General features: G+C 65.0%; 229 protein-coding genes, 4 tRNA genes and 3 pseudogenes (1 of these 236 cut by a window edge). 82 read left to right on the top strand and 154 right to left on the bottom strand.

The window, feature by feature from the left end:
• The 17 genes from IFT54_RS06525 to IFT54_RS06445 all read right to left on the bottom strand — a co-directional run.
• Positions 1-1,702, bottom strand: the 5' portion of a protein-coding gene (locus tag IFT54_RS06525) for a heme lyase CcmF/NrfE family subunit (RefSeq protein ID WP_192070005.1). The gene continues 212 nt to the left of window position 1, outside the view; 1,702 of the gene's 1,914 nt are visible here — the first part of the coding sequence; it begins with the start codon at positions 1,700-1,702; its stop codon lies off the left edge, out of view.
• The gene (gene ccmE, locus IFT54_RS06520; protein WP_107932389.1) at positions 1,699-2,145 is read right to left on the bottom strand and encodes a cytochrome c maturation protein CcmE; all 447 of its coding nucleotides are present in this window, start codon (positions 2,143-2,145) and stop codon (positions 1,699-1,701) included. Before ccmE ends, IFT54_RS06525 begins: the two co-directional genes overlap by 4 nt.
• A gap of 111 nt (positions 2,146-2,256) precedes the next feature.
• Positions 2,257-2,982: a heme ABC transporter permease CcmC gene (ccmC, locus tag IFT54_RS06515; RefSeq protein ID WP_031440724.1), complete on the bottom strand. Its 726-nt coding sequence runs from the start codon at positions 2,980-2,982 to the stop codon at positions 2,257-2,259.
• Positions 2,983-3,088: 106 nt separating this feature from the next.
• Positions 3,089-4,138, bottom strand: coding sequence for a Leu/Phe/Val dehydrogenase (locus tag IFT54_RS06510; RefSeq protein ID WP_192007233.1), 1,050 nt, complete (start codon positions 4,136-4,138; stop codon positions 3,089-3,091).
• A gap of 105 nt (positions 4,139-4,243) precedes the next feature.
• Positions 4,244-4,320 (bottom strand) — tRNA-His (locus IFT54_RS06505).
• Between the two features lie 74 nt (positions 4,321-4,394).
• Positions 4,395-5,159: a type II secretion system protein N gene (gene gspN / locus IFT54_RS06500; protein ID WP_192070004.1), complete on the bottom strand. Its 765-nt coding sequence runs from the start codon at positions 5,157-5,159 to the stop codon at positions 4,395-4,397.
• Positions 5,156-5,632 carry a type II secretion system protein GspM gene (gene gspM, locus IFT54_RS06495; RefSeq protein WP_037532937.1) on the bottom strand — a complete coding sequence of 159 codons (477 nt, stop codon included), beginning with the start codon at positions 5,630-5,632 and terminating at the stop codon, positions 5,156-5,158. The genes gspN and gspM overlap by 4 nt, the downstream gene beginning before the upstream one ends.
• Entirely contained in the window at positions 5,629-6,750 is a 1,122-nt protein-coding gene (gene gspL / locus IFT54_RS06490) for a type II secretion system protein GspL (protein WP_183935289.1), read from the bottom strand. The genes gspM and gspL overlap by 4 nt, the downstream gene beginning before the upstream one ends.
• A complete protein-coding gene (gspK, locus tag IFT54_RS06485) occupies positions 6,747-7,727 on the bottom strand; it encodes a type II secretion system minor pseudopilin GspK (protein ID WP_037532276.1) in 981 nt (326 codons plus the stop codon). The genes gspL and gspK overlap by 4 nt, the downstream gene beginning before the upstream one ends.
• Entirely contained in the window at positions 7,714-8,382 is a 669-nt protein-coding gene (gene gspJ, locus IFT54_RS20695) for a type II secretion system minor pseudopilin GspJ (protein WP_342354774.1), read from the bottom strand. The genes gspK and gspJ overlap by 14 nt, the downstream gene beginning before the upstream one ends.
• A 275-nt stretch (positions 8,383-8,657) precedes the next feature.
• Positions 8,658-9,080, bottom strand: a complete 423-nt coding sequence (gspI, locus tag IFT54_RS06475) for a type II secretion system minor pseudopilin GspI (protein ID WP_244648629.1) — start codon at positions 9,078-9,080, stop codon at positions 8,658-8,660.
• Between the two features lie 19 nt (positions 9,081-9,099).
• On the bottom strand, positions 9,100-9,582 hold the full coding sequence (locus tag IFT54_RS06470) for a GspH/FimT family pseudopilin (RefSeq protein WP_183935286.1): 483 nt from the start codon (positions 9,580-9,582) through the stop codon (positions 9,100-9,102).
• Complete coding sequence (gspG, locus tag IFT54_RS06465) at positions 9,557-9,997, bottom strand: type II secretion system major pseudopilin GspG (RefSeq protein ID WP_031395041.1); 441 nt, start codon at positions 9,995-9,997, stop codon at positions 9,557-9,559. The genes IFT54_RS06470 and gspG overlap by 26 nt, the downstream gene beginning before the upstream one ends.
• An 8-nt stretch (positions 9,998-10,005) precedes the next feature.
• On the bottom strand, positions 10,006-11,232 hold the full coding sequence (gene gspF, locus IFT54_RS06460; protein ID WP_037532279.1) for a type II secretion system inner membrane protein GspF: 1,227 nt from the start codon (positions 11,230-11,232) through the stop codon (positions 10,006-10,008).
• Positions 11,233-11,352: 120 nt separating this feature from the next.
• Positions 11,353-12,918 (bottom strand): GspE/PulE family protein, encoded by a 1,566-nt coding sequence (locus IFT54_RS06455; RefSeq protein ID WP_192070002.1) that lies wholly within the window; start codon positions 12,916-12,918, stop codon positions 11,353-11,355.
• Complete coding sequence (gspD, locus tag IFT54_RS06450; protein ID WP_192070001.1) at positions 12,915-15,158, bottom strand: type II secretion system secretin GspD; 2,244 nt, start codon at positions 15,156-15,158, stop codon at positions 12,915-12,917. Before gspD ends, IFT54_RS06455 begins: the two co-directional genes overlap by 4 nt.
• A 50-nt stretch (positions 15,159-15,208) precedes the next feature.
• Positions 15,209-16,096, bottom strand: a complete 888-nt coding sequence (locus IFT54_RS06445) for a type II secretion system protein N (RefSeq protein ID WP_446740662.1) — start codon at positions 16,094-16,096, stop codon at positions 15,209-15,211.
• An 82-nt stretch (positions 16,097-16,178) separates the two neighbouring features.
• Here IFT54_RS06445 and IFT54_RS06440 point away from each other — a divergent pair, with 82 nt between their 5' ends.
• The gene (locus IFT54_RS06440) at positions 16,179-16,865 is read left to right on the top strand and encodes a prolyl hydroxylase family protein (RefSeq protein ID WP_192070000.1); all 687 of its coding nucleotides are present in this window, start codon (positions 16,179-16,181) and stop codon (positions 16,863-16,865) included.
• 252 nt (positions 16,866-17,117) lie between these two features.
• Here the strand turns inward: IFT54_RS06440 and IFT54_RS06435 are convergent, their stop codons facing one another.
• On the bottom strand, positions 17,118-19,934 hold the full coding sequence (locus tag IFT54_RS06435) for a TonB-dependent receptor domain-containing protein (protein ID WP_056680319.1): 2,817 nt from the start codon (positions 19,932-19,934) through the stop codon (positions 17,118-17,120).
• A gap of 95 nt (positions 19,935-20,029) precedes the next feature.
• A complete protein-coding gene (locus IFT54_RS06430; RefSeq protein ID WP_031438961.1) occupies positions 20,030-21,649 on the bottom strand; it encodes a hypothetical protein in 1,620 nt (539 codons plus the stop codon).
• Between the two features lie 328 nt (positions 21,650-21,977).
• Between IFT54_RS06430 and IFT54_RS06425 the strand changes: the two genes are divergently transcribed.
• Positions 21,978-22,313: a DUF6481 family protein gene (locus IFT54_RS06425; RefSeq protein WP_031396424.1), complete on the top strand. Its 336-nt coding sequence runs from the start codon at positions 21,978-21,980 to the stop codon at positions 22,311-22,313.
• Positions 22,314-22,599: 286 nt separating this feature from the next.
• On the opposite strand, the gene ahpF is transcribed toward IFT54_RS06425, so the two are convergent.
• The 5 genes from ahpF to lon all read right to left on the bottom strand — a co-directional run bounded on the left by ahpF (position 22,600) and on the right by lon (position 28,131).
• Positions 22,600-24,183, bottom strand: a complete 1,584-nt coding sequence (gene ahpF, locus IFT54_RS06420; protein WP_192069999.1) for an alkyl hydroperoxide reductase subunit F — start codon at positions 24,181-24,183, stop codon at positions 22,600-22,602.
• Between the two features lie 208 nt (positions 24,184-24,391).
• A complete protein-coding gene (ahpC, locus tag IFT54_RS06415; protein WP_031396422.1) occupies positions 24,392-24,955 on the bottom strand; it encodes an alkyl hydroperoxide reductase subunit C in 564 nt (187 codons plus the stop codon).
• 188 nt (positions 24,956-25,143) lie between these two features.
• Positions 25,144-25,218, bottom strand: a tRNA-Val gene (locus IFT54_RS06410).
• Between the two features lie 73 nt (positions 25,219-25,291).
• Positions 25,292-25,564, bottom strand: coding sequence for an HU family DNA-binding protein (locus IFT54_RS06405; RefSeq protein WP_031438963.1), 273 nt, complete (start codon positions 25,562-25,564; stop codon positions 25,292-25,294).
• Between the two features lie 173 nt (positions 25,565-25,737).
• Positions 25,738-28,131 (bottom strand): endopeptidase La, encoded by a 2,394-nt coding sequence (gene lon, locus IFT54_RS06400; protein WP_192069998.1) that lies wholly within the window; start codon positions 28,129-28,131, stop codon positions 25,738-25,740.
• A 198-nt stretch (positions 28,132-28,329) separates the two neighbouring features.
• Between lon and IFT54_RS06395 the strand changes: the two genes are divergently transcribed.
• Positions 28,330-30,066, top strand: a complete 1,737-nt coding sequence (locus IFT54_RS06395) for a M1 family metallopeptidase (protein ID WP_192069997.1) — start codon at positions 28,330-28,332, stop codon at positions 30,064-30,066.
• Positions 30,067-30,116: 50 nt separating this feature from the next.
• A complete protein-coding gene (locus IFT54_RS06390; protein WP_192069996.1) occupies positions 30,117-30,377 on the top strand; it encodes a hypothetical protein in 261 nt (86 codons plus the stop codon).
• A gap of 30 nt (positions 30,378-30,407) precedes the next feature.
• On the opposite strand, the gene IFT54_RS06385 is transcribed toward IFT54_RS06390, so the two are convergent.
• The 7 genes from IFT54_RS06385 to IFT54_RS06355 all read right to left on the bottom strand — a co-directional run bounded on the left by IFT54_RS06385 (position 30,408) and on the right by IFT54_RS06355 (position 37,698).
• Entirely contained in the window at positions 30,408-31,043 is a 636-nt protein-coding gene (locus IFT54_RS06385) for a DUF4198 domain-containing protein (RefSeq protein WP_342354773.1), read from the bottom strand.
• Between the two features lie 180 nt (positions 31,044-31,223).
• Positions 31,224-32,354 (bottom strand): calcium:proton antiporter, encoded by a 1,131-nt coding sequence (locus IFT54_RS06380; protein ID WP_197975092.1) that lies wholly within the window; start codon positions 32,352-32,354, stop codon positions 31,224-31,226.
• A gap of 206 nt (positions 32,355-32,560) precedes the next feature.
• Entirely contained in the window at positions 32,561-33,826 is a 1,266-nt protein-coding gene (gene clpX, locus IFT54_RS06375; protein WP_031396414.1) for an ATP-dependent Clp protease ATP-binding subunit ClpX, read from the bottom strand.
• 108 nt (positions 33,827-33,934) lie between these two features.
• Positions 33,935-34,624 (bottom strand): ATP-dependent Clp protease proteolytic subunit, encoded by a 690-nt coding sequence (locus IFT54_RS06370; protein WP_031396413.1) that lies wholly within the window; start codon positions 34,622-34,624, stop codon positions 33,935-33,937.
• A 115-nt stretch (positions 34,625-34,739) separates the two neighbouring features.
• Complete coding sequence (locus IFT54_RS06365) at positions 34,740-35,666, bottom strand: glycosyltransferase family 2 protein (protein ID WP_192069995.1); 927 nt, start codon at positions 35,664-35,666, stop codon at positions 34,740-34,742.
• A gap of 234 nt (positions 35,667-35,900) precedes the next feature.
• Positions 35,901-37,544 (bottom strand): trigger factor, encoded by a 1,644-nt coding sequence (gene tig / locus IFT54_RS06360; RefSeq protein WP_192069994.1) that lies wholly within the window; start codon positions 37,542-37,544, stop codon positions 35,901-35,903.
• 69 nt (positions 37,545-37,613) lie between these two features.
• A tRNA-Leu gene (locus IFT54_RS06355) sits at positions 37,614-37,698 on the bottom strand.
• 123 nt (positions 37,699-37,821) lie between these two features.
• On the opposite strand from IFT54_RS06355, the gene IFT54_RS06350 reads away from it, so the two are divergent.
• The 3 genes from IFT54_RS06350 to IFT54_RS06340 are packed head-to-tail and all read left to right on the top strand — an operon-like array spanning position 37,822 to position 38,927.
• A complete protein-coding gene (locus tag IFT54_RS06350) occupies positions 37,822-37,977 on the top strand; it encodes a hypothetical protein (protein ID WP_192069993.1) in 156 nt (51 codons plus the stop codon).
• Positions 37,978-37,979: 2 nt separating this feature from the next.
• Positions 37,980-38,198, top strand: coding sequence for a hypothetical protein (locus tag IFT54_RS06345; protein ID WP_031438971.1), 219 nt, complete (start codon positions 37,980-37,982; stop codon positions 38,196-38,198).
• Positions 38,199-38,258: 60 nt separating this feature from the next.
• Positions 38,259-38,927: a retropepsin-like aspartic protease family protein gene (locus IFT54_RS06340; RefSeq protein ID WP_236701852.1), complete on the top strand. Its 669-nt coding sequence runs from the start codon at positions 38,259-38,261 to the stop codon at positions 38,925-38,927.
• 242 nt (positions 38,928-39,169) lie between these two features.
• Here the strand turns inward: IFT54_RS06340 and gatB are convergent, their stop codons facing one another.
• The 4 genes from gatB to gatC are packed head-to-tail and all read right to left on the bottom strand — an operon-like array spanning position 39,170 to position 42,844.
• A complete protein-coding gene (gene gatB / locus IFT54_RS06335) occupies positions 39,170-40,651 on the bottom strand; it encodes an Asp-tRNA(Asn)/Glu-tRNA(Gln) amidotransferase subunit GatB (protein WP_192069992.1) in 1,482 nt (493 codons plus the stop codon).
• Positions 40,648-41,067 (bottom strand): hypothetical protein, encoded by a 420-nt coding sequence (locus IFT54_RS06330; RefSeq protein ID WP_031438974.1) that lies wholly within the window; start codon positions 41,065-41,067, stop codon positions 40,648-40,650. Before IFT54_RS06330 ends, gatB begins: the two co-directional genes overlap by 4 nt.
• Positions 41,058-42,542 (bottom strand): Asp-tRNA(Asn)/Glu-tRNA(Gln) amidotransferase subunit GatA, encoded by a 1,485-nt coding sequence (gene gatA / locus IFT54_RS06325; RefSeq protein ID WP_192069991.1) that lies wholly within the window; start codon positions 42,540-42,542, stop codon positions 41,058-41,060. Before gatA ends, IFT54_RS06330 begins: the two co-directional genes overlap by 10 nt.
• Positions 42,542-42,844: an Asp-tRNA(Asn)/Glu-tRNA(Gln) amidotransferase subunit GatC gene (gene gatC / locus IFT54_RS06320; RefSeq protein ID WP_031396405.1), complete on the bottom strand. Its 303-nt coding sequence runs from the start codon at positions 42,842-42,844 to the stop codon at positions 42,542-42,544. The genes gatA and gatC overlap by 1 nt, the downstream gene beginning before the upstream one ends.
• Positions 42,845-42,971: 127 nt before the next feature.
• Here gatC and IFT54_RS06315 point away from each other — a divergent pair, with 127 nt between their 5' ends.
• The 5 genes from IFT54_RS06315 to IFT54_RS06295 all read left to right on the top strand — a co-directional run bounded on the left by IFT54_RS06315 (position 42,972) and on the right by IFT54_RS06295 (position 48,425).
• Positions 42,972-44,081, top strand: coding sequence for a DUF3089 domain-containing protein (locus IFT54_RS06315; RefSeq protein WP_192069990.1), 1,110 nt, complete (start codon positions 42,972-42,974; stop codon positions 44,079-44,081).
• Positions 44,078-44,545, top strand: coding sequence for a Holliday junction resolvase RuvX (gene ruvX, locus IFT54_RS06310; RefSeq protein ID WP_192069989.1), 468 nt, complete (start codon positions 44,078-44,080; stop codon positions 44,543-44,545). The genes IFT54_RS06315 and ruvX overlap by 4 nt, the downstream gene beginning before the upstream one ends.
• A 43-nt stretch (positions 44,546-44,588) precedes the next feature.
• Positions 44,589-46,142 (top strand): hypothetical protein, encoded by a 1,554-nt coding sequence (locus IFT54_RS06305; protein ID WP_159511171.1) that lies wholly within the window; start codon positions 44,589-44,591, stop codon positions 46,140-46,142.
• Positions 46,143-46,224: 82 nt separating this feature from the next.
• Entirely contained in the window at positions 46,225-47,211 is a 987-nt protein-coding gene (locus tag IFT54_RS06300) for an aspartate carbamoyltransferase catalytic subunit (RefSeq protein WP_056680280.1), read from the top strand.
• Positions 47,208-48,425, top strand: coding sequence for a dihydroorotase (locus IFT54_RS06295; protein ID WP_192069988.1), 1,218 nt, complete (start codon positions 47,208-47,210; stop codon positions 48,423-48,425). The genes IFT54_RS06300 and IFT54_RS06295 overlap by 4 nt, the downstream gene beginning before the upstream one ends.
• Before the next feature lie 31 nt (positions 48,426-48,456).
• Here the strand turns inward: IFT54_RS06295 and IFT54_RS06290 are convergent, their stop codons facing one another.
• The 3 genes from IFT54_RS06290 to IFT54_RS06280 are packed head-to-tail and all read right to left on the bottom strand — an operon-like array spanning position 48,457 to position 50,910.
• Complete coding sequence (locus tag IFT54_RS06290; RefSeq protein WP_192069987.1) at positions 48,457-49,752, bottom strand: SPOR domain-containing protein; 1,296 nt, start codon at positions 49,750-49,752, stop codon at positions 48,457-48,459.
• Between the two features lie 19 nt (positions 49,753-49,771).
• Positions 49,772-50,200, bottom strand: coding sequence for a hypothetical protein (locus IFT54_RS06285; RefSeq protein WP_446740661.1), 429 nt, complete (start codon positions 50,198-50,200; stop codon positions 49,772-49,774).
• Positions 50,197-50,910, bottom strand: coding sequence for a ParA family protein (locus IFT54_RS06280; RefSeq protein WP_031441008.1), 714 nt, complete (start codon positions 50,908-50,910; stop codon positions 50,197-50,199). Before IFT54_RS06280 ends, IFT54_RS06285 begins: the two co-directional genes overlap by 4 nt.
• Positions 50,911-51,106: 196 nt before the next feature.
• Between IFT54_RS06280 and IFT54_RS06275 the strand changes: the two genes are divergently transcribed.
• A complete protein-coding gene (locus IFT54_RS06275) occupies positions 51,107-52,117 on the top strand; it encodes an SPOR domain-containing protein (RefSeq protein WP_192069986.1) in 1,011 nt (336 codons plus the stop codon).
• 22 nt (positions 52,118-52,139) lie between these two features.
• On the opposite strand, the gene IFT54_RS06270 is transcribed toward IFT54_RS06275, so the two are convergent.
• Entirely contained in the window at positions 52,140-52,874 is a 735-nt protein-coding gene (locus IFT54_RS06270; protein ID WP_192069985.1) for a Crp/Fnr family transcriptional regulator, read from the bottom strand.
• Positions 52,875-53,014: 140 nt separating this feature from the next.
• Positions 53,015-53,896, bottom strand: a complete 882-nt coding sequence (gene serB, locus IFT54_RS06265) for a phosphoserine phosphatase SerB (protein ID WP_192069984.1) — start codon at positions 53,894-53,896, stop codon at positions 53,015-53,017.
• Here serB and miaA point away from each other — a divergent pair.
• The 6 genes from miaA (at position 53,889) to leuA (ending at position 61,137) form a co-directional block, all read left to right on the top strand.
• On the top strand, positions 53,889-54,818 hold the full coding sequence (gene miaA / locus IFT54_RS06260) for a tRNA (adenosine(37)-N6)-dimethylallyltransferase MiaA (RefSeq protein ID WP_192069983.1): 930 nt from the start codon (positions 53,889-53,891) through the stop codon (positions 54,816-54,818). The genes serB and miaA overlap by 8 nt on opposite strands.
• Before the next feature lie 82 nt (positions 54,819-54,900).
• Positions 54,901-56,649 (top strand): acetolactate synthase 3 large subunit, encoded by a 1,749-nt coding sequence (locus tag IFT54_RS06255; protein ID WP_037530175.1) that lies wholly within the window; start codon positions 54,901-54,903, stop codon positions 56,647-56,649.
• The gene (ilvN, locus tag IFT54_RS06250; protein ID WP_031395186.1) at positions 56,649-57,164 is read left to right on the top strand and encodes an acetolactate synthase small subunit; all 516 of its coding nucleotides are present in this window, start codon (positions 56,649-56,651) and stop codon (positions 57,162-57,164) included. The genes IFT54_RS06255 and ilvN overlap by 1 nt, the downstream gene beginning before the upstream one ends.
• 106 nt (positions 57,165-57,270) lie before the next feature.
• Positions 57,271-58,290, top strand: a complete 1,020-nt coding sequence (ilvC, locus tag IFT54_RS06245; protein ID WP_031439771.1) for a ketol-acid reductoisomerase — start codon at positions 57,271-57,273, stop codon at positions 58,288-58,290.
• A 389-nt stretch (positions 58,291-58,679) separates the two neighbouring features.
• A complete protein-coding gene (locus IFT54_RS06240) occupies positions 58,680-59,285 on the top strand; it encodes a YceI family protein (protein WP_056405452.1) in 606 nt (201 codons plus the stop codon).
• Between the two features lie 193 nt (positions 59,286-59,478).
• Positions 59,479-61,137: a 2-isopropylmalate synthase gene (gene leuA, locus IFT54_RS06235; RefSeq protein WP_192069982.1), complete on the top strand. Its 1,659-nt coding sequence runs from the start codon at positions 59,479-59,481 to the stop codon at positions 61,135-61,137.
• Positions 61,138-61,179: 42 nt separating this feature from the next.
• Here the strand turns inward: leuA and IFT54_RS06230 are convergent, their stop codons facing one another.
• The 7 genes from IFT54_RS06230 to IFT54_RS06200 form a co-directional block, all read right to left on the bottom strand.
• A complete protein-coding gene (locus tag IFT54_RS06230) occupies positions 61,180-61,857 on the bottom strand; it encodes a DJ-1/PfpI family protein (protein WP_192070145.1) in 678 nt (225 codons plus the stop codon).
• Between the two features lie 105 nt (positions 61,858-61,962).
• Positions 61,963-62,319, bottom strand: coding sequence for a dihydroneopterin aldolase (locus IFT54_RS06225; RefSeq protein ID WP_031395191.1), 357 nt, complete (start codon positions 62,317-62,319; stop codon positions 61,963-61,965).
• The gene (locus IFT54_RS06220; protein ID WP_192069981.1) at positions 62,312-63,085 is read right to left on the bottom strand and encodes an SDR family oxidoreductase; all 774 of its coding nucleotides are present in this window, start codon (positions 63,083-63,085) and stop codon (positions 62,312-62,314) included. Before IFT54_RS06220 ends, IFT54_RS06225 begins: the two co-directional genes overlap by 8 nt.
• Positions 63,082-63,708 carry a GTP cyclohydrolase I FolE gene (gene folE, locus IFT54_RS06215; protein WP_081874053.1) on the bottom strand — a complete coding sequence of 209 codons (627 nt, stop codon included), beginning with the start codon at positions 63,706-63,708 and terminating at the stop codon, positions 63,082-63,084. Before folE ends, IFT54_RS06220 begins: the two co-directional genes overlap by 4 nt.
• Positions 63,709-63,879: 171 nt before the next feature.
• Positions 63,880-64,719, bottom strand: a complete 840-nt coding sequence (fghA, locus tag IFT54_RS06210) for an S-formylglutathione hydrolase (RefSeq protein ID WP_192070144.1) — start codon at positions 64,717-64,719, stop codon at positions 63,880-63,882.
• Positions 64,719-65,102: a VOC family protein gene (locus tag IFT54_RS06205; protein WP_192069980.1), complete on the bottom strand. Its 384-nt coding sequence runs from the start codon at positions 65,100-65,102 to the stop codon at positions 64,719-64,721. Before IFT54_RS06205 ends, fghA begins: the two co-directional genes overlap by 1 nt.
• A 10-nt stretch (positions 65,103-65,112) precedes the next feature.
• On the bottom strand, positions 65,113-66,219 hold the full coding sequence (locus IFT54_RS06200) for an S-(hydroxymethyl)glutathione dehydrogenase/class III alcohol dehydrogenase (RefSeq protein ID WP_192069979.1): 1,107 nt from the start codon (positions 66,217-66,219) through the stop codon (positions 65,113-65,115).
• A gap of 118 nt (positions 66,220-66,337) precedes the next feature.
• On the opposite strand from IFT54_RS06200, the gene IFT54_RS06195 reads away from it, so the two are divergent.
• Positions 66,338-66,541, top strand: coding sequence for a DUF2945 domain-containing protein (locus tag IFT54_RS06195; protein WP_192069978.1), 204 nt, complete (start codon positions 66,338-66,340; stop codon positions 66,539-66,541).
• 48 nt (positions 66,542-66,589) lie between these two features.
• A complete protein-coding gene (locus IFT54_RS06190) occupies positions 66,590-66,850 on the top strand; it encodes an SWIB/MDM2 domain-containing protein (RefSeq protein ID WP_031394799.1) in 261 nt (86 codons plus the stop codon).
• Positions 66,851-67,031: 181 nt separating this feature from the next.
• On the opposite strand, the gene IFT54_RS06185 is transcribed toward IFT54_RS06190, so the two are convergent.
• A tRNA-Arg gene (locus tag IFT54_RS06185) sits at positions 67,032-67,108 on the bottom strand.
• 240 nt (positions 67,109-67,348) lie between these two features.
• Between IFT54_RS06185 and IFT54_RS06180 the strand changes: the two genes are divergently transcribed.
• From IFT54_RS06180 to IFT54_RS06170, 3 genes are all read left to right on the top strand, one after another.
• Entirely contained in the window at positions 67,349-68,044 is a 696-nt protein-coding gene (locus tag IFT54_RS06180) for a hypothetical protein (protein ID WP_192069977.1), read from the top strand.
• A 236-nt stretch (positions 68,045-68,280) separates the two neighbouring features.
• On the top strand, positions 68,281-69,213 hold the full coding sequence (locus IFT54_RS06175) for a glycosyltransferase family 2 protein (protein WP_192069976.1): 933 nt from the start codon (positions 68,281-68,283) through the stop codon (positions 69,211-69,213).
• Between the two features lie 148 nt (positions 69,214-69,361).
• Positions 69,362-70,363 (top strand): oligosaccharide flippase family protein, encoded by a 1,002-nt coding sequence (locus tag IFT54_RS06170; RefSeq protein WP_192069975.1) that lies wholly within the window; start codon positions 69,362-69,364, stop codon positions 70,361-70,363.
• An 18-nt stretch (positions 70,364-70,381) separates the two neighbouring features.
• Here the strand turns inward: IFT54_RS06170 and IFT54_RS06165 are convergent, their stop codons facing one another.
• From IFT54_RS06165 to IFT54_RS20420, 4 genes are read right to left on the bottom strand one after another with little or no spacing between them, the layout of a single operon-like run.
• Complete coding sequence (locus IFT54_RS06165) at positions 70,382-70,810, bottom strand: DUF1178 family protein (protein WP_192069974.1); 429 nt, start codon at positions 70,808-70,810, stop codon at positions 70,382-70,384.
• Positions 70,807-71,634: a carbon-nitrogen hydrolase family protein gene (locus IFT54_RS06160; protein ID WP_192069973.1), complete on the bottom strand. Its 828-nt coding sequence runs from the start codon at positions 71,632-71,634 to the stop codon at positions 70,807-70,809. The genes IFT54_RS06165 and IFT54_RS06160 overlap by 4 nt, the downstream gene beginning before the upstream one ends.
• Positions 71,634-71,888 carry a glutaredoxin 3 gene (grxC, locus tag IFT54_RS06155; RefSeq protein ID WP_031396302.1) on the bottom strand — a complete coding sequence of 85 codons (255 nt, stop codon included), beginning with the start codon at positions 71,886-71,888 and terminating at the stop codon, positions 71,634-71,636. The genes IFT54_RS06160 and grxC overlap by 1 nt, the downstream gene beginning before the upstream one ends.
• Before the next feature lie 31 nt (positions 71,889-71,919).
• Entirely contained in the window at positions 71,920-72,648 is a 729-nt protein-coding gene (locus IFT54_RS20420; protein WP_244648627.1) for a ComF family protein, read from the bottom strand.
• A gap of 41 nt (positions 72,649-72,689) precedes the next feature.
• Between IFT54_RS20420 and IFT54_RS06145 the strand changes: the two genes are divergently transcribed.
• Positions 72,690-73,562, top strand: coding sequence for a class I SAM-dependent methyltransferase (locus tag IFT54_RS06145; RefSeq protein WP_342354772.1), 873 nt, complete (start codon positions 72,690-72,692; stop codon positions 73,560-73,562).
• 2 nt (positions 73,563-73,564) lie between these two features.
• On the opposite strand, the gene IFT54_RS06140 is transcribed toward IFT54_RS06145, so the two are convergent.
• The 7 genes from IFT54_RS06140 to IFT54_RS06110 all read right to left on the bottom strand — a co-directional run bounded on the left by IFT54_RS06140 (position 73,565) and on the right by IFT54_RS06110 (position 80,540).
• Complete coding sequence (locus IFT54_RS06140) at positions 73,565-73,807, bottom strand: hypothetical protein (protein WP_192069970.1); 243 nt, start codon at positions 73,805-73,807, stop codon at positions 73,565-73,567.
• A gap of 96 nt (positions 73,808-73,903) precedes the next feature.
• Complete coding sequence (locus tag IFT54_RS06135; protein ID WP_192069969.1) at positions 73,904-74,725, bottom strand: transporter; 822 nt, start codon at positions 74,723-74,725, stop codon at positions 73,904-73,906.
• Complete coding sequence (gene xth, locus IFT54_RS06130; protein ID WP_192069968.1) at positions 74,722-75,492, bottom strand: exodeoxyribonuclease III; 771 nt, start codon at positions 75,490-75,492, stop codon at positions 74,722-74,724. Before xth ends, IFT54_RS06135 begins: the two co-directional genes overlap by 4 nt.
• A gap of 6 nt (positions 75,493-75,498) precedes the next feature.
• Positions 75,499-75,837 (bottom strand): iron-sulfur cluster insertion protein ErpA, encoded by a 339-nt coding sequence (gene erpA / locus IFT54_RS06125; RefSeq protein WP_107932301.1) that lies wholly within the window; start codon positions 75,835-75,837, stop codon positions 75,499-75,501.
• 88 nt (positions 75,838-75,925) lie between these two features.
• Positions 75,926-77,149, bottom strand: a complete 1,224-nt coding sequence (locus IFT54_RS06120) for a M23 family metallopeptidase (protein ID WP_192069967.1) — start codon at positions 77,147-77,149, stop codon at positions 75,926-75,928.
• A 249-nt stretch (positions 77,150-77,398) separates the two neighbouring features.
• Positions 77,399-77,863, bottom strand: a complete 465-nt coding sequence (locus IFT54_RS06115) for a peroxiredoxin (RefSeq protein WP_192069966.1) — start codon at positions 77,861-77,863, stop codon at positions 77,399-77,401.
• On the bottom strand, positions 77,856-80,540 hold the full coding sequence (locus IFT54_RS06110) for a bifunctional [glutamine synthetase] adenylyltransferase/[glutamine synthetase]-adenylyl-L-tyrosine phosphorylase (protein WP_192069965.1): 2,685 nt from the start codon (positions 80,538-80,540) through the stop codon (positions 77,856-77,858). The genes IFT54_RS06115 and IFT54_RS06110 overlap by 8 nt, the downstream gene beginning before the upstream one ends.
• 73 nt (positions 80,541-80,613) lie before the next feature.
• Between IFT54_RS06110 and IFT54_RS06105 the strand changes: the two genes are divergently transcribed.
• Positions 80,614-80,796: a hypothetical protein gene (locus IFT54_RS06105; RefSeq protein WP_192069964.1), complete on the top strand. Its 183-nt coding sequence runs from the start codon at positions 80,614-80,616 to the stop codon at positions 80,794-80,796.
• 30 nt (positions 80,797-80,826) lie between these two features.
• Here IFT54_RS06105 and IFT54_RS06100 read toward each other — a convergent pair whose 3' ends face one another.
• Together IFT54_RS06100 and IFT54_RS06095 are read right to left on the bottom strand one after the other, a co-directional pair.
• Entirely contained in the window at positions 80,827-81,480 is a 654-nt protein-coding gene (locus tag IFT54_RS06100; protein WP_031439350.1) for a sigma-70 family RNA polymerase sigma factor, read from the bottom strand.
• A 343-nt stretch (positions 81,481-81,823) separates the two neighbouring features.
• Positions 81,824-82,627: a response regulator gene (locus IFT54_RS06095; RefSeq protein WP_031394883.1), complete on the bottom strand. Its 804-nt coding sequence runs from the start codon at positions 82,625-82,627 to the stop codon at positions 81,824-81,826.
• A gap of 268 nt (positions 82,628-82,895) precedes the next feature.
• On the opposite strand from IFT54_RS06095, the gene IFT54_RS20415 reads away from it, so the two are divergent.
• The 3 genes from IFT54_RS20415 to IFT54_RS06080 all read left to right on the top strand — a co-directional run bounded on the left by IFT54_RS20415 (position 82,896) and on the right by IFT54_RS06080 (position 85,170).
• Positions 82,896-83,081, top strand: a complete 186-nt coding sequence (locus tag IFT54_RS20415) for a NepR family anti-sigma factor (protein WP_146163677.1) — start codon at positions 82,896-82,898, stop codon at positions 83,079-83,081.
• A 140-nt stretch (positions 83,082-83,221) separates the two neighbouring features.
• Entirely contained in the window at positions 83,222-84,763 is a 1,542-nt protein-coding gene (locus IFT54_RS06085; RefSeq protein ID WP_031439352.1) for a sensor histidine kinase, read from the top strand.
• A gap of 272 nt (positions 84,764-85,035) precedes the next feature.
• Positions 85,036-85,170, top strand: coding sequence for an entericidin A/B family lipoprotein (locus IFT54_RS06080; RefSeq protein WP_031394885.1), 135 nt, complete (start codon positions 85,036-85,038; stop codon positions 85,168-85,170).
• Positions 85,171-85,247: 77 nt separating this feature from the next.
• Here IFT54_RS06080 and tatC read toward each other — a convergent pair whose 3' ends face one another.
• The 10 genes from tatC to IFT54_RS06030 form a co-directional block, all read right to left on the bottom strand.
• Entirely contained in the window at positions 85,248-86,039 is a 792-nt protein-coding gene (gene tatC, locus IFT54_RS06075; RefSeq protein ID WP_031394886.1) for a twin-arginine translocase subunit TatC, read from the bottom strand.
• 31 nt (positions 86,040-86,070) lie between these two features.
• Positions 86,071-86,571 carry a Sec-independent protein translocase protein TatB gene (tatB, locus tag IFT54_RS06070; protein ID WP_192069962.1) on the bottom strand — a complete coding sequence of 167 codons (501 nt, stop codon included), beginning with the start codon at positions 86,569-86,571 and terminating at the stop codon, positions 86,071-86,073.
• Positions 86,572-86,620: 49 nt separating this feature from the next.
• Complete coding sequence (locus IFT54_RS06065) at positions 86,621-86,860, bottom strand: twin-arginine translocase TatA/TatE family subunit (RefSeq protein WP_031394888.1); 240 nt, start codon at positions 86,858-86,860, stop codon at positions 86,621-86,623.
• Between the two features lie 28 nt (positions 86,861-86,888).
• Positions 86,889-87,500 (bottom strand): SMC-Scp complex subunit ScpB, encoded by a 612-nt coding sequence (scpB, locus tag IFT54_RS06060; RefSeq protein ID WP_192069961.1) that lies wholly within the window; start codon positions 87,498-87,500, stop codon positions 86,889-86,891.
• Entirely contained in the window at positions 87,497-88,255 is a 759-nt protein-coding gene (locus tag IFT54_RS06055) for a segregation and condensation protein A (RefSeq protein WP_244648626.1), read from the bottom strand. The genes scpB and IFT54_RS06055 overlap by 4 nt, the downstream gene beginning before the upstream one ends.
• 33 nt (positions 88,256-88,288) lie before the next feature.
• Complete coding sequence (locus tag IFT54_RS06050; RefSeq protein WP_192069960.1) at positions 88,289-89,311, bottom strand: glycoside hydrolase family 3 protein; 1,023 nt, start codon at positions 89,309-89,311, stop codon at positions 88,289-88,291.
• 59 nt (positions 89,312-89,370) lie between these two features.
• The gene (locus IFT54_RS06045; RefSeq protein ID WP_107045989.1) at positions 89,371-90,096 is read right to left on the bottom strand and encodes an SPOR domain-containing protein; all 726 of its coding nucleotides are present in this window, start codon (positions 90,094-90,096) and stop codon (positions 89,371-89,373) included.
• The gene (gene argS / locus IFT54_RS06040; RefSeq protein WP_037530972.1) at positions 90,096-91,820 is read right to left on the bottom strand and encodes an arginine--tRNA ligase; all 1,725 of its coding nucleotides are present in this window, start codon (positions 91,818-91,820) and stop codon (positions 90,096-90,098) included. Before argS ends, IFT54_RS06045 begins: the two co-directional genes overlap by 1 nt.
• Before the next feature lie 78 nt (positions 91,821-91,898).
• Complete coding sequence (locus IFT54_RS06035) at positions 91,899-93,053, bottom strand: DUF1501 domain-containing protein (RefSeq protein WP_192069959.1); 1,155 nt, start codon at positions 93,051-93,053, stop codon at positions 91,899-91,901.
• A gap of 3 nt (positions 93,054-93,056) precedes the next feature.
• Entirely contained in the window at positions 93,057-94,487 is a 1,431-nt protein-coding gene (locus tag IFT54_RS06030) for a DUF1800 domain-containing protein (RefSeq protein WP_192069958.1), read from the bottom strand.
• Positions 94,488-94,693: 206 nt separating this feature from the next.
• Here IFT54_RS06030 and IFT54_RS06025 point away from each other — a divergent pair, with 206 nt between their 5' ends.
• Positions 94,694-94,987: a hypothetical protein gene (locus tag IFT54_RS06025; RefSeq protein WP_037531548.1), complete on the top strand. Its 294-nt coding sequence runs from the start codon at positions 94,694-94,696 to the stop codon at positions 94,985-94,987.
• A 58-nt stretch (positions 94,988-95,045) separates the two neighbouring features.
• On the opposite strand, the gene IFT54_RS06020 is transcribed toward IFT54_RS06025, so the two are convergent.
• From IFT54_RS06020 to IFT54_RS05920, 21 genes are all read right to left on the bottom strand, one after another.
• Positions 95,046-96,212 carry a deoxyguanosinetriphosphate triphosphohydrolase gene (locus IFT54_RS06020; RefSeq protein ID WP_192069957.1) on the bottom strand — a complete coding sequence of 389 codons (1,167 nt, stop codon included), beginning with the start codon at positions 96,210-96,212 and terminating at the stop codon, positions 95,046-95,048.
• Positions 96,209-98,401, bottom strand: coding sequence for a tetratricopeptide repeat protein (locus IFT54_RS20410; RefSeq protein ID WP_192069956.1), 2,193 nt, complete (start codon positions 98,399-98,401; stop codon positions 96,209-96,211). Before IFT54_RS20410 ends, IFT54_RS06020 begins: the two co-directional genes overlap by 4 nt.
• A gap of 112 nt (positions 98,402-98,513) precedes the next feature.
• Positions 98,514-100,121: a cell division protein FtsZ gene (gene ftsZ / locus IFT54_RS06010; RefSeq protein WP_192069955.1), complete on the bottom strand. Its 1,608-nt coding sequence runs from the start codon at positions 100,119-100,121 to the stop codon at positions 98,514-98,516.
• A 114-nt stretch (positions 100,122-100,235) separates the two neighbouring features.
• On the bottom strand, positions 100,236-101,498 hold the full coding sequence (gene ftsA / locus IFT54_RS06005; RefSeq protein WP_031393123.1) for a cell division protein FtsA: 1,263 nt from the start codon (positions 101,496-101,498) through the stop codon (positions 100,236-100,238).
• Position 101,499: 1 nt separating this feature from the next.
• Positions 101,500-102,447: a cell division protein FtsQ/DivIB gene (locus tag IFT54_RS06000; protein ID WP_192069954.1), complete on the bottom strand. Its 948-nt coding sequence runs from the start codon at positions 102,445-102,447 to the stop codon at positions 101,500-101,502.
• Positions 102,444-103,397, bottom strand: a complete 954-nt coding sequence (locus tag IFT54_RS05995) for a D-alanine--D-alanine ligase (protein ID WP_192069953.1) — start codon at positions 103,395-103,397, stop codon at positions 102,444-102,446. The genes IFT54_RS06000 and IFT54_RS05995 overlap by 4 nt, the downstream gene beginning before the upstream one ends.
• Positions 103,394-104,251, bottom strand: coding sequence for a UDP-N-acetylmuramate dehydrogenase (gene murB / locus IFT54_RS05990; protein ID WP_446740660.1), 858 nt, complete (start codon positions 104,249-104,251; stop codon positions 103,394-103,396). Before murB ends, IFT54_RS05995 begins: the two co-directional genes overlap by 4 nt.
• Positions 104,252-104,331: 80 nt before the next feature.
• Positions 104,332-105,762: a UDP-N-acetylmuramate--L-alanine ligase gene (murC, locus tag IFT54_RS05985; RefSeq protein WP_192069951.1), complete on the bottom strand. Its 1,431-nt coding sequence runs from the start codon at positions 105,760-105,762 to the stop codon at positions 104,332-104,334.
• Positions 105,759-106,916: an undecaprenyldiphospho-muramoylpentapeptide beta-N-acetylglucosaminyltransferase gene (gene murG, locus IFT54_RS05980; protein ID WP_192069950.1), complete on the bottom strand. Its 1,158-nt coding sequence runs from the start codon at positions 106,914-106,916 to the stop codon at positions 105,759-105,761. Before murG ends, murC begins: the two co-directional genes overlap by 4 nt.
• Positions 106,913-108,145, bottom strand: coding sequence for an FtsW/RodA/SpoVE family cell cycle protein (locus tag IFT54_RS05975; protein WP_446740663.1), 1,233 nt, complete (start codon positions 108,143-108,145; stop codon positions 106,913-106,915). The genes murG and IFT54_RS05975 overlap by 4 nt, the downstream gene beginning before the upstream one ends.
• Positions 108,146-108,150: 5 nt before the next feature.
• The gene (gene murD / locus IFT54_RS05970) at positions 108,151-109,464 is read right to left on the bottom strand and encodes a UDP-N-acetylmuramoyl-L-alanine--D-glutamate ligase (protein WP_031439536.1); all 1,314 of its coding nucleotides are present in this window, start codon (positions 109,462-109,464) and stop codon (positions 108,151-108,153) included.
• Positions 109,461-110,531, bottom strand: a complete 1,071-nt coding sequence (gene mraY, locus IFT54_RS05965; RefSeq protein ID WP_031395401.1) for a phospho-N-acetylmuramoyl-pentapeptide-transferase — start codon at positions 110,529-110,531, stop codon at positions 109,461-109,463. The genes murD and mraY overlap by 4 nt, the downstream gene beginning before the upstream one ends.
• Complete coding sequence (locus tag IFT54_RS05960; RefSeq protein ID WP_192069948.1) at positions 110,532-111,914, bottom strand: UDP-N-acetylmuramoyl-tripeptide--D-alanyl-D-alanine ligase; 1,383 nt, start codon at positions 111,912-111,914, stop codon at positions 110,532-110,534.
• Complete coding sequence (locus tag IFT54_RS05955; RefSeq protein ID WP_192069947.1) at positions 111,911-113,377, bottom strand: UDP-N-acetylmuramoyl-L-alanyl-D-glutamate--2,6-diaminopimelate ligase; 1,467 nt, start codon at positions 113,375-113,377, stop codon at positions 111,911-111,913. Before IFT54_RS05955 ends, IFT54_RS05960 begins: the two co-directional genes overlap by 4 nt.
• Before the next feature lie 24 nt (positions 113,378-113,401).
• Positions 113,402-115,141, bottom strand: coding sequence for a peptidoglycan D,D-transpeptidase FtsI family protein (locus IFT54_RS05950; RefSeq protein ID WP_037528403.1), 1,740 nt, complete (start codon positions 115,139-115,141; stop codon positions 113,402-113,404).
• Positions 115,138-115,770: a hypothetical protein gene (locus IFT54_RS05945; protein ID WP_192069946.1), complete on the bottom strand. Its 633-nt coding sequence runs from the start codon at positions 115,768-115,770 to the stop codon at positions 115,138-115,140. Before IFT54_RS05945 ends, IFT54_RS05950 begins: the two co-directional genes overlap by 4 nt.
• Positions 115,767-116,723 carry a 16S rRNA (cytosine(1402)-N(4))-methyltransferase RsmH gene (rsmH, locus tag IFT54_RS05940; RefSeq protein WP_183935230.1) on the bottom strand — a complete coding sequence of 319 codons (957 nt, stop codon included), beginning with the start codon at positions 116,721-116,723 and terminating at the stop codon, positions 115,767-115,769. Before rsmH ends, IFT54_RS05945 begins: the two co-directional genes overlap by 4 nt.
• Positions 116,720-117,130 (bottom strand): division/cell wall cluster transcriptional repressor MraZ, encoded by a 411-nt coding sequence (locus tag IFT54_RS05935; protein ID WP_311723314.1) that lies wholly within the window; start codon positions 117,128-117,130, stop codon positions 116,720-116,722. The genes rsmH and IFT54_RS05935 overlap by 4 nt, the downstream gene beginning before the upstream one ends.
• A gap of 413 nt (positions 117,131-117,543) precedes the next feature.
• Complete coding sequence (locus IFT54_RS05930; protein WP_107932813.1) at positions 117,544-117,792, bottom strand: hypothetical protein; 249 nt, start codon at positions 117,790-117,792, stop codon at positions 117,544-117,546.
• Positions 117,793-117,896: 104 nt separating this feature from the next.
• Positions 117,897-118,877, bottom strand: a complete 981-nt coding sequence (locus IFT54_RS05925; RefSeq protein WP_056680852.1) for a cysteine synthase A — start codon at positions 118,875-118,877, stop codon at positions 117,897-117,899.
• Positions 118,878-118,977: 100 nt separating this feature from the next.
• Positions 118,978-119,148, bottom strand: coding sequence for a hypothetical protein (locus IFT54_RS05920; protein ID WP_156363533.1), 171 nt, complete (start codon positions 119,146-119,148; stop codon positions 118,978-118,980).
• Positions 119,149-119,381: 233 nt separating this feature from the next.
• Here IFT54_RS05920 and IFT54_RS05915 point away from each other — a divergent pair, with 233 nt between their 5' ends.
• The 3 genes from IFT54_RS05915 (at position 119,382) to aat (ending at position 121,357) form a co-directional block, all read left to right on the top strand.
• Positions 119,382-119,768: a hypothetical protein gene (locus tag IFT54_RS05915; RefSeq protein ID WP_192069945.1), complete on the top strand. Its 387-nt coding sequence runs from the start codon at positions 119,382-119,384 to the stop codon at positions 119,766-119,768.
• Between the two features lie 118 nt (positions 119,769-119,886).
• Positions 119,887-120,612, top strand: a complete 726-nt coding sequence (locus IFT54_RS05910) for a ParA family protein (RefSeq protein WP_031440793.1) — start codon at positions 119,887-119,889, stop codon at positions 120,610-120,612.
• A 10-nt stretch (positions 120,613-120,622) separates the two neighbouring features.
• Positions 120,623-121,357 (top strand): leucyl/phenylalanyl-tRNA--protein transferase, encoded by a 735-nt coding sequence (gene aat / locus IFT54_RS05905; RefSeq protein WP_166747575.1) that lies wholly within the window; start codon positions 120,623-120,625, stop codon positions 121,355-121,357.
• A 35-nt stretch (positions 121,358-121,392) separates the two neighbouring features.
• Here the strand turns inward: aat and IFT54_RS20405 are convergent.
• From IFT54_RS20405 to IFT54_RS05880, 5 genes and pseudogenes are all read right to left on the bottom strand, one after another.
• Positions 121,393-121,626: pseudogene (locus tag IFT54_RS20405) on the bottom strand (DUF2155 domain-containing protein); the annotation flags it as partial.
• 200 nt (positions 121,627-121,826) lie between these two features.
• On the bottom strand, positions 121,827-122,216 hold the full coding sequence (locus tag IFT54_RS05895; RefSeq protein WP_031395586.1) for an NADH:ubiquinone oxidoreductase subunit NDUFA12: 390 nt from the start codon (positions 122,214-122,216) through the stop codon (positions 121,827-121,829).
• Between the two features lie 92 nt (positions 122,217-122,308).
• A complete protein-coding gene (locus IFT54_RS05890) occupies positions 122,309-122,854 on the bottom strand; it encodes a DUF192 domain-containing protein (protein ID WP_192069944.1) in 546 nt (181 codons plus the stop codon).
• A gap of 29 nt (positions 122,855-122,883) precedes the next feature.
• On the bottom strand, positions 122,884-123,528 hold the full coding sequence (locus tag IFT54_RS05885; RefSeq protein ID WP_192069943.1) for a cold shock domain-containing protein: 645 nt from the start codon (positions 123,526-123,528) through the stop codon (positions 122,884-122,886).
• Between the two features lie 64 nt (positions 123,529-123,592).
• Complete coding sequence (locus IFT54_RS05880; protein ID WP_342354771.1) at positions 123,593-124,324, bottom strand: regulatory protein RecX; 732 nt, start codon at positions 124,322-124,324, stop codon at positions 123,593-123,595.
• A 61-nt stretch (positions 124,325-124,385) separates the two neighbouring features.
• Between IFT54_RS05880 and IFT54_RS05875 the strand changes: the two genes are divergently transcribed.
• Together IFT54_RS05875 and IFT54_RS05870 are read left to right on the top strand one after the other, a co-directional pair.
• On the top strand, positions 124,386-126,116 hold the full coding sequence (locus IFT54_RS05875; protein ID WP_037528158.1) for a fatty acyl-AMP ligase: 1,731 nt from the start codon (positions 124,386-124,388) through the stop codon (positions 126,114-126,116).
• Between the two features lie 209 nt (positions 126,117-126,325).
• The gene (locus IFT54_RS05870; protein WP_244648624.1) at positions 126,326-128,650 is read left to right on the top strand and encodes a putative bifunctional diguanylate cyclase/phosphodiesterase; all 2,325 of its coding nucleotides are present in this window, start codon (positions 126,326-126,328) and stop codon (positions 128,648-128,650) included.
• A gap of 139 nt (positions 128,651-128,789) precedes the next feature.
• On the opposite strand, the gene IFT54_RS05865 is transcribed toward IFT54_RS05870, so the two are convergent.
• A complete protein-coding gene (locus tag IFT54_RS05865) occupies positions 128,790-130,253 on the bottom strand; it encodes a CYTH and CHAD domain-containing protein (protein WP_192069941.1) in 1,464 nt (487 codons plus the stop codon).
• Between the two features lie 77 nt (positions 130,254-130,330).
• Positions 130,331-131,239: a helix-turn-helix domain-containing protein gene (locus IFT54_RS05860; protein WP_167396744.1), complete on the bottom strand. Its 909-nt coding sequence runs from the start codon at positions 131,237-131,239 to the stop codon at positions 130,331-130,333.
• A 377-nt stretch (positions 131,240-131,616) separates the two neighbouring features.
• On the opposite strand from IFT54_RS05860, the gene IFT54_RS05855 reads away from it, so the two are divergent.
• The 5 genes from IFT54_RS05855 to IFT54_RS05835 all read left to right on the top strand — a co-directional run bounded on the left by IFT54_RS05855 (position 131,617) and on the right by IFT54_RS05835 (position 136,822).
• A complete protein-coding gene (locus IFT54_RS05855; protein ID WP_037528139.1) occupies positions 131,617-132,615 on the top strand; it encodes an NAD-dependent epimerase/dehydratase family protein in 999 nt (332 codons plus the stop codon).
• A 59-nt stretch (positions 132,616-132,674) separates the two neighbouring features.
• Entirely contained in the window at positions 132,675-133,550 is an 876-nt protein-coding gene (gene yghU / locus IFT54_RS05850) for a glutathione-dependent disulfide-bond oxidoreductase (protein ID WP_031395473.1), read from the top strand.
• Positions 133,551-133,756: 206 nt separating this feature from the next.
• A complete protein-coding gene (locus tag IFT54_RS05845; RefSeq protein WP_192069940.1) occupies positions 133,757-134,776 on the top strand; it encodes a ferritin-like domain-containing protein in 1,020 nt (339 codons plus the stop codon).
• Between the two features lie 51 nt (positions 134,777-134,827).
• Positions 134,828-135,871: a ferritin-like domain-containing protein gene (locus tag IFT54_RS05840; protein WP_192069939.1), complete on the top strand. Its 1,044-nt coding sequence runs from the start codon at positions 134,828-134,830 to the stop codon at positions 135,869-135,871.
• 93 nt (positions 135,872-135,964) lie between these two features.
• Entirely contained in the window at positions 135,965-136,822 is an 858-nt protein-coding gene (locus IFT54_RS05835; protein ID WP_192070141.1) for an outer membrane beta-barrel protein, read from the top strand.
• Between the two features lie 54 nt (positions 136,823-136,876).
• On the opposite strand, the gene IFT54_RS05830 is transcribed toward IFT54_RS05835, so the two are convergent.
• Positions 136,877-138,220, bottom strand: a complete 1,344-nt coding sequence (locus IFT54_RS05830; RefSeq protein WP_192069938.1) for an FAD/NAD(P)-binding protein — start codon at positions 138,218-138,220, stop codon at positions 136,877-136,879.
• A gap of 179 nt (positions 138,221-138,399) precedes the next feature.
• Here IFT54_RS05830 and IFT54_RS05825 point away from each other — a divergent pair, with 179 nt between their 5' ends.
• A complete protein-coding gene (locus tag IFT54_RS05825) occupies positions 138,400-140,520 on the top strand; it encodes a M13-type metalloendopeptidase (protein WP_192069937.1) in 2,121 nt (706 codons plus the stop codon).
• Between the two features lie 146 nt (positions 140,521-140,666).
• Here IFT54_RS05825 and IFT54_RS05820 read toward each other — a convergent pair whose 3' ends face one another.
• The 6 genes from IFT54_RS05820 to IFT54_RS05795 form a co-directional block, all read right to left on the bottom strand.
• The gene (locus IFT54_RS05820) at positions 140,667-141,542 is read right to left on the bottom strand and encodes an alpha/beta hydrolase (protein ID WP_192069936.1); all 876 of its coding nucleotides are present in this window, start codon (positions 141,540-141,542) and stop codon (positions 140,667-140,669) included.
• Positions 141,542-142,225, bottom strand: a complete 684-nt coding sequence (locus IFT54_RS05815; RefSeq protein WP_192069935.1) for a glutathione S-transferase family protein — start codon at positions 142,223-142,225, stop codon at positions 141,542-141,544. Before IFT54_RS05815 ends, IFT54_RS05820 begins: the two co-directional genes overlap by 1 nt.
• On the bottom strand, positions 142,225-142,860 hold the full coding sequence (locus tag IFT54_RS05810) for a 3-oxoacid CoA-transferase subunit B (RefSeq protein ID WP_192069934.1): 636 nt from the start codon (positions 142,858-142,860) through the stop codon (positions 142,225-142,227). Before IFT54_RS05810 ends, IFT54_RS05815 begins: the two co-directional genes overlap by 1 nt.
• A complete protein-coding gene (locus IFT54_RS05805) occupies positions 142,860-143,171 on the bottom strand; it encodes a DUF5076 domain-containing protein (protein ID WP_107932234.1) in 312 nt (103 codons plus the stop codon). Before IFT54_RS05805 ends, IFT54_RS05810 begins: the two co-directional genes overlap by 1 nt.
• The gene (locus IFT54_RS05800; protein WP_446740659.1) at positions 143,171-143,977 is read right to left on the bottom strand and encodes an HAD family acid phosphatase; all 807 of its coding nucleotides are present in this window, start codon (positions 143,975-143,977) and stop codon (positions 143,171-143,173) included. Before IFT54_RS05800 ends, IFT54_RS05805 begins: the two co-directional genes overlap by 1 nt.
• 89 nt (positions 143,978-144,066) lie before the next feature.
• The gene (locus IFT54_RS05795) at positions 144,067-144,777 is read right to left on the bottom strand and encodes a CoA transferase subunit A (protein ID WP_031440773.1); all 711 of its coding nucleotides are present in this window, start codon (positions 144,775-144,777) and stop codon (positions 144,067-144,069) included.
• A gap of 116 nt (positions 144,778-144,893) precedes the next feature.
• On the opposite strand from IFT54_RS05795, the gene IFT54_RS05790 reads away from it, so the two are divergent.
• The gene (locus tag IFT54_RS05790) at positions 144,894-146,537 is read left to right on the top strand and encodes a thiamine pyrophosphate-binding protein (RefSeq protein ID WP_192069933.1); all 1,644 of its coding nucleotides are present in this window, start codon (positions 144,894-144,896) and stop codon (positions 146,535-146,537) included.
• 266 nt (positions 146,538-146,803) lie between these two features.
• Here the strand turns inward: IFT54_RS05790 and alaS are convergent, their stop codons facing one another.
• The 20 genes from alaS to IFT54_RS05690 all read right to left on the bottom strand — a co-directional run bounded on the left by alaS (position 146,804) and on the right by IFT54_RS05690 (position 166,861).
• Positions 146,804-149,461 (bottom strand): alanine--tRNA ligase, encoded by a 2,658-nt coding sequence (alaS, locus tag IFT54_RS05785; RefSeq protein WP_192069932.1) that lies wholly within the window; start codon positions 149,459-149,461, stop codon positions 146,804-146,806.
• 44 nt (positions 149,462-149,505) lie between these two features.
• A complete protein-coding gene (locus tag IFT54_RS05780; protein WP_341786196.1) occupies positions 149,506-150,036 on the bottom strand; it encodes a GNAT family N-acetyltransferase in 531 nt (176 codons plus the stop codon).
• A 29-nt stretch (positions 150,037-150,065) separates the two neighbouring features.
• Positions 150,066-150,872, bottom strand: coding sequence for a LysR family transcriptional regulator (locus tag IFT54_RS05775; RefSeq protein WP_192069930.1), 807 nt, complete (start codon positions 150,870-150,872; stop codon positions 150,066-150,068).
• Positions 150,869-151,267 carry a Co2+/Mg2+ efflux protein ApaG gene (apaG, locus tag IFT54_RS05770; protein WP_031393907.1) on the bottom strand — a complete coding sequence of 133 codons (399 nt, stop codon included), beginning with the start codon at positions 151,265-151,267 and terminating at the stop codon, positions 150,869-150,871. The genes IFT54_RS05775 and apaG overlap by 4 nt, the downstream gene beginning before the upstream one ends.
• Positions 151,264-152,469: a trans-sulfuration enzyme family protein gene (locus tag IFT54_RS05765; protein WP_031440768.1), complete on the bottom strand. Its 1,206-nt coding sequence runs from the start codon at positions 152,467-152,469 to the stop codon at positions 151,264-151,266. The genes apaG and IFT54_RS05765 overlap by 4 nt, the downstream gene beginning before the upstream one ends.
• Positions 152,470-152,526: 57 nt before the next feature.
• Positions 152,527-153,660, bottom strand: a complete 1,134-nt coding sequence (locus IFT54_RS05760) for a glycosyltransferase family 2 protein (RefSeq protein WP_342354770.1) — start codon at positions 153,658-153,660, stop codon at positions 152,527-152,529.
• Complete coding sequence (gene leuB, locus IFT54_RS05755; protein ID WP_107932795.1) at positions 153,657-154,703, bottom strand: 3-isopropylmalate dehydrogenase; 1,047 nt, start codon at positions 154,701-154,703, stop codon at positions 153,657-153,659. Before leuB ends, IFT54_RS05760 begins: the two co-directional genes overlap by 4 nt.
• A 40-nt stretch (positions 154,704-154,743) precedes the next feature.
• Positions 154,744-155,475 (bottom strand): DNA repair protein RecO, encoded by a 732-nt coding sequence (gene recO, locus IFT54_RS05750; RefSeq protein ID WP_192069929.1) that lies wholly within the window; start codon positions 155,473-155,475, stop codon positions 154,744-154,746.
• 79 nt (positions 155,476-155,554) lie between these two features.
• The gene (locus IFT54_RS05745; RefSeq protein ID WP_192069928.1) at positions 155,555-156,457 is read right to left on the bottom strand and encodes a GNAT family N-acetyltransferase; all 903 of its coding nucleotides are present in this window, start codon (positions 156,455-156,457) and stop codon (positions 155,555-155,557) included.
• A complete protein-coding gene (locus IFT54_RS05740; protein ID WP_192069927.1) occupies positions 156,457-157,410 on the bottom strand; it encodes a polysaccharide deacetylase family protein in 954 nt (317 codons plus the stop codon). The genes IFT54_RS05745 and IFT54_RS05740 overlap by 1 nt, the downstream gene beginning before the upstream one ends.
• Before the next feature lie 116 nt (positions 157,411-157,526).
• Entirely contained in the window at positions 157,527-159,452 is a 1,926-nt protein-coding gene (uvrC, locus tag IFT54_RS05735; protein ID WP_192069926.1) for an excinuclease ABC subunit UvrC, read from the bottom strand.
• A gap of 316 nt (positions 159,453-159,768) precedes the next feature.
• Complete coding sequence (locus IFT54_RS05730) at positions 159,769-160,089, bottom strand: DMT family transporter (protein ID WP_031394303.1); 321 nt, start codon at positions 160,087-160,089, stop codon at positions 159,769-159,771.
• Positions 160,090-160,272: 183 nt separating this feature from the next.
• Positions 160,273-160,905 (bottom strand): F0F1 ATP synthase subunit B family protein, encoded by a 633-nt coding sequence (locus IFT54_RS05725; RefSeq protein WP_037529993.1) that lies wholly within the window; start codon positions 160,903-160,905, stop codon positions 160,273-160,275.
• The gene (locus IFT54_RS05720; protein WP_192069925.1) at positions 160,898-161,392 is read right to left on the bottom strand and encodes a F0F1 ATP synthase subunit B family protein; all 495 of its coding nucleotides are present in this window, start codon (positions 161,390-161,392) and stop codon (positions 160,898-160,900) included. The genes IFT54_RS05725 and IFT54_RS05720 overlap by 8 nt, the downstream gene beginning before the upstream one ends.
• 55 nt (positions 161,393-161,447) lie before the next feature.
• The gene (locus IFT54_RS05715) at positions 161,448-161,675 is read right to left on the bottom strand and encodes a F0F1 ATP synthase subunit C (protein ID WP_031394300.1); all 228 of its coding nucleotides are present in this window, start codon (positions 161,673-161,675) and stop codon (positions 161,448-161,450) included.
• A gap of 43 nt (positions 161,676-161,718) precedes the next feature.
• Positions 161,719-162,477, bottom strand: coding sequence for a F0F1 ATP synthase subunit A (locus IFT54_RS05710; RefSeq protein WP_031394299.1), 759 nt, complete (start codon positions 162,475-162,477; stop codon positions 161,719-161,721).
• 70 nt (positions 162,478-162,547) lie between these two features.
• The gene (locus tag IFT54_RS05705; RefSeq protein ID WP_192069924.1) at positions 162,548-162,868 is read right to left on the bottom strand and encodes an AtpZ/AtpI family protein; all 321 of its coding nucleotides are present in this window, start codon (positions 162,866-162,868) and stop codon (positions 162,548-162,550) included.
• A gap of 264 nt (positions 162,869-163,132) precedes the next feature.
• Positions 163,133-163,513 carry a YdbL family protein gene (locus tag IFT54_RS05700; RefSeq protein ID WP_031439562.1) on the bottom strand — a complete coding sequence of 127 codons (381 nt, stop codon included), beginning with the start codon at positions 163,511-163,513 and terminating at the stop codon, positions 163,133-163,135.
• A gap of 1 nt (position 163,514) precedes the next feature.
• A complete protein-coding gene (locus IFT54_RS05695) occupies positions 163,515-163,691 on the bottom strand; it encodes a YnbE family lipoprotein (protein WP_081874129.1) in 177 nt (58 codons plus the stop codon).
• A gap of 47 nt (positions 163,692-163,738) precedes the next feature.
• Positions 163,739-166,861, bottom strand: a complete 3,123-nt coding sequence (locus tag IFT54_RS05690) for a YdbH domain-containing protein (protein WP_342354769.1) — start codon at positions 166,859-166,861, stop codon at positions 163,739-163,741.
• A gap of 173 nt (positions 166,862-167,034) precedes the next feature.
• Here IFT54_RS05690 and IFT54_RS05685 point away from each other — a divergent pair.
• Positions 167,035-167,448: pseudogene (locus IFT54_RS05685) on the top strand (UPF0758 domain-containing protein); the annotation flags it as partial.
• An 81-nt stretch (positions 167,449-167,529) separates the two neighbouring features.
• Complete coding sequence (locus IFT54_RS05680; protein ID WP_192069922.1) at positions 167,530-169,263, top strand: recombinase family protein; 1,734 nt, start codon at positions 167,530-167,532, stop codon at positions 169,261-169,263.
• A 270-nt stretch (positions 169,264-169,533) separates the two neighbouring features.
• On the opposite strand, the gene IFT54_RS05675 is transcribed toward IFT54_RS05680, so the two are convergent.
• The gene (locus tag IFT54_RS05675) at positions 169,534-169,719 is read right to left on the bottom strand and encodes a hypothetical protein (protein WP_192069921.1); all 186 of its coding nucleotides are present in this window, start codon (positions 169,717-169,719) and stop codon (positions 169,534-169,536) included.
• Between the two features lie 170 nt (positions 169,720-169,889).
• On the opposite strand from IFT54_RS05675, the gene IFT54_RS05670 reads away from it, so the two are divergent.
• Positions 169,890-170,243: a DUF2958 domain-containing protein gene (locus IFT54_RS05670; protein WP_192069920.1), complete on the top strand. Its 354-nt coding sequence runs from the start codon at positions 169,890-169,892 to the stop codon at positions 170,241-170,243.
• A gap of 241 nt (positions 170,244-170,484) precedes the next feature.
• Here the strand turns inward: IFT54_RS05670 and IFT54_RS05665 are convergent, their stop codons facing one another.
• Complete coding sequence (locus tag IFT54_RS05665) at positions 170,485-171,057, bottom strand: hypothetical protein (protein ID WP_192069919.1); 573 nt, start codon at positions 171,055-171,057, stop codon at positions 170,485-170,487.
• 105 nt (positions 171,058-171,162) lie between these two features.
• Positions 171,163-171,588: a hypothetical protein gene (locus tag IFT54_RS05660; RefSeq protein ID WP_192069918.1), complete on the bottom strand. Its 426-nt coding sequence runs from the start codon at positions 171,586-171,588 to the stop codon at positions 171,163-171,165.
• A gap of 562 nt (positions 171,589-172,150) precedes the next feature.
• Between IFT54_RS05660 and IFT54_RS05655 the strand changes: the two genes are divergently transcribed.
• On the top strand, positions 172,151-172,402 hold the full coding sequence (locus IFT54_RS05655; RefSeq protein WP_192069917.1) for a hypothetical protein: 252 nt from the start codon (positions 172,151-172,153) through the stop codon (positions 172,400-172,402).
• Positions 172,403-172,662: 260 nt separating this feature from the next.
• On the opposite strand, the gene IFT54_RS05650 is transcribed toward IFT54_RS05655, so the two are convergent.
• On the bottom strand, positions 172,663-172,830 hold the full coding sequence (locus IFT54_RS05650) for a hypothetical protein (RefSeq protein ID WP_192069916.1): 168 nt from the start codon (positions 172,828-172,830) through the stop codon (positions 172,663-172,665).
• Positions 172,831-173,215: 385 nt separating this feature from the next.
• Between IFT54_RS05650 and IFT54_RS05645 the strand changes: the two genes are divergently transcribed.
• Both IFT54_RS05645 and IFT54_RS05640 read left to right on the top strand, forming a co-directional pair.
• Positions 173,216-173,464, top strand: a complete 249-nt coding sequence (locus tag IFT54_RS05645; RefSeq protein ID WP_192069915.1) for a hypothetical protein — start codon at positions 173,216-173,218, stop codon at positions 173,462-173,464.
• 38 nt (positions 173,465-173,502) lie between these two features.
• Entirely contained in the window at positions 173,503-174,474 is a 972-nt protein-coding gene (locus IFT54_RS05640; RefSeq protein WP_192069914.1) for a DUF2971 domain-containing protein, read from the top strand.
• A gap of 24 nt (positions 174,475-174,498) precedes the next feature.
• On the opposite strand, the gene IFT54_RS05635 is transcribed toward IFT54_RS05640, so the two are convergent.
• Positions 174,499-175,560: an AbiJ-NTD4 domain-containing protein gene (locus tag IFT54_RS05635; protein ID WP_192069913.1), complete on the bottom strand. Its 1,062-nt coding sequence runs from the start codon at positions 175,558-175,560 to the stop codon at positions 174,499-174,501.
• A 33-nt stretch (positions 175,561-175,593) separates the two neighbouring features.
• Entirely contained in the window at positions 175,594-176,445 is an 852-nt protein-coding gene (locus IFT54_RS05630) for a hypothetical protein (protein WP_192069912.1), read from the bottom strand.
• An 83-nt stretch (positions 176,446-176,528) separates the two neighbouring features.
• Between IFT54_RS05630 and IFT54_RS05625 the strand changes: the two genes are divergently transcribed.
• Complete coding sequence (locus IFT54_RS05625) at positions 176,529-177,041, top strand: terminase small subunit-like protein (RefSeq protein WP_192069911.1); 513 nt, start codon at positions 176,529-176,531, stop codon at positions 177,039-177,041.
• On the opposite strand, the gene IFT54_RS05620 is transcribed toward IFT54_RS05625, so the two are convergent.
• Positions 177,014-177,406 carry a hypothetical protein gene (locus IFT54_RS05620; protein ID WP_192069910.1) on the bottom strand — a complete coding sequence of 131 codons (393 nt, stop codon included), beginning with the start codon at positions 177,404-177,406 and terminating at the stop codon, positions 177,014-177,016. The two genes, IFT54_RS05625 and IFT54_RS05620, sit on opposite strands and share 28 nt — an antisense overlap.
• A 235-nt stretch (positions 177,407-177,641) precedes the next feature.
• Between IFT54_RS05620 and IFT54_RS05615 the strand changes: the two genes are divergently transcribed.
• Together IFT54_RS05615 and IFT54_RS05610 are read left to right on the top strand one after the other, a co-directional pair.
• On the top strand, positions 177,642-178,184 hold the full coding sequence (locus tag IFT54_RS05615; protein ID WP_192069909.1) for a recombinase family protein: 543 nt from the start codon (positions 177,642-177,644) through the stop codon (positions 178,182-178,184).
• Positions 178,185-178,321: 137 nt separating this feature from the next.
• Positions 178,322-178,993, top strand: coding sequence for a hypothetical protein (locus tag IFT54_RS05610; RefSeq protein WP_192069908.1), 672 nt, complete (start codon positions 178,322-178,324; stop codon positions 178,991-178,993).
• A gap of 88 nt (positions 178,994-179,081) precedes the next feature.
• Here IFT54_RS05610 and IFT54_RS05605 read toward each other — a convergent pair whose 3' ends face one another.
• Together IFT54_RS05605 and IFT54_RS05600 are read right to left on the bottom strand one after the other, a co-directional pair.
• On the bottom strand, positions 179,082-179,384 hold the full coding sequence (locus tag IFT54_RS05605) for a hypothetical protein (RefSeq protein WP_192069907.1): 303 nt from the start codon (positions 179,382-179,384) through the stop codon (positions 179,082-179,084).
• Between the two features lie 128 nt (positions 179,385-179,512).
• Positions 179,513-179,998, bottom strand: coding sequence for a hypothetical protein (locus tag IFT54_RS05600; RefSeq protein WP_192069906.1), 486 nt, complete (start codon positions 179,996-179,998; stop codon positions 179,513-179,515).
• 90 nt (positions 179,999-180,088) lie between these two features.
• On the opposite strand from IFT54_RS05600, the gene IFT54_RS05595 reads away from it, so the two are divergent.
• Positions 180,089-181,501: a phage terminase large subunit gene (locus tag IFT54_RS05595; protein ID WP_192069905.1), complete on the top strand. Its 1,413-nt coding sequence runs from the start codon at positions 180,089-180,091 to the stop codon at positions 181,499-181,501.
• Between the two features lie 444 nt (positions 181,502-181,945).
• Here IFT54_RS05595 and IFT54_RS05590 read toward each other — a convergent pair whose 3' ends face one another.
• Complete coding sequence (locus IFT54_RS05590) at positions 181,946-182,665, bottom strand: Abi-alpha family protein (protein WP_192069904.1); 720 nt, start codon at positions 182,663-182,665, stop codon at positions 181,946-181,948.
• Between the two features lie 114 nt (positions 182,666-182,779).
• On the opposite strand from IFT54_RS05590, the gene IFT54_RS20885 reads away from it, so the two are divergent.
• From IFT54_RS20885 to IFT54_RS05580, 3 genes are all read left to right on the top strand, one after another.
• Positions 182,780-184,237 carry a DUF4055 domain-containing protein gene (locus IFT54_RS20885; RefSeq protein WP_192069903.1) on the top strand — a complete coding sequence of 486 codons (1,458 nt, stop codon included), beginning with the start codon at positions 182,780-182,782 and terminating at the stop codon, positions 184,235-184,237.
• Positions 184,237-184,488 (top strand): hypothetical protein, encoded by a 252-nt coding sequence (locus IFT54_RS20395; protein ID WP_244648621.1) that lies wholly within the window; start codon positions 184,237-184,239, stop codon positions 184,486-184,488. Before IFT54_RS20885 ends, IFT54_RS20395 begins: the two co-directional genes overlap by 1 nt.
• 93 nt (positions 184,489-184,581) lie before the next feature.
• Positions 184,582-185,310 carry a minor capsid protein gene (locus IFT54_RS05580; RefSeq protein WP_244648619.1) on the top strand — a complete coding sequence of 243 codons (729 nt, stop codon included), beginning with the start codon at positions 184,582-184,584 and terminating at the stop codon, positions 185,308-185,310.
• Here IFT54_RS05580 and IFT54_RS05575 read toward each other — a convergent pair whose 3' ends face one another.
• Both IFT54_RS05575 and IFT54_RS05570 read right to left on the bottom strand, forming a co-directional pair.
• The gene (locus tag IFT54_RS05575) at positions 185,311-185,817 is read right to left on the bottom strand and encodes a hypothetical protein (RefSeq protein WP_192069902.1); all 507 of its coding nucleotides are present in this window, start codon (positions 185,815-185,817) and stop codon (positions 185,311-185,313) included. It lies immediately after the preceding gene.
• On the bottom strand, positions 185,817-186,206 hold the full coding sequence (locus tag IFT54_RS05570) for a DUF6232 family protein (protein WP_192069901.1): 390 nt from the start codon (positions 186,204-186,206) through the stop codon (positions 185,817-185,819). The genes IFT54_RS05575 and IFT54_RS05570 overlap by 1 nt, the downstream gene beginning before the upstream one ends.
• 75 nt (positions 186,207-186,281) lie before the next feature.
• Between IFT54_RS05570 and IFT54_RS05565 the strand changes: the two genes are divergently transcribed.
• From IFT54_RS05565 to IFT54_RS20690, 18 genes are all read left to right on the top strand, one after another.
• Positions 186,282-186,914: a hypothetical protein gene (locus tag IFT54_RS05565; RefSeq protein ID WP_192069900.1), complete on the top strand. Its 633-nt coding sequence runs from the start codon at positions 186,282-186,284 to the stop codon at positions 186,912-186,914.
• A gap of 102 nt (positions 186,915-187,016) precedes the next feature.
• Positions 187,017-188,039 carry a hypothetical protein gene (locus IFT54_RS05560; RefSeq protein ID WP_192069899.1) on the top strand — a complete coding sequence of 341 codons (1,023 nt, stop codon included), beginning with the start codon at positions 187,017-187,019 and terminating at the stop codon, positions 188,037-188,039.
• Between the two features lie 76 nt (positions 188,040-188,115).
• Positions 188,116-188,511, top strand: a complete 396-nt coding sequence (locus tag IFT54_RS05555) for a hypothetical protein (protein WP_192069898.1) — start codon at positions 188,116-188,118, stop codon at positions 188,509-188,511.
• Entirely contained in the window at positions 188,508-188,864 is a 357-nt protein-coding gene (locus tag IFT54_RS05550) for a hypothetical protein (protein WP_192069897.1), read from the top strand. The genes IFT54_RS05555 and IFT54_RS05550 overlap by 4 nt, the downstream gene beginning before the upstream one ends.
• Complete coding sequence (locus IFT54_RS05545; RefSeq protein WP_192069896.1) at positions 188,864-189,169, top strand: HK97 gp10 family phage protein; 306 nt, start codon at positions 188,864-188,866, stop codon at positions 189,167-189,169. Before IFT54_RS05550 ends, IFT54_RS05545 begins: the two co-directional genes overlap by 1 nt.
• A 1-nt stretch (position 189,170) precedes the next feature.
• Positions 189,171-189,617: a hypothetical protein gene (locus IFT54_RS05540; protein WP_192069895.1), complete on the top strand. Its 447-nt coding sequence runs from the start codon at positions 189,171-189,173 to the stop codon at positions 189,615-189,617.
• Between the two features lie 73 nt (positions 189,618-189,690).
• Positions 189,691-190,626, top strand: coding sequence for a phage tail tube protein (locus tag IFT54_RS05535; RefSeq protein WP_192069894.1), 936 nt, complete (start codon positions 189,691-189,693; stop codon positions 190,624-190,626).
• Positions 190,627-190,744: 118 nt separating this feature from the next.
• Positions 190,745-191,179: a hypothetical protein gene (locus IFT54_RS05530; RefSeq protein WP_192069893.1), complete on the top strand. Its 435-nt coding sequence runs from the start codon at positions 190,745-190,747 to the stop codon at positions 191,177-191,179.
• 83 nt (positions 191,180-191,262) lie between these two features.
• Complete coding sequence (locus IFT54_RS05525; RefSeq protein WP_192069892.1) at positions 191,263-191,508, top strand: phage tail assembly chaperone; 246 nt, start codon at positions 191,263-191,265, stop codon at positions 191,506-191,508.
• A 56-nt stretch (positions 191,509-191,564) separates the two neighbouring features.
• Positions 191,565-195,353 (top strand): tape measure protein, encoded by a 3,789-nt coding sequence (locus IFT54_RS05520; RefSeq protein ID WP_192069891.1) that lies wholly within the window; start codon positions 191,565-191,567, stop codon positions 195,351-195,353.
• 21 nt (positions 195,354-195,374) lie between these two features.
• A complete protein-coding gene (locus IFT54_RS05515; protein ID WP_192069890.1) occupies positions 195,375-195,734 on the top strand; it encodes a hypothetical protein in 360 nt (119 codons plus the stop codon).
• Positions 195,734-196,510, top strand: coding sequence for a hypothetical protein (locus IFT54_RS05510; protein WP_192069889.1), 777 nt, complete (start codon positions 195,734-195,736; stop codon positions 196,508-196,510). The genes IFT54_RS05515 and IFT54_RS05510 overlap by 1 nt, the downstream gene beginning before the upstream one ends.
• Before the next feature lie 89 nt (positions 196,511-196,599).
• Entirely contained in the window at positions 196,600-199,233 is a 2,634-nt protein-coding gene (locus IFT54_RS05505; RefSeq protein ID WP_192069888.1) for a hypothetical protein, read from the top strand.
• The gene (locus IFT54_RS05500) at positions 199,233-199,823 is read left to right on the top strand and encodes a hypothetical protein (protein ID WP_192069887.1); all 591 of its coding nucleotides are present in this window, start codon (positions 199,233-199,235) and stop codon (positions 199,821-199,823) included. The genes IFT54_RS05505 and IFT54_RS05500 overlap by 1 nt, the downstream gene beginning before the upstream one ends.
• Positions 199,820-202,555, top strand: a complete 2,736-nt coding sequence (locus tag IFT54_RS05495) for a cellulase family glycosylhydrolase (protein ID WP_192069886.1) — start codon at positions 199,820-199,822, stop codon at positions 202,553-202,555. Before IFT54_RS05500 ends, IFT54_RS05495 begins: the two co-directional genes overlap by 4 nt.
• Before the next feature lie 180 nt (positions 202,556-202,735).
• On the top strand, positions 202,736-202,990 hold the full coding sequence (locus IFT54_RS05490; protein ID WP_192069885.1) for a hypothetical protein: 255 nt from the start codon (positions 202,736-202,738) through the stop codon (positions 202,988-202,990).
• Positions 202,983-203,447 carry a hypothetical protein gene (locus tag IFT54_RS05485; protein ID WP_192069884.1) on the top strand — a complete coding sequence of 155 codons (465 nt, stop codon included), beginning with the start codon at positions 202,983-202,985 and terminating at the stop codon, positions 203,445-203,447. Before IFT54_RS05490 ends, IFT54_RS05485 begins: the two co-directional genes overlap by 8 nt.
• Entirely contained in the window at positions 203,444-203,572 is a 129-nt protein-coding gene (locus IFT54_RS20690) for a hypothetical protein (protein WP_274604128.1), read from the top strand. The genes IFT54_RS05485 and IFT54_RS20690 overlap by 4 nt, the downstream gene beginning before the upstream one ends.
• Before the next feature lie 91 nt (positions 203,573-203,663).
• On the opposite strand, the gene IFT54_RS05480 is transcribed toward IFT54_RS20690, so the two are convergent.
• The 8 genes from IFT54_RS05480 to IFT54_RS20990 form a co-directional block, all read right to left on the bottom strand.
• Entirely contained in the window at positions 203,664-204,161 is a 498-nt protein-coding gene (locus tag IFT54_RS05480; protein WP_192069883.1) for a hypothetical protein, read from the bottom strand.
• 123 nt (positions 204,162-204,284) lie between these two features.
• Positions 204,285-205,688: a DEAD/DEAH box helicase family protein gene (locus IFT54_RS05475; protein ID WP_192069882.1), complete on the bottom strand. Its 1,404-nt coding sequence runs from the start codon at positions 205,686-205,688 to the stop codon at positions 204,285-204,287.
• Between the two features lie 632 nt (positions 205,689-206,320).
• Positions 206,321-206,650 (bottom strand): hypothetical protein, encoded by a 330-nt coding sequence (locus IFT54_RS05470; RefSeq protein WP_192069881.1) that lies wholly within the window; start codon positions 206,648-206,650, stop codon positions 206,321-206,323.
• 237 nt (positions 206,651-206,887) lie between these two features.
• Positions 206,888-207,181, bottom strand: coding sequence for a hypothetical protein (locus IFT54_RS05465; RefSeq protein WP_192069880.1), 294 nt, complete (start codon positions 207,179-207,181; stop codon positions 206,888-206,890).
• Positions 207,181-207,717: a hypothetical protein gene (locus IFT54_RS05460; RefSeq protein ID WP_192069879.1), complete on the bottom strand. Its 537-nt coding sequence runs from the start codon at positions 207,715-207,717 to the stop codon at positions 207,181-207,183. Before IFT54_RS05460 ends, IFT54_RS05465 begins: the two co-directional genes overlap by 1 nt.
• 47 nt (positions 207,718-207,764) lie before the next feature.
• A complete protein-coding gene (locus IFT54_RS05455) occupies positions 207,765-208,742 on the bottom strand; it encodes a hypothetical protein (protein WP_192069878.1) in 978 nt (325 codons plus the stop codon).
• A 485-nt stretch (positions 208,743-209,227) separates the two neighbouring features.
• The gene (locus IFT54_RS05450) at positions 209,228-209,677 is read right to left on the bottom strand and encodes a hypothetical protein (protein ID WP_192069877.1); all 450 of its coding nucleotides are present in this window, start codon (positions 209,675-209,677) and stop codon (positions 209,228-209,230) included.
• A complete protein-coding gene (locus tag IFT54_RS20990) occupies positions 209,674-210,162 on the bottom strand; it encodes a TIGR02594 family protein (RefSeq protein WP_192069876.1) in 489 nt (162 codons plus the stop codon). Before IFT54_RS20990 ends, IFT54_RS05450 begins: the two co-directional genes overlap by 4 nt.
• A gap of 119 nt (positions 210,163-210,281) precedes the next feature.
• Between IFT54_RS20990 and IFT54_RS05440 the strand changes: the two genes are divergently transcribed.
• The 6 genes and pseudogenes from IFT54_RS05440 to IFT54_RS05415 all read left to right on the top strand — a co-directional run.
• Positions 210,282-210,830, top strand: coding sequence for a hypothetical protein (locus tag IFT54_RS05440; protein ID WP_192069875.1), 549 nt, complete (start codon positions 210,282-210,284; stop codon positions 210,828-210,830).
• 22 nt (positions 210,831-210,852) lie between these two features.
• Positions 210,853-211,038, top strand: coding sequence for a hypothetical protein (locus IFT54_RS05435; RefSeq protein WP_192069874.1), 186 nt, complete (start codon positions 210,853-210,855; stop codon positions 211,036-211,038).
• Between the two features lie 186 nt (positions 211,039-211,224).
• A complete protein-coding gene (locus IFT54_RS05430; protein WP_192069873.1) occupies positions 211,225-211,593 on the top strand; it encodes a hypothetical protein in 369 nt (122 codons plus the stop codon).
• Positions 211,593-212,417, top strand: a complete 825-nt coding sequence (locus tag IFT54_RS05425) for a collagen-like triple helix repeat-containing protein (RefSeq protein ID WP_192069872.1) — start codon at positions 211,593-211,595, stop codon at positions 212,415-212,417. The genes IFT54_RS05430 and IFT54_RS05425 overlap by 1 nt, the downstream gene beginning before the upstream one ends.
• Positions 212,414-213,262 carry a hypothetical protein gene (locus IFT54_RS05420; protein WP_192069871.1) on the top strand — a complete coding sequence of 283 codons (849 nt, stop codon included), beginning with the start codon at positions 212,414-212,416 and terminating at the stop codon, positions 213,260-213,262. The genes IFT54_RS05425 and IFT54_RS05420 overlap by 4 nt, the downstream gene beginning before the upstream one ends.
• A gap of 374 nt (positions 213,263-213,636) precedes the next feature.
• A pseudogene (locus IFT54_RS05415) lies at positions 213,637-213,930 on the top strand (JAB domain-containing protein); the annotation flags it as partial.
• Positions 213,931-214,006: 76 nt separating this feature from the next.
• Here IFT54_RS05415 and IFT54_RS05410 read toward each other — a convergent pair.
• Positions 214,007-214,444 (bottom strand): EF-hand domain-containing protein, encoded by a 438-nt coding sequence (locus IFT54_RS05410; RefSeq protein WP_192069870.1) that lies wholly within the window; start codon positions 214,442-214,444, stop codon positions 214,007-214,009.
• A gap of 234 nt (positions 214,445-214,678) precedes the next feature.
• On the opposite strand from IFT54_RS05410, the gene purB reads away from it, so the two are divergent.
• On the top strand, positions 214,679-215,977 hold the full coding sequence (gene purB, locus IFT54_RS05405; protein ID WP_192069869.1) for an adenylosuccinate lyase: 1,299 nt from the start codon (positions 214,679-214,681) through the stop codon (positions 215,975-215,977).
• A 327-nt stretch (positions 215,978-216,304) separates the two neighbouring features.
• On the opposite strand, the gene IFT54_RS05400 is transcribed toward purB, so the two are convergent.
• The 3 genes from IFT54_RS05400 to dnaK form a co-directional block, all read right to left on the bottom strand.
• Entirely contained in the window at positions 216,305-216,772 is a 468-nt protein-coding gene (locus tag IFT54_RS05400) for a hypothetical protein (RefSeq protein WP_159043706.1), read from the bottom strand.
• Positions 216,773-216,807: 35 nt separating this feature from the next.
• Positions 216,808-217,944, bottom strand: coding sequence for a molecular chaperone DnaJ (dnaJ, locus tag IFT54_RS05395; RefSeq protein ID WP_031394651.1), 1,137 nt, complete (start codon positions 217,942-217,944; stop codon positions 216,808-216,810).
• 157 nt (positions 217,945-218,101) lie between these two features.
• Positions 218,102-220,009, bottom strand: coding sequence for a molecular chaperone DnaK (gene dnaK, locus IFT54_RS05390; protein WP_192069868.1), 1,908 nt, complete (start codon positions 220,007-220,009; stop codon positions 218,102-218,104).
• 156 nt (positions 220,010-220,165) lie between these two features.
• Between dnaK and IFT54_RS05385 the strand changes: the two genes are divergently transcribed.
• The gene (locus IFT54_RS05385; RefSeq protein ID WP_235516273.1) at positions 220,166-220,612 is read left to right on the top strand and encodes a copper chaperone PCu(A)C; all 447 of its coding nucleotides are present in this window, start codon (positions 220,166-220,168) and stop codon (positions 220,610-220,612) included.
• Positions 220,609-221,091: a vgr related protein gene (locus IFT54_RS05380; protein ID WP_159511693.1), complete on the top strand. Its 483-nt coding sequence runs from the start codon at positions 220,609-220,611 to the stop codon at positions 221,089-221,091. Before IFT54_RS05385 ends, IFT54_RS05380 begins: the two co-directional genes overlap by 4 nt.
• A gap of 60 nt (positions 221,092-221,151) precedes the next feature.
• Here the strand turns inward: IFT54_RS05380 and IFT54_RS05375 are convergent, their stop codons facing one another.
• From IFT54_RS05375 to hrcA, 4 genes are all read right to left on the bottom strand, one after another.
• The gene (locus tag IFT54_RS05375) at positions 221,152-221,391 is read right to left on the bottom strand and encodes a hypothetical protein (RefSeq protein ID WP_192069867.1); all 240 of its coding nucleotides are present in this window, start codon (positions 221,389-221,391) and stop codon (positions 221,152-221,154) included.
• 95 nt (positions 221,392-221,486) lie between these two features.
• Entirely contained in the window at positions 221,487-222,710 is a 1,224-nt protein-coding gene (locus tag IFT54_RS05370; RefSeq protein WP_192069866.1) for a threonine synthase, read from the bottom strand.
• Positions 222,711-222,847: 137 nt separating this feature from the next.
• Entirely contained in the window at positions 222,848-223,387 is a 540-nt protein-coding gene (gene grpE / locus IFT54_RS05365) for a nucleotide exchange factor GrpE (RefSeq protein ID WP_031394645.1), read from the bottom strand.
• A 25-nt stretch (positions 223,388-223,412) separates the two neighbouring features.
• Positions 223,413-224,456: a heat-inducible transcriptional repressor HrcA gene (gene hrcA, locus IFT54_RS05360; protein WP_192069865.1), complete on the bottom strand. Its 1,044-nt coding sequence runs from the start codon at positions 224,454-224,456 to the stop codon at positions 223,413-223,415.
• Positions 224,457-224,516: the final 60 nt, after the last annotated feature.

The raw sequence follows: 224,516 nt of genomic DNA, 5'->3' as shown, positions 1-224,516 counted from the left end.
CGTTCGTGCTGGTCGGCGGATTGGCGAAGAAACGGAGCTGCGGTTTTAGCCGCGTGCTGTCATCGCCGCGCGTCGCGGTCAGCTGCGCCTCGAGCGCGGACCAGTTCTCACCGATCACCGGCGAGATCCCGTCGAGCGTGACGCTGTAGGGCCCCACGCGCGCCGCCTCGCCTGCGCGCACCGCGACCAGCGTTTCCTTGGTGAACGCGCTGTCTGACGCCATGCCGGCCAGGCTGACCGCGATGCCGAGATGCGCGAGGACCATGCCATAGGTGAACATCGGCGTGCGCCGGAGATTGCGCTTCCAGAGGGGCGCAACGCTCGCCACCGCGAGGCCTGCGGCGAGGCTGAGCCCTGCCCAGGGCAGCACGCCCGGCCAGACGAACAGCAGCGCGACCGCCGCCACCACGGTGGCCGCGATCGGCAGCGCGACGCGGCCGACGACCGCCCTCGCCTCGTCGCGGCGCCAGCGCAGCAGCGGCCCGACCGCCATCACCGCGACCAGCAATAGCGCGATCGGTCCTGCGGCCTTGTTGAAGAAGGGCGGGCCCACCGACAGCTGCACGCCGAAGCTCGCCGCGACGATCGGGTAGAGCGTGCCGATCAGGACGATGCCGAGGATCACCGACAGCAGCAGGTTGTTCGCGACCAGCCCGCCCTCGCGGCTGACCGGATCGAAGGTCGTGCCTGCGCGCACGGTACCGATCCGCGCGGCGAACAGCGCGAGCGCGCCGCCGATATAGATGGCGAGCAACGCGAGGATGAACGCGCCGCGCTCCGGATCGACCGCAAAGGCGTGGACGCTGGTCAGGATGCCCGAGCGCACCAGGAACGTGCCGATCATCGACATCGAGAAGGCGACCACCGCGAGCATGATCGTCCAGGCGCGCAGGCCGTCGCGCGTCGCCAGCACCGTCACCGAATGGAGCAGCGCGGTCGCCGCGAGCCACGGCATCAGCGACGCATTCTCGACCGGATCCCAGAACCACCAGCCGCCCCAGCCGAGCTCATAATAGGCCCAATAGCTGCCCGCGGTGATCCCGAGCGTGAGGAAGATCCACGCGATCAGCACCCAGGGGCGCATCGCCCTGGCGAAGCCCGGCCCGACGTGGCGCGTGACGAGCGCACCGACCGCGAACGAGAAGGCGACCGAAAGCCCGACATAGCCGGTGTAGAGCGTCGGCGGGTGAAACGCCAAGCCCGGGTCCTGGAGCAGCGGGTTGAGACCCAGTCCGTCGGGCGCCGCCGGGGTCAGCCGCGCGAACGGGTTGGAGGAGAAGAGCAGGAACGCATAGAAGCCGAGCGCGATCGTCGCCTGCGCGCCGAGCGTCGCGACCAGGGTGCGTTCGGGAAGCGTACGTTCGAAGATCGCGACCGCGCCGCCTGCCAGCCCCAGGATCGTCACCCAGAGGAGCATCGACCCCTCGTGATTGCCCCAGGCGCCGGCGAACTTGTAGAGCCACGGCTTAGCCGAATGGCTGTTCTCGACGACCAGCTTCACCGACATGTCCGAGTTGAGGAACAGGTTGATCAGCAGCGCCATCGCCAGCGCGGCGAGCACGCCCTGGACGATCGCCACCGGCCGCACCGCCGCGGCAACGTCGTCGCGGCCGCGCGCGATCCCGATCACCGCCATCGCGAGTTGCAGCGCCGCCAGCGCGCCGGCGAGCCAGAGCGCCGCGAGTCCGGCTTCGGCGATCATGAACCGCGGTCCGGTGCGAGCGTCTTGGTCTCGTGCATCTTGCCCGCCATTTCGGGGGGCATGTATTTCTCGTCATGCTTGGCGAGCAGGTTGGACGCGACAAACCGGCCGTCCGCCTGGAACTGCCCCTCGGCGACGACCCCCGATTTCTCGCGGAACAGGTTCGGGACGATCCCGGCGAAGACCACCGGGGTCGTCGCGGCACCGTCCGTGACGGTGAAGTGGACGGTGACGCCGTCCGCGGCGCGCTTGACCGACCCGTCCGCGACCATGCCGCCAAGCCGGACCGCGCGCCCGAGCGGCAACCCGTCGCGCTTCACGTCGGACGGTGCATAGAAGAACGACGCCTGGTCCTTCAGCGCGGACAGGGCGAGCAGCCCCGCGACGACGACCGCGCCGAGCGCGAGCAGCGCGAGGGTGAGCCGCTGATGCTTGGCCTTCATCGCTCCGCCTTCCGCATTGCGAGATAACTGAGCAGTGCGACGAGGGCGCCGCCGCCCAGCGTCACGGCATAGGCGGCAATCACGAACGGCCAGGCGGTCATGCGCGCACCTTCACGCTCTGGCCATCCGACGCATGCGCGCCTCGGCCTTGGCGGTGGCGAGCAGGGTCCGCATCCGCATCAGCACGATTCCCGCAAAGACGAAGGTGAAGCCCGCGAGCATGATCGGCAGCGGCCAGAGGATCGCGCCGTCGATCGTCGACTTGGTCAGCCCGATGCTCGGCCCCTGGTGCAGCGTGTTCCACCAGATCACCGAATAGCGGATGATCGGCAGCAGCACCGATCCGGCGACGCCGTAGAGCGCGGGCACGCGCCCGTCGCCGCCGCGATCCGCATCCGCCTTCGCCAGCGCCATATAGCCGAGATAGACGAAGAACAGCAGCAGCATCGAGGTCAGCCGCCCGTCCCATTGCCACCACGTCCCCCAGGTCGGCCGCCCCCAGATCGAGCCGGTCATCAGGCACAAAGCCGCGAACACCGCGCCGGGCAGCGCGATCGCGCGCGCGGCGATACCGGCCAGCGGGTGACGCCAGACGAGCAGCATGATGCTGGAGATCGCGATCCCGCTCCAGCCGCCCATGCCGAGCCAGGCGGCGGGGACATGAATGTAGAGGATCCGCACCGTCTCGCCCTGCAGATAGTCGGGCGGGGTCTGCGTCAGGCCCGCCCAGCAGCCCAGCGCAATCAGCGCGACGCCCGCCCAGAACAGCGCAGGCGTCAGCGGCCTGGCGATCTTCAGGAAGCGCGCGGGATTGGCAAGGGCGTGCAGGGTGGCCACTGGGTGTTACCACTATGGCAAGTCGTGACGGACTTAAAGCCCCTCTCCCCACGTGGGGAGAGGGAGCGGGCCGCCGTATCACCGTCCCCGCGAAAGGGGGACGGACTTAACGGCCGATCAGGCGCTTTGCGATCGAATCGGCGACGTCGGACGACGGTTCGCCGCTGCGGTCGCTCTCGTCCCAGACCTGGATCAGCCGCTCGGGGATGCGTGCGATCCGCGCCTTCACTTCGGCTTCGTCGCCCTGGCCGAGATATTCGAGCCCGACATTGATGATGCCGCCCGCGTTGATCACGTAATCCGGCGCATAGAGGATGCCGCGTGCGTGCAGTCGCGCGCCGTCCTCGCGGACGCTGAGCTGGTTGTTCGCGCCGCCCGCGACGACCTTTGCCTTGAGCGCGGCGATCGACATTTCGGTCAGGATCGCGCCCAGCGCGTTCGGGCTGAAGATGTCGGTGTCGGTCGTCAGGATCGCCTCGGCGGGGACTGCGGTCGCGCCGAGTTCACCCGCCAGCGCCTGCGCGCGGCCCTCGTCGACGTCCGCGAGCGTCAGCACCGCGCCGTCCTTGGCGAGCAGCCGGGCGAGCCCGCCGCCGACCGAGCCGACGCCCTGAATCGCGACGCGCACGCCCTTCATGTCGGTCGCGCCGAGCCCGCGCTGCGCCGCCGCCTTGACGCCCAGATAGATGCCGAGTGCCGTGTACGGCCCCGGATCGCCGCCCGCCGCACCGCTCGCGACCGGCAGGCCCGAGACGTAGCGCGTCTGGGTCGCGATCACCTTCATGCGCTCTTCGGACATGCCGACGTCTTCGGCGGTCACATAGCGGCCGCCGAGCGATTCGACCGCGCGGCCGAACGCCTCGAGCTGTTCGGTGGTGATCACGTCGCCGGGCTTGGCCGCGAGGACGACGCCCTTGCCGCCGCCGAGCTCGAGCCCGGCCATCGCGTTCTTGAAGCTCATGCCGCGCGACAGGCGCAGCGCGTCGGTCACCGCGCGGCCATTGTCCGCATAATGCCAGAAGCGCGTGCCGCCGGCCGCGGGCCCGAGCTTGGTCGAATGCAGCGCGATGACGGCGCGAAGACCCGAAACCGGATCGGTGAAGACGTGAACGCCCTCATGGTCGTCGAAATCGGGAAGGTCCCAAACCGCTGTCATCGCCGGCTCCATCAGGAAGAAGAAAATTGCTTAAACCTGAAATATTATTTTCCGGCCGGTTTTACCAGCACAAAGCGGCGCAAGGCCAAGCAGTTGGGAAAATAATGGGGCGACCGACGGGACTTGAACCCGCAACATCCGGCATCACAAGCCGACGCTCTAACCAATTGAACTACGATCGCCGCGAAGGCCCGTGCCCCTAAGCGGGCTGTTCGGGTCCGTCAAGCGCCGCGATCATGCGCGGCGTCGAATGTCGTCAAAAACTGCCTTCGATCGCCTGGCTATAGCCGCCCGCCCCGCGCACGAAGCCGATCGATTCGAGCCGCTGCTGGACGATCGGGTCGGTCGGTTGCAGCGTCAGCACCGCGCGGTAGCGGCCCGTGCCGTCGATCCGCAGCGTGATCCCCTCGGTCCCCGCCTGGCTGGCGAGCGGCACGATGAGCGCGTCGCCTTCGCATTTGGGCGTCCCGCTGACCGACTGCGGCAGCGTGATCCCCGCGACCTCGCCGCCCAGCGTCGCGCGTACCCGCCCTTCGGCGCGCTCGCACTGGCCGTCGACGAACCGCACGGTCACGCCGTCGAGATCGAGCGTGGTGACCGGCACCGGCGCGAACACCGCGCCGGTCGGGATCGTCGCGGTCAGATCGTCGACGCCGAACCCGTGACGGCTGACGCTTGCCGACCCACGCAGCGGCCGCGGCTCCGTCTCGGGCCCGGCCAGCACGATCCGCGCGCGACCCGCCAACAGCGGCAAGGGCGCGAGCCGGGCATGGAGGTCGCCGAGCGACAGCTCGCCGAACCGCGCATCGGTCAGCGTCGCGCCCCAGATCGTGCCCGTCACGCGGCGCGCAACGAGCCCCGCATCCTCGATCCCGACCCAGCCGAGCGCGGCGCGCATCGGCAGGAACACGATCAGCGCAAGCAGCAGCATGCCGCCGAACATAGCGGTCGGGCCGGTCCGCAACCGGATCCGCGTGACGCGGCGTGCGCCGACGCCCACGAAGCGTGCGCTGTCGCTCATGCGGCGCGCGCCTTCAACGTCATCGTCACGCTCACGGTACGGTCACCCTTGTCGGTCATGGTCAGCGCGTCGACCAAGATGCCCGCGCGCTCGAGCCGCGCGAGCCATGCGGTCAGCGCGCCCGGCCGCGCCGACGGCATCACGATCCGCACCCGGTCCGCGCCCTCCTGGTCGAGGCTGGTGATCGCGAACCCCGCGAGGTCCGCCTGGGTCCGCACGATCGCATCGAGCGATCCGGTCAGCGGCGTGGGCCGCGATCGCTGCGCGTCGCGGAGCAGCGCGACCATCGCCTGCGTCTCGCCGAGCCGGGTCACGGCGTTGGCATGGCGTTCGCGCGCGCTCGACAGACCGTCGCCGACCGGCCGGATCACCGCGCCCCAGAGCAGCGTCAGCACCGCGAGCGCCGCCATCACCAGCAACAGCCGCTTCTCGCGCAGCGATCGCCCCTCGAACCAGTGCCGCAACCCGGTCATGCGCCCTCGCTCCCGCCTGCACGGCCCGCCGTGATCGTGAATTCGCCCGACACGCGCCCCGCCGCCGCCTGGAAGACGCCCGCCTGAACCGCAAAGCCGGCACGCTCGAGCGCACTCCTGAGATCGGTCGCCAGCGCCTCGCGCTCGACGGCGACGCCCAGTCGGACGGTCCCGTTCGGCTGGAAGTCGAGCGCGGTGATCTCGCTGCCCGGCGTCGCCTGGACCACGGCGAAGATCGTGGCGGTGGTCGTGCTGAAGCCCAGACCCGGCCCGCGCACGCGCGACAGCCGTTCGCCAAGCTGGCGCCCGGCATCGTTCACCGTCTCGCCGCGTGGCAGGCCGGAGCGGGCGACCTGTTCGGTCTGCGCCTCGATCATGTCCGCACCGAAGCTGTATTTCGCGATCCGGACCAGCGTGATCGCCAGCGTCACCGCGAGGATCAGCCCCGACAGCACCGCTAGCCGCCGGATCAGCGCCCAGTCGAGCGCGAATCGCCGCCGCCGCGCGAACATCCCCTGCCGCAGGTCGAGCGGCCATGTCGCAACCGCCGCCGCCAGCGCCGCCTCGAGCGCGGCGGGCTCGACGGCCACGGGCGGCGTGTCGCCCGTCACCAGCGCGGTCAGCCCCGGTTCGTCGGCAAATCCGGTCGACGTCCCGCGCACGACGGGGTCGCCGGCAAGCTCGGCGCGGACATAGCCCTCGTCCGGGCGCGGCAGCAGCATCGGCGCAGGGAGCATCGCGACCGGATCGACGCCGGCCGCCGCGAGCATCCGCAGCCAGCCCTGCATCGCCTCGATCCCGACCACGCCGATCGGCCGGTCGCCCTGCCCCTCGTCCCCGACCGCGACATGGAGTTCACCGAGCGGCGCCGCGCTCGCCTCTGCCGCGAGCAGCCGGGCGGCGGCGGTCGCCTGCGCGGCGCTGCGCGACGGTAGTTCGGCCCAGTGCAAGGTCACCGCCTCCGCCGGCGCCACCGCGATGACGCCCGTGTCCGCGCCGAGGTCACTTCGCTCATCGGCGGTCGGGATCCCCTCGCCCTGCGCGACGATGCGCTGGTCGGCGATCCGCATCCAGCGAAAGCCGGTCACGCCGGAGGGAAGGAACAGGAGCGTGGTCATGATGGCTCGCCCCATTGCCGCGATACGAGCCGCGCGGGAAGCGTCGTCGCGTCCATCAGTGCCTGTTCCTGCAAAACCGTCGTCCCCACCGTCACGTCGATATCGAGCGTGAACCATTTCGACACCACTGCCGTCCCCCGTTCGCCATCCGCATTGGAATTGCCCTGCAGCGCCGCGCTCTTGAAGAACACGTCAGTGGTCGCGACCCCTTGCGGCGGGCGTTGCAGGATCATCTGGCGCGCGCCCGCGATCGACATCGTGTCGGGAAACAGCATCGCCAGGATCGGCGCCTGTTCGGGGAGCAGCGTGTTGACGTTGATCGGCGCGGCCTGCGCGACCGGCAATGTACAGATCCACGGCCTGAGCGTCGCATAGATTTGCGGCGTCATGCCGACCACCGCGCGGAGTTCGCTCGGGTCGGTCATCAGCGTGCCCGCGGTGCGATAGGGCGTCTCGCGGTTCAGATAGGCGCCGTCCTCCGCGCCCATCGCCTGCTGGTCCTGATCGCTGTCGATCCAGTCGGCGGCGCCCGCGGCGATCTGTTCACCGACCTGCGCGGGGATGTCGAGCAGCCGCATCAACCGGACGAATTGCGGCCGCATCAGCGGGTCGGTGACATAGGCGCCGGCGCGCCCGCTCACCAGGCTGTTGAGATTGAAGCAGTTTCCTCCGTCCCGCACGCGCGCGGTCGCAAAGCCGCCGCCGGGCAGCGGCATCCCGAACGGCTTGCCGCTCCAGTCGCCCTGCAACGTCACGCGTTTCACATTGGGCCCCAGCATCGCGTCGATCCGCGTCAGCGCCAGCGTCTCGGCGGCCAGCGCATAGGCGCGGGCCTGCTCGCCCGCCGCGGCATTGCCCGCGAGCCGCGTCGACAACCGCAGCTTCTCGAGCGCCGCCCCCGCCATCACCGCGACGATCGCGACGAGCATGAGGACGGTCAGCAGCGCGGCGCCGCGTTCGTGCTCAGGGGGCTTCATTCTGGACCTCCCGCGCGGGCGGCGCATAGCCCGATCCGACGAGGAACAGCTGGCGATAGACCAGGCCGTCGGTGCGCTGGACGCGCAGCTCCATCGCCTCGGGCAAGGGCACGCCCTGCACGCCGTCCCAGCGGTCGCTCCACGCGCCGCCGAGCCGGTAGCGCAGCCGGACCTGGCGGACATTGGGCAGCAGCACGGCGGGCGGCAGCGGCGGCGCGCCGTCGACCATCGGATAGGCGATCCGCTGCAGCGCGCCGTCTGCGACGCGGTACGCGACCTTCTGTGTGCTCGACCGGGCTGCGCCGTCGATATTAGTCCAGCCACCGCGGACGAGGCGGAGCATCGGCGCGACGTCCGATCCGCTCTCGCCGACGAAGGCGGGCAAGGGGGCGCCGGATTCGTCACGCGTGCCCCGTAGCGCCGCCTGGCCGAGATCGGCGGACAGGATCGACATCGTCCGCGTCAGCGCGCCGAGATCGTCGAGCTTCGTCCCCGTCGCACTCTGCGCCTTCACGCTGAACGACAAAATCGCCACCCCCGCCGCCGCGATCATGCCGAAGATCAGCAGCGAGACCATCACCTCGACCAGTGTGAAGCCGTGTTCGGCGGAACGCCTCACGGGGGTGAAGCCGTGCTCGGCGGAGCGCCTGCCCACTCCGTCATCCCGGGCTTGACCCGGGACCCAGCGCCCAGCAGCGCCGCGCCCGCAACCCTGGGTCCCGGCGTTCGCCGGGATGACGGCAAGAGAGATCACGCCCCCACCCACCCCGTCATCCCGGGCTTGACCCGGGACCCAGCGCCCAGCACCGCCGCGCCCGCGACCCTGGGTCCCGGCGTTCGCCGGGATGACGGTAAGAGAGTTCGCGCGCCCGGCCACCCCGTCATCTCCGACCCGACCAGGGACCCCGAGCCTAACAGCGCACCGCGCGGTCATGACGTCGTCACCGTCGTCGCGGACTGGCGCGGGGCGGGGCGGATCATCGTGAGGCGGCCGAGCACCGCGCCGCCGCGATCCGCGACCGCCACGTCGATCCGCAAGACGGACGAGCCGCCCATCGCGCGCACCGAGCGCGTCCAGGCCCAGCGGCGCCCGCCATTGGTCTCGGCGCCGGTCACGGTCCCGGCGGTCGGCGGCTGCGCCTGAGTCACCGCGTCTATCGCTACGTTGCGCGCCACCATCTGCGCGACCAGCGTGTCGTCGAGGATCGACGCGCCGCGGATCGTCGCACTCTCCAGCCTTACGAGCGCCATCGCCGCGAGGCTGAACACCGCAAGCGCGACCATGATTTCGATCAGCGTGAACCCGCGATCGGTTTCGGCGCGCATCGCCGCGCAGGGCAATTCACCGCGCATCGGTGCGCACGTATGAGGATCAGCGCGCATCGGCGCGCACGGTGCCATCGGCGTCGATCGTCACGGTCGCGTTCGCCCCGCCACGGCTGAGCGTCACGACGGCGGGCCGGTCGACCAGCCCGGTCGGGTCGAAGGTCACGCGGACGCGGCCGCTCATGTCGCCGATCACCGCGCGCGTGCCGTCGTTCCAGCGTTCGACGCGCATCGGTTTCTCGCTGATCGGCGTCCAGCCGCCCGCGAGCCGCTGGTCGAAGCCATAGCCGCCGCCGGTGATCCAGACGCTGACCGGGCGTGCCTCGACGATCGCCGAATCATGCGCCGCACGCGTCCGCGCCGCGAACCGCGTCGCCTCGTCGAACACGCGGCCGCGCGGATCGGGCATCACAAAGACCGCCACCGCCGATGCGAGCCCTATGATCGTCACCACGACCATCAGCTCGACCAGCGTGAAGCCGTGTTCGGCGCTAAGCCGGGACCTACTGCCAGCTGCCAATATCGGCATCGATCCCCTCGCCGCCTTCCTTGCCATCGGCGCCGAAGGTCCAGACGTCGGCCTCGCCATGCGTGCCCGGCGAGGCATAGAGATACGGGCGACCCCAGGGATCGTTCGGCAGCTTCTTGAGATAGCCGCCACGCTGGTAGCGCGACGGATCGGTCAGCCCGGCGGGCGCGGTGACGAGTGCGTTCAGCCCCTGCGACGTGTTGGGGAAGGTCATGTTCTGGAGCTTGTAGAGCTCCAGCCCGCCCTCGATCTGCGCGATGTCGGCCTTCGCCTTCTGGATCCGCGCGGTATCGCCCGAGGGCAGCACGTTGAGCGCGACGATCGTTGCGAGCAGGCCGATGATGACGATGACCACCATCAGCTCGACGAGCGTGAAGCCCGCTTCACGACGCTTCTTCTTCTCTTCCGGACGCATACAAAACCTCATTGGCCTGCCAGCGTGTTGAGCTGGAGGATCGGGAGCAGGATGGATAGCACGATCGTCGCGACGATGCCGCCCATCACGACGATGATCAGCGGTTCGAGCAGCGACAGAGCGGTAGCGGTGAAGCGGTCGAATTCGCGCTCGAGATAGTCGGCGGCGCGTTCGAGCATCTCGTCGAGCCGCCCCGCCGCCTCGCCCGACGCGGCGAGATAGGTCAGCAGCGGCGGGAACACGCCCGCGCGCCGCATCGCCGCGGACAGGCTGCCGCCGCCGCGGATCGCGTCGACGATCTGGTCCGACGCGAGCCGCAGCCGACGGTTGTGGATCGTGCTCGCGGTCAGGTTGAGCCCGTCGAGCAGCGGCAGGCGGCTCGCAACCATCGTCCCCAGCGTCCGCGCCATCCGCGCCGCATGCAGGTCGCGCAGCAGCCGCCCGAGCATCGGGATCCTGAGCAGCCAGCTGTCGAAGGCGAGCCGGAAGCCCGGATCCTTCAGCGCGCGCCACAGGATCAGCCCCGACAGCAGCAGGACCAGCGCGATCACCCACCAGTATCCGACGAGGAACGCCGAGAACGCCATCACCATCCGCGTCAGCAGCGGCAGCTCCTGCCCGACCGTGTCGAACTGTTCGACCACCTGCGGCACGACGAACATCATCAGCGCGGTGACCACCCCCATCGCGACGAGCGCAAGGATCGACGGATAGGCGAGCGCGGTGATCAGCTTGCCGCGGATCTCCGCCTGGCGTTCGAGCAAAGCCGCGAGCCGGTCGAGGATCGTCGGCAGCGACCCCGAACTCTCGCCCGCCGCGACCATCGCGCGGTAGAGCGGCGGAAAACTCTTGGGCTCGCGCGCCATCGCATCCGCCAGCCGCCGGCCCTCGACGACGCCCGCATGGACGTGCTGGACGATCGCGCGGACGCTGTCCTGTTCGGTCTGGCGCGTGATCGTGCGCAGCGATTCCTCGAGCGGCGACACGCGGTTGAGCGTGGCGAGCTGGCGCGTGAACAAGGTCAGGTTCTTGCCCGACATCTTGGGCTTGCCGAGCTGCAACCCGAACAGCGGCCGTCCCTTGGTCGCCTGGGGCGGCGCGCCCGGGCTGATCTTGACGACGTAGAATTTGCGCGCGTCGAGCGTTGCGCGCGCGAGGTCGATGTCCGCCGCGGCGATATGGCCGCGGCGCTCGGCGCCCTTGGTGTCGATCGCGACATAGTCGAAATCAGCCATGCGGGTTGCCCGGGTGCCGCATTATCCCGTTCGTTACGAGCGAGGTCGAGAAACCGTCACCGCGCGCGCGGACAGGAGTTTCTCGACTGCGCTCGAAACGAACGGAAGGCCAGAGGAGCATCATGCCGCCGCCACCTCGACGACTTCGGTCGTGTCGCGGCGCGAGACGCGGACCGCTTCCTCCGCCGTGGTCTGTCCCGACAGGACGAGCTCGCGCGCCGACTGCGCCAGGTTCGGCGACTTGGCAAAGGCATGCGCGGTGATGTCGGATTCGGCGCCGTCGGTATTGATCAGGCGGCGGATCGTGTCGTCGATGCGGACCGCCTCGAACACGCCGATCCGGCCCTTGTAACCCGTCTGGTTGCAGTCGTCGCAGCCTTGCGCGACGTACACCACCTGGTCCGGGGCGATGCCGAGCAGCGGTGCGACCGTGTCCGATGCGGGTACCGCCTTGCGACAGGTCGGGCACAGCCGCCGCACCAGCCGCTGCGCGATCACCGCGCGGAGCGTCGAGGCGAGCAGGAAGCTCTCGACCTTCATGTCGCGCATTCGCGTGATTGCGCCGATCGCGTCGTTGGTATGGACGGTCGACAGCACGAGATGCCCGGTGAGCGACGCCTGCACCGCAATCTCGGCGGTCTCGCGGTCGCGGATTTCGCCGACCATCACCACGTCGGGATCCTGACGCAGGATCGCGCGCAGCCCCGCCGCAAACGTCAGCCCGACCTTGGGATTGACCTGAGTCTGGCCGACCCCGTCGACCGCGTATTCGACCGGATCCTCGACCGTCAGGATGTTGCGGCTGCCGTCGTTGAGCAGGCGCAGCGCGGCGTAGAGCGAGGTGGTCTTGCCCGAACCGGTCGGCCCGGTGACGAGGATGATCCCGTTCGGCTCGCTCAGCGCCTCGTTCAGCAGCGCGAACAAGGCGGGCGGCAGGCCGAGCGCCTCGAGGTCGATGCCGGCATTCTCCTTGTCGAGGATACGCAGCACGACGCGTTCGCCCGCCCGGCTCGGCAACGTCGAGACGCGGACGTCGAGCAGCTTGCCGCCCAGCGTCAGCCCCATGCGGCCATCCTGCGGCACGCGGCGCTCGGCGATGTCGAGCCGCGCCATGACCTTGATGCGGCTGACGACGACCGGCGCGACGTTGGGCGGCATGCGCAACGTCTCGCGCAGCACGCCGTCGATGCGCATGCGTACGACGAGCCCGGTCTCGTACGGCTCGATATGGATGTCGGACACGCCATTGCGCGCCGCGTCCGCGATGATCCCGTTGATCAGCCGGATCGCGGGCGCGTCGTCGGCGGTGTCGAGCAGATCCTCCGCGGTCGGCATGTCGCCCGCGAGCAGATCGAGCTCGTCACCCATCCCGACCGCGGCGAGCGCATTGGCCTGGCCGTCCATCGCATAGACGTTGGACAGCAGCCGGTCGAACGCGGGCGCCTCGACCGTGCCGATCGCGAACGGGCGGCCGAGATAGCGGCGTAGTTCGAGCAGCACCTTCGGGTCCGCGCCCGCGCGCATCGCTATCGTGAGCGGCGAATCGGGGTCGGTGTGGTCGACGACGACGCCGAACTTGCGCGCGAAGGCATAGGGGATGGTGATCTGGGGGAGTGCGACATCAAGCCCCTCCCCTTCAGGGGAGGGGCTAAGGGCGCCCAGTTCATGCCCCTCGCGGATGATCATTTCTTCACCGGCCGGAAGACCGTGCTCGTGCTGCGCACCGGTACCGCGATCCGCGGATCCTCGATGCTGCCGGGGATCGGCGCGGACGGGATCGGCGGCGCCGCGCCCATGTAATCGCGCACCAGCTGATCGATCGACGGCTCGCGCTCGGGCTCGGCGAGCCCCTGCTGCAACCGCAGATAGCCGTAACGCTGTTCGGTGATCCGCCGGCTGTCGCCCGCGGTGCGCAGGATCGTCGGCCGGATGAAGATCATCAGATTGGTCTTCGACCGCTGCTTCGCCTTCGACGTGAACAGGTGGCCGAGCACCGGCAGGTCGCCGAGCAGCGGGATCTTCTCGATCGTGCGGCGCTCGTTGTCGTCGAGCAGGCCGCTGATCACCGCGATCTGGCCGTCGTCGACGGTCCGCACCGTCTCGACCTCGCGCTTGTTGAGGATCAGGTCGCTATTGTCGCTCGACACCGGCCCGGCGATCGAACTGACCTCGAGCCGGAGGTTGAGCTTGACCGTCCCGCTCGAGTTCACCTGCGGTCGCACGGTCAGCTCGATCCCGACATTCTGGCGTTGCGTGGTGCGGAACGCGTTGTCGAAATTGTTCGACAGCGCCTGCCCCGTGGTGATCGGGATCTCCTGCCCGACTAGGCTGTGCGCCTCCTGATTGTCGAGCGTGACGAGGTGCGGGACCTGGAGCAGGTTGGACGTCGTGTCGCTCTTCACCGCGTTGATGATCGCGCCGAAGAAGGTGCTGCCGATCTTGCCGCCAAAGCCACCGAACCCGCCGGTCGCGGCGAGGATCGAGCTGATCGCGGATTGCTGGAGCGTGTCGGCGGCGCTGCTGGTGTTCTTCGTCACCGTCGTGCTGCCGTCGGTGTTCGTCGTCGTCGTGGTCGAGGTATTGAGCTGCGTCGCACCGATCGCACCCGCGATCTGCAGGATGTTCGGCGCGGAATTGGAGAAGGTCGACGCGCCGAACGCGCCGCCGCTGGGATCCCCGACGATGAACTGCGCGCCGAGCGTCCGTGCGGTGGTGTCCGAGACCTCGGCGACGATCGCCTCGACCAGCACCTGTTCGCGGCGCGTGTCGAGCTGGCGGACCACCTCGGCGAGCTGACGCTGGATCTCGGCGGGCGCGGCGATGACGATCGCGTTGGCGCCGATGAAGCGCGTGACGACCGCGGCGGTGCGCCCGCCCGCGGCGGTGATCGCGGGCTGGCCAGAGCCCGATCCCGATGATCCGCCGCTCGACTGGACCGGCTGGCTCACCTGCGCCTGCTGGGTACCGCCAAAGCCCGATCCGCCGCCATTGCTGCCACTGCTGCTGTTCGCGCCGAAATTGGAGCGCGACAGCGGCTGGCTGCTCGGCTGGGTCGGGGTCTGCCCGACCAGTTCCTGCAGCACCGGCAGCAATTGCTCGGCATCGGCGTTTTCAAGGAACACGACCTTGATCTCGGTGCCGTTGCGCGCCTTCTGGTCGAGGTCGGCGGCGACCTGCGCCAGTCGCGCGACCGTGGTCGGATCGCCGCGGAGCGCGACCGCGTTCGATCCCTCGACCGCGACCACCGACGCGGTCGGTCCCGATCCCGCGCCGCCGCCCTGCGCGCCGCCCGCGGCTCCGCCGGTGCCGATCAGACCCTGCAGCGCGGTCGCGATGTCGCGCGCGCTCGCATTCTTGAGCGCGACGACGCGCGTCGACGAGGTGTCGGTGTCGACCCGGCGGATGACCTCGCGGATGCGGCGGATATTGTCGGCGAAATCGACCACCACCAGGCTGTTGCCGCCGCGGTTCGCGGTGACCGACCCCTGCGCGCTGACCAGCGGCCGGACCGTGTCGACCGCACTCGCCGCATCGGTCGCGCGCAGCCGGATGATCTCGGTGACATAGCTGTTGCGCGCCGCCCCCGCGACGCCGATCCGGCTCGGCTGCGACGCGGCATTGTCGAGCGGCTGGACGCGGAACGCCCCGTTCGAGGTCGGCACCGCGACCAGTCCGTTGGCGCGCAGCGTGGACAGGAACACCTCGAAATATTCGGACCGGCTGAGCGGCCGGTCGGTGACGACGGTCACCTTGCCCGACACCCGGTTGTCGATGATGAAGGTGCGCCCCGTGACCTTGGCGGCATCGGCGATGAACGCGCGGATATCGGCGTCGCGGACGTTGAGCGTCGTCTGCGCGCGCACTTCCGCCGCCAGCGTCAGCGCCAGCACCGGAGCAAGGACCGAGGCGAAAACCAGATTCTTCATTGCAGCCTTGGTCTTGGAAAGGGGAAGGGAAGCGAGAGTCATGCCGGAGATCATTGCGGGGGCGCAATCGTGATGGCGAGCGGCAACGTATCCTTGCCACGTTCGACGGTGATGGGCACGTTGCCGCCCTGCGCGAAGTCGGCGGCGATGCGGTCGAGATCGCCCGGCCCGGTGACGGGACGCCCGCCGATCGAGGTGACGATGTCGCCGTCGCGCAGCCCCGCCTGGCGGAATGCGTTGCCCGAGCCCTGCGACCGGACCGTCAGCCCGCTGACGCGGCCGCCGTCGATCCGCGGAATGAAACCGATCTCGCTGCGCAACTGGCCGATCGCGATGCCCGCGCCGCCTGGCGGAGGCGCCGCGCCCGGCGCTGCGCCGGTCGGGGATACCGGCGCGACCGCGTCGGACTGGTCGAGGAACAGGTCCTCGTCGACGCCGCCGCGATCGATCGTGACATGGTCGAACGCGACCGCCTTCAGTCGGACGCCGGGCTGGATCTCCTCGCCTACGACGATGCTGGTCTGGACACTGTCCGCGCCCGCGATGATCGCCGAGCTCCGACCCGTCGCATCGTCGATCCGCGTCCCGAACAGCGTCAGCTGCAGCGCGGTGACGGTCGCGGGTCCGGCGCCGGCGGGCGCGCCCAGCCGGAAAAATGGGTCGAAGCTGCGCAGGATGTCGGCGTTCGCCCCCGCGGGTGCGATCGCCGCCGGGCGCCACGCGCCGAGCGGCGTCACCGGTGCCACCGCGACCCAGATCAGCCGCGCGCATTGCACCGCCAGCCCCGCCATCAGCGCGAGCTCGGCGGCGGAATATACCGTGATCACGGGCAGCCGCCGCAGGATACGGCGCGCACGTGCGTCGATCGTCAATCGCATGAGCGAACCCCCTCCCGACGCGGTGCCGCCGCCATTGGCGCCCCCAATGGCGCTAGGCATGCCATGTTACAGTTACGCGTCAATCTGGCGATAGATTTATGCCGCGCTGGCGCAAGCGCGGATTGCCCGGCAAAACAGCATCATGGTCACCCCCTCCACCGACACGCCGCCCGCCCGCTCTCCGGTCTCGCTCGGCAGCGGCCTGCCCGCCGAGCCGGTCGTCGCACGGCTGACCGCGGCCCCCGGGGTCCAGCGCGTGCCGAGCCCCAAGCTGACGCTGTTCCTCAACCGCGGCTTCCTGTCGCCTGCGCTGTGCGCCGCGCTGCTCGAACGGATCGACGCCGTCCGCCGCCCGTCGACGATTTCCGATTCGAACGGCGATGCGAGCTACCGTACGAGCGAAACGGGCGACCTCGACCCCGCCGATCCGGTGGTGATCGATGTCGAGGCGCGGATCGCCGCGCTGACCGGGCTCGACGGCATCTATGGCGAACCGCTCCAGGGGCAGCGTTATGCGGTCGGGCAGGAGTTCAAGGGACACACCGATTATTTCGAGCCGACCGGTGTCGACTATGACCGCTATTGCAGCGTCGCGGGCAATCGCACCTGGACCGTGATGGTCTACCTCAACCAGCCCGAGGCGGGCGGCGCGACGCGGTTCAAGGCGATCGACAAGATCGTCCAGCCCGAGACGGGCAAGCTGCTCGCCTGGAACAACCGCCGGCCCGACGGAACGCCCAACCCCGCGACGCTCCACCACGGCATGAAGGTCCGCAGCGGCGTCAAATACGTCATCACGAAATGGTACCGCGAGCGCCCCTGGGGGTAACCGTCCCTACCCCGGTATCCCGGGCTCGACCCGGGATGCGGAGCCACGCAACGTGCCGCCCGCGACCCTGGGTCCCGGCGTTCGCCGGGAGGACGGAGGCGGTGTACGCCACGCTACCCCAACATCGTCATCCCGGGCTCGACCCGGGACCCAGAGCCACGCAGCGCGCCGCCTGTGACCCTGGGTCCCGGCGTCCGCCGGGATGACGGGGCGGTGCTAGCCCCCCCGGCCCAGCCCCGCCGCCACCCAGCTTCAGAACGTCGTGCTCAGCCCCAGCGTGAACACCCGGCCAAGATTGTAGCGGTTGATGAACACCTGCGCGCCATTGTCGAAGGTCTGGCCTTCCTGGAACCGCGTGCCGGTCAGGTTGCGCGCTTCGGCCTTCAGCTCCCATTTGCCGCCGACGAGCTCGAAGCCCTGCCGTGCGACCAGGTCGAGGCGGATGCCGGGCTTTTCGATGATGTCGGGCTGGAAGCCGACGCCGCTGAGGTTCGACGGGCCGCGGTTGGTCACGCGGTTGCTTGCATAGTTGAACAGCAGCGTGATTGCCGACAGCGACGCCGTATCTTCGAGCCCGACCTGGACGTTGACCAGATGATCCGACTGGCCGGTCAGCGACGCGCCGTCGCGGAACTGGAGCGAGGCCGGACCGAAGCCCGCCTGGCACCCGCCGAGCGTCTGGTTGAGCACGTTCGGGACGCAGCTATTGTCCGCGGTGATCGACGACTTCGAATAGGTGTAGTTGGCGATGAACAGCGCGCGCCGCGTCGCGAAGAAGTCCGAATTGAGGAAGTCGAGGTCGAAATATTTCTGGAGCTCGACCTCCGCGCCGTACAGCGTCGCCTCGGGCAGGTTGGTGAAGCCGGTCTGCAGCCGGTCGTCCGCGCCGGTGTAGAAGCCGACCTGCTCGACCGGGTTCTTGATCTCCTTGTAGAAGCCGCCGAGCGTGAAGCGCTGGTCGCGCGCAAAGAACCACTCGTAGCGGCCCTCGAGATTGTAGAGCTCCGAGTCCTTCAGCAGCGGGTTGCCGAAGAACAGACGATCCGATTCGGGATCGCGGAACTGCTGCGGCGCGAGCTCGCGGAACTGCGGGCGCGAGATCGTCTTCGACGCGCTCGCACGCAGCTGCATGTTGTTCGCGAAGTTGTAGGTGAGCGTCGCGGCGGGCAGGAAATAATCGTTCTTCAGCCGCGTCGTCGTCGTGCCGATCGGCGTCACCTGCTCCTCGGCGGTCTCGTAGCGGACGCCGATCGTCGCGCGGACGCCGTCGGTCGCCTCGGCCTCGGCCTGGACATAGCCCGCATGGATGCGCAGCGACGCGTCATAGGCATAGGCGCCGAGCGGTGTGCTGAACTGCAGCTGGATCTGGTTCGCGTTGAGCGAATCGATCCCGAGCAGATAGTCGGGACGCAGCAGGTTGTACGGATAGCCCGGCGCGGTGCCGCCGCCCGCGGCGGTCTGATAGTTGAACTGGAGGCGCGTCGAATTGCGCTTCGTGTCCGAATAGAAATAGCCGGTCGACAGCGTCATCGGCCGCTCGGTGTCGAGCTTGTACGACAGGTCGCCCTGCCCGGTGTAGAGATCCTCGTTCAGTTCGCTGAAGATGATCGATGCGAACGGCGTGAAGCGCTGGGTCACCTGGTACGCGCCGTTGCACTGCGCGCCGTCCGAGCCATTGGGCGCCTCGACGCTGATCGGCAGGCCGGTCGTGGTGGTCGCCGAGCACAGATAGTCGAACTGCCGCTCGTACGGCGCGTTGCGCTTCGAATTGGCATAAGCGCCGCGCGCGTCGAATTTCAGCGCGTCGGTCAGCTTGAATTCGCCGACCAGCTGGCTCTCGAACAGCTGGCGTTCGAACCAGTTGGTGTTCTGCTGGAAACGCAGCCCGCTCGAGTTGTTGTAGACGGTCGCCGACGATCCGCGCGCCTGCTTCAGCGTGTCGTGGATATAGACGGTGGTCGAGCGGATCGTGTTCGGGCCGAATTCGTACCCCAGCCCGATCAGCGCGTTGGTGACGATCCGGTTGTCGGTCAGCAGCGTCTGGAAATCGTTGCGCAGCGTGCCGTCGGTCGACACCGAATCCTGCTGAGTCGACGAGCGCGTGCGGAACGTGTTGCTCGCGCTCAGCGATGCGATGATGCCCAGCCGGTCGGAGCCGAAGTCGAACACCGATCCGCCGCTCAGCTCGCCCGACCAGTTGGCCGGCAGCTGGTTGTTGCGCTGGAGCAGCGTCGTGTTCGCATTGGTCAGCTGCGCGACCTGGTCGGTCGGGATGATCCCGGTGCCGCCGGGCGCGTTCTTGATGAAGGCGGGCACCTTGCGCGCGCCGTCGTCGAAGCCGATCCAGTCCGCATCGCCGCCATAATAGGTATAGCCGAGCTCGCTGGTCGTCACCGTGTCCGCGGAGATCGACCCGCCGATGCTCAGGAAGTTCTTCTCGGGGATCGCCTTGGTCGTGAGGTTGATCACGCCGCCGCCGAATTCGCCGGGATAGTTCACCGAATAGGTCTTCTGGACCAGCGCCGAGCCGACGATCGCGGTCGGGAAGATGTCGAGCGGAACCGAGCGGCGGAGCGGCTCTGGGCTCGGCAAGGGCGAACCGTTGAGCAGCGACGACGAATAGCGATCACCAAGGCCGCGGACATAGACGAAGCCGCCGCCGACGACGCTGAGGCCGGTGACGCGCGTCAGTGCGCCGGCGATGTCGCCCTCGCCGGTCCGTGCAATGTCCGCGCTCGACAGCACCGAGACGATCTGTGCGGTCGCGCGCACTGTGTTCGGGATGTTGCGCCCGACGACGACGATGTCCTCGCCCGCCGCGGCGTCATAGCCCGGGCTCGAGACCTCGACGCCGGCTTCGGGTGCGGCCTGTGGTGTGGCCTGCTGTGTGGTCTGCTCTTGGGCCGTCGTGCCCGGCGTCGCGGCATTGGTCTGGTCCGCCTCGGCCTGCGGCGTTGCGGCGGGCCGCGGCGGTGCGGCCGGCGCGGGCGCGGTCTGCGCGAGCGCAGCGGGCGCGACCAGCGTCGAGGTGAGGAGGAGCAGTGTTCCGTAGGCGCGGCGCTTGGACATGGCCTGTAATCCCGATTCGTAAAGTCATAGGCGAATACCGGGACGGTCCCCCAAGGACCGCCCCGGCATCACGGCGCATTCAGATCGCGCCCGCCTCAGCGGCCCTGGCAGGCGAAGTAGACCGAGCTGAACGCGGGCGGTCCGACGTCCTGCAGCGCGGCATCCGCCGGCCGGACCGTCGTGCGGCCGCCCGTCGTCTGCTCGCCAGCGATCATGTTGACGCAGGCGACGTTCGCCGGGGTCTTCACGACGCCGTTGACGAAGGTCATGTCCGCACCACCACGCAGGCGGATCGCGGCCGGGGCCAGCGCGGTCTGGATGAAGGTGAAGTTGGCGTAGCGGCCGAACGTGCGCGGCAGCAGGTCCTCGGCATTGTTCGAATCGATCTCGGTCGAGAAGGAGTCGGCGGTCGCACCGAGCGTGCGCTGGGCGGCGATCATGAACTGGATAAACCCGCGATAGCCATTGTCGATATCGAAGCCGTCATCGTCCGCGCCGGTGATCGCGATATACTTCAGGTTGCTCGTGCCGCCGAAGATCTCGATGCCGTCATCCGCCGAATTGTGGCTCTGGATGTGGTTGAGCGTGGTGCCCGAGCCGGTGCCGCCGAGCGTCAGGCCCTGAAGCTCGTTGCCGTCGCTGATCGCGATGCCGCTGTAGCGGATCTGGACGTACTGCATCGTGCCGCTGCTGTCGGCGGCCGTCGGGCCACCATAGAAGCGCCCGGTGACACCCTCGATCGCCTGCTGGCAGGTCGTGCTGCTGCCGGCGGCATTGTTCGGGCCGGTGCCGGTGGCGCAGACCGCGACCGGTGCGCGGCCGAGCATGACGATCCCGCCCCACTGGCCCTGCGTCGCGTCGCTGACGCCGTTCGACGCCAGGTTCTGCTGCGAGGTGAAGACGATCGGCGCGGTGGCGGTGCCGACCGCGTTGATCTTCGACCCGCGGTTGACGATCAGCAGGTCGTTGGTCGTCTCGCTCGAATCCGCGGCGATCACGACGCCGGCCTCGATGTTGAGGATCGCGCCATTGTCCGCACCGGTCGTGCCGACATCGGTGCCGATCTCGGTCTGGCCGCGCAGGCGATAGAAGACGCCGGCGATCTTCGGCAGCGTCAGCGTGCCGCTGATCACGGTCGGCAGACGGCAGGCGCGGAACGTCGCGACCAGGCCGTCATCGGTCGTGCCGGTCGGGCAGACGCTCGTCGCGGTGACCGCGCCGACCGAAGGCACCGCGGTGCAACGTGCGCCCGAGCCGCCGAATTCGGCCGAGGTCGAGTTGCAGGTCCAGCCCTGGAACGCGGTGTCGGTCGGGCCGTTGAGCGCGCCGACGAAGTTCGTGCTGGTGAAGAAGCTGTTGAGCGTCGACGGATCCATCGGCGTGGTGAGCGACGTCGCCGAGGTCGGATACAGGCCGTTCAGGCCGGTGCTGACGCCGCTGACATTGTTGTTCGTGCCGGCGTTGACGACTGCGAGCTGCTCGTCAGGCGTGATCGTGATGGTGTTGACCGTGGTCGGGGCGGCGAACTGTGCCGCGGTGATCGCGCTGGGCGTCGGCGTCGGCGTGGGGGTCGGCGTCGGGGTCGGCGTTGCCGGCGGGATCACGATGGTGCCCGCACCCGGCGACGCGACGCTGTCCGCGCCTCCGCATGCCGACAGCGCCGCACAGGCGGTGCTGGTCAGCAGGATAAGGCCGATGCGCTTGAAGCTGGTCATTCACGGAACTCCCGGTCGATCATTGATTGCGTGGATCGACTCGGGTCCCCCTGCCGATCTCTCAACGGCGGTTAGGGGGCGTAGATGACAGCGAGATGCGGTTTCGATGACGGCTGAGTGACGGCGGTGTTTCAGCAATGTGACACCAGGGCCGCGAGGTACGCGCCGAGCCGGGGCGGGACGACGGCGGACGGTATCGCGGGGGCCCGGGGTGCATCACCCCGCTTTCGCTGCGCGGCACAATGATTTAAGGGGCACGGACGCTAGCAAGGCCCTTATCCGGGCAATCCCGCGGATTTCACCGCGATTACAGGAATTTTCGACGAGTATGGCCTCTTTCAAGGACCCCGGTTTTCAGGAACGTACCGCCTCGGCGAACGACGCGAAGCTGAAGGCGCTCGAGAAACTGCGCGCCAAGCCTGCGATCGATCCGGCGGTCGCCGCCGAGCGCGCCGCCGCCCGCGCCGCCAAGGAGGAGGCCGAGCGCGCCAAGCGCCAGGCCAAGCGCGATGCCGAAGAGGAGGCCAAGGCCGCCAAGAAGGCTGCAGCTGCCGAAGCCGCAGCCCGTGCGCTCGAGGCCGAAGCCAAGTCGCAAATGTCCGACGCCGACAAGAAGGCGCTCCGCGACGCCAAATATGCGGCGCGCAAAGCCAAGAAGAAGTGAGGAAACGGCCGGGGATTTCCCCGGCCTTTTTCTTTTGCGCCGGGATTTTCGGCCGCTGCCTCGCCTTACCGTCAGCCTGACGAACGTCAGGACCTAGAGTCACAAGCACCACCGCCCGCAACTCTGGATCCTGGATCAAGTCCAGGATGACGAAGGCGGGTGACGCTTACCCCACACACATCGTCATCATGACGAACGTCAGGACCCAGAGCCACGAACGCCAACGCGCGTGGCCCTGGGTCCCGGATCAAGTCCGGGATGACGGAAGGGGCGAAGCCCCCCGCCCTCAGGCTGCGAGTGCGTCCTGCTCCTCGGGCGCGAGCCGGATCATGTAGTCGAATGCCGCCAGTGCCGCCTTCGAGCCTTCGCCCATCGCGATCACGATCTGCTTGAACGGCACCGTCGTCACGTCGCCGCCCGCGAACACGCCGGGGATCGACGTCTCGCCGCGGTGATCGACCTCGATCTCGCCGCGCATCGTCAGCGCGACCGTGTCGGTCAGCCATTCGGTGTTCGGCACCAGCCCGATCTGCACGAAGATCCCCTCGAGCTCGACCTGATGCAGCGTGTCGTGGTTGCGATCCTTGTAGCTGAGCCCCGTCACCTGCTTGCCGTCGCCGAGCACCTCGGTGGTCATCGCCGAGGTGACGACCTTGACGTTGGGCAGGCTGGCGAGCTTGCGCTGAAGCACCGCATCCGCGCGCAGGTCGCTGTCGAACTCGATCAGCGTGACGTGCGCGACGAGGCCCGCCAGGTCGATCGCCGCCTCGACGCCGCTATTGCCGCCGCCGATCACCGCGACGCGCTTGCCCTTGAACAGCGGGCCGTCGCAATGCGGGCAATAGGTCACGCCCTTGTTGCGATACGCCTCCTCGCCCGGCACGTTCATCTGACGCCAGCGCGCGCCGGTCGACAGGATCACGGTCCGCGCCTTCAGCGACGCGCCGCTCGCGAGCTGCACCTCGTGCAGGCCGCCGACCTGAGTCGCGGGGATCAGCTTGCTCGCGGTCTGCAGGTTCATCACGTCGACGCCATATTCGGCGACATGCTGCTCCATGTGCGCGACGAGCTTTGGCCCCTCGGTATGCGCGACCGAGATGAAATTCTCGATCGACATGGTGTCGAGCACCTGACCGCCGAAGCGCTCTGCCGCTATTCCGGTGCGGATGCCCTTGCGCGCGGCATAGATCGCCGCCGCCGCGCCGGCGGGGCCGCCACCGACGACGAGCACGTCGAACGGATCCTTGCCCGCGATCTTCTCGGCCGCGCGCGCGGTGCTGCCCGTGTCGAGCTTCGCGACGACCTGCTCGACGCTCATCCGGCCTTGCGCGAACGGCTCGCCGTTGAGGAAGATCGCCGGCACCGACAGGATGTTGCGGTTCGTGACCTCGTCCTGGAACACGCCGCCCTCGATCGCGACATGGCTGATCCGCGGGTTGATCACGCTCATCAGGTTCAGCGCCTGGACCACCTCGGGGCAGTTCTGGCAGCTGAGCGAGAAATAGGTCTCGAACGCGAAATCGCCGTCGAGCCCGCGGACCTGCTCGATCACCTCCTGCGTCAGCTTCGACGGATGCCCGCCGACCTGAAGCAGCGCGAGCACCAGCGAGGTGAACTCATGCCCCATCGGAATACCGGCGAAGCGCACGCCGATATCGGTTCCAGCGCGGCGGATCATGAAGGACGGGCGGCGCTTGTCGTCATCCTTGCGGACCATCGTCACCGAATCGGACAGCGCCGCGATCTCGGTCAGCAGGCCCTCAAGCTCTCGCGACTTGGCGCCGTCGTTGAGCGAGGCGACGAGTTCGATCGGCTGGACGATGTTCGCCAGATAGGTCTTGAGCTGCGCGGTAAGGTTCACATCGAGCACGGACGCTCTCCTGTCTGGTGAAAGGGACGCGCGGCAGGCTGCCGTCGCGAAAATCGTCACCCCGGACCGGGTCCGGGGTCCACCGTGCCGCACGACATCAGGGCGTCATGCGGCAGGGTGGCTGCCAGACCAAAGTCCGGCAGGCCGGGGAAGGAGCGAACCCCTCCCCCTTTGGTGACGAAGCCGGGCGACCGGCTCCGTCAGTGGCTCAGATCTTGCCGACGAGATCGAGCGACGGGGCGAGCGTGGTCTCACCCTCTTCCCACTTGGCGGGGCAGACCTCGCCGGGGTGCGCTGCGATATACTGTGCGGCCTTGACCTTGCGCAGAAGTTCCATCGCGTTGCGGCCGACGCCTTCCGAGGTGATCTCCATCAGCTGGATCACACCCTGCGGGTCGACGACGAAGGTGCCACGATCGGCCAGGCCCTGGCCTTCGCGCATCACGTCGAAGTTGCGCGTGATGGTGCCCGACGGATCGCCCAGCATCGTGTAATCGATCTTGCCGATCGCCGGCGACGTGTCGTGCCAGGCCTTGTGCGAGAAATGGGTATCAGTCGACACGCTGTAGACCTCGACGCCCATCTTCTGGAACGCGGCATAATTGTCGGCCAGATCCTCGAGCTCGGTCGGGCAGACGAACGTGAAATCGGCCGGGTAGAAGAAGAAGACCGCCCACTTGCCCGTGACGTCGGCGTCCGACACCTCGATGAACTTGCCCTGGCGATAGGCCTGGGTGGTGAACGGCTTCAGCTGGGTGCCGATGATCGACATGGGGTAGCTCCTTAGAATTGTGCGACGCATCATATATGGGATGCTGCGGCGCAGCGTGAAATGCAGAATGCCGATCTAGTACATTCACGCAGTCGATCACAGAGGCGCCAAAGATCGACTAAGGCACTGAAACAACCCAGAAAACAGAAACGCCGGCCCGCTCGCAATGGAGAGGACCGGCGTAAATCTGGTGGGCGCGACAGGGATTGAACCTGTGACCCCACCCGTGTGAAGGGTGTGCTCTACCGCTGAGCTACGCGCCCGAAACTGGTTCGGAAGCGGGCCTTTAAGCGCGGCGTGCCGCGCTGTCCAGCCCTGTCGGTCATGATCGGTCGATCAGTTGACCGAATCCTTCAGCCCCTTGCCCGCCTTGAACTTGGGCTGGGTCGACGCCTTGATCGTCATCGGCTCGCCAGTGCGCGGGTTGCGTCCCGTCGAGGCCTTGCGCTTCGAGACCGAGAAGGTGCCGAACCCGACCAGCCGGACTTCCTCGCCCTTTTTCAGCGCGGCCGAAATCGCGTCGAAAACGGCTTCGACGGCCTTGACCGCATCGCCCTTGACCAGCCCCGACGTGTCCGCGACCGTCGCGATCAGTTCCTGCTTGTTCATACAGTTAATCCCCCAAACAAATACCGAATCGGCAGCGATGGAATCGCGGCGCCAATCTCCAGGCAGTAACGCGGCGGTATCGTCTGCTGTCAAACGAAACCGCCGCGCGACGCTCTAACCGCGCGGTTCGGTAACGGCCATCGTGACGCGGCGAAATACCGCGCCGGATGCGCTCAGTGGTGAAGACCACCCCCGACCGGCGGGATCGGCGCGGGCGGCAAGGCCGCCAGTTCGTCCGCGTCGGTCCACTCGATCGCCTCGAGCGGCTCGGTCAGGGCAAGCCGCAACACCTCGTCGACATGGCTGACGGGGATGATCTTCAGCCCCTCCTTGATGTTCGCCGGGATGTCCGCGAGGTCCTTTTCATTCTCCTGCGGGATAAGCACGGTGGTGATCCCGCCGCGCAATGCCGCGAGCAGCTTCTCCTTCAGCCCGCCGATCGGCAGCACGCGACCGCGCAGCGTCACCTCGCCAGTCATCGCCACCTCGCGCCGGACCGGCACGCCGGTCATCGTCGAGACGATCGACGTGACGATCCCGACACCTGCCGACGGACCGTCCTTGGGGGTCGCGCCTTCGGGCAGATGGATGTGGATGTCCTTGCGGTTGAACAGCGACGGCTTGATGCCATAGCTCGGCGCGCGTGCCTTGACGTAGCTGAACGCGGTCTCGATCGACTCCTTCATCACGTCGCCGAGCGTGCCCGTCAGCTTCGCCGCGCCCTTGCCCGACACGGTGACGCTTTCGATCGTCAGCAACTCGCCGCCGACCTCGGTCCAGGCGAGTCCGGTGACCGCGCCGATCTGGTTCTCCGTCTCGGACAGGCCGTGGCGATATTTCTGCACGCCCGCGAACTCGGCGATGTTGTCGGGCGTGATCGTCACGCTCGTCGCCTTGCCCTCGAGGATCCGGCGCAGCGCCTTACGCGCCAGCTTGGCGATCTCGCGCTCGAGCGTACGCACGCCCGCCTCGCGGGTGTACTGCTGGATCAGCGTGCGCAGCCCCTCCTGTGTCAGGACGAACTCGCCGTCCTTGAGGCCGTGCGCTTCGATCTGCTTCGCGATCAGGTGCCGCTCCGCGATCTCGACCTTCTCGTCCTCGGTATAGCCCTCAAGGCGGATGATCTCCATCCGGTCGAGCAGCGCCTGGGGCAGGTTGAGCGTGTTCGCGGTGGTCACGAACATCACGTCCGACAGATCGAGGTCGATCTCGAGATAATGATCCTGGAACTTGCCGTTCTGTTCAGGGTCGAGCACCTCAAGCAGCGCCGACGCCGGATCACCACGGAAATCCTGGCCGAGCTTGTCGATCTCGTCGAGCAGGAACAGCGGGTTCGACGCCCCGGCCTTTTTAAGGTTGGTGACGATCTTGCCCGGCAGCGAGCCGATATAGGTGCGACGATGCCCGCGAATCTCCGCTTCGTCGCGCACACCGCCCAGCGACTGGCGGATGAACTCGCGGCCGGTCGCCTTGGCGATCGACTTGCCGAGCGAGGTCTTGCCGACGCCCGGCGGGCCGACGAGGCACAGGATCGGCCCCTTCAGCTTGTTGGTGCGCGCCTGGACCGCGAGATATTCGATGATCCGGTCCTTGACCTTCTCGAGCGCATAATGATCCTCGTCGAGCACCGCCTGGGCCGCCGAGATATCCTTCTTGATCTTCGACTTCTTGCCCCAGGGAAGCCCCAGCAGCACGTCGAGATAGTTGCGCACGACCGTCGCCTCGGCGCTCATCGGCGCCATCGTCTTCAGCTTCTTGAGCTCGGCGGTCGCCTTGGAGCGCGCTTCCTTGCTCATCTTGAGCGTCGCGATCTTCTGCGTCAGCTCGGCGATCTCGTCGCCTTCACCCTCGTCGCCCTCGTTGCCGAGCTCGCGCTGGATCGCCTTCAGCTGCTCGTTGAGATAATATTCGCGCTGCGTCTTCTCCATCTGGCGCTTGACGCGGCTCTTGATCTTCTTCTCGACCTGCAGGACGCCGAGCTCGCCCTCCATCGCCGCAAACGCCATTTCGAGGCGCTTGGCGGGGTCGGTCTGCATCAGCATCGCCTGCTTGTCGGCGACCTTGATCTGGATGTTGGCAACGACTGCATCGGACAGCCGGGCGGCCTCGGTGATCTCGGACAACTGGGTCGCGGTCTCGGCGGGCAGCTTGCGGTTGAGCTTGGCGTAATTCTCGAACTGGTCGACGACCGAGCGCATCAGCGCGGCGATCTCGGGACCCTCGACCTCGGTATCGGCGACCGTCGCGACTTCGGCGGTGAGGAAATCGCCGCTTTCGTCGAGCGTCTCGAGCGTCGCGCGGACCTTGCCCTCGACCAGCACGCGTACCGTGCCGTCCGGCAGCTTGAGCAGCTGGAGCACGGTCGCGGTCACGCCCATCGTGTAGAGATCGTCGCGCGCGGGATCGTCCTCCGCCGGGTCGAGCTGCGCGACCAGGAAGATCTCCTTCTCTGCCGCCATCGCCGCCTCGAGCGCCGCGACCGATTTCTCGCGGCCGACGAACAGCGGAACAATCATGTGCGGAAACACGACGATGTCGCGTAGCGGAAGAACGGGATAGTGGGTCATGCAAGCTCCGGTACCGGACCGAACAAGGTCGGCGTCAGCTCATTATATGGTGAGGATGGCGGATCCATCAATCGCCGGGCTACGTAATCGCCGAAGCGCCCCCACACGCGGTCCGGGACTCCGTCACACCGTGCCGTCCTATCACGGGTGCGCCTATCGCTCTTGTATCGATCCGACCGCCGCGCAACAACGCGCCGCATGATCCCGCGCCTCCTCCTCGCCGCCAGCTGCACCGCGCTGCTCGCCATTCCCCCGGCCTCCGCGCAGCTGCCGCGCAAGGGGGAACCCGCTATCACCGCGCAGACGCAGCGTTCGGGGGGTGTGCTCACCCCCGAACAGACCGCGCTGCAGTTCGACCATGCCGACCTCGCCTTTGAGGTGCTGCCCGATGCGCAGCGGCTGAACGGCGTGGCAACGCTCCAATTTACCGCGCGCGCGGCCGTGGCGCGGCTGCCGATTGATCTCGACCGCAACCTGCCGGTGAGCGCCATCGCGATTGACGGCGTCGCACTACCCGCCTCCGCCTGGACCAATCCGGAGGGGCGGCTGACCATCACGCTGCCCCGGCCGGTGCCGGCGGGCGGGAAGGTGACCGCGACGATCACCTATGGGGGCACGCCGCATGTCGCGGTAAAGGCGCCGTGGGACGACGGCATGGTCTGGTCGAAGACCCCCGACGGGCGCACCTGGTTCGCGACCACGGCGGAGGGCTATGGCTGCGACCTGTTCTGGCCGTGCCTCGATTTTCCGACCGGCGAGCCTGCGCTGGTCGATCTTCACATCACCGTGCCCAAGGGGCTGAAGGCGCCGTCGAACGGCGTGCTGGTCGGCGTCGACACGTTCGCCGACGGTCGCACCACCTGGAACTGGCGCGCCAAGCACCCCAACACCTATGGCATCGCGCTCAACGTCGGGCCGTATGAGGAGGTCCGCGGAACCTATAAGAGCCGCTTCGGCAACAGCATTCCGATGTTCTACTGGTATCTGCCCGGCGAGAAGCCGCAGGCGGAAAAGCTGTTCGCCGAATTCGCCCCGACGCTCGACTTTTTCGAGAGCATGATCGGCCCCTACCCGTTCGGCGACGAGAAGCTGGGCGTCGTCGAGACCCCGCACAAGGGCATGGAGCACCAGACGATCAACGCGTACGGCAACGACTATGCCAAGGCGCCCGAGGGGTTCGACTGGCTGTTCCAGCACGAGTTCGCGCATGAATGGTTCGGCAACCAGCTGACCGCCGCCAACTGGGACGATTACTGGCTGCACGAGGGCTATGGCACCTATATGCAGCCGCTCTATGGCCAGTGGCGCGAGGGGCGCGCGCGCTATGCGACGATGCTGCAGGGCGAGCGCGGGGCGATCATGAACCGCATGCCGATGACCCAGCAGCGGATCACCACCGAGGAGGAGGTGTACGAGCTCGACAAGGGCGGCGCCGGGCAGGACATCTACAACAAGGGGTCGTGGATGCTGCACACGCTGCGCAACCTGATCGGCGACACCGCCTTTTTCGACGTGACGCGCCGCGCCGTCTATGGCCGCCCCGATCCGAAGCCCGGCAACTTCACCCCCCGCTTCGGCTCGACCAAGGAGTACGAGGCGATCGTCCGCCGCGTCACCGGCAAGGATTATGGCTGGTTCTTCGACGTGTACCTTCGCCAGGCGGCGCTGCCCGAGCTGATCGAGACACGTACCGGCACCACGCTGACGCTGGCGTGGAAGGTGCCGGGCAATGGCCGCTTCCCGCTACCGGTCGAGGTGCAGGTCGACGGCAAGACGCGGACGATGCCGATGACCACGGGCACCGCGACGCTCGCCGTGCCGAAGGGCGCGCATGTCGTGATCGACCCCGATGCGCTGGTCCTGCGCCGGAGCATCGCGCTCGAGGAGGTGGCCGCGTGGAAATCCGCGCAGGCAGCGAAGGCGAAACCGCAATGACCGATTTGTTCCCCCTTGAAGGCGGGGGCCCAGGAGCCACGAGCGTCGGCATGCCCGACCCGGGGCTCGTCCGTGCGCAGGAGAACCTGTGGCCCGCCCGCGCCGCGGAGATGGCGGCGATCTTCATGGTCGGCGACGGGCTGCTCGGGCTGCTCCAGCCTGGCCGCTACGTCGATCTGTGGAAGGAGGACGCGCTCGGCACCGAGGCGCTGGTCCAGCCGTTCGTCGACCGCCCGCGCCGCCGCCGCCTCTATGCCGTCGTCCAGATCGCGGCGGGCCTCGCGCTCGCCGCCCGGCAACGCGCGCGCTGACGCGACCGGCGGCGAAGCCGGCGCGCGGTCTCAGGGGAGCGTGAAGCTGGTCGTCGTGATCCGGTGGAGCGTCGTCACGGGCCCGCGCGGCAGGCTGTGCTCGGTCATATCCTTGGCGGCGGCGGACAGGAGGTAGCGGCCCTTCTCGACGAGCGGCGGCGTGATCGCACCCGCGGCATCGGTGACCAGTTCGGTCGAGACGCGCGTCGGCGAGATCAGCGTGACCTTCGCGCCCGCGACCGGCTTCCCCTCGCGCGTCAGGACGAAGCGCGTCCCGTTCGCGGTCGCGGGTGCGATCTCGAACGGCAATTTGGTGCGCGGATCGGCACGACCGGCGCGCGCATAATAGATGATGCCCTCACGCTTACCCGGATCACCCCAGGGCGCGAACACGTCGTCGTCCCAGACATGCACGTCACCCGCAGGCAGTTGCGCTTCGAGGAACCCGGCCTTGCGAACCAGCGCAGTCGCGGCGGGCGCGACGATTCGCGGGGCCTTCAGATTCGCGAATTCGGGATCGCCGCCCGCGGGCATCGGTTCGGCGGGCTCGCCGAGATAGATGCGCGCGGGTCCTGCCCCGTCGCGCTCGACCCAGATTTCATGCGCATCCGCCGCGCCTGCTGCCATCAGCGCGAGCATCGCCGCGCCCATCCATGCCGTCTTCACATCCGCTCTCCCGCGTATTGGGTCTAAACCCGCTGAGGCGATGCTAATGCAAGTCACTCGCGAATACCACCCCAGCCGTCATGCTAGGAAAGTCATATTCCAGGGTAACAATCGCTGCGCCTGGCGACCCTGGATCGTGGGTCAAGCCCAGGATGACGGAGTGGGTGACGGATACGCCCCCTACGGCACGACCGTCGTGAACAGATAGGCGGCGAAGATCACGAGGTGGAGGACGCCCTGCAGCACGGTCGTGCGTCCGGTGCCGAGCGACAGCGTCGCCACGAACAGCGACAGCGCGAGGAGCGTCATCCCCTTGGCGTCGATCCCCAGTGCAAGCGGCAGGTCGAGCACGAGTGAGACGATCGCAACGCTCGGAATCGTCAGCCCGATCGTCGCCAGCGCGGAGCCCAATGCAAGATTGAGGCTGGTCTGCAACCGGTTGCGCCGCGCCGCCTTGTACGCGGCGAGGCTTTCGGGCGCGAGCACCAGCGCGGCGATCACCACCCCGACGACTGCGAGCGGCAGGCCCGCGCCGAGCACGGCGGCCTCGATCGTCGGTGACAGCGTCTTGGCGAGCAGGACGACCGACACCAGTGCGGCGAGCAGCATGCCGAACGCGATCCCCGTCGCGCGCTGCGATGGCGGGGCGGCGTGTGCGTGCGTCTCGAGGTCCTCGGCGGAGGGCAGGAAATAGTCGCGGTGACGGACCGTCTGGACCAGCACGAACGTACCGTAGAGCACCAGCGAGACGATGGCGACGAACACCAGCTGCGACGGCGCATAGGTCGGCCCCGTGGTCGACGAGGTATAGTTGGGCAGGATGAGCGACAGCACCGACATCGCCGCCAGCACGCCCAGCGCAGCGCTCATCCCCTTCAACGTGAAACGCTGTTCGTGATGCCGCACCGCGCCCGCGAGCAGGCAGAGCCCGATGATGAAGTTGAGGATGATCATGATCGCGGCGAACACGGTGTCGCGCGCGAGCGCCGCGGCGTCGCCGGCATCCGACAGCATCAGCGACACGATCAGCGACACCTCGATCACCGTCACCGCGATCGCGAGCACGAGCGTCCCGAACGGCTCGCCGACCTTGTGCGCGATGACCTCGGCGTGATGGACCGCGGCAAGGACGCTGGCGATCAGCACCACGATCGCCGCCGCCGTCCCGATCGACCCCATCTTGGCGAGGCCGAAGAGCACAGCGACGAGCCCCAGGCCGGGTGCGATCAGCGTCCAGACGGGCAATGCCAGCCGGTCCGGCATCGTCTCCACCACCGTTACCTTCGGTTGTTCAGCCACTTCGATCGTCATGCGGTCTCCCTCGTTGCACTAAGACAACGAATGCCCGACGCCCCGATAAGGGTCCGTCCCGCTGACGATCCACCGCCCACGCGGCCGCGAACGCACGCCCCGTCATCCTCACGTTTGTCAGGATGACGGACAATGAAGCGCCTTCCCGGAACAAAAAAAAGGGCGCCGATCGCTCGACGCCCCTTCCTCACCGGTATCGCCGCGGATCAGGCCGCGTCGCCGGCCTTCTTCTTCTCGGCATAGACGCGGATCGGTTCCTTGCGGCCCTCGATCACGTCCTTGTCGATCATCACCTCGTCGACACCGTCCATGCCGGGCAGATCGAACATCGTGTCGAGCAGGATGCTCTCGAGGATCGAGCGAAGCCCGCGTGCACCCGTCTTGCGTTCGATGCCCTTCTTGGCGACCGAGACCAGCGCGTCGTCGGTGAAACCGAGCGCGACGTCCTCCATCTCGAACAGCTTCTGGTACTGCTTGACCAGCGCGTTCTTCGGCTCCTTCAGGATCTTCACCAGCGCGTCGACATCGAGATCCTCAAGCGTCGCGATCACCGGCAGACGACCGACGAACTCGGGGATGAGCCCGAACTTCAACAGATCCTCAGGCTCGACCGACTTCAGCGTCTCGCCGGTCTTGCGCTCGTCCGGCCCGGCGACATAGGCGCCGAAGCCGATCGACTTGCCCTGCAGACGATCGCCGATGATCTTTTCGAGACCCGAGAACGCGCCGCCGCAGATGAACAGGATGTTGGTCGTGTCCACCTGCAGGAATTCCTGCTGCGGATGCTTGCGGCCACCCTGGGGCGGAACGCTCGCGGTCGTGCCTTCCATCAGCTTGAGCAGTGCCTGCTGCACGCCCTCGCCCGACACGTCGCGTGTGATCGAGGGGTTCTCGGCCTTGCGGCTGATCTTGTCGATCTCGTCGATATAAACGATCCCGCGCTGCGCCCGCTCGACATTATAGTCGGAAGCCTGAAGCAGCTTGAGGATGATGTTCTCGACGTCCTCACCGACATAGCCGGCCTCGGTCAGCGTCGTCGCATCGGCCATCGTGAACGGCACGTCGAGGATGCGGGCGAGCGTCTGTGCGAGCAGCGTCTTGCCGCACCCGGTCGGCCCGACGAGCAGGATGTTCGACTTGGACAGCTCGACATCGGCACCCTTGGCGCCGTGGTTGAGCCGCTTGTAGTGATTGTGCACCGCCACCGACAGGACGCGCTTGGCGCGCTTCTGACCGATCACATAATCGTCGAGGACGTCGCAAATCTCCTGCGGAGTCGGCACGCCGCCGTCCTTCTTGGACACCAGCGCCGACTTCGTTTCCTCACGGATGATGTCGTTGCATAGCTCGACGCACTCGTCGCAGATGAAGACCGTCGGCCCGGCGATCAGCTTGCGCACCTCGTGCTGCGACTTGCCGCAGAACGAGCAATAGAGGGTGCTCTTCGAGTCGCCACCGCTCAGCTTCGTCATTCAATCACCTCTCGCGCATGTCGGTGCGCGTGCCGTTTCCGGGGCGGTCATCGTAACGCACCCCGGATATCCTACAATCAAATAAACCCGCCAGGCTTACGATTCGCCTTATGCAGGCTTCGCCGCGTCGTCCGCGGGGGCGGGACGCTTGTCGAAAACCTCGTCGACCAGACCAAAATCCTTCGCCTCGTTCGCTTCGAGGAAGGTGTCGCGGTCCATGCGACGCTCGATCTCCTCGATCGGCTGACCGGTATACTGCGAATAGAGCTCGTTCATCCGCTTGCGGATGCGCAGGATCTCGCGCGCCTGGATCTCGATGTCGCTCGCCATGCCCTGTGCACCGCCCGATGGCTGATGGATCATGATCCGTGCGTTGGTCATCGCGACGCGCATGCCGGGTTCACCGCTCGCGAGCAGGAAGCTGCCCATCGAGGCGGCCTGGCCGATGCACACCGTGCCGACGCGAGGACGGATATACCGCATCGTGTCATGGATCGCCATGCCCGCCGTGACGACACCGCCCGGCGAGTTGATGTACATGAAGATGTCCTTCTTCGGGTTCTCGGACTCGAGGAAGAGCAGCTGGGCGGTGATCAGCGAGGCCATGCCGTCCTCGACGCCACCCGTCACGAAGATGATGCGCTCGCGGAGCAGGCGCGAAAAGATGTCGAACGAGCGCTCACCGCGGTTCGACTGCTCGATAACGATGGGAACAAGGCCTGCTTGCGTCTGCTGCAGGCCGAGCCCGGCGCTGGCCAACGGGCTCGCGAAATCGCCGGTCTCGAACGGATTGTGCATGGAAATCTCTCTTATGCCCCAGTGAACCGCCAACATCGGCGCTCGCACGGGGGAGTTCAAGCCCTGCTACCCGTCAGGAGACCCACCTACCCCCCGCCCCTTCCGAGAGCGGGAGTCAGACGCCAGGCGCTGGGTAGGCCAGGTAGGCCAGCCGCCGGACTTCGCGACGACCGCGAACGACGGTGTCGAGGATCAGCCCGGTAAAGACGTTCAAAGCGGCGAAAATGCCGAGCCCGGTGATCAGGATCGCGGTCGGGAAGCGCGGCACCTGGTGGATTTCGAGATAGGTCAGCACCAGCGGGATGCCGAGCAGCAGCGCGAGCAGCGCGAACGCCCCGCCGATCGCGCCGAAGAACCACAAGGGCCGCTCGATCCGGTACAGCGTCATGATCGTCCGCAGGATCCGCCAGCCGTCGGCATAGGTGCTCAGCTTCGATTCGGAGCCCTCGGGTCGCGCGAAATAGGGCGTCTCGACCTCGCCGATCGGCATCTTGAGCTCGAGCGCATGAACGCTGATCTCGGTCTCGATCTCGAACCCCGCCGACAGTGACGGAAAGCTCTTCACGAACCGCCGCGAGAAGACGCGGTAGCCCGACAGGATGTCGGTGAAGCTGCGCCCGAAGAGCCGCGCAAGCATGCCCGTGAGCAGCGCGTTGCCGAACCGGTGCCCGCGACGATAGCTTTCCTGGACCTGGCTGATCCGCGAGCCGACGACCATGTCGAGCTGCTCGTCGAGCACGCGCGCGACCAAAGCCGGCGCGGACGCCGCGTCATAGGTCGCGTCGCCATCCGCCATCACGTAGATATCGGCATCGATATCCGCGAACATCCGCCGGACGACCGCGCCCTTGCCCTGGATCCGTTCGGTCCGGACGACGGCACCGGCTGCACGGGCGACCGCGACCGTGCCGTCGGCGCTGTTGTTGTCGTAGACGTAGATCGTCGCGCGGGGCAGCGCGTCGCGGAACCCCGCTACCGTCTGCGCGATCGCAGCCTCTTCATTGTAGCAGGGCAGCAGGACGGCGATTCTCGGTTCGGTCATGCCCTGCCCTGTACAGTTGGACAGGGTATCGAAGATCGAGCAGCGGGCGAAGCTTCAGTCACCGAACCATCCCAAAACGCACTTCCCCGGCGGAGGCCGGGGCCCAGTTGGGGAAGGTCCATAACGAAGCTTTGCGCGCCGTCACAGCAACCTTTCCAACTGGACCCCGGCCTCCGCCGGGGAAGTGGCCCGAAAACGGGGGGAGTGCCTCAGCGACGAGGCACTCCGATCGGCTTACGCCTCGGTCTTGGTCGCCGCCTTCTTGGCGCGCGGCTTCTTGGCCGGCGCGTCGGCAGCTTCGGTGCCCTCGGCATTTTCAGCCGCGACCGGCGACGATTCCGTTACCGCCGTCTCGGCCTCGACCGGAGCCGCCTTCTTCTTGGCGGGAGCCTTCTTGGCAGGCTTGGCCTCGTCCGCGGCGTCCGAAGCGGGCGCCTCGTCGGTCACCGCTGCGTCGTCGGCAGGTGCTGCCTTCTTCTTGGCGGCAGCCTTTTTCTTCGGCTTGTGGTTGTCATGGTCATGCACGTGCGTGCCGCTGGCGAAACCGTCCTCGCTCTCGATCGCAGCTTCCAGCTCCTCGCGGGTGGCTTCGCGGTCGGTGATCTCGGCCTTCTCGAACAGGAAGTCGACGACCTTGTCCTCGTACAGCGGGGCGCGCAGCTGGGCAGCGGCCATCGGCTCAGACTGGACATACTGCATGAACTGCTGGCGCTGCTCGGCGGGATACTGCTGGGCCGCCTGGGCGAGCAGACGCTGCATTTCCTGGTTGGACACCTCGACGCCGTTCGCCTGGCCGATCTCGGACAGGAGCAGGCCGAGGCGCACGCGACGCTCGGCGATCTTGCGGTAATCGTCGCGCTCGCCTTCCATCTCGGCCATCGCGGCCTCGGGATCGGCTTCGTGCGTGGCTTCGTGCTGGAGCTGCGACCAGATCTGGTTGAACTCGGCTTCCACCATCGACGGCGGAACCTCGAAGTCATGACCCTCGGCGAGCTGGTCGAGCAGCTTGCGCTTCATGTGCGTGCGCGTGAGCCCGTTATGCTCCTGCTCGATCTGACCCTTGAGCAGGCCCGAAAGCTGCTCGAGGCTCTCGAGACCCAGCGACTTGGCAAGATCCTCGTCGATCTTGCTCTCGCCCGCGGTCTTCACCGACTTGACGGTGATGTTGAACGTGGCCGGCTGGCCCGCGAGAGACTTCTCCTGATACTCCTCGGGGAAGGTCACGTTCAGGACCTTCTCCTCGCCGGTCTTCACGCCGACGAGTTGATCCTCGAAACCGGGAATCAGACGTCCTGCACCGAGCTCAACGCCCATGTCGGTGCCCGTGCCGCCATCGAACGCGACGCCATCGGCGGTCTTGCCGACGAAATCGACGGTGACGAGATCGCCCATTGCGGCAACGTAATCGTCAGCGGCGTCGTCCCACTTCTTCTGCTGGTCGGCGAACTTCTGGAGCTGCTCGGTGACCGCCTCGTCGGCGACGGGCACGGTCAGGCGCTCGAGCTTCAGGCCGTCGATCGCGGGTGCGGGGACCTGCGGCAGGACCTCCATCTCGACCTTGACGACCGCGTCCTTGCCGAGGTCATAGCCGTCTTCCAGCTCGACCGACGGCTGCATCGCGGGACGCAGCTGCTTTTCGGCGACGAGGCTCTGCACGCCTTCCTGGATCGCGGCGTTCAGCGCGTCCTGCGTCAGCGCGGGGCCGTGCATCTTGCGGATGAGGTTTGCCGGCACCTTGCCCGGACGGAAGCCCGGCATCTTCATCTGCGGCGCGAGGCGCTTCAGCTCGACATCGACCTTCGAATCGATATCCTTCGCAGTGATGGTGAGGGTGTAGGCGCGCTTGAGGCCCTCGTTCAACGTCTCGACAGTCTGCATGTCCGGCCTTTGTCTAAAAGAGCATTCGGGAAAAATTCATCTGGCGGTCGCCCCGCCAGTGCGGCGGAGTGGTGCGGGCGAAGGGACTCGAACCCCCACATCTTGCGATGGCAGGACCTAAACCTGCTGCGTCTACCAGTTCCGCCACGCCCGCACAGGACATCGCCGTAGCGGGCGCGTCTATACCAACGTTGTATCCCGGGGCAAGCACGCAAGGTAAGTCGGTGGGCAACTCGATACGATCGTGCGCGTTGATGCAGAAGAAGGAGAGAGCATCATGGCTACCCAACCCCCAGCAGAATTCCCGACGCCCTCGTCGCCTGCCGAGCCGACGACGCCGCCGCCCGAGTTCAATCCACCCGCGCCGGACATCGACGTTCCCGATCCGGGCGCGCCTTCGACCGATCCCGCCCCCATCCAGTCAGAGTTCTGATCATGGCCGATCCCCATGCGGGCACCAATCCCGAAACCCGCCCCGAGGACCGTGACGCGGACACGCGCAGCGACATCGAGCAGGCGGTGCAGTCGCGCTCCGACGCGGTCGAACGCGGCGAAGGCGGCGACGAGCCCGAGACGTTCACCAAGACGGGCATGCCCGACGGCGTCGGCGGCACCGGCGGCGTGATCAAGAACCAGGATTCGGACGCGCAATAAGCCGCGCCGGTCAGCAACCATAAATGCGGGGGTGGATAGCACAGGCTGTCCACCCCCTTCTTGCAGGAACCGCCCATTTCCACGCCCGCCAGCACCCCGCTTTTCGGGCTGCTCCCCGACCTGGCCCAGCATCAGACGCTGTACGTGGCACTCGGGGTCGCGGTGCTGGTCTTCGTCCTTGCGCAGCGGATCCCGATCCTACGGACGCTCGTCAATCTCGTGATGACGCTCGCGTTGGTCGGTCTGCTCTTCGTCGCGATCGGCCAGCGCAGCCAGTTCGATCCCTATCTCGGCAAGATCGCCAAGCTGCTGCGGATCGAGGACCAGACGGTTGTCGGTGGCGAGGTGCGGATCCGCATGTCGCCCGACGGCCATTTCTGGGCGCGGGCGCGGATCGACGGGGTCGAGCGCCGGTTGCTGATCGACAGCGGTGCGACGATCACCGCGATTTCGACGAAGACGGCCGACGCCGCTGGGATCGATGCGCGGACGAGCGTGGTGCCGATCGTCCTCCAAACCGCCAATGGTGCGATTCCCGCGCAGTCGGGCCGGATCGGCGAACTGAAACTCGGCGCGATCGTCGCGCGCGACCTTCAGGTCGTGGTGTCGCCCGCGTTCGGCGATACCAACGTGCTGGGGATGAACTTCCTGTCGCGACTCGCATCGTGGCGGGTCGAGGAGAATGTACTGATCCTGGTGCCGCACCATCCGCAGAAGGTGGCGGCGTAACGCTTCCGACCTGAGAGCCTCCACCCCGGCGAAGGCCGGGGTCCAGTTGGGAGGCCGGGGTAACGGGACGCAGCGCCCGATCAGCGATGTCTCCCACCTGGGCCCCGGCCTTCGCCGGGGTGGTGCGGAGTGATGCAGGCGAACTATACTTCCTCGTTCCCCCGCGAAGGCGGGGGCCCAGGAATCCAGCAGCGTTGCGCGCGGTTACCCTGGACTCCCGCTTTCGCGGGAGAACGGAGACGTTACGGCGCCACCGACTCCCCCAGCGTGGTCTTCAGCACTTCGTTCACCACCGCCGGGTTCGCCTTGCCGCCCATCGCCTTCATCGTCTGGCCGACGAAGAACCCGAACAGCTTGTCCTTCCCGCCGCGGTAATCCGCGACCTTGTCGGCATTCGCGGCCATCACCTCAGCGATGACCGTCTCGATCGCGCCGGTGTCGCTGGTCTGCTTCAGCCCGCGATCCTCGACGACCTTGGCCGCGCCGTCGCCTGTCTCGAGCATCACCTCGAACACCTGCTTGGCGAGGCTTCCCGACAGCGTGCCGTCGGCGATCAGCCCGAGCAGTTCGGCTGCCTGCGCCGGCGACACCGGCGAGTTGGCGATGTCCCTGCCCGTCCGGTTGAGCGCACCGAACAGCTCCGACGTCGTCCAGTTCGCCGCCGCCGCCGGCTTCACGCCCGCATCGAGCAACGCATCGAACCAGCGCGCCGCCTCGACCTCGGCGGTCAGCACGGTCGCCTGATAGGCGGTGATGCCGAGTGCCTCATACCGCGCGCGCTTCGCATCGGGCAGTTCGGGCAGCGACGCGCGGCATTCCTCGAGGAAGGCGTCGTCGAGCACGAGCGGCAACAGGTCGGGATCGGGGAAGTAGCGGTAATCATGCGCGTCTTCCTTCGACCGCATCGACCGCGTCTCGTTGCGATCGGGATCGTAGAGCCGCGTCTCCTGCACGATCTTGCCACCGGCCTCGAGCACCTCCACCTGGCGCCTGGCCTCCTGCTCGACCACCGCCATCACGAAGCGCACCGAATTGACGTTCTTCGTCTCGGTCCGCGTGCCGAGTTCGTCGCCGGGCTTGCGAACGCTGACATTGACGTCGGCGCGCATCGAGCCCTCTTCCATGTTGCCGTCGCACGATCCGACATAGCGCAGGATCGACCGCAACTTGCGCAGGTACGCCCCCGTTTCCGCGGGCGAGGCGAGATCGGGCTTCGACACGATCTCCATCAGCGCGACGCCCGAGCGGTTGAGATCGACATAGGACTGGGTCGGATGCTGGTCGTGCATCAGCTTGCCCGCATCCTGCTCGACATGGATGCGCTCGACGCCGATCCGCTTGCCGGCGGCATCGGGGTTCTTCTCGTCGAGGCTGATGTCGATCGCGCCCTCGCCGACGATCGGATGATAAAGCTGGCTGATCTGATAGCCCTGCGGCAGATCGGCGTAGAAATAATTCTTCCGGTCGAACCGCGACCATTTGTTGATCTGCGCTTCGATCGCCATGCCGGTACGCACCGCCTGGCGGATGCACTCGCGGTTCGGCACCGGCAGCATGCCGGGCATCGCCGCGTCGACGAGGCTGACCTGTGTGTTGGGCTCGGCCCCAAACGCGGTCGCCGCGCCCGAGAACAGCTTGGCGTTCGACGTCACCTGCGCATGGACTTCGAGGCCGATCACGACCTCCCACTCGCCCGTGTCGCCCTGAATGCGATAGTCGCTCATATCCGGTTCCGATGATGAATATAGTTGATCGCGGTCAGTGCCGCGTTGCTGCCGAGCAGGCCGACCACCCAGCACGCCGAAAGAATACGCAGGATCGCGCCCTCGAAACCGAGCACCAGCGCCTCGTGATGCGCGGCCGCGGCGGCACCGCCGGCCAGCACCAGGAACACCGCGCCCAGCCGGTAATCGCCGCGCAAAATCACGCTGTTGCCGACGCACAGGCACAGGATGAACACCGCGAGCCCGAGAAAGAAGCGCGCGAGCACGGCGTGATCGAACGGCCGGTTGTCGATCTCGGTCAACGACACGCCGACATAGGCGCTGAGGATCGCCCCGAACGCGACGTTGAGCGCGTTCTGCGCCTCGCGCAGCACGGCGACGTTGCGCGTGACGAAGGCGCGATCGGTTACCACCACGCCTCGGGCCGGGCGGTGAACCCCGCCCGCTGTTCGATCGCGAGGCCTGCGTTCAGCACGCCCTGCTCGTCGAGCGGCTTGCCGATGATCTGCAAGCCCAGCGGCAGACCCTGCTTGTCGAGACCGCCCGGCACCGACATCGCGGGCAGACCCGCGAGCGATGACGGCACGGTGAAGACATCGTTCAGATACATCGCGATCGGATCGGACGACTTTTCGCCGAGCGCGAACGCCGCCGATGGTGCGGTCGGGGTGAGCAGGACGTCGCACGTCTCCCACGCCTCTTCAAAATCGCGCGCGATCAGCGTCCGGATCTTCTGCGCCTGCGTGTAATAGGCGTCGTAATAGCCTGCCGACAGCACATAGGTGCCGATCATAATGCGGCGCTTCACCTCGGGGCCGAAGCCGTCGGCGCGGGTCGCCGCGTACATGTCCTGCAGGCCCGATCCGGCCGGCAGGTCGCGGATGCCGTAGCGCACGCCGTCATAGCGCGCGAGGTTCGACGACGCTTCGGCCGGCGCGATGATGTAATAGGCGGGCAGCGCGTATTTGGTGTGCGGGAGCGAGACCTCGACGATCGTCGCGCCAGCGTCCTTCAGCCAGTCGATGCCCTTCTGCCAGAGCGCCTCGATCTCCTCGGGCATGTTCTCGACGCGGTATTCCTTGGGGATCCCGACGCGCAGGCCGGCGAGGCTGGCCGACAGGCCGGCTTCCCATTTCGGCACGTCGAGCTGGAGCGAGGTGCCGTCCTTCGAATCGAACCCGGCCATCGCCTCGAGCAGGATCGCGCAGTCGCGGACGTCGCGCGCCATCGGCCCCGCCTGGTCAAGCGACGAGGCGAACGCGATCGTCCCCCAGCGCGAGCAACGGCCATAGGTCGGCTTGATGCCGCTTATGCCGGTGAAGGCGGCGGGCTGGCGGATCGAGCCGCCGGTGTCGGTGCCGGTCGCGCCGGGGCACAGCCGCGCGGCGACCGCCGACGAGGAGCCACCCGACGACCCGCCGGGTGCGAGCGCTGCGTTGCCGCCGTCGTTGCGCTTCCACGGTGAGATCACATTGCCGAACGCGGAGGTCTCGTTCGACGAGCCCATCGCGAACTGGTCCATGTTCAGCTTGCCGAGCATCCCCGCGCCCGCATCCCACAGATTCTGCGAGACGGTCGACTCATAGGTCGGCGTGAAGCCTTCGAGGATATGGCTCGCCGCGGTCGTCGTGACGCCCTTGGTGCAGAACAGATCCTTCATGCCGATCGGCACGCCGGCCAGCGGCTTGAGCGTATCGCCCGCGGCGCGCGCGGTATCGGCGGCGGTGGCGGCGGCGATCGCATGGTCGGGCGTCTCGACCAGGAATGCGTTGAGCGCCTTGGCCTGGCTCACCTTGACGATGAACGCGTCGGCGACGTCGCGCGCCGTGAAGCTGCCGTCGCGCACGCCGTCGCGGATGCCGGCAATGCCGAGATCGGTAAGGTTGGTCATTATTCGATCACCTTCGGCACGGCGAAGAAGCCGTGCTCTGCCACGGGGGCGTTTGCCAGGACCTGCTCGCGGATATTGCCGCCGGTCAGCGGGTCGGCGTTGACGACGTCGTCGCGCAGCCGCAGCGTGTTGGGGATGACGGCGGTCATCGGCTCGACGCCGGTCGTATCGACCTCGCCCAGCATCTCGATCCAGCCAAGGATGTTTCCGAGTTCCGGCGCCATGCGGGCGGCGTCCTCGTCGGTGATCGCGATGCGCGCAAGGCTCGCGATCCGCTTCACGGTTGCAGTATCTACGGACATGGCGCTCGGCTAGCACCGCGCGGCGCGAGCGCGCAACACCCTTCGTGTTCCCCCGCGGAAACGCACCCGTTGCAACCGCGCCGCGCATGCGGCACGGGGACGCCACCGCCTGCACGGAAGGTCCCGCTTGGCCCGCAAGTTTCTCTATTTCGTCACCGCGATGATCGTCCTCGCGATCGCCGCGTTGCTCGCCTATCGCCTGTTCGGGACCGAGCTGATGCGGATCGCGATGGTCCCGAGCGAGACGTTCCAGGCGCAGCGCAAGGCGCCCGCGAACATCTATGCGCGCAAGATCCTGTGGCTCGCGCGCCCCGATCGCCCCGGCAATCCCGCGCTCTGGACACCCGAAGGCTATGCGCCCGGGACCCCGGGAACGGGCGCGGCGATCTTCTTCATCCACCCGACCTCGTACATCAGCCGCGACCACTGGAACGCGCCGATCGACGATCCCGAGACCAATGCCCGTGCCGAACTGTTCCTGCGCGGCCAGGCGAGCGCGTTCAACGGCGCGGGCGACATCTGGGCGCCGCGCTATCGCCAGGCGACGTTCGGCGCGTTCCTGACCAGCGAGGCCGACAGCGAACGCGCGCTCGCGCTCGCATACGGCGACGTCACCGCCGCGTTCGACCGGTTCCTCAAGGAAGCCGGCCCGACCCGCCCGATCATCCTCGCCGGACACAGCCAGGGCGCGCTCCACCTCACCCGGCTGCTGCGTGACCGGATCGCGACCGACCCGAAGCTGAAGGCGCGGATCGTCGCCGCCTATGTCGTCGGCTGGCCGGTCTCGCGCGTCACCGACCTGCCGCGGATGGGCCTGGCCGAATGCCGCAGCGCCGACCAGACCGGCTGCATCCTGTCATGGGAAAGCTTTTCCGAGCCCGCCGATCCGTCGCTCGTCGTCGAGACCTATGACCGGACCACCGGGTTCGACGGGCAACCGCGCAAGGGCACGCCGATGATCTGCACCAACCCGCTGACCGGCACCGCCGATGCCAGCGCGCCCGCGACCGCCAATCTCGGTACGCTCGTCCCCTCCGCCGACCTGTCGAGCGCGACGCTGTCGGTCGGCAACGTGCCCGCGCGCTGCGGCGACCGGGGTATCCTGCTGATCGGCGAGGGCCCCGATCTCGGGCCTTACGTGCTCCCCGGCAATAACTACCACGTCTACGACTATCCGCTGTTCTGGGCGAATGTGCGCGCCGACGCCAACCGCCGTCTTGCGGCGTTCACGCGATGATCACGCTCTCCCCCGCGCAGTTCCGTGATGCGCTCCCGAATGGCGGACGGCTGATCGGCCTCGACGTCGGCACCAAGACGATCGGCACCGCGCTCTGTGATGCCGGCTGGAGCTTCGCGAGCCCCGCTTCGCTGATCCGCCGCACCAAGTTCCAGAAGGACAAGGCCGCGCTCGCCGAGATCATCACCGCGCAGAAGGTCGTCGGGCTCGTCATCGGCCTGCCGATCAACCTCGACGGCAGCGAAAGCCCGCGCTCGCAATCGACGCGGGCGTTCGCGCAGAATCTGAAGGACATGGGGTTGCCGATCCTGCTCCAGGACGAACGCTGGTCGACCGTCGCGGTCACGCGCACGCTGATCGAACAGGACGCCAGCCGCGCCAAGCGCGCCGAACTGGTGGACAAGATGGCGGCGGCGTACATCCTTCAGGGCGCGATCGACGCGCTGGTGACCGCGCAGATCTAGCGCGTTAACCGTGTCTTTGGAGGTTCCGTGGAAAAGCGGGCCGATGCCAAGGTCGACGATCACGCGACAGGACGCCCCGCCTCCCGGATCATGGTGGTCGACGCCGTGGTTCGCCGTTCTGATCAGCCTGACGCTCGCGGTGCCGCTGCTCCGGCCCGCGGTTGCGCCATTGATCGACATTTACGGGCATCTGGCGCGCTTCGCCATCGACGCCCGGATCGATAGCTCGCCCTATTTTCATCAATGGTTCGCAGTTCAGTGGCGCCTGTCGGGCAATCTCGGCATGGACCTGCTCGTCGCTGCGGCCGAACCCTTGCTTGACGTGGTCGAGACGACGAAGATCGCCTTGATCGCGGCGGCGGTGCTGACCGCGGCGGGTATGCTCGCCGTCGCGAAGGAAGCGCATGGGCGGATTCCGCCCAGCGCGTTCTTCGCGCTTCCGCTGACCTTTGGCATGCCGTTCCAATATGGCTTTCTCAACTACACGCTCTCGATCGCCTTCGCCTTTCCGCTGATCGCGCTGTGGATGCGGCTGGGTCGCGGCCGCCGCGATCGCCTGCGCACGGCGGTATTCCTGCCGCTTGGGCTGCTCCTGTGGGTGACGCATGTCGCCGGCTGGGGTGCGTTCTGCGTCGCGGTGTTCGCGATCGAGTTGGTGACCGCGCGTCGCGCCGGTCGAGGCTGGCCGCGCGCGATCTGGAGCGCCGGGCTGGCGTGCCTGCCGCTCGCCGTCCCGATCGTCATCATGCTGGCGCAGTCCGGCACGGCATCGGCAGGTGTCGCCCAGTGGTTTTCCTGGTTGCTCAAGCTGTTCTTTGTCGCTGCCATATTGCGCGACCAGCATCTCGGCTTCGACATCGCCAGCGTGATGCTACTCTATGGCCTCGTGCTCTGCGGGTTGCGGGGCGCCGGGTTTCGGATGGAAGCGCGGCTGGCCTGCGCCTCGGGGCTGCTGTTCTGCGTGTTCCTGCTGATGCCGGGAATGGTCATGGGATCGTCGTTCACCGACATGCGGCTGCTGCCCTGTGCGCTGGCTCTCGCGATCCTGTCGCTGTCGCCGACCACGACGAGCCACCGGCACCTGACCATGATCGCGATTGCTGCGCTCGCCTTCCTGGGCAGCCGGCTGGCGGCTCAGACCGTCAGCTGGGCGCGCCTCGAGGATCGCCTCCAGGACCAGCTTGCCGCGATCGACCATATCCCGCGCGGCAGCCGGGTCGTCGCGCTGGCTGATCTGCCGTGCGAGACGCAATGGACCAGTCGCCGCATGGATCATCTGGGGATGATGGCGATCGTCCGCCGCGATGCTTTCGTCAACGGGCTCTGGGACATCCCGTCCTCGCAGTTGCGCGTCCATCGGCCAGAGGCCGGCGGCTTTGTTTATGCCGGCAGCCAGGCGCTCTTTGCCCCCGGCTGCCGTTATGACGAAGGCTATGATCTGCAACGCGCGCTGGCCACGATTCCGTACGCCGCATTCGACTTCGTCTGGCTGATCGATACGCCCCGCGTGAAATGGCCGACCGACGCCCGGCTGCGCCTGGTATGGTCGACCGATCGCGGCGCCTTGTACCGGATTGTCCACCGCGCATCCGAATAGCGTCGGATCGAGGGCATCCGCCACGCTGACCGCAAAGCCAAACCTTGCCCCCGCCGCCGCAGCCCACTACCCAGCGCGCTTGATGCAACGTTCAGATCACCGCCCCGCCACCCTCATCGAGGGCGGCGCCGTCTTCCCGCACCGGCACCTGACCGGGATCGACGGGCTCCAGCCGCACGAGATCGCGTTCCTGCTCGACGAGGCCGAAACCTGGGTCGAGGCGAACCGCACCCATGCGACGCCCGACAAGCGGCTCGCCGGGCTCACGCAGATCAACGCGTTCTTCGAGAACAGCACGCGAACCTTGTTGTCGTTCGAGATCGCGGGCAAGCGGCTCGGCGCCGACGTCGTCAACATGCACGCCGCGCAGTCGAGCGTGAAGAAGGGCGAGACGCTGATCGACACCGCGATGACCTTGAACGCGATGCGCGCCGACGTCATCGTCATCCGCCACATGGCGAGCGGGGCGGTGCGGCTGATCGCCGACAAGGTCGACTGCCCCGTCCTGAACGCAGGCGACGGCCGCCACGAACATCCGACCCAGGCGCTGCTCGACGCGCTGACGATCCGCCGCCGCCGCGGGTCGATCGCGGGGCAGCGCGTCGTGATCTGCGGCGACGTGCTGCACAGCCGCGTCGCACGCTCGAACATCCTCGCACTCACCGCGCTCGCCGCCGAAGTCCGCGTCTGCGCACCGTCGACGCTGATGCCCGCGGCAATCCACAAGATGGGGGTTACCCCGTTCACCGATTTCGATGCCGCGCTGGAGGGCGCCGACGTGGTCATGATGCTGCGCCTGCAGAACGAGCGGATGGACGGCGCGTACGTGCCCTCCACGCGCGAATACCGGATGCGCTACGGGCTGACGCTCGAACGGCTCGCGCGCGCGGCGCCCGATGCGCTGGTGATGCACCCCGGGCCGATGAACCGCGGCGTCGAGATCGATTCGGCGGTCGCGGATCATGCCCGGTCTGCGATCACCGAGCAGGTCGAGATGGGCGTCGCGGTGCGGATGGCCTGCCTCGACGTGCTGACCCGCCGGGCGCGCGGCGTGGAGGGCTGGGCATGATCCTCGCGCTCACCAATGCGACGCTCGTCTGCCCGGTCGGCGGCATCACCAAGGGCAATCTCCTGATCCGCGACGGCGTCGTCGTCGCGACCGGGCTGGTCGAGATCCCCGCGGATGCGCAGACGATCGACTGCGCGGGCAAGACGCTCGCCCCCGGCATCGTCGATCTCGGCGTGGCGCGGATCGACCGCGCCGCGTTCCGCGCGGGCGGGATCGTCCGCGTCGGGCTGATGCCCGACCAGTCGCCCGTGCTCGACGATCCCGGCATCGTCCAGCGCGCCGCGCTGATTGGCAAGCCCGACCTGTGGATCCACCCGATCGCCGCGGCGACGCAGGCGCTGGCCGGGCATGACCTTGCCGAGATGGCGGTCTGCCTGTCGGCGGGCGCGCGCGCGGTCGGCACCGGCAAGGGCTGGATCGCCGACAGCGGCGTCATGCACCGCGTGCTCGCCTATGCGCGCGACCTCGACATCGCGGTCGTCACGCATGCCGAGGACGGCGGACTGACCGCGGGCGCCGTCGCGACCGCCGGCGAGACCGCGACCCGGCTCGGCCTGCCCGCCGCCCCCGCGATCGCCGAGGCGCTCGCGATCGCGCGCGACCTGATGCTGGCCGAGGACACCGGTGCGCGGCTTCACATCCGCCAGGTGACGACGGCGGCCGGCTTCGACCTGATCCGTGCAGCCAAGCGCCGCGGCGTGGCGGTGACCTGCGGCATCACGCCCGCGCATCTTCATCTGTCCGACATCGCGGTCAGCGACTTCCGCAGCTTCGCGCATCTCTCGCCGCCGCTCAGGAGCGAATCGGATCGCCAGGCGGCGCTGGCGGCGGTCGCCGACGGCACGATCGACGTGATCTGCTCGGCGCATGATCCGCGCGGACCCGAGGAAAAGCGCCTGCCCTTCGCCGATTCGAGCGCCGGGATGGCGGGAGCCGAGACGCTGCTGCCGCTCGCGCTGATGCTGGTGCGCGACGAACGGGTGACGCTGTCGCGGTTGTTTACACTGCTGAGCCGCAACCCGGCCGCGGTGCTCGGGCTCGACACCGGGACGCTCGAGGTCGGCAAGCCCGCCGATCTGCTGCTGTTCGATGGTCAGGCGCCGTGGCAGATCACCGGCGACACGTTCGCCGCCAGCGCGAACAACACGCCGTTCGACGGCCTGCCGGTGCAGGGCAAGGTGCTCCGCGTCTGGAAAGGCGGCCGCGAGATCTGACGGGCATTGCGCGTCGGATCTCGCCTGTCATTCAGCGGGTCGCGACCTCGACGCCGCCGCCGCGCAGCCACTGCGCCATCTGGTCGCCGGCCCCCTGCCGGACGAAGCACGCGCCGCCGGTCGCGCGGTAGCGCCGGCACACCTGATTGGCCTCGTCGCGGCCGAACCCGCCGACCGATAGGCGGTAATAGGCCTCGCCGTTCGTCCTGAACGCCATGCCGTTGGGCTGGCGGCCGGAGAAGCCGTCGAAGCGACGCGTGGCCTGGCTCCAGGCGGCCCTCGCGACGCCGGCATTGTCATAGGCGCCGATCTGGACATACCAGTCGCCCGTCCCTGCCGAGATCGCGCGCACGCCGCGTTGCGCACGCGCGGCGAGCACGGCGCCCTCGCTGCGGCTGGCGAGCATCGTCGGCGTGCCGCCGGGCAGTGCCTGAACGACCTCGCGCGGCGCGGCGAAGGTGATCCGCGACGGGGCTGGAGTCGATCCCGCTTCGGCCAGAGCGACGGGCCGCGCGCTGCGTTCGACCGCGGCCAGCGCCTCGATCGGCGAGACCGTCGGCATGAGCGGTGCGCGGTTGAGCGCGAGTGCGGCGGGCTGGCCGGCATCGGCGACCGCGCGCACGCCGAGCAGGCCGGCGACCTGATCATATGACGTCGTCGGCTGAGCGAAACGGGCCCATTGTTCGAGCCTTGCATCGACCTCGGTCGGCGCGAGATCGGCGGCGGCAACGACCCGCGCGGCCTGCCACTGGCCCGCCAGCGCCAGCGCGAGCGCCAGGTTCTGCCGGGCCTTCGCATTGCTTTCGGACGAGCGTGCGACCTCGGTCAGCAGCCCGATCGCGCCGCCGGCATCGCCCGCCAGCGCCAGCGCGAGGCCACGATCGCTCGGCGGTATGATCGATGCGTTGCGTTCGAGCGTCTCCCGCGCGCCCTGCGTGTCGCCACCGGCGATCTGCGTCAGCGCCAGGTTGAGCGCCGCCTTCCCGTCCGCCGGCGACAGCGCCAGCACATCGGCAAACCCCTGCCGCGCCGAGGTGAACCGCCCCGCCTGGAGATAGCCCTGTGCAAGCAGCAGCCGATACGCCGCCGATTGCGGCATCATCGCCACCGCCGCCTCGGCGAAATAGACCGCGGCGCCGCCATCGTGCCGGGCCAGCGCGACCTCTGCACGGTGCGCGTTCACCGCGCCCGCCTTGGCTTCGAGATCGGCGTTGCGATCGCTCGCCGAGGCGAGGCCGCGGCCGGTCTCGCCCGCGCTGCACCCGACCATCGTGCCGCCCAGTACAAGGGCCGACAGCCCCATCGAAAGAAGGATTCGTGTCGTCATCGGCTATGATCCCACCGGTTCATTTCGGGGCCCTGGTCACGGGAAGCTGCGCAACGAGCGCGTCGACCTCGGGCAGATTTTGGAGAAAGGCATCGAGCGCGAGCGTCACCAGGTGTTGCGACGAATGCCGCGTCATCGCACTCGCCAGCCGCAGCCGGACATGACGGTCGCTGTCGAGGCGGAGCGTGAAGGCGGCCTTGCCGTTGCGCGTTCTGGTTGCGCTCTCGCGTGCGATCCGGCGTGCGGTCGCAACCGTCACCGACGTCACAGGAGCGGCATCTTCCTCGACCGGTACGACAGCGGCCGTACCGAGCGCGAGCGGTCGCATTGCCGGGCGGGCGTCGCCTTTGCGCGCCAGAAGCGACGCCGACAGCGAGCCCAGCGGCTTCGGCACGTCGGCCGATTCGGGATGCGGCTGAACGGGCGGGCGGGCGGGCATCGCGCTCATCCGACCACCCGCCGGCCGAAGCCTGGCGCGGGCCCGCGCTGCCCGAACCCCGCGCCTGCGTTCGGCACGCTGAACACCGTGCGCCGGAAATTCTTTTCGAGGCGGTCAGTGACATAGGTCCAGAGCGCTTCGATCTCCGCCGCGGACTTGCCCTTGGGATCGACCTCCATGACCGTGCGGCCGTCGATCATCGAAGCGGCGAAATCGGTGCGCTGGTGGATCGTCATCGGCGCGACGGTGCCGTGCTGAGAGAGCGCGACGATCGCCTCGGCCGTGATCCGCGCCTTGGGGGTCGCTGCATTGACGACGAAGATCAGCGGCTTGCCCGCGCGATCGCACAGATCGACGGTTGCGCCGACCGCGCGCAGGTCATGCGGGCTCGGCCGGGTCGGGACGACGATCAGCTCGGCGATCTGGATCACCGTCTGGATCGCGACCGTGATCGACGGCGGCGTGTCGATCACCGCGAGCTTGAACCCCTGCTGGCGAAGAATTTCGAGATCGGCGGCGAGCCGCGCGACCGTGGTCTGCGCGAGCGCCGGCGCCTCCGCCTCGCGCTCGTTCCACCAGTCGGTCAGCGACGCTTGCGGATCGATATCGATCAGCACGACCGGCCCCTGCCCGGCGCGCTCCGCCTGGACCGCGAGATGCCCGGACAGAGTCGTCTTTCCCGACCCGCCTTTCTGCGATGCCATCGCCAGAACGCGCATAAGCCCCCTTACGTCTCGTCAACCAAGGCCCGCGATGCCATGCCAGCGGATAAGAAGCGGTTAACGCGTGGTTCCCAAGCCGTTACGACGACATGCCGCACCCCCGCACCCGACCGACGCACGGCTTAACCCGATCTTTGCCTTCGCCGGGCTATCGCGACATGACGATCATCATTTGGCTTTAACGAGGTACTCGATGCGCAACCTGATTCTGGGCGCGGCGGCGACGGTAGCGGCGCTGGGCGCGGTGCCGGCCGCGGCGGACGTGAAGGCCGGCGTCGATGCTTGGAGCCGCGGCGACTATGCGATCGCGATCGACCAGTGGCGTCCGCTCGCGATCGCGGGCGACGCCGATGCGCAGTTCAATCTCGCCCAGGCCTATAAGCTCGGCCGCGGCGTCACGCTCGACCCCGCGCTCGCCGAAAGCTGGTTCCGCAAGGCGGCGCTGCAGGGTCATGTCCAGGCGCAGGACAATTACGGCCTCGCGCTGTTCCAGGCCAACAAGAAGGCGGACGCGCTGCCCTGGCTCGAAAAGTCGGTGGCGCGCGGCGAACCGCGGACGCAGCTCGTGCTCGGGACGATGTTGTTCAACGGCGACGCGGTCCCCCGCGACTATCCGCGCGCCTATGCGCTGATGTCGCGCGCGAGCACGTCTGGATTGCAGTCGGCCTCGCAGACGCTGGCGCAGATGGACCAGTATATCTCCCCCGAAGACCGCCAGCGCGGCACGGCGCTCGCCGAACGCTATGCCGCGCAGGAAAAGATCGCGCGGTCGGGCCTGTCGCCCGCGTCGTCGCCGCCGATCTCGGCTACCGGCCCTGCTAGGCCCGCTCCCCGGCCGGTGACGCCGGTCGCGCGCACCACGGTTCCCGCCTCAACCGTGTCCCCCGCGCCGGTGCCACAGCGCGCTGTGCCGGAGCGTGCTCCCGCCCCTGCCCCACACGCCGCGGCCAGGCCGGCGCCGAAACCCGTGCCGAAGCCGGTGGCCGGGTCGGGAAAATGGCGGATCCAGCTTGGCGCGTTCCGCGATCGCGGCAATGCCGAGACGCTGTGGGCCAAGGTCAAGGGCAGGCTGGGAGGAGCGCAGCCCAGCTATGTCGCGGCGGGACCGGTGACGCGGCTGCAGGCGGGCGGGTTCGCCAGCCGGGCGGACGCGACGCGCGCCTGTGCTGCGTCGGGCCAGCCCTGCGTCATCGTCGCCCCCTGACGCATCCCGACACGCCCGGCGTTCAGCCGCGCCGGCTCGGGATCCAGCTCGTGTCGCGTTCCAGACTTTGCGGCAACGCGGCGAGGACCGCCAGCGCGTCGCGGTCGTCGATCGTGATGACCCCGCGCCGCCACGTCGCGATCCCCGAGGTCCGCAGCTGGCGCAGCGTCCGGTTGACATAGACCGGGGTCAGCCCGGTCATGTCGCCGATATCCTCCTGCGTCAGCGGCACCGGCACGACATTCTCGATCGTCGGATCGTTTCGCCGCAGCCGGGTGCGCAGCTCAAGGATCAGCGCGGCGATCCGACTCGCCGCGCTGGTCCGCCCGATCGACGCCAGCCGCTCCATCAGCACGACGCGCTCCTGCTGCGAGACGAGGAACAGCAATGCCGCGAGCCGCGGGTTGCTGCTGAACACCTGCCCGATCGCCGCGGTCTCGATCACGCCGAGCTTCGCCGCCGAGACGGCTTCGATCGTGTCGCACGCGGTCGGGGCGGCAAGGCTCGGCATCCCGACCAGATCGCCGGGCAGATGAACCTTGACGATCTGCCGCGCGCTCTCGCCGACGATGATGCTGCACGCAACCCAGCCGCTCAGCAGTATATAGACCTGTGGGTCAGGTTCCCCCTGCATCCGCAGGATCTCGCCACGCTTCAAACCGATCGTTGGCCCGGCGAGCCGGCGGAAGGTATCAATGTCGTCGTCGTCCGCACAGGTGAACGCCTTGAAGCGCTCATAGTCCCAGCCAGCATCCATTCGTCTCAGCCAATCAATCGCAAGTCTTTGGCATCGACCCCTAATTTTTGGATACAGCTTAGCAAGCCGGGATATGGCGCAGTGGCTTAACCTGGATTACCAAAGAGGGACTCGGTGGCTGGAAACGCGCTTGACGGCGCTCATTCGGTCACCCAGGCGGCGCGCGGCAGGCCCTGGGCGTAGAGCAGAGCGGTCAGATCGCCATGGTCGATCCGTGCCGCCGCGGCTGCCGCGACGATCGGCTTGGCATGATAGGCGACGCCCAGCCCCGCTGCCTCGATCATCGCGAGGTCGTTCGCGCCGTCGCCGACGGCGAGCGAATGTTCGACCGCGATCCCGTGCTCGGCTAGCGCGGCGTGCAGCGTCGCCAGCTTGGTATGCGACCCGACGATCGGCCGAGCGACCCGCCCCGTCAGCGTACCGTCCGCAATCTCCAGCACGTTCGCGATCGCGACGTCGAACCCGATCGTCCGCGCCACCGGCTCGGCAAAGCGCGTGAAGCCGCCCGACACGAGCACCGCCTTCGCGCCGCGCGCGCGCATCGTCCGTACCAGCGCCTGCGCACCCGGCATGATCGTGACCCGTTCGGCGAGGCAGCGTTCGATGTCGCTCTCAGCCAGCCCCTCAAGCAGCGCGACGCGCGCATCGAGTGCCGCCTCGAAGTGCAGTTCGCCGCGCATCGCGCGCTCGGTGATCTCGGCGATCTGCGGCTTTATTCCCGCATAGTCGGCGAGCTCGTCGATGCACTCGACGGTGATCATCGTCGAATCCATGTCCGCGATCAGCAGTGCCTTGGTCCGGGTCAGGCTCGACTGCACGACCACATCGGTTTTGCCGAACGCCCCCTCGAGCGCGGTCCGCGCCGCGTCGGGCGCCATGCCGAAGATCAGGTCGGCGGCGTCACCTTCGTCGATCCAGCCGCTCGCACCCGGCGCGCAGCCGGCGTCGCGGAGCCGGTCCATCGCGGTCGAAATATCGCCTGCGGTCAGCGTGCCCGAGGCTATAAGCGTTGCCGTGAACATAGAACATCTCCCGAAGGTCGCGCTCATCGCAGGGCCGACCGCGAGCGGCAAGTCCGCGCTCGCGCTTGCCATTGCCGCGCGCCACGACGGCGTCGTCATCAATGCCGATTCCGCGCAGGTCTATGCCGATCTCCGGATCCTCACCGCGCGTCCTTCGGCCGAAGAGGAAGCCAGCGCCCCGCACCGCCTGTTCGGCCATGTCGACGCCGCCGACGCGACCTATTCCGCCGCACGCTGGGCCGCCGAGGCGACGCGCGCAATCGACGAAGTGGTGGCGGAGCGCAGACTGCCGATCCTGGTCGGCGGCACCGGGCTCTATATCCGCACGCTGCTCGACGGCATTGCCCCCGTCCCCACGATCGACCCCGATCTGCGCAAGCAGGTCCGCGCGCTCCCCGTCGCCGAGGCGCATGCAGCCCTCGCTCTGCTCGATCCGCCCGCCGCCGCACGGCTCAACGCCGCCGACACCACGCGCGTCGCGCGCGCGCTGGAGGTGGTCCGCGGGACCGGCCGCACGCTCGCCGACTGGCAGACCGAACGGTTGGGCGGGATCGGCGACCGGCTCGACGTCCGCGCGCTGATCCTGATCCCCGACCGCGACTGGCTGAACGCGCGCATCGACCAGCGCTTCGCCGAGATGGCCGAGACCAGCCAAGCGGAAGTTACCGCACTCCTCGCCCGCATCGACATCCCGCAGGACGCGCCGATCCGCCGCGCGATCGGCGTTCCCGAGATCGCCGCGCTCGTCCGCGGGGAAAACTCGCTGGCCGAGGCGATCGCCGCCGGATCGCTTGCCACGCGGCGCTATGCCAAGCGGCAATATACTTGGCTTCGCCACCAACCGCCGGCCGCCTGGACGCGCACGGACGCGCTCGATTTTCCAACGCGCTCACAGCAATTTGAAACTATATTGCTAAAATGATGTTTGACACGCATCTTTTATATCGGTAGCCGCCCCCTCCACGAGGCGCTAAAGGCGGCGCATTCGAAAGGATTTTGACGTGATGACCGAGAAGAGTGGAGCCGATATCCTGATCGAGGCGCTGTGCGATCTCGGCGTGGAGGTCGTGTTCGGCTATCCGGGCGGTGCCGTGCTGCCGATCTACGACGCGCTGTTTCGCAGCGGCCGGATCAAGCACATCCTGGTGCGCCACGAACAGGCCGCGACGCATGCGGCAGAGGGCTATGCCCGCTCGACCGGCAAGCCCGGCGTGGTGCTCGTCACCTCGGGGCCCGGCGCGACCAATGCAGTCACCGGGATCACCGATGCGCTGATGGATTCGATCCCGATGGTGGTGATCACCGGCCAGGTGCCGACCGCGCTGATCGGTACCGACGCGTTCCAGGAGGCCGATACCGTCGGCATCACGCGCCATTGTTCGAAGCATAATTATCTCGTGAAGGACCCGGCCAAGCTCGGCGGGGTGATCCACGAGGCGTTCCACATCGCCACCTCGGGTCGTCCAGGGCCGGTGGTCGTCGACATCCCCAAGGACGTGCAGGTCGCGACCGCGCGCTATGCGAAGCCCGGCCCGATCCAGCACAAGACCTATCGCCCGCAGGTTAAGGCCGACCAGTCGCAGATCGAGCAGCTGGTGGACATGCTTGCCGCGGCCGAACGCCCGATCCTGTACACCGGCGGCGGCATCATCAATTCGGGCCCGGCCGCGAGCCAGCTGCTGTGCGAGCTCGTCCGCATCACCGGCGCACCGGTGACGTCGACGCTGATGGGTCTCGGCGCCTATCCTGCGAGCGGCGAGCAGTGGCTCGGCATGCTCGGGATGCACGGCACGTACGAGGCCAACATGGCGATGAACCAGGCCGACCTCGTCGTCGCGCTCGGCAGCCGGTTCGACGACCGCGTGACCGGACGGCTCGACGCGTTCAGCCCGAATTCGCGGAAAGTGCATATCGACATCGATCGATCGTCGGTGAACAAGACCGTGCGCGTCGATCTCGGCATCATCGCCGATGTCGGCCATGCGCTCGAGGACATGGTGCGGATCTGGAAGAGCCGTCAGCATCCCAAGCCCGACACCACCGACTGGCAGCGGCGGATCGCCGGCTGGCGTGCGGTCAAGTGCCTCGACTTCCCCGAGAACGACCCGAACGAGATCATGCCGCAGCGCGCGATCCGGGCACTGTTCGACGCGACCAAGGCACGCAACCCGATCATCACGACCGAGGTTGGCCAGCACCAGATGTGGGCCGCACAGCATTTCGGCTTCGAAAAGCCGAACAAATGGCTGACCAGCGGCGGTCTCGGCACGATGGGCTATGGCCTGCCCGCCGCGATCGGCGCGCAGCTCGGCAATCCGAACGCGCTGGTGATCGACATCGCCGGCGAGGCGTCGATCCAGATGAACATCCAGGAGCTGGCGACCGCCACCCAATACCGGTTGCCGGTGAAGATCTTCATCCTCAACAACCAGTATATGGGCATGGTCCGCCAGTGGCAGGAGCTCACCTATGAGAGCCGCTATGCCGAGAGCTATTCGGATTCGCTGCCCGATTTCGTTCGGTTGGGCGAGGCTTATGGCTGGAAGGGCATCCTAATCGAGACGCGCGACCAGCTCGACAGCGGGATTGCGGAGATGCTGGCCCATGACGGCCCAGTGATCGTCGATTGCCGCGTGTCGCAGCTGACCAACTGCTTCCCGATGATTCCGAGCGGTGCTGCGCATACGGACATGATCCTTCAGGCGAACGAAGTGTCGGGCACGATGGACGACGAAGCGAAGGCACTGGTTTGATGCATATTTCCCAGGAAAAGGCCGAGCGGCATACGCTCGCCGTGATCGTCGACAACGAGCCGGGCATCCTCGCCCGGATCGCCGGCCTGTTCACCGCGCGCGGCTATAATATCGAGAGCCTGACCGTGTCGGAGATCACCGCCGACAAGGCGGTCAGCCGCATCACGATCGTCACCAGCGCGTCGCCCGCGACGATGGAGCAGATCCTCGCACAGCTCGACCGGCTCGTCCCCGTCCACAAGGTCACCGACCTGACCGCGCAAGGCGCGCATGTCGAACGCGAGCTGGCGCTGGTCAAGGTGCGCGGCACCGGCGACCACCGGATCGAAGCGCTGCGCCTGGCTGACGTCTATCGCGCCCGCGTGGTCGATGCGACGACGTCGAGCTTCGTGTTCGAGGTGACCGGCGGGATCGACAAGATCGACAAGTTCGTCGAACTCATGGGCGAAGTCGGCCTGATCGAAGTCGCCCGCACCGGTATCGTCGCGATCGCCCGCGGCAAAGAGCCGGCCTGAATTTACCTGTCATCCTGACGAACGTCAGGACCCAGAACCACGAACGGCGCCGCCTGGAACCCTGGGTTCCGGCGTTCGCCGGAATGACGAAAGAAGGAAGAATATAATGCGTGTCTATTACGATCGCGACGCCGACCTGAACCTGATCACCGACAAGAAGATCGCGATCGTCGGTTACGGCTCGCAGGGCCATGCGCACGCGCAGAACCTGCGCGATTCGGGCGTCAAGGACGTCGCGATCGCGCTGCGCGAGGGCTCGCCGACCGCCAAGAAGGCGATCGAGGCGGGCTTCGCGGTCAAGTCGAACGCCGAGGCGGCGGCCTGGGCCGACATCGTCATGATCCTCGCACCCGACGAGCATCAGGCCGCGATCTACGCGACCGATCTGCACGACAACCTCAAGCAGGGTGCGACGATCGCGTTCGCACACGGCCTGAACGTCCATTTCGGCCTGATCGAGCCGCGCGCCGATCTCGACGTCATCATGATCGCGCCCAAGGGCCCCGGCCACACCGTGCGCAGCGAATATGTCCGCGGCGGCGGCGTCCCCTGCCTGATCGCGATCGACCAGGACAAGTCGGGCAACGCGCACGACATCGCGCTCGCCTATGCCTCGGGCGTCGGCGGCGGTCGCTCGGGCATCATCGAGACCAATTTCCGCGAGGAATGCGAGACCGATCTGTTCGGCGAGCAGGCCGTGCTCTGCGGCGGCATCACCCACCTGATCCAGGCCGGGTTCGAGACGCTGACCGAAGCCGGCTACGCCCCCGAAATGGCCTATTTCGAGTGCCTGCACGAGACCAAGCTGATCGTCGACCTGCTCTATGAGGGCGGCATCGCCAACATGCGCTATTCGATCTCGAACACCGCCGAATATGGCGACATCACCACGGGTCCGCGGATCATCACGTCCGAGACCAAGGCCGAGATGAAGCGCGTGCTGGCCGACATCCAGTCGGGGCGCTTCGTAAAGAACTTCATCCTCGACAACCGTGCGGGGCAGCCCGAGCTGAAGGCGGCGCGCAAGCAGGCGCTGGCGCATCCGATCGAGAAAATCGGCAGCGAGCTGCGCGGCATGATGCCGTGGATCGGGAAGAACGCGCTGGTGGATAAGGCGAAGAACTAAGGCCGGTATTCGCCGCCTTCCCTACGCTCGTTCGTGCTGAGCGACGTCGAAGCACCCCGCTTGGGGCAGGCCCTTCGACTGCGCTCAGGGCGAACGGGGGGGGTATTTGGCCACCGATAAGGGGCCGCTGCCCCCCAATCCGTCCCCTACCGCTCCACCCCGGCGAAGGCCGGGGCCCAGTTGGAAAGGCCGGAGTAACGAAGCGCCGTCTTCCGTTACCACCGTCCCCCAACTGGGCCCCGGCCTTCGCCGGGGTGGTGGCGTTTTTGGGGGGTAACCGCTCTCCTTCCCCCCCCTCCGACCCAAATCCGAAACACAGCGTTGGCATAACGTCATTTGACGCGCTCCCTCCGCTCGGCCAGCATCGCGCGTTCAACAGGAGACCCCGCATGCGCCTAGCCCTAGCCACCATCCTCGCCCTCACCGCCGCTCCCGTATTGGCGCAGACCGCCGCCGTCCCCGGCGCCCCCGTCAAGGCGCGCGTCGCCGCCGGCACCTATGCCGTCGACGCCAACCACACCCAGGTGACGTGGCAGCTCAACCATATGGGCTTCTCGATGCTTGAGGGGCAGCTCGGCGCGTCGGGTGGCAGCATCACGATCGATCCGGCCAAGCCGAACGCGACCAAGGTCGAGGTCAATTTCGCGATCGACCAGCTGTCGGTCACGTCCGCGCCGTTCGCGGGCCATCTGAAGTCGAAGGACTTTTTCGACGCCGCGACCTACCCGACTGCCAAGTTCGTCTCGACCAAGGTCGTCGCGACCGGTGACAAGGCGACCATCACCGGTGATCTTACACTCAAGGGCGTCACCAAGCCGGTCGTGCTGCAGGCGACGTTCGTCGGTGCGGGCGCGAACCCGATGAACAAGAAGCTGAACTTCGGCTTCCGCGCGACGACCTCGATCAAGCGCAGCGATTTCAACATCGGCGCCTATGCCCCCGTCGTGTCGGACAAGGTCGACCTGACGATCAACGCGGCATTCGCTGCGCAATAATACGTACGCCGACCCTATCGCGCTGGACATTTACCGTGTCCGCGCGATAGGGAGGACGCAATGTCTCACGGTCGCCTTCTGCTGCTTCGACTTACGCGCCCTTAGGCGCGCCGATCGTTTGCGTGGTGGCCAGCCCCCGCGCCTCGCGCCTAAGGGCTGACCCGAACGCTCCCGATCACGAGAGACACGAGCCATGCTGCGCGACCCATCGACCAAATACCGACCCTTCCCGCAAATCGACCTGCCCGACCGCCAATGGCCGTCCAAGACGATCGTCACGCCGCCACGCTGGCTGTCGACCGATCTTCGCGACGGCAATCAGGCGCTGATCGACCCGATGGATGCCGAGAAGAAGACGCGCTTCTTCGACCTGCTCTGCAAGGTCGGCTTGAAGGAGATCGAGGTCGGCTTCCCGAGCGCGGGCGCGACCGAGTTCGATTTCATCTCAGGCCTCGTGAAGACCGGCCGCATCCCCGACGACGTGTCGATCCAGGTGCTGACGCAGTCGCGCCGCGACCTGATCGAGACGAGCTTTGCCAGCCTCGTCGGTGCGAAGACCGCGATCGTCCACCTCTACAATGCCGTATCGCCCGCATGGCGCAAGATCGTGTTCGGGATGGACCGCGCACAGGTGAAGCAGATCGCGATCGACGGCGCCAAGGTGCTGCGCGACGAGGCCGCCAAGCAACCGAACGTCCGCTGGCAGTTCGAATATTCCCCTGAGACCTTCTCGACCGCCGAACTCGAGTTCAGCCTCGAGGTCTGCGAGGCGGTGATGGACGTCCTGATGCCGACGCCCGAAAACCCGATCATCTTCAACCTGCCCGCCACCGTCGAATGCGCGACGCCGAACATCTATGCCGACCAGATCGAGTGGTTCGGCCGCCATATCCGCAACCGTGACTCGGTGGCGATCAGCCTGCACACGCATAACGACCGCGGCACCGGCGTCGCCGCCGCCGAACTCGGCATGATGGCGGGTGCGGACCGCGTCGAGGGCTGTCTGCTCGGCAATGGCGAGCGCACCGGCAATTGCGATCTCGTGACCGTCGCGCTCAACATGTACACGCAAGGGGTGGATCCGAAGCTCGACCTGTCGGACATCGACGCGGTCGTGAACACGGTCAACTACTGCACCAACATCCCCGTCCATCCGCGCACGCCCTACGCGGGCGACCTCGTTTTCACGGCATTTTCTGGCAGCCACCAGGACGCGATCAAGAAGGGGTTCGCCGCGCAGGAAGCGAAGAACGACACATTGTGGGAGGTCCCCTATCTCCCGATCGACCCCGCCGATCTGGGCCGCAGCTACGAGGCGGTGATCCGCGTCAATTCGCAGTCGGGCAAGGGCGGCGTCGCCTGGGTGATCGAGCAGGACAAGGGGCTGAAGCTGCCCAAGCGTCTCCAGGCCGATTTCAGCCGTCATGTGCAGGCCTATGCCGACGAGACGAGCCGCGAGCTGAATGCGGCGGATATCTGGCAGCTGTTCGAACGGACCTATTTGCCGCACGCCGACGACCGCGTGGAGCTGCGCGACTATGAGGAAAGCGGCACCGCAGGGCAGCGCGTCTTCATCGGTCGCGTCGCGATCGATGGCGAGGAACGGTCGATCTCGGGGCGCGGCAACGGGCTGATCTCGGGCGTGATCGCGGCGATCGCGGAGTCGACCGGCCCGACGCTCGACGTGGTCGATTATAACGAGCACGCGATCGGCCATGGTGCGGATGCGCAGGCGGCGGCCTATGTCGAATGCCGGACCGCGGCGGGCAAGACGGTGTTCGGCGTCGGCATGGACACCGACATCGCCACCGCCTCGGTCCGCGCCGTCCTCAGCGCCGCCAACCGCGCCTGACACCCGGAAGGGCGGCCACCGGTCAAGCCGGTGGCCGTTCTATCAGGCGAGCTTCGCCAGCAGCGTCTGTGCCGCCTTTTCCGACGAGGCGGGGTTCTGCCCGGTGATCAGCAAGCCGTCCTCGACGACATGCACGCCCCAGTCGGCAGTCTTCGAGTACTTGCCACCCTGCTGCGCGAGCATGTCCTCGACGAGGAACGGCACGATATCGCTGAGCCCGACCGCCGCCTCTTCGCTGTTGGTGAAGCCGGTGACCGTCTTCCCCTTCACCAGCGGCGAGCCATCGGCCGCCTTCACGTCGCGCAGCACGCCGGGCGCATGACAGACCAGCGCGACGGGCTTGCCCGCGCCGATGGTCGTCTCGATCAGCGCGATCGACGCCGGGTCGTTGGCCAGATCCCACAACGGGCCGTGTCCGCCCGGATAGAACACCGCGTCGAAATCGGCGATCTTCATCTCGGACAATTTCCGCGTGTCGGCGAGCGCTGCGCTGGCCTCCGCGTCCCCCTCGAACCGGCGCGTCGCATCGGTCTGCGCGTCGGGCTTCGCGCTGCTCGGATCGAGCGGCGGCTGGCCACCGGCCGGCGAGGCGAGCGTGATGGACGCGCCGGCATCCTTGAACACATAATAGGGTGCGGCAAGCTCTTCGAGCCAGAAGCCGGTCCTGCGGCCGGTATCGCCGAGATCGGCATGCGAGGTAAGGACGACGAGAATGTTCACCATAAGTCTCCGAATGAGGGGGTTATGGGCAGGGAACGAGCCGGCGCCGGGATCGGCGCCGCTCATGGGCACCAAATGCGCCCGGTCGTGGGACTATTGCCTCCACTAGATCGCACGCTCCCGCACGATCCGGCACCCGATCGCGGCATCGGGGTAGATGTCGGTCTTCATCGTCTCGACCTCGACCCGCCTCACCCGCGCGTCACCCAGGCACAGCGCCGCAATCGCCTCGCACAGCGTCTCCTGCAAGGCGAACGGACGCTCCGCCGCCATCGCCAGGATCCCGGCGCGGACGAAGTCGTAATCGAGCACCTCGCCGATCGCGTCCTCGCCAAGCGGCCCCGGATATACGACCGTCATCTCGACCGAGACGACCACGCGCTGCGGCGCCACCTCGTGCGGATAAATGCCCAGCCGCATCATCACCTCGAGCCCGTCGAGGATCGTCGTGAACTCAGCCATTGCGCTCCCCATGATGCCGGTCGAACATCACATCGCCGTCGCGCGCCAGAAACCGCTGCCCGCAATCGACGAACAGGTTCTGCCCGGTCACGCCCTTCGCACCCAGCAACCACGCGACTGCATCGGCGACCGCCTTCGCCCCGACCGGGCGCTGGAGCAGGTTGTCGCTCGCCACTGCCTCGAATTCCGCGGCGGTCTGGTCACCGCTCGGCAGCGTCAGCCCTGGCGAGACCGCGTTGACGCTGATCCGGGGGCCCAGCGCCTGCGCCAGCATCACCGTCGCCCCCTCCAGCGCGATCTTGCCGCAGCTATAGGAGAAGAAATCGGGGTTCAGGTTGACGACCTTCTGGTCGAGCAGATTGACGATCGCGCCGTCACGGACATCCTCCTGCGACGCCAGCGCCGAGGCGAGCAGCACCGGCGCGCCGCAGTTGATCGCAGCGAGCTCGGCGAATAGCGCAGGATCGACCGCGGGCGGTCGATCGAACGCGAACTTCGATGCGCAATTGACCAGCCCGTCGATCGGACCGCCGATCGCGCCCCGCGCCGCCGCGAACAGATCGCCGACCCCGTGCAGATCGCTCAGATCACCCTCGACCGCCGCCGCGCGGCCGCCGGTCGCGACGATCTCGTCGACCAGCGCCGCGGCCTCCTTGGGCGAGTGCCCCTGATGCACGACCACCGCATGCCCGTCCGCCGCCAGCCGCCGGACGATCGCGGCGCCCAAGCGCTTCGCCCCGCCGGTGACCAGGACGGTTCGGATCATGCGCGCGCGCCCATCAGCGACAGCACCTCCTTGCGGCTGCGCTCATCCTCGCGGAACACGCCCATCATCCGGCTAGTGACCATCGTCACCCCCGGCGTCCGCACGCCGCGCGCGGCCATGCAGGCATGCGTCGCCTCGATCACGACCGCGACGCCCTGCGGCTTCAGCTGCTCCCAGATGCAGTCGGCCACCTCCGCGGTCAGCCGCTCCTGCACCTGCAACCGGCGGGCAAAGCCGTGCAGCACGCGCGCCAGCTTCGAGATGCCGACGACATGGTTGCGCGGCAGATAGGCGATGTGCGCCTTGCCGATGATCGGCGCCATGTGATGCTCGCAGTGCGACTGGAACGGGATATCCTTCAACAGGACGATCTCGTCATATCCGCCGACCTCCTCGAACACGCGTTCGAGATGCCGTGCCGGATCATCGCCATAGCCCGCGCAATATTCCTTCCACGCGCGCGCGACCCGGCGCGGGGTGTCGACCAGCCCTTCGCGCGTCGGATCGTCGCCGGTCCAGCGGATCAGCGTCCGGATCGCCGCCTCGACCTCCTGCGGAACGATCAGCTTGCCATCCGGGCCGACGGCCGGCTCGGCATCGGCAAAAGGCGTTTCGGCGATCATCACAGCGCTCCATCATTCCGCCAGGCCGGCGTGCAAGGTCCTCGGTACGAAAGCCCGACCGAGGTATCATAATATCGACAATATCGCAGCGGACTCCCGCCCGCCGCGCGCCATGCGGCCGTCCGCGGCCCGAACACAAGGGCCACATCATATCGCTTGCGTTACGGCGTGTCAGGCGCGCCGCAGCCGTTCCGCATGCCAGACGACATGATCCGGCATGAAGGTCGATATGAAATTATAGCTATGGTCGTACCCCGGCTGCATCCGCAACGTCAGGTCGATCCCCGCCGCCGCGCATGCCTCCGCCAACAGCGCCGGCTTCAGCTGTTCGTCGAGGAAGCCGTCGGCCTTCCCCTGATCGACGAGGATGTCGGCGACCCGCGCGCCATCGGCGATCAGCGCACAGGCGTCGTACGCACGCCAGTCGGCACGGTCCGGCCCCAGATACCCCGTCAGCGCCTTCTCACCCCAGGGGCAGTGCAGCGGCGCGACGATCGGCGCGAAGGCCGACACGCTGCGGAACCGGTCGGGATTGCGCAGCGCGATCGTCAGCGCGCCATGCCCGCCCATCGAGTGCCCGGTGACCCCCTGCCGCGTCATGTCCGCCATCGGAAACTCCGCGGCGATCAGCGCGGGGAGTTCGTCCTCGACATAGCGCTTCATGTTGAAGTTCGCGGCCCAGGGCTGCTCGGTCGCATCGACGTAGAAGCCCGCGCCTTGGCCGAAATCATAGGCGTCGTCGTCGGGAACCCCCTCTCCGCGCGGACTCGTGTCGGGGGCGATCAGGATCACGCCGTGCTCTGCGCAGGCGCGGCGATACTCGCCCTTGTCCATGACATTGGCATGCGTGCAGGTCAGTCCCGACAGGAACCACAGCACCGGCAAGCGCGCGTCCGGCGCGTGCGGCGGGACATAGACCGCAAAGGTCATGTCGGTGCCGGTCGCGGTCGACGCGTGGCGGTACACGCCCTGCGTGCCGCCAAACGCCGTGCTGGTCGATAGCGTCTCCATCATGCGATCCGGTGAGCGGCGCAGAGCTTGTTGCCCGACGGGTCGCGCAGATACGCCAGATACAGGGTGCGACCCGCGGTGCCGTGCCGCACGCCGGGCGGATCCTCGCAGGCGGTGCCGCCATACGCGAGCCCCGCGGCATGCCAGGCGTCGGCCGCCTCGGGCGAGGCCGCAACGAACCCCATCGTGCTGCCATTGCCGTGGCTGGCCGGCTGCCCGTCGAGCGGCTTGGTCAGCAGGAAGCGGCCGCCAGCGTGCGCATAGACGAGCCGGCCCCACTCATCGACGACGCCCTCGGGCACGCCAAGGGCACCCAGGCTCGCGTCGTAAAACGCTTTCGATGCCGCGATATCGTCGGCGCCGAGCATGACATGGCTAAACATGGCGTATTCCTCAGTAGATCACGACGGAGCGGATGCTCTCGCCGGCGTGCATCAGGTCGAACCCCTTGTTGATCTCGTCGAGCGACAGGCGGTGCGTGATCATCGGGTCGATCTCGATCTTGCCGTCCATATACCAGTCGACGATCTTGGGCGTGTCCGTACGTCCACGCGCACCGCCGAACGCGGTCCCGCGCCAGTTGCGCCCGGTGACGAGCTGGAACGGCCGCGTGCTGATCTCCTTGCCCGCCTCGGCCACGCCGATCACGATCGACGTGCCCCAGCCGCGATGGCAGGCCTCGAGCGCCTGGCGCATGACGGTCGTGTTGCCGGTCGCGTCGAACGTATAATCCGCGCCGCCGTCGGTCAAAGCGACGATATGCTGCACGATGTCGCCCACATCTTTCGGGTTGGCGAAATGCGTCATGCCGAAGTGGCGACCCCATTCCTCGCGGTCGGGATTGATGTCGACGCCGACGATCATCCCTGCGCCCGCCAGTCGCGCGCCCTGGATCACGTTCAGCCCGATCCCGCCGAGCCCGAACACCACGACCGTATCGCCGGGCTGCACCTTCGCGGTGTGGACGACCGCGCCGACGCCCGTCGTCACGCCGCAACCGACATAGCAGGAGGTGTCGAACGGCGCGTCGGGGCGGATCTTGGCCAGTGCGATTTCGGGCAGCACGGTGAAGTTCGAGAAGGTCGAGCAGCCCATGTAATGGAAGATTGGCTGGCCCTTGTAGCTGAACCGCGTCGTGCCGTCGGGCATCAGCCCTTTCCCTTGCGTCGCGCGGATCGCGGTGCACAGGTTGGTCTTCTGGCTCAGGCACGACTTACACTGGCGGCATTCGGGGGTGTAGAGCGGGATGACGTGATCGCCGACCGCGACGCTGGTCACGCCCGCGCCGATCTCGCGGACGATGCCCGCCCCTTCATGCCCCAGCACGCTCGGGAAAAGGCCTTCCGAATCAAGTCCGTCGAGCGTGTAGGCATCGGTGTGACAGATGCCCGTGGCCATGATTTCGACCAGAACTTCGCCGGATTTGGGTCCCTCGAGGTCGAGCTCGACGATCTCGAGCGGTTTTTTCGCCTCGAAGGCTACGGCGGCGCGGGTCTTCATGCATGGGTCTCCTTGGTGGCGCATCAGATGAACCGCAGCCCCTGGGTCTGCAACCGCGGATCATGCAACAAAACCCGCACCTCTGCGCTTGATCGTTGAATATCAAGGAGATGGTGTGATGAAGGATCCGAAAAAGGACGACGAGGTCACCTGGAAATCCCCCGGCGGCACCGCGCACGGCACGGTCGAAAAGAAGCAGACCAGCGACACGACGATCAAGGGCCACACCGTCCGCGCGTCCAAGGACGAGCCGCAATTCATCGTAAAGAGTGACAATGGCGGCAAGGCAGCGCACAAGGCGGGCGCGCTCAACAAGGCGTGACCACGCGTGCAGTGCCTAACGCACGCATGCGAACAGGAAGGAATGCTTATGGCTACAGCTCCCAAGACCGGCGGCATCCACGCCCCCGTCCAGCCCTCTCCCGAGCTCGGCGAGATCGTCGGTAACGACAAGCTCCCGCGCAGCGAAGTGATCAGCAAGGTCTGGGTCTATATCAAGGCCCACAATCTGCAGAACCCTGAGAACAAGCGCGAGATCCTCGCCGACGAGAAGCTGAAGAAGGTCTTCGGCCGTGACAAGTGCACCATGTTCGAGATGAACAAGTACATCTCGCAGCACGTCAAGGCCTAAGCCTGACCGGGACGCCAGGCGACGTTGCCACCTCCGCGGAGGGGTCAACGTCGCCTGATTGCTCCCCAACGCTGCGACCGGGCCGCGCTAGACGGCACCCCCATGTCGCCAGCCAATCTACATCCCTGACGCGTGTCGCGATGCCCGCAGGCGGCGGATCGCTTGATAATGTCGGTGGTGGTGGTGACCCCGAGTGGATTTGAACCACTGGCCCCCAGATTAGGAATCTGGTGCTCTATCCGGCTGAGCTACGGGGCCACGCACGCGACGTCCATACTAGCCCCATTCCCGTCGGTCCAGACTGCGCGCGTCCGTCGACGCAAGCGATTATGACGGCCAGACCCTGATCTGCGCGGCTGAAAGGCGGGCGAAAGCCGAACCGCGGACCTGCGCCCTGCCAAAACGGGCTAGGCCGCCGAAAAGGCGCATCATCCAAACCACCTATGCAACTGTTAACAAACGCATTACAGTTTTGTGACGGAGGCAAATGGGGCCGTGATGAAAACGATGATCGCCACGGCTGCAAGACCCATGCTGATCGGCCTGGGAGTCATTCTGGCGATCGACCTTGTCGTACTCGGGATGTTCCTGCGCTGGGCCTATGTCGAGCACGCGAATGTGACGGAGAGCATGCTCTATGGTCAGCTGCTCTACTCGTCCGTCGACGGATCGTTGATGGAGATCTGGGGATATCTCAAGGAACTGACGATCATCGGCCTCGCGCGCTATGCGTTCCTTCACGCGAAGGAGCTCTTCTACGCTGCCTACGCGTTCTTGTTCGTGGTCGTGCTCGCCGACGACTCGCTGCGGCTTCACGAGCATATCGGCGCGGTGCTGTCGCAGTACGCCGTGATCGGACGTCATGGCGAAATTCTTGCGCAGGCAGTCTTGAGCGGCATTCCTCTGGCGCTGACCCTGTTGGGCGTCGCCAGGCTTGCCCGCGATCGCATGGCCCCCGCTCTCATGCTGCTCTTCGGTTTCTGCGTCACCGCGTTCTTCGCCGTGGTCGTCGACAAGCTCCATGAGATGCTGATCGGCGCCGCGCATTTCCAGACGATCAGCACGCTCGTAGAAGATGGCGGCGAACTGATAAGTCTGACGCTCATCCTCGCCATATGGGGCATTTTTGGCCGTATGATCGTGCCGCACGTGACAAGGGGCATGATGCCGCACGATGCGCTTGAGGTTGCTTAGCGACAACTGAGCCACTCCACGTCGCTGACACGGAAGCACGGCGACGTGTCGCCAATCGCGCGATCATCCACGACGTGGCATGGATTTGACCTGTCCCGTCTTGACCTTGGTTAGCTGCCTGCGGTGTCTTGCAATTCGAGCGGACGTCCGCTTAAGGCCCGTAAAGTACGCATTTGGCGGCTCAATCCAGGACTTCGAAGATGCCAAATAGCGTTTCGCCGACGAGCGCAGTTCCGATGAATACGCCTGAGATCTGCGTCGTGATCCCGGCTTATCGTGCGGCTCAGTTCATCGGCAAGGCGATCGACTCTGCCCTGTCCCAGACCGACGTCGCGCTCGAAGTGATCGTCGTCGACGATCATTGTCCCGATGGCACGCACGCAGCCGTGACGGCGCGCTATGGTCATGTCGCAAACCTCTCGGTGATCCGGCTCGACCGGAACGGCGGACCATCGGCGGCGCGCAATGCGGGATTTGCGGCGGCTCGGGCGCCCTTGATCGCCGTGCTCGATGCCGATGACGCCTTCGAACCCGGCCGGTTGCGGCACCTCCTCGACGTCGCCGATGCGTTTGCCGCCGATATGGTTGCGGACAACGTGCGATTTCTGGACGAGGCCCAGGCGGCGTTGAGCCCACCGCAAATCCAGGCGATCCGGTCCGCCACCGAGATTGACCGTTATGCCTTCGTTGCGGCGGCCCGGCCGTTCAACCAGGACATGGACTATGGTTTGCTCAAACCGGTGTTCCGCCGTCAGTTTCTCGAAGACCATGCCATTCGCTATGATCCGGCCATCCGCCATGGTGAAGACTTCAAGATGTATTTCGATGCCATGCTGTGCGGGGCAAAGTTCGTCATTACCCCGCAACCCGGCTATGTCTGGACGCTGCGCACATCGGGCAAAAGCCAGACGACCGTCGATTATACGGCGCAGATTGCGATGAGCGCATCGCTGGCGAAACGCTCCGACGTTGCCGGTGACGGCAAGCTGGTCGCACTATTGCACGATCGCAGGCAGGCGCTTGGACGGCTCGAGACCTTGAACGGATTTCGCCACGCGGTGCAGTCGGGCAAGCGCGGCCAGGCAATCCGCCTGTTCCTGGGACATCCCTTCATCGTGCGGCAATATGCCGGGCGCGCGATCAGGAAGGTCGCACGACTGATCCGCTAGCGCCGCCGCGCATCGTGTGCCAGCACGACCCCCGCCTTATACGTTGCAACGACAGTGATAGAGTGAGCCCGAGGTGTTGCGTATGCGCAAGTCACTTGGATGGATGGGCGGTTCTCAGCAATATATTCCATACTCCAGCTGGTTAACTTTGTCCGGCACGATCGCCACCGTGGCCTTCGCGGTCGCGGGCCAGAGCTATATGAGCTTTGCCTATGGGCAGATCATCGCCGCCTTGATCAGCACCGCGATGGCGATCGGCCTCGCGCCGCATCATGCCAGGGTCAGGGTCGGGTTCGACAACTGGCGCGACGTGCATCGGTTCAGCATCAACGTGCTCGCCACGCTGGGCATTTCCCGGGTCTTTTCGCGGTTGCAGGATATGGCGCTCGGCCGCTTGCTGGGGTTGGCCGCGCTCGGCTTATATTCCAGGTCCGGCAACATTTTCAGCATGTTGTGGGACAGCGTGTTCCTGGTGATCTGCCGCATCATGTTCGTCGATTTTGCCGCGGGGATCCGCGCCGGCTTGCCGATCGGGCCGCGCTATCAGAACGCGCTGGCCCTGTTCACCGCGCTGATGTGGCCGACTTTCCTGGGGCTTGGCGTGCTGTCGGGGCCGTTCGTGCTGCTCATCTATGGCGCGAAATGGGTTTCGATCGCGATGTGCCTGTCGATCCTGTGCGTCGTCGGCGTATTCAACACCGCCATCGCGATGGCGTGGGATCTGTTCATCATCGCCGACGAAACCGGCCGTCAGGCACGCTTCGAGTTCGTGCGCAGCATCGTCGGCTTCGTCGTATTCTCGGCAGCCTGCTTCATCAGCATCGAGGCCGCCGCGATGGCGAAGGTCATCGATGCGATTTTTGCCTGCGTGCTCTACATGCCGCATATTCGCCGGATCACGGACAGCCAGTACCGCGACATGTTCGCCATCTATCTGCGTAGCGGGATCGCCACCAGCGTCGCGATCGCGCCGGCGATCATCGTCATGGCCTGGCATGGCTGGGCCGCAACGACGCCGCTGGTCCCGATCGTCCTCGCTGTCGGCATCGGCATCGCCCTGTGGGGCATCGCGCTGCGGCTGCTGAAGCACCCGTTGTTCTTCGAGATCAAGTCGGCGCTGACACCAGTGCTCGCGCGCGTTACGGGGTAAGGCGGGGCGACCTCATCTTTAGTTGATCGTATCGGGTGGCGTGACCGGCAGCGGCAGCGGCAGCACGGCGACACCGTCCTCGACCAGCGCCCTGGCCTCGGCGAGGCTGGCCTGGCCGTGGATCGGTGTGGGGGCCTCGTCCCCCAGGGCATCGCGCGCGCGATCCGCGAAGGCGCCGCCGACCCAGCGCGATGACGCGAGCAGTTCCGCCTGTTTCGATGCCAGCATCGTCATCATCGCCTTCATCCGCGCAGGCGTCGGCCCCTCGGGCACGCGGTTGCCCTTGCCCGAGACGGCCGGCGCCATCACCGCCTTCGCCACCTCTGCATCGCCGCATAGCGGGCACTCAACCTGGCGGGCGGCGCGCTGTGCCTCGTAGGCCGCGCTCGAGCCGAACCATGCCTCGAACACCTGCCCGGTGCCGCATTTCAGGTCAAAGACGATCACCGGATCACGGCCACGCCGGGAATCGGACGCCGATGCTCGAGCGCGGGGATCCTCGCGCGGACGTCCGCCACGCTGTCCGGACTGATCTCGGCATAGCCGAGACCCGCCGCCTCACCCATGTCGAGCACGACCGTGCCCCAGGGATCGATGACCAGCGAATGGCCATAGGTCGCGCGACCATCGGCGTGGACGCCGGTCTGCGCCGCGGCGACGACGTAGGAGGCCGATTCGATCGCCCGGGCGCGGAGCAGGACATGCCAATGCGCCGCCCCCGTCGGCCTGGTGAACGCCGCCGGAACCGAAAGGACCGTCGCACCGGCATCGCTCAACGCGCGGTACAGATCGGGAAATCGCAGGTCATAACAGATCGATGCGCCCAGCATGCCGATCGGGGTCTGCGTGACGATCGCTGCATCCCCCGCGGCATAGGCCGCGGATTCCCGCCAGCTTTCTCCCGTCGGCAGATCGACATCGAAGAGATGGAGCTTGTCGTAGCGCGCGCGGATCGTGCCGGACGGATCGATCACGAACCCGCGATTGGCAAATCGCCCGTCTGCCCGGCGAACGGCGAGCGAGCCGAGATGCACCCAGATCCCCGCCTCGGCCGCGGCCGCGCAGACCCGCGCGAGCACCGGGTCGTCGGCCTCGGCCACGATCGAGGCGGCGGCCCGCGCGCGATCGCGATCGATCAGACCCGACATTTCCGGGGTAAACAGCATCACCGCGCCCTGCCCTGCCGCCGACCGGATCGCAGCTACCAGCGTGGCGGCATTCACCGCTGGATCGATCCCGCTGGTCATCTGCAGAAGCGCGATGCGGGGCATCAGGCCAGGAGCGGGTCGAGCCCACCCCGGGCATCGAGCGCGGCAAGGTCGTCCGACCCGCCGATATGCTTCCCGTCGATGAACACCTGCGGCATGGTCATGCGACCACCCGAGCGCTCGACCATCTCCTTCTTCTTCGGCCCGCCCATCGTCACGTCGAACGTTTCCGGTTCGACGCCCTTGGCGGCAAGGAGCTTCATCGCCCGCGTGCAATAGGGGCAGAATTGTTTGATGTAGATTTCAACTTTAGCCATTATTTTCAGGTGTGGTCTGACCGCGCGCTTGTCAATAATTGGTGTCGTCCAGAACACGCGTCCAGCACAGGATCGTCACCGATTCCGCCCCCGCCGCGAGCAGCGCGCCGGTGCACGCCGCGCTCGTCGCCCCGCTCGCATAGATGTCGTCGATCAGCACGACCGCCCTGCCGCGCAGCCGGTCGCGCCCGCCCGCCGCGACGGCGAAGGCGCCCGCCACCGCCTTGCCGCGCTGACGCCTGCCGAGCCCGCGCAGCACGGTCGTTTGCCGCGTCCGGACGAGGACATTCAGGTCGGCGGGCACGGCCGACAGGTTCGCGAGTGTCGTCGCGATGAGCGCCGCCTGGTTAAACCCGCGCGACCACAGCCGCCAGCGGTGCAGCGGCACGGGCACGATCAGCGCCGCCTGCTCGGGCATGAGCCGGTGCATGGCGCGCGCCATCGTCGCGGCGAACGCGGTTCGGCCACCATATTTCAACCGCAGCGCCAGTCCACGTGCCACCGGTCCATAGGCGACCGCGGCGCGGACGCCCGCGTGACGCGGCGGCTGGGTGAGGCACGCGGCGCACAATGCGCCGTCGCCGCGATCATGCGCGAAGGGCCGGTTGCACGCGGCACACCAGGGCGGACCGAGAAAGTGCAGGCCGTTCCAGCAGCTTGCGCAGAACCGATGGTCCGCCGCCACCGGACTGCCGCAGCCGGGGCAGCGCGGCGGCAGCGCCAGCCGGATCACCGCGCCAATCGGATCGAGCAACCGCATCCGCCCTTGTCGTCAAAGCATGCAGACGGCACAAGCGCGGCGTGCAGATCCCAGACCCCAGCCAAGGCAGCGCCCCGGAAATCTTCGACCGGGTCGCCCGCCGCCAGCGTCGCGACCGCGCGCGCGCTGCCTATGCCGACGCGGATTTCGTGCGCGCGACGATGCTCGACGGGATCGCCGAGCGGCTCGATGCGGTGACGCGGGACTTTGCCGACATTCTCGATCTCGGATGTTTCGACGGCGCGTTCGCCGCGCCCCCGGGCGCGCGGGTCGTACGCTGCGATGCGGGCCACGGCTTTGCCGCGCACGCGGGCGGGGTTCAGGCCGACGAGGACCGGCTGCCCTTTGCCGACGCATCGTTCGACCTCGTCGTCAGTGCGGGCGTGCTCGACCAGGTCAACGACCTGCCCGGCGCGCTGTCGCTGATCCGCCGCGTGCTGCGCCCGGATGGACTGTTCCTCGGCGCGTTCGTCGGGGCCGGGAGCCTGCCGGCACTCCGCCAGGCGTTGCGGGTGGCGGAGGCGGAGCGACCCGCCGCGCGGCTGCATCCGCAGATCGACGTCCGCTCGGCGGGCGATCTGCTGATGCGCGCGGGCTTCGCGCTGCCGGTGGCGGACATCGAGACGCTGAACGTCGGCTACCGCGATGTCGGGCGCCTGCTCGGCGATCTTCGCGGGATGGCGGCGACGAACGTGCTCGCGGGGCGCAGCGCGCTCGGCCGGCAGGCGCTGGCGGGGCTCGCACAGGCCTTTGCCGAGCTCGCCGACGCGGACGGGCGGACCGCCGAACGGTTCGAGATCATCTTCCTCACCGGCTGGTCGCCCGCCCCGTCACAGCCCAAGCCGGCGCGACGCGGCAGCGGCACCGCCTCGCTCAGCGATGCGCTCCGGACCCGGCCCCGCGACCCGGCCTGAGCCTAACGGGCGGGGTCGGCCGCTCGGCGACCCGGACCAAACGGGATGCGCAGCGTGATTACCGCCCCGGATCCAGTCGCCCCCGGCAGCGTGCTCTGGACTGCATGGACATTGCCCGTCCCGCCGCCCGGCAGCCGGAACGTCATCGGTGCATCGGGTGAACTGACGGGCGGCGTGGGAAGCCGTGCAAGACGCTGGTCGGTCGGCCGGCCACAGACGACGATCTCGCCACCGGGCGGCGTCACGGGACAGGGGGTCGCCGTCCGGGCGACCGGGGGGCGAAGTTCGCGCGGCAGTGGAGGGCCAGCGACGGCCTGCAGTCCGATCAGCACCGCAATCATCTAGAACCTCCGTGCGACCCCCGCATATAGCCGCGCGTCGGGGGTATCATGGGTCAAGCCCGCCGCCCCGAAAATGTCAAACTGAAGATCGTCGCGGACCATCCAGGCGAGCGACAGTGCAGCCAGTGCCTGGGTGCTGCGGCCGGTCGGATCATCGTCACGCAGCGCCTGCAGTTCGGCATTCAGCGTCACCGCCTTGTCGAGCGTGAAGGCGAGGCCGACCGCGCTGCTATAGGCCAGGTGCCGGCCATGCCCGTCATCGTCGACTGCGGCATCGACTTCGGGTGTCAGGTCGAGCGACACCGTATCGGACATTTCGAATGTCACCGGCAGCAGCAACCCGCTGCCCCAGTCGCCATCGCCGACCGGCGACCGGCCGACGGGCAGCGTCACGAACGGCAGGACGGCGATCGACAGGCCCTTGCCGTCGGGATGGCTCAGGCTGGCCTTCATGCTCAGTGACACGTCGCCGATGCGGTCTGCGACGTCGATCCCCGTTTCGTCCCGCGTCCGGTCATGGCCGAACGGCGTCCATCCCACCCGTGCCTCGACCGTGTCGCTGACCCCGACCCGGACCAGCGTATCTGCGATCAGGACACTGTCCTCGCGCGAGCCGGCCCCGTCGTCGCGCGTCCAGTCGGCAAGCGCGGTTTCGACCGAGACGCGGCCTTTTTCCATGGTGCAGGAGGGCGTATCGATTCCCGGGCGTTCAGGGCAATAGTCCCGCTCCTGCGCGCGAACCTGGGTCGAACAGGCCAGCAGCAGCGTCGCCAGCACACTCGCGGCAAGCCGTGTCGCAGGCCGCCCCGCCGGTGCGTTCATCGCAGGCGGACCCAGGTCGGGGCATGATCGCTCGCCTTCTCGCGGCCGCGATAGGCCTTGTCGACACCGGCATCGATCATCCGGTCGGCCGCCTGGGGGCTGAGCAGCAGATGATCGATGCGGAAGCCCGCGTCGCGCTGCCACGCGCCCGCCTGATAGTCCCAGAAGGTCCACACGCCTCCCTTGGGAAACTGCGTTCGAAGGGCATCGGTCCAGCCCTGCCCGAGCAGCGCGCGATAGGCGCTCCGGCTTTCGGGCTGCATCAACGCATCGTCCTGCATCCGCGACACCGAAAACGTGTCGTCGTCATTCGCGATCACGTTGTAATCGCCCGCGAGGATGGCAGGCACCTCCTCGGCCAGCAGCACGCGCGCGCGCGCCGCAAGCCGCGTCATCCAGCGCAGCTTATAGTCGAATTTCGGGCCGGGCTGCGGATTGCCGTTGGGCAGATACAGCGCGGCGATCGTCAGTCCGTCGACCTCTGCCTCGATATAGCGGCTGTGCTCGTCCTCGGGCTCGCCTTCGAGGCCGCGCTGCCGGAGTCTGGGGGTCTGGCCCTTGGCGAGGATCGCCACGCCGTTCCAGGCCTTTTGCCCATGCCAGACAACACCGTACCCCGCCGCCTCGATCTCCGCGGCCGGAAAGGTTTCGTCGCTGGTCTTGAGTTCCTGCAGACAGACGATGTCGGGCTGCTCTTCGGCAAGATATTCGAGCAGCCGCGGGAGACGAGCCTTGATCCCGTTGATGTTGTACGTGACGATCTTCACCGGGCGTCAGACCGAAAAGCTCGAGCCGCAACCGCAGCCCGAGGCTGCATTGGGGTTCTCCACGCGGAACGCCGCGCCGGCGAGCGACTCGACATAGTCGACAGCGCAACCCCGGACGAGGTCGATGCTGACGCTGTCGACGACCAGCCGGACGCCGTCGCGTTCGGCAACCACGTCATCCGCCTCGGCCGCATCGGCGAACCCGAACTTGTACTGGAAACCAGAACAGCCACCGCCATCGACCGAAAGGCGCAGGATCGCCGGCTTGCCCTGTCGGGCAGCAATGGCGGCGACGCGCGCCGCAGCGGAGGGGGTCAGGATGATGTCGGGAGCCAGGGTTACCATGGTCCCGAGATAGGCGGTCCCGCTATCCGCGGCAACCTCGCCCTGCCGCGGAGGACCGCGGACAGGGCTTGATAGAAAACCGTACGGCTCAGTCCTGCGCCGCAGGACCGTCGGTCGAGACCGGGATGGCACCGACCGAGCGATCCTGCGCGGCGAGAAGGTAGTCGGCGGTCGTGAGGAACGGAATGGGGTTCACGGCATGACCGTCGATCCGGACTTCATAATGAAGATGCGGGCCGGTCGAGCGACCGGTCGAGCCCATCAGCGCGATCAGCTGGCCGCGCGTCACGCGGGCATTGTCGCCGACGAGGATCTTCGAGAGATGGCCGTACCGGGTCGCGATGCCCTTGCCGTGATTGAGCTCGACGAGATTGCCATAGCCGCCCTGACGACCGGCATGCGAGACGATGCCGTCAGCCGTGGCGTAGATCGGCGTTCCGACCGGACCCGGAATGTCGACGCCGGCATGCATCGCAGCGGTTCCGCGGAACGGATCCGAACGTATGCCGAAATTGCTGGTGAACGACAGCAGATGAACCGGCTGGACCGAAGGGATCGCGATCACCCCCTGCTGCAGCGTGTCGAGCTTCTTCCAGGTCTGGAACAGCGTGCGGAACTGGGCGTCGGCGCGGACATCGGCCAGCGCCTCGGGGCTGTCGGCAGCGACCAGCGGTCCGCCCATGGCGGCCTGCTTGCTCGCCTGGGTGCGCTTGGCGGCAGCAGCGACGCGTTCGGGACGCAGGCCGAGCTTGCGCACGGTGTCCGTGGTGTCGGCATAACGCTGATCGAGAACCGTCTGCGCCGCGTCGGCGAGAACGCGCTGGCGGCCTTCGACCTTGACCAGCGGCTTGACGACATCGGCCGCCAGCGCGTCGGGCGCGGGGTCGATCGCCAGCGTCGCCAGCGCCATCGCCTTGGTGTCGCCCTTGCCGGTCAGGGCGGCGGTGATCAGCTGCTGGCGCTGTTCGACGCGCGCGGCGTGCGCTGCGGCGGTCTGGCGAATGGTCGCGACGCGCGCCTGCATCTGACCGATGCGGCGCTCCATCTGCGCGACCTGGAGTTCGGAATCGGGTGCGGCAACGACGCCGGTCGCGGCTGCGGCGCCATAGGCTGCCTGCGCGGCACCATAGCCGGAAAAGCCGAGCGTCACGGCGCTGAGTGCGGCCATTGCTGCCTGCTTGCGGCTGCCCAGGCGAACCCGGCGGACCGAGTGGCCGTCGTGAACCGTCAAGTCCCGCGCGGCGAAGAGCGTCTTGATACGAAAGGCTGCGCGGTTGGCTAAGGCTGCAGCGGAAACGGTGATATCGACCATTGGTCCCCGACAAAAAACAGGAGCCGGATCGCAAACGGGCCCGGCGCCAAGACTCTGTCCTGAACCGCAGCCCCTCCGCGTCCCAGACAAGTCAGGATGTGTGCCGATTTGACCCACTTCGGCAAGAGCCGCGCCGCTAACTTGGGGTGGACCGGGACGCGCGTGCGTTGAGCCGTTGAAACCAAATGGTACCGGTAAAAGGGAATCGCCCCGCCAGGCGACGCCGCGCCCTGCCCCGTGGAAGGGTCTTTATCGCGGGATCAGCGCCTTGGCGGCAGCAAGAACGGCTTCGGCATGGCCGGGGACCCGGACCTTGCGCCACGATGTCGCCAGTCGGCCGTCCGCGTCGAACAGGAAGGTCGCGCGCTCGATCCCCATATATTTGCGGCCGTACATCGCCTTCTCGACCCAAACCCCGAAGCCCTCGCAGACCGTGCCATCGACGTCGGTCGCCAGCGAGACGGTCAATCCGTGCTTGGTGCTGAACTTGGCATGTGCGGCGGGCGTGTCCTTGGACACGCCGAGCACGCCGACCCCGATCTCAGCGAAGGCCGACTCGAGCGCGGAAAAGTCCTGCGCCTCGCGCGTGCAGCCGGCGGTATCATCCTTGGGATAGAAATAGACGACCAGCGGCCGCGCCAGCGTCGTGAGCGCAACGGCCGTGCCATCGGGCATCGTCACCGCGACGTCCGGGATCATCGCACCGTCATCCATCCTGCTCTCCTGTCAGTTCGTGCCAGAACGCGGTCACCTGTTGCCGGACCTCGGCAAGGCCCGCAAGAACCGCAGGCCAGTCGTGCAGCCCGAGCGCGCGCGCGATCAACGCCTGGGTCGGCGGGCCGGGCGGCGCCGCGTCGGGCGCGACGAGCCGCAGCGTCACGAGCAGGCGGGTCAGCATATCATGCGCGGCGAGCATCGTCGCGGGCATCCGCGCTTCGGCAACGAGCTGCGCGATCGCACGCCCCAGATTGGCATCGAAGCCGCTGCGCTCGACGAGCTGGACGACATGCGTCGCGAATTCCAGATCGACCAGACCACCCGGCAGAAGCTTCGCGTCGAGCGGCCCCTTGGCGGGCTTGTGCGCGGCCATGTCGGCGCGCATCCGCGTCGCATCGCCGACCACGTCGCGCTCGGTCCGCGCACCGGTCAGGACATCGGCGATCACCGCGGACAGCGCCGCTCTGGCGGGTTCCGATCCGAAGACCGGCCGCGCCCTGGTCAGCGCCATATGCTCCCACGTCCAGGCCTCCTCATGCTGATAGCGTGCGAAGCTGTCGAGCGTCACGACCAGCGGCCCCTGCGCCCCCGATGGCCGCAGCCGCGTATCGATCTGATAGAGCGGCCCGGCCGCGGTCGCGACCGACAAGGCCGCGGTCACCCGCTGCGCCAGCCGGTTGTAGTAGAGCGTCGCGCCAAGCGGTTTGGCGCCATCTGACTCGGCGGTGAAATCGCCGGTAAACAGGTAGACGAGGTCGAGATCGGACGCATGCGTCAGCATCGCGCCGCCCATCCGGCCGAGCGCGAGGATCACGAGTTCGCTGCCCGGTACCTGGCCATGGACCTCGGCAAAGCCGCGAATCGTCGCCTCTGCCAGTACCGCGATCGCCGCCTCCGCCACGCGCGCATAGCCCGCCGCGACGTCGAGCGGATCCGATGTCCCGGCAACGATCTGCGCGCCCAGTGCAAAACGGAGTTCGCCGACCACGCGCCGGACGTGATCGAGCCGCCCCTGATAATCGAGCCCCGCCTCGCCCGCGCGCATCCGGTCGATCAGCGCGTCAAGCGCCGCGACCGGGGCGAGCGCGGTCGCATCGATCAGCCCGTCGAGCAGCGCGGGGCGCCGTGCCAGATCTTCCGCCAGCGTCGGTGCGTGGCTCAGGATCGCCGCGAGCAGCGTGGCGAGCGCCGGTCGTGCTTCGAGCAGTCGGAACACGTTGATCGCGCTCGGCAGGCGCTCGAGCATCGAATCCAGTCTCAGCATCGCGGCCTGCGGCTCGGGCGCGGCGGCGAGCGCCGGGACCAGCGTCGGCAGGACCGCCTCGAGCGCCGCCTGCGCGGCACTGCTGCGCAGCGCGGGATAGGCCCCCGCCCGCCACGCGGCGATCCGCTGGCGCGCGGGTTCGGGTTCGGCAAACCCCGCCTCTGCCAGCTCGGCGTCGAGCCGCGTCGGATCATGCGAAAGCCCGGATGCCGCGCCATCGTCGAGCGCGTCGTAGATCCGCCCGGTCGCCGCCACGTGTGGGGCGAGCAGCGCCAGCAACGCCGCGCTGCCGTCGAGCCCGTGCAGCCACGCCACCCGCTCGAGCGCATCGCCGGTCGGCAAGGCATGCGTCTGCCGGTCGTCGATCATCTGCACCCGGTGCTCGATCGTCCGCAGCAGCGTGTAGCTGTCGATCAGCGCGCGCGCCTCGTCACCGCCGATCCACCCCGCCTCCGCCAGCCGCGCAAGCGCGACGCGGGTGGCCGGCGCGCGAAGCGCGGGGTCGCGACCGCCATGGATCAACTGATGGATCTGCGCGAAGAATTCGGCTTCGCGGATCCCGCCGCGGCCGCGCTTCAGATCATAGCCCGGCCCGAAGGCCTGACCCTGCGCATGATGATCGCGGATCCGTCGCGAGATGCCGCGAATCTCGCCGATCGCGCCGAAATCGAGCGCGCGCCGCCAGACGAACGGGCGGACCGTGTCGAGGAACTGCCGGCCGAGCGCGATGTCGCCCGCTGCGCCGCGCGCGCGGATGAAGGCGGCACGCTCCCAGGGGAGCGCCTGCGCCTCGTAATAGCTGATCGCCGCATCGATCGGCAGCGCGATCGGCGTGATCTCGGGGGACGGCCGCAGGCGGAGGTCGACGCGCAGCACATAGCCGTCGCCGTCGCGTGCCTGGAGCAGTTCGACGACGCGCTTGCCGATCCGCACGGCGGCGGCTTCGGGTTCCTCGCGCGGGCGCAACGGCAGCGTTGCCGGATCGTAGATCAGGATCGGATCGATATCCGACGAGTAATTGAGTTCGCCACTCCCCTGTTTGCCGAGCGCGATCGCGGCGAACCCGCGCGGTTCGGCGCCGGGTGTGCGTTCTTCGATCGCGGTGCGGATCGCGGTGTCGAGCGCGTGGTCGGCAAACCCGGTAAGCTGCTGCGTCACGGCGCTGAGATCGAACACCCCCGCGAGATCACCTATCGCGACCCTCAGCGCGAGCGCACGCCGTTCGAGGCGGAGGCGTCGTGCGACCGGCATGTCGAGATCGAGCGGCGCCGGGATGGGATCCAGCCTCCCCTCTGCCAGCTCCGTGGCAAGGACAGGCTCGCGGTCGAGGAGCATGGCGAGGAAGGGGGACCAGCGTCGCGCGCGCTGCGTTGCGGCGATGATGTCCGACGCCCGATGCGCGTTATCCATGCCCCACCCCACAATTCTTTTATAAAGTCAAGCCAGGGTAGCAACAAAAGCTCTTGAGGCTCGTTGACCCTGCATGACCCATCTGCACCCGACTATTCGCCGTGACCAGACCGATCATCTGGTCGTTCGCGCGCCTCGCAAGACGGATGCGATCGGACAGTCGCTTCGCGGTGCGTTCGATCGCGACTCCGGAATGCCCGACGAGTTCATATCGCTGCTGCGAGAACTCGACACTGTATCCTCGCGACCACACTGATCCAAACGCCAGCCGCGGCGGGCGGCTATTTCAACGCCCGCGGCTCAGTTCCTCGACATCGCCCATGATCGAGTCGAGTGCGGTCTTCGTCGTGTCGGTCTCATGATCGCGGCGCGACGGCAGCGATCCATCCGTCAGAATGGTCTCGAGTGCGACACGGCCACGTGCGACGCGGCTCTTGATCGTACCGACCGCCACGTTGCAGATCTCCGCTGCCTCTTCATATGCGAACCCGCCTGCGCCGACGAGGATCAACGCCTCGCGCTGCGGCTGCGGCAGATGCATCAATGCGCGCTGCATATCGCCTAGCTCGACATGCCGGTCCTGACTCGCGGGTGCCGCAAGGATACGATCCGCCACCAGATCGTCCCATTCACCCTTGAAGCGAGCACGGCGCATCTGTGACAGATAGAGGTTGCGCAGGATGATGAACGTCCAGGCGCGCATGTTCGTACCCGCCTGGAAGCGCAGCCGTGCGGCCCACGCCTTCAGCAGCGTCTCCTGCACCAGGTCGTCCGCAAGGTCGCGGCTGCCCGACAGCGAACGCCCGAACGCACGAAGGTGCGGAATCACCTGGGCAAGCTGGACCTTGAACTCGGCATCGGAAAGCGAGACGTGCTCAACGGGCGCGACCTGAGGCTCGGCGCCGTCGACTTCGTCGTCACGCTGGGCGGGCTGTACCATGAAATTCCGATCGTTCCCGAATGACGACCGCCGCCCAGAGGACGGCGATCTTGAGCATACGGATCGGCATCAACCGGTCCGCCACGCCACGCATATGCTATCGAATGATGAGAAATGCAAAAATGGCGATAACCAGGACCAGTGATATCACAAGGATATAGCGGGTCATATGCGGTGTTGCGCCGGCGCGGGCGTCTTCGCCGGCGACGTGGATCTGCTCTTTTGGGTCAACCATGAGACTGAAACCCCCGAACGCCGTTTTGGGTCCGTAACTATCAAAACTTGATGCCGGCGTTGCTGACGATATCGTCGACGGCAACCCCGGCCCAAGTCTAGCGGCGCATCAGGCGCCGGGAACGGTCGTCTGATCGAAGAACAGTGCCTGGCTGATTGCCGCCTTCACTGTCGAACGCTGGAACGGCTTGGTGATCAGGAAGGTGGGCTCGGGACGTTCACCGGTCAGGAGTCGTTCGGGGAACGCGGTGATGAAGATCACGGGAACCTCGAATTCGGCAAGGATATCCTTGACCGCGTCGATACCCGAACTGTCGTCAGCCAGCTGAATATCGGCGAGCACGAGACCCGGACGCTCTTCCATCGCAAGGGCCACGGCCTCGTCGCGAGTCACCGCGACACCGGTCACGTCGTGACCCAGGTCGCGCACGATCGTCTCGATATCCATCGCGATGATCGGCTCGTCCTCGATGATCAGAACGCGCGCGCGGGTCTGACCCTCGATTTCCGCCAGTGCCGCGGCGACGAGTTCCTCGACCTCGTTCGCATCGACGTCGATCAGATAGGCCGCGTCCTCGGGCGTGAAACCCTCCATCGCGGTCAGCAGCAGCGCCTGACGCGACAGCGGGGTCATCCGCGACATACGTGCGCGAGCAACTGCGGCATGGCCGTCGGTATCGCCGACACCCTCGTCGCCCATCTCGTCATAATTCGCCGACGACCAGATCGCCTGGAACATCCGATAGAGACCGAGACGCGGATCGACGTCCTTCGGGAATTCATCGGGCGCCGCGACGATCGCCTCGAGCGTCGCGCGAACATATTTGTCGCCATGACTCTGGCTGCCGGTCAGGGCCCGGCCGTAGCGCCGCAGAAAGGGAAGATGCGGTGCGAGTTGCTGTCCAAGCGACATGGGTATTGGTAACTCCCTGATCGTTACGCCGGCCCGGTGAGGACGACGATACTAGAATATGACGCGACCGACCGATTGCCAGACCCTCGGAACCTTTTGGCCCGACGCCCACGACAATATCGATTTTTCGCTCGAACAGGGAACTAACGAGAGGCTATTTGGTTTCACGGACAATCACCGCGAGTGTATGACGCAGGTCTAGCTGTGTCATGTGCCGCCCGCGGCCTATGGTAAACATCATCTTACGTGCGTCGTGCAGGGGGAAATTTTGAGTTTGGGCCACGACACGCAGAACGAAACTCCCGCCGGCACTCCCGCCGGCAAGGGCACCGGCAAGCCGCGCGACACGGCCCGCGATCGGCAGATGGGAACGGCATTGCGGTCGGTCTATCAGCAGACCGTCGAGGAAGCCGTTCCTGACGAGTTTCTGGCGCTGCTCGGCAAGCTGGACTGAGGGCGGGCCGCATGGCCTCGCCAACCGGTTCCGTGAGCAAATCCGGCACCCCGTCACCTGCCGCCCCGGGGTCTACAGAGATCCCGACCGACACCAGCTCCGTTGACGCCAATGCGACGGCGGCTCGTCCACCGTCGCAGATCGCCACCGCGATCGGGCGGCTCCCCACCGGGGCCAAGCTTTTCCTGATCCTCAGTGCAGCGCTTCTGCCGCTCGCGCTGATCGCGATCTTTGCGACCTTGCAGACGACTCGTGTCGCCGATGCGGAAGCCCGTGCACGGTTGCGGGTCGCTGCGGCAGAGAGCGCGCGATCGATCGCCATCGAACTGATCGGTGACATGACCGCGTTGCGCGTCGCGGTGAACGCGCTGGGCTTCGACCCCGCCGACGCGCCAAGCTGCGCCCGCGCGCAGGGCGTGTTCGCGCAGCAGGCCTCCTCGGGTACGCGCTTCGTCATCACCGACCGCGCCGGCCGCGTGTTGTGCGGGCGCGCGCTGCCCGAAGCCGTCGCACTGGATTCGACCAGCAACCCCGTTGCCGCCGCGATCGTCCCGAACCGCGGCCTGGTCCTCGCGATCACCGGCCCCGGCGGCGAGACATCGGCGCGTGCCTATTTCCCGCAGCCCTTCCTCGAACGGATCGGCCGGCCGTCCAATCAGACCCTGGAGTTCAACAGCGCGCTGATGCTCGGACAGGACGCGCTGCTTCTCGAATCGATCGACGACGAGGCACCGCTCGACCGGCTGGAGACGATGCGCACGGACCTTGGCGTCGCGGGACTTGCGCTGCGCACGAGCATCCGCAGCGCACCGATCACTTCGTCGCTGATCATCGCGCTGCTGCTGCCGCTGCTGATGTGGGCGGCGGCGGCGGGGATCGGCTGGTTCGTCGTCGACCGCCTGCTGATCCGTCCCTTGCGGCAATTGCGTGCCGCGGTCGCCGCGTTCACGCCGGGTGAGGTCATCGATACCGGCACCGTCCGCACCATGCCCGCCCAGGAGATCCGCGAGCTCGGCGACACGTTCCAGGTCATCAGCCGGACCGTTGCCGCGCACGAAGCGGGCCTGGCGGCCGGGCTCGTGCGACAGACCAAGCTGACGCGCGAAGTGCATCACCGGGTGAAGAACAATCTCCAGGTGATCTCCAGCCTGATCAACTTCCACGCCCGCAGTGCACGCAGCGCCGACGCGACCGAGGCCTATTCGTCGATCCAGCGCCGTGTCGACGCGCTGGCGGTCGTTCACCGCAATCACTTCGCCGAGCTCGAGGAAAATCGCGGGCTCAACATGCGCACGATGCTTGGCGAGCTGTCGGCCAACATCCGCGCCACCGCCCCCGATCGCTCGCACGGTCTCGGCATCACGCTCGACGTCGCTCCGTTCCTCGTCAATCAGGACGTCGCCGTCGCGGTGGCGTTTCTTGCGACCGAAACGATCGAGCTGGCGATGACCTGCGATCCTTCGGCACAGATCCGCGTATCGATCCAGCCCGGCGCCACGCCCGACCGCGCAGTGCTCCGCGTCGTCTCGCGGGCGCTGATCGAGAGCGACGCGCTCCGCGAGGCAGCAACACGCTATGGCCGTGTAATGGAAGGCCTTTCACGCCAGTTGCGCTCGGCGCTCCATCATGACCCGCTGGTCGGCGCGTATGAGATCGCCTTTGCCGTCATCGGGCGCGATTGAGCACGACGAAACACCTTGTCGAAAAAAACTTGAAAACGGCAGGAACCACCTTTCCCGAGCGCCGTTCTATAGTTCGGATAGCGACTTTATGCCCCCCCGCTCTCGCTATCCAAGTGACAGGCCCGGAAGCATCACCCTCCCCCCCCCCGGTGACGCTTCCGGGCCTTTATCATTCCAAATCAAATGCGTGCCTGGTTGCACCAACGGAACGAAACCCGCGCCCGTACATTTCTCCCCTCGGTGGCATTCAAGCCCTTTTAGGAGGAAGTATTATGCGTAAGTTGGTTGGATTGGCCGTTGTGGCCAGCGCGCTCATCGTGTCGGCATGCAACACCGTCGAAGGCGCCGGCAAGGACGTGAGCTCGGCCGGCCGCACCGTGGCGAAGACCGCGAGCGACGCCAAGTAAGCCTTTACGCTTGAGATACGAAAACGGGGCCCGGTGCAACTGCACCGGGCCCCGTTTTTACGTCTGGCCCCGATCGCTCAGTGCGTTTCGGCGATATCAGTAGAGTCCGACGTCTCATCCTGCGCCTTCGCCTTCGCCCGGCTGCGCTCGGTGAACCAGATGCCGATCAGCGCGAATTCATACAGGATGGTCAGCGGGATCGCGAGCAGCAGCTGCGACCCGATATCCGGGGGCGTCAGGACCGCAGCAATCGCGAACGCCGCAACGATGGCGTAGCGCCGCGCGCCGACGAGCTGCTTGCGCGTGACGATCCCGGCGCGCTCGAGCAGCATCAACAGCACGGGCAGCAGGAAAGCGATCCCGAAGCCGAACAGGAACTGCATCGTGAACGACAGGTAGTTGCCGATCGCCGGCAGCGCCTCGCGCTTCACGCCGCCGACTACGCCGTCGAACCCCAGCAGGAAGTGGAGCGCCATCGGGATCGCGACATAATAGGCCATGGCCGCGCCTGTGAGGAACAGGACGGGGGTGGCGAGGATGAACGGCAGGAGCGCGTTCTTCTCCTTCTTGTACAGGCCGGGGGCGACGAACTGCCAAAGCTGGTTGGCGATGACCGGGAAGGACAGCATCATCGCCGCGAAGAACGCGACCTTCACCTGGACGAAGAACGCCTCGAACACTTCGGTGTAGATCACCGTGTCCTGCCCCGCCGCGAGCAGCGGGTGGACGAGGAAGCCGAAGATATCCTCGGCGAAATACATCGCCACGGCGAACGTCACGACCAGCGCGGCGATGCAATAGAGCAGCCGCCGCCGCAACTCGATCAGATGGTCGAGCAAGGGGGCCCGGCTCTCGTCGATCTCACTCATGACGCTATGCTCTCGGCAGTCTGGAAGTCGGTCACGACGACGCTACGTCGGACTTGCCCGTCCGCGCGTCGGACGGCGTGGCAGCCGGTACGGCGTGTTCGTGCCGATCCTGCCCGGGTGTCGCGTCGACGCTGTCCCGGTGATCCGGGGCCGGCGCTTCGATATCGAGGCCGGCCGGCGCCGGCCTATCAGACGCCGGGAGCACGACGGGCTTCTCGACCATCACGGGTTCGGACGACGGCAGATCGTGATGGATGTCGGGTTCGGGCGAATGGACGATCTGCGCGGTGTCGGTCGGCGGGTGCTCACGCATGATCCGCTCATTCTCCGACGCCCAGCGCTTTTCCATTTCCTCGAGCTCCGCCTCGCGGACCATCGAGTCGAAGCCCGACCGGAATTGGCGCGCGACGCCGCGCGCCTTGCCGACCCAATAGCCGACGACGCGCATCGCCTTGGGCAGGTCCTTCGGACCGATCACGACGAGCGCGACGAACGCCACGAGCAGGAATTCGGACGGAGCGATATCGAACATTCAGGCGCGCCTATCTGGACCCGTCGAGTCTGGGAACTTCAAGCGCGGCTCAGCGGTCTTCGCGGACGCGATTGCCGTCGCGATCGAAGGCAGGATCGGCGGTCTTCTGGGCTTCGATACGCGCGGATGGCTTGGCCGGCGTCTCGTCGTCGGGCTCGGCCATGCCCTTCTTGAAGTTCTTAACGCCCTTGGCAACGTCGCCCATCAGGCTGGAAAACCGACCGCCGCCCAGAAGGAGGATCGCGACGACCGCAAGAACGAGCAGATGGATCGGGCTGAATCCGCCCATGACAATTCTCCTGAAAACCTGACTCTATCTAGGCGTCATCGTCACGCTTTGCCACAGTGCTTTCATGGCTGCCGCGATCTGTACGGTCCTCGACGTCGACATCGACCGGATCGAGCAGCCCCGCAGCGCGCAGATCGTCGATCCCCGGCAGGTCGCGACGGGTCTTCAGCCCGAAATGCACCAGGAACGCCGCCGTCGTGACATAGAGCAGCGGCCGCCCCGGGACCTCGCGCCGCCCCGCGGGCCGGACCCAGTCCGCCTCCATCAGTACGTCGAGCACCCCTTTGCTGATCTGCACGCCGCGGATCGCCTCGATCTCGGCGCGGGTGACGGGCTCGTGATAGGCGATGATCGCCAGCGTCTCGATCCCCGCCCTGCTCAGTCGCCGCGGCTCTTCGGATTCGCGACGCAGCACATGGGCAAGGTCGGGCGCGGTCTGGAACTGCCAGCGATCGCCGCGCCGGACGATATTGAAGCCGCGCCCCGCATAGTCCTCGACCAGCACCTCGATCGCGGCGCGGACGTCGCGCGCCGTCACGATCGCCCCGACATGCGCGCGGATCGCGTCGAGCGTCAGCGGCGCGTCGGCGGCGAACAGCACCGCCTCGACCGCGCGGACGAGCGCATCGGGCCGCGTCATGCCGGCGTGGCGCGCAGATAGAGCGGGGCAAAGGGCGCCGCCTGCCGCAGCTCGACGCGCCCCTGCCGCGCCAGTTCGAGCGCCGCAACGAAGCTCGATGCGAGAGCCGAGCGACGAAACCGCTCCGCGCCGGGCACGACCGCGGACGCAGGCAGGAACGCCTCGACCCTGCTCCAGTCGAGCCGCTCGCCGACCATCATCGACACGCGCTCGAGCGCCGCCTCCAGCGTCATGACCGCGCGGTCCACCACCACGTGCATCACCGGCCGGGTGCGCCCCGATACCCGCCCATAGGCCGCGATCAGGTCGAAGATCTCCGCCGTCCAGATCGCCTTGCGGACCGTCCGCAGCCCCTCGGGCGCGCCGCGAACGAACACGTCGCGCCCCGTCCTGTCGCATGCCATCAACCGCGCCCCCGCCTCGCGCATCGCATCGAGCCGCTCGAGCCGGTGCTGGAGCCGCCGCGCGAGGTCGTCCGGATCGGGCTCGACCGACGGATCGCGGGGCAGTAGCAGCGCCGACTTCAGATAGGCCAGCCACGCCGCCATCACGAGATAATCCGCGGCGAGTTCGAGTTTGAGCGTGTGCGCATCATCGACATAAGCGAGATATTGCTCGACCAGCGACAGGATCGAGATCGTCCGCAGATCGACCCGCTGCGCGCGCGCGAGCGACAGCAGCAGGTCGAGCGGTCCCTCCCATCCATCCAGATCCAGCGTCAGCTGTGCATCGTCCATCCGCGCTGCGTACAGCATCCGCGCATCCGTCGCAGCCCGCTCGTGAGCCGATTAGACTTGGGCGGGGTCCTGCATGGCCCGGCCGAGCAGCGCATCCCGGGTCGCGATCAGATCGTCGAACACACCTTCTGCGGGCCCCACCGACGCCATCGCACGATCGAGACGAGCCCGCGCCACCGCGGAGATCGGACCCAGCCGGCCGGCAATCTCGACCATCTCGTCCATGCGCGCCCAGCAGTCGAGGACCAGGTCACATCCTGCCGCGATCGCGCCCGCCGCCTTGTCGCCCGCGGTGCCCGACAGCGCCTTCATGTCGATGTCGTCGGTCATCAGCAGCCCATCGAACCCGATGCGGTCGCGGATGATCCGGTCGATCACGACCGGTGACAGCGTCGCCGGGCGATCCGCGTCCCACGCGTCGAAGACGATATGCGACGTCATGCCCATCGGCGCCTGGTTGAGCGTGCGGAACGGCTCGAGATCGACCTCCAGCTCGGCATCGGTGGCGGTGACGGTAGGCAGATGATGATGCGTGTCGACGCGCGCGCGGCCATGGCCGGGCATGTGCTTGACGACCCCGACGACACCGCCCGCGGCCAGCCCCTCCAGCGTGGCACGCCCGAGCGCTGCGACGCGCATCGGATCGGACCCGAACGCACGCGAGGCGACCGCCTCGGTCGTGTCGGGTTGCGCGACGTCGAGCAGCGGCAGGCAGTCGACCGTGATCCCGACCTCGCTCAGCATCACCCCGAGCGCCTGCGCGTTCGCCCGGGCCGCCTGGATCGCCGTCATTGGCGCGCGGTCATAGGCCGCGTCGAACACCGGCCCGGCGGGAAAACTCGGCCATTCGGGCGGCCCCATCCGGGCGACGCGTCCGCCCTCCTGATCGATCAGGATCGCCAGATCGTCGCGCCCCGCCAGCGCGCGCAGCGACTCCGTCAGCGCGCGCAACTGGGCACGGTCAACGACGTTGCGTTTGAACAGGATATATCCGGCCGGTACGCACTCGGCAAAGAATGCGCGTTCCTGCGGGGTGAGCACGGGGCCGGACAGGCCGAAGATGACGGGCTTCATGCGCCTCGCCTAGCGAACCGCCCCTGCGTCGTCACGTTCAACCTGCCGCAGCGCGACGATCAGCTGGCGACGAAGCAGGTTTCGCCGGCGACACGCAACCGTCCGCAGATATCGGCGGCCTGGTTCGCGCTGCCCGCATCGACGCGCAACCGGTACAGTGTGTTGCCACCGCGTGCGACCGGCTCGACGAACTTGTTCAGCGGCGCGAGATAGCTGAAGCGCTTGGCGAAGTTGGTCCATGCCGAATTGGCCACCGCAGCACTCGGAAAGGCGCCGAGCTGGACGAGCGATCCGCTCGCGACGGGGCCCGCCGCTGCCGGCCGCGCCTGAAGCGGCGGGGCCGCGACCAGCCGGCCGCCCGATGCAGGCACCTGCGCCACCGCGTTGCGGCCGGCGGGATCGTCCGCCCCCGTCGACGTCGCCACCGCACGGCGTCCGGCGACCGGCGCCTCGGGCACGCCCGTCAGGTCGATCGCACCATTGCCGGCACCCTTGCCCGCGCTGGTGGCGATCGCGCTGTCGCCTTCGCCATTGACCTTGAGGCCGCCGACCGCGTCGGGCTTGACTTTGTACGGCGTCGCTGGCGCGGCGATCAGCTGGCCGTCGCCCGACGGCACGCGGTTCTGCAACGTGTAGACCCCGAAGATGATCGCCGCGAGCAGACCCAGCCCCAGCACGACCAGCGCGACGACACGCGCGATCGGCGGGCCGTCACGATCGTCCGACTCGATCGTCTCCAGCCAGGGCAGTCGATCTTCCTCGCGCAGGTTCATCTCGTCGGCCATCAGTTCAACTCCGAAACCGCCTCGACGCCCATGATGGCAAGGCCGTTGCGGATGATCTGCCCGATTGCGTCCGCCAAGAAAAGCCGTGCCGCCGTGGCGCCGGGATCCTCGACCACCAGGAAGCGCCGCTCCGGCCGATCGTTGCCGACATTCCACAGCGCATGGAACGCTGCGGCCAAGTCGTAGAGATAGAACGCGATCCGGTGCGGCTCGCGCGCCGTAGCGGCAGTTTCGACGATTCGCGGAAACTGGCTGGCGAGCTTCATCAGCGCGAGCTCGTCCGTATCAAGCCGGGACAGGTCCGCCTCGATCGCGGCGATTCCCGCCTCGTCCGCGCGCCGGTGCAGCGACGCGATCCGCGCATGCGCATATTGGACGTAGAAGACCGGATTGTCCTTCGACGCCTCGACCACCTTGGCGAAGTCGAAGTCCATCTGCGCGTCCGACCGCCGGGTCAGCATCGTGAAGCGCACGACATCCTTGCCGACCTCGTTCACGACATCGGCGAGCGTGACGAAATTGCCCGACCGCTTCGACATCTTCACCGGCTCGCCATTGCGCAGCAGCCGGACCATCTGGACCAGCTTGACGTCGAACCGAGTCTTGCCGCCGGTCAGCGCGGCCACGCCCGCGACGATCCGCTTGACCGTGCCACCGTGATCCGCGCCCCAGATGTCGATCAACTGGTCGGCGGTCTGGCTCTTCTGGAAATGATAGGCGAGATCGGCACCGAAATAGGTCCAGGACCCGTTCGACTTCTTGATCGGCCGATCCTGGTCGTCGCCGAACTGCGTCGAGCGGAACAGCGGCAGCTCGACCGGCTCCCAGTCGTCCGCCATCTCGCCCTTGGGCGCCTCGAGCACGCCGTCATAGACCAGATCGCGCGACCGCAATTCGGCCTCCGCCGCCTCGGGCTTGCCGAGCGCCTGCAGCTCCGCCTCGGAGGAGAACACCTCATGCTCGATCCCGAGCAGCGCGAGATCGGCGCGGATCATCACCATCATCGCCGCGACCGCACGCGTCCGGAACATCGCCAGCCAGTCGCTTTCGGGCGCGCCGACGAACCGGTCGCCATATTCGCTCGCCAGCGCCTGCCCGATCGGCACGAGGTAATCGCCGGGATACAGGCCCTCGGGGATCGTCACCGTCTCGCCCAGCGCCTCACGGTACCGCAGGTGGACCGAGCGCGCGAGCACATCGACCTGGCCGCCGGCATCGTTGACATAATATTCGCGGATCACCCGGTGCCCGGCAAATTCGAGCAAGCTGGCCAGCGCGTCGCCGACCACCGCGCCCCGGCAATGCCCCATGTGCATCGGTCCGGTCGGGTTCGCCGACACATATTCGATGTTGACGGTGATCCCGTCGCCCAGCGTCGAGCGCCCGTAATCGGCGCCTGCGACCGGCACCGCGGCCAGCTCGCCGCGCCAGGCATCGTCGGTCAGCTTCATGTTGATGAAGCCCGGTCCCGCCACGCTCGCGCTGTCGACGGACTCGATCTTGCCGAGTTCGACGACCAGCGCATCCGCCAGCACGCGCGGGTTGGTCTTGGCGGGCTTGGCCAGCACCATCGCCGCGTTGGTCGCGAGATCGCCGTGGCTTGCATCGCGCGGCGGCTCGACCGTCACGTTCTTGCGGTCGAGCCCGGCCGGCAACAATCCCGCCTCGGTCAGCGTGTCGAGCGCCGCATCGATATGCGCGGCGAAGCGGGTATAGAGCGTCATGACAATTCCGGTATCGTAAGGAAGCGGGGGCTCTAGCTCAAAGCAGGGCCGGGCTCAATTCATCCCGCACCCCCCCGGTCAGGTGCGGACCAGCCCCTCGATCGCCAGGGTCCGGGCGCTGGCCGGGAACAGCGTCGCCATCGCGCGGCCGGGCTCGACGCCGAAATGCGCCGCGACCGCACCGCCGATGAACGCGTCGAGCGCCATGGTCGGTTTGAGGTCGCGCCCGTCGTAGAGCGCCCCTGCCCCCAGCCCCGGCCAGTCGGCGATCACGCGCCCGCCCGCGACCCTGCCGCCCAGCACCATCGCCGACGCGCCCGTCCCGTGATCGGTGCCGCCGGTCCCGTTGACCGCGACGGTCCGCCCGAACTCGGTCGCGACCAGCACCATCGTCTCGGCCCAGAGCGGCCCGAGCCCCGTCTGCAACGCGCCGATCATCGCATCGAGGCCCTTGAGCTGGGCGGCGAGGCGCCCGCGCTGGCCGGCATGCGTGTCCCAGCCGCCGGTCTCGATCATCGCGATGCGGGCGCCGTTCGCCGGCGCGATCAGGCGTGCGGCGAGCGTGCCCGTCGCTGCCGCGTTCTGGCCGTTCGCCGCGGCGAGGTCGCTGGTCAGGGTTCGCGTCGCCATCGCCTCGCTCCACAGGCCATGGAGCTGCGCGTCGCCCTGATACAGCATCGCGACGCGCTGAAGCAGGTCGTCGGACGCATCGGGCAGGTTGGACGGCGCATAGGAGGCGACCTCCCGCCGGCCGCGCAGCGCCATCGGCACGGTCGCGGCGACCGCGATGCCGCGCGCCGAATCGGCGGGCAGCAGGTCGAGCAGGCGATTGAGCCACCCGTCCTTGACCTGATAGGCGGTGGCGCCGCCCGTCTCGAGAACGTTCTGCCCATCGAAATGCGATCGGTCGCGATAGGGGGACGCGATCGCATGCGCGAACACCGCCTCCTTGCGCGCATACAGGCCCGCGGTCGTCGCAAGCGCGGGATGCAACGCGAACAAGCCGTCGAGCCTGGCGCCCGACGCGAAGTCCGCGGCTAGATCGCCGCGGACGCCCGCAAAGGCCGGGTCGCCGACCGCTCCGATCGTTCCCAGCCCGTCGGCCGCGCCGCGCTGGATGATGAAGACGAACCGCTTGGCGGTGGCGGCGCGGGCAAAGGCCATGCGCGGTGCAAATCCGCTGGCGAGGCCGCCGAGCAGGGCGGAGGTGATGACGTGACGACGGTCGAGCATGGCTTATCTCCGCATCGATTCGGGTGCGACGAGCAGCAGCGCGAGCGCCTGCCCGGGGCTTTCGGCGCGCGCCAGCGCCTCGGTCGTGGCGGCGCTCACCGATCCGGGGAACAGCGTCGCCGCCAGTCTGCGGGCATCGATCGCCCCGCCCGCGCGCGAGGCGAACCGCTCCGCCGCCTCGACCCGGCGCATTATCGCATCGGGCCCCGCCCAGCTCGCGGCGATGTCGTCATAGCCGGCCGGCTGTCCGGGCTTCCACACCGGCTGGCCAAGCTGCGTCAGCAGGCCGGCGATCGCGCCCGGCTGAACACTGGTCATGCCCAGCGCACGCATCGCCGCGATCGACCATTCCCAGGGCGTCTTGAATTTCACCGGCGTCTCGATCCAGGCCTCGGGCGATGCGATCAGCGCGCGGTACACGCTCGGCAGGTCGCCGCCGGTCTCCAGGAACACCGCCCGCAAACGCGCGACCATCGCGGGCGGCGGCACGTCACCGGCGAAGTGCCGGGCGAGCTTGGTCGCGACGTGCGTCGCGGTCGCCGGGTTCACCGCGAGATTGCGCAATACAGCCTGCGCCTGATCCTCGCCATCCTCTCCATAGCGTTTGCCGAGCACGGTCCGCACGCCAGGTTCGTGGACCGCCTCCGCAAAACGAAACCGCCCCGCCGGGCCCTGATCCCGTCCGCCGCCACGCCCCAGGCCCGCCACCGTCCACCCCGTCATCGCACGCGCAAGCTCGGTGACGTCGTCCTGACCATAGCCGGTGCGCACGCCCAGTGTGTGCAGCTCGAGGATCTCACGCGCGAGGTTCTCGTTCAGCCCGACCTTGCGCCCGCCCCGCGCCGCGACCCGCATGCCGAGCGCGCTGTTCGGGCCGACCGACACCGCCTGGTCGAGATAGAGCAGCATCGCCGGGTGCCGTTCGACCGCGGCCAGCATGTCGCCGAACCGGCCCAGCACGTGCGGCCGGATCGCCTCGAACTCGAGTGTCCCCGCCAGCCCGACCACCGTCAGCCGGTCGGCCGACACCGCAAAGTGATTCGCCCAGAAATGCACGAGCCGCTCGACGAACGGAGTCTGCGTGGTGAGCGCAGCGATCGCGCGCGCGGCGACCGCAGCGCCGTAATCGTCCCGCGCCTGCTTCCCCATCGCCTGTCGTGCGGCCCGCACCGCGTCGCTGCGCACCGGCGGTGTCGCCGGCGCGGTGCGCATGGCATCCGGCGGTGGTGCGGCCGCGCGAGCCGCACGTTGCGCTTGCTGATAGCTCGCGAGATCGGTTGCAACGCGCGCGCTGTCAGGGGCGGCGGCAATCGCCGGCGGGCGGATCACAAACGCCGGCATCTGCGCCGATAGCCAGTCCCTGCCGTTACCGACCACCTCGTCGGGTCGCGCACCAATTCCGAACCGGTTCAATGCGATGCTCGCCTGCGTCATCCGTCATCTCCTGCGGTCTGGTCCTAGCCCGGGAGTGTCGCAGGATTATGCCAATCGCGGCACCAAGGGTTGCCGTGCACGCCGTGCAAGTGCGACGGACTCCTTTGCAATTGCTGCTTATGCTGCACCGCAATATCTTCTGGGCATCAAAGCTGGGTGACCACCCGATTGCGCCCGGTACGATCTTTCACTGCGGAGCACATATCATGCGCAAGACCGTATACGTCCTCGCCGCCGCGGCGGCCGCCCTCACCTCGACGATCGGCATGGCCAAGGAAGCCAAGCAGTCCTTCGAGTATGAAGGCAGCACCTATGTCTACACCAGCAGCGTCGAGAACGGCCGCCAGGTCATCAACGGCCGCCGCTTCCCGTCGGGCCAGGCATTTCACCTGATCGTGCGCGGCGACCGCGTGTCGGGTACGGCGGGCGGCGTGCCGGTCGCCTTCGCGACCACCGAAGCATCGGGCGCAGCCGGCGGTATCGCCGCCGTTGCACGCTAAGACACTGACGGCTTAGCCGATTTCGCGTGGACATTGATCCCGCGAAATCGGCCGGGCTTCAGAACCCCTCGGGCAGATCGATCGGCCCGACCAGCTCGCGGTAGCGCGAGATGGCATAGCGATCGGTCATGCCGGCGATGAAGTCGGCGATGTGCCGGCTGCGATCCGGATCCGCCTGGGGCAGGCGGTCGCGCCATTCCTCGGGGATCGTGCCGGGATCGTCGCGATAGATCGCGAACAGCCCGGTCACGATCCCGTGTGCGGCATCCGCCGCGGCGATCTGGCGCGGATGATGATACAGGTTCGCGTACATGAACCGCTTCAGATCGCGCTCTTCCTCGCGCATCGCATCGGAAAATCCGACAAGGCATTCGCCCGCGTCGCGCACGTCCTCGACGCTGGTGACACCGCTTGCCGCGATCCGGCGACGCGTTTCGGCGATCAGGTCGTTGGCCATCGTGCCGATCTGCGAGCGCACCAGTTCACCCATCAGCCGCTTCGGCTCGACATCGGGGAAGCGCGCGCAGGTATCGTCCCAGCCGCGCGCGATCAGTGGGACCGCCATCAGCTGGTCGAGCGTCAGCAATCCCGCGCGCAGCCCGTCGTCAATGTCGTGATTGTCATAAGCGATGTCGTCGGCGATCGCCGCGACCTGCGCCTCGAGCGACGAAAAGCTCGTGAGCGCAAGATCGAACGCCGAATCCGCCACGCGCAGCGCCCAGCCGGGGTGCCGCACCGGCCCGTTATGCTTGGCCAGTCCCTCGAGCGTTTCCCAGGTCAGGTTCAGCCCGTTCCATCGCGGATACGGGCGCTCGATCTCGGTCAGCGTCCGCAGCGTGTGGCCATTATGGTCAAACCCGCCCTGCCCGGTCAGCGCGATCTTCAGCGCATCCTCGCCGGCATGACCGAAGGGCGGGTGGCCAATGTCATGCGCGAGACACAGCGCCTCGGTCAGATCCTCATTCAATGCGAGCGTGCGGGCGACTGCACGGCCGATCTGCGCGACCTCGAGACTATGAGTCAGCCTGACGCGGAAATGATCGCCGTCGGGCGCCATGAAGACCTGCGTCTTGTGGCGCAGCCGGCGGAAGCTGATCGAGTGGATGATCCGGTCACGGTCACGCTGGAATGCGTCGCGCGGGCCGCGGACGGTCCCGTTCTGTTCCTCGTGAAGCCGACCTTTGCTCCGCGCTGGGTCCGAGGCCCAGGGCGCACGCGCGCTCACTTGGCGGGCAACTTCGTGACGACCTGACCGGCATCGCTGGTGAAGGAGAAGGTCGAGACGCCCTCCTTGGCAAGCGCATTGACGAAGGTCCGCGCCTCCGCGGCGGTCTTGAACGGCCCTGCCAGCACGCGGTTCGTTGCGCCCCACGGCGCCGTCCAGCCGCCGCGCGTTCCGACGACGGTCGGCGCCTTCGCCTTCACGCCCTTCCACGCCTTGGGCAGGTCACCCTCGGTCGCGCCGGTCGACACCTGGACCCAGATGCGCTCGGGGTTGGCGCGCGCGATCCGCTTCTCCTCTGCCGCTGCCTTGTCGGCGATCGCCTTCTTCTCGGCGGCGGCCTTCTTCTCGGCGGCCAGCTTCTTGTCGGCAATCGCCTTGCGGTCGGCGATCTTCTTGTCCGCCGCCAGCTTCGCGCGCGCCGCCTTCGCCTCGGCGAGCCGGGTCGCCGCAAGCGCCTCCGCCTCGGCTGCGGTATCGCGCTCCGCCTTGGCCTTCGCGTCGGCGAGCGCACGTGCGCCGGCGTCGTCGCCCGGGCCGACACCGGAGGCCGTTGCCGGCACCACGGGTGCAGCCCGAGCGATCGGCGCGACACCGAGTTCGGATGCCGGGATCGACAGCCCGGCAATGATCCGTGCGAGGATCGAATCCTCGCTGACAGGGATGCTCCGCCCGGTGGGAGCAGGCGTGGCGGCGACCGCGACCTGCGTCGGGGTCGACCCGATGCCGGACGCAGCGGCGGTGGGCGTCGCCGGGACGGTCTTAGCGACGACACCCGCCGCCGCTGGCGTGGTCGGGACAGCCGACGACACCGTGACCGGGGCCGTCGTGGTCCGCGGAATCATCGGCGGCGTCGTTCCGGCGGTCGTCGCTGGAGCGGTCGGCAGCGCCGCCATCTGCGCGACGATCGCAGAGGGCAGCGCACCGGGCGTATCGGGCGCGCGCGCCGGCGAAGACGCCGCCACGCTCGCCTGCGAGACCCGGTTCGCGTCCGCCGCCGCGACCGACGTCGTCCGGGCCGGCAGGGGCTGGACGAAGGTCGATGTCGGCGCGGACGGTGCGAGCGTCGTGGCGGCTGCAGGACCGGCCGGCCGCTGGACCGGCTGCGTCGATGCCAGCACCGCCGGTGGTTTCGGCAGCGGCTGGACCATGACCATCGGTGCGGACGCCTGCACGGTTGCCGCCGGGCGGACGGGCGAAGGCGTTGGGGCCGGAGTCGGCGCAGGGGTCGGCGTCGGCGTCACAGCGGCGACTTCGACGCGACCCGGCCGTGCGGGCTTGTCGCGGCGGGTAGCCGATCGATCGGCGCCCGCCTTGGCACGGCCCGTCGGCTGTGGTGCGGGCTGCGGCTCGGCCGCCGCGAGCATCACCGGCGCGGTCGGATCGGCACCCAGTTGCGGCAGGACCGGCGTCATCCGCGCATCGGCGATCCGCTGCGGCGTCGCATGGACTTCGCCGAAATGCACCGCAAAGGCGCGGTCTGCGGGCGCAAGCAATGGCAGACGCTGGAAGAAGGGCTGCAGACCACGCGCCGCAGCCCCGGGCATCATCGTCGTGACGATCGTCTCGGCGCCGCGCACGTCGTTGTTCATCGCCAGGATGAACGCACGCGCGCGCCACGCTCCACGGTCCTTCTTGAGGACCAGCGGGTCGAGCTGCTGCAGCGCCAGATCACGCTTGCCGGATATGCCGAGCGACAGGGCGTAACGCCGGACGGTTTCGTCATCGGGGGCATCGCGCAACGCGACACGATAGTCGCGCTGCGCCCGGTCCTGTTCGCCGATCAGGTCATAGGCCAGCCCGCGATCCGCGGCATAATAGCGCGGCTGGAGCCCGAACGCCTCGGCCTGCGCGAAATAGCGGAGCGCCTCGCCCGGTCGCTCGGAGCGGACCAGGATCGAGGCCATGCCGGCCTTCACCCGGCCGTTGCGCGGATCGACCTTCTCGGCGCGCGCGAACAGTGCCGCGGCACCGCTCAGATCACCGAGCCCGATCGACAGATCCCCCGCGCGTACCAGCGCATCGACGTTGCGCGGGTTTGACGCGAGCTGCCGCATCGTGTCGCCGAGGCGATCCGCGTCGGTCGTTCCGGGCAGGGGCTGGACGACTTCCTGCGCCCGCGCGCCGCTCGGGGCGGTGACCAGAACCAGCGCGAGCGCGGCGGTCAGGAGATGATGGGTCGGGAAGATCATGGGTGCCCGTAGCTAGACCCGAGCGCGCGGGAACGGGCAACATGTCGCGGCGCGCTACGCGCCAGGACGGGGCGCGCCGGCGACGAACCGGCGCGCCCCTTTGTGCAGGCCGTTACTGGTTGTTCTGGCGGTGCAGGAAGCGCGGAATGTCGAGCGGATCGGTCGGGGCCGCCTCGCCGTCTTCCTTGGCCGCGCCGCGCGCCGCATTCGACATGCGCTCGAACAGCGTCCCGCCGAGCTTGACGCGCGGCGTCGCCGGGGTGGCGGCCTCGGGCGCAGCTTCCGCACCCGGGGCGAGCCAGCGACGGCGTGCACCACCCTCGTCCGCAGCCGGCATCGGCGCCGGGGCCGCGGGCGTGGGAGCGGCATAACGATCGTCCGCGTAGGAGCGCGGCGGAGCCTGATAGGCAGGCGCCTGGGGCGTACGCGCGGTCGGCTGCGGCGCAGGCTGAGCCTGGACCGGCGGCTGCACCGGGGCGGGTGCAGGCGCAGCCTGTGTCGGCGCGGGGGCATAGGACTGCGGTGCGGCCGGTGCGGCGGGGACCATCTTGTCCTGGCCCAGGACGAGTTCCTCGTCACCGGTGCCGGACTGTACCGCGTCCGCGCTCGACAGGTCGAGCGGCTCGTCGCCCGTGCCAGTCGTGCCGGTCGGTGCTGCGGGCTCGCTCGGACGGAACGACGTCGATTCGTCGTTCTTCCGTCCCATTCCGAAGCTGAACGAGCGCGTCGGCTCGGGCGCGACGGCGGGCTTGGCGTCCGCATCGATCCCGGTCGCGACGACCGAGACGCGGATCTTGCCTTCCAGCTCCTGGTTGAACGCCGAACCCCAGATGATGTTCGCATCGGGATCGACCAGGTCGCGAATGTGATTCGCGGCTTCGTCGACTTCGAGCAGGCGCATGTCGTCGCCACCGGTGATCGAGATGATCACGCCCTTGGCACCCTGCATGCTGACGCCGTCGAGCAGCGGGTTCGAGATCGCCTTCTGCGCCGCCTCGAGCGCGCGATTGTCGCCGCTCGCCTCGCCGGTGCCCATCATCGCCTTGCCCATTTCCTGCATCACCGAACGGACGTCGGCAAAGTCGAGGTTGATGAGGCCAGGCATGACCATCAGGTCGGTGATGCTGCGGACGCCCTGCTGGAGGACCTCGTCCGCCATCGAGAACGCTTCCTTGAAGGTCGTGTTCGCGTTGGCGATCAGGAACAGATTCTGGTTCGGAATGACGATCAGCGTATCGACGTACTTCTGCAGTTCCTCGATGCCGCCATCGGCCGACTTGGCGCGACGATTGCCCTCGAACGCGAACGGCTTGGTAACCACGCCGACGGTCAGGATGCCCATGTCGCGCGCCGCCTTGGCGATGACCGGGGCGGCACCCGTGCCGGTGCCGCCGCCCATGCCGGCGGTGATGAAGCACATGTGCGCGCCTTCGAGCATCTTGGCGAGCTGGTCGATCGTCTCCTCGGCGGCCGCGCGGCCGATCTCGGGACGCGAGCCAGCACCGAGGCCCTGCGTGATCTTGGTGCCCAGCTGGATCCGCTGCGGCGCGGTCGACTGCTTGAGCGCCTGCGCGTCGGTATTGGCGACGAGGAAGTCGACGCCCTGGACGTCGGCCCTCATCATGTTCGCGATCGCGTTACCGCCCGCGCCACCGACCCCGATCACCGCGATGCGGGGGGCCAGCTCGTCCACTTCGGGACTCAGAAATTCGATGCTCATCGCCTGCTTCTCCGCCCATCCCGGTGATACGCTACGGCCGGGCCCCTGATTAACCTGTGTGCACCAACGCTACCGGCTGTTCCAGCCGAAATAGCGTCAGCCGTTTCGAAACTCTCAATAATTCGCGCGTGCCGCCTGAATCAACTTGCGGACCATACCGATTCCCTTTGGCCGGTGAACGATCGTCCGCTGCGGTGCAATACCGCGCAGGTCGATCGGATCGGTCGCCGCATAGAAGGCCAACCCCGCTAGCGTCGCAAAGGCCGGTCCGCCATGCGCCTCGGGCAGAGCGGTCAATCCACGCGGTCGGCCGATCCGGACCGACCGCCCGAGCGCCTGTTGCGCATAATCGGCAATGCCCTTCAGTTCCGCGCCGCCGCCGGTCAGCACGACCTGGCGCCCCACCGGCCCCTCGAACTTGAGCGTGCTCAGCGCATTGCGCACCTCGCCCATCTGATGTTCGAGCCGCTGGCGGATCACGCTGATCAGCTGCGCCTTGGTGATCTGCGCGCCCTCGCCCGCGCCGTCCTCGGCCGAGATCGGCATGACCGGGATCATGTCGTGATTGTCGCGGGGGGAGGCATTGGCCGAACCGTGGAAGCACTTCATCCGCTCGGCATTCTGCCGCCGCGTCCCGAACGCACTGGCGATGTCGTCGGTAATGTCCTGCGCGCCGATCGGGATCGAGGTCAGCCCGACGAGCATCCCGCCCGCGAACAGCGAGACATTGGTGATCCCCGCCCCCATCTCGACCAGCGCGACACCGAGCTCGCGCTCCTCGTCACTGAGGCACGCAAGCCCGGTCGCGACCGGTGAGGCGATGATCGACTTCACCTCGAGATGCGCCGACCGCACGCACAGATCGAGATTGCGCACCGGCGAACCGTCTGCGGCCACGACATGGATATGCACGCCAAGCCGGTCGGCATGCAGCCCGAGCGGCGTCTTCACGCCCGTCAGCCCGTCGAGCGTATAGAGCGCGGGCTGCGCGTGCAGCACCATCCGCCCCTGCGGATCGATCGAGTTGCGGCCCGCCGCGAGCAGCGCATCGATATCCTGCTGCTCGACGCGGTGGCCGCCCAGCTCGAACTCGACCTCGGCGACGTCGGACACAAGCCCGCCGGCCGAGAAGCCGACCCAGACATTCTCGATGTTGATGCCGGCAATCCGCTCGGCCTGCTCGACCGCTTCGCGCACCGCGGCCTCGGTCGTCGCCATGTCGGCGATATAGCCGCGCTTGACGCCGCGGCTCTCGCGCTGGCCGGTGCCGAGCACGATCAGCTCGCCGCCATCCCCCTTTTGCGCGATCATCGCCGAAACCTTCGACGACCCGATATCGAGCGCCGTGATCAGCCCTTCCGGTGCCACCTTCGCCATGTCATCCCTCCCCGCCCGTTAAGTTCGCGTCCGCCGTCTGCGACGGTATAGTCGTCTGTGGCTCGCTGGATACCGGCGCGGGCACGTCGACGCTGTGCGCCAGGCTCGCCCCCGGCTTGCGCGCGACCAGCTTGGTCGGATCGCGCATGTCGAAGCGGATCCAGCCACGCCCGAGCAGCGGCCGTGCGCCATCGAGCTCGGCAAACTTCACCAGCGCACGCGGCGCCCCGTCCTCGGGCAATGCCAGCGTCTCGCCGCTCTCGAAGGTCAGGTCCCAGCGCCGGTTGCCGACCCAAGTCGCCGCCTTCACCCGCGGCTTGAGCGCGGGGGCGGCGGCGAGCAGCGCCTGGTAGGACGCTTCCTGCCGGTCCGCGCCGGGCCCGATCACCAGCGGCAGGTTCGGGATCGCATCCGGCTGCACCGGTTCGAGCAGCACGCCCGACGCATCGATCAGCGTCAGATTGCCATTGTCCTGCCACACCGCCGCGGGCGTGCGCTCGACGATGTCCACCAGCAACGTGTCGGGCAGCCGCCGCGAGACGTGTGCGTCCGCGATCCAGCCATAGCGCAGCAATTTCCGGCGCACCGCCTCGAGATCGACGAGCGGCATCGCGCGGCTCTGCTGATCGAGCGCGACCGCATAGACCGACATGCGGTCCATCCGCTTCAGGCCGGTGACCTCGATCTGGTCGACCTTGAACCCCGCGCGCCCGGCGCCTTCGGCCATCGCGCCGCCGATCATGCCGGGGATACCAATCCATGTCGCCGCCGCGATCACGACCGCGCCGCCCGCGCCGAGGATCGACCAGGTCGCGATCTTCTTCAGCGTGTCCTCGCTGACCGGGAGCATCCCGACCAGCCGATCGAGCACCGACACCTTCTTGACCGCGACCTTGCGCCGCGGGGCGGGCCGCTTGGGTGGCGGGCCGCGCTTGATCGTCCGGCTCATGGCGCCCCGCCCGGCGCCAGCGGATGATCCGACAGCGCCTCGTCGACGATCGCCTGGACGAGCTCGGCATAGCTCATGCCGATGTGCCGCGCCTGTTCAGGCACGAGGCTGAGCGGGGTCATGCCCGGCTGCGTGTTGACCTCGAGCAGGAACAGCCCGTCGACCCCGCGCTCGTCGTCCCAGCGGAAGTCGGATCGCGATGCGCCGTTGCAGCCGAGCAGCCGGTGCGCCTCGAGCGCGAGGCTCTTGCAGGCGTCGGCGATCTCGTCGGGAATGTCCGCCGGGCAGACATGCTCGGTCATCCCGTCGGTATATTTCGCGTCGTAATCATACCAGCCGCTCTTGGGCTTGAGTTCGGTGACGCCGAGCGCGCGACCGCCCAGCACCGCGGTCGTCAGCTCGCGCCCGCGGATATACGGCTCGGCGAGCAGTTCGTCGAAGTCGATCCACGGCCCGACCGCGTCGCGCGCGATCGGATTGCCGTAATTGCCGCTGTCGGTGACGATCGCCACGCCGACCGACGACCCCTCGTTGACGGGCTTGAGCACATAGGGGCGTGCCATCGGATCCCCCTCGAACAGGTCGACCGAGCGGACGATCCGCCCACCCGGCATCGGTACACCGGCCGGGACGAGCAGCAGCTTGGTCAGCACCTTGTCGATCGCGATCACCGAGGTCGCAAGCCCCGAATGCGTGTAGCGCAACCCCATCAGGTCGAGCAGCCCCTGCACCGAGCCATCCTCGCCGGGCGTCCCGTGCAGCGCGTTGAACACGAGATCGGGGCTGGCGTCGGCCAGCCGGGCGGCGACGTCGCGTCCCATGTCGATCCGCGTGACGCGGTGACCAAGTGATTCGAGCGCATCGGCGCAGCCATTGCCCGACATCAGCGAAACCTCACGCTCCGCCGACCAGCCGCCCATCAGCACGGCGATGTGAAGCGGACCGCTCATTTCGCCACCCCGACCCGCTGGATTTCCCATTCCAACGTCACCCCAGAATGCGCCTTCACCTTGGTCCGTACCTCTTCACCCAGCGCCTCGATCTCCGCGCTCAACGCGGACCCGAGGTTCAGCAGGAAATTGCAATGCTTCTCGCTGACCTGCGCGTCGCCGCGCGTCAGCCCGCGGCACCCGGCGGCGTCGATCAGCGCCCAGGCCTTGTGCCCCTCGGGATTCTTGAACGTCGATCCGCCGGTGCGCGACCGGAGCGGCTGCGACGCCTCGCGCTCCGCGGCGATCCGGTCCATCTCGGCCCCGATCACGGCAGGCTCGCCGGGCGTGCCCGAAAACACCGCCTCGACCACCACCGCCCCCGCCGGCAGGTCCGAATGCCGGTATACATAGCCGAACCGCGCCGCGGGCCAGGTCTCGACCGCGCCGTCGCGCGTGACGACGGTGGCCTCGATCAGAATATCGCTGACGTCGCGTCCATAGGCCCCCGCGTTCATCCGCACCGCGCCGCCGACCGTCCCCGGAATCCCGCGCAAGAATTCGAGCCCGGCGATCCCCGCATCGCGTGCAGCGCTGGCGACCGTGATCCCCATCGCCCCCGCCCCGGCACGAACGCGACCGTCCTGGACCGACACCTTCGCCATTGCCTTGGGCAGCCGCACCACGACCCCCGGCACACCCCCGTCGCGGACGATCAGGTTGGAGCCGACGCCGACCGGCAGGACCGGCGTCGACGGATCGAGAGTCTTCAACAACCCAGCCAGATCCTCGACATCCGCAGGTCGCACCAGCCACTCGGCAGGCCCGCCGGTCCGAAACCAGATGAAGTCCGCGAGCGAACCCCCGGCCTCCACGCTCCCCCTGATGGTCTCCCGCGAAGGCGGGAGCCCGGTCTGGGTCCGCGCCTTCGCGGGGACACAAGGAGATGCAGAACTCACGCCGGCACCTTCGCACGCTCGACCGCGATCGCGTCGGCGAGCCCGGCCGCCCATTTGGTAATGTCGCCCGCGCCGAGGCAGACGACCATGTCATCCGCCTCGATCGTCGCCGCCAGCTCGGCCGCCAGCGCATCCGCATCCGCGACCACGCCCGCAAACCGGTGGCCGCGCCGCTTCAATCCCTCGACCAAAGCCGCCGCATCGACGCCCTCGACCGGCGTCTCGCCCGCCGCATAGACCGGCGTCACCAGCACCCGGTCCGCGTCGTTGAACGCGGTCTGGAAATCCTCCATCAGATTGCCGAGCCGTGAATAGCGATGCGGCTGCACGACCGCGATCACGCGCCCCTTCGCGCCCTCGCGCGCGGCGGCCAGCACCGCGCGGATCTCGACCGGGTGATGCCCGTAATCGTCGATGATCGCGACACCGCCACCCTCGACCGGAACCTCGCCCACCTTGGTGAAGCGCCGCTTCACGCCGCCGAACTTGGCAAAGCCCTGCTGGATCGTCGCATCCTCGATGCCCAGCTCGAGCGCGACGCCGATCGCGGCCAGCGCGTTCTGGACGTTGTGCCGGCCCGGCATCGGCATCTCGATCCCCGCAATCGTCCGCGTCGCGCCGTCGCGCGTCCGCACCACGCAGTCGAAGCGGTTGCCGCCCGGGATCGGCGTCACCTCGACGCCGCGGACATCCGCCTGCGCCGAGAAGCCATAGGTCACGATCCGCCGATCGCGCACGCGCGGCAGGATTCCCTGCACCTCCGGGTGATCGAGGCACAGCAACGCCGCGCCGTAGAAGGGCACGTTCTCGACGAACTCGACGAACGCATCCTTCACCGCGTCGAACGATCCATAATGATCGAGATGCTCGGGATCGATGTTGGTGACGACCGCGATCGTGCCGTCCAATCGCAGGAAGCTGCCGTCACTCTCGTCCGCCTCGACCACCATCCAGTCGCTCGCACCCAGTCGCGCGTTCGATCCGTAGCTGTTGATGATCCCGCCATTGATTACCGTCGGATCGACCCCGCCCGCATCGAGCAGCGCGGCGACCATCGACGTCGTCGTCGTCTTGCCGTGCGTGCCGGCAACCGCGACGGTCGACTTCAGCCGCATCAGTTCGGCCAGCATCTCCGCGCGCCGCACCACGGGTACGCGCGCGTTGAGCGCCGCCTCGACCTCGGGGTTCGACCGAACGATCGCAGTCGAGACGACCACGACTGCCGCGTCACCGATATTTTCCGCGGCATGGCCGATCGCGACCGGAATGCCCTTGTCGCGCAGGCCCTGCACGACATAGCCCTCGGCCACGTCCGAGCCCTGCACGCGGTAGCCGAGATTCTTCATCACCTCGGCGATGCCCGACATGCCGATCCCGCCGATGCCGACGAAATGGATCGTGCCGATATCGGTCGCTACACCCTTCATGCAAATTGTACCTTTGGCTTGGATGGGCGCCCGACCGGCAGTCGCGACACCGGCGCATCGAGGCTTTCGACCAGATCGGCCAGATCGCTCGCGGCATTGGGGCGGCCGCAACTGCGCGCGCGTCCCGCGGCGTTCTGCAGCGCGGCGGGATCGAGCCCGAGCTTCTGCATCTGCTTGGCGAGTTCGACCGCAGTGAAGTCGCCCTGCCGGATCGTCCGTGCGCCGCCGGCGCGGGTGATCTCGCGGGCGTTGACCGTCTGGTGATCGTCGGTCGCGCCCGGCAGCGGCACCAGGATCGCCGGCCGCCCCGCCGCGGTCAGCTCCGCGATCGTCGAGGCGCCCGCGCGCGCGATCACCAGATGCGCCCAGGCGAGCTGTTCGGGTATGTCGGGCAGATAGGTGGCGAGTTCGGCCGGGATGTGATGCTCGGCATATTGCGCGCGCACGGCGTCAATATCCTCGATCCGCGCCTGATGCGTGACCTGCAGACGCCGCCGGAACGTCACCGGCAGCATCGCGAGCCCATCCGGAACGACCTGAGACAGGATGCTCGCGCCCTGGCTACCGCCGGTCACCAGCACACGGAAGATGCCATCCTCCTCGAGCAGCGGATAGGGCCTGGCGCGCAATGCGAGCACCGCCTCGCGCACCGGATTGCCGACGAGATGCGTCTTGGCGAGGAGCCCGGACGCGAGCCGTTCGGTCGGCTCGGACGAGGTCGCGATCGCGTCGACGCGTCGTGCCACAAGCCGGTTCACCCGCCCCAGCACCGCATTCTGCTCGTGCACCGCGGTCGGGATCCGATTCGCAAACGCCGCCAGCAGCGCGGGCAGCGCGGGATAGCCACCAAAGCCGATCACCGCCGCCGGCTTGAACGTGCGATAGAGTTCACGTGCCATCATCCGCCCGCGCCACATCGATCGCGTCGCCTTGGCCCAGCCCAGCGGTCCGCCGGTAAAGCGCCCGGCGGGAAGGACATGCGTCTGAATTCCCTCGAACAATCCGGGGAACCGCACGCCGCGCTCATCACTGACCAGCGCGACGCGGTGGCCACGCCTCGTCAGCTCAGCGGCAAGCGCCGCCGCGGGCACCATGTGTCCGCCGGTCCCGCCTGCCGCGAGCACGAAATGCCGGGGACGTTGATTCACAGTCATTCACCACTCCAGCGGACGACATAGGGGCTCCGCGTGAGAAACGGATTGCGCCGGGTAAACGCCAGCAGCAACCCCATGCCGACCGACAAGGCGATCATCGACGACCCGCCATAGCTGATGAACGGCAGCGTCATGCCCTTTGACGGTGCGAGCCCGGTGTTCACCGCCATGCTGACCAGCGCCTGCGCGCCGAACTGCGTCGCCAGCCCGGCCGAGGCCAGAAGCTTGAATTCATCCTGTTCGTCCAGCAGCTTGACGAACACGCGCACGACGATCGCAAGGAAAATCACCGCGATCACCGAACAGGCGATCAGCCCGAATTCCTCGCCGATCACCGAGAAGATGTAATCGGTATGCGCCTCGGGCAGCCCGAACTTGGCGATGCCGCCGCCGGGCCCCGTGCCGGTCCAGCCGCCCGCGGTCAGCGTGTTGTGCGCGGCATTGGTCTGGAAGTGATCCGACGCGCCCTCGCCCTCGATCCCCGGGAACAGGAACGCGTCGATCCGCGACCGCGCCGTGCCGTAGAACATATAGGCAGCGACCAACCCGACCGGCACGCAGCCGACGAGGCCTGCCATCACGCGCATCGGCGTTCCCGCGATCATCAGCAACGCCATCCACACGGTGCAATAGATGATCGTCTGGCCGAAATCGGGTTGCAGCATAAGCATGACTGCGATCGTGCCGGTCAGCCCGCCCGTGATCAGCACGGTCGGCAGTTCGGGATCCTTCGCGCGCAGCGACAGGAGCCAGGCGACAGTGACGATGAAGACCGGCTTCAGAAACTCGGACGGCTGGAACTGCGCAAAGCCATAGCCGATCCAGCGACGCGCGCCGTTGACCTCGGATCCGACGAACGGCGTCACCGCGAGGATCAGCAGCAGCACCGCCGCCGCGGTCAGCGCCATGCGCCGCGCCATTGCGACGGGCATCATCGACACCCCGAACAGCACCGGCATCGAGACGCCGACCCACATCAGCTGACGCCAGAAATAATAAAGCGGCGTCAGCTTGTGATGCTCGCCCGAATAGCGGACTGCGGTCGCGGGCGACGCCGCAGCCACCGCGATCAGCCCGATCGCGATCAGGAACAGCGTCAGCAGCAGCAGCATCCGGTCGATATCCCAGAACCACGTGCCAAGCGGCGACTGATCGCCACGCCCGCCGCGCCGCTTCATCTTCGCGACGATCCCGGTCTTGTGCCCTGCGCTCATCATCGGTGTCCGCATATCGCTCATGCCAGCGACTCGACCGTCGCGCGGAAGGCCGCGCCGCGCGCTTCGTAATCGGCGAACTGGTCGAAGCTCGCACAGGCCGGGGACAACAGGATCGTGTCGCCGGGCCGGGCATTGGCCGCCGCGCTGCGGACGGCCGCGTCGAGCGTGCCGACATGGTCGACCGGCATCGACCCGGCCAGGATCTCGGCGAACCGCGGCCCGGCCTCGCCGATCGTATAGGCGTGCACGACATGGCCGAAGCCGGGCCTGCACGCATCGAGGTCATCCCCCTTCGCGCGCCCGCCGACGATCCAGTGGACCCGCTCAAATGCCGCCAGCGCGGGCGCCGCGCTCTCCGGATTGGTCGCCTTGCTGTCGTCGACATAGGCGACGCCGTCATAGGAGGCGATCTGCTGCATGCGGTGCGGCAGGCCGGTAAAGCTGACCAGCCCGCGATCGATATCGACCTCGCTCACACCCAGCGCGCGCGCGACCCCCACGGCGGCACGCGCGTTTAGCGCATTGTGCGGCCCCTGCAGCGACGGCCAGCCGCCCTGGTCGCCGATGTCGATCCGGTCGATGAACTGGATCGTAAGGTCAGCGGGAGCGTCACCCAGTAGACGATGCTCCGCCTCTGCGCCGTGGTCGACGATCGCGAGATGCGGCACCGTCTGCATCGCGAACAGCCGCGCCTTCGACGCCGCATAGCCGGCAAAGCCGTCATAGCGATCGAGATGGTCGGGGGTAATGTTGAGCAGCACCGCGACGTCGCAGTCGAGCGTCTGAGTCAGGTCGATCTGATAGCTCGACAGCTCGAGCACATAGACGCCGCCCTCGGGCAACGGATCCTGCCCCAGAATCGGCAGCCCGATATTGCCCCCCATCAGCGTCGGCACGCCCGCCGTCCGCAGGATATGATGCACGAGCGCGGTGGTGGTCGACTTGCCGTTCGTGCCCGTGATCCCGACGACCTTGTGCGACGGCAGGTCGGCGCGGGCCTGCGCAAAGAGTTCGATGTCGCCGATGACGGGAACGCCCGCCGCACGCGCGGCCGCGGCGAGCGGATGCGTGTTGAGCGGCACCCCTGGCGACACGATCAGTGCGTCGAACCCCGCCAGATCGTCCAACGGATCAAACCGAAGATCGACGTCATCGAGGGTGACCGACAGGTCTTGAATGCTCTCGGCCAGAACCGCGCGCTTCTTTTCGTCGTCGTCCCACGCGACCACGCCCGCGCCGCCAGTGACCAGCGCCTGGACGGTCGCCGCACCCGATCGCGCCAGCCCCAGCACCGCACAGCGTTTTCCGCGCCAGGCCTCAGCGACGATCACCGCAGCTTCAACGTCGACAGGCCGACCAGCGCCAGGACCAGCGCGATGATCCAGAAGCGGATCACGACGGTCGGCTCGCTCCAGCCGAGCTGTTCGAAATGATGGTGGATCGGCGCCATCCGGAACACCCGCTTGCCGGTCCGTTTGTAAAAGAACACCTGGATGATCACGCTCATCGCCTCGGCGACGAACAGCCCGCCGATGATCCCGAGCACGATCTCGTGATGCGCGACGACGGCGATGGTGCCGAGCGCGCCGCCGAGCGCGAGGCTGCCGGTGTCACCCATGAACACCGCCGCGGGCGGCGCGTTGAACCACAGGAACGCCAGACCGCCGCCGACGACCGCGCCGCAGAAGATCGCGAGCTCGCCAGCGCCGGGCACGTGCGGGATGCCGAGATAGTCGGCGAACTTCACATTGCCCGCGAGATAGACGATCACCATGAACGCGACGCTCGCGATGATCACCGGCATCGTTGCCAGCCCGTCGAGCCCATCGGTCAGGTTCACGGCATTGCCGAACGACACGATCGTGAAGGCGGCGAAGACGGGGAAGAACCAGCCCAAATCGATATACATGCGCGACGTGAACGGCAGGTAGAGATGCGGCCCGTTCTGCGACATGATGATCGTCGCGGCGATCCCGGCGATCGCGAATTCGAGCAACAGCCGCGTACGACCCGAAATGCCCGCGGTGCTCGCCTTCCGCACCTTGTCGTAATCATCCATGAACCCGATCGTGCCAAAGCCCAGCGTCACGAACAGGCACGACCAGACATAGGGATTGCTCAGGTCCATCCAGAGCAGGATCGCCAGCGTCATGCTGGTGAGGATCATCAGCCCGCCCATCGTCGGCGTGCCGCGCTTGGCGAGATGCGTCTGCGGGCCGTCGGCGCGGATCGGCTGGCCCTTGCCCTGACGCACGCGCAGCCAGCCGATGAAGCGTGGCCCGATGATCAGGCCGATGATCAGCGCAGTCGCGACCGCCCCGCCCGTCCGCGTCGACTGATAGCGGAGCAGGTTCAATATCCCCGGGAAACCCAGATGTGCGGCGATCCAGTACAGCATTTACGTCTTCCCGCCCCCGAGACTCGTCACGACCCGCGCGAGCCCTACACCGTTCGATCCCTTGATGAGAACCGCATCGCCCGGCGCCAGGATCGTCCGTAGCGACGTCAGCGCGGCCGCAGCGTCGCCCACATGGACGGTTTCGACTTTCCCCTCAAGCGCTTGCGCGAGCGGCGCCATCGCTTCACCGACCAGCAGCGCCATTTCGACGTTTGCCGCGAGGATCGGCTCGGCAAGCCCGGCATGATAGTCCGCCGACGCCTCGCCCAGCTCGCGCATCTCGCCGAGCAGCGCGACATGCCGCCCGGGCTCCTTGGCCAGCACGGCGAGCGTCGCACGCATCGAGGCGGGGTTCGCATTATAGCTTTCGTCGATCACGAGCGCCTGCCCGTCCGCGAGCGTCGTCATGAACCGCGCACCGCGTCCCTGCAGCCCGCCGAGTTCGGCGAGCGCCAGTCCCGCCAGCCCGAGATCCGCGCCCGCCGCCTCGACGCACGCGACCACCGCCAGCGCGTTCGAAACCCAGTGCATCCCCGGCTGCGCCATCGTGAAGCTCAGCTCACGGCCGTCCTGCTGGACCGTGACGAACGTCGCGCCGGTCGCCAGCCGGACCGTCTCGATCGCGCGGACATCGGCACCCTTCGCGATACCGAAGGTCACGATCCGCGACGCATGCGGCGCCGCCGCCGCGGTCAGCCGGTCGCGATGCGGGCTGTCGAAGGGGATGATCGCGATGCCGTCCGGCTCGAGCCCGGCGAAGATCTCGCCCTTGGCATCGGCGATCGCGCTTTCGTCGCGGAAGAACTCGGTATGCGCCGGCGCGATCGCGGTGACGACCGCGATATGCGGGCGGACGATCTGCGTTAGCTCGGCCAGCTCACCCGCATGGTTCATCCCCATCTCGAACACGCCGAAACGCGCGTCGCGCGGCATCCGCGCGAGGCTCAGCGGTACGCCGGTATGGTTGTTATAGCTCTTGACCGAACGATGCACCGCCCCCGGTGCGCCGCGATCGAGCGCCGCGAACAGTGCCTCCTTGGCGCTCGTCTTGCCGACCGATCCGGTGACGCCGATGATCGTCGCGCCGCTGCGCGCCCGGCTCGCGCGCCCGAGCATCTGCAACGCGGTGAAGCTGTCGGCGACCAGCACATGCGGATGCGCGCAGGGTTCGGAGACGATTGCCCCCGCCGCACCCTGCGCGAACGCCTGGTCGAGATACAGATGGCCGTCGCTCGCCTCGCCCTTCATCGCGACGAACAGGTCGCCCGGGCCAACCTCGCGCGAATCGAACGCGACGCCCGTCACGGCAAATTCGGCCGAGGCGACCCCGCCGGTCGCCGCAGCAATCTCGGCAGACGTCCACAGGGGCACCGCAGTGCTCATGCCGCACACTCGCGCGCGACGCCGACATCGTCGAACGGCAGCACCATGTCGCCGACGATCTGGCCCTGTTCGTGGCCCTTGCCCGCGATCAGCACGATGTCGTCGCTGCCCGCTTCGTCGATCGCCGCCTGGATCGCCGCGCGCCGGTCGCCGATCTCGATCGCGCCGGGCGCGCCCTTCAGCACGTCGCGGCGGATCGCGGCGGGATCCTCGGTGCGCGGATTGTCGTCGGTGACGATCACGCGGTCGGCGTAGTGCATCGCAACCTGCCCCATCGTCTCGCGCTTGCCGGTATCGCGGTCGCCGCCCGCGCCGAACACGACGATCAGCCGGCCGCCCGCATGCGGCTTGAGCGCGGCGATCGCCGCCTCCAGCGCGTCGGGGGTATGCGCATAATCGACATAGACCGGCGCACCCGAGCGCGCGATGACCGCACGCTCGAGCCGCCCGCGCACGGGCTGCAACCGCGCCAGATTGGCGATGGTCGTCGCGATATCGCCCCCGGTCGCGATCACCAGCCCCGCCGACACCAGTGCATTGGCCGCCTGATATCCGCCGATCAGCGGCAGCGTCACGCGGTAGGTCTGGCCCCCCGCCTCGATCGTCAGCCCCTGCCCCAGCAATGTCGGATCGCGATCGACCAGTCGCAGCGTATCCCCGCGCGTGCCGACGGTCACGAGCCGGTTGCCGCGCTCCCGCGCGAGGTCGATGACGCGCGCCGCCTGCGGATCGTCGGCCCATACCACCGCCGCCCCATCCGGGCGCAGTACTTCCGAAAACAGCCGGATCTTGGCGGTGAAATAGGCCGCCATGTCGCCGTGATAATCGAGATGGTCGCGGCTGAGATTGGTGAAGGCGGCCGCCGATACGGGCAGTCCCTCGGTGCGATACTGGGTCAATCCGTGGCTCGACGCCTCGAAGGCGAGATGCGTCACGCCTTCGCGCTCAAGCCCGGCGACGTTCGACAGGAAGGTGACGACGTCGGGCGTCGTGAGGCCGGTGGTGACGCGTTCGTCGGCGGTCGTGACGCCCAGCGTCCCGATCGACGCAGCGTGATGGCCTGCCATCCGCCACAATTGGCGGGTCATCTCGACGCAGCTCGTCTTGCCGTTGGTGCCCGTGATCGCGACCGTCGTCGCGGGAAAGGGTGCGAAGAACGTCGCCGCGAGCTGCGCAAACCGTTCGCGTGGGGTCTCGTCGGCGATGTACGCCGCGCCCTCGACCGCGAGGCCCGGCCGCGCGACGATGCCGATCGCGCCCGCGCGGATCGCGTCGGTGATATAGTCCTCGCCGTTGACGCGCGCGCCCTCGAACGCCCCGAAGATCGTCCCCGGCGCGACCTTGCGATGGTCGATCGCGAAGCCCGTGACGTTGCCGTCATACGCGTCGCGCGGCGCAGATCCGTGCACTGATGCCCCGTCATCGCTGACGGGGCCCTTACCGATCAGCGTTGCCAGTTTCATGCACCGATCCTCATGTATCGCCCCTCATTCCGCACCGGACGTCGGCTTTGCGCCAAAGGCCGGCGTGCCCGGCGCATGCCACAACAGCGGCAACAAGTCGCTTTCGTCAATGTCGCGGTTCGCGTCGGGAATGACGCCGAGCATCGATCCGGTCCGGCTGATCACGCGCGACACCACCGGCGCCGCGGTCCAGGCCGCGGTGGTGAAGCCATAGGATTCCTTGTTACCCTTTGCGGAATCGAGCGTCACCACGACGACGTAACGAGGCGCGTCCATCGGGAAGGCAGCGGCAAAGGTCGAAACGTTGGTGTGCTTGTTATAGCCACCCGCCTGTGCAATCTCGGCCGTACCGGTCTTGCCGCCAACGCGGTAGCCGGGCGCCTCGCCCTTGCGGCCCGTGCCATATTGCACAACCAGCCGGAGCAGCTGCCGCATCCGCGCGCTCGTCGTCGTGCTGATCACGCGTCGCCCGGCGGGAATATGCGCCGGATCGATCTTCAGCAGCGTCGTCGGGCGCCAGATGCCGCCGTTGACCAGTGTCGCATAGGCGTTGGCGAGGTGCAGCGGCGTGACTGCGATTCCGTGGCCATAGGCCGACGTCATCAATGTCGTGCGCGCCCAGAAGGTCGGCCAGATCGGCCGGCCCTTCTCGCGCAGTTCGATATCGGGCTTGGTGTCGAAGCCGAGCTTGCGGAACATGTTCTGCATCCCGGCCGCACCGATCTGATCGGCGATCCGCGCGGTCGCGATGTTCGATGAATAGATCAACGTCTCGGGGATGTTCAGCCAGCGCTTTTCTTCATCGCCCGGATCGTCGTGGATCGTGTAGCCGCCGACGCGCAGCGGGACGGTCGCGTCGAAGCGCCGCGCCATCGAGGTGACGGTGCCCGAGTCGATCGCCGCCGCCATCGCGATTGGCTTGAACACCGACCCCAGCTCGTACACGCTCTGGGTGCCCATGTTGCGCAGCTGCTCGGTCCCCGCCATGCCGACCCGGTTGGGATTGAAGACCGGCATCGACGTCATCGCGATCACTTCGCCGGTGTCGACGTCGAGGACGATGCCTGCCGCGCTTTTGGCCTGGAACGACGCGACCGCACGCGCGAGTTCGCTTTCCATCGCCGCCTGGACGCGCGTGTCGATCGACAGCGCGACCGGCGCACCGTTCAGCGCGGGGTTGGTCAGCCGCTCGTCGAGGACGCGCTCCATCCCCGACATGCCGTGGCCGTCGGTCGACAGGAACCCCAGCGCATGCGCCGCCATGGTCGACTGCGGATACAGACGCTGCGTCTCGCGCGCGAACACGATCGCAGGTTCGCCGATCGCGTTGACCTGCTCGACCAGCGCAGGCGACGCGCGGCGTTGCAGGTAGCTGAAATTCACATCCTTGGTCAGCAGACCGTAGAAAAAGGCCTGATTGCCGCGATCTGGCATCAGCGCTGCCAGCCGCGCGGCGATCTCGGTCGGATCGCCGATCATCTTCTTGGGATGGACCGCGATCGTCCACGCATCGATCGTCCTGGCCAGCGGCGCGCCGTTACGATCGACGATATCGCCCCGCGCGGCGATCGCCGCGGCGCGGGCACCGGGATCGCTCAGCGACGACTGGATCGCAAGCACGCCGAGCCGGCCGATCACGACCAACACCGCGGCCCCGAACAGGAACATCAACATCATCAGGCGCGTATGCGCGGTCGCGACCAGCGCGTGGCGCTGCGTTGCGGTACGCCGCTCGGAAACCGGCCGGGCGACGAGGGTGGTCAACGCAGACGCCCTGCCTCGGCCCGCGCGCCGCTCAGGATCGAACCCAGCGTGTTGTCGGACAGCAGCTTGCGGTCGAGCATCGCGACCGCCTGCGGGCGAACCTTGGCGACCGCGGCGAGGCGCTCGGGGGCGACCGCGCGGACGATCGCCGTGTCGGTGGCACGGGCGGTCTGGACGGTGGCGCGAACAGTGACGGGCTTGAGCGGCGCTGCGGCAGCGACGGCCTGCACGGCGACGTCGACCGCCTGCGGTGCCGCGGCGGCGGCAGCAACCGGCAGCGACGGCACGAGCAGCTGCGCGGTCTGGACGGTGGCGCCCGCGGGCCCGCCGATCTGATTCACGTCGAGGCTGGCGAGGGCCGATTCGCTGGCGACGAACTGCCCCGCGGTCGGCGCGGACAGCGCCAACGTATCGCCGTTCCAGCGCTCAAGCTGCGCGAGGTTTGCGCGCGTGTCGAATTCGGTCTCGAGCGCGCGGATATCGCGCTCGGCCGACCGGATCTGGCCGTTGACGGTCTCAAGCTTCTTACGCTCGGCGGCCACCTGCAGCGAAACGAGGTAAAAGCCGAGTACGACGGCAACGCAGCCACCGAACCAGCCCACACCCTTCAACCGATACGCCGCCGTCATGTCGTCACCTCTTCCGTCCAAGGTTGCGCGGAGGTCCGCCGCGCCGTTCGTAAAGTCGCAGAGCGTGCGCGCGGATTGCGCGCCAGCTCGTCCTCGCCGGCGCGCACGGGGCGGCCGACATCGGTAAAACTCGGTTCTACCACGGTTTTTGCCTGTGGAAGATGACGGGAACCTGAAGGCGCACTGCCCGACCGCGTGCGCAGGAACCGCTTCACCATGCGATCCTCTAGGCTGTGGAAAGTCACGATGGCCAGCCGCCCGCCGGGCTTGAGCGCACGCTCCGCCGCCAGCAGGCCATCGGCGAGCTCGCCGAGTTCTCGGTTGATATGGATCCGGATCGCCTGGAAAGCGCGCGTCGCGGGGTCCTTCTTGTCGTGCGCCTTGTACCCCAGCGCGCGACGGACGACATGCGCGAGCTCGCCGGTACGCGTCATCGGCCGCGCGGCAACGATCGCCCGCGCGACGCGACGCGACTTGGGCTCGTCGCCAAAATGATAGAGGACGTCGGCGATCTCGTCCTCGTCGGCCTCGTTGACGAAATCGGCGGCGGTCATGCCCGCCTGCGCCATCCGCATGTCGAGCGGTCCGTCCGACTGGAACGAAAAGCCGCGCTCGGCCTGGTCGAGCTGCATCGACGAGACGCCGATGTCGAGCGTGATGCCGTCGACGGGCAACGCGTCGCGTGCCTCGAGTTCGGCGACCATCGCGGAAAAGTCGGCGGCGACCAGCGTCAGTCGCTCCTCGCCATCGGCCCAGTCCTGTCCGGCGGCAATCGCGTCGGGGTCACGGTCGAAGGCGATGACGCAGGCGCCACGCGACAGCAGCGCCCGCGTATAGCCGCCCGCACCGAACGTCCCGTCGACGATCGTCTCGCCGGGCGCGGGGGCCAGCGCGGCGATCACCTCGTCGAGCAGGACCGGAATGTGCGGGGCGGCGGGGATCGCGTCGCTCACAGCGCAATTCCCTTTTCGGCCATGTAGAAGCGCGCCATTTCCTTGACGACGGGGGGCATGTCGTCGGTCGCGACCAGCGCGGCGGGGTCCCAGATCTCGATATAGTCGAGGACACCGTAGAAGAACGCGTGGCCCTTGATCCCGGCATAGAACCGCGGAAAGGCAGGCATGATGAAGCGCCCCGAGCCATCGAACGGCACGGCCTCGCCCGACGCCGCGCGACGCTTGATGTTATAGTCATATTCGCCGTCTTCACGGGTATTCTCGGCCTCGCGGCGGTCGAGCTTTTCGGCGAGCAGCGCAACATAACCCGGATCATAGGCGACCAGGCAGCGGTTCTTCTGGTGTGCGCCGATGATGATGGTTCCGCCGTCCTTGCCGTTCGCCTTGGGGGCATTTGCCGACAAGATCGTCCGAAGGGCGGAAGGGATGGCTACCCGGCCCTTGTCGTCGACAAGGCCGATGCCATCTCCTTGATATCGCCCTCGATCCGACACGCCAATATCCCGCGAATGGCGCGCACGTCTTCCCGCCTCGAACCGCAGCCTTCGCCGCGGCCCGGCCGCGCAATCGCGAACGGTGAACGTGCCCCTGTGTTAATCTCCGTCTATCACAGCGGAACGGGGACGCAACGGGATATTTGGGGATTTCCGGGAATCAAGCGCTGTATTGCCCCTGATCCGGGACCGTGTGCCCTGACGGGACTGCGCAGCGCGCACATTGATCCACAGCAAGGTCGAGTCGCGCCTGGCATGCGGACGCGCTGCACGTCAGCGTGATCCCGTGATTTCCCCGGCGCGGCAGCGGCGGGAAGCCCGGATCAGTTCGGAGTAGCGGGTGCCTGTGCATTGACGCTGGGTGCGAGGCCCATTTCCGCCAGTGGCTCGTCGGCACCGTCGGCGGCAGCGGTCGTGTTCGACACGGCCATGTTCGCGACGACATCGGCCTGTGCCGAGCCGGCGGCGACCACGGGTCGTTCGCGCGTCGCCGACCCGATGATCGCGCTGGCGAGCCCGATGAAGATCACCACTGCGGCAAGCCCGATCATGCCGACCTTGATCCGCTGCATGGTTTGCGAAGGTGCGCGTTGCGTCTGCATCTTGTCGCGCGCATCTACCCGATCATCGCGCACTTGTCGAATTTCACCATCCCGCGGCGCGCCACCGCCCTCGCTCACACCAGGCCCTTCGCCGCGCGCCATTCGGGATTGTACAGCGTCGAGAGGTAGCGGAACCCCGTATCGCACAGGATCGTCGCGATCCGCTTGCCCGGTCCGAGCTGCCGCGCCAGCGCGACTGCGCCAGCTACGTTGATCCCGGACGACAGGCCGAGGCACAGCCCCTCCTCGTCGAGCAACTGGCGGGTCCAGGCATAGCCTTCCGCATCCGAGATCCGGAACTGCGTATCGATCGGCGCCCCGTCGAGATTGGCGGTGATCCGCCCCTGCCCGATGCCTTCCGCAACCGAGGACCCTTCGGACTTCAGCTCGCCATGCGCGTAATAGTTATAGAGCGCAGCACCATGCGGATCGGTCAGCGCGATGCAGATCGCCTCGTCCTTGGCCTTCAGACCCAGGCCGACGCCGGCGATCGTCCCGCCCGTCCCCGCCGCGCAGGTAAAGCCGTCGATCCGCTCCTCCATCTGCCGCCACAGCTCTTCGGCGGTGCCGATGATGTGCGCGTGGCGATTGGCGGTGTTGTCGAACTGGTTCGCCCAGATCGCGCCCGGCGTCTCCTCGGCGATGCGCCGCGACGTGTGCACGAAATGACACGGATTGGAAAAGGCGGCAGCGGGCACCAGCACGAGCTCGGCACCCAGCGCGCGCAACGTGTCCATCTTCTCGCGGCTCTGCGTCTCGGGCATCACGATGATCGTCTTGTAGCCCTTGGCATTGGCGACCAGCGCCAGGCCGATCCCGGTATTGCCCGCGGTCCCCTCGACGATCGTCCCGCCCGGCTGGAGCAGGCCGCGCGCCTCGGCATCCTCGACGATGAACAGCGCAGCGCGATCCTTGATCGACGCGCCCGGATTGGTGAACTCGCACTTGCCGAAGATATCGCACCCCGTCGCGTCGCTCGGCCCCTTCAGTCGCACCAGCGGCGTATTCCCGATCAGGGCAAGCGTATCGGGGGCGGTCAGCGTATCGGATCTCATCTGCATCGCCTGTAGATGGCGCCACTGCCGGTCCGCCACAAGCGCGCTAAAACTATCCACCGGACAAGCCGGCGCACGAGGCCCCGTCAGGCCGCCCCTTTCACGCCGCGTCGCTTCTCACCGTTTCGATGCGGGCCTGGACGCAATCCAGTGCGTCGGACAATTTGGCGCCGAGCAGCAATTCGCCCCCCTCGTCGGCCAGGCAGAGCGCCTGGGTAATGAGCGTCGATATCGCCGACAGGCGCTCGGCGGCAGGAATTTGGCCCGGCATGCAACGTCCTCTTACAACGGTTCCGTGAAATATAGTGGCAGATGCGTGACATCGGACGACCCCGGTGCCTTTATTCCCGCGTCGCCACGGCCCGAATGTGGTGGCGCAACACTGCCGGGCGCCATCGCCAATGCGACGAACCGGCGCATCCCGGGGATGACCCGTCCCGCCGCGCGCGCATCGCGGCCGCTACGGCTTGACGCGATTTGCTGCATGCGCGAAGCCCCGACGATATGAAGAAGACGCTCCCCCTCACCGCCGTCGCCGCGCTGTTCGCGCTGGCTGCCTGCAACTCCAAACCGGCTGCACCCGAGGTGGTCGACAGCAATCCCGATCCGATGGCGAACCAGCTCGCCAATGCGGCACCGGTCGAGCTGCCGCCGTCGATCAAGTCGGAGCAGACGATGCGCTGCAAGGACAACAGCCTGGCCTATGTGACCTTCTTCCAGGGGGGCAAGCAGGCCGTGGTTCGTCTCAAGGAAGGCGGTCCGGCCACGACGCTCAAGGCGCCTGCCGAGGGCGAGCCACTGGTCGCCGATGGCGGCTGGTCGATGACGGGCACCGAGAAGTCGATTGAACTGACCCAGCCGGGCAAGCCCGGCCAGACCTGCCACACCTGATCCTTCAGCCGGCCACGGCCGGATGATCCCGCGCCCCGGACGACCGCCAGCGTCGCCCGGGGCGTAGTTTTGCCGCGATGCCTTGCCATCGGCGGCGCGCACCGGCACGCTGGCCGGCATGGCAACCATCGCGATCTACAGCCTGAAGGGCGGCGTCGGTAAGACGACGCTGGCGGTCAATCTCGCCTGGTGTTCGGCAACCCGGTCGGCACGCCGCACGATCCTCTGGGACCTCGACCCGCAGGCCGCGAGCAGTTTCCTGCTGCACGGTACCGCCGGGCGGGATCAGGCCCAGGCGATGTTCTCCCGCGATATCAGCGTCGCCAAACGGGCCCAGCCGACGCCGGTCGCGAAGCTCGACTTGATCACCGCCGACGCCTCGCTCCGCGGTCTCGACCAGCTGTTTCACACGCTCGACAAGAAAAAGCGGCTCGGCAAGCTGATCGGCGCGCTGACCGATTATGATCGCGTCCTGCTCGATTGCCCGCCGGGTCTTACCGAAACCGCCGATCAGGTGATGCGCGCCGCCGATCTGATCGTCGTTCCCGTCATCCCCTCGCCGCTGTCGCAACGCGCCTATGAGGAGGTGATCCGCCATCTCGGCGGCAAGGTGCCCGTGCTGCCCGTCCATGCGATGGTCGATCGCCGGCGGCGCCTGCATGCCGACGCGCTGGCCGCCAACCCCGACTGGCCGGTCATTCCGATGAGCAGCGTGATCGAGGCGATGACCGTACAACGCGCGGCGGTCGGGGCCTTCGCGCCGCGCTCGACCGCCGCGGCGGCGTTCGATCAGCTGTGGCGGACGATCGAACACCGGCTGGCGGCGGGGTCGGCAGCGGGCTAAGGCGCGACCGATGGATATTCTCGATCCGCGCCTCGTGCTTGGCGGCTATGCGGCCGGCGTCTTCCCGATGGCCGACAGCCGCGACGCGATCGACGTCTACTGGGTCGAGCCGCGCCAGCGCGCGGTCCTGCCGCTCGACGGGTTCCGTCTCTCGCGCTCGCTGCGCAAGACCATCGTCGCGGACCGTTTCCGCGTCACCGTCGACACGGCGTTCGGCCAGATCCTCGCGCTGTGCGCTGAAAGCGTCGAGGGCCGGCCTGAGACGTGGATCAATGCGGGGATCGAGCGGGTCTTCCACACACTGCATCTGATGGGCTTTGCGCATTCGGTCGAATGCTGGGACGGCGACCGGCTTGTCGGCGGGCTATACGGGCTGGCGCTCGGGCGGGCCTTTTTCGGCGAAAGCATGGTCAGCCGCGCGACCGACGCGTCGAAGGTCGCGCTGGCGCATCTCGTCGCGCGGCTGAAGGCCGGCGGCTTCGATCTGCTTGATTGCCAGTTCCAGACCTCGCATCTCGAATCGCTCGGCGCGATCGAGATCGAGCGGGCCGATTATATCGCGTTGCTCGCCGCGGCGCTCGATGGGGTGGTCGGCTCGACCGGCTCGTCCGGCGCAGCTGCATCATTGGCCGCCACCGGGGATTTCTTCGCACTCGACCGCGCCGCCGCAGGAGCGCCCGACGATGCCGTATCCGGCCCGGTCGCGGGGAAGGTCATCGCGCAGCTTTTGGTCCAGACGTCGTAGATCGGATGCTGCACCGCGTTCAGCGCGGGGCGCTCCTTGTACAGCCAGCCCGAAAAGGTCCGCCGCCATTTCTTGTCGACGCCGCGGACGATCACCTGGACAAAGGCCCCCGTCAGCTGTTCGGGCTCCCAGGGGGCGGTCTGTTCGCAGGCGCGCATGCGGAGGACGACGTCGCCCATCCGGGTCGCCTGTCCTGGCTTCAACGTGACGTCGCGCGTCACCCCGTTACGCTTGTTGAGCAGGCCGATCACCGCGACGCGCTCCGCCATCGGCGTCCCGCCATTGGCGAGCGCCGCGCCGCCCGTGTCGATCGTCTCGACCGACCCGTCACCGGCCTGATCGCCGCCCGGCAGATCCTGCTGGACCACGACGGTCGTATCGGCCTTGTGGTTCGTCCAGGCGCGATAGCCGAACCAGCCACCGACCGCGAGAACCACGACCAGGATCGCCGCAGCGATCCGGCGCTGCATCACTCAGGCACCCACGCTTCGTAATCGCCGGTCGCCGCAGCGCGCTGGCCACCCTTTTCCATCGCGCCCGTCGGGCGATAGGCGAGTGCGGTACCCGTCAGATTCGGCAGGGCGGGCTTCTGCCAGGGGCGGACCGGCGGCAGGGCACGATCAGGCACGTCGGCGACCTGATGATGCAGCCAGCTGAACCAGGCGGGCGGTACCCGGCTGGCGTCGGTCGCACCCTGATAGATCACCCAGCGGCGCGGATTGCCCGCGGTGTCCTTGCCGCCTTCATAATAGACGTTGCCGAGCGCGTCCTCGCCCATCCGCGTCTTGCCGCGAAGCCCGAATTTGGTGCCGAGCGTGGCGCCGTTCCACCACGTGAAGGTCGATGCGAGAAATCCCATAGCCGCCGCTTAGCGGGTGGACGCCGCGCCATCAACCTCGAACGCAGTGTCGGCGCCATGGCAAGACGGCGCTGTGTCGTGGATATGGCGGTTCAGCCCGGCGCGCCCGACCATTCGACGCGGTCGCCCTCGGCAATGCCGAGTTCCCCGGCACGCCCGCCGATGATCTCGAGCACCGCGCCGACGGGTTCGCCCGACGGAATCGGCGTTTCGGAGAAGGGGATCGTGTTCTCGGCGATCCGCGCGATCGTCCGGTCGGCGCGGATATAGATGATGTCGAGCGGGCTCGGCGTGTTCTTCATCCAGAAACTCGCCTCGCGCGGCCCGCTGCCGTCGGTCGGATAGGGCCAGAACAGCATGCCCCGATTCGGCTTGAGGTCGGTCCGGTACATCAGCCCACGGGCCTGTTCCGCCTCTGTCTTGGCGCTCTCGACGGTGAACACATGCGCGCCGTTCGCGCTGTGGATCGTCACGGCCAGCGTCGCGGCAGCCTGACCCGGTGCAGCACCGGTGCCCGTGCCGGTCGCAGTGCCCGCGACGGTAGCGTCTGGGGCGGCGGCGTCGCCCCCCCGGGCGTCGCCGTTCGAACACGCGCAGAGGCCGAGCGCCAGAAGCGCGGCGAAGACGGTCTTACTCATTACATATATCCCCGGTTGCGGCGGGCCGGTTACCACGCCGGCGCGGATCGCTCCACCGTGACGGCCAGCGGCCCCTTGCGACCGGTCACGATTCGGGCCTGCAACGGCTGATCCGGCTCGACGACGTCGATCCCCGCCCGCCGCAGCGTTTCCATATGGATGAACACGTCACTGTCGTCGCTTGCCCGTACCAGGAAGCCATAGCCCTTGAGCCGGTTGAACCACTTGACGACGACGGGTTCGAACGGGCCTGCGGCATCGATCAGCGCGACCGGATCGATCCGGTCGACCGGCGCCGCCGTGCCCGGTCGTACCGCCGTCTCCTCAACCGCGCCGCTCAGATCGATCGACAGGACCTCGCGCGCCTGGAAGCCACGCCCGCGCTGCACCGCGACCACGTCGACCCGCGCACCTTCGGGAAGGCTGCGCCGGCCATGCGGCTGGAGTACCGAGAAATGGATCAGGATATCGCCGATCGCCGTATCGTCCGCGACCGCGAAGCCGAAACCGCGCGTCACATCAAACCATTTGATGACCCCGCCGAGCACCAGCGGCTCCGCGACAGCCTGTTCCACGCCCTGCCCGATGTCCGGCACTGCGCGCGGTCCTGCAGCCGCCACCGCGTCCGGTACCGTGGCCGGCCTGTCCCCGTCATATTGCGCTTCACTACGCATCGTTACGCACCCCTGCACCTTGCTAGCACGCTTCGTCGCAGCCGCAACAACCTGCAATGCGTCTTCACTCAAAATCTGTCGTATCGATTGTTTCAGACGGGGACGCGGCAAGAATTTTGCGTGCCAGATCGAAACCGTGGCCGGCGCGCACCATCGCGCTGAGTTGTTTTTGCCGCAGCGAACGATTCTCGGCCCCGCCCCTGTCGCTATTGTCCGACCGGGCATACGGGCCCAGCCGCTTGCGCTTCGCATAGGCCAGCGCCGCATCGACGTCGCGCGCCGCGATTTCGGGCGCGAGCGCATCGGCATCAGCCTCGTCGATCCCCGCCTCGCGAAACGCACCTGCGACGCGCCGCGCGCCCAGGCCGCGGCGCTGCATCGCTGCCGCCCGCGCCTCGGCAAAGCCGCGATCGTCGATATAGCCGAGATCCGCCAGTCTTTGCGCCAGCCCTTCGGGATCGGGAGGCGGCACGGCCGGGCCGGTTTCGGGCGCCTCGACCCAGCCGCGCTCACGCACCTTGCGCCGTAGATAATCGCTCAGGCGGCCGCGCGTGGTCGCGAATCGTTCGACATAGCGCAGCGCCAACCCCTCCAGTCCCGCGGCATCCAGCGGTTTTGGCGGGCGTTTCTCCTGTCTTTCTCGGCGGCGATCCTGGGTCACGCCATCATTGTGCCACACTGGGATAGGATTTTGAACGCCACGACCGTGCATGGCTGGCCTTTGCACGGTCTCAAGCGGCGAATGTCCCCGGACAGGCCGCGACGTGGAAGACAGGACGCACATGACGATCGACACCTTTCAGACGACGGCGACGAACGGGCTGGTAAAGCCTGCGGTCGCACCGTCGGCCGATCCGATGCCGGCGCAGCGCACGGCGACCCCCACCGCGGACACGCTGCCGCGCCGCTTCGCCGACTTCGCGACACTTGGCGAGGCGCTGGACTATGCGGCGACGGGGCAGCGCGGCCTCAACTTCCATGACGCGCGCGGTACGCTCAGCCAGCCCTATCCCTATGCGACGCTGCGCCGGGACGCGCTGGCGATGGCGGATCGGCTGATCGCCGCCGGCGTCGCGCCTGCCGACCGCATCGCGCTGGTCGCCGAGACCGGCCCAGAATTCGCCGCGTTGTTCTTCGGTGTCGTCTATGCGGGCGCCTGGCCAGTGCCGCTGCCCCTGCCGACGTCGTTCGGCGGCCGCGATTCCTATATCGAACAGCTCCGCGTCCAGCTTTCGAGCTGCGATCCCAAGATGCTGATCTTTCCGCCGGAGCTCGCGCAGATGGCGAGCGAGGCGGCGCGTCTGGCGGGCACGCACGGGATCGACTGGTCCGAATTCGCGACCCGCGAAGCCCCCGCCGCCACTCTGCCCGAGGCACGTCCCGACGACATCGCCTATCTGCAATATTCGAGCGGCTCGACGCGGTTCCCGCACGGCGTCGTCATCACGCACGAGGCTCTGCTCAACAATCTCGCCGCGCACAGCCACGGCATGGAAGTCTGCGACACCGACCGGTGCGTGTCCTGGCTGCCCTGGTATCATGACATGGGGCTGGTCGGCTGCTTCCTGTCGCCGATCGCCAACCAGGTCTCGACCGATTACCTCAAGACCGAGGATTTCGCGCGCCGTCCGCTCGCCTGGCTCGATCTCATCAGCCGCAACACCGGCACCACGCTCAGCTATTCGCCGACCTTCGGCTATGACATCTGCGCGCGCCGCATGTCGTCGCAGACCAAGGCGAGCGACCGGTTCGACCTGTCGCGCTGGCGCGTCGCGGGCAATGGCGCCGACATGATCCGCCCCGACGTGATGCAGTCGTTCGTCGACGCCTTTGCCGACGCCGGGTTCCAGGCCTCCGCCTTCCTACCCAGCTACGGCCTCGCCGAGGCGACACTGGCGGTATCGCTGATGCCACCGGGCGAGGGGATCCGCGTCGAGCTGGTCGAGGAAACTCAGTTGTCGGGCGGCGCGCGTGGTGAGGATCGTCCGCAGCGCTACCGGGCGATCGTCAATTGCGGCAAGCCGGTGCGCGACATGACGATCGAGATCCGCGAAGAGGACGGCACGCCCCTCCCCGAGCGCGCGATCGGCAAGGTCTGGTGCAAGGGCAAGTCGGTGATGGTCGGCTATTTCCGCGACGATGCCGCCACCGCGGCGTGCATGTCCGATGGCTGGCTCGATACCGGCGACATGGGCTATATGTCGGATGGCTATATCTACATCGTCGGCCGGGCGAAGGACATGATCATCGTCAACGGCAAGAACCACTGGCCGCAGGACATCGAATGGGCGGTCGAGCAGCTCCCCGGGTTCAAGGCGGGCGACATCGCCGCGTTCGCAATCACAACCCCGGGAGGCGAGGAAACCCCCGCCGTCCTCGTCCAGTGCCGCAGCTCCGACGAGGGTGAACGCCTGCGCCTGCGCGACGAGATCCGCGAACGCGTCCGCTCGGTGACGGGCATGAACTGCGTGATCGAGCTGATCCCTCCCCGCACGCTGCCGCGCACCTCGTCGGGCAAGCTCAGCCGCGCCAAGGCGCGCAACCTGTACCTGAGCGGCGACATCAAGCCCTATGACATCGCTGCCTGACGTTGCCTGCCCCGCCGCACCGTCCCGCCAGTGCGGCGGGACGGTCGCGGCCCCTGCCCCCGACCCGGTTATTTTTCACAACGCGGGGGATGGGAACGTTGCGATAACCAACGTGCATTAAGCCCGGCGGTGTGAACAGCCAGTCGCCTTCCGGATCCGATACGCCCTCGCCGACCATGCCGGCGCGTACACGAATGTCGACGCATCACATGCCCATCGACATGCGTGCGCTGCTCGCGCTGTCGGAAGGGTGCGATCCCAGGGAATGGGGCCGGCTTCGCGCGGCGCAGCTCGACGCCGGCCGGCAACTCGCCTGGTTCGCCCTCGCCGCCAACCTGCTCGCGACCGCCGTCTGTGCCGCATTGCTCTATCCCCGGATGCCGTTCTGGCAGGTCACGTCATGGTCGACGCTCCTGATCGCCGGCACCGTGTGGGTGACCATCCGCCGCCGCCTCGCTCCCTCGCGCGCTGCCGGGCATGGCGGCAGGACAGATATCCGGGCAACCTTGTGGGAGGGCGGCAGCCTTGCTCTGGCCTGGTCGGTCATCCCGGTTTTCTTCTGCCCACAAGTCCCGGTCGCGACGAGCATCGGGCTCGGGCTCACGCTGATGATCGTGATGACGGGGGCAGCCTTCGCGATGGCACCGCTGCCGCTCGCCACGCTCATGTTCATCGGCACGCTCGGGTTCGTATCGTTCGTCCAGCTCATGCTGATGCACGCGGGTGCGATCGCCGGGGGGGTGCTCGCCTTCACGCTGTTGCTGATGACCGCCTGCCTCAGCCGGACGCGCGCGCTGGTCACGATCCACAATGCGCAGGCGGTGCTCGACGAACGCGACGAGACGATCAGCGTGCTCCTGCTCGAGTTCGAGGAAAGCGCAGCCGAATGGCTGTGGGAGACCGACGCGACACGACGCGTCATCCGGCCCAGCGCCCGCTTCGCGCGGGCGTGCGGTCGCGCGCCGGCGGATATCGACGGCATGCCGATCCTCCAGCTGCTGGCCGGACCATCCTGGGACAGCGGCACGTTCGCGGCAGGCCTGCGCGCGCTTGCCGAAAAGCTGCGCAACCGGGACAGCTTCGTCAACCTGAGACTGCCGATCCGCTTCACCGAACAGGAGCGCTGGTGGCAACTGGCCGCCGCGCCGCGTTACGACGACCGCGGAATATTCTGCGGTTTCCGCGGCGTCGGCGCGGATGTCACGGATCAGCGCGCCTCCGCGGACAAGATCAACCGCATGGCGCGCTTCGACACGTTGACCGGGCTGCCCAACCGCCGGCTGATCACCGAAACGCTGTCCGACGCGATGATCGCGGCGGAGGCCTGTGGCGGACGCTGCGCGTTCATGATGCTTGATCTCGACCGGTTCAAGGCGGTCAACGACACGCTCGGCCACCCGGTCGGCGACCGGCTGCTGTGCCAGGTCGCGGAACGGCTCGGCCATATGATGAGCGCGAACGAATCCTGCGGGCGGCTTGGCGGCGACGAGTTCGCGCTCGTCGTCCGCGACGCCAGCGATACGGGCGCGGTCGAGGAGCTCGCCGGACGCATCATCACCGCATTGTCGCGGCCCTACGACGTCGATCACTATACGCTGCATATCGGCGCCAGCATCGGGCTTGCCTTCGGGCCGCGCGACGGGCGCACGTCGGAGATGTTGATCCGGTCCGCCGATCTGGCGCTCTATCGCGCAAAGGATGCCGGTCGCGGCGTGTTTCGCGTCTACGAGCCCGCGCTTTACGTCCAGGCGGAGGAGCGGCGGGTGCTCGAAATCGCGCTGCGCGGCGCACTCGATCGGGGTGAGATGTCCCTCGCCTATCAGCCGATCATCGACACGCAGGGCGGCATGCTGCGCGGCTTCGAGGCGCTGCTGCGCTGGGAAAGCCCGGAGTTCGGCATGGTCCCGCCGTCCCGCTTCATCCCGCTCGCCGAAGACGCACGGATCATCGCGCAGATCGGCGCCTGGGTCCTGCGCACCGCCTGCGCCGAAGCCGCAAGTTGGCCCGAGGGTCTGCGCATCGCCGTCAACGTGTCGCCGGTCCAGCTGCAGAATGACGGTTTCGTCACGACCGTCGCGACCGTGCTTGCCGACAGCGGACTATCGGCCGACCGGCTCGAGCTCGAGGTTACCGAGGGCGTCTTCCTGCGCGAGGATCGTGGCGCGACGACGACCCTCGCGCGTATTCTCGACCTTGGCGTACGCCTGAGCCTCGACGATTTCGGTATTGGCCACTCGTCGCTGGGCTATCTCAGCCGCACCCGTTTTTCCTCGATCAAGATCGACGGCAGCTTCGTCCGCGCCGCAGCGCGCGGCGGCCGCGAGGCGCTGGCGATCATCCGCGCGGTGGTCGCGCTCGCGCAAAGCCTCGACATCGCGACCATCGCGGAAGGGGTGGAGACGCAGGACGAGCGTCAGCTTGTCGCGGCGCTTGGCTGCACGCACGCGCAAGGCGATCTGTTCGGCCGCGCCCTCCCCGTCACCGAAACCCGCACGCTGGCAGAGCGCGACTGGACCGACTCAGCCGCGGCCTGACGTCGCGATGTCGCATCAGCCGAGCATCCCGGCATCGCTCTGCAGCGGCGGCGGCGGGATCACCCGGGCCAGACCACCCCCGACGACGACCAGCGCGCACATGCTGATCTGCATGGACCTGCGCCGGTCGTCTACCCAATCAGCGCCAGAACGCTTTCCGGTCGAGCAACGCCGAGTGCGCCGCGGCAGCGCGGTCGAGCCGCTTGGCGTGCTTGCGATCGTCGACCAGCGCCGCTTCATTGTCCTCCATCCCCAGCCGGGCGAGGATCGCCGGCACCGTTGCCGCGTCGTTCAGCGTCCCGAGCCGGTCCTGCAGCGTTTCGAGCGTCGAGACGAACTTGGCCTGCCGCTTTTGCCGCACCGCGTCGGCGAACAGGTCCGCGAAGAATTCCGTCGCATAGCGCAGCGTCTTGGCGTCCTTGCGGATCGCATGACGCTCGTCGTCCGTCAGCAGCGCGAGCGATGGCGCGTCAATCTTGAGCGCCTTGCGTCGCTTGCGGAGCGCCGCCGCTGCAAATTCGCGGGCGGGCGCGTCGCGCACCTCCCGCGTCGCGTCCGCCGTCGACCAGTCGCCGACCGCAAGCCACTGCGTCAGATCGAGCATCACCGCCCGCACGCGCGACGACGCCAGCGCCACATCGACCTCGTCATAGGCCAGACCGCGCGCCGCCTCGATCCGGTCAAAGACATCCCCCGCGCCCAGCTTCGCCGCCGCCATGTCCGCCAGCACGTCGAGATCGCGCGCCTGCCCCAGCGTCTGCGCCAGCCAGCGCAGCTCGGACCGGAAATGCGCCGTCTGCTCGCGTCCCAGCACGCGCTTGAACAGCCCGAGCGCGGCACGTGTCCGCCGCAACGCGACACGCGCCTGGTGCAGCGCCTCCGGCGCCCGCGTCTCGAGCAGGATCGTCTCGTTCAGCCGATAATGCCGCAGGCAGGCGCCAAGAACCGTCCGGAGCGCCTCGATCGTCGTCGCGTCGCCATCGAGCGATACCGGCTCGGCCTTGAAGGCGCGACGCACTGGCCCGGTCAGCCCGTAACCGCGCTCGGACTTGGTCACGACGCCGAGCCGCAGCGGCACCATATCCGCGATCCGGCGGGCCAGCGTGAACAGCGCGGTCGGATCGCCGCGCTTAAGTTCGATCTCGACTTCGCAGACCGGCGACTGACGCTCGCCGACCCGGACCATCCCGCGGTCCAGCACGAGCTCGATCTCCGCCCCGTTCTCGCTGATCTCCCAGCTGCGTCGTTCGACCGACACGGTGAAGGCCGGCGCGAGCCGTTCGGCGGTCCCGTCGAGCAGCGCGAAGACCGGCGTGGTGTCGTCGAGACGCGGACGATCGTCCGTGACCGGCCGTTCCCATTCGGGGCGTGAAAACAGCCCGGCGCCCTTTGCCGGGTCGATCTTGATCGTCTGGATCCGCGTATCGCCCGCGCGCCGGATCCGCAGCGACGCGCCGTGCCCCCGCAGCGTTTGCTCGGGCGTGTCGAAATAGATCGCCTCGAGCATCGTGGTATGGGTCGCGTCATCCGACGGCAGTTCGCGCGCGACCCGGTCCGCGGCCTCCGCCGTCAGGACGAGCTTCAATTCGACTTCCTGCATCATCCCAGTGTCCGATCTGCGTTATCCTTACCATAACGCATATCGGCGATAGAGGGCACAACCGGATTTGCCCGCTGCGGCTAGCTCGACAGCTGGTCGCGACCGTCATGGACGGTACGGATGATGCTGCTGACGCTGACCGGGGGCGTCGGGATGTGCAGCGCCTGGGTCGGCGTACCGATCACCGCCGCGCGGGCACGCAGGCTGGATTTCAGGAACAGCGTCTCCGATGCGAGGAAACGGCGCGGCGTCGTGCCGAGGAACGTCGTCGCGTCGCGCAGGAAATGGGAGGCGTCGAAATAGCTGCTGTCGATCGCCGAATAATCGACATGGCCATCGGGCCGGATCAGCCGGATGAACGACCGCAGGAAGCGCGCGCGCCGCAACAGCATCTTGGGCAGCATGCCGAAATGGCGGGTGGCGAGCCGCCTGAGCGCGTGCGTCTCGATCCCCAGCCGGTCGGCGACATCCTGCATCTCGATCACCCCGTCGGTCACCGTCAGCGCGGCGAACGCACGGATCAGTTCCTCCTGCGGGTGCCGGCGCTGGAACAGCGGTTCCAGCACGTCGTCGAGGAACGGCTTGATCATGGCATCGTCGGACAGCGCGTCGAGCCCCGTCGTCAGCCGGCGCGACACCTCCGGACCGAGCAGCGTCTCGAGCGGCACGATGCGGTTGCGGAAGTCGCCCGCCAGCCGCGACGTCATCCGGGACCAGCCGATCGCGCTGATTCCGATCCCGACCGCGACGCCGCCATGTGTGACGGTGCGAAACGCGCGGCTGGTCGGGCCGTAGAGACTGGCGCGCTCGAGCGGCCCGAACCGGTGATTGCCGATCGCCACGGTGATCGGCCCCGCATCCGCCAGAATAGAAATCATAACTGGTGCAGGTAGATACCAGTTGACGAGCGGGTTGCGATCACTGGCCGAATAGATCGCATATCCGGTCAGGCATTCGGCAAGGCTTGCCTGGGGCAAGTCATACCGCATCTGCATTCCCGGTGGCATCGCAAATTTTTCCGGCGATACACCCGGAGAGTGTGTTCCACCAAAAACTTGATCTACGTTCATACCATCCACTCGTTTCTGTACGGAAGTATCCGCGCGATTGCGGCCTATGGCTATACTGCTTTGCAGCGAAACGCTAGTTGTCCTATCATTTCTCCTAGTATTGATTGGCTTCAATACTTTGCCCGTTCTTCGCCGGGTCTCGACATTGAAGACCGGCCCCCGCCGCCGCCGTCCCGATGATGGACGTCGCGCTCGCGCCGCCTCGCGCGGCACAGCAGGGATGCGGGATTGATGGGGTTGACACTGGTATCGGCATCGCTTCTCGGTGCCGCCGAACCCATCAGGAAAGAACAGCGATGACAGTGATCGTAACCGGCGCCGCCGGCTTCATCGGCATGCATGTCGCGGACGCGTTGCTGGCACGTGGCGAAACGGTGTTCGGCATCGACGAATGCAACGCCTATTACGACCCCGCGCTCAAGGCGGCGCGGCTCGCCTATCTGCGTGACCGGCACGGCGCGGCCTTCACCTTCGCCAAGCTCGATTTCGCGGACACGCCCGCGCTCGACGCGGCGGTGGCAGGCCTCGACATCGACCGGATCGTCCATCTCGGTGCGCAGGCCGGCGTCCGCTATTCGATCGAGAATCCGATGGCCTATGCCCGGGCCAATCTGGTCGGGCATCTCAACATCCTCGAACTCGCGCGCGCACGGCAGGTCCGGCACCTGGTCTACGCCTCGTCCTCGTCGGTCTATGGCGGCAATGACAGCGTGCCCTTCCGCGTCGAGGATCGCACCGACCGCCCGCTGTCGCTCTATGCCGCGACGAAGAAGTCGAACGAGCTGATGAGCGAAAGCTACGCGCATCTCTATCGCCTGCCGCAGACCGGGCTGCGCTTCTTCACCGTCTACGGCCCCTGGGGTCGTCCCGACATGATGATGTGGATCTTCACCAAGGCGATCCTCGCCGGCGAGCCCATTCCGGTGTTCAACGCAGGGCGGATGGAACGCGACTTCACCTATATCGACGACATCGTCGCCGGCATCGTCGCCGCGCTCGATGCGCCGCCTGCGGATGACGGCCAGGCGAAGCCCGGCGGCAGCATGGGGCCGCACCGCGTCTACAATATAGGCAACAGTCGCGCCGAACAGCTCGGCGAGGTCATCGACGTGCTCGAGCAGGCGATCGGTCGCAAGGCGATCCGCCAGGACCTGCCGATGCAGGCGGGCGATGTCGTGCGCACCTGCGCCGATGTCAGCGCGATCGGCAACGATCTCGGCTTCGCCCCCACCACCAGCATCACCGAGGGCGTGCCACGCTTCATCCGATGGTATCGCGACTATCACGGCGTCTAGGCGTTATGATCGCCGAGACCGAACCCCGAGCCCACCCTTTCGATGCACGGAGCAGCCCGATGACCGACGCCCCGACCTATACCCCCCCGGCAATCTGGACCTGGAACCGCGACAATGGCGGCCGGTTCGCCGCGATCAACCGGCCGGTCGCCGGATCGACGCATGACAAGGATCTGCCGGTCGGGCGGCACCCGCTGCAGCTCTATTCGCTCGGCACGCCGAACGGGGTGAAGGTCACGATCATGCTCGAGGAGCTGCTCGCGCTCGGCCATGCCGGCGCCGAATATGACGCCTGGCTGATCCGGATCAACGAAGGCGACCAGTTCGGCAGCGGCTTTGTCGAGATCAATCCCAATTCCAAGATCCCGGCGCTCATGGATCGCAGCGGCACGACGCCGCTGCCGATCTTCGAATCCGGCGCGATCCTGATGCATCTCGCAGAGAAATTCGGCGCGTTCCTGCCGACCGAACCGGCAGCGCGCGCGACCTGCCTGTCCTGGCTGTTCTGGCAGGTCGGCAGCGGCCCGTTCGTCGGCGGCGGCTTCGGCCATTTCTACGCCTATGCGCCGGTCAAGATCGAGTATGCGATCGACCGGTTCGCGATGGAGGCCAAGCGCCAGCTCGACGTGCTCGACCGCCGGCTCGCCGACAGCGCGTATCTGGCCGGCGCCGCCTATACGATCGCCGACATGGCCGCCTGGCCCTGGTACGGGGCACTGGTCCAGGGCCAGCTTTACGACGCCGGTGAGTTCCTCCAGGTCCAGGACTATCCGAACGTGAAGCGCTGGGCGGATGCGATCGGCGCACGCCCCGCGGTTCAGCGTGGCCGCATGGTCAACCGCGTCATGGGCGATCCCGCGAGCCAACTCCACGAACGCCATGATGCCACGGATTTTGCGACCCGTACACAGGACAAGTTAAGCCCGCCATCATGAATGGCGCTATAAATGCTGTGGTGCAGCATTACTGAAAACATTGCGCGCGATTAGTGTATTTGGAGAAGTTTGCCTAAGTTTTCCATTTATTTGCAACTTTATCTCCCAGCTCCCGTTCCTTGAACCGTTGTGCACACAGGATCGCCCGCCAGAGGCGATCGAGGCCGACCGTGTGCCGACGTGCCTGGTTCAGGGAGATGAAGCCAATGACCCAATCAACCCATCTGATCGATGCCCTCGATGCCCGTGTCGAACGGCGCAACGACCGGCGCGAGTTCTTCAAAAACGCACTTGGTGCGGCTGCGATGACGGCAGCCGGAGCGACCGCTCTGTCCCTCTCGAGCTCCGCCGCGGCACAGTCGGTGACCGATGCCGACGTCCTGAACTTCGCGCTCAATCTCGAATATCTCGAGGCGCAATTCTACTCCTATGCGGCCTATGGCACGGGGCTCGATAACGCCCTGCTGACCGGCAGCGGTACGCAGGGTGCGGTTCGTGGCGGCCGCAAGGTCGCGTTCACCGATCCTATCGTCGAGCAATATGCACGCGAGATCGCACAGGACGAGATCGCGCATGTCAGGTTCCTGCGCACCGCGCTTGGTAGCTCGACCGTGTCGCAGCCGGTGATCGACGTCAGCGTCTCGCCGACCAGCGCCTTCTCGGTCGCCGCGCAGGCCGCCGGGCTCGTGCCTGCCGGCACCGCGTTCGATCCCTATGGCTCGGACGAGGCGTTCCTGCTCGGCGCGTTCATCTTCGAGGATGTCGGCGTCACCGCCTACAAGGGTGCCGCCCCCTTGCTCACGAACAAGACGTTTCTCGATGCTGCGGCCGGCCTGCTCGCGGTCGAGGCCTATCATGCCGCGATCGTCCGCACGACGCTGTACGGCAAGGGTATCGATGTGCCGTCGTTGCGGACCTCCGCCGACGCCATTTCGCGCGCGCGCGACAGCCTCGACGGCGGTGGCGCCAACACGACGATCTTCGGCGCGAACGATATCGACCAGGGCATCTCGTCCTACAGCGCGACGCCGATCAACCTGTCCGCCACCCAGGCGGCGGTGACCGTGTCGAACATCGTGCCGCTCGACGCCGACGGTGTCGCCTATAGCCGCTCGGTGAGCCAGGTGCTCAACATCGTGTACCTGAACAGTGGCGCAGTGGCCGCAGGCGGGTTCTTCCCGGCAGGCATGAACGGCAACATCAAGACGAGCACCGCAGCAGCCTGAACCGCTTCAGCTCTGCCGTCAGCTTTCTTTGCTATTCAGGGGATTAACCCAATGACCGACCTCAATACCAAGCTCGAAATATTCGACGCCATCGCCACCCGGCGCAACGAACGCCGCGGTTTCCTGCGCTTTGCCGGTGGCAGTGCGCTTGCCGTCGGCGGTGCCTCGCTGCTCGCGGCCTGCGGCAACGACGATGCCGATCTGGCGCCGTCACCGACGCCCACGCCGACACCCGCAACGGGATCCGCCATTACCGATGCCGACGTGCTGAACTTCGCGCTCAACCTCGAATATCTCGAGGCGCAGTTCTACGCATTCGCGACGTTCGGCGTTGGCCTCAACGCCAGCCTGCTGACGGGTACCGGGACTCAGGGCGCCGTGACGGGTGGCCGACAGGTGCCGTTCCAGGACGCGATCGTCCGTGAATATGCGCGCGAAATCGCCATCGACGAAGTCGCGCACGTCGCCTTCCTGCGCAGGGCACTCGGCACTGCCGCAGTCGCACAGCCTGCACTGGACATCTCTGCCGGCACCGCGGCTGCGCCGGGCGCCTTCACCTTGGCCGCACGTGCGGCAGGGGTCGTTCCGTCCACGGGCGTGTTCGACCCCTATGCCGACGACAACAGCTTCCTCCTCGGCGCGTTCATCTTCGAGGATGTCGGCGTCTCGGCGTACAAGGGCGGCGCAACGCTGATCGGCAACAAGACCTATCTCGAAGCGGCCGCCGGCATCCTCGCGGCAGAGGCGTATCACGCCGGCCTGATCCGCACGATCCTGTATCGCAAGGGACTGCAGACGCCTTCGTTGCGCATTGCAGCCGGCCAGATCAGTGACGCACGCGACAGCCTGGACGGCACCGTCACCAACGCCACGACGGGCATCATCGGCGACATCGATCAGGGCATCACCGGCACCGACCCGACCGTGTCGAACATCGTCCCGACCGACGCCAACGGCCTGGCGTTCAGCCGGTCGGTCGCACAGGTGCACAACATCGCCTATTTGACCAACACCGCAAAGATCGGCGGGGGCTTCTTCCCCAACGGCACCAACAACCGCACCGATGCACTGCGGACCAGCGGCGCCAACGCGTGATCGTCGTCACGAACTGAAACAGGACAACCTGGGCCGCGGCGTACATTGGGCGCGTCGCGGCCCCTCGTTTGGGGAACGACCATGAAGCATTCCATGAAACTGACCACGCTCGCCGGCCTCGCCGTTGCGGGCCTTTTTGCCGTTCCGGCCGCCGCGCAGGAAACCACCGAAGATCGTCCGTTCTCGGGTGTCTATATCGGCGCAGCCGGTGGGTATGACGTGCAGGGCAACGACGTCGGCTCGTCGATCCTGTTCGACCGCAACGGCGACGGTACTTTCGGCGACAGCGTCAACACCATCACCGGCGCCAACGCCTTCTCGCCGGGCTTCTGCAACGGCTCGGCGCGTACCGGTGCTGCGGCTTCCGGCTGCCGTAACGACGACGATGGTTGGGCCTATTATGGTCGTGCCGGCCTCGACGTTCAGCGTGGCAACATCGTCGTCGGTGTCGTCGGCGAATTCGGCACGAGCGACATCACCGACAGCACTTCGGGCTTCTCGACCACGCCTGCGAGCTACACGATGGCGCGCAAACTGAAATGGGAAGCGTCCGCCCGCGGCCGTCTGGGCTACGCGGTCAACACCACGCTGTTCTACGGCACGTTCGGTGCAGGCTATGCCAAGATCGACAATCTGTTCTTCACGACGAACACGGCGAACGCGTTTTCGGCGACCGGTTCGAAGAACCAGTGGGGCATTCTCGGCGGCGGCGGCATCGAGCAGAAGCTGACCAAGAACATCTCGATCGGCATGGAGTATATGTTCCACCAGTATCAGGATGACGACGCGCGCGTTCGCGTGACGGCGGGCACGGCACTGGCCGGCAGCCCGGTTCTGCTGGCGAACAATCCGTTCCTGATCGCGCCAAACACCAGCGGCACCGATTTCCGCCGCAGCGACGAGAAGTTCCGCTGGCACAGCCTGCGCGCCACGGCGGCGTTCCGGTTCTGAGCCTATGCGCTGCCAGCATCGCATGATGCTGGCAGCGTAGAGCGTCCGGCGAGCCTAGAGCCCCTCGCCGCCGACCCACTGTGCATTCGACAGGCGTCGTGCCAGATCCCAGCTCTGCTGCCGGATATCGGGGACCGCGACGACCTCCCACAGCCCCCCGCGGGTCATCGGCCCGATACAGTGAAGCCGCTGTTCGGCATGCCCGTCGCGGCCGATCGCCTGCGACTGCGCATCGACATCGACCCCCAGGCGAAGCGGATCGGGCCGGATCGCCCCGTCGGCGATCAAATGCCGGATCAGCGGCTCGCTCGATCGCATCAGGTCGCCCTGCGGCCCGGTACAGTTCACGATCCGCGCCGCCCGCGTGACGACCGCCTGGTCCGAACCGCGCGGCCGCCAGCTTAGATCCACAGCATCACCGGCTGCCGCGGCCGACACGATCTTCCCCGCTGCGAACCGGAGCCGCCCGGTCGAGACCAGCGCATCGACCCGGTCCGCGACCTCCGGCGCCAGCCGATGCCGGTGGACGTCCCAATAGGGTCGCGCGTGCCGCAGGAACCGTGCGCGCTGCGACGTCGGCGCGGCAGCCCAGAGCATCTGGGTCACGGGGCGAAGCTCGTCGACCGCCGCGCGCCAGCCATCCGCCTTGGCACGGTTGCGGACATGCCGGACGATCGCCGACAAATCCCCCTGCGGCTTGTCGAGGACCCGCGCGGGCGGCGCGCCATCGACATGCCGCCGCGGCGACAGCCCACGCCGCGACACCGCCAGGATCTGCCCCGAAAATCCGCCGGCATCGAGCAGCAGCGCAGCGTCGATCGCGGTCAACCCGGTCCCGACCAGCACGACCGTGTCGTCCGGCCCGAGCCCCTCGCCAATGTCCGAGGCCCAGGGATCCGCGCTATAGCGTCCGGGCGGAAGGTCGTCAGGGTTGAGCCCCGGCGGCGTGTGCGGCGGCAGGTTGCCGAGCGCCAGCACTGCGCTGTCCGCGGCAATCGCGCTGCCATCCGCCATCGTCACCGCAAGCCTGTCGGTGCTGGCGAGATCGATCGCGCACACCTCCCCTTGCGCAAGCACCAGCCGCCCCGCCGATTGCGCGATCGTCGCGTCGAGCATCTCACGCAGATACAGGCCGTAGGTCGTGCGCGGGACGAACGTCTTGCGGTCGCCGTCACCGCGCGCTTCTAGCCAGCGGACGAAATGGTCGGGATCGTCGGGGAGCGCGCTCATGTTGCCCGCGCGCACGTTGAGCAGGCCGCGCGCGAGCTGGCGCTGGCGCCGCTCGACGAGCGTCGCGCGCGGCCCGCCGTGCCGCATCAGGTTGATCGCCAGCAACGTGCCCGAAAATCCGCCCCCGACGATGACGACATGATCATCAGGTCCCGCGATACGTGTCATCCTGCCCCCATTTGCTGCGAAATCATCGTGCCCGCTCGATAGGCGCAAAGCGGCCCGGCGCACAGCCGGCACGCGCAACGCACGGGGAACATAGAAGGATTGCACAAACGACAGCGCTGTTGCACTTTCTCGTCCATGGCCTGCCGGTCCCGGTCTGGCCCTCCCCCGGAGATCGCCCTGTGAAATCGAAGTTCGCCGTTCTTGCCTCGCTGATCGCCATTGCCGCCGCCACGCCCGCCACCGCGCAGGACCTTCACGCCTGTATCGACGAGGCGTGCACGCTCGAATCGATCCTGCCGCAGGATGCGGCATCGGGCACGCCCGCAGCCGATGCGGCCGCCGCGACGCGCTATGGCCGCTGGGGCTTCGACCTTGCCGGCATGGACAAGAGCGTGAAGCCCGGCAACGACTGGTTCGACTATGTGAACGGCAGCTGGGTCAAGACAACGCAGATCCCGGCGGACCGCTCGTCCTACGGCGCCTTCGCGGTGCTGCGCGACCTGTCCGAGGCACGCATGCGTACGCTGGTCGAGGGCTACAAGCCCGGCGACGCCGCCAACCCTGATCGCGCCAAGGTCGCGACGCTCTACCAGGGCTTCATGGACGAAGCCGCGATCGAGCGTGCCGACGCCGCACCGCTGTTGGAGCGGCTCGCCCCGGTAAAGGCCGCGACGACGAAGGACGATGTCGCGGTGCTGATGGGCAAGTCGATGGGCGGGTTCGGCGCCAGCTTCTTCGGGCCTGGCGTCAATGACGACGCCAAGCAGCCCGATATCTACGCGCTGTATCTGCGCCAGTCGGGCCTCGGGCTCGGCGACCGCGACCTCTATCTCGATCCGAAATTCGCTCCGCAGGTCGTACGCTACCAGGCCTATGTCGCGCAGATGCTCGGCATGGCGAACTGGCCGAATGCGCAGGCCGCCGCGGCAAAGATCGTCGCGATGGAGACGCGGATCGCGCAGGCACACTGGACCCGCGCGCAGAGTCGCGACCGCGACAAGACCTACAACCCGATGACGCTCGCGCAGTTGCAGGCGCAGGCGCCCGGCTTCCCCTGGGCCAAGTTCTGGACCGCCGCCGGAATCGACAAGGCGAACCGCGCGATCGTCGCGCAGAACACCGCCTTCCCGAAGATCGCCGAGGTCTTCGCCACCACCGATCTCGACACGCTGAAGGCCTGGCAGGCGTTCCGCACCGCCGACGACATCGCGCCCCTGCTGTCGAAGCGGTTCGTCGACGCCAATTTCGACTTCCGTTCGAAATTCCTCAACGGCCAGCCGCAGCAGCGCGATCGCTGGAAGCGCGGGATCGGCGTTACCGAACGCGCGCTGGGCGAGGCGATCGGCCGCGATTACGTCGCACTCTATTTCCCGCCGGCGTCGAAGACCAAAATGGACGAACTCGTCGGAAACCTGCGGATCGCGCTGCGCGGGCGGATCGACGGCCTGCCCTGGATGGGTGCCGCGACCAAGCAGGAAGCGCAGGCCAAGCTCGCCAATTTCAGCGTGAAGGTCGGCTATCCCGACAAATGGCGTGACTATAGCGCGCTGCAAATCACCCCGGGCGACCTGATCGGCAATGTCGAACGCGCCGGGCGGTTCGAATGGGACTATCGCCGCAACCGCATGGGCGGCCCGGTCGACAAGGCCGAATGGGGCATGACCCCGCAGACCGTGAACGCCTATTACAACTCGGTGAAGAACGAGATCGTCTTCCCCGCCGCGATCCTCCAGCCGCCGTTCTTCGATCCGGATGCCGATCCCGCGGTCAATTATGGCGGCATCGGCGGCGTGATCGGGCACGAGATCAGCCACGGCTTCGACGACCAGGGTCGCAAGTCCGATGGCAAGGGCGTGCTACGCGACTGGTGGACCGCGCAGGATGCCGCCAAGTTCGAGGCGCAGGCGGTCAAGCTCGGCGCGCAGTACGAGGCCTATACGTTCGAGGGCCTGCCCGGCGTGCAAATCAACGGCCGCGCCTCGATGGGTGAGAATATCGGCGATCTCGGCGGCGTGCTGATCTCGCTCGACGCCTATCACACGTCACTCGGCGGCAAGCCCGCGCCGGTGCTCGACGGCTATAGTGGCGACCAGCGCTTCTTCCTCGGCTGGGGTCAGGTCTGGCGCACGCTGTTCCGCACCGAGGCACTGCGCCAGCAGCTCGTCAGCGATCCGCATTCGCCGGGGCAGATCCGTGCGATCAACCCGCTGCGCAACGTCGACGCCTGGTACAAGGCGTTCGACGTGAAGCCCGGCGACGCGCAGTATCTGGCGCCCGCGGACCGCGTCCGGATCTGGTAAGGCTGCAAGCCCGCCGCCGGACACAAAAAAACCCGGCGGCGGACCAAGGTCGGGGCGGCAGGGCTCCGTCCTGTCAACGAGGGTGGCGGCGTTCTTGCTCGTCCGTCGTCATCCTCGCCCCCCGTCGCTCGAACCGCCGGACGCGGTCAGCGCATCGCCTGCTTCAGGAATGCCACGCTGTCCGCCAGCACCGGCGCCTTGCCGCGGAACGGCTTGGACAGCGCCATCGCCACATCCTCATGGCTGAGCCCCGGATAATCGACATGCCGCACCGGGGCGCCGAGCGCGGTCAGCTTCGCCGTCAGGTTGTCGGCATTGTGCGCCTTCACCTGCGTGTCGCCGCCCGCCGACACCAGCAGCATTGGCGGCGCATCGCGTCGCGCGAAGTGGATCGGCTGGGTCATCACGGGATCCGCCGCCCCCTGCATCGCGTCGATCGCGCGCCTGGCGGTGAACGGGTAGAAGTCATAGGGCCCGCACAACCCGACCGCGGCCTTGATGATCCGCGGATCGACACCTTCGGCACGCAACCAGCGCGGGTCGAGCGTCAGCATCGCGACCGTATACGCCCCTGCGGAGTGACCGGCGACCGCGATCCGGTTCGGGTCGCCGCCCGACGCCTCGATGTGATCGCGCGTCCACTTCACCGCCTCGGCGCCGTCCTGAAGGAAGGCGGGGAAGCGGACGTCGGGCACCTTGCGGTAATCGGGCATGACGACGACATAGCCCGCCTTCGCATAGGCACGCGCGGCAAACGCATAGGCGCTGCGCGACCCGTGCACCCAGCCGCCGCCATACCAGAAGATCAGCACCGGCAGCCCGGTCTTGACGCCCCCCGACGGCCGCCACACGTCGAGCTTCTGGCCATGCGTGCCGAACGGAACGCCTTCACGGATGCGCGCGGTGCCGCGGCCGCCGCCCATTACCCCATCAAGCACGCTGAGCGTCCCCGGCCCCGCGGTGAACGCCGTGCCCGCGATCAGGATCACGACCAGCGCGATGACAATGGCAACGCGGCGCATCAGCGGCGGAAATCTGCGATGATCGATCCGCTCGCTGCCAGTTCGGCCTCGTGCCCGGCCTCGCGCCACGTCTCGGCAAGCGCGGCGTCTTCCCATTCGCGCATCGCCGGATGCGCGATGATCCGCTCGACCCAGGCAAGGCCCTTCGGACCGACATCGATCCCGTAGGTGCGGACGCGAAACGCGACAGGCGCAAAGAACGCGTCGACGGCGGTGAAGTCGGCGCCTGCGAGCCAGGGCCCGCCGAACCGATCGATACCTTCCGCCCAGAGTTCGGTGATGCGCGCGACGTTGCGGTCGAGCGCGTCACTGCCGGGAATCGGATCGACGCGGACGCCGACGTTCATCGTCCGCTCGTTGCGCAACGCCGCGAACCCGCCATGCATCTCTGCCGCCGCACAGACCGCCCAGGCGCGCGCATCGCCATCGGACGGCCAGACGCCGTCGTGCCGCTCGGCGAGGTAGAGCGCGATCCCGAGCGAATCCCACACCGTCCGCTCGCCATCGATCAGCACCGGCACCTGCCCGGTCGGCGAGAACAGCCGGAACGCATCGTAATTTTCGGGCGCGAGAAAGGGTTCGATCCGATCCTCGAACGCGATCCCCAGCGCCCGCATCAACACCCACGGACGGAGCGACCAGCTGGAATAATTCCGGTTCGCGGTGACGAGCGTATAGCCCATCAGGTGGTGTAGCGCGCGGTGGTCTTGGCCGCGACCTCGTCCGCGGTCACACCGGGCGCGAGTTCGACCAGCCTGAACGGTGACTCATGGTCTACGCGCTGGAACACCGCCAGGTCGGTGACGATCATGTCGACCACGTTCTTGCCGGTCAGCGGCAGCGAGCAGGACGGGATGAACTTTGGCGTCCCGTCCTTGGCGGTGTGATCCATGACGACGATGATCTGCTTGACGCCCGCGACCAGATCCATCGCGCCGCCCATGCCCTTGATCATCTTGCCCGGGATCATCCAGTTGGCGATGTCGCCGTCTTCGCTGACCTCCATCGCGCCGAGCACGGTCAGGTCGATATGCCCGCCGCGGATCATCGCGAAGCTGTCGGACGAGCTGAAATAGACCGACGAGGGCAGTTCGCTGATCGTCTGCTTGCCCGCGTTGATCAGGTCGGCATCCTCTTCGCCCGCATAGGGGAACGGCCCGATCCCGAGCATCCCGTTCTCCGACTGGAGCGTGACGGTCATGCCGTCGGGAATGTTGTTCGCGACGAGCGTCGGGATGCCGATGCCGAGATTGACGTAATAGCCGTCCTTCAATTCCTGTGCGGCCCGCGCCGCCATCTGGTTGCGATCCCACGACATCAGTTGAGCGTTCCTTCCTGGATGGTGGTGATGGTCGTGACCTGGTCGCGCAGTTCGGCGCTGACGCCGTCGACGATCGCCTGCAGCGCGGCATCCTCGGCAATGCCCCAGGTGCCCGCATAGGCGCGGGCGGCGTGACGGATCGTGTCGGCGAGGAGGTAGCCGAACACGGCCGGATCCTCGAGGATGCCCGCGTCGATCAGTACGTTGCTGCCAGCATTGTTGGTGATCCAGATCCGCGCGACTTCGACCGATTCGTCCGTCAGCGCGGCGCCGGGATCGAGTTTGATCGCGTTGGGGTGGTCGGTCATCAGTGGATTCCCTGTGTCGGCGCCCAGTGGATCGCGGGCGGAAAGACCTCGTCACGGCTGCCTTTCAGCGCGGTGCCGTAGACGGGGTTGGGCAGCACGAACCACCCTGCCCCCCATTTCGCGGTGATCGCTGGCGACTGCACCACCGCACGCCGCGCGGCGGGGGTCTGGCCTGCGTTGAACAGGTCGCTGAAATCGCCGAGCTGGTCGCCGCCCATCGCCACGACGCAATATCGGGCGGCGATCGTCGCGCGGCGGCCGTCCTTCTTCGATCCCGTCGCGTCGTCGCCGGCGAGGAACAGGGTCTCGCCGTGGCGGGCGGGGCCAAGCCCCGCGGCTTCGATCGCCGCCTGCGTCTGTGCGGCATTGGCGGCGGCGCGGTTGGAGTTGAAGACCACCGTCACGCCCATCGCACGCAACTGTGTCAGTGCGGCGAGCGCGCCGGGAACGGGCGCGACCTGCTTGATGCCGGTGCGCTCCCACTCCTGCCAGCGCGGTTCGGACCAGGGCCGCCCCGTCGACGCATCATATTCGAAGCCGAGATTGAGCAGCACGGTCTCGTCGACGTCGAACACCGCGGCCTTCGCCTTGCTGCCGCATGCGGTCCAGCGCGGCGCGGCGAGCGTCGCGCCGGGCGCTAGGACGACCGATGTCGGCGTGCGCTGCGCCCGGACATAGCCGACGAGCGCGTTCCATGCCTGGATGCTGGCGGCTGCGGCCTCGCCCGAGGCGTAGAGATACTGCATGCCCGCGGGGACGCCGTCGACGGTCACCGGTGCGGCGACGATCGCGGTCGGCGAGGTCACGCTGACGCACCCTTGCAGAACCAGTGCTCCTGCGAGCGCAGCGGTCCAGGGAAAATGGCCGCGTTTGCGGCACAGTATCGGGCTTGGTTTCACGCGGAGACCCGCTCGCGAACGGTGCGGAATTCGATCTTCTTGTCGTAGGGTGCGCCGACGATCATCCGCTTCACATAGATCCCCGGCAGGTGGATCGTATCGGGATCGAGGCTGCCAACGGGAACGATCTCCTCGACCTCGGCGACGCAGATCTTGCCCGCGGTCGCCATCGGCTGGTTGAAGTTGCGCGCGGTCTTGCGGAAAATGAGATTTCCGCTCTCGTCCGCCTTCCATCCCTTGATGATGCTCAGGTCCGCACGGATGCCGCGTTCGAGGATATAGTCCTGCCCGTCGAAGCTCTTCACCTCCTTGCCCTCTGCCACCAGGGTGCCGACGCCGGTCTTGGTGTAGAAGCCGGGAATGCCCGCGCCGCCCGCGCGGCAGCGCTCGGCAAGCGTCCCCTGCGGGCAGAACTCGACCTCGAGCTCGCCGCTCAGATATTGCCGCTCGAATTCCTTGTTCTCGCCGACATAGGACGAGATCATCTTCTTCACCTGGCGCGAACGGAGCAGTTTACCAAGGCCCTGCCCGTCAATGCCGGCATTGTTGCTGGCGATCGTCAGGTCCTTGACGCCCGACGCCTCGATCGCGTCGATCAGCCGCTCGGGGATGCCGCACAGCCCGAACCCGCCCGCGCAGATCGTCATCCCGTCGAACAGCACGCCCTCGAGTGCCGCCGCCGCGTCGGTGTAGCGCTTGTTCGCCATGCATCCTCCTATCGTCTTTACCGCGGCATAATGCGCCGGGCAGTGGACGGCAATGTCGGGCGGGCGTTCTCGACTTGGTGACGATTGCCGGGCTACGGTGGCGGCAGGAGATTGTCATGACCCAGCGTACCGGCGGCCAAATTCTCGTCGACCAACTCGTCGCGCAAGGCTGCGACCGTATTTTCACCGTACCCGGCGAAAGCTTCCTCGCGGTGCTCGACGCGCTGCACGACACGCCCGCCATCGAGACGGTGGTATGCCGGCAGGAAGGCGGCGTGGCGTTCATGGCGTGCGCGGACGGCACGCTGACGCACCGCCCCGGTATCGCCTTCGTCACGCGCGGGCCCGGTGCGACCAACGCGTCGATCGGCGTGCATGTCGCGATGCAGGATTCCCAGCCGATGATCCTGTTCGTCGGCGATATCGACCGCGGCACGCGTGACCGCGAGGCGTTCCAGGAGATCGACTTCCAGGCGATGTTCGCGCCCATCGCCAAATGGGCGGCGCGGATCGACGATGCCCGGCGGATCCCGGAATATGTCGCGCGCGCCTATGCGACCGCGATGTCGGGCCGCCCTGGGCCGGTGGTGCTCGCACTGCCCGAAGACATGCTGCTCGACATGGTCGAAGCGGTCGACCGGCCGCGGGTCGAGCGCGTCGCGCAGGCGTGCGACGCGGACATGATGGACCTGCTCGCGGATCTGCTGACGACCGCCGAACGGCCGGTGGCGATCGTCGGCGGCGCGGGCTGGGATGCGGCTGCGTCGGGGGCGTTCTCGACCTGGGCGGATCGCAACGGCATCCCCGTCGCGGCGGCGTTCCGGCGGCAGGATGCGATCCCGAACGCGTGCCCGGTCTGGGCAGGCAACCTCGGCTATGGCCCCAATCCGAAGCTGGTCGCGCGGGTGAAGGAAGCCGATCTGCTGCTCGTCGTAGGACCCCGGCTGGGCGAGGCGACGACCGATGGCTATGCGCTGGTGACGCCCGATCATCCGGGGCAGCGCATCGTCCACGTCCACCCCGATCCCAATGAGTTGAACCGCACCTATCACGCCGACGTCGCGGTGTGCGCGGGAATGGCCGAATTCGCAGAGGCGCTGCTCGCGGTCGACCTGCCGCCGCGGACCGCGGGTCAGGAGGCGCATGCTGAGTGGCGCGCCTGGTCGACGCCGGCGCCGCGCGATCTGGTCATGGACCTGGGGCCGTGCGTCGCGGCGATGCGCGAGCGGCTGCCCGCGGATGCGATCATCTGCAACGGCGCGGGGAATTATTCGGGCTGGTGGCATCGCTACTGGGCCTATGCCGGGCCGGGAACGCAGCTTGCCCCGACCGCCGGGGCGATGGGTTACGGCGTACCCGCCGCGGTCGCCGCGTCCTTGCGGCATCCCGAACGAACCGTGGTCGCGCTGGCGGGTGACGGCTGCTTCCTGATGAACGGGCAGGAGCTGGCGACCGCGGTCGCGCAGCGTGCGGACATGCTGGTGCTGGTCGTCGACAATAGCGGCTACGGCACGATTCGGATGCATCAGGAGCGCGAATATCCGGGGCGGGTGTCGGGGACGGCGCTGCGCAATCCCGACTTCGCCGCGCTGGGCCGCGCCTATGGGTGCTGGGCGGAAACGGTCACCAAGACCGAGGATTTCGCTGCGGCGCTCGACCGGGCGATGTCGCGGTCCGGGGTGCGGATGCTGCACCTGGTCACGGATATCGAGGCGATTACCGCCGGGACGACGCTGGCGGCGGTGCGCGGGGTGGCGTGATCCTTATTGGGTGACGACGCCACCGGCACACCTCATGCCCCACCCCGGCGAAGGCCGGGGCCCAGTTGGGGGACAGCAGTAACTACGGACGGTCCTCTGTTACCTCGGCCTTCCCACCTGGGCTCCGGCCTTCGCCGGGGTGGTGGTTATCGGGGCCGACCCTTCTCATAGTTCCCCCGCGAAGGCGGGGGCCCAGAGTAGCGGGCGCTACCGGAACTTAGCTGGGCCCCCGCGTCCGCGGGGGAACGACACGGAGCAGCAGCCGCTCAGCCCGCCAGCTTCGCCCGCACCGCCGCCACAGCATCCGCCGCCTTGTCGCCATCAGGCCCACCACCCTGAGCCATATCCGGACGGCCACCGCCACCCTGCCCGCCGAGCGCGGTGACCGCGATCTTCAGCAGGTCGACCGCATTGTGGCTCGCGACCAGATCCGCTGTCACGCCGACCGCGACCGAGGCGCGGCCGTCGTTGATCGCGACGAGCATCGCGATCCCCGAGCCCAGCCGCTGCTTGGCCTCGTCGACCGCGCCTCGCAGGCCCTTCGCCTCGAAGTCGTTCAGCACCTGCCCGATAAAGGCCACGCCGCCGGCCTGCTCGGGTCCCGCCGCCTCACCGGAACCGCCGCCGCCAAGCGCCAGCGCCTTCTTCGCATCGGCCAGTTCGCGCTCGAGACGCCGGCGATCCTCGATCAACGCCGCGACGCGCGCAGGCACCTCGTCGGGGGTGGATTTCAGCGCCGCCGCCGCCTCGCGCAGGCGATCGTCGCGCCCGGTCAGATAGGCGCGCGCGGCCTCGCCGGTCAGTGCCTCGACGCGACGCACACCGCTCGACACCGCGCCTTCGCCGACGACCTTGAACAGCCCGATATCGCCGAGCGCTGTCACGTGCGTACCGCCGCACAGTTCGATCGAATAGGTCTTGCCCCCGCCAGTCACAGGATCCTGCGACCCCATCGAAACGACGCGGACCTCGTCGCCATATTTCTCGCCGAACAGCGCCATCGCGCCCATCGCGATCGCATCGTCGGGGGTCATTAGCAGCGTCGTCACCGCGCCATTGCCGCGGACCTGCGCGTTCACATCGGCCTCGACCTGCGCGATGTCGGCGGGCGTCATCGCGACCGGCTGCGAGAAGTCGAAGCGCAGGCGATCGGGCGCGACCAGGCTCCCCTTCTGCGCGACATGCTTGCCGAGGCGTTCCCGCAAGGCCTCATGCAGCAGATGCGTCGCCGAGTGGTTGGCACGAATCTGCGCGCGGCGCGCGACGTCGATCTGCAGCTTGACGGTATCGCCGACCTTGATCCCGCCCGACTCAATCATCGCATGATGGACGAACACGCGGCCGAGCTGCTTCGACGTCTCGGTGACGTTTGCGCGCAGCCCGGTGTCGGTCGAGATGTGCCCGGCATCGCCGACCTGCCCGCCGCTCTCGCCGTAGAAGGGCGTCTGGTTGACGACGATCGACACCGTATCACCCGTCGTCGCATGGTCGACGCGCGCACCGTCCTTGACCAAAGCGACGACCTCGCCCTCGCCGGTGTCCGAGGCATAGCCGAGGAACTCGGTGCCGCCGCTCTGCTCGACGATGTCGAACCAGATATCGTCCGAGGCCTTTGCGCCCGAGCCCTTCCAGGCGGCGCGCGCGGCGCGCTTCTGCTCGGCCATCGCCGTGTCGAAACCGTCGCGGTCGACCGCGAGCCCGCGCTCGCGCAGCGCGTCCTCGGTCAGATCGTAGGGGAAGCCATAGGTGTCGTAGAGCTTGAACGCGACGTCACCCGCGAGCGTCCCCTCGGTCATGTCCGCGGTCGCCTCGTCGAGCAGCTTCAGCCCCTTGTCGAGCGTCTGGCGGAACCGCGTCTCCTCCTGCTGCAGCGTCGCCTCGATCAGCGGCTGCGCCCGGAACAGCTCGGGATAGGCCGCGCCCATCTCGGTGACGAGCGACGGGACCAGCCGGTGCATCAACGGCTCCTTCGCGCCCAGGATATGCGCGTGGCGCATCGCGCGGCGCATGATCCGGCGCAGCACATAGCCGCGGCCTTCGTTCGCGGGCAGCACGCCGTCCGCGACCAGGAAGCCCGCGGTGCGCAGGTGATCCGCGATCACGCGGTGGCTGGCGGTGTTCGCGCCGTCGGTCGCGGTGTGCGTCAGCGCGGCCGACGCTGCGATCAGCGCCTTGAACGTGTCGGTATCGTAGTTGTCGGTGACGCCCTGCATGACCGCGGCGATCCGCTCGAGCCCCATGCCGGTGTCGATCGAGGGCTTGGGCAGATTGCCGACGATCTCGGCATTTTCCTGCTCATATTGCATGAACACGAGGTTCCAGATCTCGACGAAGCGATCGCCGTCCTCGTCGGGGCTGCCGGGAGGGCCACCGGGGATGTGATCGCCGTGATCGTAGAAGATTTCCGAGCATGGCCCGCACGGCCCGTTGTCGCCCATCGACCAGAAATTGTCCTTGGTCGGGATACGGATGATGCGGTGCTCAGGGAGGCCCGCGATCTTCTTCCAGAGATCGAACGCCTCGTCGTCGGTGTGATAGACGGTCGCGGTCAGCTTGTCCGGCGACAGCCCCCAGTCCTTCGTCAGCAGCGTCCACGCATGCGTGATCGCCTGTTCCTTGAAATAATCGCCGAACGAGAAATTGCCGAGCATTTCGAAGAAGGTGTGATGCCGCGCGGTGTAGCCGACATTGTCGAGATCATTGTGCTTGCCGCCCGCGCGGACGCACTTCTGCGACGAGGTGGCGGTCGTATAGGGGCGCGATTCGAGGCCGGTGAAGACGTTCTTGAACGGCACCATCCCGGCATTGACGAACATCAGCGTCGGGTCGTTCTGCGGGACGAGCGGCGCAGAGGGCACGATCTGGTGCCCCTGCGAACCGAAATAGTCGAGGAAGCCGCGGCGGATGTCGTTCGTCGATGTCATGCCGCCGACTTAGGCGAGCAACTGGGTTCGCTCAAGTGACCGCGTTACGCGGATTGTGGCAGGGCCGCCGCCAGCCAGTCATCGGCATGAAGCCCGTAGATCAGGCTGTCGCGCAGCCCCATATGCGTCTCCCATTCGCCACGCAGAAGCCGTTCGCGCCGGAACCCCAGCCGTTCGAGCAACAGGATCGACGCGCTGTTCTCGCTGTCGGCATCGGCGAACACGCGGTGCTGCCCCTCGGCGAACAGCTGGTCGAGCACCGCCGACACCGCCTCGCTCGCCAGGCCGCGGCCCCAGTGCGCGCGCGCGAGGATGAAGCCGATCTCGGTCACCCCCTGCCCGCGCATCCGCCCGCCCGACACCCAGCCGATCGCGCGGTCGTCGCCGTGCCGCGTGATGGCCCAGGCGCGCCAGTTCACGTCGGCGGCATCCTCGACCAGATAGAGCCGCGTCGCCTCGATCGACGTCAGCGGACCATCCGCCGAATAGGTCATCAGGTCCGCGTCGGCGAGCGTCGGGTGCAACGCGACCGCGTCGGCCTGAACGAGCCGACGCAACCGGAGCCGCGGCGTCACCAGCACCGGATGGGGCAGCGCGCGACGCCTCAAGCGATCAGCGCATCGACGAGCGCGCGCACTTTCTTCTGACGCCACTGCGGCAGCGGCGCGACGAGCCAATAGCCGCCACGCGACGGCTGCGCGTCGCCGATGATCCGGACCAGCCCCGCCTCGAGCCCGCGCCGCGCCAGCAGTTCGGGCACGGTTGCCCGCCCGAGCCCCGCCGCCGCCGCATCGATCGCAAGCCCTGCATCACCGACGCGGACAAGTGCCGTGGCATCCCCCGCCGCCGGGTCGAGCGCGGGCGCGCCGGGCCAGGCGATGATCGCCTCGGACGCGCTGCCGGTCGCGGCGATCGTGACGAGCCCTTCGGATTCGAGCGCCTCGCCCTCATTCTCGCCAGGACCATCGCCCCAGCGGATCGCGAGGTCGAGATTGGCCTCGGTAAAGTCGACCGTCTCGTCCGCGGTGATCAGGACGAAGCGCAGGTCGGGATCCGCCGCAGCAATCTCGGCGAGCCGCGGCATCAGCCATTTCTCGGTCAGGTCGCGCGGCGCGGCGATCGTCAGCGACTTGGACGTCTGCCCCGCCTGCATCGCGCGGACCGCTTCCTCGAACTGGAGGAAGCCGTTGCGCAAGGGCCCGAGCCCCGCTTCGGCCTCGGGCGTCAGTTCGAGCCCGCGCGTGGTACGCCGGAACAGCACGACGCCCAGCGTATCCTCGAGCGCGCGGATCTGCTGCCCGACCGCGGCGGGGGTGACCGCGAGCTCGTCGGCGGCGCGCGTGAACGACAGATGCCGCGCCGCCGCATCGAGCACGCGCAGCCCGTTCAGCGGCAGGTGCGTGCGCTTCACGAAATCACCGCCGGCGCACTCAGCGAGAAATGCGGGATCGCCACCTCGAACACCGCACCGGTGTCGTCGACCATCCGGTAGGATCCGCGCATCGCGCCCGTCGGCGTCGCGAGCGGGCAGCCCGAGACATAGTCGAAGCTCGCGCCCTGCTCGATCAGCGGCTGTTCGCCGACGACGCCCTCGCCCTCGACGGTGTGGCGCGCGCCATGCCCGTCGGTGATGATCCAGTGTCGCGTCAGCAGCTGGACCGCGCCGGGCCCGTCATTTTCCAGCCGGATATGATAGGCCCAGAACCAGCGCCCGCGCTGCGGTTCGGACTGTTCGGGCAGATAGCTGACCGAGACGCGTACCGTCACCCCGCGCGTCGTCGCCGCACTGGGGAACAGCGCCTTCACAGCCCGACCTTGCCCAATGCCCGGTCGAGATCGTCGATCACGTCGCGCACGTCCTCGAGCCCGACGTTGAGCCGCAACAGCCCCTCGGTCACGCCCATCTCAGCCTGCTTGTCGGGCGAGACGCTGGCATGGGTGGTCGAGGCGGGATGCGTCATCAGCGACCGCGAATCGCCGATATTGTTCGAGATATCGACCAGCTCCAGCGCGTCGAGGAGGCCATGCGCCTGCTCGCGCCCCTCGACCTCGAACGCGAAAATCGGGCCGCACGCATCCATCTGACTCATCGCGAGCTCGTGCTGCGGATGGCTGGCGAGGCCCGGATGCAGGATACGCGGCACGCGCGCTTCCAGAAACGCGCCGACCTTCTGCGCATTTTCCGACTGGCGGCGGATACGCAGGTCGAGCGTCTCGAGCCCCTTGAGCACCACCCACGCGTTAAACGGCGACAGCGTCGGCCCGGTGTTGCGCGTGAAGGGCAGCAGCGTGTTGGTGATGAAGTCCTCGGTCCCGCACACCGCGCCGGCGAGCACGCGGCCCTGCCCGTCCATCATCTTGGTCGCGCTGTACGCGATGACGTCCGCGCCGAACTCCATCGGCCGCTGCAACGCCGGCGTCGCGAACGCATTGTCGACGACCGTCGTAATGCCGCGCTCGCGCGCGATGTCGCACACCGCCTTCAGGTCGACGATGTCCATCGTCGGATTGGCGGGCGTCTCGAAGAAGAACACCTTGGTCTCGGGCCGGACCGCGTCGAGAAACGCCTGCGGATCGCGCGCGTCGACGATCGTCGTGGCGATACCGAACTTGGGTAGCAGCGTATCAGTCAGCCAGCGGCATGATCCGAACGCCGCGCGGCCGCCGACCAGGTGATCGCCGCTCTGCAACTGACACAGCAGCGCCGCGGTCATCGCCGCCATGCCCGTCGCCATCGACCGGCACGCCTCAGCCCCCTCGAGCAGCGCGATCCGCTCCTCGAGCATCTGCACCGTCGGGTTCTGGAGCCGGGAATAGGTCATCCCGTCCTGCTCGCCGGCAAAGCGCGCCGCGGCGTCACCGGCCTTGTCGTAGCAATAGCCCGAGGTAAGGAAGAGGGCCTCCGACGTTTCGCCATATTCGCTGCGGGCGGTGCCGCCGCGGATGGCCTGCGTCTGCGGACGCCAGTTCTGGGTGATCGAACGATCTTGGCCGGTCTTGCGCTTCATGGCGACGCTTTGCCGGGGGCGGGCGGTGATGACAACCCCCGCGGAGGGTCGCGTGCGCTAGTAGCGCCCCCAGGTAAACCTGGATGACAGCGCATAATTCCACACCGCGCCGACCAACACGCCGATCATCGCCGACACCGCCCAGGCGTCGTTGCGGACGTCGTGCATGAACGCCGCGATCCCGACGTTGGCGATCGCGCCAACCGAACAGATCAGCGCGAACGATACCCAGCCATCGGCGAGCTGCCGCCACCCCTTCAGCCGCCGGTCGCGATAGGTCAGCGCGTTGTTGAGGAAGAAGTTCATCGTCAGCGCAGCCAGCGTCGCGCCGATCTGCCCGAGCAGGAACGACGTCCCGATCCCGAGGAACAGCGCGCTGAGCACCGCCATATGCACGCCGATGCCGAGCACGCCGATCGCCGAGAACATCGCGAACCGCACGGGCACGAACCGCCCGAACATCCGGTCGTACAGCGCGATCAGATATTCGAGCGCGACGACGTGATCGAGCTTGCTCTCCCCCTCGGTCCGGCAGCGGAAGGTATAGGGCAGCTCGGCGAACCGCAGCGGCTCGGGCGCGGCGGTCAGCAGGTCGAGCAGGATCTTGAACCCGATCGCCGAGAGTCTGGGCGCAAGCGCGCGCGCGACGTCGGTACGGATCGCGAAGAAGCCGCTCATCGGATCGCTCAGATCCGCCTTGAGCACGCGCCGCGACAGCCGCGTGGCCAGCGCGGACTTGGCGACGCGGTCGCGGTCCCAGTCGCCGGTTCCGCCGCCGCTGACGAAACGCGATCCGATCACCACGTCGTGATCACCCGTCTGCAACAGGTCGAGCATCTTTGGCAACAGCGTCTCGTCATGCTGCAGATCGCCGTCGATCACCGCGACGACGGGCGCGGCGGTCGCGCACAGCCCCTCGATACAGGCCGAGGACAGCCCGCGCCGGCCGATCCGCTGGATCACGCGGACGCGCATGTCGCTGCGCCCGAGCACGCGCGCCGCCTCCGCAGTGCCATCAGGGCTGTCGTCGTCGACGAAAATCGCCTCCCAGCGCCGCCCCGCCAGCGCCTGGTCGAGCTTGGCGATCAACGCGGCGACGTTCGCCTTTTCGTTGAACGTCGGGATGACGACCGCGATCTCGAGCGTGTCCGGCCCCGCGCCCCGCACTGCGTCCAGCTCGACCGGAGTCACCCGAGCGATGCGATCACCGCGTCGCCCATCGCGCGCGTCGTCAGCGTGCCGCCGAGGTCAGGGGTCCGCGCGCCGCCCAGGATCGCCGCAGCCACCGCCGCCTCGATCCGGTCGGCGGCGTCGGCCTTGTCGAGCGAATGCCGCAGCATCATCGCCGCGGACAGGATCGCGGCACAGGGGTTCGCCTTGCCCTGCCCGGCAATGTCGGGCGCGCTGCCGTGGATCGGTTCGTACAGACCGTGGCCCTGGCCATCGAGCGCGGCAGAGGGCAGCATGCCGATCGATCCCGCGCACATCGATGCCTGATCGGACAGGATGTCGCCGAACAGATTGCCGGTGACCACCACGTCGAACTGGCCAGGATCGCGCACCAGCTGCATCGCCGCGTTGTCGACATACATGTGGCTGAGCGCGACGTCGGGATAGTCCGCCGACACCTCGATTACGACGTCACGCCACAGTTGCGACGTCTCCAAGACATTGGCCTTGTCGACCGACAGCAGCTTGCTCTTGCGGGTACGGGCGGTCTCGAACCCGACGCGCGCGATCCGGGCGATCTCCGCCTCGTCGTAACGCATCTCGTCATGGCCTTCGCGCAGGCCCTCGGCCGTCGTCCGGATGCCCTTGGCGCCGAAATACACGTCGCCGGTCAGCTCGCGGACGATCACCATATCGATCGTGCGTGCGATCTCCGGCCGCAGCGACGACGCATCCTCCAGCCCCGCGAACAGCTTGGCCGGACGCAAATTGGCGAACAGCCCCAGCTCCTTGCGCAAGCCCAGGATCGCCTGTTCTGGTCGCAAATGCCGTTCGAGCCGATCGCAATCGGGGTCGCCGACCGCACCGAACAGCACGGCGTCCGCGCGCCGCGCGAGCGCCAGCGTCTCGGGCGGCAGCGGATGCCCCGCCGCCTTGTACGCCGCACCACCGACCAGCGCCTCGTCAAAGCTCAGATCGAGGTCGAGCCGGTCGAGCACGCGACGCGCCTCGGCAGTCACTTCGGGTCCGATGCCGTCACCGGCCAGTATCGCGATCAGGGGCATGTGCGTTCCTCCGCCGCCGCCCTTGCCGGGCCAGCCGCGCTCACGCAACCGCCCTTTTAAGCCGATCGACGAGGCGAGCCCGCGCTGCGAGCGGTTCGGCGCGGCGTTCGACCAGAACATCGCGCGTCAAAAAATGCTCGGTCAGCCGCAGCCCGTCGAAGATGTCCGGCCACCCCGCCTCGCCACCAGCGGTGAGAAACGCGGGCAGCGGCAACAGCTTGGCCTCATAGCCCTGCGCCGCACCGCGCGACACCGCCGCCCCGCTTCGCGGGCTGACGAATGCGAGGTCGTCGACCGCACCACTCGCGACGCACTGGTCGAGATCGAGACCGAATCCCAGTTCCGCGAGCAGCAGCAATTCGTACCGCACCAACGCCGCCGCCCAGCCGCGGGCCGACGGCGCCGCCTCGATCGCGCCGAGGACGCCGCTAAGCGCATCATGGATATGCGGATAGGGCTGCGCCTCCGGCAGCGCGACCGCGGCGAGCGCCGTCGCCCATTCGAGCGCGCCTGCCGCGAGTGGCTCGCCGTGCAGCGTCGCGCGGCTGTGGATCAGCTCGGCGGTCAGCGCGGCGAGCTGGTCCCCGGTCCGCGCGCGCCATTCGCCCTGGATCACGTTCGCCGCGAGCAGCACCGGCCGCATCGCGCGCGACCGCCCGCCGCGCACATAACCCGGCTGCACGCCGTCCTCCCGCGTCAACGCCCGCACGATCGCGCCATGCTCGCCATGCTGGCGAACGGCGACGACGATGGCGGACGCGCGGAGATGCATCGCCCGTTCTTACGCGCGCGTCATGACGAACGGGAGCCTCGAAAACCGTCGCTGATCCAGATCCGCCTGTCAGGCGCGCTCAGCGCCGGATCCCGCGCATCATGCCCGCGAGTCGCGGATGCGACAGCGCCCGCTTCGCCCAGCCCGCCGCGCCATCGAACGCCCCCAGCGCAGCCACCGTCGCGCGGTTTGCCAGCGTCGGCCGCAACAGCAGCAGATCGACGCACGCCGTCCCCGCCGTCGCGAACTGCCGCTTGTGCTGCCCCTCCCCCTCGGTGAAATCGAACCAGGCGAAGCGGTCGTCGAACAGCTGCCGCATCGCCTCCACCTGTAACACCGCACCCGGCGACAGCGCGTTCTCGGCGGGGTCATGCCCGACATGGTCATAGCGCAGCGTCCCGCCCTGCGCGGTACAGCAGAGATAGGCGATCGGCCTGCCCTCGACGAACAGCAACCAGGCCCGCACCCGGTCCGCCGCCGCGAGCGTCTCGAAACCCTGCAGCGCCGCTTCACCGTCGGGGAGCCCCGATCCCAGCAGCCGCTCCTGATAGGTCGTCGCCGACACCGCCCGCGCCAGCGGGTGAAACACCGCGATCTCGGCAGGGGTCCGATAGGCGCGGATGTCGAGCGTACCGCCCGACAGCGTCGCCAGCCGCTTCGTCTTGCGCTTCAGCCCCGACCGCGCGCTACCCGACAGCGTCGCAAGCCATGCCGCCTCGCCGATTCGCAGGTCGGCGTGATACCGGACATAACGCTGCCGGACGACGGTCAGCAGACCACGCGTCTCGAGCGCGTCCATCCGGTCTGCGGGCAACGAGGTGATCACATAGCCATCGGCCTGAGCCGGCAGCGCGGGCAGCATCGGCGTTTCGCCCGCCAGCACGTCATCCAACGACAGCGCGACGCGCACCAGCCGGCGCGGGATCGTCGCCAGCGTGTGCGCGCCGAGCTGGAACTTCAGGCGGACGCCGACCGCGGTCATCAGGCGCGTTCTTCGACCCAGTTCGACCAGAGCTGCTCGGCCTGGCGCAGGCCCCGCCGGATCGGATCGCGCGCCAGCGGCCGGTCGTGCCGGCCGAGGACCAGCGGCGGGCGATCGCGGAAATGCCGGGTCGGCAAATCCGTGCGCAGCTCCGCCAGCGTCGCGCACAGTGCCTCGAACCGGCGGACATGGACGGCGTTCGCGCGCGTGCCCTGCCGATTCGCCAACTCGAAACCATGGCTGACGATCGTCGCGGCGACATGCCCCCGGGCCGCGGCGTGCTCGAGCGCATCGCGGCTCTCGTTCGCGGACAGGGCGCAGAGTTGCAGCGTGCGCAACTGACCCGGCCGATCCTCGATGACGGTCACCGGGATCTCGATCAGGCCCTGCACGGCGACTGGCGCGATCTGACGCGGCGACAGCGAGATCCTGCTCGCATCGCACGCCGCCGCACCGTTATGGCTGCTGTCATAGGCGAAACCGAGCGCAGCGAGCGCGGCCAGCGTATCGTCGTTCGCGGCATAGCTGCCCGCGCGAAACGCGATCGGGTCGGGCGCACCCGCGTCGATCAGCAGTTCGGTGGCTTGCAGGATCAGCGCGTATTGTTCGGCCAGCGGATAGTCGGACAGGTCGAACTTCGCGTGATTCGCGCCGCGGTCCCGCGCGATCGCGGCGGTCCAGGCGGGATGGAGATGCAGCTGAACCTCCTGCCCCGCGTCGAGGATCGTCGAGACCATCCGCCGGACCGGCTCGATCCCGAAGGTCAGCGCGGGCATCGGGTCGACGAAGAAACAGGCCTTCAGCCCGTACCGCGCAAGCTTGTCGAGCTGATAGCTGATCCCGACCCCCGCGGGCTCGACCGACCGGTGGTAGATCGCATCGCTACAAAGCCCCTCGCGGTGGTGCCGCCAGGCAAATTCGGTGTCGATCGTCAGGAAAACTGCCGTGGTCACGTCACTGGCCTAGTGTCCCGTGGTGAAGATAAGGTTTCCGCCTACGAGACAGGCGTGACCCGACCTCCGCAATCTATCGGCCTCAGCCGAAGATTGATCAACATTATTAAACTGAATTATCTTGAATGGTAAAAGTCGTACACCTGCTGTGCGACCGCTGCGGACACGCCCGGCGCCTGCTGCAGATCCTGCAGGCTGGCATTTCGAACCGCGCGGCCGGTGCCGAAATGCATCAGCAGCGCCTTCTTGCGCGCGGGGCCGATGCCGGGGACCTCGTCGAGCGGACTCGCGCCGATCGCCTTGCTGCGCTTGTCGCGGTGGACGCCGATCGCGAAGCGGTGGACCTCGTCGCGCAGCCGCTGAAGGTAGAACAGCACCGGCGCGTTGACGGGCAGCTGGAATTCGCGGCCGTCGAGCATGTGGAATACTTCGCGCCCGTCACGGCCATGTTGCGGCCCCTTGGCGATCCCCACGAGGCACACGTCCTCGACACCGATCTCCTCGAGCGCGGCCTTCACCGTATTGAGCTGCCCCTTGCCGCCGTCAATCAACACCAGGTCGGGCCATTCGCCCGAGTCGCGGTCGGGATCCTCGGCCTGCGCGCGCGCGAACCGCCGGGTGAAGACCTCACGCATCATCCCGAAATCGTCGCCCGGGATGGTCTCCTTGTTCTTGATGTTGAACTTGCGATACTGGCCCTTGCGGAAGCCTTCGGGGCCGGCGACCACCATCGCGCCGGTCGCGGCAGTGCCCTGGATATGGCTGTTGTCGTAGATCTCGATCCGCTGCGGCGGCTCGGCCAAGTCGAACAGGTCGGCGACCTCGCGCAGCAGCTTGGCCTGAGTCGTCGACTCGGCCTGACGTCGCTCGATCGCCTCGACCGCGTTGCGCTTGGCCTGATCCATCAGGCGACGGCGATCGCCGCGCTGCGGCACCTGCACCGCAACCTTGTAACCCGCGCGCTCGCCCAGCGCCTCGACCAGCAGCGCGCCTTCGGGAAGCTCGCGGTCGAGCAGGATCTGCCGTGCGGGCGGCACGTCCTCGTAGAACTGGCCGAGGAAACTGGTCAGCACCTCGTCCTCGGGCACGTCGTTGGTGTGCTGCGGGAAGAAGCTGCGATGCCCCCAGTTCTGGCCGCCGCGGATGAAGAAGGCCTGGATGCCGATGAGGCCGTCCTTGCACGCCATCGCGAAGATGTCCGCGTCGCCCACGCCTTCCGCGTTGATCGCCTGCGTGCCCTGGATGAACGTCAGCGCCTTCAACCGGTCGCGCAGCAGCGCGGCGAGTTCGAAGTCCATGTTTTCGGCGGCAGCCTGCATCTGCGCGCCGAGCTTGGCCTGCACGCCGGTCGACTTGCCCGCGAGGAAGCTCTTCGCGTCCTCGACCAGCTCCTTGTACGCACCCTCGTCGATCCGGCCGACGCACGGCGCGGAGCAGCGCTTGATCTGGTAGAGCAGGCACGGCCGGTCGCGCGTCTTGAAGAAGCTGTCGGTGCAGCTGCGCAGCAGGAACAGCTTCTGGAGCGCGTTGAGCGTGTTGTTGACCGACCCTGCGCTGGCGAACGGGCCGTAGTAATTGCCCTTCGCGCGCCGGGCGCCGCGGTGCTTCTGGACACGCGGGAAGTCGTGATCGTCGCGCAGCAGGATGAAGGGGAAGCTCTTATCGTCGCGCAGCAGCACGTTGTACGCGGGGCGATAGCGCTTGATCAGCTGCGATTCGAGCAGCAGCGCCTCGGCCTCGTTGTTGGTCGTGACGATCGTCATCGACCGGGTCTGCGACACCATCCGCTGGAGGCGTTTCGTCAGCCGCTCGACCTGGACATAGTTGGCGACACGGTTCCTGAGCGCGCGCGCCTTGCCGACATAGAGCACGTCGCCGCGCGCATCCTGCATCCGGTAGACGCCGGGGCGGATCGGCAGCGTGTCGAGCACATTGCGGATCGCCGCGACGCCCGCCGCAAGATCGGGCGCCTCGCCGCCGCCGCGGACGGCGAAGGTGGATTTGTCTTCGTTGAAACGGTCGGGAGAATTGGGGGAGGACATCGTCGGGGAATCTAGGGAGTCGGAGGGGGTTATGCCAGCCGAGGACATTGATGTTCACGCGAAGGCGCGAAGGCGCGAAGAGAAGAAGGTTGGTTCACGCGGAGACGCGGAGACGCGGAGACGCGGGGGCGCGGAGCGCAGCCCGAGAAGCCCCTCCCCTGAAGGGGAGGGGAGAAAAGTGCACCGTGGATCAGGTGCAGTGGAAGCACTCACACACCTCCGCGCCTCCGCGTCTCCGCGTGAACCATTCCTTCTTCGCGCCATCGCGCCTTCGCGTGAACAGTCTTCTTCATGCCCTGCGGGCAACGGCAGACGATCAGGCTTGCGCAAACACCTTGGTCCCAACGATGCCGATGACAGTCAGCGCCATGAAGCACGCCTGCACGCCGCTGACCTTGTCGCCGAATAGGATCACGCCACCGATGATCACGCCGATCGCCCCCGCGCCGGTCCAGATCGCATACGCCGTCCCCGCCGGCAAACCGCGCATCGCGAGCGCGAGCAGGCCCATGTTGACGAAGCTCAGCACGATTGGAACCGAAGACGCCTGCCACGTGGCAACGGTCGCCGCCCATTTGAGGCTGAGCGCCCAGGTGATTTCGGTGATCACGGCGACGCCGAGGATGAGCCAGGACATAAGGGTATCTCCAACGGGCTCAGATTGGAGACGCAGCCGCCGGAAACCCGGGAAGAGACGGCCGCCTGTGAAAAACGAAAAAGGCGCCAAGCGCACGACCGTTCCCCCGTCGAAGCGGTGGTCCAGGGTTGCGGGCGCTGTGTCGTGAGAACCTGCCCCCCTCTTTCGCGGGGGAACAGACGATTAGTTCAGGCGGCCAAGCCCCGAGATCGACCGATCGACCATCGCGCGGTCGGCGGCGGCATCGTGATGCTCGGCGATCAGGATACCGGCTGCCTTGGCAGCGGCGTCGGCGGCCCGCGCACGGACCTCGGCGATCGCGGCCCGCTCGGCGGCGGCAATCTTGTCCTCGGCCATCTTGGCGCGACGCGTCATCAAATCCTCGGCACCCGCCTTGGCCTTGGCAATGATCGCCGCGGCTTCGGTGTGCGCATGCGCCTTCATCGCCTCGGCTTCGAGATGCGCGGTCTTGGCCTTGGCCTCATACTCCGCGCGGATCGCCTCGGCCTCTGCGCGCAGCGCCTTGGCCTCGTCGAGCTGCGTGCGGATCCCGGCGATCTTGGCGTCGAGCGACCGCCCGATCATGCCGGGGACCTTCTTCCACACCATCAGCGCCAGGACGATGATCATCGCGATCGCGACCCAGCCGGTCGAGTTGACGCCGAGCGCGGTCGGGTCGACGACATGCTCGACGGTCCCAGGCGCGACGGTGTGACCCTGCAACCCCTGATTGTCGATCGAGCCTTCGGGCGCCATGCCCTCGGCCGAGATCACCTTGGCCGGTGCGTCCGGGTTGGCGGCGGGGGTATTAGCCATGAGCCATCGTCCTGCGTACCGCGTCGCTCGCCGAGTCCAGGCTCACCTGAAGTCCGGCAACCTTGTCGGCCAGTTGCTGTGCCGCTTCGGCTGCGACATTCTGAAGATTGGCGAGGGCCTGCGCCTTCGCATTCGCCACGGCGAGATCGTGATGACCCAGACGCTCGGCGATGTCGGCGTCGGCCGCATGGACCTGCTGCTCGAAAGCCGTTGCCGCCCGCTTGGCTGCGGCCGCGGTCTCGGCCTGTGCCGCGACGCGGGCCGCATCCATTTCGGCCTGCCAGGTCGCCTGGACCGTATCGGCCTGCGCCCGTGCAGCGACTGCCGCTGCCAGATCGCCCGCGATTCGGCCTTCACGCGCGTCCACGGTCGACACGATCTTAGGCACCATCCCCTTGCCGATCCCGAAATACAGGATCCCGAAGGTGAGGAGCAGCCAGAAGATCTGTGAAGCGTAGGTGGCGGCTATCTGGGCAATCTGGGGCATGGCAGTCCTTCGTGATACGGCCGGACGGGATATCGCCCGGCCAGATCAGCGCATGTTAGGCGACGAACACCAGGATGATCATCGTGACGAATGCGAGCAGACCGAGAAGCTCGGCAGCCGCGAAGCCGATGAACAGACGGCCCTGCTGGCTGTCGGCAGCGCCCGGATTGCGCAGCGCGCCGGCGAGGAACTGGGCGAAGACGTTACCCACGCCGAGTGCGGCGAGGCCCATGCCGATCGCTGCGAGGCCGGCACCGATCATCTTTGCTGCGTTGACGTCCATGTTAAAACTCCCTTGGAAAATCAGTAGTGGTTCGAAAGAAAACTTAGTGAAGGTTGACCGCGTCGTTCAGATAGACCGACGTCAGCAGCGCGAACACATAGGCCTGGATCGCGGCGACCAGCAGCTCGAGCAGCGTGATGCCGATCATCAGCAGCATGCTCGGCGCGGTCACCAGACCGATATAGACGCCGCCCAGGTTGATGCCGTTGATCACGAACGCCGCGAGCACCTTGAGCAGGATATGCCCCGCGGTCATCGCCACGAACAGTCGCAGGCCGAGCGAGAACGGACGCACCAGGAACGACATCAGCTCGACGACGAAGATCAGCGGGATCATCAGCGCCGGCGTGCCGCTCGGCACGAACAGCGAGAAGAAGTGGAAGCCGTGCTTGCCGAAGCCGACGATCAGGACGATCGCAAAGCTGATCAGCGCCAGCACGCCGGTGACGGTCATGTGGCTGGTCACGGTGAACGGGTGAACGCCCGGCACGATACCGAACGGCATCAGGCCGATGATGTTCGCGAACAAGATGAACATGAACAGCGAGAAGACGTAGGGAATGAAGCGCTTGCCGCCGGGCCCGACATTCTGCTCGAGCATGCCCGAGATGAAGCCCGTAAAGCCCTCGACCGCGGCCTGCCAGCGACCGGGAACAAGCTCGCGCTTCATCCCGCCGATCATGAAGGCCCAAAGTGCGACCAAAGTCACCACCATCCACATCGCGGAATTGGTGAAGGACAGGTCGTAACCACCTACGATCCAATGCGAGCCGAACGCCGGCTCGATCAGGAACTGGTGCATCGGATCGATCTTGCCGCCCTGTTCTGCCGCCACGTGGAATCCCTGCCGTCTTGAAACGACAAACGCCCGGCTACTCCGGGCGTTCGCCTGAAATTCGAATGATTTGCCTGAACGCGACCGCGATTCCGAGGAACAGCAACACGATCAGACCCCAAGGCCCAGTGCCGACCCAATGGTCTATCAACCATCCGATCAGCGCACTGCCGACGAGACTCCCGATCAGGGCGGAGATGACCCGATTGCCCTGCGAGTAACCCCGCTCGGCATCCGGCCCTCCCTGCCCCTTTTTCAGCGTCTCCCGAGCCTTGACCTCCCTCAATCGCTCATCGAGCGCGGAAAGTCGCGGATCTTCAACACCGTAGTGGTCCTGTCCGGGTTCGATCTCCGCCACGACATGCTCTCCACCTGATACGACACCGGGGAGATATACGCAGCGACGAGCGATCCCGCCAAGGCGCGGTCCGTTTAGAAAAGGGGGGGGGCCAAGTCAACCGGTGTGACAGTATCGTCATCAATGTGGTGACTGCGGGGCGCGTTACGCCCTCTCCCATCCGTCATCCTGACGAAAGCCAGGATCCAGAGCCTCAGGCGGACCATGTGTGGCTCTGGATCCTGGGTCGAGCCCAGGATGACGGAGGGCATCAGAACAGCATGATCAGACGCAGCGCGAATCACGCTCCGGCGCGGCAGCGGTGCGCGTCTTCCACACACCACCCGGCGTCTTGTACTTTTCGCCCGGATTGGTCCCCGCGATCAGGTTGCAACCGCTGGTGAACGCCAGCTGCTCGACCGTCGCGCCGCTCGCCTGCGCCTTGGCGGTATAGGCCGACTTGCGCTGGATGTTGATGCTGTTGACCAGCGCGCGCAAATCGCCGCTCGCCGCGCCGACCAGCCCAAGATAGCCGTCGGGCTGCTCGCCGACCTCGCCGCCTGCGCGCGCCGCGGCATAGGCCGGGTCACGCTGCGCCGACGCGGCGACCGACAGGCCGCCAAGCACCGCCACCGCCGCTATCATCGTCAAAGCCTTGATCTTCATCTCAGAATATCCCCGGATTCTGCTGGATCAGCGATTTCGCCTCGCCATCGAGACGATAGACCACTTCCTGCGTCACATTGATGTTGAGGTTGATCTCGATCGGCTTGTCCGGCGCCGACACGTTGATGCAGCCCGGCAGGGCGGCGGCGGTCGTGACCAGAAAGACGATCGTCCTCATCCTGTGCAAGATCGGTCTTTGCTCCAGCTTGTTCAATCCTGTTTCGGTCATGGCACGATCCTGCTTTCGGCGGGCTGAATGGATGGGGCTGCGGGGACGGCAGGCCCGGGGGATGGCGGCGCGGACTGCTGCTGGATCAGCGCGGGCAGGTTGCGTTCGATCAGCCGCTTCGGATCATAGAAGCTCTGCGCCGAATCGAGCAGTCCGCGAAACGGCGCCTTGATCCGGATGTTGAACACGAAGGGCAGCTTCTGCAGCCGGCGGACGATGAAGTTCGACTTCGCCCCCTCGCCCTGGCTGATCCCGGCAAAGCGCACGTCGGTGACCATCTCGCCCGCGAGCGGCCCGTTCATGCCGACGCGGAGCGACTGATAGCGCAACGACTTGAGCGCCTGGAACGCGATGTTCGCCCAGATGCCGAGATCCTTCTGGCTGAGATCGCCGACATAGGCGAGCGTCCCGCCGCCCGGCCGGACGCGCAGGTCGCCGCCCTCGATCCGGCCGCCCGTCTCGTCGAAGATCATCGGCAGCACGCCGTCGAAGATCCCCGTCGCGTCGAGATTCTTGAAATCGAACTGCTGCAGGAACTGGTCCGCGGCCATGTTGGCGATGTGGAACGTCATCCTCCGCTCGCTCTGCGCGGAGAAATCGAGCAGCGTCGGGTCGAGCGTCAGCGATCCGCCCGCAAACGGCCACGCCCCGCCCTCGACCTGGACGCGCGCACCCGGCAGGGTCTGATAGCGGATCGTCCCATCGCTGACCGGAATGCCGGGGTTGAGCGTCCGGATCGTCGCGACCTGCCCCGGCGCGCTTTGCAGATTGAGCAGGTCGGTGAAGCGGATCTCGGTCGCGATCCCGGTCACCGGGCCGAACGCGGCGGCAAGGTCGGTGCCGGCGGTCCGAAACACCCCCGTGCTCGTCACGCCGTCGGGGGTCCACGCGATGTGCCCGTCGCCGCTGACCGATCCATTGACGTCGGCGATCACGCCGAACGTCAATGGCGTCAGCGCCTCGGGTTGCAGCGCGTCCTTGGCGAACACGATCCCCGGCACCAGCAGGTCAGCGCGGCCGATGCCCGTGCTCAGTGCGTGGACAAGCGTGACGTCGGCGACCTTGGTGCTGCTGACCGGTTCGAACAGCGTTCCGGCCGCAGTGATCGTGCCGCCGACCAGCGACAGCGTCACGCCGCGCGCCGCGACCGGCTTGAACCGCGCGGTGGCGGCGGCGTCGCTGACACCCATCGTGCCTTCGAGCGCCAGCGCACCGCCGATCAGCGTCCAGTCGCCCGCCGCCTTGTTCAACAGCAGCGGCACAGTGCCGATCTGCCCTGCCCCGCCGGTGAACGCGCCGGCGATTCCCTGCGCTGTCATCCGCCCGGTGATCGTCGCGAAGTCGAGCCGCGTGACCCGCTCGGGCGCGCCGATCCGGGTCTGCACGCCGTCGATCGCAAAGCCCCGGTCGGCCAGCCGCAGCGTCGCTCCGCTCGCGTTCAGCGTAAGCGGCGTCCGCCCCAGCCGCCCCGACAGCGCGGCCGCGGCGATCCGCGCACCGCCGCGCAGACGTCCGCGATCGGTCTGCACCAGCGCTCCGTCGATCGGGCACAGCGACAGCCGCGCAGGGTCGAGCACCAGCCCCGACACCGCCAGCCGCTGGACCGCGAGCGGCGTGCAGCCAGTGTTGACGACGAGCCGCGTCTTCCCGTCCCAGCGGGCATCGATCGGCATCGACAGGCCTTCGACCCGGTCCTTGCCGCCGCTGCCGATCGGACCGTCGAGTGTCACCCGCGTCGTGATCGCGGTCGCCCCGCCGGGCGTCGCGCTGAACCGCACCGGGGTCACCGCCAGCCGCGCGCCGTCCACGACATAAGGCGCGACCGTCGCGACGCCGCGGACGGGCCCGCCCGGCCGGGCCTGGGCGAGCGCGATGCGCGCCTGCGGCAACCCGCCACCCCGCGTCGCAAGTGTCGTATCGAGCGTGACGCCTCCGCCAGACGCACCGCGTCCAGGCCATGCGAACCGGAGCCCCTCCCCGCCATCAAGCGAGATCCTCGCGCCGCTCGCCGATGCCAGCGCGAGGCGTGACAGCACGGCCTCGCCGCGCCCGCCGCGCTGCTGAACGGCGATCACCGCATCCGCCGCGAAGCCCTTTGCGGCACGCGTCACGGCCTGCACCGCTGCGTCCATGAGGGGCGCGACCGGCGACCCGGCTGCCGATCCCTGCAACGCCTCCACCGCGGCAAGCCGGCCTGGGGCCACCGCGGCACCCGCTGCGCGAACGCGGCCCTCGAACGCGATAACCTCACCAAGACGGTATGATCCTGCGATCGACACGCGACGTGCGCGGCCCTCGGCCGTCCGCACGGTATCCGCTGCGATATCCGCCTTGCCCGAGGTTCCCGCAGCAGTGCCCGCGAAGTCGACGTCGCCCTTGGCCGCGGCGAACGTCGCTCCGGGCAGGACGGCCGGTCCGGTCGCCAGCGCGGCCCGCCCCTGCCAGCGATCGAGCGCCGCACCGAGCGTCAGGTCGAGCGTCGCGACGACGCTGTCCGCGCGCGAATCGCCGCACGCCAGCCGCCCCAGCCGCACCGGGCCCTTCAGGATCGGTTTCGCCTCGTCGATCCGCACGCGCACCGTCGCGGCAAGGCGGTCACCCGTACACCCGCCGACGTTCAGCCGGTCGCTGACCGCAGCGAGCGAACCCCTGAAACCGTTATCGAGCGTCCCCGTCCCGGAAAGTTTCAGCCCGACCAGCCCGTAAGGCGTCTCCAGCCGCATCCGTGCGTCATCGACGGTCGCGTCGAGCGCGGGCAGCGCGAACGGCTTGCCCGAGGGTGCGGGCAGAAGGCGGTCGATCGCCCCCAGCGACAACCGCCCGTCGACCAGCCGCCCACGCAGCCGCACCCGCCCCGCGCGCACCGCCTCCAGATACGGGCCCGACAGCCCGATCCCGGTCCGCGTCTCGACCCAGTCTGCGACCAGATCCGGATCTGCCGGATCGCCGAGCACGACATTGGTCAGCCTTTGCCCGCCAAGCGCCAGGTCGGCGATCTCGTAGCGCGCAGGCACCTCGGCCCGCGCGAGTTCGCGATCGATGAAGCCCGTAGCGATCTGCTTCCGGAGTACCCAGACTCCGATGAGCAGGGCGAGCAGGAGGAGCGCTACGACCAGCACGATTCGCTGAATCCGCGCGAGCCCGCCGCGACGGCGAGCCGGCGCGTGACGGCGAGGGTCGGGCCCTGTCTCGCTCGTCTCCGTCAACCGCTTACTCCGTCACGCTTTCCCGGCCTGCATAGGCGGTAGCGGGGGCGTCATGCAATTGCGGCTGGATGTGCTAGCATCCGGCCATGGCGGGGGCAGACGATATAGTCGACGAGCGCAAGGGGCACCGGGCGCGGCTGCGCAAGCGGCTGTTCGAGGGTGGCGGAGAGGCGCTGCTCGATCACGAGCTGATCGAATATCTCCTCGCCGTCGCGATTCCCCGTGCCGACACCAAGGCGCTCGCCAAGGCGCTGATGCGCGAATTCGGGGGCATTGGCGGGGTGCTGACCGCGGATCCGGCGGCGCTCGCGCGCGTCGATGGCATGGGCGAGATTTCGACCGCCGCGGTCAAGATCGCGCACGCCGCCGCGCTTCGCCTGTTGCAGGCACGCGTCGGCGAGCGGCCGGTGCTCGCCAACTGGCAGGCGCTGCTCGACTATCTGCGCGCGGACATGGCGCATCACGTCATCGAGCGGTTCCGCGTCCTGCATCTCAACACGTACGACGCCAACTGCTAAAATGTAGGTTGCTCTACGCTCGTCCTGGACGCAGATGCCTCGGGTTAACAGGATGGCCCGAAAATGACCGACACCCCTCGCCCCAAAGCGTACAGATATCACCGCTTTTCCACCCCCGAGCAGGATAGCGGCACCTCGTTAGATCGACAGCGTAAGGCCACCAAAGACCTCTGCAAGGTGAAAGAGTGGCAGGATGTCGAAGTAATCGAGGACAAGGGGTTGAGTGCGTGGAAAGGCGATCATCTCCGCGTCGGTGGTCTTGGTCGGTTCACCGACCGGGTAGCCGCTGGTGAGATCGACCCCGGCAGCATCCTCGTTATCGAAAACCTCGATCGCCTAAGCCGTGAGAAGCTTAGAAAGGCTCGACGCTGGATCGAAGACGTTAACGATGCCGGTATCACGGTTGCCGTCTGCAAACCCGAATTGCTTCTCGACGAAGCAGCCATGTCGGGCAGCAACATGGGAACTATGGTTCTGTACCTCATGGAGGCAGGCAGAGGGTCAGGCGAAAGCGACCGCAAAAGCGACCTGCTGTTGGCGGCGCAAGAAGAGCGCATGGCAAAAGCGCGCAACGGGATCGTCTATACCAATCGGATGCCTGCGTGGCTTATTGGCGAGCGCGACGGCAAATTCGAAGTCAACGAGGAACGCGCACAGGTAGTCCGAGACATCTATACGTGGTGTGCTGATGGTCTGGGCTTCCAGGCAATTGCCAAGCTGCTCAACGATACCGTGGAGCCCTGGACCAAACCGCACCGCAAAAGCCACGCCACTTGGAAGCCCGGTTACATTCGAGACATCCTGACAAAACCAGTCGTAGAAGGTGAATACCACCGCCGTACCGGGGACAGTCGCAAACTAACCGGCGAGGTTATCGACTATTATCCTAGGGTCGTGCCTACCGAGTTAGTAGCGAAAGCGCGTGCCGCCTTACGCGATCGATCGACCACCGGTCCAAACCACCACGAGGCGCGCAACCTGTTTTCCGGCCTCCTCAAGTGTGGGCATTGCGGGGATACGATGGTGCGCGTCGTCAGCCGTGCTGCTGGTAAGGAATACGAACACCTCAAATGCATCCGCTACAATAACGCTGGATCGCCGGTAGAAGGCGATCCTAATGAGAAAAACGCACGGCGGTGCATCAACGGCACGTACTACAGATACGATGCGTTTGAGCGTGCGGCCCTTAACCAGATTTTGCACCTTGCGCTCGACAACACCTATTTTACGCGCGCCGACCTAACTGCCCCGCTGGTTGTCGAGGTAGCGCAGCTTACCAAAGACCTGGAGGTAATGCAGGCCAAACAGCGCCGCTACATGACGTGGATCGAGGAAGACGACGAGGCAACCGAGGCCAAGGATATGTTGCGCGAAATGCGCCCTGCCCTTGCCGACGTGCGGCTCAAGCTCGACCAGGCCAAGTTGGGTTTGGAACGTGCCAGAGGCAACGTAACGCCTGAGGAACACCTGCGCCGAGTGGTCGAGGTCAAGGATGCAATCTACAGCGAGGACGACGAGACCCGGCAGTCAGCGCGTCGCAAGGTAGCCGAAGCCGTCCGCAGTGTGGTCAGCGTTGCGACGTTCCGCCGACAATATGTTGAGGGAAAGCGCACCCCAGTTCGTGAGGCGCAACTGGCGCTCGCTGGCGGCGCATTGGCCTACCGCTTCGACAATGATGGTAACATGATCGGGAGCCCGGTCAACTTTGGCAGTGCGATGGACCAGTTTGGTAGCACGAATACCGGAGCGGAGGACGTTATGCCCGCTATCCGCCGCCGCGCGCTTTCAAAGCTGTAAACATCGAGCAACCCCGCCTTCAATATAGGGTATCAACGGGCGTCTATGAGGGTCAGACAGGAAGAGTGCAGCCTGACACTGCACTCCTCATATATAACCCCTCTAGCCCGTTGCTGGGTAGCTACCGGGCTTCTTTGGCCCTCTGGCGCTGCACAAACAGTTGAAGTTCTAGTGGGTTATGTCCCCAAGCAATTCGGGCTGGTGGAATGTGGCACTGGCGCTGGTGCAGGAAACCGGCAAGTGCTGGGCGATTTGCGCGTAAGCTGGGCATTAGCAGCGTGGCAGCTTCACGCGCTCTGCACCGATGTGCAGAACGAACATCGTCTTCTTGCGCTCTACGTAGAAACGCTGACCAGCCACCTCGACAGTGAAAGCGTCATCCTCGTAGAGTTCTGAACTATCGCAAACGTCGAGAACAAAAGTAGCGATTGCGCGCTGGTCGATCTGTGTAAGCATTGTGGGCACTCTTTGTTGCCCACTCTATCAATAGCCTTTTAGACCACCTTCCTACACCAGACTTTGGCAACTCGTCGCATTCTGGAAAAGCCAGCCAGCGCACCAAAGATGTGTTGATCCTCGTTCTGAACGATGTCTTTTAACTCGTGTGGCAACAAGGAGTAAGCCACATGGAATGGAAAGATATGTTGGGTGCCGACGTAGTGGCGCAGCTTGAGGCAAACCACAGGGAGCAGGAGCCGGTAAAGGGCACTCAGGCAGAACGAGACTTCCCGCCTGTGTGCAAGATTTTCTTGCCCTGGACCTCAGGGACTTGGCTGTTGACCGAAATGGAGCCTGACGGGCTGGCGTTCGGCCTAGCTGACTTGGGCTACCCGGAAATGGGCTACATCAGCATGGACGAGATATGGGAGGTAGTCGGGCCGGGTGGTTTGCGGGTTGAGCGCGATATTCATTGGAAAGCGACCAAGCCCCTCAGCCAGTATGCAACAGAGGCCCGTCAGGCTGGTTACATCCGCGCATAAGTATTGGAGCCGCTATGCGGCACCGACCAACTTAGAAAAGGATGTGCTTATGCGTTATTGGCCAGCAGACAAGCCTATCAAGGGCTGAACGATGAAGCCCCAAGGGGCTCTACCATGTGGCGGAAATCGAAACCGCCCGCGTGGTAAATACATGCACAACGCTCTTGAACCTTGTCGTTGTGCTTCTCCTAGTTACCGGACCCGGCTGTAGTGCCTTACAGCCGGGTCCACCCTTGTCAGCTTACTGCGCGGCCTTCTCGGCGGCCTTTCGCTTGGCGATTGCCGCGTCCAGCAACTCGGCGTTTGCACCCTGCTCAATGTAGGCCGCACGAATGTCCTCAAAAGATGGCGGGCTCTTTGCGCGCCGCTTTGCCGCTACGCCAATGGTCAACGAGCTTGCCTCGCTGAACGTCCGCGTGCCCTTGGGCGCAGTAGCGCGTGATGCTGCCTTGCCTCCCCCGACGCTACCGCCGGCGCTGCTCTCCTCGATTGCAGCCTTGATCTCGTCATCCAGATCACCAGCCTGCACGGCAGCTTTTAAGCCACTGAGAAAGTCCTGAAACCGCTCTGCTGGCACGTAGCTGACCGGTTCACCCTGTAGCAGCACTGGGTTGCCGTTCAGCGTGGGCGCAAAGCTGATCGCCCGGTTGCTGCCCAGCTTCCACGAACGCGTGGGAGGCGTTTTGCCCTCCTTGTGCTGTTCAGCCGCCTTGTCGATTACCTTGACCAGCTTGGCGCGGCCCTTTGCGGGATCGTACACTGGTGCATCGAAGTGCGTTCCCAGCGTTTTGTCGATTAGTGCCTTCCAATCCATACGTACCTCCAAAGTTATGCCCGCGCTGTATGGCACTAGGAGTTACCAGGAAGTCAAGGAAAAGGCCCCCGCTAACGCAGGGGCCTGGGTAGTTGGGTTAGCGTATTATGCTGGCTTATCGGCCTTTTTGGTAGCGCGCGTCGCACGCAGCTTGGTCGTCCTGGCCTCCTTCTTTTCACTGAGGGTGGTCAACTGCGCGTCGTACTCACCGGCCTTGATCCGGTCTGCATAGTAGTCGAGCGCATCGTTGAAGTTGCCTGCCGGGATGGTCATTTCGCGCACCTCAACGTCGGTATCCTCGACCTTGACCTTTTCTAGCACCAAGGGCGTGTTTGATACTCGGATGGTGAATGACATGCGGCCACCGTCCACAGCCTTGAAATTCAGCTTGCCCTCTGCGCCATCACCAGCAGCCATCTGCTCCTTCATCTTTGCGATGTTCGCAAGTGCAACGTCCTTGGCGGTCCGTGCTGCGCTGGTCGTGCCAGCAGCAACAGCAGGAACGAGCAGCTTGGGGTCAAAACGTGCCATATTGTGTGACTCCGATCTTCGTAAGCAACAGCGCCTACTCCGATCGTATGCAGTCGAGACTTGGGCGTTCCTACCGATCTTTGGACTTGCAGAACAATCTTTCTGGAGAACCATGTACCACCAGTAAAACCATTAGGCTCGACCACCGCACGAACATACAGTGCAGGCAACACAAACGCGTAGAGAGCCAACGATGTCTGCGACCATCTACTATCTACCAACCCCGCCAGCGCCCGACGCTACACGGGACCAACTGCTACTGCATGGCAACGCGCTACTCGCTCAGGGGTGGACCGAAAGTGTGTTGACCAACTGGCTTGATCGCTTGGACGCCTGGGAGGCAAAAACCGCCTAAAGCGGTCTGCGTAAATACGTGTGACTTACAAACGAGGCGTCGCGTAATGCGTAAAATCCGAACGATTGCAGAGCTTGATCGGGAAGCCGCGCTAACCCGACTGCCAAAGCTATGCGCGCCATGCGGCGGGAGCGGCAACCACTTCCATATGCGAGACGGCAAGCCAACGTGGGAAACCTGCGCGAACTGCGAAGGCCGAGGTGTTGCGTGATTAAGGCTCACGCGGCGTTCGATGTGCAAACCACACTTGCGAAAATAACACGCCTCCGCGTCGATACGCGGCAGCTAAATCAGGACAAGGTTGTCTATCAGATCGGGTTCAAGTGGAGCCTTGCGCTGGACGAGGACCAGCTACGCACGCTCTGGAACGAGACAGAGCACGAAAGCCAGTTCCGTGAAGCCTTGGATCTCCTCAAACCTAGTTGCCTGACCTACAACCCCATGCAGGCCAGCCGGTGAGCGAACAGCTATACAAGGTTCACTTTGCATACGAGTATCAGGATCCCAACGCCCCTCACTCGTTCCATGGACCGCAATACAACCTCCTGGCCAACCACATCGCGTTTGTAAATCGGGGCTTGTTGGTTCGCCAATGGCTACATGCGAACGATCGCTACCATCATTTCATCAACATTTACGACAATGGGCCGGACGGCATCAGCGTCGTCCTGAGCAACAGGGACACGGCGCTTATGTTAAAGCTGGCTATGACATAACTCTCAGGGCAAGGGAGCTTGATTGTTGCCCGCAACGGCGGCCTTATCGGCCCATTTGCCCTGCGCCTCCGCTTTCTGCTTCGCCCATGCAGGCGAACCATGTTCGGGCTCCTTGGCCTTTTCCTTACAAGCTGTAAGCACGACGAGCGAGGCGATGACGAGATAACGCATAGATGGTCCTCCACAGATGGAGTTACCCTTTTTAGGACGGTTCAGCCGTCCCGCAAAGCAGATCGATCATTTTAGCAGAGCGAGCGCGATAATCGTCAGCGGTCCCACGATTAGGAACATCGCCAAGGATAGCACTGCGAGATAGGGATGCCCATTCTTCGTCAGCGTTTCCACCACCGACGTAACCGCCTGCCATTTCCACTTAACCATAACCAAACAACCTCAGCCAGCGACCGCGTAGCAGTCGACGTTGAAGGGCCTATTTCGGTTCGTTCGGTTCGTTCAGTGCGTATGGCTATGCGGATAGACGGAGGCCCGTTGCCACCAATATGCGGGCTTGGGCTCGGCGTTTCAAGCGCCCTCTTGCCACCCTTAAATACAGCACATGACCCAACGCCTCATTCTCACCATCGACCAAGCCCGCAGCATTCAACGCAACGAGACGGACTGGTCCTTTATGCTTATCCCCCAAATGGAAACTCCCGACAGTCTCGCTGACCCGACACGCATGGCGATCGCCCTGACGATGAAACAGCGAGGATGCCAGGACGACCAGATTGCCGAGCAGCTGGGCTGGAAACCCAAAGGCGGCGCGCTTCGTCAGCTAAACCGCATCTTCAAACAAATGCCCTGACGGGCTAGGCAAACGTAGCGCCGCTGGTAAGCTGAGCCATGCTTAACGATGACCAACTCGCGGCGCTTGATGACGCCTTCTTTTCATGGGGCAAAGAGCGGGAGGCGGAAGTAACTGACGAGGTCAAGTTCGCCCACTACACCAGCGCGCAAGTTGCAATGGATATACTGCGAGCCAAAGAGGACGATCGCTGCCTCTGGCTCCGCAATGCCATGTTGATGAATGATTTTAGCGAAATTGAGTATGGTCAGCAACTTCTCCGTCTGACACTTGGGACGCAGCAGAACCGCGATGCAATGGTGCAGGCGTGCGACGACATACACGCGGATATCAAGAGTGTTTTCAACCTGCTGGATCAAGAGGTCTATGCGATCAAGCGCAGCGCCTACTTGCTAAGTCTGGCACTTCACAAAGGCAAAGAGCTTCACCAAGGCAAGTTGAGCATGTGGCGCGCTTATGGAGGAGATGCAAATGTCTGTCTCCTACTCAACCCCCAAGCTTTTATGACGCCTCAGACCGCATACGATGTCATTATCGCGCCAGTTGACTATGGAGGACCGGAGAACTTCATTGCAGGTATCGGGGCCTTGATTAATGGCTTGCGGCGTAATCGTGATGTGCTGAGAACAATGGACCCGGAGTTGGTTAAGACAAACTTCAAACTGGCACTGGACGCAATGATCCTATCAACAAAGCATCCTGGCTTTGAGGAGGAAAACGAATGGCGTCTCATACACCGCGCACAATTGACACCCGTAGAGAACAGCCCTCCCAGTAAGATTGTCAACATCAACGGCATCGTACAGAAGGTGTTTTACCTTCCCATGAAGAATATACCAGAACAGGACGTTAGCAACGCAGACTTGAACTCCCTACTGCACAGAATCATTATCGGACCAACGCCCAATCCTGAGCTAGTATGGGAGGGTTTCGTAGAGCTATTGATACAGAGCGGCGTCGATAAACCTGCGGACAAGGTAGATATGTGCCGGATACCGCTGCGTCGGTAACTCGCGGTCGGCGAACCGCATGAGCTAGGAGCGCCGAACGAGGCTTTTAATCCACACCATGGCCGTGTCGATTGCCCAGTCAGTTTGCTGGGGGAGTAAGCTAGGAAGGGGATCGCTGCCTGGTCCGTGACCAAAGTGGTTACGAATTTGGCCGAACAAATCCATGAGTGCGTCTTTCTCCCAGACCTCGATAAATCGGACGCCGTCACGCTCGGTAACGAGGTTGTTAATGTAATTCGCCGCACCGCGCTCGTTACCCGTGTCCCACCCTTTCTCGCCACTAATGACTTTGATAACGCTTTCGAGGGCTTGCATTGCGGGGGTCACGGCATCGCGATCTCCTCGGTCGCGCTTGTCGATCGCCTCTTTGACGAGGTGGTCAGCATTTTTCCATTTGGGATTGGCAACCAATTCCCAAAACGGCTTTTCTACCCGATCGGTAACGACTTGATCTTGAACAAGTTGAATGAAGCCGTTGTGATATGACAGCGGGTATCCGCCCTGCTGAAAGCGCGCATTCAGCTCGTTGACGTGGTTATTGAATGCCGCTTCCGCTGCATCATACAATCTGCGTGTCCGGGCATGACGATCGCTATTTGTGAAGTCGAACGTCAATTTGTCCCATACTTCCTGACCGCCGACCATCATGACATTTAAGAACTTTGTAGCGAATAGTTGCTCTCCACGAACACGTAACGCGAGTTCGATCAAACTGATACGTTCCTTGATGAACCCATCCGCGTTATAATCGATGTTACAAGTTTCAGTCAGGTAGTTCGCTAACTGGCGTTCGATCAGGTATGCAATCGCTTCGTCACGTAGGGCCCCTGGCAAGCCTACCTTGCGAAACCAGTACTTGGGTGAAAGCTGCTCACGGCCCAGCTCTCTCGCCAGCCGGTCGTGCGCGGTTTGCAATCCTGTGACGGCAGGATCTTTTGCGCGTTCCTTGAATTCCGCTTCATTCCGCTTGTGAACGTCAAGCGTGACGAGCTGAGAGAGCTGGCCGAGTAGTCGAGCTTCCGTCGGCCCGTAGCGAGACCAAACTTGCACATCCTCATAGCGACGAAAGAAAGCATCAGTTAGCAAAGTATGCGCTCCGTACCTTCGAGTTTAATAACCTCATTGGCCCGGCAACTTCCTCAGATTAGTTGAACTGGTCAGCGCAGTTCCCGGCGATTTAGCGTTTGTCGGCTTCTCCGATACTTGGGCGGTGATCGCCTCATAAATGTGGCCGCCATGCGTTAAAAGCTTATCAGACTGCTCCACCACTGCGCTTGTTGCCGCGATACCCACACCCATGGCGATTATCGGCTTTTTAACGCGCTGAAACCAGCTGCGGGCCTCCGGCGTCTGAGCACCTTTCATACTGGTACTGCGAGCCAACTCGGCAGCCATAGCGCCGTACGATCGAGATATACCGTCGATGCCGAGCCACTTGTAGTTGTTAATCGCCCACTGAAGTTGGGTCAGTTGTCGTACGACAAACCCGCGCAGCACAGGGTCTGAAATTGCGTCCTGTGAACTATCAATCATTTCTTGAACGGTCTGAAGCCACTCAGCCAATGTAGCTTTCGGCACAAAACGGTTTGCAGTTGGCGGTAGCACGTCATCCAACAGTGTCAGAAGCCGAAAGGCATCTGTTTCCGCTCGCAAATTGCCGGTCGTTAGTTCACGCAGCCGATGGGTCTGAACGTAAAACGACAGCTGACCCGCTGCATCCAAGTATGTGTTTTTGGATGCATCGCGGAGGTGGCTGTCCGCGATTTCGGCTTTAAGAGTGTCTATGGATCGCGCGACGGAAGCGAGGGCAGAGTAAAACTCGCCAGAGGATCGTGGGATGTTCAGTAGCCTCGACCAAGCCTCGTCCATATGTTGGCTGGGAAGAGCGCCTAAGGCTTTGAAGATAGAAACCAATTCCGCCGCACGGGTCGAATGATCGACCTCCGCCGCGGGCTCCTCGTTATCTGCCATGCAATCCCCCTGGTGTGGTCGTTATCTTAGTAAACGTTTGGCGTAGCAATCCGCTCCGATAGCAACGACCTCTAAATAGCTGCATGGACAGAAATACCAAGCAATCACAGAGCAATATCCTACCGTGTGTCGCACAACAGCAGGCGCTAACCAGTCCTGTCAATGATGCGATCAAGCTGGCCACCCGTGCGCGACCCGGACAGCCCACAGTGAGGACCCCAGCGGTCATCGAGGAAATACTAGATCGCATTGCATGTGGAGAGGCCCTTCATGCAGTTTGCCAGGACGATCACCTTCCTGGTTACAGCACGTTCAACCGCTGGTGCCGTGAGGATTACGACTTACTTTGTGAAGTGGATATCGCATACGAGTTCCACGCCCGCACAATGGACGACTTTGCGGACAGCATCTTGTCTGGTGGTCCAGGCAGCACCGGAGAGTTCCGACGCGATGAAGCCCGAGTGGGCCATCTGCGCTATCGACTGGGCAAGCTAAACCGCCGCTTTCGGGACAAGGCGCAAATCGACATTGTGCAGCATCAGCCGGTCATCCTGGACATGGGTGTCATTCAGGGCGAAGGCGGCGACGGCGTTTGATCCTCCCACCACTTGTCTTTGCCGTATAAGCTATGCACAGCCACATACAGGAATTCAAAGTAGCCGGCCTTAGGCATGTAAGGGACGGCGTGCACCAAAGCCTTAAACCTGTTCATCACGCGAACAGTTACGACGCTGACCCGTTTTGGATCGTTGAAGTCCACTGTCGCGAGGTCCTCCCGGACTTTACCTTCATCGTTTGGAGCGATGGTATCGTAAGCGCCTAACACGACCCCCTTGCAATAGCCGTCAGGATTAGGGCCGCCGCAATGGGCTATGAAAGTCTCCACATCTTTGAACGGCAATTTGAGATTAAGCGGGTCGAACTGGCCGCTGATGGCCGCCAAAGCTAATAGTAAGGTCATTCACCCACCCTCTTTCTCATTATAGCCTCAGATACTCGCACAGGGGCCGCAGACGTCAAGGCAGCAATCCAGCAGCCTAGTAAGCCCTGCCCTCTTAGACCCTCACAGACGCCCGCATTGTAACAACAGGGATTACCGTGTTGTGCGGCTACTGTGTGACACCCCGGCACGTAACAGCACGGTTGCTCTTACGCTCATGTGACAACAAAGCATGAGGGTCTAGAGGAGATGTTACATGATTGTTGGCTACGCGCGAGTGTCCACACAAGACCAAAGTCTGGATATCCAGATAGCTGCACTGACCGCTGCTGGTTGTGACAAGGTGTTCAGTGAGAAGATGAGTGGCACGACCAGCCAACGGCCTGCCCTCTTGGCCGCATTGGAGTTCGTCCGCGAGGGCGACACACTGGTGGTCACACGGCTGGACCGCGTTGCACGATCACAAGTGGACCTCCACAACATGGTGCGACTGCTCGCGCACAAAGGTGTGGGCTTTCGCTGCACCGAACAGGCAGGCATCGACACCACGACCAGCATGGGCAAGCTATTGATTGGCGTGCTCGCCAGTGTAGCGGAGTTTGAAACCGATATTAGGAAGGAGCGTCAGCGAGAGGGCATCGACGCCGCAAAGGCCAAAGGCACGTACAAGGGCGGCAAGACCCGCATAGACCCTGCTAGGGTGCGAGAGATGCTAGGTGAGGGAATGGGGCCGGGTGCGGTTGCCAAGGCGCTGGGATGCAGCCGCATGACGGTTCATCGTGCCAGCCTGAGCGGTTGACAGGTCGAGGAGGTGGAGATCCCGAGGGTGTATATACCCCTCCCGTCTGTGTCGCTGGGTGCGGACGCGAATATCTATTTTCAATTTTTGGAAACCCAAGGCATGCAATGTGAAGCAAACACCGCCCGGGGGATTAGATGACAAAACGCGAAAATATTTTAAAACGCTACACCACGCTGGCTGGCGCGATCGACCTGCTTGTTGAAGGCAGGGTATCGCTACTTGACCCGTCATCTTGGAAGGATACAAACGACACTCAGTTTCTGCGCGCCTATTGCAATGAGGTAGACAAGAAGTCGCTATATGCAGCCTGCTTTACGCAGGAGCCGGAAACTTATCACCATTGGCAGGTCTTTGCTGGGACAAACGAGGGAGTATGCATCGAGCTTGACCGGGCGGCGTTACTCTCATCGCTTACTGACCCCAATTACTTCTGGGGGGACGTCGAGTATTTGACCCTAGATGGTATAGCCAAGCTTGATAACGTCGACGCCTTTCGACTCCCATTCATGAAAAGAAAGGGATACATCGACGAGGGCGAATTCCGCCTTCTGTATCAAAGCGATGAGGAGCAAAAAGCCGTTCACTGCTTTGATATAGAACGTTCATGGATCAAGAGAATAGTTCTTAACCCGTGGATGCCAGATAGCTTGGCTAAGTCGGTCAAGAAGGCGCTAGGTTCTATACCAGATTGCAAGCCCATCAGAATAGTTCGAACGACGCTGATTGACAACGCGCAGTGGAAAAGTGCCTGCAACCGGGTAGATCAGTTCACTACCCTACAAGGGTCGCCTCCGAGACAAATCTAAGCATCTGCTCAGTCTTGAGGGGGTGGGCTATTCCCATTCTCTCAAGCCCTGGTGCCCGGTAGCATATTTTTCTTCACCCTCGCAAAACCTACCCCCACCTGATCGTGAATAGCGCAGCGTCCTTGGGGTCAGCGAAGAATACTACAAGCTGACGACCATTCTCCTCAAGCAAGCCCTGACCTCCCCAAGTGCCTCCAAAGTCCGGATCATCATTTTTGGGAATGGCGAAAACAAACTTACCCTTTTTGGTGCAAGCTGCAACATGGTAGTCATTTTTAACCGTGTGGTCGAACCAAGCCTGTATCTGGTCGTACGTTTCCAACACACCAGCAGCGAATGGGACCGCTGCATAGCTGCCACGTAGGTACCTGTGCTGATATTGGACTGCCATTCAACCGCTCTAACGACCCGGTGGTAAACGGCTCGTTACCTCGCCGCCAATGCAGGAACCACCTCACCCTAGCTGCCCCGGTCATAGCTGCAATCGCTGTCAATCCTGTAGACCAAGCTGGATGAGCGTCACTCGTCCGCGTCAGGATCACGCCAGATATTGTGCCCCCGAATTGTCCGCTTTCCTGCCTTTTCCCGTGCCCGCACGTAGTCGTGATGATCCGCACCCGCGAACATGCCGCCTTTGCCGCTCATAAATGTGCGCTCCAACTCGCGCTCCTCCGCTAGCTCAGGGTCGATCTCCTGAACGTAGCGGTGCAATCGACCTATCGCGGCCTCGATGTCGTCCAGCCGCTTCTGCGTTGGATCAACGTAGGTTTCCGCGACGCCTTCCGGCGTCCGCTTTCCAAACCACTCCATGAGCAGCACGTCGATTAGTATGTAGGCGATGCCAGCGGGGAAGATGATCCACCAGTAGCCCAGTATCGCGCTCACAGGTGCCCAGCCCTCTGGATCGACCTGTCGCCATATCCAGCTGCCGACGATCGCCACAATCACAATCGCGAACGACCGGCTGTTTTGCGGTCGCAGTGTCTTCCACCTGTCTAATTTCATCCGGCCAAATCTCCCCCAAGCATCCTAACCGCCCTGCACGGCAGCGCAACGGCTGCAAATGGCCGAAACCGCCATCCTCTTAAATAGTCGATGGCAGCTAAACCACTACAAGGCATTCGACACGACACCAGCAGGCGTAACAGCGATCAGATCAAGGCCCACAAGATCGCCACGACTGCGGATTACAAGTTCCTACTTGGCTACGGGGGTTCAGGAGGAGGTAAAAGCTTCTTCTGGCTCGACGTTATTATTGAACGCGCAATGCGAGCCCCCGGATCACGTCACGCGATCTTCCGACTAACGCGCAACAGTTGCGAAAAGACGCTGTTCGATAAGACCCTCCACGAGGTACTAGATGCCGCATGGCCGGACCTCAAAAATCAGTCTGGTTTCGACATCAGCCTGTCCACCATGACAGTTACGTTCCCCAACCAGTCCAAGTTGTTTTTCGATGGCCTGGACGAGAACCGCATGACGAAGGTTCTGGGTGACGAGTTCAACACCATCTGGATCAACGAGTGTAACGAGACCGGGCTATCATACGAGCAGGTTTCTACTCTGCTCTCGCGATTGCGCGCTCGCAGCGAGACTATCGACGGCAAAGTCCTCCGCAACAAAATGTTCTTTGATTGCAACCCGCGCTATTACAGTGACTGGGAATACAAAGCGTTCATCCAGAAGATCAATCCAGAAGATGGGGACGCACTACATAATGCGGACCAGTGGATCGCGTTCAAGGTCAACGCAGAGGCCAATCAAGCCAATCTACATGATGATTACCTGGACAGTTTGAAGGCTGGTGGAGCCAAAGCCCGTCGTCGTTACATTGACGGCGAGTGGTCGGACGAGAACCAAAACGCTTTGTTCACGGAAGCCATGTTCCGCGACAACCGGGTTCCTCGTTCTCAGGAAATCGACACTCCCGAGCGCATCCGCGCCATGTTGTTTGAACAGGGCATCAACCTGACCCGCACGACCGTGGCAGTCGATCCAGCAAAGTCCAACAACCCCAAGAGCGATCTAACGGGCATCACCGTCCAGGCCCTAGCCGACGACGGCCACGTTTACGTCCTAGCCGATTATTCCGAACGCGGCTCTCCAAATACGATATGTGAGATCATCCGTGACGCTTACACCGAATGGGGTTGTCAGCGGATCGTCGTTGAAAGCAACGCCGCTGGTACTTGGCTGGACAGCACGCTTCAACTCGTATGGCCGCAAGCGCCCGCGTTGAAGAACATCGCAGCTACCGGCCAGACGGGAAACAAAACCGAACGAGCCGAGCCAGTAGCAGCACAGTATGAACGCCGCATCGTTCACCATGTTGGAAGCCACAAGGAATTGGAAGCTCAGATGTGTAACTGGGGTAGCCCAGCAAGTCGCCGTAAATCACCAGATAGAATGGATGCGGTAGTCTGGGGTATTACTGAACTACTCGATCTTGCTGGCGAAAAAAAGCGGATCGCTGGTTACACGCCGATCAAGACTGTTCGACTAAGATAGGCAACATAGGGCGGGTTTCCCCGCCCTATGCCTTACGGCCAGAAGTGAAAAATTAATGCAACTAGTGCCCAGAGACAGGGTGCAACATTGATTCCCACTGTAACCTTAATTTCGGACTTGATGCTCATGTTAAGAACCTCAAGGCCGCGACCGGCCACGACCCAAAGGGTTGCGGTAAGCGCCTCACCTAAACGGATTGATCCCCGTTTGCGAGATTACGGACCCACACTAAGCGTTCATGACCGCGTTGCATGGCATTGTGCGACCTCCCGCTCGATAGCCCCAGCCACAGGAAGGGACACGGCCTTGCCGCTGAACTAGGCACAATGTTTCACGCGTGTCTGGTCGAGGTGTTGGACAGTCAATCCAGTCCCTTCCAGGGCGTGCCTCATACAAATGGGCTATGATTGTCGATTCGTCAACCTTGCTACAGCGGTGACTTTCTTATTCTTTAACCGAGGCGTAGAGGGCAATTCCTAAGTCGGTTGCCTCAATATATTCGCGTTGCTTAACGCGATCAGCGATCTCCTTACCCCAGGCGATATGCTTGGGTGTTGGAGTAGCAACAGCGCCTCCGCTCCGGCTAAAATCGAGCCGAAGCGATCGGCTCAAGCATCCTTGCAAAACCAGGTTCTCTAGAGATACCGGGTCGTATCCCACGTGCACATGGCCGAGCAAAGACGTAAGCCAGTCCACTGGCCAGCCCTTCTCACTTTCGTGACCGATGCCCTTTGTATCGCTGTAAGACCCTGTATCGGGAAATGGCTGATTTGAATAAAGTCGTTGAAACAGTAGCGCGTCGCCGGGCGTAAGGCGTGCCAAAATATCAATCATTCGCCGGTCGCCGGTTGAAGACGAGTCTGCGTCAGCGGCACGTGCCAGTAGGCGGGCAAACAGAATTTGTATCTCGGGTTCGTCCTGCTTGGTCGCCTCCTCGAACCATGCAAACGCAAATTTGTCCGGAATTTTAGCAGCGTTCAGCTTGAGACCAAGGCGAGATGCCTCCTCGGTGAGAAGCGGCCGATATTTCATGGCGTTTTTGGCGCGCCAATAGGCAACGCGGTCGCCAATCAGAGCGGACCATGTTTCGGATAACGTGCCACCGACAGGGGCCATCATATCTCTCACGAGATCGATAGCTTTTCCAAGACCTAAAGCATCCATTTTTCGACGCTGCCACAGGCACCGGCCTCGGTAAATACCTACGGCGGGAGCCGTGCCCCTTGCCATGCCCGCGTCCGTGACGCGCCCCGCAATGCCTATGGCAAGAGGATTACAGTGCCTATCGAAACCACGACTACGTTTAACCCATCCCCGGATAACCAGCAGCGCAAGATCAACGAACCTACTTCCGTTATTGCGAGTGCCTATCCCCGCTGGTCAAGAAATCGCGCATTCGTTGACGGCGAGGAAGCCGTAAAAGCCCTCGCAACGGCATGTTTGCCGAAAGCCAACCCCGATGACAGTTTGGCGGAATACCAAGCTTTTCTAGACCGTACTCGCTTCCTACCTGCCGCTTCTAAGATCGCGCAGGGCCTAAGTGGCCTGATTTTTCGCAAGTCGGCTCAACTGAACACCAAAAGTGTCCGGGTTCAGGTACTCGCGCAGCTTATCACACCTGACCTGCAAAGCCTGGACGATCTGGCCGAGTGGGTAGTTCGCGAAACGCTGATTACCAACTTTACCGGCTTGCTGGTCGATCACCCAGCCAAGGAATTGTTCAAGGATGTAAACGGTAAGAGTACGCTCAGCGCGGCGAACGAAATTAGCAAAGGCTACCGTCCACGCATCGCCGGTTATTGCGGCGAAACCATTCTGGAAATCACCCCGGGTATCGTCAACGAAGCGCGGCAGATTGTCTATGTCCGCTTGCTCGAAAACGAGGGCAAGCGCGTTCGCGAACTGATGCTGAATGATGGCGTTTATCAAGTCCGTGTCTGGAAGAAAGAGGGCAGCGCATTCCTACCCGGTCCAATTACAACACCAACTCGCGACAATGCACCGCTGAATGTAATTCCATTCTATCTAATCTCTACATCGGACAAGCTAGTTCCAACTCCGTCGATGCTACAGCACGCCGTTGACTTGAACCTACAACATTACCGTATTCAGGGTCTCCTCACTAGCGTTCTGTACTTTCTGTCCGCGCCGATCCCGGTCGTAACCGGCTTGAAGGCCGCTCAGGACAAAGACGGCAAAGAGATCCCGATCAAGCTGAATGTCGCCCCCGGCGCAGCTTGGATCTTCCCTGAAGAAGGCACAGAGGCCAAGTATCTGGAATTCAGTGGTGCTGGCGCGTCGGTAATCACCGACGAACTCCGGATCGTCAAAGACGAGCTATCGACGCTGGGTCATTCCATTATGACGCCGGAGAAGCCTGCACCCGAGGCCCCTGAGACGCAGATGCTACGTCGGGCGGCAGAGAATGCCACACTTGCGGGCTTTACCAGGACGATCAGCCGCAAGCTGGAGCGCACGCTAAAGCAATTCGCCTTATGGGCCGATCCCGCAGCAGCAGCGGACCTGAAATATACTCTGAATACCGACTTCCTTCCTCAGCAGATGACACCGCAAGAAATGACGGCTTTGATGGCGATGTGGACCGCTGGCGCGATCACACATTCTCAGCTTCTTCACAGCCTCGTTGACGGTGAGATCCTTTCTTCGGCTCTGGATATCGAAGGGGAGATTGAACGCACGAAAATGGAAACCACTGATCGTCCGCCGGTACTGTAATGGCGACGACCAACGAAAAGCTGCGAGATGCAGCGATCCGTCACGCAATCGAATTGGGCAGATACGGAAACGGCCTGTCCAATCGCATTGTCGCCCTGCTCAACAGCGCAGATGCCGATATCCTGGAAAAGCTGGCCGGTCGGCTCGCGGCCATTGAAGAGCGTGGCTACGACGTTGGGCCTGCGACCACTGCACGGCTGAACCGGATGCTCGATGAGCTATGGGACATCAACCGGGCGATCTATGGCTAGGTACACGACCAGCTCGTTGACGAACTCAGCGACTTCGCAGGCGTAGAAGCCGGGTTCCAAAAAGCCGCGCTGGATAACGCGTTGGTGGTCGATATGGCGACCACGCTGCCCGCGCCCGCTCGTCTTCGTGCCATTGTCGAGAACGCGCCCATGGAAGGCCGGCTCCTGTCTGGTTGGGCCGAGGGCATGGAAGCAGGCCGCATCGAGCGCATCAACGCCGCAGTTCGTATGGGTATGGTTCAGGGTGAAGGCACCGATAAGATCGTTGCCCGCATTCGTGGAACCAAGGCTGCTCGCTACAGCGATGGCGTTCTGGATATTAGCCGACGTTCCGCGCAATCGATCGTTCGCACTGCTACCACGCACGTCAGCAACCAAGCCGCGCAAGCGACCTGGAAGGCCAACGAGAGCATTGTCAAAGGCTGGCAGTTTGTCAGCACCCTGGATAGCCGCACCACCGTAACGTGCGCGGCACTTAGCGGCACCGTTCACTCCATTGGCGAAGGCCCTATCCCGCCGCGCCATATCCGTTGTCGCAGCATCAGCGTTGCAGTGACGAAGAGCTTTCGCGAACTAGGCGTGGACAAGGACGAACTAACGCCGGGTCAGCGTGCCAGCATGGACGGCCAAGTGGCTGGCGACACTACGTTCAGCAAGTGGCTAAACGACAAAGGCCCTGCAACCCAGGACACAATCTTGGGACCAACACGCGCCAAGCTATATCGGGACGGCAAGCTGAACTTGCAGGACTTCATCAAGGCCGATGGCACAGTGCTGACGCTTGATCAGCTGATGTCAAAATATCCCAGCATACTCTCGTAATCACCAATTAAGCGGGGCAGCTCCATTAGGGTTTTGAATGATCTCGGCGCTTATATGATCGCATCTATGGACGATAGCTCCCAACAAAGTCTCGACGTCGGGCATGTCCATCATCCTTATTTCTTCAGCATGACTTCCCGTTCTTACTACCTGCTCAAGCTCTTTGAACGCCCTGAGATTAGCGCCCGGTAGCTGCTGTAACCTCAATGCGCGCTCTCGCGCATCCTGCAAAACAAACTTCCAGCTATTGAACGAAATCTCGCCTTTCACAAACTGATCAAGCACATCCTGAGAAGCCTGTCTGATTGAGCGATAGAGAAACAGACATTCCGTAAGCAAAGCGTTTTCGGTCTCAGCCTCCTTTAACTTCGCGGCCTGCTTATCTTTCCGATCTTTAATCCAGTTCCACAACGCCACAGTCAGCGCGACCGAAGCCGCAAACGTCGTCGCTAAACCGGAAACCCAATTGGCAACTGTGCCCCAAACTAACGCATCCGGGCAAAACATCAGCTGCTTGCAATCATAGCGTTCTCGATTGCCTCACGCAAATCTCCGATCTCATTACCATCAGACGTTTCATATGCCTGCACTTCCGAACCAGACGTGACGACAAACAGACGATGAACAGTTTTGATTTTACTTTTCTTGAAACCGACCCATGCGAAATAAGCAAGAACTAGTGCAATCAATACGCAAAGCGGCGCGATCTGCAAGTTGGTTACGGCAACAATGACTAGCAGGGCCGCAAGCGCCGCTAGACCTTTCCATTTCGTATCAGCGGGCGTGACCTCACTTCGGACATCAACAGACGTGATCTTGTTAACGGCGAACGACTTGCTCCCGAACCGAGCGAACTTATTGTCAACTGATACGACCCCGGATTGAAACTCGACCAAGACTGCCCCCTGCATAAATATCTACGCTCCCATGTGGGAGTAACCCAGAACCGTCAGTGACGGAGAAGGATTACAATGTCTGAAAAGAACGAGACTGTCGAGCAAGACAGCACTGACCCGCGCGACCTCGAAATTGAGAAGCTACGCGCGAAGAACAAGGAACTACTTTCCGAAAAGCAGAAGGAAAAAGCAAAGGTGCAGGCCCTTGCTGACGAAAAGGACGAGGCGGAAGCCCGTGCTGCTGAAAGCGGCGGCAACGTAGATGCCCTCAAAGCCGCGCACGCCAAGGAACTAGCCAAGCTGCAAGCCAAGCTAGATGCCAGCGACGGCGACCTACGGACCATCCGTGTCGACAATGAAATCTCCAAGGCATTGGCAAGCGGTAACGTTCGTCAGGAACTTGGCGAAGGCTTTACCGCCATCCTCAAAAGCAAGGTCCAGTACGATGGAGCGGTGGCCACTATCGACGGCAAGCCGATTGCCGACTTTGCCAGCGAATACCTGGGCAGCGATGTTGGTTCTCACTACCGCCGTGCGTCCGACAACAGCGGCGGTGGAGCAACTGGAAACAGCAGCAATACTAAGGCTCCTCGCATGACCAGAGAAAACTTTAACTACACAGACTTTGGAAAGCTAATGGTTGAGAACCCTGCCGAGGCAAATGCACTGGCGGATCAACTGGGCAGGCCGGAGTTGAAGTCTAACTAAGTCGACGTGATGTCAGCCGCATAAATACCTGGGAGACGCAGAAGTACGCGTCTCCCGGCTCCTTTTGTTGAGCCGTGTTTCAACAATTGGAGACCAATACCTATGTTCACCGCAGCAAACGTAACGACGCTCGCTGATATCGCAAAGATTCCCGTACCGGTGATCTGGGGCGCTATCGAAGAGAAGTACAACGCATCTACAAACCCATTCCGCGCCGCTGGCGTGGTCAAGTCCGACGCCCTGTTTCAGAGCCGTGCCGCTGGCGAAGGCTCGCGCACCACGGTCCAGTCCTGGAACGCGCTTCCATACGTACCAGCTAACATCAGTAATGATGATCCAACGATGCACAGCACACCGTTGAAGCTGACCACTCGTACCTACGATGCCATCCGTACTCACCGCAACATCTCGTTCTCGGAAATGGATCTTGTAGTTGACCTGATGGGTCAGGACCCGCTTGGTAACATCGCAGAGCGCGTTGGTGCCCAGTACATGCCACAGGACGAAACTGCTCGCATGTTCGCAATCCTGGACGGCATTGTTGCCGCTGATAAGGCAAACGGTTCGCAGATCACAATCACTGACACCGTAAACGTGTTCAACATTCAGATGTTGATTGCAGGGCTTCAGAAGCTTGGCGATGCTAAGGCCTCCATCAAGGCTCTTGGTGTTTCTTCGGCAACCCAGGCGCTAATGGCAAGCCAGAACATTGCTGGTTATGTCAACGGTAATGCTGGTCCTCTTGCAAGCGCAGACCTTGGCTTCGGCTCGTTCGGTGGTCTTCCACTGATCGTCGATGACCGGTTTGAAGATAAGGTTGTCAGCACAAAGACTGTTGCACGTTTGTATGGTTTGGGCACCGACCTATTCCATGTAGGCCGCGCACCAGCAACTAACCCAGTTGAATTCGAGCGCGACGCATCGGCTGGTAACGGCGGCGGTCAGTCGACTGTCTACTTCCGCTGGCAGGACATTCTCCACCCAGTTGGCTACAGCTTCTCCGGAACTGTGGCATCCAATGGTGGCGCAACCGAAGCTGAGCTTCGCACTGCGAACAAGTGGACCCGTGTAAGCGACAAGAAGAACATTCCCCTGGTCGTAATCGAAGCCCCACTGTCGGCTTAACCCCAAACAGAGAAGCCCCAGCTTTCACTGGGGCTTCTCCATGAGCGGCATCCGTTAAATACGTGTGGAGGACAACATGGCCACATTGGAACAAGCAACTACCTACAACGAAATTCGCGGCAACGAAGCCTGGGCTGATCTAGACGCCCCACAGGCCGCTGCACTATTGATTGATGCCGAGGATTATATTCGTTCCGCGTATCCAATCAGGTCTAGCCTGGACGCCGACGAGCAACGGGTCTTTGACGGGCTGGTTTGCCGCCTAGCAGCAATCTTCCAGAAGCAACCGCCAGCAGTCGCAGGCGCGCAAGCGATCAAAAAGGAAAGCAAGGAAGGCGCAGGTTTTAAGAAGGAAACCGAGTACGTCGCCGCACCAAGCGATCCATATCCCTACCTGACCGCCGTTATCCGCCCCTTTCTCCGCACTGCTACAACGTCCGCAGGCTTCGCGATCGGCAGGCTGATCCGATGAACCTGTACGAGGAATTCTATCCTCTGGCCGTAGAGATGCTGGACGAGTTTGGCGCAGCCGCAACGCTGACTGCCACTGCGCCAGCGGCCTCGTCACTGGATGCCAAACGTGCGGGACGCGCGCTTCCTGTTACCGGCCAGCCCTCGTCGCGCCCTACAAGGGCCGTTGTAGCGCCTTCACAGATTGTGGGCGTCGATGGGCGTACTGAGACGCGCAGCGTGGCTACGATGCTCGCTGAACCCTTTGAGGGGGAAACACTGGTCATTGGCACCGGCAAGCCGTGGATCGTCGGCACTGTCACCCGTGTGGCGCCCCAGGGTCAAGCTATCGTGTTCATGGCGCAGGTGTCTTAATGAAGATCGATCTCAGCGACCTCATGGGCAAGCGCGGCAAAATCCAGAAAGCCATTGAGGCCAAGCAGGTCGAGGTAGCTGCAAAGGTCACGCTCGATGCTCACCGCAATCTCGTCATGGGTAGCCCGGTCGATGATGGCGACTTCCGCGCAGCATGGACGGTCGAGACGCCGACAAAGGCATTCGAAGACGGCAAAATCGAGAACAACATCGAATACGCGATGCCGCTCTGGAACGGCCATTCGCCACAGGCACCAGCCGGTTGGGGCGAGAACGCAATCACTGCCGCAGTGAAGGGAAAGTAACATGCTGCAAAAAGATATCGACGCTCTCAACGCCCGCTTTTGGTCTTCCCCCATGACCTACTCGCTACGCGAGGGCGAAACGCTGGTGCTCTCTGACGAACAGATGCTGGTTGAAAACCAGCCCGATGATGACTTGGACGACACGCAGTTGTGGACGAGGTGGATCATCAATCCCGGCCTGTCCACGCAAACGTCATTGGGGTCAGATCCGACGTTCGCTCAGTACGGCACAGCTACGTTTCAGATTTTCATTCCCAAGGGACTTTACACAGGACCGGGCAATGACCTGCGTGACCAGTTTAACAAGCTGTTCCGCCGCTGGCGTAGCGCAGACAAAAAGCTACTCATCGACGATTTTAAAAGCACGTCCAGTGAGTACAAAGAAAAGTTCCACCTCATCAACGCAATGGTGATGTGGCACAGCAAGCGGCGGGCTTCCGGCAACTAAGTCCAGGCCCACTGCTCCTCATAAATAGTTACGAGCCAACTCTTGCGGCTCGTCAACTATTTGAGGAGGCCGCATGGCACTAATTTCCCCATCGGACGTAACGTTCCGTCTCGTACCTGAGACCGTCGCTGGCGTTCTACCAACTACAGGCGCAAGCGCCTACGAAATCCCCGCTAAGGCCGATCAGTCTGTTGCGGCATTCTCTGCAAACGAGATCGCTTCCAACACCAAGCGCCCAGGTCGTGCCGGTAACGGTATGCGTCGTGGCATGGTCACTGGTACTGGTTCGCTGGAAAGCCGCCTACAGGCCGCTCCTGTGTTTTACACACTTATGGAAAGCGCACTGTCTGGCAAGTTCACCACCACTGGTACGAAGACGCTCAAGGCTGGCCTAACGGACAGCACGTTCAGCATCATGTCCCTTCTACAGTCTGGCGCAGCAGGCGCAGCTTTGCTGGACGTGGCATCGGGTTGCATGGTCAACAAAATGACGATCAGCGGTAAGTTCTCCGACGAGGTCAATGTCTCGTTTGATTACCTCGCGACTGCCAACAGCCAGTTGACCACTGACAGCACCCTGACAACCGCCGCTCTACCTGCCGCTGCCTATGAGTTTGCTGGTTCGGAAGTTGGCGCAATCGCTGTTGCTGGCAACACCACAATCCAGTTCACGGAGTTCAGCCTGGAAGTAACGCAGGATCGCGTTGCACGCGGTAAGCTTGGAACCAACGCTTCCATCGGCATTGGCACCAACGGCGTTCGCACTGTTAAGCTGACGCTCAAGGCATACCGTGAAAGCTTTGCAGTTGATGCGCTGTTGACCGGTCTAGCTCAGGCATTCAGCTTTAACATCGGCGCAGTTGGCAATGGTGTTGGTATCTCGATCCCTGCTGGTTTCGCAAGCATTCCAACTACCGAGTTTGATAGTGAAAGCGCGTTCGTGAATATCGAAGTTACTGCTGGCTACGACGCCACGCAGGCAACTGACTTGGTTATCACTCAGCTATAAGTTTGTGACCTCGTAACCTCTCCCTCTCAGGTCACTAAGGATGACGCTTACCAGCAGTGGTAAGCGTCATTTCCTTGATTGGTAAATATCGGACAATACAAACCGGAGGGGTTTACCAATGACTACCAAGGCCAAGCCTACATTCAAAAAGATCAACCGCTTTGACGCCACGAAGGCATCGAAGGGTGTTGCACACACCTTCACCGATGAATTGAATAACGTTTATCCTGTTTGGACTACATCGCTATTCGATATTCACAACAAGTTCCTCAAGGTTGAGAACGACCGATACCTCCGCGAACACGCCAAGGACACCCAGGCCAGCGGAGAACAGTCTGGCCTATATTCGTTTGTCCAGGTTTGCGTTCAAGGCTGGGAAGGCATGCTTGACGAAAACGACAAGGAAATTCCCTTCAGTAAGGAACTGGCATTCGACTATCTGGCTGATGAAGATAATTCTTGGTTTACCGCAAAGCTAATTGAAGTCAGTCAGGACGTTCGCAACTACAAGGCCAGCCCAGCAGCAACCAAGGAAGCTGACGCGGGAAACTAATCGCCTTTCTCGACTGGTGGGGCAGCGACGGCCCCACCATTGCCGCCGATGCAGAGAAGGGCAACCAGTACGCCATCGCGCGTATGAAGTCGGCTCCACAAATTGAAAAGCCACTGTTGTGGGAAGCGTTTCATGACTTGGGAACCATGCGGGTAAATGGCATGGCAATGGGTCAGATCCCCTATGACAAGATCGTCTGGTACGCAGACAGTGTGTTGGAGTTCGAACCAGACGAGACAGAAGCGTTTGTGTGGATCATGCGACGTGTTGATACCCACTACGTAAACAAGATGGCCGAGCGCATGGAGCGCAACAGCAAGGCCAGCTAACCGCGCTCCGCGCCTTCCCCGAGTAAATACTGGCGAACTTCTAATAGGGAGACGCCATGAGCGCCGACGCTACTGCCCAAATTCGTATTGATATCGTCGCAACCGGCGCAGAGGCGGGTGCAAACCGCGTCAACGCGGCTCTTGATCGGATCGGCAAAAAGGGCAGCAGCACTGGTGCCGCCAACGACAATCTAAAATCCACGTTCGACCGCCTGGGCGGCAGCATGAATGGCGCATCGGGTCACGGGGGTGCCCTAGGTTCCGTACTGGACAACATTCGCGGTCGAGCAGCAGGCGCAGCACCCGAAGTTGCAAACCTCACCGGCACGCTGGCTCGCATGGGTCCACAGGCCGCGATCATTGCAGGCGTCGCACTGGCCATTGGCGCGGTTGCCAGCAAGGCCATTGATGCAGCAGCGAAGGTCGAGATTTGGAAAGCGAACCTCTTCACCGTAACAGGGTCGGCGCAGAAGGCCGAAGAGAGCTATGCGGCCCTCGTCAACTTCGCGGCCAAGACGCCGTTCGATCTAGGCCAGGCTGTCGAGGGTTTCACCAAACTACGCACCCTGGGCCTCCAGGCCACTGAGGGCGCGCTTACCAGTTTCGGCAACACGGCTGCCGCGATGGGCAAGCCCCTCAACCAGATGATCGAAGCGGTTGCCGATGCGGCTACCGGCGAGTTTGAGCGCCTCAAGGAGTTCGGCATCAAGTCCAAGCAGGAAGGCGACAAGGTCAAATTCACGTTTGGCGGTGTCACGACCAGCGTGGGCAAGGACGCAGCCAGCATCCAGAAGTACCTAGAGAACCTGGGCAATACGAAATTCGGCGGTGCAATGGCCCGCCAGATGGACACCATCAAGGGTGCCATGTCGAACGTCGAAGATGCTGTTTTCCAGGCGTTCTCTGCCATTGGCTCCGGTCAGCTTGGCGCGTCGTTCAAAGAGATCCTAAAAAGCATCGCCAGCGGCGTCAGCGCCGCAACGCCATTGTTTGCCGCAATGGGCAGCGTCATCGGCTCGATCGTCGGCGCAGTGGGTTCTGTCCTCAACAGCTTGGGCAACCTCTGGCTGTCCCTACATGGCGGTGCATCGGCTGGAACCAGCATCCTGGACGGCCTGACGGTTACGTTCAATCTCGTCGCTCAGGGCGTGACAGTATTCGGTAACGTGGTTGCGGCTGTGTTCGGTGCCTTCGCTGGTATCGTAAACGGTGTCGTTGGCTTGTTCAGCGACGGCTTCACGACGCTGCTAAACTGGATGGGCGTCAGCTTTGAAACTGGCGGACGTAGCTGGACCAACAGCATCATGGGTATCATGCGCGGCGTCAAATTCGTCGTAAGCCAGATGCCTGCGCTGTTCAGCATCGCGATCAACGACGTGATGCGTATGTTCCGCAACCTTGGAACGGTAGTCAGCAAAATCCTGAACGCAGGTAGCCTGACAGATATTGGCGCGGCCCTGTCGAGCATCCCCGGCGTCATCAGCGGCAGCTTTGCAAACACCGAAAGGGCAATGAATGCTGTGGGTCGCAGCGCAACGCGCATCAGGAATGACGTAGCAGGCGCAGACGCAGCGATTGCCCGTTTGTCGGGACGAAGCAGGACAGTAGCGCGGCTGGATACTGGCAGCATCATCAAGCCTACTACCGACCCCAAGAAGGGCGACAAGGACAGCGGCAAGTCCGACGCGGAAAAGAAGGCCGAGAAGGAAGCTGAGTTCTGGAAGACCCTCAAGGGCGAGGTTGAGACAGCCAAGCTACTGCCTATTGAAGCGGAGAACTACAAAAAGCAGCTTGAACTAGCAAAGATTGTTGGCGACGCAGAAGCTGAAACCCAGAAAGGCAAACTAGCCGATCTGATGCAGCAGGCCCGCACTGCCAAGTTCGTAACCGCCGCACTGGACGACCATAACAAAAAGTCCATGGACTACGCAGGTCAGGAAGAGATGTTGAAGTTGCGTTTGAACGGCGCAACCGAAGAGCAGCTTGCGATTGAAAAGAAGGTAGCTGACTTCCGCAACTCAGCGCAGCGTGCAGGCGTCGATCTACAAAGCGCAGCATACAAGGCAAGCGAGGCGCAGCTACGAGCCGATGAAGCGCGCGTTGGCCTACTGGACGCACAAAACAAGAAGCTGGACGACCAAGCTGCCAAGATGAAAGCAATGGCCAGCGAGGGCTTCACTTATGGCCAGAACGCACTCAAGACCAGCGGCTCCATTGGGGATCGTCAGGGTGCGGCAAAAGCTGACTATGATAAGACGCTGGCGGGCCTGACGGCTGCACTAGATAGCAAGGACGCAGCTACCAAGTTGAGTCCCGCGGCATTCCAGGCTGGCGTTAAAAAGGCTGGCCAAGAGTTCCGGACGACCATGGCCGAGATTGGCAGTGAGTTCTCGCAGAAGATGGGTCAGATAGCTGGCCTGCTGGGCACTATCGGCAACATCATTGGCGGCAAACTGGGCAGCTTTGTCAACGGGGTTGGCGACGTGTCAAAGAGCATTGGTAACTTCGAGAACACCAAGGAGGATATTTCTGGGCAGTTCACCAAGGTCTTTGGTGAAAACAGCGCAGCGGCTAAAAGCATCGGCAAGGCTGTTGGTGGCGCAATGGCGGGTATGCAGATTGGCGAGCAGATCGCCGGTCTAGGCAAGGCTCTCGGTGTCAAGACGAGCAAGCTGGGCGGTCAGGTTGGCGGTGCCATCGGTGGTGCTGTGGGCGGCCCCCTGGGCGCAGCAATTGGCGGAACCATTGGCAGCGTCGTCGGCGGCTTGTTCAAGAAGGAAAAGAAGGCCAGCGCAGGCTTCACGATGGATGCCAAGGGCAACCTTGTGGGCATGGACGCAACCGGCCGGGGTAAGGAAGAAAAGGCGGTTGCCACTGCCCTAGCAGGCAACGTCGCAGGCCAGCTCAACGATATTGCGAGCCAGCTAGGCGCAAAGATCACCGGCCTTAGCGGCGTATCGGTTGGCTATCGTCCTGGCCACAAGGCAGGCGCGTACCGTGTCGATCCCACAGGCCGTGGGGCAGTCAAGGGCGGCAGCGTTGCGGCGTTCGATACCGAGGCCGAGGCAATCGCCTATGCGATCAAGGATGCGATCAAGGATGGCGTTCTGGGTGGTCTGGACGATCTAGCACAAAAGGCCATTGCGGCCCTAGATATCGACGGCGCTATTTCGTTGGTCAAAAACTGGAAGGCCGCGATGGCCGATTTTGCCAGCATGACCGATCCCGTAGGCGCAGCAATCAAGAGCGTTACAGAAGGTATCGACGCACTCAGGACGAGCATGGTCGCTGTTGGCGCATCCACAACCGATCTGACCAAGCTTGACCAGTATCGTGCAGCCAAGCTGGACGAGGTATTCAAAGAGCAAGTCAGCGGCTTCCAAAGCCTACTTGCAGACCTGAATGGTGATGCCGGTGGTGTAACGGCGCTCAACCAGTTGGCCAGCAACATGGGCAAGCTGGACACGTTCAAGCAGGACTTGGCAGCAGGCAAGACAGTCAACCAAGATGAGTTCACGGCACTGGCACAAAGCATCATCAGTGGTGCTGGCGATGTCTATGCAACGAACAGCAGCCAGTACCAGGATATTGTGTCGCAGTTGAAGGGTCTGACAAGTGGCGCGATCACCAACGCCACTACGGCATTCAATGTAGCGTCGGGTCGCGATCCAGCGGCACAGGCTATCACGGACGCAGGTAATGTAGCGGCTGCTCAGCAGAGCATTGCCAACGATTACCTAAGGCAGATTGCAAGTTCACTTGCCGGCAGCGGGACCAAAAATAATGCGACCAACGACAATACCGGATACGGCAACATGAATGGCCGCTCCACAGTCGCATTCTAAGGGGGAGGCGTAAATACATATATGGCCACAGACTATGATATCAACCGCGCTACGCACGTTCAAAACGAGTACCGCTATGTCACGAAAACTAACCCGGCGGTAAAGGCGCGTAACTCGGGCGCTCGCGAGGTAACGCTATTCACTCAGTTGAACGGCGCGACAGCAGATGCACTGGCGACGCAATATCTGGCCGACAATGCAGCGCCACTGGCGTTTGAGATTGTCCTGGAAGGCATCGTGTTTCTCGATAGCTTTGTTGGTGGACCACCTAGCTTCATTCCCAACTTCCCAAAGTTTGCAACTGATGGCCGAGCAATGAAGGTTGTCAGTTACGCCAGTGACATTGATGCCAACACAACCACTATCCAGGTACGCGGCTAATGGCGGCTGTCTTTGTAGCACCGCTGCCGTTCACGGCTCTCGCGGCCAACGAGCAGGCAACTGCCCCACTGTCTAACACGCGCAATGACGAGCCCGGTTTCGTTTGGCGCTCTGCCAACCTGACAACCGTTTATGCAAAGGTGCAGCTTACTGGCGCAGTGACCGAATGGGACACGTTTGCCCTAGTAGGCAGCAACCTGCGTGCCACCGACACTATCCGAGTTCGCGCAGGCGCAACAGCAGCGGCGGTTGACGGAACCAGCGGCCTCACGGTTGACCAGACATTCAATGCCTGGACCGGCGTAGCGCCTACCGGTGGCGCACTGTCGTTCAAACTACTTGGCGCAGTTGTTGCCAGTCCCTTTGTCCGGATGGACATTACCAGCACGGGCAATCCTGCAACCTACGTACAGGCACAACGTATCGTAATCGGCAAACGTGTGGAAACAGATGGCGTCAACGTGGGCGCCGAAATCACGTTTGATGATAGCAGCATCGTAGAAACTGGCCCCGGCTACACAAGTGTGGATATCTACAACGTCCGCATCGGCTGGAAGGTAACGCTGGACTTTATCACCGATGCTAAATTCTTTACTAATTGGTTTCCATTCCTGCGCCGCGTTGGTACATTTCAGCCCTTTGTATTCATCCCTGATACCGACAGTCTGTATGTTCAGAGCCAGGCGGTGTTCGCTCGCGTGACTTCCTCTGCCAAAGGATCACTGCCTGGAACGGATGCCAACACAGTGGAGATCAATGTCCTAAGCACAAGCTGAAATTGGCGCCCGAGTAAATATGTACTATGGCGCAAAACATTCTTTTCGAAGTCACCCCACTAGACGGTGCCACACCTAAAACTCTCCGCATGGCAGGCGCATTCGCGGATGCAAGTGGAACACAGCTTAACGGCTACTCCTGGTCGCCACTTGTTACTCGTCGCAATTCAGGCTCCTTATCCTATGCGACCGAGGGCCTTCTCAGTGAGCCACAATTATCAAATGGCTCCATTAGCTTCCGCATGGGCACTGCCTATGAAAACGAAGCTTGGTCGAAGTACGAATGGAACACTGCTCTAGCGCGCATCTTCATTGGCACGCTGGGTGATCCGTTCGCGTCCTACAAGCAGGTATTCGAGGGCAGTGTCAGCGGCCTAAGTCGTGATGGCGTAACCGCCACGCTGGAATTGCTTGGGCCTGACGCGCTGTTGAACAAGCCCATGTTGTCGCTGGAATATCAGGGCACGGGTGGCGCAGAGGGTCCGGTTGCATTCAAGGGCAAGTTGAAGCCTCGCGCTTTTGGTTACTGCATCAGCGTACCAGCCGATGACTACCTAGTTGATCCGGCAAAGTTCATCTATCAGGTTCACGGCTATGGCGCTTGCTCGATTGGCGCGGTTTACGAGTACGCGCAGACGTTGGGCAATCCCGTCTCCAACGTCGCAGACTACGCGGCTCTTGCAGCCCTGACGCTTCTTCCTGGCCAGTGGGCAAAGTGCGAAGCGCAGGGCATGTTCCGTCTTGGTGGACGGGCGGACAAAAAGGTATCGGCAGATATTACCGCTGGCCCAACGACTGTTGGGACCATCGTGCCAGCTATGATCGAGTTGGCTGGCATTCCATCGGCTAAGATTGGAAGCTTTGCGGCTTTCAACGACAAGACGTGGAGCCTCTACCAGACCGATCAAGCAGACATTGGCGATGTGGCGCGCAACGCGGTCTATCAGGCCGGTGGCGTGCTGTTTGCCGATGGCACTGGCACCTGGCAATCCATGGACTTTTTCGCACCTAAGGCACCGGTGGTCCTCAACGCCGATCGCAGTACCGCCCCATTAATCCGCAGTTACAAGCTTCTTCCGGTCAACGATCCGATCTGGAAGGTCAAAATCGGATACGACCGCGTATGGGCCGTCCACAGCGCCAGTGACGTATCCCCGGCGCTCGCAGAGCTATCGGACGCTAACCAGGCAAGCGCAGACGCTGCACAAGCCGCGCAGGAAGCAGCAGCGCAGGCAGCGGCAGATAGCGCAGCAGCTATGACGCGCCTGGAAGCCATGTCAGACGACGGCAAGCTAGATCGCGCAGAGAAGGCCGGGATTGCCAAGGACTTCGCAACCGAAGCTGTGCAGCAGAGTGGATTGCAGAACCAATCCACCATTGTGGATGTGGCGGCGGAGCGCGCCAATCTGGCCAGCGCGTTCGGTAACTTAAAGTCGTATCTTGAGGGCCTGATCCCTGCCTACACAGATAGCACTCAGGACACGCCAATCGACCGCACGGTGTTCAATACCCGGTGGAAGGATTACTGGCTCGCCAAGCAAACGTTGGTCAACAAAATGGCGGGCGTTGCATCCGCTGTGGCGACCTGGGGCGGTGTCTCAGGCCCTGGCAAACCAGCCGACTACGCAACAGTAGGCGCACCACCCGGCACGTTTGTAGGTAACAAGGAAGCCGCAGCGGTAGTCACCCAACTCGATACCAACAGCCTAAATGCTCTCTATGCCAGCGGTCTCAGTACAACCAACGAAGCAACGCTCAACGCTCTTAAAAGCTTGCAGGATGGCTCCGCATTAACTCTGCAAATCAAGAACCTGACAAACAAGGTCGAGAACCCCGACCAGAACGTAATCCAGACACTCGACATGCTTGGTGCCGTGCAGCCAGATGGCAATGGTGGCCTTGTATTTGTCGTTGGTCAAAAGACCGCTTTGGGTACGCCGGGTAAACTGCTGGGCCAAACAATCGACGGCATCCAGACACAGGTCAACGGACACGAGTCCTCAATTACCTCGATCAAGGAAATCGTAACAACGCCCACTGGATCTTCGGAATTGCGGGCGCTTACCACACTCAATTCCGCCGGCGTAATCACTGGCACGATCAACACACTAACAGGTGGCCGCAGCCGGTACGCGGTATTGGCAGACGAGTTTCGCATCGTCACCAACGACGCGGCAGGAATTGCTTACACGCCGTTCTCGGTCATCGATGGCGTCGTGACCATGCTGGACGTGGAAATCACCAAACTGCGCGCCGGCTCTGTGACAATAACCAGCCTTGCACCCGGTCTTTCCAGGTCGCCGCGCTTTACCAGTGGCGATGTGATGATCCCTTCGACCGAGACAACGCTAATCGAAACGCCGCAGTTTAACGTTGGCTATAACGATGCAGCGTCCGGCAGTGCAGCAAGTAACGGCAGCGCGTTGGCCATGATTAGCTTTACCCATGATGGCACAACGCAAGTTGATACTGGTGCGAGAATGAGAGTCTACGTGGACACTGGGTCTGGCTACCAGCTACAGCGAACCAGCCTAAGTGGCATATCCACCGAAAACGGTAACACCGTGTGGTCGCTTAAATACTGCGAACCGATCTCGATCACTGCGCCAGGTCAAGCCCGCGTAAAGGTCACAGGTCAAGGAACCGGAATGGGCAACTCCTCTAGGAATAGCGGAACCTACGCCCGGTCCATTGAAATCAACGTTCTTTCGATTGGGAGATAATGGCTATCAGCGCAGACGATCTGAATATCGTACTTCAACAAGTCAAAGACCTTATGGTCGACTTCACCGCCAAAATGCTGGCCTGGACCTCCGGTGTCGCAGGTGGTGGCCCAAACTCCGATGGCAAGTATCCCCTGCCAACTGGCTTCGGCACTTACACGAACACCGCGTGCCCAGCGCAACTAGCGATGGACAGTCAGAAGATCGCCGTCGCGAATAACGGCACGATCACGTTGGGCATGACTGCGGGATACACGGCAGAGGGCAACGCCGCTTACACGTTCAAACCCGCCGATAGCGGCAAGGTGTTCATGATGCTGAGCGCCAACAATGCAGCCACCAATACGATCAGCCTTTGGCTCCCCGATAATCTGCCTGCTGGGTGGAACGTATCGGTCATTCAAATGGGCAACAGCCGTCTGCGCTTTCGCAAAGTTGGTGACACCACCAACACCAACGCGAACCTCCGAAACCGGCAGGGCTTTTTTACCACTGCGGGCCTTGGCTCACTGGCGATTGCCTTCTGTGAAAGCCTGAACTCAGCGGGTGCCAACGCCTTCTACACCATTGGTGGGGACGTGAACGCATGAGCGCCCTTTGGCCCATTATCCTCGGCGGCAGCCAATCCCCTCTAAAGGGACTGCCAACGTGGAACCTCATCCCGATCCAGCCAACGATCGTCAACGAGGGCGAACCCATGTCGATCGTCTTATCCGGCAGTAATCTCGTACCGGGTAATCGGATCGTCATGTGGTTTACCGACCCGCTCGCCCCCACGGGCAATTGGGTTGAGGACTGGTGGCTGGTTGTGCAGCGCGAAATCGAGTCCAAGGTGGGCATCACCGCCCGTAAACTGGCTTTGAAGGCCGGATCACCACCGGGTGTCGGTACCTTGGATATCTTGTTCACAGTAACAGACGAGTATCGTCAGGGCATGACATACACGTTTACGAACGCAACGCGTCGTAACCGTGCCGACAACCAGCAGGTCAAGATCCCCGGCGAGACAGGTTATGGCCGAGACGTTCAGATCCTCCTTCGCGTTATCCCAACAGATGACGGCGGCGTACCCGCACAAGACGGCGTTCGGGGCAAAGCGGGCTCCTATTTTTATGCTCGCGATACCTCACGCGCGCCCCTGGGCACTCCATCGATTAACGTAAGCCATCGTGGTGCGAACGGCGGCCAGTTCGCGGTCAACGTGCAGGAAGGTGAGAGCTTTCAAACGGTCATCACCGGGTACAATGTCGCGCCAAACACCGTGATCAAAATGTATCACGCGAACGAAGGCCAGAACGATGTAAAACCAGGGCTGCGCGATCAGCTTGTCTCGGCTTGCGCGGCAGCGGGCTGCATTGGCACCGTACCGTCGTGGACACCCGCCACTGCCTTGCAGTGGTTCAACGGCGGTTACATCCGCTTTCCAAAAACCTATGTCAGCGGCACGCCGATTGTCCTGAATTACCTTCACCCCAGGGATAACAACGAAGAACCCATCAAGCAGATGGATGTTCTCACCAACATATATTGTGAAGGCGATGTCGATGACCTAGGTGGTCTCGCTTATTATGCGGGCAACTGGGACGCGGCAACAACGTACAAGCAAAAGGATTGGGTCTACTATCTGCCAACCGGCCGAAGGTTTGTCTGTACCGCAGCAATTGGGGCCAAGGGTACAGCACCGCCCACCGATGATGGTGACACCTACGAGAATAATTTCTGGCGTGAGTACGTGCCGGTTGTTTTGCAGGGTACGTCAACCTCACGAATGTTGGTTGATATCCCTGCCCGCTACTGGGAACTGCGCGCGACCACGGACGGCACGACGATCACCTACACGATCCAGGGGCCTCACGCGTCTGACAGCTCAGTCGCGCTCGTGTCGACCAACGCCCCGCCAGGGTTCGATGCGGCCCTACAGAACGCTCTCAGTGCCAGCGGTTTCATGTCCTTGGCCAACGGACGGCTTTGGTCGACCAACCCCACGCAAGCCGAGGGCGCGGTATCCTTCACCGTTCCTCATGCCGGTACCGGCAAGCACGTCTTGCGGCTCACAGACCTACAAGGCCAGTTTAACAGCTACATCATCATCGGTGATGCGTGCGTGTACCTGACGCCGCCTCCTGCCATCGACACCACGCGCAATCTATACGGCTGGAACGCAGCCGGTGGCGAGTTCAACGTACTCTACACGCCCAATTACACGACCGAAAAACCTGCCTCGACCTGGGGTAACGGATTGCCGGGCAAGCCAATGGTCTACAATGGCGGTCGATACTACTATCCGTCGAAGCCAGAAGAGCCGGACCCCGCGAACCAGCATCAGCAGATGGATTATTTTCATCGGATGGGGGCTCGCTACATGCGGCTACCGTTTAAGATGCAACGCCTTCAGCGTGAAGCTTACGGTCCGCTCTACTATGGCGATGACGGCCCGATCACCAAGTTCAGCAGTCATGATATGCGACGGGTCATTGAACTGTCGAGTTACTGGCTGAACCTCGATCCGCAGAACCGGATCATGTTCGACGCCCACGGTTTTGGATCGTACACCTACGACGTCACAATCGATGAGAACGGCGTCGCGACGACCTACAGCGACCGTTTCAAATTCAACAGCCCTTATGCGCCACCCAGCATCCTCGTCGATTTTTGGGTCAAGTTCGTTCAGACAATGTTGGTCGCGCTGCCAATGGGCCGGTGGGACGTGGACTTCATGAACGAGCCCATCGAGGTCAACTCTGCGATCGCGCCGTATCAGTGGGCGGCGATCATGCAGTGGCTGACAAATGCCGTGCGAGCGCGGACCGATTATCTTGGCATCGTTCACCGCGAGGGCACCGAATATACATCAGCGCAAAACTGGGCTGCGAACGGCAACGGCACGGCCAATCTCAATAGCTACGACCCGGCGAAAAACATGCTGTTCCACGTCCACACCTACAATGACAAAGACGCCTCAGGTGTGTCAGGTACGTGCGTGCCAAACGCAGGCAAAGCCCGACTGATCGCAGTCACCAACTGGGCACGCGAGAACGGCTTTACGCGTGCCAATGGTGCGGGGCTCTTCTTGGGAGAAACGGGAGCCGGATCTCCAGCGGTCGCGGGTCAGGAAATCTGTGGTCAGCTTATCAATGACCAACTTCAGTTCATTCTGGACAACAGCGATGTCTGGATGGGTTACACTTGGTATGCGTCAGGCTTTGGCGTCAGCTATCCCTTCTCCCTAGACCCCAGCAATGGCAGCTTTCTGAACCCTACGCACACAGTCAACCTTCTGATGAACTCCGGGTTCTGGAAGCGCGGCAACGGCATAACCTAATCGCGCTTAAATAATGCACAATCATCCGTGCAGGTATCCTGCACCTTTTGTGCAGGAGTACTCAGTGAAAATCGATCTAAAGTCTATTCTAAAGAGCCCCACCGTTAAGTCACTCGCCAAGCAAGCATTGAACGTGGCCCTTACGTTGGCAGTTGCCAAACTGACGAAGAAGAAGCTGCCGTGAACGAACGCCAGACCCTTCTCGCGTTCGGCGCGCTAATCGTTGCCATCTGCTACTTGGCGACCATCGCCGCCGTGCTGGCCTTCTACGGCAAGTATGCCGAGGCTCTGGGGTTTGGCGGTCTAACTACCGGCCTCGTCGGCGTCCTGGGTACCTTTAAGCCGCGAACTAGCAGCCCCGATAATCCTCAAGCTGTAACGGTCACCAATACGGCTAGCGATCCCGTACCCGTGGAGGCTGCACCTCATGCTTAACAGCAACAACCAAAACAACGACGATCGGTTGAACCTTGGCCAGATGCTCGACCTATTAAAGGCGTTCAATCCACCGGTTGCGCCGGTAGTTGCTCCGGTCGTCACGGCGGTGAAAGGCGAGGATAACGCTGGCGTTACAAAGATCGTGGTCGCGGGCATTATTGCGCTGATTGGCGCGATCATGTTGGCGCTCTTTTTTTGGGTAGGCACCAGCGTCAACGGCCTCAACACGACCGTTACGAAAATGTCCTCGAATGTGGACCAGCTTCAAAAAAGCATCGCAGAGCTTCAGCAGACGCAGGGATCGGCCGCGCAGCAGCTAAGTGACCTTAGGATCACCAATACACGGCAGGACGCGCGCCACGATGCCGTAGAGGCCGATTTGAAGCGGATGAAAGAGCGTATCAGGATGGCCGAAGGACAGAAGCCCTTGAGCGGAGATACTGGCGATATATGACGAAGGCGGAGGCGCAGCATATCCTCATCAAGGCGTTTCTTGCGACCAAGGAACTGCCACGGGAGATTGAGGCACTGCTGGAGATTTTAATAAAGGTAGGCGAAGGCGATCAACCAGCTGTTTGACCGCCCCCAGGGCTTATGTCGTCACGGAACATCCACGCAGTGTCGTGAGTGCTATTGGAAACGACCGCATACCGTTAACGGTCTAGCCGGCCTATCCGCGGCGTCGCGGGAGGAGTCTGGAGCACTTATCTAAAAGAGACAGGGCGCTGGGCAAGCCGTCGAGGAGAAAGGAGGCGTAATTACTATCATCCCTGCGGAACAGGATACTCTCTTTGTCGCCGACATTCGACACTAACTTATTAAAGTCGAACGTGGTCATTATCGAAACGCGGCCCTCAAACGCCATAGCTTCCGCTTTTTGGGAGGCCGAAAAGAGTTGACGGGTTACACCCTTTTTTAAATAGACTTCAAAAATATTGTTGGGTTCCGTGACTTTTCTCTCGCCAAAGTACTCGCCGCCATACTCCGATGCGGTAAGAAAAAATGTCGCTGAGGCGTCCTCGCCTTTCAGAATGCTGATCTTTTTGTAATCACTCATGCGCTTCTCTGCTCGACATGACGTCGTAGCCTTAGATACAGTCCACCCTTCGACTTCCGTCCGCAAAAATATTCCGGATGATGACAGCGCCAGTGCCATTGCTACGATCATTTCCGCCCCTCTTCCCATTCGCTTGACGCAAAATAGCTCGCTGGCCAGGGCCCCACCAGACCTTATTATTCAGAGAGCCAACAAACCCTCTCATCCCCCGTTATACTCCGCCTTGTACGGCGCTCATGCTGCACCGGCCTTCTTCCTTGCGCGCGACAACCGAACCCGCTCGGCGCCCGTCATAGGCTTCGTGTCCCCCGTCATTGCTGGTCGGCCCGACTTTCCCGGCTCTGCAATGCTGGTTTCCATTTTCTCGACCACACAGCCGGGAAACTTGTCAGCAAGCCATTCCGCACCTGCCTTGCTGCCGACGATCACGCGAACCGGCGCAATGGCCTCCGGAGCACGAAGCGAGCAGCGCATCATCGCCTGATAGTCGTTCTGCCACGATAGTGATGCCTGGGCCGCGTACTCATCGACACCAATGCGGCTCAGGAAGCCGTAGGCGGCGCTTTTCCGATTGAGGGCGCTCAACAGCGCAACGTTGTGAAATCGCTTCCAGTGAGCCTTATCCAGGCCGTGCGAGACGCCTGGGAGCCGTGCGTCGTATTCGAAGCCACCGGGCATTGCATCCTTGTTTGCCTGCCAGAGAAACGGCACGCCATCCCAGAACCGCGCCACGTAGTCCGTTACTTTCGTGAAAACCGTTTCGCCTTCCTCGTCGTCCTTGCTCAGGAACCGCTTACTCAACCGGCTGTCGAACAAGTAGCCGATAGACAAACGGGCTCCGTTGCCGTGGCTCTGATAGCGCAGTTTGCCGCCCATTTCGGGATGCAGCGTCCATGCCACGTCCAACAGCGCGGACCACACCAGATACAATTCCGTCTGCTCGATGTTCGCGCCCATAAAGGTCGTCGTTCGATACCCTTCCACGAACCCGCTTAGTAGGACGGCAAAAAAGTCCACGTTACCAGTGTGGTCGGGATTGGTGAGCAGATCGGTCCATTGCGTCCTGGTGATCGAGACCAGATGTTCGCCGGATAGCAGCGTGTTGACCAGCCGATTGAAGGTGCCAATGTTTTGATCTTTGCTGCTATTTGCCTGCACGGCTTCAAGACCCGCTCGGTTGCCAATACGCAATCCGATTAGGTCATCCGCGATATCCTGGCTGGCATCCATGTGGTCCGTGATGTGGCGGTGCGTCTTCGCGATGTAGAGGTCGATATGCTCCAGCACGTTGGGGATCTCGTCGCATACCAAATGCCAGAACTTCCGCATTCCGGTTGGAAGGCGCTTCAACGCATCGTGACTGATGATAAGGATTTCGCCTGCGTGGGGTGCGGCAGCCGCCATGTGCTGAACAATCTGGTGCGTGACCCTACTGGTGGTCGTGGTGCCCGTGATCTGCTTGACTGCGATGTCTGGGTTGATGGCGCGGATGGCGCGGATGGTTTCGCGGATTAGCTCTTTGGTCGGCTGCGCTATCAGCACCTTCTCATGCGCGAGAGTTTTCTCGACCGCCCAATGTGAAAGCTGATAGGTTTTGCCGGAACCGGCTGGACCGGGCTGATAGTAGAAGTTCTTCATTTCACTCTCCCAAGAAAAAGCCTGTTGTGCAGGCTCGAATTGCACAACAGGCCAAGGCTTTTCTTTGGGAAATAGACTTTGAGGCTTGCTGTCATAGACGACAGCGTATCGAGCCCCGCGTCTACGTTTCTATTTATCAGAACCCCTGAAAATGGGCTTGTAACGGCGTTCTACGTCCACCTTGCGGTGGTATCTGTTTGCCTATCGGTTGTGACCTGGGATTGATGGACTTCTCAGGACTTCATCTGAATTGCGGCCGCAGAGCGCATTTGACGGAGGAAAGCGGAGCACAGCGAAGCGATCCGGCAAATTCGTGATGCTAGTCTCGGGTGAGAGCGGTTTACCGCGAACACCTGAGATGCCTCCGTGGCGTATGATATATCTCCCGTGGGGATATGTGATGCTCCAGCTATACCCCATGACATAGGTGGACCTCCGCTTCGCGAAGGCCGCACCTACATCGGGCGTTTAGGTACTGGCTGCGCTCCTCACTCGCTGCGCTCGCTCCGGAGCTACCCAGTACCTAATTCACCCGCTGCCGCTACTTCGCAAAAAGACATCTGGAAGTCAGATAGGTATGTAACGAAAACTCTTTATATATAGAATAATCGTTACACTCTAGCAGAACGCCGTTACGGGACTGTCTTGGCGATGGGCGTGATACCGCTGAACAACCCGACAATCTGCTGGGAGGAAGTCTGGCCGGTCTCGGGAATCGACAACTCGCCCAGATTATATTTGCGGAGTATCGTGTCGAAGCTGATCGACTGATCCTTGGTCCACCACTCACCATGCTTCAACAGTGTGTTGACACTATGGACCAAGCCGCCCTCAAACTGATCGGGCGGAAAGAACTCAGGATTGTTGATTACTACCTGACAAACATTCTTGCACGTTTCCATTTCGTGCGCTTCGGGCCGATACATATACCTTGACCTGCTGGGGTTCCAGATTTTGTTCATTTGCTTTCCTTGATATCGGTGCTGACGTGCAGCCATGTTCACGCGAATAAAGTCGCTGGAAGTGCCGCGTCATTATTGAAATGGGAATGACTTGCCGGGCCGACCAAGTGCGACCCATCGTAGCCCGGCAAGGCACCCTACAGTGGTAGCGCGCATGATACGCAACGCGACTACCCCTGAACTCTGAACATGCTGTGTGACGCTCTACGGGGCGAATAGGCGGCTTGAGCGTTGACCCTATTCCTCCCCGTAGCCGGGGTTTTCCCAACCTTCGTCATCGAGGCCGCGCTCGTCCTTTATCGCCCGATACGTAGTGCGAACTCGATCAAGGAGGTCGATTAGCGTGCTGCTATTTGGATGCCAGACGGCGAAGTAATCTCGCGTAGCTTGCTCCATGAGATTTAGTGCGCCGTCGATTTTGCCCCAACGCTCTTCGTACACGGCCTTGGCGGCAGCTAGTCGTTCCGCTGTTGCTTCGGCTTCGCGCGCAGTACGTTCGCGCCGGGGCTTTCTCAGGTCTTTGTCCAGCATCACTCCTCGCCCAGCTCTTTGGCCAGCAGCCGTCGAAGCGCGTATGCGGTTGGCAACTCCATACCCGGAAGGACCACCTTCATAGGCGGCTCCGTTACAAGCTCAGGTGGCCAGCCTGCCTCCGCGCTGCCTTGCTTGGTCCATAGCTTGCCATCGTCGGACAGCTTTTTGTACATGCCCCACATGATCGACTTTTGATTGACTAGGATGCCAAGTTGTCGATTAAAAAGGCTCTCGGCACCGTTCTTTGCCATTAGCTTTTCAAGTTCCTTTGGCGCAGCCCTGAACGACTTTTTGCTCATCTTCATCTGGTTCTTGTAGTATTCCACTTCGTATGGGTCTGACCGCCAGTTCGCCCAAACCTCGTCATCATACTTGTCGATAACCTCGTTTTCGCGAGTGATGGTAAGGGCGACAAAGCGCGCGAACAGGTCGGGCGGAAGAACGCCCTGGACCTCATCTTCGGTTATGATTTCATTGGCTCGCGCACGGACGAGCAGCGCGGCAAAAGCCGCGCGTTCTGCATCACTATACATCGTTGAAACTCCCAAAGGGGAGAGCGCGAAGCTCTCCCCTACCATGTTCACGCGGCGACGCTGGCGTCATCATCACTTGAAGTGATGGGCGCGGTCTCGCGGCGGGCCGAAGGCCATGCGAAATCACCGTCACGGGTGAAGCCGACGAGACGATTGGTCCACGTTGCCTTGGCATTGGCGCGGTCCATTTCGCTGTTGTGATCGGCGAGAGCCTCAAACAACTCGTCACCCTCAGGCGGCAGATTGCCCAGGTCGGCAACCGCCTTTTTGACGGCCATTTCCTTGAGCCAGTTATCGAACGCTTTCAGCGTGGGCTGGGCGATCCCTGCCCACGCGCGCTCAGGGTCCGACTGGGTGACGCCACGAACATGCCAGGAATTCGTTGCAGCGTCATACTGAACGATGACGTTCGCCAACTGCCTGTCCTGCGCGCCTTCCGCCAAATCGGCTTGAAAGTTTCCAAGCGACGGCTGGGTCTTTGCCATCCAGGCGATAGCCGCGTTGCTTTCGTGCTCAGTACGCTTGGCTTCGGTGTTGCCAAACTTACTGGTGTCGTGAGCCTCAAGGGCCGCGTGACCCTTGAGCACCTTGTCCTTGCCGTCCTTTTTGATTTTAAAGGAGAACTCAGGAAGATTGGCTGCGAAGTTCTCCACCGTCCACCCAAGGTCCTGAGCGGCGCGGAAACCCTTGCCGTACTTCCAGGCACTCCGGTCCGGTGCCCACTTTTTGGTCGCCGGGTCCTTTTTGCGCCACATCATGCGGACGACCGCACTGTGGGGATTTTCGCCTTCAGCAGGAGCCGCCGAGTTATAATGCTGGCAGACCTGACCAAGGACAGTAGGGTCGGCAACGAGCGCGAGGCTTTTGCCGTACGCATCGGCCAGTACACGGTACAGTTGCTCGCGACTGGCAACGGCCAATTCACTTCGACTTGCCGCGTTAGCGGCATTTGTCGCGTTAAGGCTGGTATGGAAGTCGGAAACCAGCTTGGTAGCAGTCGCGAGAGTAAGGATGTTCTTCGCCATTACGGCACTCCTTCGTGGTGCGGACCACGGGCCGGGCTAGAGCATGATTGTCTAGCTTGGTGGCGAAGGAGGGAGTTGAACCCTTAGCTTATGAGACGTCTTATAAGATATCAGATGAGCCCTATCACCCGCAGCGGAGGCCAGCGACGGCCCCCAAGGAGATTGCGAGTGACTTACGCGAGCACGCGTTCGCCATTTGGTAAACGCGGCCAAAAAAGCCGCCCTCTACCAAGAGGTTTCCATTCAACGATGTCAAAGAGCCAGTTCGTTTCCGTTCTGGTGTGGCCCTTCTATCAGATAAAGTGATCGCGTCAAGTAAAACTCATGCTATACTGCACAAAGTGATAGAACTAGTGATGGGATTGAAGATAACATGGTTAACAGATGTCGTCACTTTAAGTGATGGATAAGGCAAACCCCCGGCATTCCTGCCAGGGGCCGACACTGTTGAGCATTAGAATTGAGCAGCCCTTTGCGATGACGCTTTAAGCGTCGCCATTATTTAAGCGCATGGTGTCCCGCTGTTTTGCGATATCCTTGAGGTATCGCTCCCGGCGCTCATCGTTGCTGTAACCCTTCACGACGCGATGGTTAAACGTCGTCAGCACGTTGCCGTTGAGGCACATGGGGTCCAGGAGACAATCGCCTTTGATGAGAAGCACCGCTTCCAGCCAGGACGCCTCACCCCTCGACACGCAGAACCGCACCACCTCACGCGTGCAGGCGTGCTTACCGGCCTCCGTGACGAGCGCCTTTACGTCCTTGCTCGACCCCCAATAATCCTGCCAATCGCTTTCGCGGGCGATCTTGCCGTCCTTCAACACCCAGAGCGATTTCTTGCCGATATAGTAGCGGCCATCCGGCAGGTTGATCCGGTAGACGATGCTCGCGTAGTCCTGGGGATCGAACGCAGGATCGTAGAGCCACTGGCTCATGCTTCGTTCTTCGACGTGCTGCCAGCGGCGGTGAGCTTTGGCAGAGGGGTAGTCGGTGGTACCTGACCGGCTGGCCAACGAACTGCGACCGCACGGCTCTTCTCAATCCACGTTTCGCTGACTGCATCGCTTTGGTTGCCACCCAGGACGCGATACCGTGTAGCATCCTGACCGACGAGAAAGCCCACGTGGCCCCCGCCAGGACGCTGGAACACGACGACCGCGCCATAAGTCGGCGCACACTTCTGCCCCCAAGTTGACCACGCACTTGCACGGACGGCGATTGGCGCAGTTGGGAGCCCAGCAGCCTTGATGCAGTGGGCGACGAACAGTCCGCACCACGGCACACTATCGGCACCATAGGCGATGCCCAGCAGCTTAGTTCCGAGCCCCTTTGCCCAGCCCATGATCGTTGGGTTGTTAGTAGCGCCGGGATATTCTTTGAGCCCAATGTAGGTGCGGGCGACCTTAATCCAGTGTTGCATACTGAATTTATCAGGAAAGCACGTCAATAAGTTATAGCGGTACTTTACTCGCTAATCTCCGCATTAAATACTTATGCGATCGAAAAACACAACAGCTACTCCGATCGCAGGAGATTACAATGGGAAAGCGGACGAACAAGACACCATCACTTAGGCAGCAGCACTTTGTAGAGTACCAGGCATGGATCAACATGATCCACAGGTGCCACAACCCCAAACACTTTGCCTTTGATATGTACGGAGCAAAGAATATATCGGTTTGTAGTGAGTGGCGATCCTACGAGACCGGGTTCGCGCAATTTATCAAAGATATGAAGCCAAAGCCTAACCCACTGTATTCGCTAGAGCGAAAAGACGGAACAAAGGGCTACAGCAAGTCAAATTGCGAATGGGCCGACAGAAAAACACAACAGTTAAATCGCGGCAAGCCTCGCCAGTACCAACTGGACTTTGGCCTAGGAACCGCTGGTCGGGGTAACAGCCCAATGATCGAGTACCAAGGCGAGATCAAGAGCCTTAGCAAGTGGGCGGTAGAGTTCAACATCAAGCCTCCCACATTAAGGCAGCGACTAAAGCGCGGCATGGACATCGCGACCGCTCTTAACCCGGCAAACATGAAACGCGGCTCCGGGCATAAGCGCGTCATCAAGCAGATCACGACCAACTAAGAACGAGAAGGAGAAAACTCCCATGACGAACGAACAGACCGAAGTTGCAATCCAGAAACTGATTGAGCGCATGAACCGCATCGAAGCCACGGTGATGCAGAACCGCCCCGTGGTTGACCAACTTGGCAGCGCAGTGGACGCGGCAATCGCAACTATGACCCGCGCAACCGAAACGCTTGCAGCAAGGCTACCCAAGTCCAATGGATGATCGGAGCATCGAAGAGCGGATTGAGATTATGCGCCATGACATTGTGGCGCTACTCCGCGCCGACCCACACTGCCCACTTGCCAATATGCTAGGCCGGGAGTTGATGGACCTCTACTTGGAACTCTAACTGCATGGGGCCTTAGTTGGCCCCATCGCCATAACTGCCAGAGCTTAAATAGCTTTACTATGGCGAACCAAATTATCACCGATAAGCTCATTACAGTTCACGGGCGTGGCTCGCTCGTACTGCCCTACAAACTCAATCAGAAAACCGGCGACGGTAAGACAGTTCAAGTCGATCTTTCGACCCGCACGCTGTTTTTTGAGGTCGATGGCGTACCTATCCGGGAAGTGATGGTCGTTGACCCCGCAGACCCGCTGGGCAAGTTGATTGTCCTTGAAAACGACCAGATCGTCACGCTCGGCAAGACAGCAACGCGCTGTATCATTCGCGATGAAACAGACATCGCTAGTGGAAGACCGGTCGTCCTCTGGGATGGCAAGATCAATCGCGATGGATACATTGGCAATCCCGACAGTGTGGACGACGCCTAATGGCTCTCGTTTCTACACTTGATAGCGCAACGCTCGTCACGACACTCGATGTTCAGGACAGTCTTGCCACCGGCATCCAAAATGCAACCGTAACCGCGCTGGTAAGTCAGGGCAGTTCCATCGTCACAGAGATGATGGGGCCGCCGGGCGTCAAAGGCGAACCCGGCATTGGCATCCAAGGCGAGCCCGGCCCGCGTGGCGCGACTGGTGCAGCGGCTGATCCCACGGTGGTCAACAACCTAAGCAACCGCGTCGACGCGCTGACGAACACCGTCACGGATATCCGCAATCTCGCCCCCGAGGCCCTGAACGCCTTTTCGGAAGTCGCGAGCGCACTCAACAATGATCCACAGTTCGCACAAACAATGACGACCGCGCTGGGCAACCGCGTCCGCTTTGATGCCGTTCAGGCCCTTACGGCCACTCAGCGAAACGTGGCGCGCAGCAACTTAGATGCCGCATCGGTCTCGGATGTCACAAACAAGTTGGCCAAGGAAAGCTACGTCAGGAGCCTCCAGGTTGTCATTGTAGGCAAACCTCCTGCCAACTCACTTCTTGGTGGCGGCATAACGCCTCAGAGCGGCACCGTTGATGTGACGGCCAGCAGCTTCCGCGCCGATACTGCGCCGTCTGCTGAAACGGTATTCGTCCTCAAGATCAACGACGCGCAGCGTGGCACAGTCACGTGGCCGGCCGGACAGACCCTTGGCGTCTTGGCTCTAGCAGCGACCACGCTTGTCGCGGGTGATCGCATAGCATTTTACTCAGGGGCATCGGATGCCACGCTTGCTGGCGTAATCGGCTCGCTGGTGGTCCGCCTATGAACCAGCCAGTTGTTGAATTTCTTAAAACGACGGGACAGGCCCTCACATGGACGGTTCCGGAGGGCGTTTACAGGATCCGAGCCGACGCGATTGGCGCAGGCGCAAATGGCAATCCGGGCACTAGTAGCGGAACGTCAAAGGGTGGCTCAGGCGGAGCCTATGCGTTCCTGGAACTCGATGTCACGCCTGGTCAGCAGATCGAGTATTTTGTTTCCGCGCCAACGGCATTCTCGGCTCCGCGATCATTCACCTACTTGGGCCTCCCGGTTGTCCTCGCGGTTGAGAGTGGCGTCAATACCAATGGCACTGCCATCAATGAGGGTGGCACAGTGTGGTTGGGCTCTGGGTTTCAGGGCGGCAGGGCAACGGTCGGTCGTCGCGGTGGTGGCGGCGCGGGTGGCCCGAATGGGATTGGCGGACAGGCCGGAAATAGCGGCGGCGGCGGTGCCAACGGGGGCGGATCATCTACTGCTCTACCAGGTGGCGCAAACCGTCAGGGCTATGGCGGCGGCGCTGCCGCTGTTGATGGCGTCAGTCCTGCCGGAGCGGGCGTTGATGGCGGCGGTGGTGGTGGCGGTATTGGCACCAACCTAATTTACGCAATTGGTGGCAACGGTAGTCAGGACACCATCTGGACTTCTACTATCACAGGCGAGACTGCTGGGCCGGGTGGCGGCGGTGGTGCATCTTCCGGGTCTTTTAGCGGCGGCAACGCTGGCGGCTATGGCGGCGGCGGTGGCGGCAGCCGTTCGGGCGCTGTCAATCGACTCCAAGGCACGCAGGGTATTATCGTCCTGACCTACACGATCGAGCCCTGCGGGTTCCTGTATTCCTATTGGCTTTGAGGGTTGCCGAATCATGTTCCCGTTTTGTACTCACGCCAGATGGGCAACGCACGCTTTCGATCGCTGAACGATTTTGGTCGTGAGAGCGCCAATGTGGGATGCGTCTGCGGCTCATGTGGCCATCGGGGAGTGGTGGATCGCGACCGCTTTGCCAGATGGGCATTTCTTAAGCGTGTGAATGTCTCTCTGGAGAACCTGCCCCAATATCTCCGCTGTACCAAATGTGGCGCACGGCCCAACCGGATCGCGCCTACACCACTTCCGCCGACCGTCCCCCGGTGGGGAACGGATGACTATTTTAAGCGTCTGCAACGCAAACTCAGGGGCTAAAAGTCGCAGTCTCCTGCGACTGCCATCCGTTTTAGCAGTAGCGTTTGTATTTTAACACGCGCAACATGCTGATCCGCGACGAGGTGATGAGCGAGGGCTCGATCGACCAGGCCGCGGTTTATGTCCGCGAGGTGATCCGCCGCGCGATCGATCTCGGCTCGGCCTCGATCATCCTTGTCCACAATCATCCCAGCGGCGACCCCTCCCCCAGTCGCGCGGACATCGAGATTACCCGCACGATCGCGGAGGCGGGCAAGCGGCTGGGAGTCGCCGTACACGATCACATCGTCATCGGCACCGCCGGGCATGTGAGCCTCCGCGCGCAAGGACTGATCTGACGGACGCATGACACGAAAAGGCCGCCGGGGTCAGCCGACGGCCTTGAGGTCGCGAGGATCGCCCCGCTCGCGTGGTTTAGCCGGCCTGGGTTAGGAACCTGGTCAGTTCGGTCTTGGTCAGCATTTTGTTCTTGTCGGCATCCGCCTGCGCGAACGCACCATCGACCCATTTGCGCGTCTCGGGCGCGGCCGCGACCGTGGTCGGGTCCGACTGCGTCTTCAAGGCGACCATCCAGGCGCCAAATTCGGACGTGCTCAGCAGATTGTCGCCATTCTTGTCATATCCCGGAAATTCCGCATCGACGACCTGCGCCACCTGCGCCCCCGTCACGGGCTGCTGCGCAGTCGCTCCATCAGGATTGCCTTGCATCATCGAAGATGACGGCGACTGCGGCGAAGGTTCCGTCTGCGCCGTGGGCTGCGCCGGTGAGTTGGGCGTGCCGCCGGTCATGGTCTGCGCGGATGTCGGCGTCGCGAGCGCGATCGCACCGATAAGTAGAGTGAATTTCAGCATGTCTTCTCTCCTGCTGCGACCTTAGTGGCAACTTCTCAGTCGCGAAGGTCGTTCGTTCGGATAGTAGGCGCAACCAATGCATGACTGCCTTTGATGGTTCCGCCGGCATCGCCCCATCTCCCCGGGGTTGGATTTGAACCTTGCCGTCCGGCCTGCTACCGCGCGAGCGATCGCCGCCGTGGGTCCCGCCGGGGCGCGCGTCGCGCCTCCTCTCCCCAGCCACAGGAAATCCCGATGGTCCCCCGCTATTCCCGCCCCGACATGGTCGCGATCTGGACGCCCGAAGCGCGCTTCAAGATCTGGTTCGAAATCGAGGCGCACGCCACCGACGCGCTCGCCGAACTCGGCGTCGTGCCGAAAGAGGCCGCGGCCGCGATCTGGGAAAAGGGCGCGTTCGAAGTCGACCGGATCGACGAGATCGAGCGCGAGACCAAGCATGACGTCATCGCCTTCCTGACCAACGTCGCCGAGCATGTCGGCCCCGAGGCGCGCTTCATGCACCAGGGCATGACCTCGTCCGACGTGCTCGACACCTGCCTCGCGGTCCAGCTCGCCAAGGCGAGCGACATCCTGATCGCCGACCTCGACGCGCTGCTGGTCGTGCTCGAACGCCGCGCGCGCGAGCACAAGATGACGCCGACGATCGGCCGCAGCCACGGCATCCATGCCGAGCCCGTCACCTTCGGCCTCAAGATGGCGCAGGCGCATGCCGAGTTCGCGCGCAACCGCGCTCGGCTGGTGGCGGCGCGCGCCGACGTCGCGACCTGCGCGATCTCGGGCGCGGTGGGCACGTTCGCCAACATCGACCCGTTCGTCGAGGACTATGTCGCGGGCAAGCTCGGCCTGTCGGTCGAGCCCGTCTCGACCCAGGTGATCCCGCGCGATCGCCACGCGATGTTCTTTGCGACATTGGGCGTGATCGCCAGCTCGATCGAGCGGCTCGCGACCGAGATCCGCCATCTCCAGCGCACCGAAGTGCTCGAGGCGGAGGAATATTTCTCGCCCGGCCAGAAGGGCTCGTCGGCGATGCCGCACAAGCGCAACCCGGTCCTGACCGAGAACCTCACCGGCCTCGCGCGCATGGTCCGCGGCTATGTCACCCCCGCGCTCGAGAATGTCGCGCTGTGGCACGAGCGCGACATCTCGCACTCGTCGGTCGAGCGCTATATCGGCCCCGACGCGACGATCACGCTCGACTTCGCGCTCGCGCGGCTCACCGGGGTGATGGACAAGCTCGTCGTCTATCCGGCACGAATGGAGAAGAACCTCAACAAGATGGGCGGGCTCGTCCATTCGCAGCGCGTCCTCCTCGCGCTGACGCAGGCCGGGGTGAGCCGCGAGGACGCCTATCGCCTCGTCCAGCGCAACGCGATGAAGGTGTGGGATTCGGACGGTGCACTCTCGCTGCTCGACCTGCTCAAGGCCGATCCCGAAGTGACGCTGAGCGATGCCGAGCTCGAGGACAAGTTCGACCTTAGCTATCACCTGAAGCACGTCGACACGATCTTCGCCCGGGTGTTCGGCGCGGCCTGACGGCGGGAGTTCGACTACCCCCTCGCCATCCTGACGAAAGTCAGCATGACGGGTGGGGAGAAGCGAAACACACCAAAGTGCACGCAACGCAATTACGATTTCATGTTACAAAATTGCGACAACTCGCAACTATCGCCATATCACCGATGCCGGATATTACTCCGGCATCGGAGACCTACCCATGCGCATGTTCGAAACCGTGACCAGCTCGATGCTGGCGATCGCGGCTCAAGCGCTGGTGGTCGGGGTGGTCATTTCCACCCTCTGATCCATCGGCCCGCCCGCCCCTCCAAGGAGGGGCGCGGCTAGGGTCGCAGGCTCCCGCCTTCAGGCTGCTAGCGCTAAACCCCGTCGATGATCGTCATCGTTGGCGCCACTAGGCGCATCGGGTTTGCGCACGCGTATCGCACGGCGGTTTGCACCCACCGGCCGCCCACGTCGTAGAACCGCCGCCAGCCGAGCCGGCAAACCCCGGATCCGCAGGCTCCACGCAGCGCCGATCACCCCGATCGCGACGTCCAGATACGCCGAAACTTCGAACGACGTCAGCCAGATCGCAATGTCGGGCGCGCCCATCATGGCAACCCGGACCCTGTCGCCATCATCGGCGAACATCATGACGCACGCTGCCGCAATCACCACCAGACCGACCGCGACGTCGCCGCGCGTCAGCCGCGCCACCCGCCTGACCGGCGCCTCGACCAGAAGCATGCGGAGGAACCGAGACAGGGGGATCGTGGGCACCGCGAGCATCAGCAGCCAGCAAGCGAGAAACGTCACACCGATTGCCGCCACACTATCCCCCTGTCACGCGCGCCAAGCAGCGCGGCCTATTCCGCGGCGAAGACGCCCTTCAGTTTGGCGAAAAACCCCTGACTGTCGGGGCATTCGTCACCGGTCTCGGTCTCGCGGAACATCTCGAGCAGTTCCTTCTGCCGGTTCGACAGACGGGTCGGAGTCTCGACGTCGATCTGCACAACCAGATCGCCATGACCACGCCCTTGCAACACCGGCATGCCGGCACCGCGCTGACGAAGCTGCTTGCCCGACTGGATGCCCGCCGGAATCTTCACCTCGTGCGTGCGCCCGTCGAGGCCGGGAATCGACAGCGATCCGCCTAGTGCGGCGACCGTGAAGCTGATCGGTGCGCGCGCGAACAGCGTCGTACCTTCGCGCTCGAACAGATTATGCTTGGTGACGTGGAGGAAGATATAGAGGTCGCCCGCCGGTGCACCGCGCGCGCCGGCCTCGCCCTCGCCCGTCATCCGGATCCGCGTACCTTCATCGACACCGGGCGGCACGTTGATGCTGAGCGTCTTGGTCTTCTCGACCCGGCCCTCGCCACGACAATCGGGGCATGGATCGGCGATCACCTGACCCGCGCCGTTGCAGACCGGGCAGGCGCGTTCGACCACGAAGAAGCCCTGCTGCGCGCGGACCTTGCCGTGACCGCCGCAATGCTGGCAGGTCTTGGCCCGCGTACCGGCCTTCGCGCCCGACCCGTCGCACGTGTCGCACACGGCCGAGACATCGACGGTGATTTCGGTCGCCTTACCGTGGAACGCCTCTTCCAGGCTGACTTCCATGTCGTAGCGCAGGTCGGCGCCGCGACGTGCCGACGATCGGCCACCACCGCCGCGCTGCGCGCCGCCCATGAACTCGCCGAAGACGCTTTCGAAAATGTCGCTGAAGCCGCCGAAATCCTGCGCGCCGCCGCCATGACCGCCGCCCCCGCCATTCTGGAACGCGGCATGGCCGAAGCGATCATAGGCCGCGCGCTTCTGGGGATCCTTGAGGCAGTCATAGGCCTCGCTGACCGCCTTGAACTGGGCCTCCGAATCCTTGCAACCGGCATTCTTGTCCGGGTGATATTTCATCGCGAGCTTGCGGTAGGACGACTTGATCGTCCCCGCATCCGCGGTCCGCTCGATCTCGAGCAGTTCGTAATAGTCTGTCTGGGTACTCATAGCGGCCCTCTTAGCCCTCTCCCCTCCGGGGAGAGGGTTGGGTGAGGAGTTGTTCCGGACAACAGCACGCGGAACTGCCCCTCACCCCGGCCCTCTCCCCAACCGGGCACCCATGAAAATATTACTTTCATGGGACCCTGGGGAGAGGGAGTTTCAGTTACGCCTTCGGGTTCTCGTCGACTTCCGAGAATTCGGCGTCGACGACGTCGTCGTCCTTCTTCGCCGCATCGCCATCAGCCGACGGCGAGGCATCCGCCTGAGCCTGCTTCTCGTAGATCGCCTGGCCGAGCTTCATCGCGACCTGGGCGAGCGCGGTGCTCTTCTCGGTCATCGCGTCCGCATCGCCGCTTTCGACCGCTGCCTTGGTCGCGTCGATCGCGGCCTGGATCTCGGTCTTGAGCGCGTCGTCGACCTTGTCGCCGTTATCGGCAAGCTGACGCTCGGTCGTGTGGATCAGGCTCTCGGCGTTGTTCTTCGCCTCGGCGCCGGCACGACGCTTCTTGTCCTCCTCGGCAAAAGTCTCGGCATCGCGGACCATCTGGTCGATATCGCTGTCCGAAAGACCACCCGAGGCCTGGATGCGGATCTGCTGCTCCTTGCCTGTGCCCTTGTCCTTGGCCGAGACGCTGACGAGGCCGTTGGCGTCGATGTCGAACGTGACCTCGATCTGCGGCACGCCGCGCGGTGCTGGCGGGATCCCGACGAGATCGAAATTGCCGAGCATCTTGTTGTCGGCCGCCATCTCGCGCTCGCCCTGGAACACGCGGATCGTCACCGCGCCCTGGTTGTCGTCCGCGGTCGAATAGGTCTGCGACTTCTTGGTCGGGATCGTCGTGTTGCGATCGATCATCCGGGTGAACACGCCACCCAGCGTCTCGATACCCAGCGACAGCGGCGTCACGTCGAGCAGCAGCACGTCCTTGACGTCGCCCTGCAGCACGCCGGCCTGGATCGCGGCACCCATCGCGACGACCTCGTCCGGGTTGACGCCGGTGTGCGGCTCCTTGCCGAAGAACTGCTTCACGACTTCACGGACGCGCGGCATGCGCGTCATGCCGCCGACCAGCACGACCTCGGAGATGTCGTCGGCCTTCAGGCCGGCGTCAGCGAGTGCCTTCTTGCAGGGGTCGAGCGTCCGCTTGACCAGGTCCTCGACCATCCGCTCCAGATCGGCGCGGGTGATCGACTTCACCAGATGCTTCGGGCCGTTCTGGTCCGCGGTGATGAAGGGCAGGTTGACCTCGGTCGACTGTGCCGAGCTGAGCTCGATCTTCGCCTTCTCGGCCGCTTCCTTCAGACGCTGCAGCGCCAGCTTGTCCTTGGCGAGGTCGATGCCCTCCGCCTTCTTGAACTCGTCGGCGAGGAACTGAACGATCTTGTTGTCGAAATCCTCACCGCCGAGGAAGGTGTCGCCGTTGGTCGCCTTCACCTCGAACACGCCGTCGCCGATCTCGAGGATCGAGATGTCGAACGTGCCGCCGCCGAGATCGTAGACCGCGATCGTCTTGCCGTCCTGCTTGTCGAGGCCGTAGGCCAGCGCCGCCGCGGTCGGCTCGTTGATGATGCGCAGCACTTCGAGGCCGGCGATCTGGCCGGCGTCCTTGGTCGCCTGGCGCTGTGCGTCGTTGAAGTATGCGGGAACGGTGATGACTGCCTGCGTGACCGTCTCGCCGAGATACGACTCCGCGGTTTCCTTCATCTTCTGCAGCGTGAACGCCGAGATCTGCGAGGGCGAGTAATCCTTGCCGCCGGCCGAGACCCATGCGTCGCCGTTCGGCCCGCGCGAGATCTTGTACGGGACCAGCTCGGTGTCCTTCTTGGTGATCGGATCGTCGAAACGACGGCCGATAAGACGCTTCACCGCGAAGATGGTGTTGTCGCCGTTGGTCACTGCCTGGCGCTTGGCCGGCTGGCCGACCAGTCGCTCGCCGTCCTTGGCGAATGCGACGATCGACGGCGTGGTGCGCGCGCCTTCGGAATTCTCGATGACCTTGGGCTTGCCGCCTTCCATGACGGAAACGCAGCTGTTGGTCGTGCCGAGATCGATACCGATTACTTTAGCCATGAGTTTAAATAGCCCCTCACACATCGTAAAAAAGTCTCGGGCTCCACCCCGTTACGGCAGTGGAACCTTTCGATTGATGGGCGCGATATAGGTTGGCTCGCGCTTGCCGCAAGATTGTACGGCCCGTAGAGATCGCAAGAGGGGTATGAAGTGGCGATGATGACGATGCGTGGTATTTTTGCCGTGACGGCCCTGGTCGGGGTCGCGGCCTGTGCACAGCCGCAACAGCTGTCCGTCGAGAAGGCGTGGGTCCGGCTCGCGGCGGTCAAGGGCGGACCGGCGGCAGGCTATTTCACGATCCATGGCGGGCCGACCGATGCGACGCTGATCAACGTGACCACCGATGTCGCGATCCGGAGCGAGATGCACGAGAGCATGTCGGCCGGCGGCGTGTCGTCGATGAAACCGATCGCGCGCGTCGAGATCCCGGCCAAGACCGATGTCGTGTTCGCGCCGGGCGGCCGTCACGTGATGCTGTTCGACGTAAATCCCGGGATCAAGCCCGGTGAACGCACCATCACCTTCACCCTCACCTTCGCCGACGGCACTAGAATCCTGCAAAACGCGGCCGTCGTCGGCGCCGGCGACACCGGAACCAAGTGAGCGTTCGCGATCGGTCGACGCGAGCGCTGACCCCGGCCGAGACGAGGCTCGCGGCGTCGGTCTTCGGCGATGCGATCGACTATGCGCCGGTGCGGCTGGCACGTCGCAAATGGGCCTTCTTCCAGCCGCGCGACACGGTGATGGCGCCGCGCGGGTGCATCCATTTTCACCCCAAGGGCGATCTGTGGTGCGACGATTTCGCGCATGCCCATCTGACGTTGCAAGGGCTGTTCATCCACGAGATGACGCATATCTGGCAGCACCAGCGCGGCATCTTCCTCCCGCTCGTACGGCATCCGTGGTGCCGCTACGACTATGCGCTGCGCCCCGGCGTCGCGCTGCACCGCTATGGTATCGAGCAGCAGGGCGAGATCGTCCGCCACGCCTTCCTGCTGCGTGCCGGCGCGACGGTCGCAGGCGCCCCGCCGCTCGCGCAGTACGAGACGCTGCTGCCGTTCAAGCCGCGGGTGTCGGCCTAGTCCGCCACTCCCCAAACCGTCACCCCAGCGAACGCTGGGATGACGTGGGCTAGGACGATATCAGAGCCAGCTACGCCCATCCGGTCCCGCACAGCCATAAGGCGGCAACTGCCCGAAGAACCGTTCCTGCATCTTGTGACAGCCCCAGGCGCGCAGCGGCGCGGGCGCATAGCCGTTCAGCGCAATTCCGACCTCGTCATACGGGGTCTCGCCGCGCGTGACATACATGTACCATCGCCCGCCGAACATGACCGCCGCCGCGACCAGCACGACACACACGACCTGAAAAATCTTCTGCATTTCCGCCCTTTTCGTGATGAAGGGCGCCCCGTTGCAGATAACATGGATTAATATCAACTACCGGAAGGACAGTCCCGCCGGTGGCGATTCCGATCCTACAATGCGTCGAAATCGATAGCTTGTGTTCTATCAAGCGCTTGCGGGGCTTCGGGCATCGGATATTTCAGTCCGGTCGCACAATTAAAAAGTACGACGCGGTCGTCTTCGTCGACCAGACCGGTGTTCAGCGCATGGGTGTAGGCCGCGAGCGTCGCGCCGCCTTCCGGGCACAGCAACAGCCCGTCCTGCTTCGCGGCGGCCTCGACCGCCTTGAGGATCGCGGGATCGCCGACCGCCAGTGCCTGCCCGCCGCTCTCGCGGACCGCGCGCAGGATCAGGAAGTCGCCGACCGCCTTGGGCACGCGAATGCCCGCCGCGACGGTGCTCGCATCCTCCCAACGCTCGGCATGCTCCTCGCCCGCCTCGAACGCGCGGACGATCGGCGCACAGCCGCTCGCCTGCACGGCAAACATCTTGGGTCGCGCGGAGCCAATCCAACCGAGCTGCTCAAGCTCGTCGAACGCCTTCCACATGCCGATCAGCCCGGTGCCGCCGCCGGTCGGATAGAAGATCGCATCGGGCAGTTGCCAGCCGAACTGCGCGGCCAGTTCCAGCCCCATCGTCTTCTTGCCCTCGATTCGATAGGGCTCCTTCAGCGTCGAGAAATCGAACCAGCGCCCCTCGGCGGCGCCCTTGCCGACGATCGCACCGCAATCGTCGATCAGCCCGTTGACGCGCCAGACGCGTGCGCCCTGCATCGCGATCTCGCGGACGTTGATCTCGGGCGTGTCGTCGGGACAGAGCACGATCGTCTCGATTCCACAGCGCGTCGCATAGGCGGCCAGCGCAGCGCCCGCATTGCCGTTGGTCGGCATCGCGATCTTCGTGACGCCGAGCTCCTTCGCCATCGCCACCGCCATGACCAGCCCGCGCGCCTTGAAGCTGCCGGTCGGCAGACGCCCTTCGTCCTTCACGAGGACGTTGGGGCCACCGGACTTCGGGATCGGCACCAGCGGCGTCTCGATCTCGCCGAGGCTGACGATATTGGACGTCTGCCGCACGGGCAGCAGCTCGCGCCACCGCCATAGATCGGTGGGACGCGCCTCGATCGTGTCGCGCGAAATCGTCGAGCGCACCGCGTCGAGATCGTAGCGGACGAGCAACGGCCTGCCCGCACGCGAAAGGCCATGAAGCTGGTCCGCCTCATAGCGGTCGCCGGTGATCGAGCATTCAAGATGCGTGACGAACGTCTCGCGATCGGTGGTCAGATTCTCGTTCATGGCGTCATCCCGGCGAGGCAGAAAGTTGAGCGCCGCCTCCTGCTGTTCCCCCGCGAAGGCGGGGGCCCAGGCTTACAGGCGACAGCGTTTGAAACCCTGGGCTCCCGCCTTCGCGGGAGAACACCAGGCCGACAGGCTCACCCCGCCTTGGCGACGCCCACCATCGCAGGCCGCAGCAGGCGATCCTTGATCATGTAGCCCGCCTGCATTTCCTGGACGATCGTGCCGGCCGGCTGGTCGCTCGGGATCTCCAGCATCGCCTGATGCTTGTTCGGGTCGAGCATCTGGCCCTCGGCAGCGATCTTGGTGATGCCGTGGCGCTGGAACACGCTCTCCAGCTCGCGACCGGTGGCTTCGAGCCCGGTGACGAGGCCCTTCATCTTGTCGTCTGCACGCAGGTCCGCCGGGATCGCCGACAGGCCGCGCGCAAGGTTGTCGGCAACCGACAGCACGTCGCGCGCGAACGCGGTGGCGGCATAGGCGCGCGCGTCCTGCGCTTCCTTCTCGGCGCGGCGGCGGACATTCTGCACCTCGGCCTGCGCATAGAGGACATTCTGCTTGGCCTCGGCAAGCTGGTTCTCCAGCTCGGCGACGCGATCGTTCGAGGCCACTTCGGGTGCGGCTTCGGCGGTCTCTTCGCGCAGGTCGGCAGGCGTGTTCTGATCGATATCGGACATTGTTTTCCCTATAAGTTGGGCCGGCTCAACCCATCAACCGGGCGAGCGTTGCAGCCGTGAAATCCACCATGGGCACGACGCGCGCATAGTTCAACCGCGTGGGGCCGATCACGCCCACCACGCCGACCACCCGCCCGTCCAATCCGCGGAACGGTCGCGCGATCACCGACGAGCCGGACAGGGCGAATAATTTGGTCTCCGCGCCGATGAAGATCCGCGTCGAATCGCCCGCCCGCGCGCTGTCGAGCAGCGATGCGACCTCCTGTTTTCCCTCGAGATCGTCGAGCAGGTCGCGGACCCGGTCGAGATCGGCGGCGGCGGCCGCATCGATCAGGCGCCCCTGCCCGCGCACGATCAACACCGGGCGGCGATCCGCATCCTCGCTCCACACCGCGATCCCGCCCTCGACCAGCATCCGCGCCGCACCGTCGAGCGCCGCCTGCCCGTCCGCCAGCTCGCGCTCGATCCGCAGCCGCGCCTCGGCCAGCGTCAGCCCGCCGAGCGTTGCCGACATGTAATTGCCCGCCTCGACCAGGGTCGACGGCGACATGCCCTTGGGCAGCGCGATCACGCGGTTCTCGACCGAGCCATCCTCGCTGACCAGCACCGCGAGCGCCTGATCGGGCGACAGCGCGACGAACGCCATCTGGCGCAGCGTCATCTCGCGTTTCGGCACCATCACCAGCCCCGCGCACGCCGACAGCCCCGACAGCGCAAGCGTGGTGGCGGCGAGCGCCTCCTCGACCGGACCACCGACGCCGGCGCGCGCCTCGATCGTCTGGCGCTCCTCGAACGACGGCTCCATCGCCTGCATCATCCCGTCGACGAACAGCCGCAAGCCGCGATCGGTCGGCATCCGCCCCGCGCTCGTATGTGGGCTGGCGAGCAGTCCCAGCCCCTCCAGCTCCCCCATCACCCCGCGAATCGAGGCGGGCGACAGGCTGAGCCCGGCCAGCTGCGCGATCGTCTTCGACCCCACCGGCGTGCCGCTGGCGAGATAGCTGTCGACGACCGCACGAAAAATATCGCGCGCGCGGTCGGTCAGTTCGGTGACGGGGGGCGTGGCCATGCGGCTGATCTAGGCTGGCGAGCCCGAATGCGAAAGGCTAGGCAGCGCTTATTGCCCACC

Source organism: Sphingomonas sp. CFBP 13714 (genome assembly GCF_014842205.1).
Classification (GTDB): Bacteria; Pseudomonadota; Alphaproteobacteria; order Sphingomonadales; family Sphingomonadaceae; genus Sphingomonas; species Sphingomonas aerolata.
The sequence above is the reverse complement of the archived record's forward strand: the minus strand, read 5'-3'. Positions and strand labels throughout refer to the sequence as shown.

Bases quoted from the DNA above. Each gene is read 5' to 3' on its own strand.
- gspI (WP_244648629.1), bottom strand. From the start codon at position 9,080: ATGCGCGGTGAATTGCCCTGCGCGGCGATGCGCGCCGAAACCGATCGC.
- IFT54_RS05895 (WP_031395586.1), bottom strand. From the start codon at position 122,216: ATGGGATTTCTCGCATCGACCTTCACGTGGTGGAACGGCGCCACGCTC.
- IFT54_RS06390 (WP_192069996.1), top strand. From the start codon at position 30,117: ATGCCCGACCCGGGGCTCGTCCGTGCGCAGGAGAACCTGTGGCCCGCC.
- IFT54_RS06000 (WP_192069954.1), bottom strand. From the start codon at position 102,447: ATGAGCCGGACGATCAAGCGCGGCCCGCCACCCAAGCGGCCCGCCCCG.
- IFT54_RS05610 (WP_192069908.1), top strand. From the start codon at position 178,322: ATGACAAAACGCGAAAATATTTTAAAACGCTACACCACGCTGGCTGGC.
- ftsZ (WP_192069955.1), bottom strand. From the start codon at position 100,121: ATGAGCATCGAATTTCTGAGTCCCGAAGTGGACGAGCTGGCCCCCCGC.
- IFT54_RS05630 (WP_192069912.1), bottom strand. From the start codon at position 176,445: ATGGCAGATAACGAGGAGCCCGCGGCGGAGGTCGATCATTCGACCCGT.
- IFT54_RS05500 (WP_192069887.1), top strand. From the start codon at position 199,233: ATGGCTATCAGCGCAGACGATCTGAATATCGTACTTCAACAAGTCAAA.
- IFT54_RS05535 (WP_192069894.1), top strand. From the start codon at position 189,691: ATGGCACTAATTTCCCCATCGGACGTAACGTTCCGTCTCGTACCTGAG.
- IFT54_RS06225 (WP_031395191.1), bottom strand. From the start codon at position 62,319: ATGGCTGAGTTCACGACGATCCTCGACGGGCTCGAGGTGATGATGCGG.
- IFT54_RS05830 (WP_192069938.1), bottom strand. From the start codon at position 138,220: ATGACACGTATCGCGGGACCTGATGATCATGTCGTCATCGTCGGGGGC.
- IFT54_RS06300 (WP_056680280.1), top strand. From the start codon at position 46,225: ATGCAACGTTCAGATCACCGCCCCGCCACCCTCATCGAGGGCGGCGCC.
- IFT54_RS05615 (WP_192069909.1), top strand. From the start codon at position 177,642: ATGATTGTTGGCTACGCGCGAGTGTCCACACAAGACCAAAGTCTGGAT.
- IFT54_RS06295 (WP_192069988.1), top strand. From the start codon at position 47,208: ATGATCCTCGCGCTCACCAATGCGACGCTCGTCTGCCCGGTCGGCGGC.
- IFT54_RS05855 (WP_037528139.1), top strand. From the start codon at position 131,617: ATGACAGTGATCGTAACCGGCGCCGCCGGCTTCATCGGCATGCATGTC.
- IFT54_RS06240 (WP_056405452.1), top strand. From the start codon at position 58,680: ATGCGCCTAGCCCTAGCCACCATCCTCGCCCTCACCGCCGCTCCCGTA.
- IFT54_RS05945 (WP_192069946.1), bottom strand. From the start codon at position 115,770: ATGACGGCGGCGTATCGGTTGAAGGGTGTGGGCTGGTTCGGTGGCTGC.
- IFT54_RS05485 (WP_192069884.1), top strand. From the start codon at position 202,983: ATGCTTAACAGCAACAACCAAAACAACGACGATCGGTTGAACCTTGGC.
- IFT54_RS05435 (WP_192069874.1), top strand. From the start codon at position 210,853: ATGACGAACGAACAGACCGAAGTTGCAATCCAGAAACTGATTGAGCGC.
- gspM (WP_037532937.1), bottom strand. From the start codon at position 5,632: ATGACCGGGTTGCGGCACTGGTTCGAGGGGCGATCGCTGCGCGAGAAG.
- IFT54_RS05465 (WP_192069880.1), bottom strand. From the start codon at position 207,181: ATGCTGGACAAAGACCTGAGAAAGCCCCGGCGCGAACGTACTGCGCGC.
- alaS (WP_192069932.1), bottom strand. From the start codon at position 149,461: ATGACATCGACGAACGACATCCGCCGCGGCTTCCTCGACTATTTCGGT.
- IFT54_RS05575 (WP_192069902.1), bottom strand. From the start codon at position 185,817: ATGTTTTGCCCGGATGCGTTAGTTTGGGGCACAGTTGCCAATTGGGTT.
- gatA (WP_192069991.1), bottom strand. From the start codon at position 42,542: ATGACCAACCTTACCGATCTCGGCATTGCCGGCATCCGCGACGGCGTG.
- leuB (WP_107932795.1), bottom strand. From the start codon at position 154,703: ATGCCCCTGATCGCGATACTGGCCGGTGACGGCATCGGACCCGAAGTG.
- IFT54_RS05590 (WP_192069904.1), bottom strand. From the start codon at position 182,665: ATGGATGCTTTAGGTCTTGGAAAAGCTATCGATCTCGTGAGAGATATG.
- lon (WP_192069998.1), bottom strand. From the start codon at position 28,131: ATGACCCACTATCCCGTTCTTCCGCTACGCGACATCGTCGTGTTTCCG.
- IFT54_RS06280 (WP_031441008.1), bottom strand. From the start codon at position 50,910: ATGCGCGTTCTGGCGATGGCATCGCAGAAAGGCGGGTCGGGAAAGACG.
- tig (WP_192069994.1), bottom strand. From the start codon at position 37,544: ATGCAGACTGTCGAGACGTTGAACGAGGGCCTCAAGCGCGCCTACACC.
- IFT54_RS05930 (WP_107932813.1), bottom strand. From the start codon at position 117,792: ATGCAGCGGATCAAGGTCGGCATGATCGGGCTTGCCGCAGTGGTGATC.
- IFT54_RS06135 (WP_192069969.1), bottom strand. From the start codon at position 74,725: ATGAACGCACCGGCGGGGCGGCCTGCGACACGGCTTGCCGCGAGTGTG.
- IFT54_RS06455 (WP_192070002.1), bottom strand. From the start codon at position 12,918: ATGATCATCCGCGAGGGGCATGAACTGGGCGCCCTTAGCCCCTCCCCT.
- IFT54_RS06290 (WP_192069987.1), bottom strand. From the start codon at position 49,752: ATGACGACACGAATCCTTCTTTCGATGGGGCTGTCGGCCCTTGTACTG.
- IFT54_RS05440 (WP_192069875.1), top strand. From the start codon at position 210,282: ATGGGAAAGCGGACGAACAAGACACCATCACTTAGGCAGCAGCACTTT.
- gspG (WP_031395041.1), bottom strand. From the start codon at position 9,997: ATGCGTCCGGAAGAGAAGAAGAAGCGTCGTGAAGCGGGCTTCACGCTC.
- IFT54_RS06445 (WP_446740662.1), bottom strand. From the start codon at position 16,096: ATGCCTAGCGCCATTGGGGGCGCCAATGGCGGCGGCACCGCGTCGGGA.
- IFT54_RS06305 (WP_159511171.1), top strand. From the start codon at position 44,589: ATGCCAAGGTCGACGATCACGCGACAGGACGCCCCGCCTCCCGGATCA.
- grxC (WP_031396302.1), bottom strand. From the start codon at position 71,888: ATGGCTAAAGTTGAAATCTACATCAAACAATTCTGCCCCTATTGCACG.
- IFT54_RS05920 (WP_156363533.1), bottom strand. From the start codon at position 119,148: ATGCCGGGCCAAATTCCTGCCGCCGAGCGCCTGTCGGCGATATCGACG.
- IFT54_RS05675 (WP_192069921.1), bottom strand. From the start codon at position 169,719: ATGCTTACACAGATCGACCAGCGCGCAATCGCTACTTTTGTTCTCGAC.
- IFT54_RS05455 (WP_192069878.1), bottom strand. From the start codon at position 208,742: ATGGCGAAGAACATCCTTACTCTCGCGACTGCTACCAAGCTGGTTTCC.
- ccmE (WP_107932389.1), bottom strand. From the start codon at position 2,145: ATGAAGGCCAAGCATCAGCGGCTCACCCTCGCGCTGCTCGCGCTCGGC.
- IFT54_RS06220 (WP_192069981.1), bottom strand. From the start codon at position 63,085: ATGATCCGAACCGTCCTGGTCACCGGCGGGGCGAAGCGCTTGGGCGCC.
- serB (WP_192069984.1), bottom strand. From the start codon at position 53,896: ATGTTCACGGCAACGCTTATAGCCTCGGGCACGCTGACCGCAGGCGAT.
- IFT54_RS06035 (WP_192069959.1), bottom strand. From the start codon at position 93,053: ATGCTCGACCGTCGTCACGTCATCACCTCCGCCCTGCTCGGCGGCCTC.
- IFT54_RS06395 (WP_192069997.1), top strand. From the start codon at position 28,330: ATGATCCCGCGCCTCCTCCTCGCCGCCAGCTGCACCGCGCTGCTCGCC.
- scpB (WP_192069961.1), bottom strand. From the start codon at position 87,500: ATGACGCGGCCCGATGCGCTCGTCCGCGCGGTCGAGGCGGTGCTGTTC.
- IFT54_RS06370 (WP_031396413.1), bottom strand. From the start codon at position 34,624: ATGCACAATCCGTTCGAGACCGGCGATTTCGCGAGCCCGTTGGCCAGC.
- IFT54_RS06435 (WP_056680319.1), bottom strand. From the start codon at position 19,934: ATGTCCAAGCGCCGCGCCTACGGAACACTGCTCCTCCTCACCTCGACG.
- IFT54_RS20395 (WP_244648621.1), top strand. From the start codon at position 184,237: ATGGCGACGACCAACGAAAAGCTGCGAGATGCAGCGATCCGTCACGCA.
- IFT54_RS05810 (WP_192069934.1), bottom strand. From the start codon at position 142,860: ATGTCGTGGGATCGCAACCAGATGGCGGCGCGGGCCGCACAGGAATTG.
- IFT54_RS05520 (WP_192069891.1), top strand. From the start codon at position 191,565: ATGAGCGCCGACGCTACTGCCCAAATTCGTATTGATATCGTCGCAACC.
- mraY (WP_031395401.1), bottom strand. From the start codon at position 110,531: ATGCTGTACTGGATCGCCGCACATCTGGGTTTCCCGGGGATATTGAAC.
- uvrC (WP_192069926.1), bottom strand. From the start codon at position 159,452: ATGTCCTCCCCCAATTCTCCCGACCGTTTCAACGAAGACAAATCCACC.
- ftsA (WP_031393123.1), bottom strand. From the start codon at position 101,498: ATGGCGAAGGTGGCACCGGAAGGGCTGATCACGGCGCTCGATATCGGG.
- IFT54_RS20690 (WP_274604128.1), top strand. From the start codon at position 203,444: ATGACGAAGGCGGAGGCGCAGCATATCCTCATCAAGGCGTTTCTTGCG.
- IFT54_RS06195 (WP_192069978.1), top strand. From the start codon at position 66,338: ATGAAGGATCCGAAAAAGGACGACGAGGTCACCTGGAAATCCCCCGGC.
- IFT54_RS05995 (WP_192069953.1), bottom strand. From the start codon at position 103,397: ATGAGCGGTCCGCTTCACATCGCCGTGCTGATGGGCGGCTGGTCGGCG.
- IFT54_RS05645 (WP_192069915.1), top strand. From the start codon at position 173,216: ATGACCCAACGCCTCATTCTCACCATCGACCAAGCCCGCAGCATTCAA.
- IFT54_RS06100 (WP_031439350.1), bottom strand. From the start codon at position 81,480: ATGGTACAGCCCGCCCAGCGTGACGACGAAGTCGACGGCGCCGAGCCT.
- IFT54_RS06080 (WP_031394885.1), top strand. From the start codon at position 85,036: ATGCGTAAGTTGGTTGGATTGGCCGTTGTGGCCAGCGCGCTCATCGTG.
- IFT54_RS06045 (WP_107045989.1), bottom strand. From the start codon at position 90,096: ATGGCCGACGAGATGAACCTGCGCGAGGAAGATCGACTGCCCTGGCTG.
- IFT54_RS05795 (WP_031440773.1), bottom strand. From the start codon at position 144,777: ATGGCGAACAAGCGCTACACCGACGCGGCGGCGGCACTCGAGGGCGTG.
- IFT54_RS05715 (WP_031394300.1), bottom strand. From the start codon at position 161,675: ATGGACGTCAACGCAGCAAAGATGATCGGTGCCGGCCTCGCAGCGATC.
- IFT54_RS06440 (WP_192070000.1), top strand. From the start codon at position 16,179: ATGGTCACCCCCTCCACCGACACGCCGCCCGCCCGCTCTCCGGTCTCG.
- IFT54_RS05425 (WP_192069872.1), top strand. From the start codon at position 211,593: ATGGCTCTCGTTTCTACACTTGATAGCGCAACGCTCGTCACGACACTC.
- IFT54_RS05505 (WP_192069888.1), top strand. From the start codon at position 196,600: ATGGCAGGCGCATTCGCGGATGCAAGTGGAACACAGCTTAACGGCTAC.
- IFT54_RS06055 (WP_244648626.1), bottom strand. From the start codon at position 88,255: ATGCTGTACGCAGCGCGGATGGACGATGCACAGCTGACGCTGGATCTG.
- IFT54_RS06510 (WP_192007233.1), bottom strand. From the start codon at position 4,138: ATGACAGCGGTTTGGGACCTTCCCGATTTCGACGACCATGAGGGCGTT.
- IFT54_RS05680 (WP_192069922.1), top strand. From the start codon at position 167,530: ATGACCGACACCCCTCGCCCCAAAGCGTACAGATATCACCGCTTTTCC.
- IFT54_RS06365 (WP_192069995.1), bottom strand. From the start codon at position 35,666: ATGACCGAACCGAGAATCGCCGTCCTGCTGCCCTGCTACAATGAAGAG.
- IFT54_RS05470 (WP_192069881.1), bottom strand. From the start codon at position 206,650: ATGAACAAAATCTGGAACCCCAGCAGGTCAAGGTATATGTATCGGCCC.
- IFT54_RS05540 (WP_192069895.1), top strand. From the start codon at position 189,171: ATGCTGCAAAAAGATATCGACGCTCTCAACGCCCGCTTTTGGTCTTCC.
- fghA (WP_192070144.1), bottom strand. From the start codon at position 64,719: ATGGAGACGCTATCGACCAGCACGGCGTTTGGCGGCACGCAGGGCGTG.
- clpX (WP_031396414.1), bottom strand. From the start codon at position 33,826: ATGACGAAGCTGAGCGGTGGCGACTCGAAGAGCACCCTCTATTGCTCG.
- IFT54_RS05865 (WP_192069941.1), bottom strand. From the start codon at position 130,253: ATGATGCAGGAAGTCGAATTGAAGCTCGTCCTGACGGCGGAGGCCGCG.
- IFT54_RS05975 (WP_446740663.1), bottom strand. From the start codon at position 108,145: ATGCGGACACCGATGATGAGCGCAGGGCACAAGACCGGGATCGTCGCG.
- IFT54_RS20990 (WP_192069876.1), bottom strand. From the start codon at position 210,162: ATGCAACACTGGATTAAGGTCGCCCGCACCTACATTGGGCTCAAAGAA.
- IFT54_RS05695 (WP_081874129.1), bottom strand. From the start codon at position 163,691: ATGAGGACGATCGTCTTTCTGGTCACGACCGCCGCCGCCCTGCCGGGC.
- grpE (WP_031394645.1), bottom strand. From the start codon at position 223,387: ATGTCCGATATCGATCAGAACACGCCTGCCGACCTGCGCGAAGAGACC.
- gspK (WP_037532276.1), bottom strand. From the start codon at position 7,727: ATGAAGCCCCCTGAGCACGAACGCGGCGCCGCGCTGCTGACCGTCCTC.
- murG (WP_192069950.1), bottom strand. From the start codon at position 106,916: ATGACTGTGAATCAACGTCCCCGGCATTTCGTGCTCGCGGCAGGCGGG.
- IFT54_RS06470 (WP_183935286.1), bottom strand. From the start codon at position 9,582: ATGCCGATATTGGCAGCTGGCAGTAGGTCCCGGCTTAGCGCCGAACAC.
- IFT54_RS05840 (WP_192069939.1), top strand. From the start codon at position 134,828: ATGACCGACCTCAATACCAAGCTCGAAATATTCGACGCCATCGCCACC.
- murC (WP_192069951.1), bottom strand. From the start codon at position 105,762: ATGAAGGGTGTAGCGACCGATATCGGCACGATCCATTTCGTCGGCATC.
- IFT54_RS05640 (WP_192069914.1), top strand. From the start codon at position 173,503: ATGCTTAACGATGACCAACTCGCGGCGCTTGATGACGCCTTCTTTTCA.
- ilvN (WP_031395186.1), top strand. From the start codon at position 56,649: ATGCATATTTCCCAGGAAAAGGCCGAGCGGCATACGCTCGCCGTGATC.
- gatB (WP_192069992.1), bottom strand. From the start codon at position 40,651: ATGAGCGACTATCGCATTCAGGGCGACACGGGCGAGTGGGAGGTCGTG.
- IFT54_RS05550 (WP_192069897.1), top strand. From the start codon at position 188,508: ATGAACCTGTACGAGGAATTCTATCCTCTGGCCGTAGAGATGCTGGAC.
- IFT54_RS06115 (WP_192069966.1), bottom strand. From the start codon at position 77,863: ATGGATGACGGTGCGATGATCCCGGACGTCGCGGTGACGATGCCCGAT.
- dnaJ (WP_031394651.1), bottom strand. From the start codon at position 217,944: ATGAGTACCCAGACAGACTATTACGAACTGCTCGAGATCGAGCGGACC.
- IFT54_RS06105 (WP_192069964.1), top strand. From the start codon at position 80,614: ATGACCCATCTGCACCCGACTATTCGCCGTGACCAGACCGATCATCTG.
- IFT54_RS05820 (WP_192069936.1), bottom strand. From the start codon at position 141,542: ATGCGCCGCGTTGCCATTGTCATCGCGCTGGTCGTGATCCTGATCGCG.
- IFT54_RS05885 (WP_192069943.1), bottom strand. From the start codon at position 123,528: ATGCGTAGTGAAGCGCAATATGACGGGGACAGGCCGGCCACGGTACCG.
- IFT54_RS20420 (WP_244648627.1), bottom strand. From the start codon at position 72,648: ATGCGGTTGCTCGATCCGATTGGCGCGGTGATCCGGCTGGCGCTGCCG.
- IFT54_RS05765 (WP_031440768.1), bottom strand. From the start codon at position 152,469: ATGAAGCGCAAGACCGGCCAAGATCGTTCGATCACCCAGAACTGGCGT.
- IFT54_RS06065 (WP_031394888.1), bottom strand. From the start codon at position 86,860: ATGGGCGGATTCAGCCCGATCCATCTGCTCGTTCTTGCGGTCGTCGCG.
- IFT54_RS05870 (WP_244648624.1), top strand. From the start codon at position 126,326: ATGCCCATCGACATGCGTGCGCTGCTCGCGCTGTCGGAAGGGTGCGAT.
- purB (WP_192069869.1), top strand. From the start codon at position 214,679: ATGGTCCCCCGCTATTCCCGCCCCGACATGGTCGCGATCTGGACGCCC.
- IFT54_RS05605 (WP_192069907.1), bottom strand. From the start codon at position 179,384: ATGGCAGTCCAATATCAGCACAGGTACCTACGTGGCAGCTATGCAGCG.
- gspL (WP_183935289.1), bottom strand. From the start codon at position 6,750: ATGACCACGCTCCTGTTCCTTCCCTCCGGCGTGACCGGCTTTCGCTGG.
- IFT54_RS05450 (WP_192069877.1), bottom strand. From the start codon at position 209,677: ATGAGCCAGTGGCTCTACGATCCTGCGTTCGATCCCCAGGACTACGCG.
- IFT54_RS06180 (WP_192069977.1), top strand. From the start codon at position 67,349: ATGAAAACGATGATCGCCACGGCTGCAAGACCCATGCTGATCGGCCTG.
- gspF (WP_037532279.1), bottom strand. From the start codon at position 11,232: ATGGCTGATTTCGACTATGTCGCGATCGACACCAAGGGCGCCGAGCGC.
- IFT54_RS05545 (WP_192069896.1), top strand. From the start codon at position 188,864: ATGAAGATCGATCTCAGCGACCTCATGGGCAAGCGCGGCAAAATCCAG.
- IFT54_RS05670 (WP_192069920.1), top strand. From the start codon at position 169,890: ATGGAATGGAAAGATATGTTGGGTGCCGACGTAGTGGCGCAGCTTGAG.
- IFT54_RS05805 (WP_107932234.1), bottom strand. From the start codon at position 143,171: ATGACCGACCACCCCAACGCGATCAAACTCGATCCCGGCGCCGCGCTG.
- IFT54_RS20410 (WP_192069956.1), bottom strand. From the start codon at position 98,401: ATGATCTTCCCGACCCATCATCTCCTGACCGCCGCGCTCGCGCTGGTT.
- IFT54_RS05475 (WP_192069882.1), bottom strand. From the start codon at position 205,688: ATGAAGAACTTCTACTATCAGCCCGGTCCAGCCGGTTCCGGCAAAACC.
- dnaK (WP_192069868.1), bottom strand. From the start codon at position 220,009: ATGGCTAAAGTAATCGGTATCGATCTCGGCACGACCAACAGCTGCGTT.
- leuA (WP_192069982.1), top strand. From the start codon at position 59,479: ATGCTGCGCGACCCATCGACCAAATACCGACCCTTCCCGCAAATCGAC.
- IFT54_RS05790 (WP_192069933.1), top strand. From the start codon at position 144,894: ATGACCCAGCGTACCGGCGGCCAAATTCTCGTCGACCAACTCGTCGCG.
- IFT54_RS06380 (WP_197975092.1), bottom strand. From the start codon at position 32,354: ATGACGATCGAAGTGGCTGAACAACCGAAGGTAACGGTGGTGGAGACG.
- IFT54_RS05530 (WP_192069893.1), top strand. From the start codon at position 190,745: ATGACTACCAAGGCCAAGCCTACATTCAAAAAGATCAACCGCTTTGAC.
- ahpC (WP_031396422.1), bottom strand. From the start codon at position 24,955: ATGTCGATCATCGGCACCCAGCTGAAGCCGTTCACCACCCAGGCCTAT.
- ilvC (WP_031439771.1), top strand. From the start codon at position 57,271: ATGCGTGTCTATTACGATCGCGACGCCGACCTGAACCTGATCACCGAC.
- IFT54_RS06205 (WP_192069980.1), bottom strand. From the start codon at position 65,102: ATGTTTAGCCATGTCATGCTCGGCGCCGACGATATCGCGGCATCGAAA.
- IFT54_RS05620 (WP_192069910.1), bottom strand. From the start codon at position 177,406: ATGACCTTACTATTAGCTTTGGCGGCCATCAGCGGCCAGTTCGACCCG.
- IFT54_RS05725 (WP_037529993.1), bottom strand. From the start codon at position 160,905: ATGGCTAATACCCCCGCCGCCAACCCGGACGCACCGGCCAAGGTGATC.
- IFT54_RS05600 (WP_192069906.1), bottom strand. From the start codon at position 179,998: ATGAAATTAGACAGGTGGAAGACACTGCGACCGCAAAACAGCCGGTCG.
- IFT54_RS05700 (WP_031439562.1), bottom strand. From the start codon at position 163,513: ATGAAGATCAAGGCTTTGACGATGATAGCGGCGGTGGCGGTGCTTGGC.
- IFT54_RS05665 (WP_192069919.1), bottom strand. From the start codon at position 171,057: ATGGATTGGAAGGCACTAATCGACAAAACGCTGGGAACGCACTTCGAT.
- IFT54_RS05815 (WP_192069935.1), bottom strand. From the start codon at position 142,225: ATGGGCTATACGCTCGTCACCGCGAACCGGAATTATTCCAGCTGGTCG.
- IFT54_RS05430 (WP_192069873.1), top strand. From the start codon at position 211,225: ATGGCGAACCAAATTATCACCGATAAGCTCATTACAGTTCACGGGCGT.
- IFT54_RS05555 (WP_192069898.1), top strand. From the start codon at position 188,116: ATGGCCACATTGGAACAAGCAACTACCTACAACGAAATTCGCGGCAAC.
- IFT54_RS05525 (WP_192069892.1), top strand. From the start codon at position 191,263: ATGAAGTCGGCTCCACAAATTGAAAAGCCACTGTTGTGGGAAGCGTTT.
- IFT54_RS05420 (WP_192069871.1), top strand. From the start codon at position 212,414: ATGAACCAGCCAGTTGTTGAATTTCTTAAAACGACGGGACAGGCCCTC.
- IFT54_RS06110 (WP_192069965.1), bottom strand. From the start codon at position 80,540: ATGGATAACGCGCATCGGGCGTCGGACATCATCGCCGCAACGCAGCGC.
- yghU (WP_031395473.1), top strand. From the start codon at position 132,675: ATGACCGACGCCCCGACCTATACCCCCCCGGCAATCTGGACCTGGAAC.
- IFT54_RS05845 (WP_192069940.1), top strand. From the start codon at position 133,757: ATGACCCAATCAACCCATCTGATCGATGCCCTCGATGCCCGTGTCGAA.
- IFT54_RS05720 (WP_192069925.1), bottom strand. From the start codon at position 161,392: ATGCCCCAGATTGCCCAGATAGCCGCCACCTACGCTTCACAGATCTTC.
- IFT54_RS06160 (WP_192069973.1), bottom strand. From the start codon at position 71,634: ATGCCCCGCATCGCGCTTCTGCAGATGACCAGCGGGATCGATCCAGCG.
- IFT54_RS05860 (WP_167396744.1), bottom strand. From the start codon at position 131,239: ATGCGGTATGACTTGCCCCAGGCAAGCCTTGCCGAATGCCTGACCGGA.
- IFT54_RS05955 (WP_192069947.1), bottom strand. From the start codon at position 113,377: ATGAAACTGGCAACGCTGATCGGTAAGGGCCCCGTCAGCGATGACGGG.
- IFT54_RS05960 (WP_192069948.1), bottom strand. From the start codon at position 111,914: ATGAGCACTGCGGTGCCCCTGTGGACGTCTGCCGAGATTGCTGCGGCG.
- IFT54_RS06275 (WP_192069986.1), top strand. From the start codon at position 51,107: ATGCGCAACCTGATTCTGGGCGCGGCGGCGACGGTAGCGGCGCTGGGC.
- IFT54_RS05370 (WP_192069866.1), bottom strand. From the start codon at position 222,710: ATGAACGAGAATCTGACCACCGATCGCGAGACGTTCGTCACGCATCTT.
- IFT54_RS05495 (WP_192069886.1), top strand. From the start codon at position 199,820: ATGAGCGCCCTTTGGCCCATTATCCTCGGCGGCAGCCAATCCCCTCTA.
- IFT54_RS06350 (WP_192069993.1), top strand. From the start codon at position 37,822: ATGGCTACCCAACCCCCAGCAGAATTCCCGACGCCCTCGTCGCCTGCC.
- IFT54_RS06175 (WP_192069976.1), top strand. From the start codon at position 68,281: ATGAATACGCCTGAGATCTGCGTCGTGATCCCGGCTTATCGTGCGGCT.
- IFT54_RS06270 (WP_192069985.1), bottom strand. From the start codon at position 52,874: ATGGATGCTGGCTGGGACTATGAGCGCTTCAAGGCGTTCACCTGTGCG.
- tatC (WP_031394886.1), bottom strand. From the start codon at position 86,039: ATGAGTGAGATCGACGAGAGCCGGGCCCCCTTGCTCGACCATCTGATC.
- IFT54_RS06430 (WP_031438961.1), bottom strand. From the start codon at position 21,649: ATGACCAGCTTCAAGCGCATCGGCCTTATCCTGCTGACCAGCACCGCC.
- argS (WP_037530972.1), bottom strand. From the start codon at position 91,820: ATGACGCTCTATACCCGCTTCGCCGCGCATATCGATGCGGCGCTCGAC.
- IFT54_RS05660 (WP_192069918.1), bottom strand. From the start codon at position 171,588: ATGGCACGTTTTGACCCCAAGCTGCTCGTTCCTGCTGTTGCTGCTGGC.
- folE (WP_081874053.1), bottom strand. From the start codon at position 63,708: ATGATCGCCGAAACGCCTTTTGCCGATGCCGAGCCGGCCGTCGGCCCG.
- IFT54_RS06200 (WP_192069979.1), bottom strand. From the start codon at position 66,219: ATGAAGACCCGCGCCGCCGTAGCCTTCGAGGCGAAAAAACCGCTCGAG.
- gspN (WP_192070004.1), bottom strand. From the start codon at position 5,159: ATGAGCGACAGCGCACGCTTCGTGGGCGTCGGCGCACGCCGCGTCACG.
- IFT54_RS05595 (WP_192069905.1), top strand. From the start codon at position 180,089: ATGGCAGCTAAACCACTACAAGGCATTCGACACGACACCAGCAGGCGT.
- IFT54_RS05625 (WP_192069911.1), top strand. From the start codon at position 176,529: ATGGACAGAAATACCAAGCAATCACAGAGCAATATCCTACCGTGTGTC.
- IFT54_RS06120 (WP_192069967.1), bottom strand. From the start codon at position 77,149: ATGGTCGATATCACCGTTTCCGCTGCAGCCTTAGCCAACCGCGCAGCC.
- tatB (WP_192069962.1), bottom strand. From the start codon at position 86,571: ATGTTCGATATCGCTCCGTCCGAATTCCTGCTCGTGGCGTTCGTCGCG.
- IFT54_RS06425 (WP_031396424.1), top strand. From the start codon at position 21,978: ATGGCCTCTTTCAAGGACCCCGGTTTTCAGGAACGTACCGCCTCGGCG.
- erpA (WP_107932301.1), bottom strand. From the start codon at position 75,837: ATGGTAACCCTGGCTCCCGACATCATCCTGACCCCCTCCGCTGCGGCG.
- IFT54_RS05875 (WP_037528158.1), top strand. From the start codon at position 124,386: ATGCCGGCGCAGCGCACGGCGACCCCCACCGCGGACACGCTGCCGCGC.
- IFT54_RS05515 (WP_192069890.1), top strand. From the start codon at position 195,375: ATGGCCACAGACTATGATATCAACCGCGCTACGCACGTTCAAAACGAG.
- IFT54_RS05745 (WP_192069928.1), bottom strand. From the start codon at position 156,457: ATGACCGCGGTCGGCGTCCGCCTGAAGTTCCAGCTCGGCGCGCACACG.
- IFT54_RS05915 (WP_192069945.1), top strand. From the start codon at position 119,382: ATGAAGAAGACGCTCCCCCTCACCGCCGTCGCCGCGCTGTTCGCGCTG.
- IFT54_RS06030 (WP_192069958.1), bottom strand. From the start codon at position 94,487: ATGACGCAGGCGAGCATCGCATTGAACCGGTTCGGAATTGGTGCGCGA.
- IFT54_RS05835 (WP_192070141.1), top strand. From the start codon at position 135,965: ATGAAACTGACCACGCTCGCCGGCCTCGCCGTTGCGGGCCTTTTTGCC.
- IFT54_RS05890 (WP_192069944.1), bottom strand. From the start codon at position 122,854: ATGAGTAAGACCGTCTTCGCCGCGCTTCTGGCGCTCGGCCTCTGCGCG.
- IFT54_RS05560 (WP_192069899.1), top strand. From the start codon at position 187,017: ATGTTCACCGCAGCAAACGTAACGACGCTCGCTGATATCGCAAAGATT.
- IFT54_RS05650 (WP_192069916.1), bottom strand. From the start codon at position 172,830: ATGCGTTATCTCGTCATCGCCTCGCTCGTCGTGCTTACAGCTTGTAAG.
- IFT54_RS05510 (WP_192069889.1), top strand. From the start codon at position 195,734: ATGGCGGCTGTCTTTGTAGCACCGCTGCCGTTCACGGCTCTCGCGGCC.
- IFT54_RS05710 (WP_031394299.1), bottom strand. From the start codon at position 162,477: ATGCACCAGTTCCTGATCGAGCCGGCGTTCGGCTCGCATTGGATCGTA.
- IFT54_RS05565 (WP_192069900.1), top strand. From the start codon at position 186,282: ATGTCTGAAAAGAACGAGACTGTCGAGCAAGACAGCACTGACCCGCGC.
- IFT54_RS05410 (WP_192069870.1), bottom strand. From the start codon at position 214,444: ATGCTGAAATTCACTCTACTTATCGGTGCGATCGCGCTCGCGACGCCG.
- IFT54_RS05460 (WP_192069879.1), bottom strand. From the start codon at position 207,717: ATGTATAGTGATGCAGAACGCGCGGCTTTTGCCGCGCTGCTCGTCCGT.
- IFT54_RS05385 (WP_235516273.1), top strand. From the start codon at position 220,166: ATGATGACGATGCGTGGTATTTTTGCCGTGACGGCCCTGGTCGGGGTC.
- IFT54_RS05580 (WP_244648619.1), top strand. From the start codon at position 184,582: ATGGCGACCACGCTGCCCGCGCCCGCTCGTCTTCGTGCCATTGTCGAG.
- IFT54_RS06025 (WP_037531548.1), top strand. From the start codon at position 94,694: ATGCGCAAGACCGTATACGTCCTCGCCGCCGCGGCGGCCGCCCTCACC.
- IFT54_RS06405 (WP_031438963.1), bottom strand. From the start codon at position 25,564: ATGAACAAGCAGGAACTGATCGCGACGGTCGCGGACACGTCGGGGCTG.
- IFT54_RS05375 (WP_192069867.1), bottom strand. From the start codon at position 221,391: ATGCAGAAGATTTTTCAGGTCGTGTGTGTCGTGCTGGTCGCGGCGGCG.
- IFT54_RS05910 (WP_031440793.1), top strand. From the start codon at position 119,887: ATGGCAACCATCGCGATCTACAGCCTGAAGGGCGGCGTCGGTAAGACG.
- IFT54_RS06255 (WP_037530175.1), top strand. From the start codon at position 54,901: ATGACCGAGAAGAGTGGAGCCGATATCCTGATCGAGGCGCTGTGCGAT.
- IFT54_RS06050 (WP_192069960.1), bottom strand. From the start codon at position 89,311: ATGAAGCCCGTCATCTTCGGCCTGTCCGGCCCCGTGCTCACCCCGCAG.
- recO (WP_192069929.1), bottom strand. From the start codon at position 155,475: ATGCATCTCCGCGCGTCCGCCATCGTCGTCGCCGTTCGCCAGCATGGC.
- hrcA (WP_192069865.1), bottom strand. From the start codon at position 224,456: ATGGCCACGCCCCCCGTCACCGAACTGACCGACCGCGCGCGCGATATT.
- gspD (WP_192070001.1), bottom strand. From the start codon at position 15,158: ATGAAGAATCTGGTTTTCGCCTCGGTCCTTGCTCCGGTGCTGGCGCTG.
- IFT54_RS06285 (WP_446740661.1), bottom strand. From the start codon at position 50,200: ATGAGCGCGATGCCCGCCCGCCCGCCCGTTCAGCCGCATCCCGAATCG.
- IFT54_RS06345 (WP_031438971.1), top strand. From the start codon at position 37,980: ATGGCCGATCCCCATGCGGGCACCAATCCCGAAACCCGCCCCGAGGAC.
- IFT54_RS06095 (WP_031394883.1), bottom strand. From the start codon at position 82,627: ATGTCGCTTGGACAGCAACTCGCACCGCATCTTCCCTTTCTGCGGCGC.
- ruvX (WP_192069989.1), top strand. From the start codon at position 44,078: ATGATCACGCTCTCCCCCGCGCAGTTCCGTGATGCGCTCCCGAATGGC.
- IFT54_RS05730 (WP_031394303.1), bottom strand. From the start codon at position 160,089: ATGTCCTGGCTCATCCTCGGCGTCGCCGTGATCACCGAAATCACCTGG.
- aat (WP_166747575.1), top strand. From the start codon at position 120,623: ATGGATATTCTCGATCCGCGCCTCGTGCTTGGCGGCTATGCGGCCGGC.
- IFT54_RS05480 (WP_192069883.1), bottom strand. From the start codon at position 204,161: ATGATCGTAGCAATGGCACTGGCGCTGTCATCATCCGGAATATTTTTG.
- IFT54_RS05925 (WP_056680852.1), bottom strand. From the start codon at position 118,877: ATGAGATCCGATACGCTGACCGCCCCCGATACGCTTGCCCTGATCGGG.
- gatC (WP_031396405.1), bottom strand. From the start codon at position 42,844: ATGTCCGTAGATACTGCAACCGTGAAGCGGATCGCGAGCCTTGCGCGC.
- IFT54_RS06190 (WP_031394799.1), top strand. From the start codon at position 66,590: ATGGCTACAGCTCCCAAGACCGGCGGCATCCACGCCCCCGTCCAGCCC.